Here is a 230,686-nt window from a genome sequence, read left to right as displayed (position 1 = left end):
TTGGTGGACGGCAAAGTGCGTTTGAGTCGGCGGCCTTGTTGCGGGAAGCCGGTGCTGCACATATTCACCTCAGTTACCGCCACGACACGCCCCGTTTTGAAGAGGCCGACTGGTCCTGGGTTGAGAAAATTGTTGAACACATGGCTGAGCAGCCGACCTGGTTTAGAGACTTATCCGATGCCGGGCAGGAACACTATCGGTATAAGCTTTGGGCCGAAGGCAGGCTCAAAGTTGAACCGTGGCTTAGAGAGCGGGTTGACCACCCTGAAGTAAGCCTACACCCGCACACGGAGGTGGTGTCGGCCAGCCTACAGGCAGACGATTCACTCAGCATAAAGCTCAGCTCAGGAAAGACACTTGCCATTGACGAGGTTCTGTTGGCTACTGGCTATCAGGTCAATGTGGCTCGGTTACCGTTCCTATCCGAGCCGATTCAGGAAGCGTTGGCCACCAAGAACGGGTTTCCCTTGCTCGACCATCAGTTTCAGAGCAGCGTTCCCGGATTGTACTTTAGCAGCTTTGCCGCCGGGCAATCCTTTGGCCCCTTTTTTGGCTTTACCGTCGGCGTTCGTACAGCCGCGCGATTGATTGGCCGTGCCCTCTCAGCGGCTACTAACGGCTCACTATAGTATGCCTACGCTGCAATTTGCGGGTGGCTGGCGTTAACGTGTCAGTTTCTCAGCTCCTGCCCGAATCAGGATGGTGCCTGACCGCCCAACTTGCCGACACGACCAGCCGTGCTGGCTGCTGGTGAACCTGTTTACACTTCGGTTAGACGCTGCTGCGCTTGAGTCCTCGTTTAGAATTTTAGCTAATCTCTTTGAATGCAGGATTTCAGAAGGGCTTATACACCAGGCTACCCTTCGCAACGGCTTTGTTAAGCGATAGGGGTGTTCGGGCGTTTTTCAGGTAATTCGTATGCAGAACCAGATTGTGGGTAGCGGCTCCGTCAATGGCGACAAACGTGCCGGTGCCGGGCTGGGCTATGCACTCACTGATCATTCCGTTCGTGCAGTCGGTCATGGATACGGCAGGCAGGGGCGACGATGGGTGGGCCTGCCGCGCCGAAATACCTCGTAGCTGAAAGTTACTTACCTTATTGAGTACAACGCTACTTTGCCAGCCCGGTTCGGGCGAGGTATCCTGCCAATAAACGGCTGCGTTGGTCAGTTGTAATCCATCGACACCCGAAAAGAACAGGGCATTCGAGGTCCGTTTGTCGGGCGTGGCTTCCGGTTCCATATAGACCCGGAGGTTGTTGATGCGAATGTTTTCCAGCGGTTTGTCAACGGTAGAGATCAGGCGGCTTGTCCCCTGTGCATACGCGATGACGTTATCAACCGTGATGTTCCGGATGGTACCAATGGCCGACGCTGGCGTTCGTTTTTTCAGCACGAAGTAAAACACCTCGGCGCTGCCCCACCAGTTCCAGTGCCGGCGAAGCAGGTCGATGGTCAGATTCGAGTAGGTGATGTCGCTAATGGTGGCTCCGTCCTGCACATTGATACCAATGCCTTTGTTTGATTGTCGAATCACGCAGTTACTGAAAATGACGTGGCGGATGGGCGAAAACGTCTCCGTTCCGATCATCAGGGCCGTTGATGAGCTTGTCAGGATGCAGTTATCGACAACAATATTTTCGGTGGGATACGACTGGCCCTGGCCCGAAAAGTCCCAGGTGCCGGATTTGAGGCAGATGGCATCGTCGCCCGTTGAGATGGTGCAGTGAGAGATATGTGCATTGCTGGTGCCGTCGAGGTCGATGCCGTCGGAGTTTACGCCCATTTTCAGGTCCGACCGGATAGTAACCCCCCGAATGGTTACGTGATTGGATCCCCAGATACGCATACACCAGAGCGAGCTATTTTCGATGGTTACGTCGTCAATCGTGATGCCCTCGCATTCCTTAAACAGCAGCGTAAACGTACTCTTACCGACCCGGTAGCTACGCTTCATCTCCACGCCCGCCTGTTTGGCAATGGCCACCTCTTTCTCAATTTCTACGTCGGCATAATTGTAGTCAGACCACTTGTATTTGGCCTGCCCGTCGATTTTCCCCTGGCCCCGAATGGCTATGTTTCTGGCTTTCTCGGCATAGATAAAGCCCCTTGCTCTGAAATCAGGATTGGGCAAATCAATGTAGAGGATGGCCCCCGCGTCAATCTGCAGGGTGATGTTATCGTAAAGGACAATCGACAGGCAGGGATAATCCCCCGGTGGCACCTGCACCACACCCCCACCGGCATGTTTGGCCGCTGTAATGGCTTTCATGATGGCTTCGGTAGCATTGTCCTGTTTGAGGCCCGTAGCCCCATAATCGCGGATGTTGTACACCAGCGGAGCCGCCCATGCGGAGACAGTCAGCAGCGCCAGTACGAGGAGAAAGAGAGTCGATTTCATAGCTATCGGTAAAAGCCTGTTCCAACGGTACGGCTACCGATGCCAACGGGAATTTTTACTACCAAAACCACGCCCAATACTTATAACGCACTAATGAGTGTGGTTTTTAGCTCCTCAGTATTTATTCTTACAACAGCTTATCCGGCGTAATGGGCAAGTCTCGAACTCGTTTACCGGTGGCGTTGAAAACGGCGTTGGCAACAGCGGCTGCAACACCCACAATGCCTACTTCGCCGATGCCTTTGACGCCTAACGTGTTGACGTGCTCGTCTTTCTCGCGGATGAAAATAGCCTCCATTGCGCCGATGTCTAAGTTGGCCGGTACGTGGTAATCGGCCAGGGAGCGGGTGACGAAATTTCCCCAGCGTGGATCAACCACCGACTCTTCAGTCAGCGCCATGCCGATGCCCCAGACGTTGCCGCCGATGATCTGCGAACGGGCGGTTTTGGGATTTAAAATAGTTCCCGCGCCAGTCACCGCCAGAAACCGGTTTACGCGCACCACACCCGTCGACTTGTTCACGGCTACTTCCGCAAAATTGGCGTTAAAGCTATGCGCCGAATAAGCCTCGGCGCTTTCCGGTGGTTTACTGTCGACCCGCGTCTGGTAGTCGGTTAGTTTCTCAGAGCGCATCAACTGCGCGGCTGTCGGGGATGCAAAAAACTGCTTGCCGGACCTGGTCACCAACTCTTCCGTTAGTTGACGGCAGGCATCGTTCACGGCATTGGCGTAACTGGCAGCACCCACCGAACCCACTGCGCCAGCCGCCGGGGGCAGGTCCGAATCACCAATTTTCACCTTGACGTGCTGAATAGGCAGCCCCAGCGCGTCGGCGGCCGTTTGCGTCAGGATGGTGTACGTCCCCGTACCCAGGTCTGCCGCGGCCAGTTCAACGGTGGCCGTTACAACATCACTGGTGCGTTTCAATTTCACCGAGGCTGAGGTAGGGCGCTGGTGGGCTGGGTACGTTCCGGCCGAGACACCGTAGCCAATCCAGTAATTGCCCTGCTGGTTCTGGCGGGGTTCGGGCTTGCGTTTGTCCCACCCAAACGCGTTGGCCCCTTCCCGCAGGCATTGCACCGTCGTGCGCGACGACCAGGGTTTGCCGTTGGACGGATCGCGTTCGGGTTCGTTTTTGATCCGAAACGCAATCGGGTCCATTTTCAGTTTGTACGCCAGTTCATCCATGGCCGATTCGAGGGCAAAGCTACCCGTCGATTTGCCGGGGCCGCGCGTGTAGGTCGGCAGAATCAGGTTCATAGGCACCACCCGGTACGTAATGAGCGAGTTGGGCGTGTCGTACATGATTTTTGAGCAATCGCCACAGGGTTCCACAAACTCGTCGTTGATGGCGCAGTGGGTCGTAATCTCGTGTGCCAGCGCCAGCAGCTTGCCGTCGGCCGTTGCCGCCAGACTCACTTTCTGGAGATTCCGCTGCCGCAATCCGACAGAGTTCACCATTTGCTGACGAGTCAGGGCCATCTTAACCGGGCGGTTCACGTGTTTGGCCGCAACGGCTGCCAGCGCCAGGTTGGCCCACTGCCCGCCTTTTGAGCCAAAACCACCGCCGACGTAGGGCGAAACGATTCGTACCTGCTCCGGCTTCAGATTCAGCGTAGCGGCCGCGGCACTTTGAGCGCCATTCACAATCTGTGCACTGCTGTAGAGCGTCACTTTGTTATCCTCCCATTCGGCAATAGCAGCGTGGGGTTCCAGCGGGTGGTGGTGTTCAATGGGCGTTTCAAACACCTCTTCCACTTTGTAGATGGCCTGGCTGAGCGCGGCTTTTGCATCGCCCCGTTTGGCGTCGGCTTTCTCTTTATCCCTGGGTGGACGAGCCTGGTCAGCCAGCTTGTCGAAATCGACTTTAGGTTGTTTTTTAGTGTACGTAACGTTGATCAACCGCGACGCATAACGGGCCTGTTCGAAGGTTTCGGCCACCACAATGCCGATGTGCTGCCCGAAGAACTCAATCTCAGGGCTTTGCAGCAAAGCACCCCCACGCAGTCCCCCCTTAACAGTTAGTTTCGGCGCATTCAGATGGGTAATAACGGCCAGCACACCGGGCGCTTTCTCGGCTGCCGCCGAGTCGATGTTCTGGATGGTTCCGGCGGCAATGGTGCTTTTAACCAACACGGCATAGGCCGGATTTTTCACCGGATGATCCATCGAATAAGCCGCTTTGCCGGTCACCTTGGCGATGCCGTCGATGCGGCTGATGGGTGCGCCAACAGTTTTGTTGTTATCCTTCATGAGATTATGATACGTTAGGCTTTACCGCCGTTCAGGGCCATCTGCAGGGCCAGAACGATGCTCCGACTACCCAGCTCTACTTTAAACTTATTGTGTACCAATGGGTTAGCCCCAGCCATTTCGGCGTTGGCGGCCAGTTTAAAATTGGCTTCGGTGGCTTCTTTACCCACCAGCATCTGTTCGGCTTTCAACGCCCGCCAGGGTTTGTGCGCCACTCCGCCCATGGCAATACGCACTTGTTTGATCTTGTTTCCTTCGGTTTCTAACGCGGCTGCGACCGATACCAGCGCAAACGCATACGAAGCCCGGTCGCGTACTTTGAGGTAATAGGATGTATTGGCAAAGTTGTCCTTTGGCAGTTCAATGGCCGTGATCAGTTCGCCATGCATCAGGTTCGTGTCTTTTTCGGGTTGATCGCCCGGTAGCCGGTGAAAATCAGCCATGGGAATGCTACGTTCCTGCCCCCCTGCATTCCGAACCTTAATGACGGCGTCTAATGCCGCCAGTGCAACGGCCATGTCGGATGGATATACCGCCACGCATTGTTCCGACCAGCCGAAGATAGCATGCATCCGGTTGATACCTTCCTTCGCCCCACAGCCTGTTCCCGGTTCACGCTTGTTGCAGGGCATAGCCACTTCATAAAAATAGGGGCAGCGAGTGCGTTGCAACAGATTACCGCCATTGGTCGCCATGTTCCGAATCTGCCCGGATGCGCCCGCCAGGATAGCTTGTGTCAATAAGGGGTAATTTTGGCGAACCAGCGGATGGTTGGCCGCGTCCGTGTTTTTCCCAAGCCCGCCCATCGAAATGCCGCCTTTATTGGTCCCCGTGGCGATGGACCTGATGTCGCTCAGGCCCAGTTCAGAAATATCGATCAGCGCGTTGGGTCGTTCCACGTCTTCCTTCATCAGGTCCAGCAGGTTGGTACCACCGGCGAGGAATTTAGCGTTGGGGTTCCCGGCCAGGAGTTTACTCGCAGACAACGGGTCTTTGGCTCGGGTATACGTAAAAGGTCTCATGGGATTGGAAACGGATTAGACAGACCGAAAAACCTGCTCAACGGATTTTCCGCTGTGAACCTCCTGAATGGCAGCGACAATGTTGGGATACGCCCCGCAGCGGCAAATATTCCCCGACATCCGTTCCCGAACCTCTTCGTTGGAGAGCTTCGCCGGTCCCGCTGGCTGCCGAACATTTTCAGTAACGTAGCTCGCGTGGCCTTTCCGGGCTTCATCGAGCATCGCCACCGCTGAGCAAATCTGGCCCGGCGTACAGAAGCCGCACTGGAAGCCGTCGTGTTTCAGAAAAGCCTCCTGCATTGGATGAAGCCGACCCGTCGGTGGTGCGGCATCCCGACCGTTGTTTCCCTGCGCGAGTCCTTCAATCGTCTGCACAGTTTTGCCTTCGCAACTCGCGGCCAGCGTCAGGCATGACAACACCCGATGACCGTTTACAATCACCGTACAGGCCCCACATTGGCCGTGGTCGCAGCCTTTTTTGGAGCCGGTCAGGTCAAGCCGTTCACGTAACGTGTCCAGCAACGTCATGCGCGAATCGACGGTGAGCTTACGGGCCGTACCGTTAACCCTACAGGCTACGGTAACGGCATTATCAAGGCTGGACGGAGCGATTTCGGCTGGGACTGCTTCCGTGAATGGGCGGGTTAGTAGTTGCGCTGCCACCGCCGATTGGGTCGCCAGGATGCCCCCGCCTGCCAGCGTCACCAGTTTGAGGAAGTGACGCCGATTGACACCCGTAGCCATAATCTCAGTCAGGTCTTCGGGCATTAGGTCGGCAAACAACCGCTTTTCATCCTCCGTCAGTTCAGGTGATTCGTTTTCGTCCATCGGATAACAGGAATTTTATTCGTCATTAAGGAGTCATTTACTTGTCAGGCTATTGTCGTTATATTGTTTTAGAATCACTGACTACATTTGACTACTTAACAACTACGGATGACTAACCAGGTGATGAGGCTTATTGTTGGGCGAGAAGTCATTTCCTAAGTTAGCAAGTAAAATCCTGAAAAATCTAACCTAAGCCCTGCACCAGTAGTTATCTGCTTTACCCTACAGATAAGCGGTAAACTACATCAACAGACATACGCAACGGTAGACTACAACAGGATGAACGAGAAGCCCTTAAGCAGACGCCAGGCCATTGGCGGAACCGGCGAACCGGCAGCGGCTTAGCCGCTTCTATGCGGTTGAAAGGCCGTAGGGCCTTGATTACACGAAACCACTAAAATAAACTATGGACAACCTGCAACCGGCTGCTGTGACCGGACCCGTTACCGACACAGAACGTGCGTATGCTATCGACTATCTGAAAACTTCACAAGCCAATCTGCATCAATCGCTTAGCGGACTGTCGATTGAGCAGGTAGCTTACAAACCTGATGGCAATCGGTGGTCTGTTAGCGAGTGTGTCGAGCACATCGCCTTAGTTGAGAGAGGCATTTTCAGCCGGATATTGACGGGTATGAACATCCCGGCCAAGCCGGAGAATCGAGCCAGCATCCGGGTATCGGACATCGATGTTATCAAAGCTGTCCGCAGCCGGACAACGGCGCTGCCAGCTCCAGCTCCTTTTGTGCCAACGGGCCGATTTGAAACGGTTGATGTGGCACTAAAGGTTTTTGATGAGCAGCGTAAAACGGCTATTGAGTTTGTAGAAACGACAACTGATGACCTGCGGACGCATTATTTCGAACATTTTGTGCTGGGTACGCTGGATGCCTACCAGGCGGTGTTGTTGCTGGCTTCTCATATGGAACGGCATCGAAAGCAAATCGACGAAGTAAAGGCCAGCCCCGGCTTCCCGAAATAAAGAAGTTTTAACACAGAGCACACAGCGGGTGAAAGAGATTCGCAGAGAAGAATAAAAACTCTGTGAATCTCTTTCACCCGCTGTGTGCTCTGTGTTAAAACTTTTGTGGTTAATAAACCAATACCTTCAACGATTTTGCTTTTTTACCATTGCCAGCGTTTACCTTCAGAAAATACAGGCCGGGGGCTAAACTGGTCTTTGCAGAAATATTGAGCGTCTTCGCTGTCTCGGACAGGTTCGTGCTGATAGGAATTTCAACGCCAGTAGTCGTGTAGAGGTTGATGCTGGCTGGTGCGGAATCCTGTCCGGAAAGGGTAAAACTACCCCGGTTTGGGTTCGGGAATACAGTTGCCTCCTGCGGCTGTTCGCCCGCCTTTGCCCGCACAGAAAGAATCGTTGACAGCGTGGCGCCACCGCCAACGTCGTTCTGTTTGAGTTGATAGTAGTAAATCGTTTCGGGCTGCACGTCTGCGTCGATAAACTCATAAACCGACTGCGATTGGGTAGTGGTATTACCCGCTATGAAGCCAATAGGCTCAAAACTCCGGGCATTTGTACTCTTTTGAATCTCGAAGCCCTGATTTTTCTCTTCCCAGGCCGTAACCCAGTTCAGGACAACGACATTGTTGCCAGCTTTGCCGGTGAACGAAACAAGACCAACAGGTAGAGGTGATGTGCCATTCAGCGTAACATTATCGAGCCGAAATGTTCCAGTGGCAGAAGCAGCGCCTGCCGCTAAATCGGCGCGTGTTGTGCCATACGGGTAAAACCTAAACGTTAACGTAGTGCCGGGTGGCACCGAAAAATCGGTAAAATCCCAGATGGTGACTGCGCCCATTGCGGGAGGACCACCGGGAGGAGATACAGGTGCCGCGCCCCAACTGGTCGACGTCGTAAATCCATCGGTACTGTATCGAACTTCCAACTGGTTAGGAGCTGTATTACTGGCTTGCCGAAAAAAGCTAAGTGAGCTTACGTTTAACTGAGCGCCTGCAGCAGCCGTCACTGAAAATTCAATGTACGAACTGTTATTGATGCTTGCCGTATTGTTTAACGTTGTCGAGTTAAACACGTCGGCAGCCGTAGTACACGTCACCGTACTTCTGGTGAGTGGCGTAGCGGTCGCGTTAGCTGATGTTGCCGGGGTGTTCCCTTGTGTTGGACAGGTTCCGGCACCTGTGAAGGTGTTGGTATAAATCTGCCCAAAGCTTACGGCTGATAAAGTTACTACAAAGGCCGCAATTAAGCTGCATCTTGAAAAAAAGTTACTATAAGTAAATATACCCATTATACGATTTGGTTTAAACCGTAATAATAAGCAGGTACAACAGAGTTTCCAAAAACAGGCGGCATTACCTGATGCAAGTCTGCCCGTTAGTAGCCCATCAAATCCAGATCGTCGGTATCAAGCATCTCGACCCGTTTGCCCATTTTTTTCTGAATAATTTTGAAGTGATGCTCGTCGTCGGGGCAAATCAGGGAGATGGCTTCACCCGTCGCTTCGGCGCGTCCAGTCCGGCCAATGCGGTGAATATAATCTTTGGGCGAACGGGGCAGCTCAAAATTGATGACGTAAGGCAGCAGTTGAATATCGATACCCCTCGACATTAAATCCGTAGCGACCAGCACCGTGAGTTTACCCGCCTTAAATTTCGCCAGGGCCTCCGTGCGGGCGCCCTGCGTTTTGCCGCTGTGAATAGCTGCTGCCTGAATACCATTTTTGGTCAGTTTAACCACGACGTTATCCGCCGTTCGGGTGGAAGAAACAAACAACAATACCTGTTTCATTTTTCCCTGCTTTATCATGTAGCGAAGCAGCGGCCCCTTGCGGTCCGGGCTAACCCGGTAGGCTACCTGTTTAATTAAATCCAGATTTTCGGCTTCCTCAGCGACCGAAAGCTGCACCGGATTTCGCAGCAGGTTTTCCCGGATGTCCTGAATGGCATCACCCAGCGTGGCTGAGAACAGAATGGTCTGCCGTTTGGCAGGCAACAGATCGAAAATCTGATCCATCTCATCGGCGAAACCCAGGTCGAGCATTTTGTCGGCCTCATCGAGCACTAAGATTTCGACTTTCGACAGATGCAGCGCTCGTTGCGCCACCAAATCCAACAATCGACCCGGCGTGGCCACCACAATTTCGGCTCCGTGTACGGCGATCATTTGCGGATTAATCGCCACTCCGCCATAGACCGCTACTGTTTTTACGGTTTGGGGAAGCGGCTCACTAAAGGCTTGAAAAACCTCGGCAACCTGCACGGCCAACTCGCGCGTGGGCACCAGGACCAGCACACTGATGGGTTTATTTTTGACGGCTTTTGTCCGGTGAAATAACTCCAGAATCGGCAACACAAAACCGGCAGTTTTGCCAGAGCCGGTCTTGGCAATACCCAGAATATCCCGCCCCGCCAGAATGGCCGGAATAGCCTCCTGCTGAATAGGATACGGACGCGTATACTTTTGTGCTGCGACTGCTTTTAGTAGCGGTTCAGCCAATCCGAGTGATGAAAACTGCATAGGAGAAATGAGTTATTTTTTACCGCTTCGTTTGATGGGCCTGCCGTATTTCAGCATCTTCTCGGCGGCATGGTCGCGCCGGACGTTTACCTTTTGGTTTTTAGCTGATTTCTCATGAAAAGCCGGGCCAACATCCTCCCGTTTAGGCCCCTTTACCTCCACCGTTTTCATGTAAATTTTCGGCTTTTCGTCGTCGGTCAACTCGGCCGAAATCACAAGACTATCGGGTAGGGGGAGCAACGGAATGGTGTACTTCATGAGTTGTTCGATAGCGGCCTGCTCCTCTTTTTCACCTTCAGTAATGAACGAAACAGCGTTTCCTTTTTTATCGGCCCGGCCGGTTCGCCCGATGCGGTGAATATAGACCTCCGGCACGTCGGGCAGATCGAAATTGATGACGTGCGACACATCGGCCACGTCGATGCCCCGCGCAATAACATCGGTAGCAATTAACACCCGATACGTACCTTGCTTGAACTGATTGACCGCGTCGAACCGCTGACTCTGCGCTTTGTTGGAGTGAATGATGCCCGCGCTGCCAGACAATTCCCCGTCGATCTGGTCAAATACCTGGTCGGCCAATGCCTTCGTGGCTGTAAACACCAGCACTTTAGTCATCGCGGGGTTCTGTTTCAGCAGAAGCGTCAGCAGGTTCACTTTCGTGTAGAAATTCGGAACCGGATAAGCGGTTTGTTCAATATTCTCCAACGGAGTGCCAACGGGGGCCGCTTCCACCCGAATCGGATTATTGAAATAGGTCGCCATCAATTGCTCGACATCGTCGGTCATGGTTGCCGAAAACAGCAGGTTTTGGCGTTTAGGCGGCAACAAATCCAGAATCGTTTTCAACTGCGTGCGAAAGCCAAGATTGAGCATTTCATCGACTTCATCAACCACGAGTTTCCTGATGGCCTTTGTTTTTACCGCCCCGTTCAGCAGAAAATCGACCAATCGGCCGGGTGTGGCCACCAGCACATCAACGCCCTGCTGCACCTCAGCTAACTGCGGCTTTAAGTTAACGCCCCCATAGACGCCAACCACAACGACATCCATATGGGTCGTCAATTGCTGAACCGATTTGACCACCTGCACAACCAGTTCGCGTGTGGGAACGATGATGACCACCTGCGCGAGCCGGTCTTTTGAAAATTGAAACTGCCGCAAACACGGCAACAGATAGGCAAACGTTTTGCCCGTACCCGTCTGCGCGATGCCACACACATCCTGCCCCGACATCACAACCGGGAATACCCGTTGCTGTATCGTTGTTGGCGTCGTGTAGTTCAGGTCCTGTAGGGCATTCAGCAGGGATTTATTCAGATTCAGTTCGTCGAACGTCATAGCGGCAAGTCAAATAAACCACAAAGGTAGCCTACTCTGTCAACTTGCTGCGTCTCTTTTCGGTTCGGGATTGTTCACTGAACGGCGTGGCATATGCCATATCTCCAAGATATGGCATATGCCACGCCGTTCAGTGAACAATCTATGAAAGCCGAATCGTATGGGCAAAAGGGGTGAAACCCGTGACGTAAACCGTAGGAGCGTCCATAGCTGGCAGGGCGCCCCGCAACTGAACCGTTTTGTGCAGGGCTAGCCCCGGACTAAACGTAATGGTGTCGGTCTGGACGGTATACGAACCCGACTCCGCCAGCAGGTAAGCGTTTGGCCGGCCGGGATGCTTCGTCACACCCGCGAACGTGCCCCCCGGCCTGAATATCAGTTCCAGGGAAACAGGAACACCATCGGTTCCGGCAATCTGAATGTGAACCTCCAGACCATTGCTGGCTTCGCCGATGGTTACGGTTGTCTGGAGATGCTGGACTTCACTTTGCGCCCGATTGGCGCGTGGCATTTTCTCCCAGTCGCCATCGCCGGGAATGGCGTTGCGGGGATATGGCTGATAATACGGCCCATCCAGCGACTGCGTCAGTACCCACTTTTCGCCCTGTTTCTGGAGTTTATCGGCCTGAAACTGGCCCTTGCCAAAAAACGAACTGGCCACCCGCACGCCCTGCAACACGGCCTGACCTTTATGAAACGTAAGCCAGACCGGGCTGGCCGACAGAATCGTACTGTCCCACTGGTTGCGACGAATCCTGACTAAGCCCGAATGCGGAAACGCCTTTACATAGTTGACCGGCAGGGGTTTACTAACGGGCAGTTCGTTCCATAGCGACAGGTCTTCCAGCAGATAGTCGAGTAGATAGGCAGCTTTGGGCAGGGCTGTTTTTTCGATTAGCCGACACATGGCGGCCATCTCGCCGTTTTTGTCGTGCAGGGCCATGTACCGATACGCATAATAATAGCCTTCCATCGTGCCAACTAAGGCTCTATCCTGACGACCTGAGGCTTCTGAGACGACCTCCCCGTTTGGGTGAACGTAATAGATCGTCATGGCCAGATTCTTCCGAACATACTCCAGCAGGGCCGGTTTGTTTAGCCCTTTCGCCATCGTAATCAGCAGGCGATTGGTCAGGGGTGAGTAAATCAGGGTACTGCGCTCGTTGTATTGCCCATCGTCGTCCATGTCGATCTGTTCGGCTAACCACTGCTCAATCCGGTTCAGGTAGCGGGCGTCGGGCCAGCGTTCGTGCAGTTTGGTCAGTGCAGCCGAGACAACCCATCGGTGATTTGGCGTATGAATGCCGCCCACAACCAAACTCTCGCCCGCCCGCAGCAGGAACGATTTGAACGTGGCCAGAACAGGCTCCATGCCGGGCGTCTGCGAACGTTCCAGCAGCGTGTAGGCTGGCACTAACCGCTTGACGATGAAACCCGTATCGGGCGTTGAATGAAAGTTCGTAGCCAGCAAATCGAGGGTGCCGTCCGTATGCTGCACCTTCAGCAGATAGCTCAAGGCTAAGGCCATTTCGTGCAGTAATTCGGTGGAGCGATAAAAACCGGATTCGGGGCAGGATAGCGCACAGGCCACCCGGCGAATGTAATCACTGGTTGACTGCGGGTTTGGTATGTCGTCGCCATCTTTCACCCCGCCGAACGCAACATCGGCGAAATCAGTAATCCGATACGTTTTTATAGTCGATAGCTGTTGGTCGTTAAGTTGGATTAGTTCGAGCAGCCAGGCCGGTTTCACCACTGCTGCAGGGGTCTCGAAATAAGCCATCGTCGGCAGGACCGGTAACAGGCTGAGCGAAGTTGTGCCAACCCGTACAAACGCTCGTCTATTCATTTTTCGGGGCAATTTTATAGTCTATGGATTCTTTAGATTCTGTGGTTTCTCCTGATAAACAGCCTGTTGCTGGCAATAGAAACCACAGAATCTGAAGGATTTAATTCTGCTCACGTATCAGGTAAGCGTAGGGGCTGCAACATTCTACCGCAAGTCTATTAGAAACCGGCTAAAAATTGGTCCTCTCCCGCCTAAACTCCCTAAATCCTCTGAAAGCGGCTTTGTCTCAACACGAGCGAAGTACCCTTCAGGGGGTTCAGGGAGTTTAGATGGCTTATTAGTCTTACTTTTAGGGCATGATAACTCCTGAGCAACACACGCAAATTCTGGCAGGCATGGGCATTGTAGCCCTAAACCCCATGCAGGAAGCCGCTCAACAAGCGATTCTACAGGATAATGATACGTTTTTGATAGCGCCCACCGGCTCCGGCAAGACGCTGGGGTTTCTGTTGCCCATTCTCGCCTTACTCGCCCCTGAGCAAACAACCGTGCAGTGCCTTATTCTGACGCCGTCGCGGGAGTTGGCCGGGCAAATTGAGCAGGTCTGGAAAAAGATGGCAACGGGCTACAAAGTGAACGTGTGCTATGGCGGGCATTCGGTGGAGACCGAAATCAAAAACCTGAGCCATCCACCCGCCGTCCTGATTGGCACGCCGGGCCGTATTGCTGACCATATTACCCGCCGTTCGTTTTCCTTGGAGGGCATTCATACGCTGGTATTGGACGAGTTTGACAAGTCGCTGGCGCTGGGGTTTCACGACGAAATGGCCTTTATCGTTGCCGCCTTACGCAACCTCAAAAAACGCGTGCTGGTCTCGGCCACGTCGGGCGTCCGCATTCCTGATTTCATTCAGCTCAATGCGCCCATAACCCTGACGTTCGAGGCTGAAAACGACGAGCAAACGGGTCTGGACATTAAGCTGGTTTATTCGGGGTCGAAAGACAAAATCGACACGCTGGTGGAACTGCTGTGTTCGCTGAATTCAGAAGCGGCTTTGATTTTCTGCAACCATCGGGAAACGGCTGAGCGCATCAGCCAACTGCTGGCCGAAGTGGGTATTCACTCCTTAGCGTATCATGGGGGCATGGAGCAGCCCGACCGCGAACGGGCGTTGGTTCAGTTTAGAAATGGCAGCGTCAGGTATCTGGTAACGACCGACTTAGCGGCTCGTGGGCTGGACATTCCCGACATGAAGCACGTTATCCATTATCATTTGCCGCAAAAGGCCGACGAGTTTGTGCATCGCAATGGCCGAACGGCGCGGATGCACGCATCGGGAACGGCCTACGTGATTTTGCATGAGGATGAAGCTCGCCCGGCCTACTTAGATGAATCGCTGAACGAGTTGGCGTTAGTGACCGGACATGCCTTACCTAAACCACCCGATTTTGTGACGCTGTACATCAGTGGCGGCCGAAAAAACAAGCTGAATAAAGTTGACATCGTTGGTTTTTTCTCGCAGAAAGGCGACCTGGAGAAAGGCGATTTAGGCCTTATCGAGGTTAACGATTTCAGTTCGTTTGCTGCCGTGAAACAGGCGAAAGTTCAGGCCTTTCTGGCGAAGATTAGTCAGGAGAAGATGAAAGGGAAGAAGTATAAAATCGAAGTAGCGCGATAAGACTAACTATCCCCTTTTTTGCGCTGCTTATCTACTCAAATCAACCGATTGCCAGTTCTGGCTGGCGACTCTCCCACCCGTCTGCTTAGATTTGAGAAGGTTTACATCGTTCCCTTCCCTTTTTCAACCTTATACCAATCATCACATCATGCACACTGTCTTTGCTGGCCTGTTGATGGCCTGTCTGTTAAGCACAAGCTACGCAATGACCATTTGTCCGCCGGTTATCACGAACGGAAAGCTACACGGTGTGCTGCCCGTCGTTAACCAAAAAGTAACGTACTCGGAAGTTGTCGATTGCGGTAGTGTGTCGCAGGCTGATTTGTTCCGAAGAACCCGGCTATGGGTCACTCAGTCGTGTACGTCGGCCAACGATACGTTTACCCTGAGCGACAAAGAGACCGGCGATTTGGTCGGGCGGGTGTCGCAGGTGGTGACCCTTCCCCGGTCGGAGAGTTCGGCGGGGGGTGTCTACATGGTTCGCTATAGTTTTGTGATTGAGTGCACGAACCGCAAATACCGGGCAACCATCACCCAAATCGACCTGGAGGATGGCAGCGCCCGGCCCACGCCCATCGAAGCCTATTGCCAGAAAAACGATAAAGACCTTCAGGCCATCTACGCCGAACTCGACCAGCAACTGAAGGGTAAGCTGGCGTCGCTTCAGGACAGTGTAAAAAATTACAAACCCTTCTGACCGGGCCAATTATGTTTTCTCTGCATTCGATTTGGTCGACCAGCCTGTTCGCCTTGCTGGGGCTGGGTGGTTTTGGCTTCCTCCTAAAAAGCGTTGCCAGCTTAGTCGCCATCTACACGGCTGGCCCCCGCATTGAACAGGCCGCTCAATCGACTGCCTTCTCCTTCGATTTACCGGAAAGCGGGGTGTACGAAATTGCGGTAAAACGGTCGTCCATGCTGGGCGTGATTCCCAGAACTAATTCATTTCAGGTGAGCGAACTTAAGCCCAAAAAAAGCATTCCCGTCGACCATTACACCTTCCTGACGAGCAAGCGCAGCGACATGTCGGGCAACCGGATTGTGCCGGTGGCGGCCTTCACCACCGACCGGCCGGGTTCATTTCAATTGGTCAACCCATCGACCAATACCTTCAGCCCAACCGACCGCCTGGTCATTGCAGCCAAACCGGGCTTTAAGGGTGTACTCCTGATACTGGCCACCGTGTTTTCGGGTATTTTCTTCATTGTCGGCCTGGTGTTCTTCATTCTGTCGCTGCTACAACCTGCTTCACTAACAACCTGATGAGTGGTTGCTGGCTCAACTTTTTTGGCACCCTAAATCTATTCCTGATGAATCGCACGGCGGCCTACCTGATAGGGCCTGAACTGGTCTGGATATTAATGCTCGCGCTGGTGGGTATCATTATTGCGCTCAACCAACCCCTTACGCGGTTAGACCATTGGGGACTTACCTTTTTTTTGTATACCTGTCTGCCTGCCATTGGCGTCATGCTCGCGTTTGTACCCTTGTTCTGGGCACCCGGAAGCCAATGGGGATGGCTGGCCCGGATTGGCTTCTCCAGCCTGATTGGCGTTGTGCTGTTGGTTGGTTATTTGAGTAAATCGGTCAGCTTTCAGGACATCCGCGACATCGGCGTAGGCATGGGATTTTTGCTGTTCGTCGGGTTAGGGTTAGCGATATTGGCCATTATGGTCTTCCTCGCCAGTCTGTTTCTGTTGTCTCACTGGCCCTTTCTGCCGGTCCTGAAATGGATTCTGATTGGGTTTACTGTATTGTTAATCGGGTTGCAAATTCAGTGGCGGCTGATGTAAAACAAACCTAAAAAGCAGGCTATTGCGGCTCTACTGCTTCAGGCTTTTCAGATAGGCGATGCTTTTGGGCATTTGCTCGTACTCTTTATTGCTCTCGTCTTCAATGAAATAATGTTTGACACCCGCTTTTTTCGCAAGGCGTATAATTTCAGGAATATTGACCTGCCCATCGCCGAGGGTCACGTCGTTTTCGGGAGGTGTTCCACCGGTCAGGTCGCCTTTGATGCCTTTTTTGAGGTCTTTCAGGTGCATCAGTTTAAAGCGACTGCCATAGTTTTTCAATAAGGCCACCGGGTCGGCTCCGCCATGCTGCGCCCACAAAATGTCCATCTCGAAGGAAACGTAGTCGGGGTTGGTATTTTTGACGATATAGTCGAAGAGCGTACCATTTTCGTAGGGCTGAAACTCGTAGCCGTGATTGTGGTAGCAGAATGTCAGGCCGTTTTCTTTCAGCACTTTGCCCACCCGGTTGAAATCCTCAACGGCTTTTTTCGCATTGTCGATATTGAAACTGCCTTTTTGATGCGGAATCCAGGAAACCATCACAAAGGAAGCACCCAAAGCCTTTGCTTTCTGAACAGTCTCGTCGGGCGCTTTTGAAATCTGGTCATAATTTGCCCCGGTCGAAGGAATGCTGATGCCCCGGTCGTTGCATAGTTTTTTGAACTCTTCGGGCGTCATGCCCTTTGGTGCGCCCGCTTCAATCTCGGTAATGCCTAAGGCTTTGATCGTATCTAACGTAGCCACAACACTCTTCGGAAAACTGTTTCGATAGGTGTAGGCCTGCACACCAATTGGGAAGGTGTATAGCGACTTCCCTTTCTGGGCAAAGCTGTCGGCTACGTTGAGTACGAGGGTTGTTACGAGGAACAACGGGAAAAGGATTTTTCTCATGGTTATAAGGCTCATTTATTCGTTCATAGCAGAAGGCACAACTCGTATTTATTTTACTTATTCTGAACTCCAGTCTGCAAGTAGATTTATCGTTTTTAAAACTCTGTCTGTCATGCAACGAAGAACGTTTATTCAGAACACCGGCCTGCTCACGGCGGCTCTGAGCGCAACCGGGTCAGACCTCTTAGCCACGTCGCAGGCGGCAACTTCAGCGAAGAACAAGTTGCCCAAATGGAAAGGCTTTAACCTACTGGATTTCTTCTCACCCGACCCTACCCGGAGCCGTCGGTCTACCCAGGAAGACCACCTGAAATGGATGCAGGATTGGGGCTTCGACTTTGTGCGGCTGCCGATGGCCTATCCGGCGTATCTCAAATTCGACCGGAGCCGCAACATCACGCCCGATGAGGTATATCAGATTGACCAGCAGGCCGTTGACCGGATTGACCAGTTGGTGATGCTGGCCCACAAGCACAACCTGCACGTGAGCCTGAACCTCCACCGCGCGCCCGGCTACTGCGTCAACGCGGGCTTCAATGAACCGTATAACCTCTGGACCGACCAGGCGGCCCTCGATGCGTTCTGCTTCCACTGGAACATGTGGGCGAAACGCTACAAAAATATCTCCTCTGAAAAAATCAGCTTCGACCTGCTCAACGAGCCGAGTATGCGGGCTGACATGAACGACCAGCATTCCAAACGGGGCAGTGTGCCGGGTGCAACCTACCGCAAAGTAGCTTTAGCCGCATCGACCGCCATTCGGAAAGAGAATCCGACACAGTTGATTATTGCCGATGGGAACGACACGGGCAGCTCGGTCATTCCCGAAATCACCGACCTCAACATCGCCCAGAGTTGCCGGGGCTACAATCCGGGCATCATCTCGCACTACAAAGCGCCCTGGGCTAACAAAGACCCTGAGCAGTTGCCCGAACCTAAATGGCCGGGGCAGGTCGGCGACAGGTACCTCAGCCGGGCCATGCTCGAAACGTTCTACAAACCCTGGATTGAGTTGGTCAACAAAGGCGTGGGCGTGCATTGTGGCGAGTGCGGCTGCTGGAACAAAACGCCCCACGACGTATTTCTTGCCTGGTTTGGCGATGTGCTCAGCATTCTATCCAGCAACGGAATCGGCTTTGCCCTCTGGGAATTCATCGGCGATTTTGGCATCCTGAACTCGGGCCGCACCGACGTTGCCTACGAAGACTGGCACGGCTACAAATTAGACCGGAAGCTACTGGAGTTGATTAGGAAGGCGTGAGAGGTTACTCTACAATTGACTTTCAGTCCATACAAGTACGACCCCTCCGGGGTCACATGTTTATAGGAAAATCTTGGCTATAAACATGTGACCCCGGAGGGGTCGTATTCATTCCCTTCCTTATCTCCGTTCGCAATGGGTTTAATCAGGCAAAGGCTTCTTCAAGATGGTTCGTGCGATTCGCCTGCCGATTCATCCGCCGATCAGACAAAGCGGCACTGTGGTTTGCCCTGTCTGATTCGAGGGCGGTTGTCCGGTCGCCCAGGGCTGATGCCCGTGCTTCAAAGGCTAATTCTTGCCGCAGGTAGTCGGTGGTTTGTTTATGCCGGGCTGTTTCTTCAACTAATTCTATCGTGAGTTGGCGGGCGTAAGTCTCATCGCCCGAAGCCTCCAGCAGATTTGTAAACTGAGTGGCGAAATCACTGTAGGCATAAGGCGTTGCACCCTTATCGACCGAAAGCTGAACCTGCCGGTACGACTGCGAGGCAAAATACAGGAGTTGATTTAAATTGCTCATAACTATAACTATCTGTGGCTTTGTTAACGCTATTTTAGGCTTATCTGTTACAAAAAGCAACAGTATCGGCTTTAACTAAATAAATAGTCGATAAATTGCACCATTCTCTCCTAAGTTAGATTTAGTTTACTTCCCGATAGGGTTACAGGCTATTACCCAAAGAACGTTTGGCGAAACAACCCCGGAACGCCAGTTCATTCGGCCTGAAGTGAACGTAGAAATTCCTTTATGTCCCTAAATTTTTAAAAAAAATTCACCTCCGTCTGTAATGTTTCACTGACTTAGTCGTCTTTGTCATTGAAATGGATTTACAAACCTTCAAACAACGCATACTACCCGCTCAGGGGCGCCTTTTCCGGCTGGCGCAGTTGTTTTTACGCAACCGCGAAGAGGCCGAGGATGCGTTGCAGGAGGTACTGCTGCGACTCTGGGCAAACCGGCAGCAATTAGATACCTACCACAGCGTAGAAGCGCTGGCCGTGCAGATGACCAAGAATCTGTGCTTAGACAAAATGAAAGCGCACAATCGGCAGAAAATGACCGATGACGCCGACATGCTGAGTCTACAGGCCGACGGCGTTTCGCCCTATCAGCAGATGGAATTTGCCGACAGTGCCGGGATCATCCGCAGGCTGATGGAGGCCCTGCCGGACCAGCAGAAACTTGTGCTCCATTTACGCGACGTTGAGGAATATTCATTCGAGGAAATCGAACAGCTAACGGGCCTCAGTGTCAACAACATACGAGTGATTTTGTCGCGGGCACGGCAACGGCTCCGGGACAACTACGTAAAAACCAACGACTATGAAGCAGGACATTGAAACGCTGCTGGAGAAATATTACGAGGGCGAAACCTCGCTGGCTGAAGAAAAGCAGTTGCGGCAGTTTTTCCAGCAGGAGACCATTCCGGCCCATTTGCAGCACCATGCCGGACAGTTTCGCTACTTCACCGACGCCCGAAAGCAGCACCCGTCCGCCGAATTCAACAGTCGGTTAGCGGCTAAATTGAGCGCACCCGAACCGAGCCGGGTCATTAGTTTCACCGGCTGGAGTCTGCGTATAGCCGCCAGCGTGCTGCTGCTGCTGGTTGGCTTCGCGGGTGGAACCGTCTACAACCAGTGGCGTTCAACCCGACCGATTGCCCAACCGACCGCATCCGCCACAGACGTAGCCTCCGGGCAGGCAATAAAAAAAGTGCTGGCCTTCGAGCAAACCCCCAAAACGTCGGCCAGCGAGCGTATTCAGGCCGTTAATCAGAGTTACGAACTGACTCAGCCCGATGGGGACATTACCCAATTGCTGCTCAACACGCTGAATTTCGATGCTAATGTGAACGTGCGCTTAGCGGCCTGTCAGGCACTGGCTCGCTTCGAGAACGAGCCGGACGTGCGCGATGGATTAATTCAATCGCTGAAAATCCAAACCGACCCAAACGTTCAGATCACGCTTATCGAGGTGCTGGTGGCCATTAAGGAAAAGCGGGCTGTTGCCGAAATGCAGCGATTAGCCCAGAATCAACAAGCCCTCGATGCGGTGCGACTCAAAGCCGAAGAGGGCGCCAATCGCCTGCGGGGGAAGAAAAACGCTGCGTCGTAATTTCACGCAAAAACGTTGACAAATCGGACCGCACGGGCGGCCCCGCGCCGAAGCGGCTGATAACTCTGATAATCAATGAACTATAGTATCCGATTTGTCAAAGTTGATACTATGATTCTTCCGGCACCAGCTAACTACGAACTACAAACCATTTAAATCAAACCAATTCATGAAAAAGCTGCTCCTGCTGAGCGCTGGCTTCGTGTGGTGTATCGCCACGGTCCAGGCTCAGGAATACAAAACCAAACTGGCAAATGCCAAAGACCGCAAAGTGACCATTGAGATGGACGCCGGTTCGCTCAAAATTGAAGGGCATAACAGCGATGAGGTTATCATTCAGGCATCGTCGGGCTACGAGGCTCCGCCCGAACGGGCTAAAGGATTGAAACCAATCTACAACACAGCCGTCGATAATTCCGGTATTGGCCTGGCCGTAACGCCGGAAAGCGGTGGCCTGAAAATTGAAAAAGCGACCCGCAGGCAGATCAAGTACACCATTAAACTTCCCCGAAAAGTGGCGCTCCTCTACCAGGAAACCAACTGGCAGGGGTCGAACGTCACCGTCAGCAACATGGATGGCGATCTGGAAATCCGCACCAACAATGCTTCCATCGACCTCAACAACGTGACCGGCCCGGTGGTGGCCAACACGATTAATGGGGAAGTAAGTGTGGTCTACTCGACGTTGAGTCAGGAGAAACCAACGGCCATTTCTACCATCAACGGCCCCATCGACATTACCCTGCCCGCCACTGCCAAAGCAAACCTGAAGCTCCGCTCGATACAAGGCGAAATGTACACGGACTTTGACCTGGGCGTAAAAAACACAAAAGATGGGATGACCAAAGTGGGCGGTGGGCATAACATCGATGGGTCCACAAACGGTGGTGGCGTTGAGATGCAGCTCAAGACCATCAACAGCAATATCTACATCCGTAAGCAAAAATGAGCCTTTTTCCTCGCTACTCTCATGAAAAAACTACTCTTCCTTCTGCTGCTCAGTCTGCTCATTCGCCCGGCATTCGCCCAGCGAATCATCCAGAAAACAATGCCGGTTGCCTCAGGTCAGACGGTAAATCTGAATCTGAGATTTGCCGACAGTATCCGGGTTCGTTACTGGGATAAACCCGAACTGTCGGTCCGTATATCGATTACCATTAACGGGGGCAAATTAAACGAGGCCCTGGTGGTGACAAGCGGCTCGACAGCGCAGGAGGTCAGCCTTAAAACCGATTTCGATAAGGACCTCATCAAACGGGGTAAACCCGAAGACTGCCCCGGCCAGCATAGTTCCTGGGGCAATGACCGCGACGGCGAACGGTATACGGTATGCAGCGACATCAATTATCAGGTGTTTCTGCCCCGACAGGCGCAACTCAACATCGAAACCATCAATGGCAATATCGATATTCAGGGCGCTACGGGCGCGGTGTTTGCCAAAACCATCAGCGGGTTCGTCGATATGAGCTGGCCTAAATCGAAAGGCGCTAACTTAGCCATGAAAACCATAACCGGCGAAGTTTATTCAGACTTAGAGATTGATTTTAAGAACAAGAAGCAGAAACATCCGATTGTGGGCTACCTGCTCGAAGGAACCGTTAACGGCGGAGGGCCTGCCGTTCGGCTGGAGTCGATCAGCAACGATGTGTATCTGCGGAGAAGAGATTGAGTACTAAGTCCCTCACTCCCTCGCCCCAACCCCTCGCCCAGGGGGAGAGGAGCTAAAAAACCGGGTGGCAAAGCCCCTCTCCAGGGGGTGAGGGTAATTGGACAGTAGATAACCCCCTCTTTACCGTTTGCCAAATAGATTCTGTCTATTTAGGAATGTCCTTAACCATTACCCTCCTCGGTATTCTGGCCCTTATTGCCCTGATTTCCTGGGTACGATTGCACGCCTTTCTGGCGTTTCTGGCGGTATCGATGAGCGTTGGACTGGCGCTGGGTCTGAAACCGTTGGCCCTTGTCGAGGCCATTCAGAAAGGCATCGGCAGTACGCTCGGCTCCATCACGGCCATTATCGCCCTGGGCGCGATGCTCGGAAAATTAGTGGCCCAGAGCGGAGCGGCTCAACGGATTGCCGTCAACATGATGGCCCTGGTTGGTACGCGACGGGCACGCTGGGCGTTCATGGTGACGGGTTTTATTGTTGGCCTGCCGCTTTTTTATTCGGTGGGGTTCATGCTGCTGGCCCCGTTGGTCATTACAGTAGCGTATCGGTATAAGTTGCCCGCGCTGTATATTGGCCTGCCCATGCTGGCTTCGCTGTCGGTTACGCAGGGCTATCTGCCGCCCCACCCAGCCCCGTTAGCCATTCTGAAGCAGTTCAACGCCGACATGGGCCTGACGCTTTTCTACGGCATCCTTGTTTCCATTCCGGCTATTCTCGTGTCGGGCGCGTTGTTCGGCTCCACGCTGAAACGCTACACTACGCTGCCCAATCCGGCGTTTATTGCGGCCGATTTGCCCGACGACCAGATGCCCTCGGCCCGCGTGAGTTTCCTGACGGTTTTGCTCCCCATTCTGCTCATTGGCATCAGCACCGTAGCCAGTCCATTTCTGCCCGCCGGGTCGGTTGGGCAACAGATTCTCCTGTTCGTGGGCGAACCCGTCGTCAGCATGTTTTGTGCGGTTGTGGTCGCTGCCCTGACGCTGGGCATCTGGCGCGGAAAATCAATGCCGGAGGTTACTACACTTCTGGCCGACGCCGTTAAAGACGTAGCCCTGCTGTTTTTAATTTTTGGCGGGGCGGGGGCCTTGAAACAAGTGCTGACCGACGGGGGCGTCAATCAGTCGATTGCCGACCTGATGCGCGACTCGTCGGTGCATCCGTATGTGCTGGCCTGGGGCATGGCCGCGCTCATCCGCGTGGCTGTAGGGTCCTCAACGGTGTCGGGCATCACGACTGCCGGATTTGTGACGCCGTTGCTGAGCGCGTCGGGGGTGGAGCCGAACCTGATGGTGCTGAGCATTGGGGCTGGGAGCATGATGTTCTCGCACGTCAACGACACAGGTTTCTGGTTATTCCGCGAATACTTTCAACTCTCGATGGCCGACACGCTCAAAACCTGGTCGGTGATGGAAACACTGGTGTCGGTGTCGGGTCTGGCGGGCGTGATGGCGTTGAGCTGGATTTTGGGATAATGCGATTTGGTGTATCCGCCGTAAGCTCGTAAATTCCACGCTGATACATTTTCTTTGCACGATTCTATGGATGTAGAGCCTGATTCGCCCCCCCCTTCGCCAAAACCCGTCAGCAGTTTTGGTAGAGTATATGGTCTTCTCCGAGAACGCTGGCCCGATTATGTGCTGGAGGTTATCGTGATCATTTTTAGTATTACCATTTCTTTTGCGCTCGACGAATGGAAAGATAGTCGGCAAAAAAAGGAACTGGAGCAGATTTACCTGAAAGGACTGTACAGCGACATAACAACGGATGTGCAGGAACTAAACGAGATTATTGCCGAGACCCAGCAGGTTATTCAGAAAGCCAAAACTCTTTCCGAAGCTGATGGACAAACGCCGGGTTTGGCTAACAATCAATTTTTAAACAACGTCCGGTTCGTGTTCAAACGCCCCCGCTTCATTGCCGAAGATGCTACATTTTCCGACCTGAAAAGCACGGGCAATATGCAGGTGATCAGCAGCTTTCCCCTGAAAAATGCCCTTTTTGAATACTACAGGCAATACGAAGCGATTGTACAGGTCGAAGCCGCCGAATTAGACGCAACCAATTCAATTATTGGTCCCTATCTGCTCACCCGATTACCCTTGGCAGGCAAAGAAACAACAGCCAGTTCGACCACCCTTGCCAACGATATGGCGTTTCAGAACATGATGCTGGTCCGGCGTTCCACACGGGAAGAACTTCTAAGCGATTATGAGCAATCACTTAAGTTAGGCAACGAGATTTTGGCCTTTATCAAGCCGAAACTGAATAAGTAGGTCCGGCCTATTTCCCGTCAATGAAGCAAGCAACATTTCGCTCAATAAACTGTCTGATGAATACGACTTCAGGAACTTACACCATGAAACTACTTTTGCTTTGCTGGACGGCCTTTATTACCGGAACCGCCTGCGCCCAGCCTTTATACACGCCCCGGAATATCAAAAAAGCGTATCAGAAGGGAACGCGGTCGATAAACGGAAAGCCCGGCCCGAACTATTGGCAAAATTCGGCCCGGTACGACATCACCGTTACGGCCACGCCACCCAGCCGCACCATTCAGGGCAAAGAGGAAATTACCTATAGCAACAATAGCCCGGACACCCTGCGGTTTCTGGTGGTCAAACTACTTCTGAATGGCCACATACCCGGCGCCATTCGGCAGGCACGGGTCTCCACCGACTACATGACGGCAGGTATTCAGATTGATAAATTTGCCGAAAACAAGGTGGCCCGCAACTGGTCTGCCGGCACGAGTACGTGGCAGCAAATTTCCTTAACGAAACCGCTGCTGCCGAAGGATTCGGTTAAGCTGTCGTTCGACTGGCATTATGACCTTTCGGCGGAAAGCGGCCGCGAAGGTGTGCTTGATTCAACGACCTTTTTTCTGGCCTATTTCTACCCCCGCGTGGCGGTTTATGATGACTACTACGGCTGGGACCGAACCACGTTTACCGACGCTCAGGAGTTTTACAACGACTTCAACGACTACACCTTTACGGTGAACGTACCGGCAAATTATGTGGTCTGGGCAACGGGCAATCTGCTCAATGCCGATGCCGTTTTGCAACCGACGTTCGCCAAACGCCTGACCGAATCCATGACGACCGATTCGCTTGTGCATGTGGCAACTCTGACCGACATAAAGGCCAAAAACGTAACGAAGCAACAGGCTGTAAATAGCTGGACATGGAAGGCCGACTACGTGCCCGATGTTACGCTGTGCCTGAGCAATCAGTACGTCTGGGATGCGTCGAGTGTGGTTGTCGATAAAAAAACAGGTCGGCGGGCCAGTGTACAGGCCGCTTTTTTAGACGATGCCAGCGATTTTCACCAGATGGTGGGCTTCGGGCGTCACGCACTCGACTGGTTATCGACCAACTGGCCCGGCATCCCGTACCCGTATCCGAAAACAACCATCGTTCAGGGATTTGCCGACATGGAATACCCCATGATGGTGAACGATGCAACCACGAGCGATCTGAATTTTTCGCGCTTTGTGGCCGAGCATGAATTGGCCCATACGTGGTTCCCATTCTACATGGGTATCAACGAAACCCGCTACGGCTTCATGGACGAGGGCTGGGTAACGGCCTTTGAACACCTGATTAGCCAGGCCGATTTGGGCAGCCAGACGGCTATGAAAAATTTCCAGGGTTTCCGGGTGCAAAACTGGATTAGAGACGCATCGGCCGAGCAGGATTTACCAATTATTACCCCAGCCAATGTGCTGAGCGGGGTGTCGCTGGGCAATAACGAATACGGTAAAGCCGCGCTGGGGTATCTGGCCCTGAAAGAGTTGCTGGGCGATGCGCTGTTCAAAAAATCGCTGCACGAATTTATAACCCGCTGGCAGGGAAAACACCCAACTCCCTGGGACATGTTTTACAGTTTCAACAGCGCGTCGGGCAAAGACCTGAACTGGTTCTGGAACAACTGGTTTTTCAGCAATAATTACATCGACTTCGCCATTCAAAACGTGGTGACCTTGCCAACCAAATGCGCGATTACGCTTCAGAATATCGGCGGCTATGTGGCCCCGGTCGATGTTGTCATAACCTTTGCAGATGGAACCAAAGAGACGTTTCACCAAACGCCTGGGCTTTGGCAGGCCAATCAAAAGCAGGCAACGGTCAATTTGCCGGTCAAAAAGAACGTGCAGTCGGTACAATTAGATGGAGGCATTTTCATGGACGCCGACGAGAGCAATAATACCTGGAAAGCGAAGTGAGTTGGCGTTTACTCTTTATCAGCCTTCTGATAGTTCGCCGATAGCGTTTTATAGGCTGCTGACTTCATGGCAATCAGGGTTACGATAAGCCCGATCAGGCCCGTAACGGTAAACAAAAGTGCCAGCCCCCTATCCTTTCCGGTTCCAAACCAGTCGCCAATTAGCGTCACACCGGCCCCGGTCGTCATAAACGGGATAAAAACGAATTGAGCGATGGGGCCAATCATAAACGCCGTCAGCGGTGAAGCGGCCTGTTCGATGCTTTGAGCAAAGCCAAACACCCGCCCCTGGCGTTCGGGTGGAATCAGTTTTTGGAGGATGGTTTGCTCAGCAGCCTCCACAACCGGAATCAGGCATAAGTAAACGAACATCCCAACGGCAAGCAGGACGATGGATTCCTGAATCGTAAAGAAAACGCAGACCGCCCACATGGCGATGTTTGCCAGGAAAAGCGTTCGGAGCGGCTGTTTGCCAAGGCCTTTTTTCGACACCACCAGCCCGCCAATGATGAACCCTAAACTCAGGACGCCCCATAAAATACCCCATGTCTGCACCGATACAAGCGACAACCCATATGCATCCATCAGCGACATGAAAACCCCGCCCAAGAAGTTATTAAAAGTGTTGAAAAAGATAAGGGCAAACAGGCCAGGCATGGCCTTCAGCGCGTTTATCGTTCCGCGAATGTCAACGCGTTTGGTTTGCCCGTCGGCATGGGTAATTCCCTTTTCAGGGATGGATACAGCCCACAAATGCAGCAACACCAGAACGGTCAGGCCAAGCGCGATGATCAGCATCCAGAACATGCCCAAAAACCCAATGACCAGCCCACTGAACGTCGATGCCACCAGGAACGACACCCCATTGGCCGTACCAACCAGCCCGTTGGCCTTATCTCTGTCTGGTTCGGGTATCAGAATCGTTACGAGCGTCGACAAAGTGATTGTCCGTATGTTTCCGGCAATGGCGCCAAACAGCGACAGGACGATGAATACCCAGAGAACCGGGCTTGACGGATCGGTAAAGACGTTCCTGGGTGTGACGCTGTAAATAATGAACGAAGCTGCGTATAAACACAGGGAAACCAGACCCGACAGGACCATCGATTGTTTTTTCTTATACCGATCAACCAGCGAACCCAGAAAAAAGCCGGAGAGGGCGACCGTGCCCGTATATACGCCCGCCATGACCGAGGTAGCCACTACTGACTTTGTTTCTAAATAGACCCAGAAGGTAACCGCAAACCAAACGAAATTATTGGTTAGGGAAGCCACTAAGGAGTTGGCTAAAATAACATAAAATGGTTTCATAGGGGTTAGTTTTGTCAACCGTTGAGCACAGAAGTTGTTTAAAGAATCCTGAGTACCAGGTGGGCAGCCAAAAAATTCGCCCCGTAGTCTGCGTACCATCAGACCACGGGGCGACACGTCACTTGTTTACGCTTACTGAATGGCGCTCGGCTCCATGTATATTACTTCCCACAGGTGGCCATCCAAATCCTGATAGCCATGGCTGTACATAAAGCCCTGATCCTGTGTCTCATTGGGTGTGGTACCACCAGCGTCTACTGCTTTCTTCACCAATTCATCGACAGCTTCCCGGCTCTCAGCCGAGAGACAGATGATTGACTCGGTGCTTTTTGTAGCATCGGCAATTTCTTTTTTGGTGAAATTTTTGAAGAACGGCTCAGTCACCAGCATGACGAAGATGTCGTCGCTGATGATCATGCAGGTAGCGTTCTCATCCGTGAATTGCGGATTGAAGCTGTAGCCGAGTTTGGTGAAGAATCCGATAGACTTATTAAGGTCTTTAACAGGCAGATTAACAAAAATTTGCGTTGCCATAAGCGAGTCGTTAGTTGTTGTTTACACTATAAAAATACGGCTGATACGGGAGAGAAAAGCTGTGTGAATGTGCCAATATAAGGGGGTCATTGCGACAACTCGGCAACCACTTTTGTACCTTCGCCGTAAGCTTGCTCTTAAACGTATCCTCTGTATGTTTCGACCCATTTACTTTCTCCTTATCCTGTCCATTGCAACGTTGCTAAGCCCTGGGTTCAAGCCCGTTTCTAAGGCCAAACCCATCGTACTGGCCTATGTCGGCGGGTTTCGCGGCTTAGTGAATACGGATAACATTGCCGCCGAAAAACTGACGCATATCAATTACGCCTTCGTCGATATTAAACAGAATCGGGCGTGGCTACACAACCTCGCCACCGACTCCACCAATTTCCGCAAATTGAACAACCTCAAGCTGCGTAACCCCGACCTGAAAATTCTGATTTCCATCGGCGGCTGGTCCTGGAGCGAGAACTTCTCCGACGCCGTTCTGAGCGATACATCGCGCGTGGCGTTTGCGGCTTCGGCGGTCGATATTGTCCGGAAGTACGAGCTGGATGGCATCGACATCGACTGGGAATATCCCGGCATGAAAGGCGAAGACAATGTTTTCCGGCCCGAAGACAAGGAGAACTTTACGATGATGTTCAAAGCATTGCGTGCCCAGCTAAACGCCCTCAAACAGCAGACTGGCAAAGACTACTTCGTGACGACGGCCCTGCCCGGCTTCGAGAGAATTTTTACGCATACCGACATGGCGCAGGTACACCCGTATCTGGATTACATCAACGTGATGACCTACGACCATTTCACCGGCGGACCACTGGCGGGTCACCACACAAACCTGTATGCCTCGGGCAAGGTTGACAACGAACAATCCGGCGACAGGGCCATTAAGCTCTACCGGCAGGCGGGTGTTCCCGCCGAAAAGCTCGTGCTGGGGATTGCCTTCTATGGCCGCGCCTGGCAGTTGCAAACCGGCGACCCCAACGTTTATCCGCGCACCATCGCGAAAGTGGAACGGGGCGGTGGCTACACCTTCATCAAAGACAGCCTGCTCACCAACCCCGCCTACAAACGCCACTGGGACCGGCGTGCCAAAGCCCCGTATCTGTACAATGCCGACCTGAAGCGATTCGTCTCCCACGACGACGAGCTATCCGTAAAAGAAAAGTGCCACTACGTGAAAAAGAAAGGCCTGGCGGGCGTGATGTTCTGGGAATATTTCAGCGACCCGAAGGGATATTTATTGGGTGAGATTAACCGGGAGTTACAATAAAAGAGTTGGCAAAGAATTACGGCAATAACTTTAGATGAAAATGTAAGTAATCACGCAAAATTAAGTTCAACGTTGACAAATCGGACCGCCGAAGCGGCTGACAACTCTGTTAGTCAAGCAGTTAGAGTTATCCGTTTTGTCAAAGTTTTTACATGATTACTTATTTGTAATGCGCTGATAATGAATAGACTTAGCATTATCAAAATGTTGTTCCAGACTCAACGTCAAGATAGCAGTACACTGGCTGGTATACCCAACTCTTTGTGGAAGAACTTCGCCATTTCCAGCGTAAGCGGTTTACGGCGGTTCAGCACGGCTGACACGTAACTTTTGCTGCCCAGTTTACCCACAAAATCTTTATTTCTTACTCCTTTCTCGCCCATTTTGAGCCGGATAGCCTCAATTGGGTCAGGAGCCGGTACGGCATAATGTACATCTTCATAGAATTTTACCAACAACAAAGCGATCTGCAAAACCTCTCCTTCTGGGCTATCTGGCGGTAGCTTCCGGTCGAATTGCTCGTCTACCCAAGCCATCATCTCGTTGTATTCCTGCTCGGTTTTGATGGGCTTTAGTTTCATGGCTTCTGATATTGTACTGTTGCTACGTCGATTTTATCATATTCTGCATGTGTACCAAACCACTTGATCTGGATGGTCTTGTAATCGAACACCAGTCATACTACCAGTCGGTATTTATTGCCCATAATGTTAAATACAACCCGGTCGTCGGCGATGATGCTAACATTACCATACATGGCTTTCAACTCATTGAAATTGGTTAACTCTCGTTCCAGCAGTTCGGCATACCACCCTTTCAATGCATTAGCGGCCTGCGGGTATAATTTGCAATAAGCTAAAAGTGTATGACGCGCTATTATGTTGAACATGCACCTATCAACAAAAGTTTACCCATAGTGAACAAAGATAGAAATAACCGTCATCTACTTTGTTCAAAAATCCGTCTTCCCGTCCTTCAACTCCAGTTCTTTAATCCAGATGTTGCGGTAGAGCACATCATGGCCTTCGGCTTGTAGTTTGATGCCGCCGGGGGTGTCGGTAACGCCCTTGCCACCATCGTTGCCCCCATCGATGCCGGAGTTGGGGCCGCCCCACACCTGATTGATCGACTGGTTCGTGTGCGCTTTTTTCCCGTTCAAATACATCGTCACCATGGCCGGTTCGGTACGCTTGCCGTTGGCGAAACGGGCCGCCCGGAACTCGATGTCATAGGCGTTCCATTTGCCAATACCCGTATAGAGTTTGTAGGGCGAGGGCGACTCATTGATAACAGCCCCCAACCCGTGCGAGGTGGTATCTCCGTCGAATATCTGAATCTCGTAGCGGTTTTGCAGATACACGCCACTGTTGCCGCCCGGCTTGCTCACAAAGAACTCCACATGCAGCCGGAAATCGCGGTAGGCTTTCTTGGTCACAATGTCGGCGGCCCCGTAGAGGCCACCCGCTGCCGTCGGATCATTGCTGTTTAGGGCCATGCCACTACCCGCCGGGTCTTTTTCAACGGTCCATTTTATCGGTAAGGTGGCGGCTAAGCGCGGGCCATTCCAGTAGGTCCATTTGTCGTCGAGCATCTTGCGCGACCCATCAAACAGCATTTCGGCTCCTTTAACAGGTTTGGTGCCCACGCCAACCTGCGCGTTAACCGCAGTGATTACGGATAGACTGATGGCAATAAAGAACAGCGTGCGACGTGCGCGAATGGACTGGCGGGCAATTAGTTTCATCAGGGTATATGTGTTTTAGAAAGTCGGGAACACTAAACGAAGAGAATACTCCGCTACATCTACCCATAACGGGGTTAAACCAGCTACAATTTACGCTAAACTCATAACTGCTTAACCTGCACCGCTACGTTCGATTTGACGTTAATCAGGGCTTGAATACCATCGGGTCGAATAGCGACTTTCCGGGGCGTAAACCGAAACGATTTAATGCCCAGATCGGTCTTTTTGCCGGGCCCGCCCTCTTCAAATGCCTTGTCGATGGCCTGGGGTAATTTGGCAATATCGTCGCCCAGCGAAATCGTCAGCAACGGTTCGAGCACCTTGATTAAGCCATCGTGCCATACTGGCTTTGCGGCCGTAGACAGGGCATCGGTCCTTGTCGCGTCGATGTCTAAATTAGCAATTCTCAACGCATTGGTCAGCGTGTCGAACACGGGGCGACCGCGCAGGTAAATGACGTCATTCACCAGCCCCGCCAGATCGGCTTTCACAATCAGCGACCGTTGCGCGCCATATACCGACAGGCTCTTGATGGTTAGGCTACCAAGCGCGAGTTTTTTGTTTTTCAGGGTAAGGGCCATCATCCGGTTAATATCTGCGTAGGGAATAAAACTCAGCAGGTTCAGGTCGGATAGTTGCGACACCTGCTCCCGTTTCTGCAAAAGAGGCAGGGTCGTTTTGGCATGGACCGGCGGTTTGGGTTTGAGTTCGGTTGTTGTTTCGAAAGCAATACGCAGGTGTGTGGTGAGCGACGTTTTGGTGCCGGTGATGTCGCCTGCGGCCACGCTGATGGGTTTTGGCACCAACCAAAGGCCATAGTCGCGGTTAATCAGCAGTGGGCTTTGCATATCCCGCCAAATAGGCTTCACCAATTCGTCGAGCCGCAAATCAGTGTACACGGCCGAATCAATGGCGTTTTCGATGGCCGCCTGATTCTTTTCCAGAATCCGCTGGACCAGTTTGGTCAGGGTGATGTCGTTGCCCAGCAAGCGAATTTTAGGCTGGATAATCCACCGATACCCGGTAAACGTGGTTTTACTGGCCAATCGCCAGTTTGGTGTTACCCGAAGTGGGCTTTTAAAATCAACCTGCAAGGCACAAAAGGGCCTCTTCGGCGGTGTGGTATCCCGACTGAAGGGTTTGGTTAGCCACAATTGAAGCGGAGCCGACAGTTTTATCTGCTCATCGGCATATTGAACCTGAACCGGCCCTAAGCGTTTTACGCGAAAGGAGATGATGCCCTTCGCCTTACCCTCTTCGGTTTCGTTGCCAATCAGCACGGGGTCAAGTTCACTATTGATTTTTTCGGCCAGTTCCCGCAGTTGAAACGTGATTGGCGCGGCTACGTAGGAAATTGTGGGCGGAATAGGCGGGTCGAACCCCTCGGCCCTGGGCGGATTGGGTTTTGCTTTCCGGCATTGCACCAGCATCAGAAGCGCGGCTACGCTAACCAATAAAACAGGCCGGAGGTAGCCGATGAACGTATACCAGCCTCGCTTCAGGAAAAGAAAGCAGGCGGCTCGCCATAAGCGAGCCGCCTGCCGGTTAAAATAACTTTTCATTCGGCGGCTTGATGCCCTTCATGCGAATGTAGATGGTTGCCTGTCCACGGTGATGCGTTTGGTGCTCAAACCCCTTCGCCAGGATTAATTCCCGACTCATTTCTCCACGCTGGCCCATTTTCACCAGTTCGGCCAGTTGGGCGTCGTTCATTCCTTTCACCGCATCAATCACAAAGTCGTAACTATCCAGAACGGCTTTGGTGAGGGCCGCCTTTGTTTTCAGTTCGGGCATTTCCTCCAGTTTTTTACCCTGAAATGGGTTCGTTTTGCCACTGGCCATCGCCCCAAAGTTGTAGTTGGCAGCCGTCAGGTGCAGCATTTGCTCGGCAAAACTGCGAATCTCCGGCGTGGGTTTGAAGCCCACACCATCTTCGGGCATAGCGTCTAAATACTCTTTCGTGAATTCTCTGGCGCGTTGCCAGTCGGCAGTCACCTGGGCTATCGTCGTTAGCGGAGCAGCCGCCTGAACACCAGAAAATGCCAGTAATAAGCCGAACAAGGCTAAAGTGAATCGGAATTGTGTTTTCATGAACGGATTGGTTTGGTAGTGATTCAGGTACGAAGTAGTCGGAAACAACGGTCGCTGATGCTTACTAAAGTTTCGCAGAGCAGGAAGCTACTGCTATTACACAGGAGCCCACCCCCTTCCCTTGCCCAATCCCTTATTTTCGGCTATCTTTCTGAACTGACGAATCGCTCCCGTTCACATGCCTTCACGCCGTTCATTTCTCCAGGCTGCCAGCGTAGCTCCGCTGCTTTCGCTGACAACAACTCAGCCACCGCCCACGCTCATCAAACCAAACCGCTTACGACCGGGCGACACAATTGGGTTATTTTGCCCGGCTGCTCCCGCCTACACCCGCGAACCCGTCCAAATTGCTCAGGAATCCCTCCAGGCATTGGGCTTCCCGACCAAACTGGGGCCACACATCTATGACCGATACGGCTATCTGGCCGGACGCGACGCCGACCGGGTTTCTGATTTACACGCCCTCTTCGACGACCGCAGCGTGAAGGCCGTGATGGCGCTTCATGGCGGCTGGGGTTGCGCCCGCCTGTTGCCCCTGCTCGATTATGACCTGATTCAACGCAACCCCAAAATCCTGATCGGCTACAGCGACATTACGGCGTTATTACTGGGCATCTACGCCAAAACCGGTTTGGTAACCATGCACGGCCCCGTTGGCACGGCCACGTTCAATAGCTTTACAGTCGATTGGTTTCGGCGGGTGCTGCTCGAAGGGGAGACCCCAACTCTGCGGAATCCAACCGACAAAGGCGATAACCTCACCCAAACCGAGGATCGCATCACCACCCTCCGACCGGGGCTGGCACGCGGGCGGTTGGTGGGCGGCAACCTCACGGTATTGAGTCACTTAGTCGGGTCGACGTATCTGCCCGACTGGCGCAACACGATTTTGTTCATCGAAGACACCCATGAGGAAGTGTACCGGATGGACCGCATGTTGACGCACCTCAAACTGGCGGGCATTCTGAATCAGATAGCGGGGTTCGTATTCGGCAAGTGCAGCGACTGCGAACCCAAAGGCGGAGGCTACGGTTCCCTAACGCTGGACGATGTCCTGACCGAACACATCGTTCCCTTAAACAAGCCTGCCTATTCGGGTGCTATGATTGGGCATATTCGCGATAAATTTACGGTTCCGTTAGGCATCGAAGCCGAAATAGACGCAGCCGCCGGTACAATTCGCCTGCTGGAGCCCGCCGTTGAGTAAGTTCGACAAGGGCTTTACGCAACCTATGACCTACCCACAAACTTTATGACTAACGAACAAGCGCACGGCAACCCCGAACTTTTACGGGAATTAGTGCACTACCCGATGCCATTTGGCAAATACAAAGGTCAGTTGATCAGAGCCTTGCCCGTTTATTACTTAGAGTGGTTTGCCAAAAAAGGGTTTCCAGCGGGTAAACTCGGTATGTTACTACAAACCATGTACGAAATTCGGCTGAATGGCCTGGAGTATCTGCTCGATGGATTGAAAAAGAACGTGTAGCCCAATAGATCGCCAAAACATCGGTCGCGCCTGTCGAGTCGGCAACCGGTGAGTCGTTACCTTTGCAAATGGATTATTTTAAAAATCTGCTCCATTTACTCAGGGTTGAACGAGAAGAAGATCGCAGTCAATACCGCCGGCTCACCGAAACGACATCGGTTGCCGAACGCCGGGCCAATGGCCTGACCTGGTATCCAATCGCCATCCGGGGTTCCGAAATGAGCCGGGGCGATTACCTGACGGTGGAAGTCGAACGCACGACGCACCAGGACATAGCGCATCAACTGCGGTTTGGTATGCCCGCCGTATTTTTCAGCAACCATGACCCTAAAACCGACCGGGTAGAAGGTGTCATTTCGCACCAGAGCGGCAACCGGCTCAAACTAACCCTGCGCGTGGATGAACTGCCCGATTGGGCGCGTGACGGAAAATTAGGCGTCGAAGTGCTGTTTGATGACAATAGTTACGACGAAATGGAGGAGGCCCTTAAACTGGCCAATACGTTACGTGAGAAGCCTGATCAGCGCGTAATCCCCATCCTGACCGGCTCAGCCTCACCAACGTTTCATCCCGAAATTCCCCGGTTATCGCTGCCTAATCTGAATCCCAGTCAGGTATCGGCGGTCGAAAAAATCCTCACCGCCAACGAACTGGCAATTGTGCATGGCCCGCCCGGCACGGGAAAAACCACGACGCTGGTGCAGGCCATTAAAGCCCTCATTAGCCAGGACCATGCGAAGATTTTAGTTGTAGCGCCCAGCAATACGGCCGTTGATCTGCTCAGCGAGAAACTGCATGATGAAGGGCTGAATGTGCTTCGGGTGGGCAACCCGGCCCGTGTGTCGGAGCGATTGATGGCGCTGACGCTCGACCATAAAATGGCCGAACACAGCTACATGAAAGAAGCCCGAAAGCTGAAAAAGCAGGCCAATGAGTTCAAGAACATGGCGCATAAATACAAGCGGAATTTTGGCAAAGCCGAGCGGGATCAGCGCAAAGCCCTGTTCGATGAAGCGCACCGGATTATGAACGAAGTAGGCCGTTCAGAACAGTATATCATCGACGATCTGGTGGCAAAAGCGCAGGTGATTACGGCAACGCTCGTGGGGGCCAACCAGTACACCATTCGCCAGCTCACCTACCACACAGTTGTCATTGACGAAGCCGGACAAGCCTTAGAACCCGCCTGCTGGATTCCCATTCTGAAAGCCCGGAAAGTGGTGCTGGCCGGTGATCACTGCCAGTTGCCGCCGACCATCAAATCGGGCGAAGCCGCCCGGCATGGATTAAGCACCACGTTGCTGGAAAAATGCGTTGCCCTGCACCCCGAAGCAGTCACGCTGCTGAACGTGCAGTACCGCATGCACGAGCACATTATGGGGTATTCGTCGCAGGTATTTTACCAGAACAACCTGAACGCGCACGCATCTGTGGCCGCTCATTCGTTGTTTGACGGGGATACCCCGCTGGTGTTTGTCGATACGGCCGGTTGTAGTTTTGACGAAAAACCGGATGGTACCAGTTCAACAAATCCTGAAGAAGCGGCCCTGCTGATGAAGCATTTAAGCCAGTTAACGGCCGACTTGAGTACCCGTTATACGAAACAGGATTTTCCGACGGTTGCTATTATTTCGCCCTACAAGCAACAAATAAACGTTCTGAAGGACCAGTTGCTCAACACCCCTGATTTACTGGCCTACGGCGATAAAATTTCGGTCAATACAATTGATAGCTTTCAGGGACAGGAACGTGATATTGTGTACATATCCATGACCCGAAGTAATGCCGAAGGCGACATTGGCTTTCTGTCGGACATCCGGCGAATGAACGTAGCAATGACCCGTGCCCGAAAGAAATTAGTCATCATTGGCGACAGCGCTACACTGGCAGGGCTTCCGTTTTATGCTGATTTCATTGCGTATGCTGAACGGCTCAATACCTATCAGAGCGCCTGGGCGTGGATGTAAGGGAAACGGCTTTGATCGGGTGCCGGATTAACCGGGCACGTAGGTCATTTAACCAAGTTTTATCAGATTAACCGTTGGAAAAATTCCGCCGGGAAAGGTGTGCATCTTTCCGCCGTTGACCAGGTCGCCCAGATCGATACCGGCAAATCCCGCTTTCGTAATTAGTTCACCCACAACTTTTTTGGCGTCGGCATCGTCGCCCGAATAAAAGACAACCCGGTTCCCACCGGCTTCGTGGGGGTCGGCGCTCAAAAGGGCAGTAGGCAGTGTATTGAACGCTTTCACCAACCTGGCGCCGGGCAACAGGCCAGCCACCACTTCGCTGGAGGTTTTCCCATGAAGTTCCGCAATGTCAAAACCCGGCAGAAAGGGGTTGATCGGGTCGATAACAATGCGCCCCGCAAAGGAAGGCAGTGCGTTTATGACCTCTTCGAGTTTATTCCACGTAACCGACAGGAAAACAACATCGGCCTGAGCGGCTTCCTCAATCGTAACGGCCTTGGTCTGACCGCCCAATTGTTCGGCCACGGCAGTCAGCGACGCTGGCCCGCGACTGTTGCTGATGAGCACGTCGTAGCCTGCTTTCGCCACATGTTTTGCAAAGGCCTGACCAATGCCGCCAGCCCCAATAATTCCTATTTTCATGGTGGTTCGTTTAACCTGATTTTGAACCTGTATAGACTTTGTAAAATCCGGGTCGTATCTCAGTTTGAACAAGTTATTTTCGGCTACTGCCAATGACCGTCGTTAATTAAACGACTGGCGAAATTCGAGCGGAGAACAATTCGTTTTACTTTTAAACAATTTACTGAACGACTGCGCGTGTTCAAAGCCTAATGCATAAGCAATTTCGCTGATTGACAGTTCGGTAGTAGACAATTTTTCTTTTGCTTTTTCGATGAGTTTATCGTGGATGTGCTGCTGCGTACTCTGGCCGGTCTGGGTTTTCAGCAGACCGCTCAGGTAGTTAGGCGATATGTTCAGTTGGCCAGCCACGTATTGAACCGTCGGCAAGCCTTTCTGCGTCCGATCATCGACATTAAAATACGCCCAAAGAACGGCTTCTACCCGCTCCAGAATTTTGTGGCTGGTTATTTTGCGCGTGATAAACTGACGCTGATAAAACCGCTCGGCGTAGTTGAGCAGTACTTCCAGTTGGGCGATAATAATGTTCTGACTAAACGAGTCAATGTTTGACTGGTACTCATGCTGAATTTGCCCAATAATATTTGTTATAACGCCTTCTTCTTTTTCGGATAAGAACAAGGCTTCGTGCACCGAATAGCCGAAATAGTCGTACTGCCGGATCTGCTTAGCCAGATTCGTATTCCACAGAAAATCAGGATGAACCAGCACGATCCACCCTGATACCTGTGTAGACGTATCGCCCGACGGCTCAACGCTAAAAACCTGACCCGGCGCCATGAAAAACAGAATACCTTCGTCGAAATCGTATCGCTGCTGACCGTATTTGAATTTGGCGCCAAAATTCCGTTTCAGGGCAATGGAATAAAAGTCGAGCACCCAGCTTATGGGTTTGTCTAATGGTTTAACGTCGTTCACAGTAATGATACTAATCAGCGGGTGTTCCGGCTTCGGCAGGTTCCTCAGCCGATGGTATTCGGTGATTGTTTTGATCCGACACGGTTGCAGGCTATCCATACGTTAATGCGCTTGTTTCAGGGTGAAAGCATCGGCAAATTCGGGTGCGAAATCTTCCAGTTTTACCTGGCCCATCACGGGTTTGTGGCGTTCGTAGTCTGCCCGTAATGCACCGCTGTGGGTAGCTGATCCTAATTCTGCTAAGGCAGCCGCCACATGAGCCGGTACGCCATTCGCTTCCAGCCCTTTTTTCATCTGTTCGCTGCTAATTATTACCCAGGTTAAATCTGGTTTGCCAATTGCCTGGCCCAGCACCTGCGCCACCTCAGTGCAGCTACGCTCGTCGCTGGCAACGTAACGCACATGCCGGTCGGTTTCCAGCGTGGTCAGTTCGTCGGCCACCGCAGCGGCAATATCGACCGGCGACACCAGCGCCAGTTTGTCGTCACCGCCGTAGTTGGCCCCCATGAAACCCGCTGCGCTGATCATGCCGATGAAGCCGTAGAGGTTGTAATAAAAATAACCGGGCCGAATGTGCGTAACGGCTACATTAATCAGGGCGTCCAACCGGTTTTCGACGCGGTGGGAACCAACGATAAAGCCGGTCCCTCTCTCCAAATGCGCGCCGTAACTGCTTAAATCCACGACCCTCTTTACCCGTGCCTGTTCAATGGCCTGCGCGTAGTTGTTGCCAACCCGGCTATAGTAGGCAACTTGATCGGGGGCCGAAAAGTTGGGCGGAATCATGCAGAACACGGCATCGGCCCCGGTGAAGGCGCTGGCCAGAAAGGCGACATCCTCGACCGACCCAATGGCTGGGGTGGCTCCGAGCACTTCGATTTCGGCCTGTTTCTCCGGCTTACTACTGATAACAGTTACGTGGTGTTTTTTCTGCACTAACTCGTCGGTAAGTGGCTTGCCGATGTGGCCCAGCGACCCTGTGATCACAATGTTCATGATTCTGTTTTTTTTATCACGGCAAAGGTCCACAGTTCTCAAAAAATGGAGGTAGGTGAATCTACGGTAGTTGTAGCCGAATCACATGTACATCAACTATGGCGGCCACTATGCGGAGCCAGTTTTCAACCGGCGTCACTGCTTCTCTAACTTTTTCAATTCCTGCTGAATGTACCGTTTCGACAGCCAGTTGGTACCCATCATCACCCCGTCAATGTTTTTAGTCTGGCCGATGTCTTTCAGGGGATTACCGCTTAGCAGCACCAGGTCGGAAACATTGCCGGTTTTGATGATGCCCGAATCGGGCTTATTCAGATACGAAGCCACATTGACGGTTCCCGTGCGGAGGGTTTCGTAGGGCGTCAGTCCGGCATCGACCATGTATTTCATTTCGTGATGGATGGAAAAACCGGGTACGTTGAACACCTGCGGGGCATCGGAACCTAACAGCAGTTCGACGCCGTTTTTCTGACATTCGTAGATGAGTTTCCGGCGAATCTGAATTAGTTTTTCGGCTCGTTCTTTCGAGAACTTCGGATTGCCGGTATAGCCTTTCTTCGCGTTCACCCAGTTCTGAATGTCCTGCGGTTTCATGTATTTCATTTCGGGGTCGTCGGTAAATTCTTCGGCCGGATAGGGCGAAAGCCACCGCTCAGCCAGGGCCTGCGTGGGCACCACCCGAACCTTGTTCTGACGCAGGCCATTCACTAATTTCGGAATCCGCGACGCATCGGCCCGGTCGGCAATCCAGGACCCAAACAGGCCTGCTTCCTGCTCCACGAGCGTATCCATACCGGGCGTTATGGCTTCGATAAAGCCGTCTAAGTGGTCGATAGACGAGTAATGAGCATCAATGGCCATCCAGACACCCACGTTGAACGAAACGTGCCCCACAAACGGAATGCCCACTTCCTGGGCGGTTTTGGCAATGGCCGGAAACGTTTCTTTCGTCAGGCCGGGGTGTAGCTTGAGAAAATCGTAGCCGGCAGCTTTCTGTTCGCGTACCATCTCGATGCCCCGCTGGGCTGTCTTTACGCTTTGCCCATTGAACGATGGCCCGGTTGCGTAGAAATGCGGTCCCAGAATTTCACCGCTGTTGATTTTTTGGCGTAGTTCGAGATGTTTGGGGTGGCCCAGCATGCCCCGAATGGTGGTGATGCCGTTTGCCAGATATAATAGGAGGACCTCTTTCATCGGCTCAATGTCGTCGATGGGCGGCACGTGCGCGTGAATTTCGGCCCAGCCGGGCGTCAGGTATTTACCTTTGGCCTCAACCACCAGCGCGTCTTTGCCAAACTTGACTTTTCCATCGGCACCTAAAGCTGTTATCCGGCCATTTCTGACGACCACCGTTTGATTGTCAAGTACTTGTTCTTTATCCATCGGAATTACACTAACGGATTTGAACACAATGTCGCGCTGGCGATTGCTCACTAATTCCTGGGCAGAAAGCGGGGTGCAGGGAGCGAGGAGCAGGGCGATGAGGAAAATGAAGAGGAAGTTTCGCATGAGGCAAACGGGTTTAGTTCTCGGAGATAGTCTCAATGGAATAAGCTATCTTGCTGCCATTGGGTCATGAGGTAAAGTTATTCAATTCAACATTAATCTTCGACAGGCCGGTAGCGCTCTGTTAATGTACAGCTTATGAAAATCAGAGCCATTATTACCGGCGTCACCGGCATGGTGGGCGAGGGCGTAGTGCACGAATGCCTGCATCACCCTGATGTTGAGCAGATTCTGGTTATCAGCCGAAAGCCCAGTGGTGTGTCTCATCCTAAAATCCGCGAAGTTATCCACGCTGATTTCTTCGATTTAACCCCGATTGCGTCCGAATTAACCGGCTACAATGCCTGCTTTTTTTGCCTCGGCGTATCGTCGGTTGGCATAAGCGATGCCGAATACCGCCGACTGACCTACGACCTCACCCTTCATGCCGCCGGGCTGCTGGCCAAACTCAATCCCGACATGACCTTCGGGTACGTGTCCGGCGCAGGCACGGATAGCTCGGAGCAGGGACGCGTTGCCTGGGCCAGAACAAAAGGGGCTACCGAAAATGCGTTGCTGCGATTGCCCTTCAAACAGGCGTATATGTTCCGGCCGGGGTTTATGCTGCCCACCAAAGGATTGAAAAACGCAAAGAGTTATTACGCGTTTATGACCTGGCTCTATCCCATGGGCCGACGGCTCTACCCGGCTGGTTTCTCGACCTTGCGGGAATTGGCCTTGTCCATGATAAAATCGGTGAGCGTGGGTTACGACAAACCAATTCTGGAAGTGAAAGATATTGTTCGGTTAGCCAACGCCTGATTATCAGTAAATCTACAGGCAGTTCGGTTTTTAAGGATGTAGTGTCAGCCATTGCCTCATGAAAAACCCGCGCCGGACGTTCATCAAACAAAGTGCCGCTGCTGCCACCTTATCCATCGGTAGCCTCAGTTCATTGACGGCCAATTCGATTCAGGAAAATTGGCAGGCGGTTCAGTTGGCCAAAGAAGCCAGCTTAGCGATGTGTCTGGCTTATTTTTTCGGGTTTGAAGCTCAGAAAATGAAGCTGTCTACCCAGATGGGCGTACTGGGTGCGGTGGCTCCGGCCAGCCCCGGCATGGTGGACATGAAAGGCGCTAATTCGTGGGACTACGACGTGCTGAAGGCCATCAAAGACCGCTTCGCCAGCGAAGGGTTAACCCTGCGGGTCATTGAAAGCCCAACGCCCCTCGACAAGGTCAAATTGGGACTGTCGGGCAAAGATGAAGAAATCGAGCACTTCATACTCTTCATGAAAAACATTGCCAGATTGGGCGTCGACACGGTCTGCTACAACTGGATGCCTGTTATCAACTGGTCGCGGACAACAATGGGCAAGCCCACACGCGGGGGCGCATTAGTGAGCGGATTTAACTACGAAGAAGCTAAAAACCAGCCCATAACGCCCTATGGTGAATTTTCGGCGGAAACGATGTGGAAAAACTTAGCTTACTTTTTAAAAGCAGTGGTGCCCGAAGCCGAGAAGGCAGGTATCAAACTCGCCCTTCACCCTGACGACCCGCCGGTCGACAAACTCCGGGGCATTTCGCGCATTATGACCTCCGCCGATGCCTTCAAACGAATGCTGGACCTATACCCAAGTCCGAACAATGGCATCACGATGTGCCAGGGTACGTTTGCCACCATGGGCGAAGACATCCCGACGGTGATCAGGTATTTTGGGGAGCGCAACAAGCTATTTTTTGTGCATTACCGCGACGTTCGGGGCAACCGCCTGAATTTTGAAGAAACTTTCCACGACGACGGCCAAACCGACATGTATAAAGCCATGAAGGCCTATTACGACATTGGATTTAAAGGCCCCATCCGCCCCGATCACGTTCCCACAATGGCGGGCGATACCAACGACCATCAGGGCTATAGTTTGCTGGGCAGCCTGTATGCGGTTGGCTACATGCAGGGGTTGATGGAAGCAATCCGGAAAACCCGAACGTAGGTGAAGGGTTTAAACACAGCGAACACGGAGAAAACAGGATATACAGCGCTATTTTTTAAATTCCTCTGTATACCTCTGTTTTCTCCGTGTTCGCTGTGTTTAAACCTGACCGTTATTGCTTCGCCTGCACGGGCAGGTCTTCGAGTTGAGCGTAGCTGAGTTTCCAGGTATTGTCGGTGCCTTTCTTCCAGAGCAGGATAAAATTACCCTCGCCATAGCCTTTCGGCTGATCGGGCGATTCGGGCAACACATCCACCGAGAATGTACCCGCTTCGTAGGCCGTCTGGCTGTCGGCCGACGAGCTAATCACGTTTGTTTTCAGGTCGGCCAGCGTAGGGAGGGTCGAGCGCACCCACTTTTCGGCTACTTCCGACTTACCCTTAAAGTGCGTTTCGCCCTGAAGAAAATGAACATCGTCGGCCAGAAACTGGACAATCTTATTGGCATCCTTATTATTCCAGGCGCCAATAAATTCCTGGTTCAGCGACTGAATATTAACCGGTTCTTCCTTGACACAACCCGTAAGCAGGGTCGTCATTACGACTATATGCATGAACAGTTTCATGAGTTCCTGTGGATAAAGAGTGAAAAACATGTGTTTGATTAGGATGGGCAGGCAGATCTGGATTCTGATGATTCTTTGGATGCTATTGATTCTCAAAATTATCAACTTAGCAGCAATAGCATCCAAAGAATCCCAATCTGCCTACCAGCTTTTCCGACGATACTCCGACGACGCGTAGGGCGAATTCGGATCGCCAAACGATGAGTTCGGCAGGAAAGCCGCGGTCAGGGCATACGTGCTCGACATAACGTTCAAAGGCGCAGGTTCGGGTACAGCAGCGCGGGCGGTTGTGGCTACCTGCGCCGGGCGCGCTGCTACGCCAAAGCCATGTTTCGGGGCGGCAGTTGCTTTAACCACAGCCTCTTTCGCTACAGCCTCATCCCGTTCTTGTTCGGCTCGTTGGGCGGCTTCACGGGCGCGGGCGGTTTCGGCCTCGGCGGCCGCGACACGGGCGGCCGCTTTGTTGCGGTTGTCCTTACCTTTCCCAATAGCGTATCCGGCACCAGCTCCGGCAGCCGCGCCAATCAGGCCACCCACGACCCGATTACGTTTGTTTATGATGGCTCCGGCGGCTCCACCGGCCGCCCCGCCAATAACGGCGCCTTTGGTCTGTGGTTTCCAGCGTTTTTGCGCCTGAGCGTCTACTGACAAGGCAACTATTAAGGCCGACAGGGTCAGCAGCATGACAAAAGAATGAATCGTTTTCATCGTTGATTAGCGTTAGGTTAACTACTCATTTTCCGTACTAAGACAACGCAGTAGCCCGATGGTTTAGTTAGAATTACCGGTTCTAACTAAACGTAACCCAGCCAGGCTGTTGATTGTTTGCTGTCTCTATAGGCTACCAGTCCCTTTGCAACCCATGAATCAACTCACCCATCTGCCCGCTTCGACCGGCTTGTCTATCCTGTACCAATCGCCTGATTTAGTGGCCATTAATAAGCCGCATGGGCTGCTTGTCCACCGGTCGCCGATAGCGAGCGATGCCAGCGAATTTGCCGTTCAACTGTTGCGCGACCAGTTGGGCCAACGGGTATATCCGGTGCATCGGTTAGACCGCAAAACGGGTGGGGTACTGTTGTTCGCCTTATCGGAATCCATGAACTCTGCCATGCAGATTCGCTTTATGGAGGGCGGTGTTCACAAAACTTACGTAGCTATTGTACGCGGCTACACACCCGACGAGCAAATCATCGACTACCCCCTCCGACGCGATGACGGCGACGGTAAGCCGGGTGTTTTACAAGATGCCGTTACTCATTTGAAAACGCTTCAGCGCACCGAAATTCCGCTACCATTTGGCAAACACACCACATCCCGCTATTCACTGGTTGAGCTAACGCCAACCACCGGACGGATGCACCAGTTACGCAAACACACGGCCCACATCCTGCACCCCATCATTGGCGACCGGCCCCACGGCTGCAACAAACAGAACAAGTTATTTACCGAGTTCTTTGGGATGAACACCATGCTGTTGCACGCCCGTCAGATTTCGTTTGAGCATCCGGTTTCAGCGGAAGAAATTATCATTACGGCACCGATGCAGGCTGAATTTAGGCGGATGATGGGGGAGTTGTTTGGGGTAGGGAGTTGAACAAAACAACTTAGATTAATCAGGCAAATTTAAACGCTATTATCCTCAAATAGTCAGTTTGCTATTCTTCTTAACCCGCTACCCAGTATATACAGAGACTTGTATAAGGGTTATTGAGTAGACTCATTTCGTAAAATAATGGTCTTAAAATTAATAACGTTTAATTTTGCTCACCGACTTAAACAGCGAAGCCTGTGACCTCCTTAGTGTAGGCCATCAAATGGCCGGGCCGCCCTTGTGGTGCGGCCTTCATTTTCCCTTTTCCCTTACGGACTGCTGTGCAGACGTCAAGGGTTATTATGTACCTTCTATACCGTATCCATCCGATACGGACAGCATCTCTATAGGTTATTCATTAATGCACCATTGGAATCGAAACAAATCGGTTCCTGATAAACGCAACGACGTTTATCAATCATTCCAAAAAAACATTCCAGACAATGAACACGACAATTGATGATAATTGGTATGAAAGTTTTTTCTCGGGACTAAACGTCGAAATGTGGGAAAAAGCCGATTTGGCCGACTGGACCCGGCAAGAGATTGATTTCCTGATGACAACACTGGCCATCAAACCCGGAAGCAGCATTTTAGATATTCCCTGCGGTTATGGCCGACATGCTATCGAACTGGCTAAACGAGATGTTCAGGTGACGGGCATCGACATCTCCGACGAGTTTCTCCAGACGCTACGGAAACGAATAGCCGACGAACAGGTGTCCATTCAGGTTATTCACGGGAATATTTTAACCATGGCGATAGAGCATTCTTACGACGGGGCTTATTGCTTAGGCAACAGTTTTGGCTACGTTGATTACGATGGCATGAATACATTCGTCGAGAAAGTAGCGAACGCCTTGAAACCCGGTGCCCGCTTTGTAATTAATTCTGGTTTAGTGGCCGAGAGTATTCTGCCTAATTTTCCGAAAACACACCGGGTTTTACTCGGCGATTTGACGATGGACATCCGCAATGTGTATGTAGTCGATGAGAGTTATATGGCAACGGAGATTACCTATACCAAAGCAGATCGGTCGGAGCTCCATCACTTCAAACATTACGTCTACACGCTTTCCGAAATAAAGCGGTTGCTGGCAAGGCATAGCTTGCAAACGGTTGCCGTTTATAACTCGACGGAAAAGGGGGCTTATCAATTGGGTGATCAACAGGTGTATCTGGTGGCTGAAAAACGTTAAGAAATGGTAAAACCCCTAAATTCTCCGAAGGGAGCTTTACTCACTCTTATTACAAAGTCCCCTTCAGGGAGTTTAGGGAGTTTTAGGCTAAGAAAGAAATAATTTTCAGGGCGTATCTTAGGTCCGGTTAGGTAAATTTCGCCGGATAAACCCTTATCAACTAAAACCTTATTTGTTTCTCATGAATCAGTCAGATAACTCAACGCCCGAACAAATTAATTCGGGCACAACCCGCCGTCAGTTTATTCAGGCAGGCGCTTTGGCCGCGACCAGTTTCCTGATCGTCCCACGTCACGTATTGGGTGGCAAAGGATTTATTGCCCCAAGCGACAAGCTCAACATTGCCGGTGTTGGCGTGGCGGGTAAAGGTTTTTCAGATACCAACAATGCGTTTAACAACGGCGCCAACAACATGGTCGCACTCTGCGACGTGGACTGGGGCCGCGATCAGGTAAAGAAAAACTTCGAGCAGCACCCCAACGCGAAACGCTACAAGGATTTTCGCGAAATGCTCGATAAGGAAGGCAAGAATATCGACGCCGTGACGGTATCAACCGCCGACCATACCCATGCCGTTGTGGCCATGGCGGCCATGCAGCGCGGTAAGCACGTGTATGTACAGAAGCCCCTGACGCACAACATCTACGAAGCCCGGATGCTGACCGAAGCCGCCCGCAAATACAAAGTGGTTACGCAAATGGGCAACCAGGGTTCCTCTAACCCGCAGCAGAAGCAAATGGTCGAATGGTTCGATAAAGGCCTGGTTGGCAACGTGCATACCATCCAGCTTTGGACCAACCGGCCCGTTTGGCCACAGGGTATTCCGGTACCACAGGCGGCAGCCGAGGTGCCCGCCGACCTGGCCTGGGACGTCTGGATTGGCCCGGCCCAGAAGGTTGGCTACAGCCCCGCTTATCACCCCTTCAAATGGCGCGGATGGTGGAACTTTGGCGCAGGTGCCCTGGGCGACATTGGGTGCCACATCATGGATGTACCCTTCCGGGTGCTGGGGCTGGGTTACCCTACCGAAGTGGAAACCAGCGTCGGTCAGGTGTTTTTGAAAGACTGGACCGCCGAATATATTCCCGAAGGTTGCCCGCCGTCCTCGCGTGTCGAACTGAAATTCCCGGCAACGACGAAAAACAAATCAGGCGTTAAACTGGTCTGGTCCGACGGTGGCCTTCGCCCATTCCGGCCCGAGTTCCTGCCCGAAGGCGAACCCATGCCCGAAAACGGTGAAAACGGCGTGCTGATGATTGGCGAGAAAGGATTAATCGCCTGTGGTATGTATGGAAACGACCCGAAACTCTACACTAAAGATGGTCAGAAACTCGAAGCCGCGCCCCGACCGAACGATCCCTCGATAAAGGAAAATGGCCATCAGGTATTTTGGGCCGATGCCTGCAAAGCCGGTTTCAACAGCAAAGAACACAAAGCCCTTACCTCATCCTTCGACTTTGCCGGCCCCCTGACCGAATCGGTTCTGATGGGAAATGTAGCCATTCGCAGCTACATGGTTAGAAATGCCAGGGCCGACGGAAAAGGTTTTACCTACCCCGGACGTAAGAAACTGATGTGGGACGGTAAAAACATGAAGATCACTAACTTCGACGAGGCCAGCCAGTTCGTGAAGCGCGACTACCGCGAAGGGTGGTCATTGACGGCTTAGAAAAAAGGAAGGAAAAAAGGAGAAGGGAGGAAAGAAGAAAGGATTTGCTGAGTTTCCTTTCTTCTTTCCTCCCTTCTCCTTTTTTCCGTTTTCACACCTTCCCTACAAACAACGTCTGCACCATCGTCCGCAGGCGAGTGTGGGCAACGTAGGCCCAGATAAGCAGCATGTACATGGAGAAATCCTGATACGATATCGGAAACACCATGTTGTTAATGTAATAACGTGTTGCCGTAAAATCGAGCGTTGGTGTGAAACCAAGCAGATTTTCATAGCCCAGTACGAACGTCAGGCCGAGGGCATAGAACAGGTATTCTGGCTTTCGGAAGGCCCACAGAATGCCCGCCAGTGTGGTAGCGCCAAACCCAAGATAATGCTGCCAGGTCAGAAACAAATCGGTGGTAGCCGCTACATAAATGGAGTACGCCTGAACAGCCGTCAGAACGAGTAAAATCAGGCCATAGCCATAAAACTCTTTTAGTTGAGGACGTTGCATAAAACAGATCGTTACGGGAAGAAGTAAAAATGAACGATAAAAATAAATCAAAATCCGTTACGTCTGTAGACTAAATCCATTATTTTTTAGCGAACCCTTCATTAAAAAATACAACCAATCCATCCTTCCCCGCCACAACGATGTCTTTTCGTCCGGTTTTGTGCAAATCAGCAATGGCAAAATAAATGCCGGTTCCCTTACCCACACCCGCCGGACCATAGGCAATGTCGTGCCGGGAAAACTCTTTTCGCGATGCATCCCAGGTGAAATAAAACAAGCCAACCGGGTCGTTGGAGCCGGGGTCCTTGTCGTTATGCGCCCGGAATCGTTTACCCGTTATCAGTTCCGGGCGGCCATCGCCGGTGATGTCGGCCCATTCGAGGCAGTGGTACTGCGAGTTTTTGTCGTCGATGAGGTGCTTCGTCCAGCCCCGCTTTCCGGCTGCATCGCGGGTTTGCTCGTACCAGTGCAGGCCGTAGCCATGCCCCTGCCCCACAATGAGATCGTTGCGTTTGTCGCCGGTGAGGTCAGTCACGATAATCGGAACGCTGGTTGTGCCGAGGTCAAACTCCTTATGCAGCGTCCAGGCATGATTCGCCGTATCGTTCGGATTTTCCAGCCAGCCATTGCTCACGATAAAATCGCCCCGCCCATCGCCATTCACGTCGCCAAAGCCCAAACCGTGTCCCTGGGTGGGTGCCACCGGGACGGTTTTAAACTGGCCAGGACCAACTAATTTAAGGTATTTGAACGGATGACCCGGGTTGTTGGGCACCAGTTCAGGAGCGCCGTCGCCATTGACATCCCAGGCGCGGGTGGTTTCAACATTGCCCACTTTTACAATGTCGTGTACCGACCAGGGGCTGTCTTCTTTGGCCGGGCGGGGATTCTCGACCCAGCGCAGGCTGCCACTCCACCAGCCGCCCGTTACGAAATCGGTGCGCCCATCGGCATTGACATCCATCGGAATGGTGGAAAAATCGTCGTAGTACTCGTCTTTTCGGACTTGTGCGCCAATCACGTGCCGATGCCGGAAAAGCGGCCCTTCGTACCAGAAATCGCCCGAAACGATATCGAGCGTATCGTTTTTATCCACGTCATATACCGTTGCCGATTCAAAGCTTTCGGCAGCCACGAAATAGCGACGGAAGCGCAGGGTTGGTTCGGGAGCCGTTGCGCCAATCAGCAGGAAAAGCAACACGACACCAGCGGTGAGTCGAAGCATACAGAGAGGGCGTTTTTGTCTGAACGTTAAATTCTTTCTACTGCTTTGTAAAGCATAGATGGACAGACAGCTACCCCCTTTCCATTCGCAATTAGTTACGCGACCGTCGAAACATAGCTTGTCAATCGCAGTACACCATTCTCCATGACATACACCCTGTCGGCGAGTTGCACCGATTGGCTGCGGCACACAGGCCACCCGACTACGCCAGTCTGTTGCCGATATGTTAGTAAGGTTCAGGCTACTCTGATCCGCAAGTGCTGTGCCAGAAGTGGTTACTTCTACTTTGATTTGGCCTTTTTCTTCCGGCTCATAAAACTTTTGCAGAATCTGCAACAGCCTGCTTTTACCGGAACCCGTTTCGCCCACAATGCCAATAACCTCACCCCGCCGGACGGCAAAAGATACATCGCTCAATAGCGGAGGTCGGCCCGGAAAGCGATAGGTCAGGTGATTGACAGTCAATGACTCGACCATTGTGTCGTTAGTAAACTTGTCTATACGTTCAGCCTTCGCAGATTCCTTCGGGTTCGGTAAACTCGCGCATCCGGTCGAAGGCAACGCGGGCTTCCTGCAACTGAATGTTGGTGACAGAAAGCTTTGAAACGGAGCCAATTAACGTGCCCGCTAAGCTGACAACGGCCATCATCTCACCAATTTTCAATTGCTTTTGCAACACCATAAACGCCGTCAGGCCAATGATGCTCACCAATAAACTCACGCCGATGAGTTCGCTCAGCAAGCCATACCGATTGCCCAGCTGACCCAGATCGTAGAGTTTTTGCTGAAAGAATTGATAAACTGCCTGGGTAATGCGGGCAAACAGGCTCTCCTGCCGGGCTGCTTTGATGGCCCCGATGCCGCTGATGCTGTCGATAAAATGGCTTTCGGTACGGGCATAGGCCGCCATCACCTCCCGCTGACCGGCAATAATGCGGTTGTTGAACCGCCAGATTAACCAGCCGAACAGCGGAAAACTAACCAAGGCCAGCAAACCAATTTGCCAGGCGTAGTTGAACAGCACACCGGCAGTAATGAGCACAACCAGCGTGTCGATAATGACACTGCCCGTCAGGAAACTAATAGTAGACTGAATGGGCCGGGTATCGTTGAGCCGGGCAACCAAATCGCCGGTTTTGCGGGTATCGAAAAAGGCTTTGGGTAGTTGGAGCAAATCCTGAAAGAAGCTATCGGCAATCCTAACGTTGAACTCCCGGCTTTGGCGCAGCAACAGAAACCCGCGCAGGTAGCCAACGCCCGCCCGCGCCAGCAACAGCACCGACAGGAGTAAGAGACCCAGCGTAAGTTTTTCGGTATTCTGTTTGGGCAGAATTTCGTCTAATAGTTTCTGCGAAAACAAGGCCATCGACAGGCCCAGCAAGGCCATAATTACGCCTAACCCGGCGGCAATCGCTAACAGCGGCACATCGTCGCGGATGAGTTCCCGAAACCACTGCCATTGCGTTTGACGACTCTGGGCTGTGTTAACAAACTGTGCCGTTGGTTTCAGGGTTAGCAAGGCTTTCGATTTCCAGATGGCAGCCAGTTCGTCGGCGGTCATCGTCACAACACCTCTACCCGGATCACCAATGCAATACCGTTTCTGCTCCCCTCCCTTGTTTTCAGGGGTGGGGTAATACACCACATAATGCTGTAGCGTTTCGTCCATGACAACGTGCAGAATAGCCGGAGCCTCAACCTCCTGTAGGTTATGAACCCCCTCGGCTTCTAACCCTTCGGCCTGAAATCCAAGCGATTGCGCCGTTTGAAACAGCCCCAGCAACGAGGTTCCCTGAATGCTGGTGCCGCTCAGTTCACGCAATCGCTCACGTGTAGCATCTCCGCCATAATAGCGCAGGACCGACAACAAACAGGCGACTCCGCAATCGGTTTGGTCGAGTTGGCGGGTGAAGGTTTTGGTAATGGGTTTCAGCATAATCTACAGGTATTGGAGAAGAGCATCAATTTTGGTTTCGCCTTTATATTCTTTGCGGAGCTGTCGATCCGGGCCATAAATAAAAATATGCGGCACTGATGTAGGGCCGAAGGCCCGGTACGACTCTTCCCGTGTAAGCGTACCCACGTGCATCATGGCCAGCGTGTCTAATCCATAGGTACGGCAATAAGCTGTTGTTCAACGAGCGGCCAGAAGAATAAAATGTAGAATTCTTATCATTTATGCTGATATAATAGAACGCTGATTTTTATGATTGATAAGATTTGTCATGGTTTAATACAGTAAAAAGGAATAATTCGTTAGAATAATACAAAAATCACTGAAAATCATAACTGTCATAAAAATCAGCGTTCTGTTGGTGATAAATAGTCAGGCGAATTTATTCATCAAAAAGGCTTGAATCTCCCCGTGTCTATGAGGACACAGACACGGGGAGTTAGTACCCCCTCCTGTTTTAGGCAGGGCCAGGCCGACGCTTGGGGTTGTAAAACAGACTAATTATCCATCGGGCAACTTCACTATATTTGTACAATAGTTTCTACTGTAAATACAACTTAACGAATCATGCCGCTGGGTAACGTTAACGTCTTCCGAACCGGGTGGCTCACAGGTTGGGCTATAGGCATCAGTATCCTTCTTCAACGCTGCGGTGGCGTCGAAAAGCCCCAGGAAATTGCCCGATTCGAGAAGCAGTTACCCAAAACAGTTGATTACAACCTGCACGTCCGGCCCATTCTGTCCGACAAGTGTTTCCTGTGTCACGGCCCCGATAAAAACAGCCAGAAAGCCGGGCTTGACCTGGCTACACCGGAAGGCGCGTATGCTGCGCTGAAAAAAGCGAAAGGCAAACACGCCATTGTGCCCGGCGATTTGGCCGAAAGCGAAGTGTATTACCGGCTTATCACGACCGACGAACACGACCGGATGCCGCCCAAAGCGTCGAATCGGGTGCTGACAAATTACGAAAAAGCCATCCTGATGCGCTGGATCGAACAGGGAGCCGAATACAAAAAGCACTGGGCACTCATCAAACCCAAAAAACACGCCCTGCCGCCAGTTAGCAACACGAACTGGCCGCGCAACGAAATCGACTATTTTATTCTCAATAAACTGGACTCAATAGGGCTGAAACCGTCGCCCGAAGCCGACAAAGAAACGCTGCTCCGGCGTGTTACCCTCGATCTGACCGGCCTGCCGCCCACCATCCCCGAAATCAACGCGTTTCTGGCCGACACCTCGCCGAACGCCTACGAAAAGGTGGTTGACCGACTCCTGAAATCGCCCCATTATGGCGAGAAAATGGCCGTCGACTGGTTAGACGTATCCCGCTTTGCCGATACGCATGGCTATACCGTTGACCGCTACCGCCCCATGTGGCCCTGGCGCGACTGGATTATCAAGACATTCAATCAGAACATGCCCTTCGACCGGTTCACAACCTGGCAACTCGCCGGTGATTTGCTGCCTGAATCTACCCGCGAACAACGGCTGGCAACGGCCTTCAACCGCAACCATTCGCAGAATATGGAAGGCGGCATTGTGAACGAAGAATTTCGGGTCGAGTACGTCGCCGACCGCGCCAACACGCTCGGAACGGCATTTCTGGGTCTGACCGTCGAGTGTGCCCGCTGCCACGACCATAAATTCGACCCCATCAGCCAGAAAGATTATTATAGCCTATTCGGCTTTTTCAACAATGTGGACGAGGTCGGGCAAATCTCGTGGGATGATGCTATGCCCGTGCCGACCCTGCTCCTCACCGAAACCAAACACGATAGTCTGCTGGCTTTTTTAGATAAAAAACTCAACGCCACCGACGAAGTTTTGAACCATATCATCGCTCAGGAAAAACCTGTTTTCGAAAAATGGCGCAAAGCGACCGGAACCGCCCCGGCCATTGAGTTGAAAAAGGGACTTCAGGCTCATTTCACCTTCGATAAATTAGTTGATAAAAAGTTCGTCAGCGAGGTTTCTGTGAAAGACAAAGGAACCGTAGCCGACCCGGTGCTGGTGGGTGGAAAATTCGGTAAAGCGTTCCGCTCCAATGGCGACGATATTTTGAACGCAGGCAACGTGGGCATCTTCAACCGGTCGCAGCCGTTTTCGATTGGCGTTTGGGTGAACATCCCCAAAGACCTGAGCAAGGGCGTTATCCTGCATAAAGGTCAGGGCGACATTCTCTATAATTTCCGGGGGTATTTCCTGAACCTGCGCGACCACAAAGCCGAGTTGCTCATGGCGCATACGTGGCCCTACAACAGCCTTATCCGGCTTACCGCTCAGCCTTTGCCAAAAGACAAATGGATTCACCTGACCATGACCTACGATGGCTCCAGCAAAGCGGGTGGGCTTAAACTGTATGTCGATGGCAAAGAAGCGGGGTTAGTAACTGAAAAAGACAATCTCTATAAAGACATCATCTGGCCCAAAGGCAAATCCCTCTCAAAGCAGCAGCCCGGTTTGCAGGTCGGGGCCGATATGCGGGGTGCCGGTTTCAAAAACGGCCTGGTCGATGAGTTGACCGTGTATAATCGCGAACTTAGCGCACTGGAGATTGCCCGATTAGCACAATCCGTTTCCAGCCAGTCATCGGCATTAGTCGATAACGACCTGTTTCACTTCTACTTAGCGAACGTATCGACGGCGTATCAGCAGCAGCTTGCCGAGCGCCAAAAACTCCGCGCCGAGCGTAATACCGTGGCCGAAACCATCCCCGAAATTATGGTAATGGAGGAGATGAAAACCCCGCGCCCGACCCACATACTTAAACGCGGAGTCTATGACGCGCCCGGCCCCCGCGTGCAGCCCAACGTGCCAGCCAGCGTGTTGCCCTTCGATAAAAGCTGGCCCCGAAACCGCTTAGGACTGGCCAAATGGCTCCTGCACCCCAACAATCCGCTCACGGCGCGGGTGGTCGTTAACCGCTACTGGCAAACGTATTTCGGCACGGGCATCCAGAAAAACGCGAATAATTTCGGCAACCAGGGCGGTCTGCCCACGCACCCCGAATTGCTCGATTATCTGGCAGTACGGTTTAAGTCGCAGAGGTGGAATGTGAAGGCGATGCAGAAGTTTATCGTGCTGTCGGCAACGTACCGGCAATCGTCCCAGATGAGGCACGAACATCGGCAACAGGATCCCGAAAACATCTGGCTGGCGCGCGGCCCATCGTTCCGGTTAACTGCCGAGATGGTGCGCGACAATGCCTTAGCCAGCAGTGGCTTACTAACCACAAAAATCGGCGGGCCGAGCGTGAAACCCTACCAGCCCGATGGCCTGTGGGCGGTGAACAACGCAGTCTACAAACCCGATTCGGGTGCGAGTCTCTACCGCCGGAGTTTGTACACCTTCTGGCGACGCACCAATCCGCCCCCGTCCATGAACACCTTCGACGCGCCATCGCGGAGTTACTGCATCGTGCAGCGGCAGAAAACCAGTACACCCCTCCAAGCCTTAGTGCTGCTCAACGACCCGCAGTTTGTGGAAGCGGCCCGCGTCATAGCCGAGCGGGCCGTAACGCAATTCCCAAACCTACCCGACCAACTGACCTACGCCTATCGGCTGCTGACCGCCCGCAAACCCACGACTCGCGAACTGGCCATTGTCACGAAACTGTATCAGCACGAACGGACGAAATTCAGGCAATCGCCAGGCAAAATGAAGGGCTGGCTTAGTACCGGTGCCCATAAAAAGTCTTCCAACCGTGGCGACGGAGGTACGGCTATCCGGCCGGTGGATGCGCCCGCGCTGGCGGCTGCTACGGTCGTGGCCAGCACGATTATGAACTCAGACGCTTTTATCATGAAACGATGAACCAGAAACGCGAACAACAACTGGCCGACGCGCTCAACCGCCGGTCGTTTCTGGCCAAAGCCTCGCTGGGGTTGGGGTCGCTGGCGTTGGGCACGCTGTTGACACCGGGGACGCTTTTTTCAGGGCCGAATCCGGCAACAGTACCCAACGCCGACGGGTTGCTGCCGGGGCCGCACCGGATACCGAAAGCCAAGCGTGTCGTCTATCTGTTTCAAAGTGGTGGACCGTCGCAGTTGGAGATGTTCGATTACAAGCCGATGCTGGCGAAAATGCACGGCCAGGATTTACCCGCATCCGTGCGGAAAGGGCAGCGACTGACGAGCATGAGCGCCCAGCAATCGTCGCTGCCGTTGGTGTGTTCGCCCTATTCGTTCGCGCAACGGGGCCGCAGTGGGGCCTGGGTGAGCGAGTTGATGCCCTTCACGGGCAAAGTCGTGGATGACCTTTGTTTTGTGAAGTCGATGTACACCGAGCAGATCAACCACGACCCCGCGCTCACGTTTTTTCAAACGGGCAATCAGTTGGCGGGTCGGCCCAGTATTGGCTCGTGGGTGAGTTATGGGCTGGGGTCCGACAATGAAAACTTACCGGCGTTCATCGTGCTGGTGTCGAAAGATGCCCCGCAGGATCAGCCACTCTATGCCCGGCTGTGGGGCAACGGGTTTCTGCCGTCCAAACACCAGGGCGTTCAGTTTCGCTCCGGTGCCGACCCGGTGCTGTACCTCAACAACCCCAAAGGCTACAGTGGCACCGACCGCCGGGCTATGCTCAACGCGCTGAACGAGTTGAACCAGGCTCAGGCCGAACTCGCTGGCGATCCCGACATCAGCAACCGCATTGCCCAATATGAAATGGCCTTTCGGATGCAAACCTCGGTGCCGGAAGTCAACGACCTCGCCGACGAACCCGACTGGGTGTTCGATCTATACGGTCCCGGTGCCCGTAATCCCGGCACATTCGCGGCCAACTGCCTGATGGCCCGGCGATTGCTGGAGCGCGACGTGAAATTTGTGCAATTGTATCACCAGGGCTGGGATCAGCACGGCAACCTGCCCAAAGGCCTAACCAAGCAATGCAAGGCCACCGATCAGGCATCGGCTGCGTTAGTCATGGACCTCAAACAACGCGGTCTGCTGGATGACACCATCGTGATTTGGGGGGGCGAATTTGGCCGGACGAATTACTCGCAGGGTAAGCTTACCAAAGACAATTACGGCCGCGACCATCATCCCCGCTGCTTCACGATGTGGATGGCGGGTGGCGGCATCAAACCCGGCATTACCTACGGCGAAACTGACGAGTTTGGCTACAACATAGCGCACAATCCGGTGCATGTGCATGATTTCCAGGCCACGCTGCTGCACCTGCTCGGCATCGACCACGAAAAACTGGTCTATGAATTTCAGGGCCGCCGGTTCCGGCTGACCGATGTGGAGGGGAAATTAGTGAAGGGAATTCTGGCGTAGTAATTTTTCGCTCAACTATGGACCATTCGTTTTATCTATTTCTCAACGCAATTTCGCCCGTTTCTTTGGCCACCTGGGAGGCCATTGCTCCGTTATTTGTGAAACGAACGCTCACCAAACACGCCTATTTTGCGGAAGCAGGGACGGTGGCCGAGACGTTTGCGTTTATGCCTGAAGGATTAGTGCGGGTTTTCTATCGCACTGCCGATGGGCAGGAATACAACAAACACTTTTTCACAGCTCCCGTAACGATTGGCGCCTACTCGTCCTTAGTCACGGGGCAGCCCAATCAGATTTATCAGCAGGCCCTCACCGACTGCACCATCTGGGTAGCGAACTACGCCCAGTTCTGCGCCTGTTACGACCGTTTTCCCGACCTTGAGCGCGTAGCCCGCGTGTTGGCCGAACAGTATTTTGCGATGAAAGAACAGCGTGAAGTGGAGATGGTGCTGCTGAATGCCAGTCAGCGGTACGAACTTTTTCAGCAGCGTCACCGGCCCATCGAGCAACTCATTCCGCAGTACCATATCGCTTCGTATCTGGGCGTGACGCCCACTCAACTGAGCCGCATCCGGCGTGTTATGGCAACGCCGTAAATTCGTTTTACTTTCTTTACCTATGTAAATGACCGGGGCCGACAGGCCCTTTTTCTTTGCATCAGATTTCACCAAAATCAATCGGTACAATGAAAAAAGTCATGTTTTCCTTACTCATTACTTCTATGTCTCTTTCAGCCGCCAACGCGCAAAATGCCGTCGTGTTGCAACAGGAACGCAACACCTTCATCAATCCAGCCGGGTTGTTCAACCCAATGTACAATGGGTTTTCGCACGTGGGCAAAGTGCCCGCCGGAACCGACTTGTATTTTCTTTCGGGCCAGTGGGCTTCTGACACCCAGGGCAAGTTAGTCTCCACCGATTTTGCCGGGCAGGTTCGGCAAACAATCCGCAACGTCAGAATCGCCCTGGAAAGCGCAGGACTGACAACGAAGCATGTGGTTAAGCAAACCATTTACATCGCCGATTTCACACCGGAGAAGAAAAAGGTGCTTATCGAAGTAGCCGGTAAGGAATGGGGCAGTACTATTTTTCCGGCCAGCAGCATTGTGCCGCTGCCGATGCTGGCCACTGCGCCCGGTTGTCTGATTGAAGTCGAAACCATTGCTACGAAATAAACCTATTCCGTTCCCTGCTTCGCGCAGGGGATGGAACCAACTCAACTTACAGCTATGAAAACCGTTGGAAACACTGTTCTCATCACCGGCGGCTCGTCGGGCATTGGCTTCGCGCTGGCCCGGCGGCTGGCCGAACTTGGCAACGAAGTCATTATTACGGGCCGCGATCAGGCCAAACTTCAACAGGCCAAAGAAGCGTGTCCCGCGCTGCATACGTTTGCTGGCGACCTCATCCGGCAGGAAGCACTGGACGACCTGGTTCATTACATGGAGCAAACGCATCCCCGGCTTAATGTACTCATCAACAACGCATCGGTGCAGTATAACTATCAGTTCGACACCGAATTGAACGCGCTGCCCAAAGTCGATTACGAAATCAGGGCCAATCTCATGGGCCCCATCAAACTGCTGGCCCTGCTGTTGCCCCTGCTGAAAACCAATCCTGACCCGGCCCTCGTTAATATCTCATCGACGCTGGGTTTCGTACCCAAAGCGTCGGCTCCGGTATATGCCGCTACCAAAGCAGGTATTCATGTGTTCACCAAAGCGGTACGCTATCAACTGACAGATATAAGTGTGTTTGAGGTGATACCGCCCTTAGTCGATACGCCCATGACGGCAGGTCGGGGAACAGGCAAGATTAGCCCCAATCAATTGGTCGATGAATTTATGCGCGGCTGGGAGGCAAACCGTTATGAGATGACTATTGGCCGTGCCCGTCTCTTACGCCTGCTTCACCGGTGGTTACCCCAGGTAGCCGAACGAATGATGCAGCGATACTAAAGTCAGGCTCTGCTTAGTGTTCTGTTCGTATCAGGCTGTCTTTACCTGCTGTAGATTCGCTTCGAGTTTTTCGATCAATGCCATACATTTCCGGTTAACTAAATACCGACGGAAACGCAGGCTAATGGCTAAAACCCCGAGTGTACTCAATCCAATAATCGCTAAAATCACCCAATTGGCCAGTAGTTCATGAATGCGTGTTCCACCATACGTAAGCGAGGCCAGCATACTCCCCAGGAAAACAAACGGCATAAAAAAAACGAGAAAATTAACCTGGAATGCGTTAATCGAACGCACCAGGGTGAGCGTTTCTCTGATGGCATCAGCGGGACGGGCCGATAAGTCAGGCAACTTAAAACGAGCGAATTTGACGGTCAGAAACCCACTTAGCACAACCCAGTATACTGCGATCAGCCCAACAGAAAACACAAATTCTGGCTCCTGTGGTTTTAACAGAATAGCCAGTGGGGTTATAACCGTAAACGCTAAGCTGAAAAAATACAGTCGCCAGTAGGCCTTCAGCAGTCTGGAAATAGCATTTTTCGACTGGCTCTTTAGTTGGGTCAACAGATCGTCTTTTGCAAACGAAAACTCCGATGTCTGCCAGTCAATCGAGTTCCAGCTATCGTTTATATCCATAATTTCTCGATTTTCTGACGCAGTCGATGCAGTTTCGTTCGCACATTGGCGTGACTCAGACCCAGCGTTTCGCTGATTTCTTCGTTGGTGTACCCGTCCATACTCATGACCAGCAACGTCCGGTCGACCGGGCCGAACTGCCCAAGCACATACCGCAGCTGATCGACCGATTCAAAGTCATTCCCACCCATGGCTGAAGTCTCTGCCGGTTCGGCCTGCACCATCTGCTTTCGACTGTTGAGCATCGTGAGCGAGACGTTTAAGCCAATGCGGTACAGCCAGGTAGAAAAGCGGGCATCGCCCCGAAAGGTGGGATATGAGCGCCAGGCCTGAAGTAAAATTTCCTGTCGTAGATCGTTCCGGTCTTCTACCTGATCCGCATACAGATACACCAGTTTGTTCACCAAAGCCTGGTGTGTCTGTATGCGTTCGACAAATTCATCCTGGAGGGTCAAGACCTGGATCTTTTTGTGAGTTGCTCCGTAATGGCTTTTCGCTTCTTAAGGTACTCATCAGCCGCCGGATACATCCCAATGCTGGTTAAAGCCAGTGCGTACAATTCGGAGACTATGGCCATACCGATAACGGACGCCATCAATAAACCAACTACAACGAGCATCTCTTCGGCTTTTATCTTCCGTTCCCGAAGCTGTTCGTCAGTAAGGCGGTCGAGTTGCTGAGGCTGCATTCTTGCACACGAAAGCGATTTTTTGGCACCCGGTAGTAATTGCATGGCTGGTTGCGTTTTTGCAGGGTTAGTACAAAAAGCCGCCGGTTTGTTACACCAATAGCCCGTTAATTCTTCTGAACTTTCGGATTGACGGGTCAGGGGCTTGACAAAACCGCACAACGGCTAAACTTCCGACGTGATTTGGGTTGTAAATCGGTACGCATCCCCGGCATTTTCCTGGATAACCGGATAAAACAGATACCACAAAAGAAAATCAAACAGGACAGGCGGGTGGGTTGACGACGTGATCCGGGTAATTGGTAATCCCTGCTCAACACTCAACCCATAAGCCAGCACGAGTTTCCTGTTCTGATCAATAATCTTCCACTCGGCCATTGGATTGTTCCAGATGATAAGCGAATACCGCTCCTGCCCAACGTCCACGATTAATGAATTGGCATACCATTTTTCTGGATACGCCCTGAGCTGCTCTTCACCCGATTCATCGGTGATAACAAGGCGGCTTTTCCAGAATCCAACGTGCTTAATGGCGTACATTTTCCCGCTAACCAAAGCGGTAGCTGAACCATCTGATACATGAAGGGTCAGTTGCCCCATCGGCTGCCCATTAACCGATAGTAAAAAAGTGCTGCCGTCGGTTTTCGTCCATTCTCTCTGACCATTCATCCTGACATTGTCGTTTGTTAAAATTGATGTTTCAGAATTCACTTCCCCTCCCAAAAACAAAAATGCCAGTGGGAACGCTACCCCATCTGTGTAGTTCCCACTGGCGCAACCTGTTGCTTAACAATGAAGTTTTAGAAAATTTTGATACAGCAACGACAAACTGTCAATCCTGACTTCTTACTTCATCTGAACAGCCTAAAACCGGCCATACTCCTCATACACATCGAACGGGTCGCGACCGTCGGCCATCGCCTGCCGGCTGCGGGCTTCGCTGGCAAACCACTCTTCGGCCAGTTCGAGTGCCTGAATCGTGAGTTCCTGAGGCACCACGACCACGCCGTCGTTATCCCCGAAAATATAATCGCCGGGATTGATTTTGAGCAGTCCATCCATGCCCTTCACATAAATCGGAATCTGGTAATCGACCACCATAAACCGCCCAAAAGCCTCAACCGGATTCCGAAACCGACAGAACGTGGGAAAGTCCATGTCGATGAGGTAGTTGGAATCGCGGGTGGAGCCGTCGATGACCGCTCCCACGCAGCCGTGAGCGTGGGCCGCCGTCGCCGAAATCTCGCCAAACTGCCCGCAGGAGGTGTCGCCCTGAGTGTCGCGGACCTGCACCACGCCGGGGGTCATGCTCTTGAACATACCCAGCCGGATGTCGTGGATTTTTTCGTCGCGACTGGGCGTAGCAATGCCGTGCGCCGTGAACGCCGGACCTGCCACTTTCATGGTGTGGGTAAGCGGATAAATGCCGCTGGCCATGCACTGGCTGTGGTAGCCCATGTGTTCGAGCGCGTCGGAAACTAAGGCCGCATACAGTTTTTTGTAGCGGGCGGCAATTTCGGCCGGGTCATAGTGTACGGCAACCTTGCGAACGGGATACGATTGGGTGATAACTTCCATGTGTGATACGTGCGTTATGATTAATTGATTAGTTGATACAAAATTTTCGCTTGCTTTACCCTGACCACCCCACCCCAACCCCTCCCCGGTAGGGAGGGGCTTTGGACCCGGAGGTTTTAGCCCCTCCCTACCGGGGAGGGGTTGGGGTGGGGTGACTCATCTTGAGCGGTTGCTGAACGGCTGGTGCATTCCAGGCCGATACCTGCACGGTTACCGGGCCGCTCGGTTTTTCAGGACCAGTATTAGCCCGCCACAGCATGTCGGCGGTCAGGTTGCGGGTTTCGCCGGGTTCGAGCCAGAAAAAATTGTCGGAGGCAACGATGGCCCGTTTAGCCCCGGCAATATCAAGCTGGGTCATAAACGCCGGGATGCGACCGGTGTTCTGAACCCGCACTTGCAGGCTGCTCCGGTTGCCATCCAATGCTCTTTCACTCAGCACCGTCAGCAGTAGTTTCGTATCGGATGCGGCAACGGTTGGCTTCAGAAATGGGCCCTTCTCAAACGTCGGCCAGGGAGTGAGCGGCTCGGTCAGGTACTTCTGGCGGAAGGCAGCATCGTCGAGTTTGCTGGTCGTGCGGGGCCAGTAGGTGGAGCGCGAAATCAGTTTGCCGCTGGCATCAGTCAGTTCAGTGATGACGAAAAAGAACTGGTCGCGGTAATCAGCCGGAATCGTCATCTCGCCAACAACGGTTTTTAGTACCGATGGCCCGGCGGTTAGCGAAACGGCCTGCGTTTTGTTCCAGAGTGGTTTAAAGGCTTTATCCAGAACCCGAACCGTGGCTTTCCCGTTGGTCAGCGGCTGATCGGACGCGTGGGTGATGGACAACTTCACCGGAAATTTATCGCCCGCATTCCACAGTAGCCGGTCGATGTCGAGCGAAATATGCGTTGGTTCGTAGGTTCGTTTCAGGAAATAATACGGTGCTCCGGCATGACCAAACCAGTCCATCAACTGAATGGCGATAACGGGCCAATGACGCTTGAACACCCAGGGCATCAGCCCCGCCGTGACCGGATAATTGCCCTGCACTTTCTCCGAAAAAACCTGATAAAACTCCCCCGCCCCCACCTGCGACGCTTCCGAAATGCTTTCAATCGTTGGGTCCGTCACGTCGGTAATGTGCGAAGCCCGGCTCAACATGCGCGGTACCCGACCGGGACCGTATTCGGTGAAGTGATGAATGAACTCCGGGTGGTCTTTGTAAAATTCCTTATCCCACATCTTACCCAGACCGCTAAATTCCTTATTATCAACGAGTTCGCGAAACAATCCGGCCTCGGGCAAACTATGCATACCCGTTTCCGAAATCCAGGGTTCGTAGCGATACCCGACGCCATACCAGACGGGGTCCATGTCGGGGTAAGTATGGATACTGCCGTCGTCGGGCGTGGTGCGGACGTACAGCCGCGATTTGTCGAAAATATCCAGATTTCGTTCCAGAATGCCGAGCGTGGCTGCGTTACCGTAGGAATAGGGGTTAAACTCGTTACCCCCGCACCAGACCGCCAGCGACGGGTGGTTTCGCAGCCGGACGATGTTCTGCACCACCTGCGCTTCCCAGATGTCCTGCGGGTAGCCGGGCGTATCCTGATTCCCAATCGGGAAATCCTGCCAGACCATGATGCCCAGTTCGTTGCAGAGGTCATACAAATGGTTGGATTCGAGCAGGCCACCGCCCCAGATGCGGATGAGTTGAACGCCCATTTTCTTGGCCGCTTCGAGCGTCCATCGGTAGCGTTCGCGGTTCAAATCGAGCAAGACATCCTGCGGGGTGAAGTTCATGCCCTTCACGAATAGCTTCCTGCCGTTGACCACAAACTGCCAGTTTTCCCAGCGGTCGCTGTAGCGCGGACCCGCCGTTCGGACGCGCTCGATGGTGCGGATGCCGGTTGTGAAATCGAGCCGGTCGAGTACCTTGTTATCCTGTTTGAGCGACAGCCGCACCTGATACAAATTAGCATCACCGAGGCCATTCGGATTCCATAGTTTGGGCGGTCGGAATGCCGCATCACCGCCGTTGCGGTTGGCAATCGTCAGGTCTTCTTCCAGGAATACGCGGCCCTTGAACAAGGTCATCGGCCTCTCCGTCGAAAAGGCGATTTTACCCGTATCGTCCACTAATTCAATCAGAACCGATGCATTTTTGGGAGCTGCAGCCGTGCCGGGAACGCGCCCATCGTGGTGATGAATTTGGGTATTGTTCCAGGGATGAAGCTGGTAGGTGAGCGAATGCGACTCAGCGAACACTTCGCAGGAGAGGTGCAGACGGGCCTGTTTGGCATCGGCAGAAAGCGTGGTCAGGTAGGGGCGTTCGAGGTGGTAGGGCGGCACAATTTCCAGCCGAACATCCTGCCACATGCCCACGCTGAAAAACGCTTCGCCCCCCGAACCGCCCGAAATCACCCAGGGTTTGACAATCCGGCCACTGGCACGGGGGTTGTAGCCCGTGCGTTTGCTGTAGTCGCGTTCGCCCGAACCGTTGCGTGGAAGGCTCTCATAATCAGTGGATTTATTACCCCAGTTGCCCGCCCGCACTTCCACCACGAGTTCGTTAGTGCCTCCCGATTTCAGCAGTCGCCCAATTTCGACGGTCGGCCCGCCGAACATGCCTTCATGCTGACCAACGAGCGAATCGTTGAGCCAGACTTTTGCGAAATAATCGACGCCATCGAAGCACAGGAACGCATTGTTTCCGGCGGCATTAGCGGGTGTTGGGAAGGATTTGCGGTAATACCACACCTTCTCATCGGTCCATTTATACAGCTCCGAATTTTTGTGGGCATACGGATGCGGCAACTTTCCGGCCTTGAACAGCGACCAGTGAATTGAGTTCGGAACGCTGGTTTGAAATGGCTCTTTAGCCGCCGTCTTCAACTCACTCAGAACCGAAACAGGCTTGTCGGTATGTGACAGTTGCCAGCCGCTGCCTGACAGGTTAACGTGCTGACTACCAGACCGGGGCGTAATGCGATACGGTTGCCAGAGTTTCTTGCCAGTGGTGTCGGATTGCTGAGCCGTAGCAATTTGGGTGATGGCAGAAAGCAGAAAAAAGAGGGCGTATTTCATGAATCTAAAAATACCCCTAACCCCTGAAGGACGGTCGGCCGCTGCCGGGCTTTTGAATCCGGAGGTTTTAGCGCCCTTCAGGGCAGGGCTGTTACGTGCTAATCCCGAAGGGATGGTATGATTATAGAAAACAGATACAGTCGCCCGTTTTGAACCCCGAAGGGGTGAAATAATGTCACCCCTTCGGGGTTCAAAACGGACTTTCGGCGCGTTTTGGCTATAATCCTGCCACGCCTTCAGCGTTAAAAAACAGCACTTAAGAGCCCTGTCTTTCAGGAGATTGGGGGTATCTTTAGTTGAGCCACAACTAATTTTCAGGTAGTTTCTCATAGTTGCAGAGTTGGCCGGTCCGCCGGTGCGGTAAGGGTTGGTTGCGCGGCTTGATGGTCGCGCTTGAAAAAGAAATAGGCGGCTGTGGCGATGGCTGAACTTCCAAGCAAATAGCTGACCGACAGGCCCGATAAGCCCGCCGACAGCCCCAGCGTCGGTTTCAGCACACCGAGCAAATAAGGCGCAAAGGCACCCGTCAGAAACGCCCCCATCAGCATCAGGCCATAACTCGACGACCGCCACCGAACGGGCACCACTTCGTAGAGCGAGGCTACGATGTTGGAATCATAAACACCCCGGAACAGCCCGAAAACGAACAGGGCGATGTAGGTCTCCAGTTCGGTGGTGCTGCTGCCCATCCAGTAAATAAACGGGGCACCTCCGGCCAGCGCACCAGCCTGTAGCCACAACCGGCTTTGGGGCCGCGTTTTCGCCAGCCGGTCGGCCAGCCGCCCGCCCGTTAATACGCCCAGAAACGCCCCGACATGATGATAAAACAGCGAGTTGAAACCAGCCGCCGTGAGCGACAAACCGAATTTTTCGCCCAGAAACGAGGGCATCCAGGTCACATAGCCCACATTGACGAACACCATGCAGGCAAAGCCGAGCGTGAGCAGGATTGCCGTTGGATTCCGAATCAAATAACTCGCCGTTTTCCCGACCGAATCGGGGGCAGTAGCCATAGTGGGCCGGTCTTTGGGTAACGACAGCAGCACAATGCCACCCAGCACAATACCGAAGCCACCGAACAGAAAAAACGCATATTGCCAGCCATAATGCTGACCGATGTAGCCCGCAATCAGGCCGCTCAGCACAATCCCGGCATACACAGCGGTCTGATGAAGCGAGAGCACAAACGACCGACTTTCGGGGTATTGCTCGCCCAGAAGCGCGTTGGCTGATGGCGCGTAGAACGCTTCTCCCCCACCGGTGGCCATTCCCCGCAAGCCGATAAACTGCCAGAGGGTTGTGCAAAAACCCGTTGATAGTGTCGACAGGCTCCAGAACAGCAGGCTAATCCCGACGATGTTCCGGCGCGAAAACCGGTCGCCCACGAAACCCGCTATCGGCACCAGCAGCCCATACGTCCACACTAAGGCTGCCGCAATCAGGCCCAGGTCGGCATCGCTCAGACCCAGGTCGGTGCGAATGAGGGGCAGCACCACGCTGAAAATCTGGCGGTCGGCCTGGTTCAGGAAGAAGGCTAACCATAGCAGGATGAGCAGTTTCCACCTGGAAAAGCCGGTTGGCTGGAGTTGAGTCATTTTAGGTTTTAATTACAGCGGGGTACGCTACCTGTCAATTTGTTAATTTCGATGTAGTTAAGTATCGCTCCAGCCATTTATAGGCATAATCCCGCACGTTTTCGATGGTGTCGTGGCCGTCTCCGTGGATGAGCATCGAAGCCCGACCCGGCGTTCCCAACAGTTTATAGACCGCACTGGCATCGTAAAATACCTTGAAATTAGCCATCACGTCGGGGTTGTAGGGATCGTTGAACGGTTCAAGAAACAGCACAGCGCGGGGGGCGCAGAGGGCGATCACTTCGTGTATGTCGTAGTTCGGTATGCCGGTTTGGGCGAGTTGAGCCGCCCGGAGTGGTTCGTCTAATTTACCACGCGCCATAATCCGAAAAACATTGGTGTAGTAGGGACTGGTGCCGGTTGATACGACTGCCGATTTGACCCGGTTATCAATGGCGGTATGGAACAAAACCGAGCTGCCACCTAATGAATTACCCATTGATCCGTACTCACCTTTTTTCACAAATTTGAGTTGCTCCAGCACATCAACGGCCCGAATCAGGGTGAGCATTCGAATGCCCCGCAGCGACCAGTTGGGATATTTTTCGTAAAATGATTTGTAGAGTTGGGCTTCCGTCGTGTTTTTAATCGTAGCTCCGTACCCAAACTGGTCGGCAGAAAAGGTTACGAATCCTTTTTGAGCCATATCAATAGCATACGCCCTGTTTTTTGGGGTACCCAGATTGGTATCTTTCCCCAAAGCACCGTTCGTCCCGTGTACGCATAGGATTGTATGGTATTGATTGGCTTCTTTATAGTCTTTAGGCAGCACACAAACAGCTTCAATCCAGATGTCGTCTACTACCTGAAACCGGTATTTGATGTGGGTTAATCCCAGATTGACATACCGACCCGTCTCCTCGAACTTGTTGACAGTCGGTTGATAAGGCACGGGCGATGTTCCCCAGTTACGGATAACCCGGTCATAGATTTTGGCCCGTATAACCGGCCATTCCTCTACTTTCGTATCCGGCAGAATAAGGCTTGCTGTCAGGATACTATTGAATCGCTGGGACGTACCCGGTACCAGGTCGCCGTACAGATTTTTTAGGGACGGGGAACTGATCGTCACACTATCCTGAGCCTTAACAGGTGATTGAAGTGCCAGAAAAAGGAGTAAAGCGGTTAATGGGCGCATGAGTTATGTTAGTGAGCGTATGAATGCGTTTTGTCGTCCAACTGTCGGGATGGTCAGTGCGTCCATGATGCCTTTCATGTAGCCGATGCCAAACAGATTGCCTTTCATTTCGTAGCCGAGCGCCTGATTGGTTTCGCCCGCCATCGTCGGGACGTGGTCGGAGCGAATTGGTCCGGCAAAGCCCGCATCGTGATACGCCCGAAAAGCCGCTACCATGTCGGAGGGGCCGTTGTCGTGGAAGGTTTCGCGGAAGTGGTTGGGCGTACCGACTACGTCACGGATATGAACGAACCGAATCCGGTCTTTCCACTCGTCAATCAGGGCCGGAATGTCCTCGCCCATCGTCGTGTAGGTTCCCTGGCAGAACGTCAGCCCATGCGCTGGACTATCGGAAAGCGATAAAGCCTTTCGGGTGGCATCGGCATTGATAAAAATCCGGCCAATCCCGTGCAGCAACGGCACCGGTGGGTCGTCGGGGTGCAGGGCCATCTGAACGCCCGCCCGTTCGGCAGTGGGCAGCACGTTTTCGAGAAACTCCGCGTAGTTTTCCCAGATTTTTTCGGCGGGCACTTCGCCGTATTGCGTCATGGGCTGTTGTCGGGCCGTTTCGTAATCGAAGCCGGTCACGAGTGCTCCGGCGCGTTCGGGCAGGTCTTTGTGGGTGCGATACCAGCCCGTTGCCATAAAGTTGTAGCAGAGTAGTTTCACGCCCAGCCGACCCATGTTTTCGAGCATCTGCCGGTAGCGGTCAAGGTCTTCGTCGCGGCCCGGCAAGCCGAGTTTAATCCGTGTCATATCGAACTGATCGCCCTCTAAACCCATCAGTTGAAAGCCATTTTCGGCGAAAACATCGTGCGTTTTTTGGAACGAGTCGAAGTTCCAGATGGCCAGTTGGCCCGGTCCGTCGTCACGGGTCAACTCTGGGGCGAGTTTGGCGATGGCGTATTGAATGCCCATCTGCCGCGCCAGCACCCATTTTTCGTCGGGGGTATTGCCAAAAAAGAGGAAGGAAAGTTTCATTCTTATCGGTTCAGGTTTGATTCTGTGGTTTCTATGGTTTCTGTTGAGCTTGTGGTTTCTCATCCCGTTGCTGTGTCCTCACAGCAACCTATGCGTCAGCCTGCGCTTACCTACCGAGGAGGTTGCTGTGAGGACACAGCAACGGGGAATGGAAAATTATTGAATCCACAGCAACTATTTACCTTTCAACGAGTTAGTCACACTCCGACCCGCCTGCTCGCCCGACGGCAACTCAACCGAAACAGTAGTCGTCCCGCTTTTCTCGGACCAGACACAGGCGTCGCACATCAAGTGCTTATTGATTGTCACCTGCACCTGCAAGGCTTCGTTTTTTGGGTTTGACAGCGTCAGGGCGAGGTCACCGTTTGCCTGACGCTGAGCCATTAACAGCACGGACTTATCAGTCTGGAGCCGAAGCCCATTGCCATCATCGAGCGTACCGGGCTGATAGAAAACGGCCTGCGTTGCATTCAGTCCCACATGCCGCACGGCCTGTAGTGTGCTATCATTCCGCAACACGACCACCGGATTTTTATACTGGCTCATGTCCTTTGCCGAAACACCGGGTCGGATGAGATACTGATACGTCTGATTCCGGGCCTGTTTTCCCAAATCCAGCCACAGGTTGAAGACATCAATCGATAGCGGTTTGGCTGAATAAAACGGGCTGTTGTTGATGTCCCGCCAGGCACCGGTCTGTGCATCGGTACGCAGGTGAACGGTTGGGTTGCCGGGAAAAACATAGGCCACCGAGTCGTGCCAGATCCAGTGTGTTTGCGGTAGAACCTGCGCTCCTTTAATCAGTTCACGAGTTTGTTCAGATCCGGTGGAGGCCCAGACATCGCCTGTTAACAGACATTGGTTCAGCGTCTGATAAAGCGGATAATCACTCGTGCAGGAAATGCCGGTGCCCAGGCAAACGATTTCGTTGTCGAAATGAAACCAGGCTTTACGAGCCGAAACCTGGCCGTGTTTGTAGTCTGAAGCCGCCAGCCCGTAGGTGCCGTCTGATACTCCCCCGACAAAACCAGTGGTTCCGGTTGACCCTTCACCCCAGTTGAACAAGGGCAGTGGTTGCGGGGATTGTTCAAGGAGCGTACCCGGCAGTCGTCGCCAGTTCCAGACCGGAAAAATGTCGGTGTACTCCTCACCAGTACGGTAAATAAACTGAACGCCGTGCCCTAAGTAGTAGCCTTTCCCGTTTTCGCCATTCCCCGACTCGCCTGACAAAATCCGGTTAGAGGTCATCTTGACGGACGTATAATAACCCGCCCGGTGGTGAGTCATGAAATCAGACCGCCAGAAGTGCCGGTTGCCCAACAGGGGAGGTCCCGGTTGGCCCGCCAGCCGATTCGCCAGCATCTGATATTCTGGTTGGCGCGGACCGGACAACTCAGCCAGTAGTTTCCCTAAGCCGCTGAGTCGGCCCGCTCCGGTAGCCATCGTATTGACCGAAGCTGGTCGGACGATTTCGCGGCCAACCGCACTATAATCGAAGCCGAACGCGGCCCGGCCGAACGCGGCCCCAGGTCGTCCCCGAATCATCCACTGTTGCCCCTCCAGAACGTAGGCATCAAAAACAGCCTGCTTCTCCGCCGGAATCTGGTAAGGGGTAGCCTGCGTTAGCTTAATGACCTGGGCAATATTCCGGGTGAAACCTAATCCGTAACCACCCGAATACAGTTGGGCGCGGTGCTGGTGGAAACTATTATCGGGTTGAATCCCCTCCGCAGTGGTTACTTTAATTTCGGCCCAAATGGCCGAAAATGCGCGTTTCAGGCCCGCTTCATCTTTCTCAAGTATAGCTGCCATCGCGTGAATTGTTGCGAGCCAAACCTGATTCTGGCCTGTTGCAGGCCCGTGGTAATCATAAAAATCCGGTTTCACGCCTACTTTCATCAGCGCAATACCAGCAGTTCGTTGGTTATCAGGTAACTCCTTTCCCAGCAACAATAATGCTTCGCCCATTTTCAGCGGAATACCGATGGCGTTCCACCAGTAATTGCGACAGACGGGCTTCTGCTGATTCCACCAGCCGATTGCTGCCAGCGCTTTGGTGCTCACATCGGGCCGGTTATAAAACGGATGACCAACCGTGCGGTATGCCTGGGTCAACTGCTCAATCCGGTCCCAATGGGTAGCGGCTGCCCACCGGCTGGGCGACTGTTCGGCATAGGCAATATCGGGCCAGCTTCCATCCGGCCGGAGCGTCAGCAGCGTCGAATCCAGCGGGATGGACTGATTGAAGGCAGTTAACGTGAGCGCATTAAATCGCTCCCGCAATGTCTGGTAAACGTCCGGCTCCACTGGCTTCCCGGCCAGCACGGGCAATCCCGGCCAGAGTATAAGCAGGCTATAGAGGTAGTATTTCAGCATGGCTATTTTTCGTATTTGGTTGGTTTTCCATAACCCCGCATGAGCAGCAATCCCCCATCAATTGTAATTGAAGCCCCGGTCAGGTAACTGCCCGACACCACCAAATCCACAACGACGGCCGCTATTTCGTCGGGTTGGCCAAAACGACCCATCGGTATTCCCTCATTGACAGTCTTCAGCAACTCAGGATTTCCCCGGACAGGGGCGGTCATATCGGTGTCGATAGCACCCAGAGCGAGCGTATTGACCTTGATGTTATGCGGAGCCAGTTCCATCGCCACCCCGCGCATCAGCGTTTCCAGTGCGCCTTTGGTGGCTCCGTACATCGTCAGACCTAGACCGGGCCGGATGCCGTTCACCGAGGTAATGGTGTAGATACTGCCTTCGGTGCCGGTCTCCGCCATCTTCCGGGCAACGGTCTGCGTCAGGAACGTGGTGCTTCTGAAATTCACGGACGTAAAGGCTTCAAAATCAGCTTCGGTTATGTCCAGAAAGTGCTGTTTGTAGGAAATGCCGGCGTTGTTAATCAGACTGTCCAGCCCACCGGCTATTTCCCACGCCTGCTCACCCAGCCGAATTGCCTGTTGCACATCGGTGAGGTCGGCTTGCAGGAGGTGCGCGGTTCCACCATTTTGGCGAATGGTTTGGGCAACGACTTCAGCCTCTTCGCGGTTTTCGTGGTAATGAATCACTACCGCACAGCCCTCCTGCGCCAGCCGCAGGGCAATGGCTTTACCGATACCCCGCGAGGCTCCGGTGACGAGGGCTTTCTTAGTCGCTAATCGCATGGTATCGGTCGGGCTGGCCGCTCCGGCGTACCGGCACCAGCGTTTTTATAGGTTGTTTTCCATTGCCTAAACACTGTTTCAGGCTGGCCATCGTCCATCAAATACTGTTGTAACAACCGGGCGGCTTCGCTCTGAAATTCGTGGTAGCCATCGAAGCGGGGCCGCATGAAACCCTTATCAAGTGAAGTGCGGGTATTGTCATAAAAATTGTTCGTGAGTTGGCTCAGCAACGGACTTTCCCAGGCGATGCGGTTGGCGGGCTGACCACCACTCAGTGCGTAAAGTGTTGACTGACAATCGGCTCCGGCAATCCAGTGCGCGTAGTTCAGGGCTGTTTCGCGGTGTTCGGTCTGCGACGAGATGGCGATGCCGACACCCCCCAGCGTGGCTCCATCCGGCCGGGAACCGGGCAACGGGCCGAAGGTGAGTTTATATTGAGCGTAACCTGCCATGCCATAATTGGCGTAGCCGAATGTGATAGGCATATAAATTAGCTCATTGGTTTGGGCCATGCGGTTCAGCAGCGGAACAGGATAGTATTGTAGGGCGTCGGGGCCGATTTCGCGGTACAAATCCCGGAGTTGATTCAGGACAAAAACGGCTTTTTCTTCGTCTATCGCCCATTTCTCCTCGTATGTAAATGGCTGCTCGAACTGATTGGCGTACAGCGAATAAAATCCGCATAACAAACCCATTGGCGCCATTGGCATCGCCACTTTGCCGGTCTCTTTGGCCAGTTCAACCACCTCATCCCAACTTTGCGGCACCGCTTGATTTTCCTGTTCAAACCAGTCCGCACGAGCCACCGATACCTGCGTGGCCGCATCGACCGCCAGTGCCCAGACGTGCCCATTGTACTCGTAACTTGCGAACGACGCGCCCGCGCTTTGGCCCCGCAAAACCGCTAACTCATTCGCTGACAGATAATCATCGAACGGCAGGAACAGCCCCGACCGGGCCACCGCGCCCATAAACGGATGGTCGATGAGCAGCAAATCGTACTGCCGGGCCAAACTGTCCAATCCGTCTTCACCGAAGGACTTCAGCGAACGAATGTGCCAGTCAATCGTCACGTCGGGGTGGAAATCGTTCCAGACCTTCGACGTAACGGCCAATGGCGCATAGCCGCGCGTGTGGTTCCAGGTGATGCCGCGTAGGGTTTTCATGTGTTTAGTGCCGATATTAATCCTTTCATAAACCCAATCGTGTAGGCCCGCGAGCGGTGACCGCCCATCGGGTGGGTGTAACGGGCCGGGCTGCGTTCAGTATCGGTCACGGTGTAGGTATTGCGCCATTCCGAATCGCCAATCAGTTGCGGTACGTGGCCCGGAATCATCACCCCGTCGAAACCAACGTCGTGCAACGCCTTCACCACCGCAAATGGGCTATAATCAGCCAGTTCGACGAAGTTTTCGGAGAAGAACGGCGGCACGCCGTTGTGCGACTGAAAATGTACGTAATGCAGTTTTCCCTGCGGCCCGTACTCTCGAATGACATCGGCCATCGTTTCCCCAAAACCCATCGCCGACCAGCCACCGAGACAGAACGTTAGCCCGTGATTGTCAGACGGTTTGATTGCCATCGCCCGGTCGAAGGCGGCTTTGCTGCGAAACAACTGCGGCACCCCACCGATGCTATCAATGGGCGGGTCGTTTGGGTGGACCGATAGCTTGATATTAGCCGCTTCGGCTACGGGCAATAGTTCGGTAATGAAGTCTTCATAATACTCCCAAAACTCGGCCTCTTCGTAGGCCCGGTCGAAACTGAAGGGGGCGTTGTCGATGTCTTTCTGGTCGAAAGCAATGCCTTTGGCTCCACCCCGCAGCCGGTAGCTGTAGGTCGTGCGCCAAACGCCGGTCGGCATCCAGTTATAGCTATGGTGCTGAACACCAGCCCGTCCCATATTATCGACGGCTTCCTGATAGGCGCGTAGCTGCTCGGTTTTGCCGGACTTGCCGAGGATAATCTGGTCGTAGAAGTGAGCGGGGACGGTCTCGATGGAAAACAGCCGAAGCCCGGCATCTTCGACCCGGTTGCGGATAGAAGTCAGGTTTTTGAACGACAATTCGGACCAGCTTTCGAGGCTCGTGGCAAACAGGACAATGTCGTCCACGCCAATCTGTTTGGCGAAAGTCAGTTGCTCGTCGGTGGGCGGAAAGAATAGGTCTAAAGCGGGTCGTAGCATTTTACTGAGCCTGATAAATGAGTTTCAACGCTAAATCTTTATCTATATCCGGCAGAGCCACGTTCACTACCGAACCGTTGGATTTCACGGGTGTTTTCTTCGTAATTTCACCCTTGCGCGTATCCCAGATTTCTACCTGATATACACCCGCCCGCTTCACCGGCACCTGTAACGTAGCTTTTTTGACGGCAATCGGTGCTTTCCGTTCCACGCCGATGTTGTACCAGGTATAAAACTGATTATCAACCCAGACCAGCGTTTTGGCGTTGGTTTGCAGGCCAAAGCTCCGCAGGCCTTTATCCGACACAGTCGGCGTAATTACCTCATGAAACGTTCGGGTCAGGGGTTCGCCCTGAATGTAATTTTCCACGGCTTTCGCATGATAGAGTTCTTTCATGTCATCCACGACCTGATTGAGCCATTCGGTGCCACCAGCGGCCATTTTTGTGAACAGGCTTACCCATAAATGCTGATGAAAATCAATGGCTTCGGGAAACTGCTTTTTGTATTTTTCGCCACTCAGCCAGCCCGCCAGATAATCGTACTGGCAAATGCCGCCCTCGATGTTGACGACCGGCACTTTCCAGTCCCTGAATTTTTCCTGCAAACAGAGGTTATAGCCAACGTTGTCCTTGCTTTTCTCACCGTTGCAAAGCTGGTCGTACTCGTCGCCCCGGTTGTCGTTGTGATAGTACCAGTCGCCGAGCAACACCACGTCGCCCCCGTTCAGCACCGCGTTTTCGTACTCGCCGATGGAATGCGAATGACCATAGATGTCGGTCTGGCGGATGTATCCGTGCAGTTCTTTGAGCCAGTCGCGCACCATCACCTTCGAGAGTTTGGTGCCGGGCTGACTTTCGTCGCCACAGTTCCACATCCAGAGCGACGGGCTGTCGGCCATCCGGCTCACCATGTAGCGGAGTTCATTTTTCTGCATCTCCAGGGCCACCGGATGAGTGTAAACTTCATTGATGTCGTGGCAGGGGCCGCCCTGCGCGGTTGAATAGGGCAGCGTCTCGAAACCGTTCTGGAACGACCGCAAAACCCCATCGTGGAACACAATCCAGTATAATCCGTGCCGTTCCATACTCCGCAGCGACTGCTCCATTTTCCAGGCAACTTGCTGATCGACAAAGCCATCCTTGATATAAAGGGTTCCGAAGTGGAAGGTCGCTAAATACTCGAAATTGCTACCGTTTGCCTGTTTACGGGCGTAATATTCGTCCAGCATTTTATACGGTACCCAGCGGATATTGCCCCCGAACAGGAACCGGCTGCCCCGAAACCAGCCGCTCGGCCCGCGTCCGTAGTAGGGTTCGCCGTTGTCAAATTCAAAGAGCCGGGGTTCAACCGTACTTTTGCGGAGGTAGCCGCGTGCGGTCGACGCGACAGACTCAAAACTCCCCGCCACTGCCCGTTGCAAACCGCTACGGTCCTGAGCGAACAGTTCTACTTTATGCACGCCGGTTTCGCGGGGCCGGTAGTAGAGTTTCCAGGGATTGCCTTTGATGGGCAATAGAATTTCCTGCTCCGGCCCCGGACTCACCGGTTCAAAATCCTGCCCAAAGAAGGCGGCTACCTTCTCGATTTTGCCCGATGGCGTTTCGATAATGGCCTGAACGGTAATTTGTTTGGGGTCGAAGGGGTTGGTGAAGGTGCCGTTTACGTCAATCGGTATGGTAAGTTGGGCATACTGGTTGACAGTCGTCGGTAAGGCCCCGACCGTGATGCTCAACGGCTCCGTAACGGTTGTTGGATTGATATTGTCGAGGTTGACCGTCAGGTATTTCTTGGCGGGAATGTTTTTGGCGGGTGCCACGATGATTAGCTCATCAGCACGCAGAATAGACGGTGGCGTGTGCAGAATCGCCAGCGTTTGCCGGTCGAAGGTTTGCTGACCGCCTTTTACTAACCGCACATCGCCCTGATGCAACAGCACAGCCAATGGCTCATCGGTCGGATTCGTTAGCTGAATGCCCCCGTTTTCGGTGAGGGTATTGGCCAGCGTTTTGTACAAACAGGCGCTGCCAATAATGCCGCCCATGCGCTGCCTGACCACATCCCGAATTTCGACCATCAACTCGTTTTCGCCATCCCATCGCAGAGCCGGGGTTAAATCGACATCGACCGGATGCGGAACCTTGCCACCCGTGAGGTATTTGAATTTTCCCACCGGGTTGCCGTTGAGATAAACCGTCCCTTCGTCGTCAATCATGCTGGCGAAGAAACCAATTTTGTAGCCTTTCAACGGAGCCGACACCCGAAATTTTAGTTTCATCCAGACCGTTTTATCAATCAGTTCGGGATGCCCAAGAAACTCCCAGCGTTGCCCGACCATAATGAATTGCCAGTCGTTCCGGCTGTTTACATCAGTGTAGGCAGGTGTTTGTTTCGGCTCGTAAGCGACAAAACTCCAGTTCAATTTGGTCAAATCAACCACATGGTCAGTCATCGACAACGACAGAGCCGGTTGCTGACTATAGCTGTGTAGACTGACCAAAAGCAAAAAAGATAAGGCAAGAATTCGTTTCATGATTTTGTCGGAGTAGTGATCAAATGCCGCCCACCGTCGGGTACCAGTCGGGCCGGTAGGGGTCCTGGTGGAAACGGGCGTAGTAATCGCCTTTTTCTTCGTAGTATTTCTCGTAATGCTTCATCTTGTCTTCGTCCAGCGATACGCCCAAACCTGGTCCGGTCGGGACGTTGATGCACCCATTTTCGTAGGTCATCAGTCCGCCCTCGATAATGTCGTCGGTGAGGTAATGGTAGTGAGCATCCCCAGCGAAGGTCATCGTCGGAATGGTCGACGCGGTATGAATCATGGCGGCTAATTCAATACCAAACTCGGCCCCGGAGTGCATGGCCACGCCCAGGTTGAAGGTGTTGCAAACGGCCACGAGGTCTTTAACACCACGCGGTCCTTCCCAGTAGTGAATATCGGTCAGCACGATGTCTACCGCACCGAGTCGGATGGCCGGGCCGAGGTCATCGAATTTGGCCGGATACATGTTCGTCGCAATCGGAATGCGGACCTGTTTCCGAACGGACGCGTTGCCTTCCAGCCCCCAGGCCGGGTCTTCAAAATACTCCGGGTGCAGGTCTTCCATCCGGTGGCCCATCTGCACCGCCGTCGCCACCGACCACAGGCCGTTCGGGTCGATTCGCAGCCCGAAATCATCGCCGAGTCGGTCGCGGCAGAGTTCCAGTACGCGCACTTCTTCTTTAGGAGCCATTACGCCCGCTTTCAGTTTCATAGCGTTCACGCCGAGCGTTTCGTGCAGTTCTTCGCAGTAATCGGCGAGGTCTTCGGCGGTTTCGTCGTTACCACCGCCGGGCCGGTCGTACCGCCAGAAGAGGTAGGCAATAAACGGCACTTCGTCGCGGACGCGCCCACCCAGCAAATCGCTGAGCGGGCGGTTCAGGATTTTGCCCTGAATGTCGAGGCAGGCCATTTCGATGGCGGCATACAACCGGGCGTTGGACAGGTAATAAATACTCCGCAACACCTTCATTTTGATCACTTCGAGGTGAAACGGGTCTTCGCCCACGATGCGCGATTTAAGTTTCTGCAAGGCCCCGCGCTGATCGCCCCCGCCCACTTCGCCCAGCCCGATAATGCCCTCGTCGGTAATGAGTTCGAGAATGGTACGCAGGAAATAGCCCGGATGCACCCCGGTGTTGTGGCGTAGTTGGGCGTTGAGCGGAATGGCGACGCAGCGGGTGCGGAGGTCAATAATTTTCATAGTTGGTTTACCCCCAACCCCCTGAAGGGGGCTTTTGATCCGGAGGGTTTAGCCCCCTTCAGGGGGTTGGGGGTTATTTTAAAGTATAATTCGCGTTTCATTTTTTCCATTCTTCAAAAACTGCACCCGTTGCTCCAGTACCTTCTTTCCCTGCTTCACCCGCACGATGTAGTCCCCATAAAACCCCCGGAATTGAACGGGTGCTGTGTCCTTCGGCTGAAGGGTAAGCTTGGTTTTCCATTCGTTGTTAATTAGCTCATTCAGAACGGTGTACGACGGTTTCGGCGAGAAGTCGCCATTAACCAGGCCGCCGTTCCATTTGTCTTCACCCGCCACCGCCGTACCGTCGGCCACGTTCCACCAGATGATGGCTCCAACTGCCGGATGGCTGAACCAGAGCCGGTAGAAATTCCGGGTCATGGTCGCCTGCCGTTCGAGGCCCGTCTGGTTGTAGGGCAAGGTCGGTAGGGTGATTTCGGAAACGTGCAGCGGAACGCCGAACTGCCCGTATAAATCCAGCGCACGGTATAAATCGGTTGGGGTCATCGCTTTACCATTGGCGACGTCTTCATGCAGTTGTTCGTTGAAGAAATGGAACTGTAGGCCAATGCCGCCGATGCGTGCGCCTTTTGCTTTCAGGTTCTCGATGAGCAGGTAGTATGGACTGTATTCTTTCCGGTAGTTCTGCCACGAGGAGGTCGTTACTTCGTTGATAAACAGCTTTGTGTTAGCCGGGAACTGTTTTTGGGCTTCCTGAAACGCAAATAGGGCATAATTGCGCGGCAACGGAATTTGGAGGTGGCTCTGTAGTACTTCATTCACCACGTCCCAGGTTTGCACATCGTTCCCATAGCGTTCGGCAATTTGCTTCGTGCGCTGCGAAATGAGTCGCTTTATTTCCGTCGTATCGGTCGGTAGCCAGTCGGGAACGGCGTGAATCGGGTGGTCCCAGACGAGCGTGTGGCCTTTCGGCGTCAGGCCGTTTTTCTTACAAAACTCAATGACTGCATCCGGCGGGGGACGGCGGTAAATGGGTGTGCTGTTGGCCGCGAATCGCACTTTGCCCGGTTCCGGCTCCAGCGTTTTCCAGTAAAACGGAACACAGGCCGTATTGAACAGCAACTTGAAAACGTCCTCGTATTTGCGGTTTTCGGCTTCGGTTTTGAAACCGTTCAGCATGAAGATATTGGCTCCAAACTGGAACTCGTGCCGCACCTGCTGAATTTCTACCGTCGCGTTCCGAATCGGCTTGCCCTGCTTATCGGCGAGGGTGAGCGTAAAATCGCCTTTGCGGTGGGTTTCGATGCCCTGCTGAATACGTGTCTCTACAGCCGAATCCTGCCAGAGCGAGTCGTATCGGGGTGGTTGGGCCAGGGCGGTGGTGAGTTGAAGGACGAGAAGGCCGACCACTCCTAACCGAGCGTCGGCCCGTTGCTGTGTCCTCACAGCAACCTGCGCGTCAGCCGAGGTTGGGCTGCCGGACAGGTTGCTGTGAGGACACAGCAACGGGGACGGAGTAACGAGGAGTTTACGCATAAATCAGTTTTTTCGTAACGCCAACACCGGTTTAGCTAAAGCGAGCATTTCGTTGTTCGTCAGGGCGCGGTCGAAAACGGCTAACCCACCAATCTGCCCCCTGAACCGATTGCCCATGCCAGCCTTGAGAAGTACGGCTCCAACCGTAAAATCGGAGCCGTTATTGCCGATGCCGTTTGGGAAATAATACGGGTTTTTGGATTGAGTCAGCCCATTGGGATACCCCTCGAATCCAACGGTGTGATCGATCAATTCAGGTTCACGAGCCGCAAATACCCCATTGACGTAGGATTTTATATACGTGCCATCGTATGAAAAAGCGACGCAAACCCATTCATTGGGCGGAACGGTTTGTTTACTCGCCGAATAATCGATAGAATACGGAAACGGCGGTGTCGGTTTTCCGGTTTGGGAGATATGGCCGCAAACCTGATTGCGGCCATTGTAATGGGGTAGCGACACAAACAAACCGTACTGACGTTTACCCCCGTCCCGATACTCGTTCCACATCCCGCCCACAAATCCCGGTTGCGTACCTTTCCATTTGACATAGGCGACCACCGTTACTGCTTGATTCTTGCCAAAAATGTTCAGTTTCCCCGTTTCGGAATGGGGCATCGACAGATAGGCATCCGTTGTGAACAACGCTGAATAACCAGACAAAGGGCCTTCGTTGATTCGAGGCAATGTGCCACTCTCTTCCTGAAGGGTAAATTCGGCTTTGCCACGCGCCTTTCGAGCCTGACTTTCCGGTTCCCTGAAATCCCAGAACGCCACAAGGTTGGGCGTTTTCAGAACAATTGACTCGTTGGATGTCCTGCTCGTATCCGGTTCCGGGAAGGTGTAAGCAGCCCCCAAAAGACTGCCTGAACAAAAGATAATCAGCAACGTATCAACGTATCTCATACTGCTTTTCGGCCTAAATCCAGTGTATCACGATTCAAAAAATCAGGTAGCCAACCAGGTCGGCTATCTGACCCCGAACCAACGGCACAGGCCGCCCCGCTATAATAATTTCGGATTGAGGTCTACGATGCCGGTCAAAAAATCCGAAATCCGCAATCCAGAAATCCGCAATTCCTTAATACCCTGGATTCTGGTCCTTGGTCGCGTCCAGGGCCGTGTTGTAGTTGAGTTCGGAAACAGGAATGGGCCACAGCAGGAACTTGTCGGCTACGTCCTTGCCTTCAGCCGCTTTGATGTACTGCTTCGCGATGCCGAGCCGTTTGAGTTCGAGCCAGCGTTTGGCTTCGTACATGGTTTCCCAGCCACGCTCCCGAATCAGCACATCCATAAATGCCTGCTGATTTGTGAAATCTGCCGCTTTGAAATCGACACTCGATGCCGTGCCGGATGGGAGTCCGTAGGCCCGCCGATGCACCTGATTCAGCGCGTCGATGGCTGCCGCTGTTGGGCCGTTGGCTACGCGGCTGGCGGCTTCGGCATACATCATTAACACGTCGGCATAGCGATAAACCGGGTAGTCGTTGGCGGCCTGATTCTGGTTGGTGGCCAGCGGGTCGCGGTACTTGCGGTTTAGGTACGTGGTCTTTCCCAAGCCGATGTCCCAATTATAGAGGTTATACGGTTTTCGCAAATCCTTGTCGTCCCAGGCCGCAATGCTCTTGTTGGTCGTTGGGTCGTAGTAATGCCCAAAAAACCCGCCTGCCCCATGATACTTCGCGCCGGGGTGATGAGCGAACATCACCATCACCCACCCCTGATTGCTGGGCCGCGAAAACTTCAGATACCAGACTTCTTCGGGTGTCGTGACCACGTCGGCCCCGTATAGCCCCAGAAAATCCTCGGAACTTTTCACCTGAAGCAGCGAATACTTACCCGACTTAATCACCTCATCGGTTTTGGTGGCGGCTTCGGCGTATTTCGCCAGTTGCAGGTATACATCGGCCAGCAGCGTTTTAGCCGACCATTTGGTGGGTCGCCCTGACTGAGCGGCTTTGTCGGGCAGGTTGGCCTCGGCGAAGGTCAAATCGTCCTGAATCTGTTGGTACACCTGATCGACGGGCGCGCGGGTAATATTCGGCTCGGTCATGTTCTTCTCTGTCCGAAGCGGCACGGCTCCCCAGTTTCTGACTAAGTGAAAGTAGGTGAAGGCCCGCAGAAATCTGGCTTCGCCCACAAACCGGGCCACGTCGGCGGGGCTGATGGCTTTCCCGGTCGGCGCGTTCTGAATCACCAGGTTAGCGTTGCGAATCGTCAGGTAAAACTGGTCCCACATCTGCCCCACGCGGGTGACGTTTGTGTTGTCGAGGCCGGTATGGTCGTTGAGTGGCCCGTAGCTGCCCCGCCCGTAGATCAGTTCGGAGTAGGTTTCCTGCTGAATGGGGTATAGGCTACCCATTGCGTTATCAAAACGCAGGGCGCCGTAAATGGCGTTGGTAGCCGCTTCCACTTCAGAGGCTGTGTTATAAAACTGCTCGGCCGCCAGCGACTTGGGCGCTTCGATCAACTCTTTCTGACAGGACAACAGAGCCAGCAGCGGTACAAAAAGAAGTATCTTTTTCATGGATTGACTGCGTTAAGAACGAATGGATTAAAGCCCTACCCGTACCCCAACCGTTACGGTTTTGGCCGTTGGATAGCTGTAATGATCAATGCCCTGGTTAATCGAATTGCCGGAGCCGTAGGTATTTATTTCGGGGTCATACCACGAGTACTTCGTCAGTGTCAGCAGGTTCTGGCCGCTTACGTAAATCTGGGCGTTGCGTAGCCAGCCCAGGCCAAAACTGCTCACGGGCAGGTTATAGGCCAACTGAATATTTTTCAGCCGCACATACGAGCCGTCTTCAACGAAGCGATTGGAAATATTTCCTGATAAGGTTCGGGAAATGATGGGGTATTTCGCGTTTGGATTTGGGTTCGCTTTGGTCCAGTGGTCGAGGTACTGCTCGCGAAGCTGGTTCATACCAAAGTTCAGGTCGATACTCTGGTTTTTGCTCAGGTTGAAGATGTCGTTACCCTGCGAACCCTGGATAAAAGCGGTTAGCTCAAAGCCCCTGAACGACATGTTTGAATTGACCCCAAAAATATACTTCGGATTCGGGTTGCCGAGGTACGTTTTATCTTTGGTATTGATGACCCCGTCGCCGTTCAGGTCTTTGTAGGTGATGTTGCCCTTTTCGTTGTAGCCATTTTCCTGATAGCCATAGAAGATACCGAGCGGCTGGCCTTCCCGCAGCAGGTTGACGAAATCGTTGAGGGGTCCCACGAAGAAAGCCGTGCCGTAAATATCCTGTCCACCGTATAGTTTAAGGACTTTGTTGCGGTTAAAGGCTATATTGGCCGACACGTCCCAGCGAAAACCACCGGGCTTCAATTCGGGCAGGATGGTTGCGTCCAGGCCGAGTTCGACGCCTTTATTCTCAATTTCGCCCACGTTCCGAATGGTGCTGGTGTAGCCCAGCGAGGAAGGCAACTGCACATTATTGAGCAAATCGTTGGTATGCTTAATGTAGTAATCGGCGGTCAGGCGCAGGCGATTATTGAGGAACGACGCGTCCAGCCCGAAATCGGTTTGAATGGTTGTTTCCCATTTCAGGTTGTTGGGCAACCGCGTACCGGGCGCATAGGTCGTAAAAAGAGCGTCGTCGAATACGGTCTTACCAGAACCGAGTTGATTGAGGGTAGCATAGGGACTAATGGCCTGGCTGCCTGTAGCGCCGTACCCAACCCGCAGTTTCAGGTCGGACAGAAACGACACATTCTTCAGGAAATTTTCTTCCTTGACCTTCCAGGCGAAGGCCGCCGATGGAAAGTACCCCCATTTGTCGCCCTCGCTGTAGCGCGATGACCCATCGGCCCGGAAACTGGCCGTGAGCAGGTATCGGTCGTTGAAATTATAGTTGACCCGCCCCAGATAGGAGAGCAGCGTTGCTTTTGAATAGCTCGACCCAGGCGTATTGGCCAGCGAAGCAGCACCCAGGTCATACGTCTCGCTGAGGTCACTGACGAAGCCGCTGCCCGATGCGTTTAGGGACGTGGTTAAAAAATCCTGGTAGGTAAAGCCCCCCGTCACGGTCAGGGTGTGGTGGCCAAACGATTTAAGGTAGGTAGCCACGTTCTCGTTCAGCAGGCTAAGGTATTGGGTCGTGCTGACGCCCGCCGAACCTGCGGAGTTCACAAATTGCCGGGTCGTGTACGTATCGTTGCGATCATCTGAATTTTCGATACCCCCTGAGATACGGATCGATAGACCCGCAACGGGCTTGTAAGTGATTGCCGTATTGGCCAGCACTTTGTTCGAGCGAAGAATATCGGACTGCTGATACAGAAAATTAAGCGGATTAATCAGCACATTCGACAGGAACGGATAGGCAATGGACATATTCCGGTACGACCCGTCGTCAGCATACGGACTCAGCGTGGGGGGTGAAGCCAGAATGGCCGTCAGCAGACCACTACCCCGGTTGCCGATTGACCCATTTTTGCGGGACGTACTGATACGGCTCAGGTTTGCGCTGTAGCTGATGCTGAACTTCGGGCTGACGTCATGGTTGACATTGGCCCGAAGTGAATACCGGTCGTAATTGCTGCCGACCACAATACCTTCCTGCTTAAACAAACTCCCCCCCACCGAAAACTGGGTTTTCTCGTTACCGCCGTTTATGCTTAGGGTGTGATTGTGGAGGAGAGCCGTTCGGAAGGCCACATCCTGCCAGTCGGTGCCCTTACCCAGGGCCGAAAACTGATTTAACTGATCGGCGGTAAAATAAGGGGTCAACCCGTCGTTTGTTGCCTGCTCATTATAAAACTCGCTCCATTCGCGGGGGTTCATCAGGTCCAGTTTCTTACGAATCGACTGACTGCTGTAGCTGCCTTCGTAATCGACCGTGGTGCGGCCCGCTTTGCCTTTTTTTGTGGTGATCAGGACGACCCCATTCGCGCCACGAGAGCCGTAAATAGCGGTGGCGCTGGCATCTTTCAGCACCTCAATACTTTGCACGTCGGCATTGTTGAGCAATGTCGGATTGCCTGAAAAGGGAAAACCATCGATGACGTATAAAGGCTCATTGCTGCCCTGAATCGAGTTCGTTCCGCGAATTCGGACGCTGACGCCCGCGCCCGGTGAGCCGTTGTTCTGAATGACCTGTACGCCAGCCGCCCGACCCGCCAGCGCCTGTACAACGTTGGTGGTTGGATACGATGTGAGTTCTTTCGCTTTCACCTGCGATAAGGACCCGGTGAGGTCGCTTTTTCTGACTGAGCCGTAGCCCACCACGACCACCTCGTTGAGCGATTTGTTGTCCTCAGCCAGCGTAACGTCTATCTGACTTCGGTTGCCGACTGCGACACGCTGCGTAGCATAGCCGATGTAGGAGAAAACAACCGTGCTGTTTGCCGCAGGCAGGTTAAGCCGGTACGTGCCGTCGGCGTTGGTCGTCGTGCCAGTAGTCGTGCCCTCTACCGACACGTTCACGCCCGGCAAAATCGCGTTATTGTCGGCACTGATCACCTTCCCCGTTAAGGTTTGCGCCGAGCCTGACAGACTGCACAAACCGATGAACAGGACTGCCGTAAGCCATGTGTAAATCGTATGTTTCATAAGGGCAGAGGAACGGTTAATTTTATAATATAAAATTGATTTTTATTCTCTTACAATTGTAGGCAATAAAATGGGTTCACTCCAAATTATTTCGTAATTTTTTATAGATTTTTTACACAGACTATAGTTCTGATTTCAGAAAAAGGCATAAAAAAAAGGGCGGATGCCCTGTCGAATCACAGGATTCGTATTACTATCTAAAAATTAAGTACAGAAGCCTTTTTCATGCAGGATAGTACGGGCTCATTTCTACCCATCAACCGTAGGCAACCAGCAGATACACCAACAGAAAAGGTCTGTTCACCCGCCAGACGGTTTTCAGCTCGCCCTGCCGGTAATGAATAATCCCGGCGGGAATCCTGATAAACTCCAGACAAAGGGCCGCCAGCGGAGTGAATTAGGGCACCCGCTTCCGTAAACTGATTCAATTTATCACTAACTGGATTCATGCGGCCAATGAAACACCCACGCTTGCCAAAATACGTAAACGCAACACCCTAAGTCCCCTGTAGCAGCCGCTTATTAATCGTTGCCGCACATTGCCGGAGCGAATCGACAAGCTGCCGTTTGTCCAGAACCATATAGCGGTATTCGGGCAGATAAATACTCAAACTGGCCACCACGATGCCCAGTTTGTAAATCGGTACGGCCAGTCCGACTACGTGCCGGTTAGGAATGGTTTGCAGGGCCAACTCTTCCCGGCGCATGAGTGCAAGCGCGTCGTATAGCTGCATTGGCGATTGGACTTCCGGCCACGAATCGGCAAGCGGCAGCCCGTATTTACCAACAAAGCGTTCTATTTTTTCTTTCGGCAGCATCGCCAGCAGAAGCCGCCCGGAGGCTGAATCATACACCAGTTTTGTATCGGTGGTGCGAACCTGCAGGTCCTGCTCGGCAAAAGTCCGATAAATGGCAAGGCGCTGATTATCCTTCAGTACGGCTAATAAGCAATTCTCATTAATCAGATGAGTCAGGGCATCCATCTCCTCGCGGGCGGCTTCGAGCAAATCTTTCCGATAGGCATCGTTCGCCGTCAGGCCGTAAGACTGCGACCCCAGAATATACCCTTTTTTTGCCCCGATTTGCTCAACGTACCCGCGTGCAACCAATGTCTTTAGAATGTTGGCGCAGGTGCCATGATTTAAGCTCAGCCCATCGGCTAAATCGCCCAGGGCTTTTGGCTTTTCGGGTTCGTTGGCGATTTGTTCGAGCAGGTCGAGCGCCCGGTTGATAACCTGAATCATGATGGCTGAATTTTACAATGCAAAATAAGCACTCTTTAGCCTAAATAGAAAGGCCTGGTTAATATCGGGTAAACAGACCGGCTTTTTGCCTTCTCTATTTTTATCGGATTTCCCCAACGATTGTGAGCCGAATAAAGGCCCGCAGCCGTTCTGAACAGCCTACTATTCAATCACTCGCTTCTCATGAGCACTGCCCGTTCACTTGTCAACTTCCTGATTCTTTTTCTTCTCCTCTACTCATCGTCAGTGGAGGCACAGGTCGATCACCTGGCATCAGTGGGTAAGCTGCCCGACCACCCCCGCCTGCTACTCCTGAAAGGGGAGGAAGAAACCATTAAGCGCACCGTAGCCGCCGACCGAACCTGGGGCAATTTGCAACAGGCCATCCTAACCGAATGCGACGCGCTACTCAACGAGGCACCGCTGGAACGCATTAAGATCGGGCGACGGCTGTTGTCTACCTCGCGGGAAGGCTTGCGCCGGGTGTTTTTCCTGTCGTATGCCTGGCGCATGACGCAACAGGAAAAGTACCTCAAACGGAGCGAAAAAGAGCTACTGGCCCTATCGGCCTTTACCGACTGGAGCCCAACGCATTTCCTGGACGTGGCCGAAATGACGATGGCCGTGTCCATTGGCTACGACTGGCTTTATCAGGCCTTATCGGAGCCGTCGCGGGCAATTATCAAAGAAGCTATTCTGAAAAAAGGCATCGAGCCTTCGCTGCTGCCCGCTAACAATGGCTGGCTGAAAAGCACCAACAACTGGAATCAGGTTTGCAATGCCGGTATGGCCTACGGAGCCATTGCGCTCTACGATGATCAGCCCGACCTGGCGAAAACCATCATCAACCGGGCCATCAACTCGGTGGCGCTGCCTATGAGCGAATACAGCCCGAACGGGGCCTATCCCGAAGGCTACAGTTACTGGGGCTACGGCACGAGTTTCAACGTCATGCTGATTAGCGCGCTGGACAAACTGTTTGGTAAGGATTTTGGCTTATCAAATCAGCCCGGCTTTTTAAGCACAGCCGGGTTCCTGGAGAACATGACGGGGCCATCGGGGATGGCCTATAATTACTCCGATTCGGGACTTAGTGGCGAACTGCAACCGGCCATGTTCTGGTTTGCCGGCAAACGCAACGACCCATCGCTGCTGTGGGTCGAGCGGGATCGGCTGGCAACAAATGACGCAACGCAACACATCAAAAACCGTCTGCTTCCGGCCACGCTGCTCTGGAGCAACGGGGTCAAATTATCCAGCATGACGGAGCCGAAAGCGACCATGTGGGTGGGCGCGGGAAAAACGCCCGTGGCCCTGATGCGGTCGTCCTGGTCCGACCCGAACGCGGTTTATGTGGCCGTAAAAGGTGGTACGCCCTCATCGAGTCACGCGCACATGGATGTTGGGTCGTTTATTCTGGAAGCCGATGGCGTTCGGTGGGGCATGGACTTCGGGATGCAGAATTACGAGTCGCTGGAATCGAAAAAAGTGGACCTGTGGAACATGAAGCAGGAGTCGCAGCGCTGGCAGGTATTTCGGTATAATAACTTCGTACACAACACCTTAACATTTAACGATGAGCTGCAGCGGGTTGATGGAAAAGCGCCCATAACCCACTCATCGGCCTCGCCCTCCTTCATGAACGCCGTCATCGACCTGTCGGAGGTTTATACAGGAGCGGTGTCGAAGGTCAATCGGGGCGTTGGGCTGATAAACAGGCAATACGTGGTGGTTCGGGATGAAATCGAAACACTGCCCACAGAAACCGTCGTCCGCTGGACGATGCTGACACCGGCCTCGGTGAAACTGTTGGATAACCACCGGGCCGAACTGACAAAAGACGGAAAAAAATTACGTTTAGAGGTCAACGAACCCGCCAGTGTGACGCTGAGAATCTGGTCGACCGAGCCACCCAACGACTACGACGCGCCCAATCCGGGAACCATGCGGGTTGGTTTTGAGGTGAAACTTCCGGCCAATACCAAAACCGCTCTCACGGTTTTGCTAACTCCCGAATCGGGGGCCAACAGTACGAAACAAATCGTGCCACCGTTGGCAGACTGGCCGCGTTAAGCTGAGAGTTTGAGACGGAGTCATTAAGGGTCGTTTACATGATAATGCCTCTTTAGGCAATCTTTTGCCCATCTTGATATTACATAGACGACCGTATGTATTGTATCAAGAGGGGGCAAATTAAGCATTCCTCTGACTATACGGCTAAAAATATGGTATATTTGACAAAAGGGTAAACTGCATGGTTATCACACGACAAGACAAAAACATTCTTATACAGACAAACGGCTCTATTAATATGGAGGCCGTTCAAAGGCTTATCGACTACATAAACGTATTAGAAATCACGTCTCAAAATCAGGGAACAGCAGAACAGGCCGCTGAACTGGCCAGAGACGTTAATAAAAAATGGTGGTCAGAGAATAAATCCCGCTTCCTGCCATGATTGTTGTCGTTGATACAAATATTCTGTTCAGTGCCTGCATCACGCCAAATAGCAAAATCACAGAAATCTTACTTAGTTCATCATCTCGTGTCGAACGGATTAGTTGCCACTACCTTTTGGCAGAATTGTTCAGACATCAAGCCAAGCTTATTCAACTGTCTAAACAGCCTGCCGATAAGGTCGCAATTGTACTTTACAGTTTTTTCAGGCAGATGGAATTTTTCAACGAAAATATCATTGAAAAAGAACACTAGCAGGAAGCCGACCGTTTAACGGTTGCGTGGATTCAGACGACATAAACTTTGTCGCGTTGGCTTTACAAAAATCGGCTTTGTTGTGGACAGGCGATAAAATTTTGACTACGCATTTAATAGCAATGGGCTTTAATCGTGTTATTACGACAGGAGAATTATACGAAACGATTTTATAATCATTTTTTATTTCGCCTTAAAATCTAAAGCGACGTACACACTTGTCACAGTGTTAATCAGCTATTAGCTCTGCGGGCTCCGCCGTCTGAATGAATTTGCCAGTTTTTGTATCTATACCAAAGGCTGATGAGAGCTTAGTACTTTGACCATTGTCAACGGCCGTAGTTCTCAAGTATTTTCCTTTATCATCGAACTGTTCATAGAAAAAGTGTGGCTCTGATGTTTCATCAAACTGAACAGTGTATAATTCGCCCTTCTTTTTTCTAAAATGTCATTATGTGCCCTTACTTCAACTCCCACTGAATCCTTATTCCTAGACCGACATGTAACATTCGCCTTTATATCTATCTTACTTACTGATAACTCTCTACCAGGTGAGTGCAACATTATTGGGGTATTTGGGAGCGGTGTAATTCGAAAATTGCCCTCGACCGTAACATCCTCTTCAAATAAAAGAATATTACGCTTGTGGGCTTCTTTTTGAACACCTTCCAACATGGATTTTTGCGCCCCTAATTGGCCATGAGTAAATTGGGACAGCGTTTTCCTGGTGACGCCTAAATCTTTGGCAACATCGGTTATTGATCGTTCAAGCGGCTCCAAATACAAACCCTTAAACACCTGGCTTGGGTGGAGTGAACTCTTCATTGGGATCTTAACGGGGTTATATCCCATGCTGTTTCTTCTATTCCAATGATAGTCTAAATAATCATACTTTCCAACCTATCATTTTTCTCTTACAACGCAAGGGATCGTCAGGTTAGCCGTGAGGAGACTGTTGCCCGTCCGTTCAGGAACTGCGTGGTTTCAGAAGTACGCAAAAATTAGTATGAATTTTTTCACCTATAAATAACGGTAATTTTTGGGTGAGTTTTTCAACAGTAAAAACCAGCTTTTTGGGTAATACGGCTAACACTTTTTCTAACTTTATATGACCACTGGTTAGCGGGTTGTTATAATAACTCACTGCGACAACCTCTAAACCAGCCCGTTCGGCAAGCGTTCTAATTTCATCGAGGTGAAGCAAAAAAATATGCCCATCCGAATTGGGGCCGAATTGCTTTGATTCAAACACACTGGCGTCTTCGAACGTGGTAAATTTAGGAAGGCTATTTTTAAAATACGACCCTAAAGGCGTTGAAATAACAATGTATCCATCTGGCTTAATCAGCTTTGAAAGCTTATGCATGAACTCGTCTGGATGGGCTACGTGTTCAATAATTTCTGTGGCCAGAACTACATCAAAAAGATGGTCGAACTTAACATCAAATACGTTGCCTACTTTGTAATCTATCGCCCCGAATTCATGCTTCATCCGTACATAATCAGCTAATTCAGCCCGAATGTCATTCCAGGTTACCTCATAACCCATTTCGGCCAACTTCAGGGAGAAGTTACCCTGTGCGGCCGCAACGTCTAAAATTTTATCCCCCTTTTTGGCTACACGTTGAATGAGCGCAAGCGCATGATCTCTACGGTTCTCATAGGCGTATCTATAGCCAAAGTTTTTCTTCGATTCGCCATATACTTCTAATAAATCATACGGATAAGAATACTTCCAGCTTTCTTTCCAATCTTCCTGTAAAATGACTCTTTTCATCGGTCAGAGGAGGTTTAATGAGGATATAATTTATAAGGCTCTATACTTCTATTTGCCAAATTATTGAAGAAATCCTGACTGACAAGCAAACATCCAATTAATTCCTGCGTCAGGCTTAAAAGGCCCTGTTTATGTGACCAGATTAACAAACTTATTGCCTTACAGCTTAGTAGAGTCATCTGTATGGAACTTGACCCTCTTTTTATGAAACGGCTCACCAAATACAGTCCGCTTTTTACAAACTTATTGTTTGCTTCCCCGCTTTCAGGGCCAGGGTTTTTCCCTTCCAGCGCAGGGTGCCGGTCAAATCGGTGGGAAGCGTTACGCTGCCGATTAAGCCACCCGCCGGGGTCTTCTGAAACTGGACGGCAATCTCGCCCGATGGGTGGGGCATCTTTCCGTCTACGCTGGTTAAATCACCCAGAAAGGGCTCGATACGCACGGTGCGGAAACCCGGTTCGCCGGGGCGAATGCCACAGGTCGTCGACAGGAATTCGTACAACGGTGAGGCACTCCAGGCGTGGCAGTCGGAGCGGGTAGGTTCGGGCTGTTCGGCAAAGGTGGTCAGGCCAATGGCCAGCATGTCGCGCCAGGGTTTTAGCTGGGCAATGAACTGGTCGCCGAGGCCTGTTTTTTTAAGGGCCTCAAATAGGTAAAATTTGAAATAAAACGTGGTCTGTGTGAGCGAGGTATCTGTCATGGTTTTTTGCAGGAGAGCGGCCTGCTGCTCCACCGGAACGGCGTTGGTCAGTACGGCCAGAATGTTGGCGTGCTGACTAAAAGTGCTCCGGTCGGGTGTGTCGGCGAATAAGCCGCGAGCGGCATCCCAACATTGGGCATAGACCGCTTTGTTGAGTTTCCGGGCAAGTTCGCGGTAATATTCGGCGCGTTCGTTCTGACCATAGTGCGCCAGCAAATCGCCCGCCCGGAAGTAGGTGTAGGCCTGTTGCAGCGACAGAATGCTCGACCCGCCTTTTCGGGCACCCGCCGGAACACCCCCGGCAACCTCGTCTTTAGCGTTTTTCCAGGCCGACCAGTCCACAAAATTCCACCATTCGAGCGGCCCGTTCAGGCCGGTTTTGGCAATACGCTGTTCGTGCCAGTTCAGAACGCTCAGAATACCGGGCAGCATCGACTTCACAAACGCATCATCCTGCCGGTGCATCCAGTAGTCATGAACCATGCAAACCCAGAAGAGCGAGAACGTCGGAATCACCTGAAAATCAGCCGATGGGTAGCGGCTTTGGGTTAGTCCGTCGTTGAATCGGCTGTGATCGTAGTCCAGAATGGCTTTCCGCATCAGTCGGTCGTCGCCGGTAACGTAGAGCGAAATCAGCGACTGAATGCGCGTGTCGCCGGTGTATTGCAGTTGTTCGTAGTAGGGGCAATCGAAGTACGTTTCGCCCGCGCAGAGCCGGGCCGTTCGCCAGCCCACATTCCAGATACTCGTCAGGGTCGTATCGTTGGCCATGAACCGGGCTTTTTCCTCAAACGGATAGCCCGTAAATTTTCCCACTAAATCCTCCAGTATCAACGGTTCATCTTTCGTTTCAATCGTGAGTTGCAGATACCGATACGTCCGAAACCAGAGCGGTCGAAACGTTCGTTTACTGGTTCCATCCGCCACAAGCTGGTCGTCGAACCCGCGCATGGTTCGGCCCTCTACGTCGTTGCGGTTGCCTTTTTTACCCTGAGCATCAATCAACGCTTCGGCGTAGGATAGTGTTACTACGGCACCCTTACCCCGGCTCACAGTCAGTTCGGGATAGGCATTGGTGAGGTAACTCTGGTCGAGCAGAAAGATGGCTTTCGTATTGGCCGGAACCGTTACGGGTGACTTTCCCTGCAAAAACGTATTATCTATTTTGCCGTTTTCACTCCGCCGAACCGTTACCAGCCGAACGGTACCCTCTTCCATCATGGGAATCGTGCGCGGCACTAAGCCCCAGTTGCCGTCGGTGCCGAGTCCGCGTGGTTTCGTCGGAAAACCGAGCGGTTTGGCCGCTACCCAGGCTTTGTCGTCAAAATTCGGCTGCTCCCAGCCCCAGGGGTATTTAGCCGCGTCGACCCGGTCGCCATCACCGGCAACGATATAGGTTCTGAGTTTGGGAATGTCGTTTTTGATGGGCGAGTAGGCCGGATTCTGGAAAATCTTCCAGGTGGCATCGGTATTGGCCATTTTTTCGGCATCTCCATTGCCCTGCATCAGAAACCCCAACTGGTAGCTCATCTGGGCGAAGGGTGCGCCCTCGCCCATGTACCACACCTGAGCGGCCAGCACGTTACGCCCCGCCTGCAAATAAGGCGCGAGATCGAGGGTTTCGTAATTCCAGTTTTGCGTATCGCTGCGAGCCGGCCCCATTGCTACCGACCGCCCATTGACGAACAACCGATACCGGTTATCGGCCGACACATGCACGACAAAGCGGGCCGGTTTCTGCGGTAACTCAATGGTTTTTCGGACGTGATAAATACCATACTGCCGGGCGGGAGCCGTTGGGTGCAGAATCCAGCGGGCGGGCCAGTATTGGGTTGTCCAGTCCGTTGGCTGTTGCGTTTGTCCAAAACTAATTGACAAAGTCGTTAAAAAAAGAACAAGCAGGGTCAGAGGGCGTTTCATACGAGCGCAAGATAAGCGACATTTCCACAAGTTGTTTTTGGACAGGCTTACAGGATTCATGGGATTTCGCTCAAGTGAAAATCCTGTCCAAAAAATAAACTTGTCCTACACCCTATTTCTACTCTATCTACTGATTTTCCCCTTCCCGTTGTACTTTCGCAACAGATTTCTTAACTCCTCAACCAAATGTACTTTCTTGGATTCGACCTCGGCAGTTCGTCCGTCAAAGCGTGTCTACTCGATGCCGACAGTGGCAACGTCGTTGCCTCCGCGTTCTATCCCCAACCCGAAATGGTCATCGACGCCCCGCAACCGGGTTTCGCCGAACAACAGCCTGAACTGTGGTGGCAGAATGCCTGTTTAGCCAGTAAAGCGGTGATGCAGGAGGCCAACATCCGGCCCGGCGAGGTGAAAGCCATTGGCATTTCGTATCAGATGCACGGTTTGGTAGTGGTCGATACGAATTTCAATGTGTTACGCCCCTCCATTATCTGGTGCGACAGCCGGGCCGTTTCGTATGGCAACGAAGCGTTTGATGCCCTCGGACACGACCGCACGCTGCACCATCTGCTCAATTCGCCGGGCAATTTCACAGCCGCTAAACTTGCCTGGGTAAAGGCCAACGAACCGGACGTGTACGCACGGGTGGCTCATTTCATGCTTCCCGGCGATTACCTTGCCGCCCGCATGACGGGCGATATCGTAACAACGGCATCGGGTCTGTCGGAGGGAGCATTCTGGGATTTTCAGGCGCACCAGCCCGCTCAATTTCTGCTGGATTACTTCGGGTTCGACCCGGCGCTTATTCCGACCATCAAACCAACGTTTGCCCCCCAGGGCGAACTCACCACATCGGCAGCCACCGAGTTGGGCCTTGCTGCCGGAACACCCGTTACCTATCGCGCGGGCGACCAACCAAATAACGCCTGGTCGCTGAATGTGCTGGAGCCGGGGCAGATTGCGGCTACCGCCGGAACGTCGGGTGTGGTGTATGGCGTAAGCGACAAGGCGCAGTATGACCCCAAATCACGAGTCAATACATTTCTGCACGTTAGTAACACCATTCAGGCACCCCGATACGGGGTTTTGTTGTGCGTGAACGGCACGGGCATTCTCAATAGCTGGCTCAGAAATCAGGCCCTGCAACGGTCGGTTAGTTATGCCGACATGAACATCCTGGCCCAGCAGGCTCCCGTCGGCGCCGATGGGTTAGTATGTCTGCCATTCGGCAACGGCGCCGAGCGAATGCTTGAAAATGCCGATTTGGGCGCGTCGTTTCACGGACTGCAACTGAACCGGCATGGACTGCCGCACCTGATTCGGGCCGCGCAGGAAGGCATCGTGTTCGCGTTCTACTACGGCATTCAGATTATGGAAAGCGTGGGCGTTGGGCTGCAAACCATCCGGGCGGGCGAGGCCAACATGTTCCTGAGTCCACTCTTCCGCGACACGCTGGCTAACCTGACCGGCGCTACCATCGAACTCTACAACACCGATGGCGCACAGGGAGCGGCTCGCGGGGCCGGACTGGGGCTGGGCCACTACAAAAACGCGCAGGAAGCCTTCACCGGCCTGCACGTCACCAAAACCATCGACCCCGACATGCGGGCGCAGGACGCTTATCGGGAAGCTTATGAGGGGTGGCTGAATAAGTTGGAAGCAAAATGATCGTTTGTAATTAGATTTGTCGAAACAAATAAAATCATGGTTGACTATCGTCAGATTATCACAATTGAACCTGGCAAGCGAGGTGGGAAACCCTGCATTCGGGGTATGCGAATCACTGTTGGCGATGTTCTCGGCTGGTTAGCGGCTGGTATGACGATGGATGAGATTATAAGTGACTTCCCCGAATTGACAAAAGATGACATTTATGCCAGCCTGGCGTTCGCAGCCCATAAAGAGAACTACCTTCGAGTTGCGGCATGAAACTTCTCCTTGACCAAAATATTTCGTTCCGTGTTGTCAAAAAATTAAAGGAGCATTTCCCCATTGTTGAAGGCGTTAGAGAAAACGGGCTGTATGACAAAGACGACCGGGCGATCTGGGAGTTTTGCGTAAACATGATTATACAATTATTACGTTTGACGAAGATTTGTATAATTTAACAACACTTTATGGCCCTCCTCCGAAAATCATCTGGCTACGAACCGGTAATTTAGCCAACGGGCAGGCCGTAGAATTACTCGTTTACTACAAGCCTGCAATTGAGTTTTTTGTTGAGGATGATTTGATGGAAAAAGATGGCTGTTTAGCCATTATGGCGTTGCCCGGAGAGTAAGGAGAAACTACCTTTGGCTTTCTTTTTCAATCAAGTATTCCCTCAATTCCTGTTTTCATGTCTGACGTTAAGCTAACCCTCGGCGAAAAAACGTATTTCCCGTTTGTCGAGAAACCCATCCAGTACGAAGGGCGCGAGTCTGATAACCCGCTGGCCTTCAAGTTCTACGATGCCAACCGGCTCATTCTGGGCAAACCCATGAAGGACCTGTTCCGGTTTGCAACGGCTTACTGGCACACGTTCTGCGGCACCGGGGGCGACCCCTTCGGTCCCGGCGTTAAGCATTTCCCCTGGGATGCCAAGGCCGACCGGCTGGCAGCCGCCCACGATAAAATGGACGCAGCTTTCGAGTTTATTACGAAAATAGGCATGGAGTTCTACTGCTTCCACGATACCGACGTAGCGCCGGAAGGCAGTTCAAACGCGGAGTTTGAGAAAAATTTCCGCGCCATTGTTGATTATGCGAAACAGAAGCAGGCCGCCAGTGGGGTGAAACTACTGTGGGGAACGGCTAATCTGTTCTCGCACGAACGCTACATGAACGGCGCATCGACTAACCCCGATTTCCACGTATTGGCGCATGGCGGCTGGCAGGTGAAAAACGCCATCGACGCGACGATTGAACTGGGTGGGTCGGGCTACACCTTCTGGGGTGGTCGCGAAGGGTATATGTCGCTGCTGAACACCAACATGAAGCGCGAGACGGAACATCTGGGTAAGTTCCTGCAAATCAGCCGGGATTATGCCCGCAGGCAGGGCTTCAAAGGCGCGTTCTACATCGAGCCAAAGCCCATGGAGCCGACTAAACATCAGTACGATTTCGACGCGGCTACGGTGGTAGGATTCCTGAATCGGTACGGTTTGCAGGATGATTTCGAACTAAACCTTGAAACCAACCACGCTACGCTGGCCAATCATACCTTCGCGCATGAATTGCAGGTAGCCGCCGACAACAACATGCTCGGCAGCATCGACGCCAACCGGGGCGACTACCAGAACGGCTGGGATACCGACCAGTTTCCGGTAGATGTGTATGAACTGACCGAAGCCATGCTGGTGATTCTGGAAGCGGGTGGCCTGAAATCGGGTGGCGTCAACTTCGACGCCAAAACGCGCCGGAACTCCACCGACCTCGACGACATTTTCATTGCCCACATTGGCGGCATGGATACGTTCGCCCGCGCAGCCATTGCCGCCGAAGCCATCCTGAACAAATCGCAGTATAAAAAACTACGTGCCGACCGCTACGCCAGCTACGACTCCGGCGAGGGCGCCCGCTTTGAGAAAGGTGAGCTGACGCTCGAAAACCTGCGGGAATACGCCATGCAAAACGGCGAGCCGAACCAATTGAGCGGTAAGCAGGAATTGTATGAAATGATTGTGAATCAGTATATTTAACCAGCGAGACCTAAAAGGTTTTTGAAACCTTTTAGGTCTTTTCCACCTAATCAGCCCAACGTTGAAAACGCTACTCCTCCTCCTCGCTTGTCTTCCCGCCCTGGCGCAAACCAGCGCTGACGAAGCCGCCGTTAAAACCACCATCAAACTTATGTTCGACGGGATGCGAAAAGGCGACTCGACGCAGGTGAAAAATGCTTTCATGTCCGGCGCTTCGCTGCAAACAATCGCCAAGAGCAAGGAAGGTGAGGTTTCGGTGCGGAACGACGACGTTAGTAAGTTTGCGGCCTCTGTGGCTAAGGCTCCTGTCTTTGCACTCGATGAGCGGCTGTCGGGGATGGAGATTAAAATTGATGCCGAACTGGCAACGGCCTGGACACCCTATGTGTTTTATTACCAGGAGAAAAAAAGCCACTGCGGTGTCAACGCCTTCACGCTCGTTAAAGTGAGCGGCAACTGGAAAATTCAGAGCATTATCGACACACGCCGGAAAGATAATTGCCCGGATTTACCGAAGCCGTAATTAGCTCCTCCCCCACCTGGGCGGTCGCTTCTCCAGAAAAGCCGCCATGCCTTCTTTAGCGTCGGGGGTTTGCTGGAGTTCCCGAAATTGGTCGTATAAATAAGCCTGCTGTTCAGTCGACGGCAGGTTTTTTAGTTGCTGGTGCGCCCTCAACCCAAACTGCATGGCAGTAGGCGAAAACTGCTTTAGTTCATTCGCCAGGTCCGAAATGGCATCATCTAATTCGTCGGTGGGCACTACGGCTGTTACTAACCCAATTGTCAGTGCATCGGTAGCGGTCAGGATTCGGGCGCGAAGGCACAGGTCGAGGGCGGTGCGGGCGGGCATAATGTCGAGCAAAACGGCCAGCACCTGAAACGGAAACAAACCCCGCTTCACCTCCGGCAAACTAAATGTTGCCGACTCGGCCGCCACTACGTAGGTGCTGCCGCCAACCAGCAAAAAACCACCTGCATAGACCGGTCCCTGCACCCGCGCAATACAGGGTTTGTGCAAACCTGCCATTAATTCTCCCAGCCGAACGGGCCCTTCGGGTTCAGGAATTGAAGCCGGTTGGGTATTTCCTGACGATAAACTTTTGAGGTCCATACCGGCACAAAACGTATCGCCCGCAGCCGCCAGCACAACTATCCATACATCGGCCGTATGATGAGCATACGCCAGCGCAAAGGCAATTTCGGCCAGCATCGGCGGGTTGAGCGCGTTCTTTTTTTCGGGGCGGTTCAACGTAATCGTCAGCACATGATGGGTGAGCGAGGTGAGCAGGTAGCGGAAGCCCGAAGCGGGCAATTGAGCGGCTTGATTGGCGGTGTAAAGCATGAGGAAAGGTAAGTAATACCTTTTAAAAAATCTTTTACACCAGGCATATGGCTATGTGTCCATTTGGAGTTATTCAGATAACTCCAACTCTTCTTTCCTGCTTAACTCCATATGAGAACGTTTCTGTTTTTAGGCCTGCTGGTAAGCACTCAGACTGCACAGGCTACCCATTTGCGCGGGGGCTACATTCAGGCAAAGCCCGTTTTGGGTTCATCGCTCACGTATCAGGTGACCGTATTACTCTACCTGGACGAAGCTCAGGGGAAAGCAGCCGCCGATCAGGCCAATGAGTATGTGGTCTGTTTTGGCGACGGCACAACTGCGACGACCTATCGCGCAAGCCGGGTCTACATAACAGACAGAACCGTAAGCGTTAATAGCTATACGCTTATCCATACCTATGCCGGACCAGGTACGTATGCCTTAACGGCCAATTTGCCCAATCGAAGCGTCACCAAAAACATCACCGATGCCAGCAATCAGTTATTCACCTTAGCCACAACGATTTCGACAAACCCAGTAAACCAGACCCCCACGCCGGGCTTTCCTGAAAGTGGGTTTCGTATTGGCGTCAATCAACAGGCAACTATTTCACTAAAAGCGACGGATGCCGAAGGTGATAGTTTGGTATATGGTTTAGCGAAGGCGCTTACCAGCGCAGGTAGCGAATCATGCAGTCGGCGCGTGGTATCTTCGTACCAGTTTCCGAATGACGTAACCCGTCGGGGCACATTTAAACTCAATAACCGCACGGGCACTCTGGTTTGGGATTCCCCTACTCAGGCGGGTTACTATAGCATTGCCCTCAACATAGACGAATACCGAAATGGCAGTCTCATCAGCCAGACTGCCCAGGAAATTCTGTTTATTGCCGACGACACACCTGGCCCGTCCAGCCCGATTCCACCCTACGAACCGGCCTTTGAAGGTGCTATTCTTACGGCGGTAACCCAGTATGCCGACTCCGATGTGCAGATCATCGCTTTCCCAGGCCCGGTGGACGACCGCCTGCAGGTGGTTATCTAAACCAGTAATCCAGCAACGGCTACCCTACAACTCACCGACATAAACGGTCGGAAACTGCACGAACTGAGGTTCAGCCGGGCGGCACGACAACACGAACAGGTTATTGATATGGGCAGCCTCACACCAGGGGTTTATCTGCTCCGCGCTCTTGTTGGCGGGCGAGTTATAATCCGAAAGATTGTGAAGAGATGATTTATAGCAGTTGCTTCCAGGTGCCTTTCACCCAGTTGTATTTGAGGGTGCTGGGCAGGGCATGCCAGAAGTATTTAGTCACCTCTACCGCAAAGGACGGCTGCATGTAACAGTTGATGGCACAGCCCTCGCAGGCGGGCAAACGACCCTCTAAAGCCACTACTTTCTGAACCTCGTCGGAACGATACAGGTCAAATAAATTGTCGTTTATGGCGAAATCTTTTAGCCCCAGGTGGTAGCAGGGCAGCACGAGTTTATTTTCGGGCGAGATGACAATCGTTGTGCTTGCTGCCCGGCAAACGGGGTCTTCAATATGGTTACCGCCGTCGCGCCGAAGCTCAATAAACCCCTCATTCAAATAAACGTTTTTCTGCTTGCCCCACCGCGACATCTGCCGCAGTGCATCTTCCGAAAAACGATCGCCGGTATCAACGGCATTGTACTCGAATACAGGGTTTAGAATGAGTACCAGATCGTTTGGCAGGCAAATTTCCTCGTGCATCTGCCTGATTTGATGAACGTTATGATCAAAAACAGTGAACAGAATGTCGGGGCGTTCGCCCAGTTGCCGGGCAATGGCAATGGACTCCATTACCTTGTCGAAGCACTTCACCCCACGGGAGCGGTCATGTTCGTCGGCTACCGGCGAATCGAGCGAAAAATGCAGCATATCGACTAATCCCCGCAGCCGGTCGGCTTGTTTGGGGTAGAGCAGGGCGTTGGTCGTGACGGTGGTGATCAGGCCAAGTTGTTTAGCCTCATGCAGCAGTTCGGGCAGTTGGCGGTGCAGCAGCGGCTCGCCCCCGGTGAAATCAATTACGCGAACGCCTAATTTTTTGAGGTCACGAAAATTCTGCCGGGCGTTCTCCAGCGTGACATAAGGCGAAGGCCGCTCCCAGATGTCGCAAAAACTACAGGTCGCATTGCAGCGATAGGTCAGGTAGTAGTTGCACAGAACAGGACGGCGAATAAGGCGCATGGGGCGGGGGGCGCGGAGCACGGGGCGCAGAGCATTCCCGGCTCCATTCCCCGCCCACCAGGCTACAGTAACATTCTGAACAAACTCACCACTTTATCTTTCAAGTCTTTCCGGTCAACGATAAAGTCCAGAAAACCGTGATCGAGCACGAATTCGGCGCTCTGAAACCCTTTGGGCAGATCTTTGCCGATGGTTTCGCGGATAACGCGCGGCCCGGCAAAGCCAATCAGGGCTTCGGGTTCGGCAATGTTGAAATCGCCCAGCATAGCATAAGACGCCGTGACGCCCCCCGTTGTCGGGTCGGTCAGAAGCGAGATGTAAGGCAGTTTAGCTTTGTCTAACAGGGCCAGTTTGGCAGACGTTTTGGCCATTTGCATCAGCGAAAAACCGGCCTCCATCATCCGCGCCCCACCCGACCGGGAAATCATGAAAAAAGGCGTTTTGTTCTCAATGGCGTAGTCAATGGCGCGGGCTATCTTCTCCCCCACTACCGACCCCATTGAGCCGCCAACGAAGTTAAAATCCATCACGGCCATTGTCACCGTCAGGCCGTGCATGGGGCCGTGGGCCGTTCGAACGGCATCGTTCAGGCCGGTTTTGGCAATGGTTGCCTTCACCCGCGCCGGATAGGGCTTGGTGTCGACAAAATTCAGCGGGTCAGCCGAGTGCATACTGGCGTCGAGTTCGATAAACTCATTTTCATCAAACAGGATGGAGAAATAAGCTTCAGACCCAATTTTTTCGTGGTAATTGCAATGAACGCAGGTGTAAGCATTGAGTTTATGCTCCCGCGTCTGCATGGCTTTTTTGCAGTTCGGGCATTGATACCACAACCCATCGGGAGCTTCCCGCTTCATTTCGGTTGGGGTCTGAATACCCTTATCTTTTCGGACGAACCAGGACATGTTTAAAGAAATAAGTAGCAGCAAAGGGCCGTAAAGGTACGAAGAAATCAAGACCAAGAGGTACACCTTACACGTGGGGTACAGGACAAGTTCTTTGAGGATAGACAGGATTACAGGGTTTACGGCTCATTCGGTTTTTTTATGGTGTAGAAAGTTGTTGATTTGCGGCTATGAAACACGTGTTAACCGCTTTTCTTCTGGGTATGACCCTATCGGTCTTTGGTCAGGCTTCGGTAGCGTATTATCCCTTTCGTGACCTTGTTACGGTCAGTACCAATGCCGACCGCGCCTTCTGGCTCGATGCCCGTGTACAAACCAATACCTTATTTGGGTCGCTGAGCACCACCATCTGCCCGATGATCAACGTGGCCAGAAAGGCACAGGTGAATTACTACACAGGGCTGGGTATTCGCTTTAATGCGCTGAACGGCATCGACAACCGCGATATTCTGGAAGGGTATTCGTTACACATCGGGGTCAGGATAAAACCGCTTACGTTCATGCCTAACCTGCGCGTCGCCTTCGAGATTGCCCCCTACTCCCGCAAGGATTTCAAAACGGGTAACCTGCAATCGTTTTTAGGGCTGGCCTATCAGTTTAGTAAGAACGTTAAGTAGCGAGGTGCCGGGTGCGCGGAGCAGGGCGTACAAACCTCACACCCCTGCTCCGCGCACCCGGCACCTCGCTACCTGTCTACTTCTGATTATACGTGAACATGCCGTGTTCAAGTTTATCGGCCCGATCGAAGAGCGTCAATGCTTTCTGATAAGTCTCGTCGTTCTGACCAATGATCCGGAAGAACTCGTTGTTCTGCCCGGCTTTGTTGGCTTTTTGATACACCGTCCGCGCCACGAGGGCTTTTATCTGGTTGCGGATATAATTTTTCGAGCGGTTGTATTCTTTCTCGTTAAACTTAATGCCCTCCTCGGTTGCATCTTTCACCAACCGGCTCATTTGCTCATCGTTAATTGTAACCGTGCGATTGAATTCCTCGAACGACAGTTTCTCTAATTTCTTCCGGTTGTCGTTCGTGTATTCCATCGCAAACTCGCGGATGATGCTCTTGCCGTATAGCTGCACCAGATAGGCAGTCTGCCAGGTCGAGTCTCTCGGAATGAAATAATCCGGTGTGATGCCCCCCCCGCCATACACGACCCGGCCACCATCGGTTTTGAACTTCAGTTTGGGATCGTTTTTAATCGAGTCGGCAATGTAGTATTCGCCCCGTTTCGAGCGGAGTTCGAGGTCTTTTTCATAATCACCTTCCTGGCCCGGCACATAAGGTTTCTGAATACTTCGACCACTGGGCGTGTAGTACCGCGAGATGGTCAGCCGCAGTTCAGACCCGTCGGAAAGCGTCACCGGCATCTGTACGAGACCCTTCCCAAACGACCGCCGACCGGCAATCAGGGCGCGATCATGGTCCTGTAGGGCACCCGCCACAATTTCTGACGCCGATGCACTTCCTTCATCGACCAGAACAACCAGGGGTCCTTCTTCAAATTGTCCGGCAAGGCGGGCATGAGTCTGGCGGTCGTACCGATTGTCTTTACCATCGGTATATACCAGCAGTTTATTACCTGAAATGAACTCGTCGGCAATGTTAGTGGCCCGGTCCATATAGCCGCCGGGATTATTCCGCAGGTCCATCATCAACTGCGTCATACCCTGCGCCTTAAGCGAAGACAGGGCCGTTTTAAACTCGTCGTAGGTTGTTTCGGAGAAGCGATTGATTTTAATATAACCCGTTTTGGCGTTAATCATGTAAGCGGCATCGACCGAGTAGGTCGGAATCCGGTCGCGGGTAACGGTATAGTCTTTGGGTAGCTTATCCGTTTTCCGCAGGATCGTCAATTTAACGGTTGTACCTCGTTTGCCACGAAGGGCTTTAAACACGGCACCGTTTTCCAGTTTACTGCCAGCTAACGGCTTATCGTCTACTTTAATAATTTTGTCGCCACTTTGAATGCCAACAGCTTCCGACGGGCCACCGGCTAAGGGTGTAACCACATATACGGTGTCTTTGTAAATATTGAACTCCACTCCAATACCGTCGAACCCCCCTTCGAGCTGCGACCGTGCGGCAACAGCATCCTGCGGATTCATGTAGGCCGTGTGCGGGTCGAGTTTCTGGAGCATTTTCTCAATCGAATAATCAACCAGCTCGTCCGTATTGACCGAATCGACGTAGTTATTTTCGATTAATTGTAGAATCTCGCGGTATTTGGTGTAGCCCCGCCCGATGGTATTCAGGCTTTTGGTACCGCCAAAAAACGTGGCGCCAATGAGCATTCCTCCGGCGAGTGTAATACCCAGGAGCATGGGCAGCCGAACCGTTGCCCTGTCGTTCTGAATGCCATTTTTTGGTGTGGTTGCTTTACGACCGTCCGGTTCGTTCGCAGCATTATTTATCTCATCCATTCGTCCGTATCTTAACAGGTGTCGTTTACACTCCCATAACGTTTTGAAGGTAACGAAATGTTTGCCAGAATGGATTATATATTGTTAAAAAAGTCGATAGTCAGTAAATGCCAATGTCAATCTTTGGCATTTGCTGACTATCGACTATTGACTTACCTACACCATTACGTCAATTTTCATCTCCATGTTTCCCTTCACGGCTTTGGAATAGGGGCAGACCGCATGGGCGGTTTCGGCCAACTGCTGAAGCTGGTCATGGTCCATGTGCGGGGCTTTCACGGTAATCTTACCCGAGAGAAACATGGTATTACCGTCTTTATTGAGTGAAATGCTAACCTCAACGGCATGGTCGGGCAGGATAACTTTCCGGCGTTCGGCAACGGTTATCAGTGCACTGTTGTAGCAGGCGCTATAGGCAGCCGCGAATAGCATTTCGGGGTTAGCCGCCCCACCTTCGCCGTGCATTTCGACGGGTCGCTTCACATTTAATTCTAAACTACCATCGAGCGATTTCACATCGCCTTCACGGCCGCCAACATTGCTTACGGTGGCTGTATACAGGGTTTCCATGTGCTGGGATTTATACTTGATAAATTGATTCTACTACCATTTATAAACACGTAAACCGCCACTTGTTCACAATCTTATCGTTTACTTTCCTTTATCAGCGTTCTAAAAATCAATAGAACGTCGATTTTTATGATTATTAAGATTAACGCTGACTTTCCAGTGGTATCGGCAAAAGTTGTCATTGATTAGTTATTTTTCTATATTCTTAAAATCATAGTAACCATAACAATCAGCGTTCTATTGAAAAAACAGAAAGGCAAACTAATTAGCAGGGCCTTTTATGAACACGAATCGCGTTTCACGAATCGTCTTTCGGACGTGTGTGGCGTGTTTACCGACATTCCATCAATTTAAACTACCTTTGTCTAAGGAGCTTAGTCAAACTAAAGCCGCAATAGAAGGAGGCAGACCGCGTTTTGGTAAGTAAGTTCGTCTATACGCTGACCAGCATGAATATGTTATCTTTATTTTCCTGCAATCGCCCCCTGATTGGGTCGCTTGGTGCCCTCGGACTGCTAATTCTGTGGTTCGGTCTACTTCCGGCATCAGCCCAGCGCCGACGTGAGAAAGCGGACACGACGCTGGCGAAAGCCGCTTCGACCACCACAATGCGGATTGAAGCCGAAACGCAATTCACCGAAGGCGTGCGCTATCTGATGACCGACGAACCCACCAAGGCCATCACCCAGTTCGGAAAAGTGTTGCAGAAAGACCCTAATAACTCAGCCGCTCAGTATTCGACGGCCAGCGCCCTGCTCAAAACCGGCAAAATTGCTGAGGCCATTCCGTATGCCACAAAAGCCTATTCTCTCGACAGCCAGAACAAGTTTTACACCCTACTCTTAGCCGAACTCTATATCAAGCAAAAACGCTATACCGAGGCCGAAGAGCTGTATGAAAAATTAGTGAAAAAAGGGCCTGAAAATGCAGAATATGGCGTCGAATTGGCGGCAATTTATTTATTCAACGAAAAGCCCGACAAAGCCCTCGACGCCTATACTAAAGTAGAGCGTGAACTGGGGCCGAACGAAGAGATTATTCGCCAGAAACAGCGCATTTACCTCAAACAAAACAAACTTGAGAAGGCTATCGAAGAAGCCGAGAAATTAGTGGCCTCCGAGCCGGGCGACCCCGATTACCTGCTCGAAGGAGCCGAACTGCTCATCGCCAACGACCGTAGCGAACAGGCACTTACCTGGATTGACCGGGCACTCAAACTCAACACCGACCTGCCACAAGCCCATGTTCTGCTGGCCGACATTTACCGCAAAAAGGGCGACATGGACCGCGTTAGTAAAGAATTAAACCAGGTGCTGGCCAACCCCAATCTTGAGGCTGGCCTGAAGGCGCGGATTCTGTCGAGTTACGTTGGCATGACGGGCGAAAATCCAACTGCCCGGCAAGATGCGCTGGGGATGGCGCAGACATTAGCGAAAACCTCGCCAAACGACCCGAAAACGCAGGTGATGCTGGCCGATTTACTCGTGCAGCAAGGCAAAAAAACCGAAGCCCGCGATGCCTACGCCAAAGCCGCCCGGTTAGATGGCTCCGTCTACGAAGTTTGGGGTGCCCTGCTTCAGTTAGATGGTGAATTGAATCAGGTCGATAGTGTGCTGACCCATTCGGAGCAAGCGCTTGAAGTATTTCCAACGCAGGGATTACTGTGGTACTCGAACGGATCCGCCAATCTGGTTAAGCGCAAGTATCAGCAGGCCGTCGACGCCCTCGAAGAAAGCCGGAAGTTGCTGGCTACCAGTTCAAACAATGAACTAAAAAGAGGCATAGATGCCCAACTGGGCGACGCCTACAACGGCCTGGGCGAACATGCCAAATCCAACGAGTATTACGAGGCTGTCCTGAAAATAGACCCGCTGAACGACCATGTTCTCAATAATTACAGCTACTTTCTGTCGCTGCGGAAAGAAAACCTGCCGCGTGCCCTGCAACTGGCGCAAAAACTCGTTGAACGAAACCCGACCAATGCCACCTATCTGGACACCTACGCCTGGGTGCTGTATGTCTCGAAAGACTATGCCAAAGCCAGGCAATATTTAGAGAAGGCCCTGGCCGACACGGCGAACATTAGCGGTACGATTATTGAACATTACGGCGACGTTCTCTACCAGCTTGGCCAGCCCGACAAGGCGCTCGATCAGTGGAAACAGGCCAAAACAAAAGGCGGTGCCAGCCCAGATATTGATAAGAAAATAGCGGCTGGCAAATTGTAAAAGGGTTTATAGTTTATGGTGTTGGGTTTATGGTTGGCTGACGCATGAGTTGTTTTCGCGTCAGCCAACCACAAACCCAACACCATAAACTATAAACCGAACTTACCCAAATGAATAAATACCTGTTGATTGCCCTTTTAATAGGCGTTTTTTTGAATTCGGAAGGCTGTCGTCGTCGGCACCTGTCTCAGTCAGGTAGCACCACGCCAGCCGGGCAACGCCCGACTTCGGCTACCGCTATTACGCCTGACTCTGCCCTTGCCGTTCGCCCGACTCCCAATCGCCCATCCGATTCTACGTCGATATTCACACCCGCCCGCCCAACCCGGCCCGGTATTGACGAAGCCCGCGCTAACGTTGCCGAAATCGACTTTCGCTACCTGACCGCCAAGTCCAAAATATCCTTTAAAAGTCAGCAGCAGGATATCGACAACGCAAATGTCAACATCCGCGTCCGGAAGGACAGTCTGATTTGGCTGGCGGTTTCCAAATTAGGCATCGAAGCCGTTCGCGGATTGATTACCCGTGATTCCATCTTTATTATTGATAAAATACACCGGGAATATTCAGTCTATGATTTTCCGACGCTAAGTAAACAGTTCAATTTTCAGATGAATTTTGAGTTGCTTCAGGCGCTCATTGTCGGCAACCTGCCCTTACCGAAACGCCCGGCGCAGAAAATCAAAAACGAGCGGGATTACCTGCTGCTTCGGCAGAGTGAGGGTAAAGTACTGGTTGAGAACTACATCGGCGAAAATGACCGAAAGCTGAAAAAGCTGATGGTGACTGAGCAACCGACCAAAAACACGCTGCAGTTGGCCTACGAAGATTTTACGTCGCTCAACAACTTTCTGTTCCCGTATACAAGCCTGGTAACCCTTGATTATAAGTCGCAGACGGATGGGCAATTTTACCAGACCCTGCTGCGTATCAAGCATACGAAAGTTGAACTGGTTGACAAAAATCCGGGATACCCATTCACCATTCCGGCCAATTATACCCGTCGCCCCTAAGTTTATTGTTGGTTTCAGCACCTATGCGCCCCCCATTTCCCTTTTCTCTATTTGTTGTTCGATGGGTTACCATCCGCTTGGTAGCGCTCGTTTTTTTGGGGTTATCCGCCCCAACGCTGGCCCAGCAAACTCAGCGTAGCCGGCAGGTGCTGGAACGGGAAAAAAAGCAGAATCTGGAGAAGATGAACCAGATACGCACCATCTTAAAGCAAACAGCATCTGAAAAGCAGGCGGGTTTAGGCCAGTTGAAAGCCCTGAATCAGCAGATTCAAACCCAGTCGCAGCAAATTGGCCTGCTTAATAAAGACCTGCGGCTCACCGAAGCCGAAATTACTGAACTCCGGCAGGCCAGCACGACCCTTACCAAAGACCTCAATAAACTCAGAACCGAATATGGCTCCATGATTTATGCTGCCGACAAACGACGGCAGCAAGTCAATCCGCTCGGTTTTTTGTTTGCGGCCGATAACTTCAATCAACTCGTTGCCCGCTATCGGTATTTGCGCCAATACTCCGACGCCCGCCAAAGTCAGGTTCGGCAAATGAACAATGTGCAGACCATGCTGCAGGGAAAACAGCAGGCTACCCAGCGCAAACGCCAGCAACAAAAAAGCACGATAGGGACGAAAGTTAACGAGACTAAAAATCTGGAAAACCTGAAAGATGCCAAAAACCAGGTTGTGAAAGAGTTAAGTAAGAAAGAAGCTGAACTGGCGGCTGAACTCGCCGAAAGCCGCCGGGCCATCAACCGGCTCGAAGCCATGATTACGCGCATTGTCCTGCGCGAAGCAAAAGAGCGGGCCGACCGCGAAGCCCGCGAGCGGGTTGAGCGGGAACGCCTTGCCCGACTCGAAGCGGCCCGCAAAGCCGCCGAACGCAAACGAGCCGAAGAAGCCATTGCCGCTGCCGAAAAAGCTGGCGAAAAACCCGCCCCCGCCGACGTAGCCAAAGTGGAGCGACCCGATGAACCAGAATCGACAGCCAAAAAGCCGAACGCGGCCCGACCCGACGAACGCCGGAACAATAACCTCAACGACGAAGAAACCGCGCTGGCCTCGTCATTTACAGCCTCGCGGGCGCGTTTGCCCTGGCCCGTTACGAAAGGCTTTATTTCTGACCACTTTGGCCGCAAAGCCCATCCCGTTCTGAAAGGAATATTCGTTGAAAATCAGGGTGTTGACATTCAAACAAATGCGGGCGAGGGTGTCCGGTCAGTATACGATGGCGTTGTGCAGGACGTGGCTAATATGCCAGGTATGAACAATGTGGTGGCCATTCAGCATGGCGATTACTTTACGGTTTATGCCAAGTTACGCAGCGTATCCGTTCGGGCGGGACAGCGCGTGAAGGCCCGCGAAGCCATCGGCACCGTAGCCACCGATAAAAACGGCGTATCGGAAATTCAATTCCAAATCTGGAAAGAGTTTACTAAACTCAACCCCGAATCGTGGCTCATTCCAAGATGAAGTACATTTACGAAATACGATGTACGATTTTTGTTCGCACATGAGTAACAATTCGTAAATCGTACTTCGTAAATCGTAAATTCTCATGTCTGTTCATAACTCCGACATCAAGCGCGTTACGACGCACACCATTCAGGAATTAAAAAATAAAGGCGAGAAAATTTCTGCCCTAACTGCCTACGATTATTCGATGGCGCGCGTGGTCGATGCCGCCGGGGTTGAACTGATTCTGGTGGGCGATTCGGCCTCAAATGTTATGGCGGGCCACGAAACAACGCTGCCCATTACCCTCGACCAGATGATTTACCATGCCAGCGCGGTAGTGCGGGGAGTAAAGCGGGCATTGGTGGTGGTCGATTTGCCGTTTGGTTCGTATCAGGGTAATTCGACAGAGGCTCTTCGGTCGGCCATTCGCATTATGAAAGAATCAGGTGCTCATGCCGTTAAAATGGAGGGAGGGCTGGAAGTTAAAGAATCAATCGTTCGAATCCTGAGCGCGGGCGTACCCGTCATGGGCCACCTCGGCCTGACACCGCAATCCATCTATAAATTCGGGACCTACGCAGTACGGGCTAAAGAAGATGCCGAAGCGCAGAAGTTGATTGACGACGCGCACATGCTCGAAGCGATTGGGTGCTTCGGTATGGTACTCGAAAAAATTCCGGCGGCCCTTACTAAAACCGTGTCGAAAAGCCTGACTATCCCCACCATTGGTATCGGGGCCGGGCCAGATGCCGACGGGCAAATTCTGGTAATCCACGATATACTGGGGATAAACAATGAGTTCAAACCACGCTTTCTGCGCCGGTATGCCGACCTGCACACAATCATGACTGAGGCCATCGCGCATTATGTCGATGACGTGAAAACCAACGACTTCCCGAACGAGAAAGAAGCGTATTGAGTTAAACAAGAAATGAATAATGGATAATGTAGAATGGACAGTGCGCCAGCATTATTCATTTTATATTATCCATTATTCCTTACTTTATATGAAAAAGAAACCGTATCAGGTTGTTTACGAAGATAACCACCTGTTGATTGTCAATAAAGAGCCGGGCATTCTGGTTCAGGGTGATCGAACCGGCGATATCACCCTGCTGGATGTGTTGAAAGACTATATCAAGGAGAAGTACAATAAACCCGGTGATGTTTTTCTGGGCTTAGTTCATCGGCTCGACCGCCCCGTGAGTGGCTTAGTCGTGTTTGCGCGCACCTCAAAAGCGCTGGAGCGAATGAACGAGATTTTTCGGAAGCGGCAGGTGCAAAAAACGTACTGGGCCGTTATCCGACAGAAACCGCCCAAAGACACCGACAAGTTGGTGAACTGGCTCGTGAAAGACGAACAGAAAAATCAGGTAACGGTTTATGATTATGAAGTGCCCGGTTCCCAAAAAGCCGAACTCTCGTACCGGTTACTGGGCCGGATCAATGAACACTTTTTGCTGGAGGTGAACCCCATTACGGGCCGACCGCACCAAATTCGGTCACAATTGGCACACATGGGCTGCCCTATTCGGGGGGATGTCAAATACGGCTACGACCGGGCCGTGGCCGACAAAAAGATTTACCTCCACGCCCGGCGGCTTTATTTCATTCATCCCGTTAAACAGGCCGGAGCGCCAGACCGACCATTGATTTGTAAGGCAGGTTTACCCAGCGACCCGTTCTGGGAGGAGTTTCTGGAATTGGATGACGAAGATTATAAGGACAAAAACCTGGATATCATTTTTGAATAACCGACTGCCAGAAAACGAAAAGGCCACATTTCCTGATGTTCAGGAAATGTGGCCTTTTCGTTTTCTGGCAGTAAAGGTATACTTAGCGTTCAGTCAATGAGGGCGATGAGGCTTGTTCGGAAGGGACAACATCCGCAATAATTTGCTCCATAACGCGCTCCACCATTTGAATAATCCCGCGTAAGGCTCCGAAGATAATACATAACGGTAAAATAATGGGGAGAAAAAACACCCATTGAAAAATCATGTACAAGCGAAAGTTTCTCATCGGCTAAGGGAATTATTTTAAAGATTAAGTGTACGGTTGAGATTAAGTAGACAACTTAGAAGTACACAGGAAAATCCCTATTCTCTTCATACTCAAAATTAACCCTGTCTTAATACAAAAACAAGTGCCTTTTGAAAAAGTTTGCTCAGGAATTTTGGCTATTATACCCTCAGTATGTAAAGTTATTGTCACTTACACAACCCACTTAGCTGAATTCTCAAATATAATGCCAAAAATTACTTTTTCAATTGAGTTGGTGGGCGACGTTGTCAAATTATTTTCCTGTCTTTTTTAGTTTCTTGGTTCCTCAACCCTTCGTTGCCGCCCAGCTATAAGTTGTGTAGAGGCCTTCAGAGATAGCCCCTTTCCATTCGTTCTACGCGTTTCCAGTCAATGGTTTCCTATTCCAGATATATATCTGGAATAGGAAACATGAGATTAGTTCAACGTTGCTACGGCCTCTTTAATGCGCTTTACGGCTTCGGCAAGGGCTTCGTCGGATGCGGCAGTCGAAATCCGCAGGCAGTCAGGAGCGCCGAAGCCCGAACCGGCAACAGTGGCGACGTGAGCTGTATTGAGCAGCCACTCGGCGAAGTCGTCGGAATTCTCAATATGGGTCGTCCCATCCGACTTACCATAGTAATAGCTGATGTCGGGGAAAGCGTAGAAGGCTCCCTCGGGAACATTAGTGCGGAAATGCGGAACTTCTTTCAACAATTTCACCACCAAATCGCGCCGGCGGTGGTAGGCCTTTGCCATTTCCCTGGATGGCTCCATCGGTCCATTCAGCGCGGCAACGGTTGCTTTCTGAGCAATCGAATTAGTGCCCGACGTAACTTGTCCCTGCAACTTCTCAACGCCCTCGGCAATCCATTTGGCCGCGCCAATATAGCCGATGCGCCAGCCGGTCATGGCAAAACCTTTAGCTACCCCGTTCACGGTAATCACGCGGTCGGCAATTTCCGGAATCGAACCGATGCTGAAATGGCCTTCGGCCGTGAAATTGATGTATTCGTAGATTTCGTCGGCCAGCACATGAATATTTTCGTGGCGGGCTACCACCCCGGCAAGGGCACGAAGTTCGGCCTCCGAATAAATTGAACCGGTTGGGTTATTGGGTGATGCGTACATGACAATCTTGGTCCGGTCGGTAATGGCGGCTTCGAACTGCTCCGGGGTAACCTTGAAATTGTTCTCAAACGCACCGTCGACAACAACAGCTTTGCCTTCGGCCAGTTTCACCATCTCGGAGTAGCTAACCCAGTAGGGCGAGAAAATAATCACCTCGTCGCCGGGATTGATCAGTACCTGAATCACATTGGCTAAAGAATGCTTGGCACCGGTTGACACAACGATGTTTTCGGGCTTCCAGTCAATATTATTGTCGCGCTTGAATTTATCGGCAATGGCTTTGCGAAGGTCGGGATAACCGGCAACGGGCGAATAGCCGTGAAAACCATCGTCGATGGCTTTTTTAGCGGCTTCGCAGATGTGCTGAGGGGTTTTAAAATCCGGTTCCCCAACACTCAGGCTAATTACTTTGTGGCCCTGGGCGGCCAACTCGCGGGCTTTTTTGGTCATCGCCAGCGTGGACGATTCCTCCAACGCGTTGATGCGGTCGGCTAACAAACTTACGGTGTCAAGCGTGGCAGACATAATCAAAGATGATTTTTATTAAATTGATACAAACTGACCGCTCCGCTTCGGCGCAGGGCGGCCTGTGCCGTCCGACGGCGGCCTAACACAAAGGTATTACGTTTTCAGCGTAGGGGTAACGTTTTTAGAGAATTAAAAAACCGTCACCTTGCTCTTATCCTCACAATCCGCCAGCAACTCAAGTGTCGTTTTCTGCAAAACCGGATGCACAAAATCTGGGGCAACCTCGGCCAGTGGCACGAGCGTAAACCGTCGCTGATGCAGATATGGGTGTGGAATGGTCAGCCGGTCGGTTTGCTGAATAAGCTGGCCGTAATACAGGATATCAATATCAATCAATCTTGCGCCCCATTTCTCCATCCGAACGCGGCCTAATGCTTGCTCAATGGCCTGGGTCTGCGTTAGCACGGCTTCTGGATCCAGCAATGTCTCCACCACCAACACCTGATTCAGAAAGGCCGGTTGGTCGGTGATGCCCCAGGGCGCCGTTTCATACAAACCCGATGACTGAATCACGGGGCCGACGCGTTCTGCAATCAGGTCAATGGCACGTCGTAGAGTTTGAACGCGGTCGCCGAGATTCGCGCCGAGGAGAAGTGTTAAAGAGCGAAAGAGCGAAAGAGTGACAGCGTGAAAGCCGTCCGGCTCACCTTTCCGCTCGTCCGCTCTTTCGCTCTTTCGCTCTTTCATTTTTAATAGTCCTTAATCGGTTTAATATCGTAATATGCTTTAATTTCGGCTTCGCCCGGCGTTTTGGCGGGGCGAACAAACCGGAAACCCACGAACGAAGCCGAGGTCAGCCACCAGTCCGATTTGGGGCTTTGCGGGTCGAGCACTTTCCAGGCCGGGGCCGAGGGCATCCGGGCGGCTGAGCGCAGCACCTCCGGGCCGTCGTCCCAAGAGCCACCCCGCACGGCGTTGGGGTAAAGTGTGGTTGTTGGCGCATAGGATTCCTTTACGTTTCCAGCGGCTTTCTGCTTGTAATAGTCCTCAATGTACTGGTCCTGCGTCCATTCCATCACATTCCCGTGCATGTCATACAACCCGAATGAGTTCGGTTTTCTGGTACCCACTTTCTTGTAGCCGCCGTCGCTGTTTCCCGTAAATACGGCATAGTCGCCTAATTTTTTCACGTCGTTGCCGAACGAGTAAGCCAGGGTTGCATTCGGCCCGGTGCCCCGGCAGGCATATTCCCATTCGGCTTCGGTTGGCAGGCGGTAGAACACGCCCGTTTTTGCATAAAGCCAGGCGCAGAACTTGATGGCCGCATACTGAGTCATATTGATGGCCGGATAGCCTTCCCGCCCCATCCCGAACGACATATCCACATAGGGCGGGCTGGGCCGCGTGGTTGCATCCGTTTTGGGCAGGTTGGCCTCTTTGCCGGTGTATTTCGCGGCCATTTCCTTCTCCATGTTTGTGAAAGCGAACAGGTCGTAGAGGTCCCACGTCACTTCGTATTTGCCCATGTAAAACGGCTCGATGGCGACACTATGCTTCGGTGATTCGTCGGGCTGATGGCCTTTTTCATCGGGCAAACTGCCCATCAGAAACTTACCGCCCGGAATAGCCACCAGTGCATACGTCTGGTTGCTGCCCGGAATGACCTGCGTGTAGGATTTAAACTCGGTAGCGGTTTGGGCATTAGCATAAATGGCTAACCCAATTGTGACGGTAAGCGTTAAGCAGAGACGTTTCAAAAACATTGCTGGTTATCAGGAAAGGATTCTATTACCGATTGACTCGTAAAAGTACGAACGATTTTCTTTGTTGTACCTTTGTCAAGTTAATCAGCATTAACGCTCGTTACAGATATGGACAAAAACCAACCAACTCGGCTTAATGCTATGCAACAATACATGTTGCATTTGTTTGAGCGCCAATTGTCGCCACAGCAAGAAATGGAAATTCGGCAATTGTTGTCTAATTACTTTGCTAAATTAGTTGATAATGAATTAGACGAAATTATTGCAGAGCGTGGTATTACAGCCGAACAGTTGGAGAAGGAAGCTACAATCCATCGTCGAACTCCATACCATCCTAAACAATGAGGGTAGTAGTTGATACTAACTGTTTGATGGTAAGCATTGCCAAAATATCAACGAGTCGATGGCTATTTGACGCTATTCTGAACGGGAGTATTGAATTAGCTGTCACGACAGACATTTTAGAGGAATATGAAGAGGTTATAGGCGCATTCTATGACTCAGCAACTCTGGCACAAAACGTTATAGAAACGTTGCTTAATCGGCCTAACATAGTAAAAGTATCTCCTTACTACTTCTGGTTTCTTATTAAAGGCGACCCCGACGACAATAAGTTCGTCGATTGTGCAGTGGCTTGTGGTGCCGATTATAGTATCACCGAGGATGGCCACTTCAAGATTCTGAAGTCGATTAGCTTTCCTCACGTCCGTGTACGGACACGTCGTCAATTTCAAAAAATAATGTTTCCAGATTTTAAGACGTAGAAAAGTCTCGACTTTGGATTGAAGCATCTACTTACCAGTTATGAATTACCTTTCAGCCGAAAAGTTAACCAAGTCCTACGGCGACCGCGTGCTGTTTCAGAACCTTACCTTTGGCCTGAACCGGGGCGATAAAGTCGCCATCGTTGGAGCAAATGGCTCCGGCAAAACCACACTGTTGTCTATTCTGGCCGGGGCCATGCCGCCCGATTCGGGGATTGTCAGTCAGCGCAAAAACATCACCATCGGCTACCTCGATCAGCAACCCGATTTGAATGATGCCCTAACCGTGATGGAGGTTGTGCTGGCGGGCGAAAGCGCCCAACTCGATGCCGTGCGGGCCTACGAACTTGCCCTTGCCCACGACGACCATGCCGCCCTCGAACGCGCGATGGTCGATATGGAAAAACTCGAAGCCTGGGACTACGAAGCCCAAATCCGGCAGATTCTGGGCGAGTTGGGCATTCAGGATGTAGAGCAGTTGGTGGGGTCGCTGTCGGGTGGGCAGCGTAAACGGGTGGCCCTGGCGCGGGTGCTGATTCAGAACCCTGACCTGCTTATTCTGGATGAGCCAACCAACCACCTCGACCTCGAAGCCATCGAGTACCTCGAGAGTTTTCTGAATACCAACAACGGTACGCTACTAATGGTCTCCCACGACCGCTATTTTCTGGACCGGGTCTGCAACCAGATTGCCGAGATGGACAGCGGCCAACTTTATACTTACAAGGGCAACTATGCGTATTTTTTAGAGAAAAAAGACGAGCGCGAAACGGCGGCAGCATCGGAACTATCCAAAGACCGCAACACGTTCCAGCGCGAACTGGAGTGGATGCGCCGGCAACCCAAAGCGCGGGGAACAAAAGCCCAGTACCGCATCGACGCCTTTGACGACCTGAAAGAGAAAACAAGCGGCAAGCGCAACGATGGCGAACTCGACCTGAACCTGCGGATGGCCCGGCTCGGCAGCAAGATTCTGGAAGTCGAAAACCTGAGCAAACGCTTCGGCGATAAAGTCTTGCTCGATCATTTCAACTACACCTTCAAGCGGCCCGACCGGGTGGGATTGATTGGCAAAAATGGCATGGGCAAAACCACGCTCATGAATATGCTCATTGGTCAACTGCGCCCCGATTCGGGCAAAATTACGACCGGCGGCACCGTGAAATTTGGCTATTACACCCAAACCGAACTCGATCTACCCGAAAATCAGCGGGTTATCGACGTGGTGCAGGATGTAGCCGAAGTAATGAAATTAGCTAACGGCGACACCATTACGGCCACGCAGTTGCTGAGCCGGTTTTTGTTCGACCGGCCCAAGCAGTATGATTATGTGGCGAAACTGAGCGGGGGCGAAAAACGGCGGCTGCAACTATTGCTGGTGTTGGTTCAAAATCCAAACTTCCTGATTTTAGATGAGCCAACCAACGACCTCGACATCACGACGCTGAACGTGCTGGAGGAGTTTCTGCTCAACTTTTCGGGTTGCGTGCTCATCGTTACCCACGACCGCTACTTTATGGACCGGCTCGTAGAACACGTTTTTGTGATGGAAGGGGCCGGGAAAGTCCGCGATTTTCCGGGTAACTACACCGACTACCGCGAGTGGCGGGACTCGCAGCCCAAAAGCGTGACTTCACAAAATGGTAAACCCGCCCTGGCTGCCCCGAAGAACCAAACGTCTCCGTCGGTAGTTTCTTCGGGACTGGTTGATACCAATGGGGCGAAGAAAAAACTATCGTTCAAAGAAATTCGGGAATACGAAATGCTCGAAAAAGAAATTGAATTGTTGGAGCAACGCAAATCAGATGTGGTGAATCTGCTCAACACGGGCGACCATCACGAGCAGCTAATTGCCTGGGCGCAGGAAATTAAACAGATTGACCAGCGCATCGCCGAAAAAACAGACCGCTGGCTTGAGCTGGCGGAAAATATTTAATTGTGAATGATAGAGTGATTGAATGATTGAATAGATTCCGGGGTACCTATTCAATCATTCAATCACTCTATCATTCGCTCATTAATAAATGGATCAAATCATTGAATTTTTCAGGTACATTCTCAATTCCGAAGAAATTATCCGAACGGGTGGGCTGGTACTGATAACGCTGATCGTCTTTGTTGAGAATGGCTTCTTTTTTGGCTTTTTTCTGCCGGGTGATTACCTGTTGTTTTTATCGGGCGTTTTTGCCGGAACAAAACTGTTGAGTGTTCCCCTTTGGCTGCTGCTCACCTGCCTGTTTGGGGCGGCTGTTCTGGGATCGCTCATCAGTTACCTGACGGGCTACTATTTTGGCGGGAAAATAAAAAATCGGCCAGATTCGCTGTTTTTCAAGCAAAAGTACATCGACAACACACGCGACGCTTTCCTTAAATATGGCAACAGGGCGTTGATTATTGCCCGTTTCCTGCCCATTGTCCGGACGTTCGCCCCCTTGCTGGCAGGTCTGATTCATATGCCCTTCCAGTTCTTTATGAGTTACAACCTCATCGGCGGGGCCATTTGGGTTCTGATACTGGCCGGTGGTGGATTTTATTTCGGCGAACGGTTTCCGTGGATTGTCGACTACGTTCAATACATCATTTTGTTCTTCTTAGCCATTACTACCTTCACCGTCGTAAAAGGCTATCTGAATTCCCGAAAGGAGAACGGTCAGTCCGAAAATAACCCGAACTGAAGTCACGACTTCTCCACCCACACGGTTTTCACGTTCACAAATTCTTTCATCCCAATTTCCGACAATTCGCGCCCAAAACCAGACGTCTTGATGCCCCCGAAGGGCACCCGTGCATCGGAGCGCATCAGCCCATTGACGAACACCGACCCCGCCTGAATCTGCCGCGCTAATCGGTCAGCTTTTTCTAAATCCTTTGTCCATAGGGCTGACCCAAGCCCAAAATCAGATTGATTGGCGAGCCGGATGGCGTCGGTCTCATCCCTGGCCTCAATCAGGGCGGCCAAAGGGCCAAACGTTTCTTCATCAAATGCGGCCATGCCGGGTTTTACCTCATCCAGTAATATCGGCTGAACGTTACAACCGGAACGGTGACCACCCGTGAGCAGTTTTGCTCCTTTGGCGATGGATTCGCGGGCTTGCCGGTCAATGTCGTCGGCCAGATTGAGCCGGGCCATGGGTCCCATCGTTGTGGCGTCGTCGGTGGGGTCGCCCTGCTTGATTTGCCCAATGTGATGCAGCACGAGTTCAGTGAATTGCTTTTTTACTGACTTCTCAATGATGAATCGTTTGGCAGCAATGCAACTCTGACCAGCGTTTTGCATTCTGGATTTTACGGCCACTTCAGCCGCTTTTTCCAGATTGGCGTCGGCCAGCACAATCAGTGCATCGGAACCCCCTAACTCCAGTACCGATTTTTTAATCTGGCTCCCTGCAATGGAGGCTACCGATGCGCCCGCCCGCCCGCTACCTGTGAGCGTGACGGCCTTCACCCGCTTATCTTTCAGAATCCCCTCAACCGCCGATGAATCGATTACTACTGATTGAAATACACCCTCCGGCAAGCCACACGCCCGAAACGTTTCTTCGATAGCCAGGGCACAGCCAAACACATTCGAGGCATGTTTTAGCAGGCCCACATTACCCGCAATTAGACCGGGAATGGCAAAGCGCATCACCTGCCAGAACGGAAAATTCCAGGGCATAATCGCCAGCACGGGACCCAGCGGCTGGTATGTAACGAAACTTTTCCGGGCTTCAGTTTCAATGAGCTGGTCAGCCAGAAAATCCCCGGCATGGTCGGCGTAGAAGGTGCAGGCTGCCGCGCATTTTTCCACTTCGGCAATAGCTTCCTTTAACGTTTTACCCATTTCGGTGGTCATCAGTTCGGCATAGCGTTGTTTAGTAGCGTTTAAGTAAGCGCCAACCTTACGCAGATAATCCGTGCGCTCTGGCAATGACAAAGCCGACCAGTCGGCAAAGGCCCGGTCGGCTTGTTTAAGTTTGCGTTCAATGGCAGTCGGGCCATCAGCGCGGTATGTTTTCAGCTTTTGCTGGTTGTAGGGATTGATGGACGTAAACATAGGAGGCTATATGATGTAGCGTGTCAGCGTTATACATCATACATTATCCATCCCTCTATTGTTCTTCGGCTTCCAGGGTATTCGCCAACAACACCATGGTATCGATCACCTGCTCCATCTGATCGTGTCCAACAATGCCATCAAATTTAGTCCGGGCTTCCTGCATACACCCCCCAAGCGCAACGAAAAGTTCTTTACCCCGATCATTAAGGAATATAATACTCGACCTCGAGTCGTTCGGGTTTTTCTGCGTATAGATATAGCCCTCACTTTCGAGCAGGCCAACAATTTTGCTCATCATCTGCTTCGTTACACAGGCGCGTTTCGCTAACTCATTATTGGTAGTTCCCGTTTCGTCAATGCTCGCCAGGAACATCAGATAACTCATTTTGAAATCGGTATATCCCAACGCGTGTAAGCGCGGCTCCATAAAACCTTGCATAAACCGCTTGAGCCGCCATATTAAACGGCCCATAGACCGTTCACGAACAAGCCGAAATTGGTCAAAATCAAAGACTTTATTGTCTATTTCCACGATCATGAAGGAAAATTAACGAATCCTAAAACAATTCGCCAAAGATTATCGTACAAATATAGTCAACTCACTTGACTTTATAGTCAACCTGGTTTACTTTTGCTTCGCGATAGTCAAACAAGTTGACTACTTGGTTGGTTCTACCCACAAACACGAACAGAATTGAAATTGAATTACTACGATGGCAACGACAACGGTAAGTAAAGAGGTCATGAATCAGGAGGAAACAAGTACGGTGCGTTCCTATTTGCCCCGCATCATCATTGGTCTTGTCCTACTAATCGGGGGTTATTTTGGCTACCAGGCGTATGTACACAGCCAGCACTATGAAACGACTGATAATGCCCAGATTGAAGGGAACTCCGCCCCCGTACTGGCCCGCGTGGCGGGTTATGTGACGGCAGTTAATGTGGATGATTATGCAACGGTAAAACAAGGTCAGCCACTTGTAACGATTGATCCACAGGAGTACGATGTAGCGCTGGCCCAGGTCGAAGCCGACTATCAGCAATCGGTGGCTGATCTGGCAAATGCCCGTGCTGACCTCCAGAATGCTCAGGCAAACGCCCGCAACGTTGTGCAGAATGCCCGGGTGGCTCAGTCGAACGCCAGGGTGCAGGCTGCCCGGCGGGATAAATCGCGGCAGGATTTGCAACGTGACCAGAATCTGTATAAAGAGCAGTCGCTGACCCGAAAGCAACTGGAAGAAGCCGAGAATAATGCCGAGGTACAGGGCCGCCAATACGAAGCCAACGTCGAGCAGATTAGTTTAGCTCAATCATCGCAGGGCGTGGCGCAGGCCGGTATTGCCAAGGCGCAGGCCAATATTCAGAAAATTCAGGCGGTGCTGAAGGTAAAACAGGCCGCCATCGACAACGCCAAACTGCGCGTGGGCTACGCCCGGCTTACGGCCCCGATTGCCGGGAAAATTGGCCGTAAAAACGTGGTGGTTGGCCAATATGTGCAGCCGGGTCAGAACCTATTCACCATTATTGCCGATTCGACGTTCTGGGTCGTTGCCAACTTTAAAGAAACGCAGTTGGAGAAAATGGCCGTTGGTCAGCCTGTTGATGTCAGCTTAGATGCGTACCCCGATCTGGACGTAAAAGGCCGGGTAGCCTCGCTTTCGGAAGCCACTGGCTCACGTTTCGCGCTGCTACCTGCCGACAATGCCTCGGGCAACTTCGTGAAAGTTACCCAGCGCGTACCGGTGAAAATCGAAATTCTGAACCCTGAGAAATACAAAAATCAATTACGGGCCGGTCTGAGCGTCGAGGCTGAGGTGCGGGTGGAAAACTAATGAATAATGCCTAATGCACACTGGCTTATCCATGAGCATTTTGTGCGTTAGTCATTATCCAGTGTGCATTATTCATTTAAATCATGTCTCAACCAACAGGATTTCGCCGGTGGATTGTGGTCATTACGGCTATCTCGGCGGCCATCATCGAACTAATTGATATATCTATCGTGAACGTCGGCCTGACCGACATTGCCGGGAACCTCGGTGTCACGATTGAAGATGTAGCGTGGGTGGTAACGGCCTATGCCATTGCCAATGTCATCGTTATTCCGATGACGAGTTTTCTGCAACGCTATTTTGGCCGGAAGAATTACTACATCGGCTCCATTGTTTTATTTACCCTGGCCTCCTATGGCTGTGGCTTTGCCGACAATTTGTGGGTATTGGTGGCCTTCCGGTTTCTGCAGGGTATTGGCGGGGGGGCGCTGCTCTCAACCTCACAGGGGCTGATGTATGATGCCTTTCCGCCCTCGCAACGGGCCGTTGCCTCCGCCTTGTTTGGTATGGGCATTGTGCTTGGGCCAACCCTCGGCCCTACCCTGGGCGGCTATATCATCGATAATTACCACTGGAGCTGGATGTTCTATATCAACGTTCCCATTGGTATTATCGCTGTGATGCTGAGTTTGGCCTTCATCGACAAGAAAGAGGATGAGATCAACATCGACCGGAAATCGATTGCTATCGACCAGTTTGGTATTCTGCTGCTGGCAGTAGGCATCGGTAGCTTGCAGTACGTGCTGGAGCGGGGCGAAGCCGACGATTGGTTCGACAGTAAACTGATTATGTGGTTAGCCCTTGTGGCAGCCATTACGCTGCCTCTGTTTATCTGGTGGGAACTTCGCGGCACAAAAGCGCCAGTAGTGGACCTTCGGGTGATGAAAAACCGAAACTTAGCCATTGGCTCAATTCTGGTGGTTGTGGTGGGGTATGGCCTGTTTACGTCCGTTCTGCTTTATCCGCTTTTTGCCCAGCGCATTGTTGGCTTAACGGCCACCCAGACGGGTAAACTCCTGATTCCCGGCGGGTTGGTTACCCTGCCGATGTTTGCACTGGTTGGGAGGTTGCTGGCAAAAGGCGTCTCGCCGAGGTTGATTGTCATTCTGGGCTACGTTGCCTTTTCAACGTTCTGCTTCATGATGTCGACCTACAACATGAATGCGTCGGATGGCGATTTCATTACGGCCCTTATTGTCCGGGGAATTGGATTAGCTTTAGTTAACGTACCGCTTATTAACCAGTCGGTTTCGACACTCGAACCCCGGCAGCTACCCACCGGCATTGCCATCGTGAACATGATGCGGCAAATTGGGGGGGCCTTCGGGGTAGCCATCACCAACACCTATGTGACGCAGCGCACGGCCGTTCACCGGGGCGACTTACTATCGAACCTGCAACCGGGCGAGATGCTCACCACCGAGCGGCTCAACGCGATGACGCAAGCCCTGATAGCAAGGGGAGTTAACGCCTTTGATGCCGTGACCGGTGCCTATAAAAATCTCGACCTGATCATTTCCCGGCAGGCATTGATGGTTTCGTACTTAGATACCTTCCGGCTGGCGGGACTGTTTTTTGTCGTGTCGTTCCCGTTGCTGTTCCTGCTCAAAAATAAAAAAATGGATGCTACTGCCGCAAAAGCCGTTGCCGATGCAGCCCACTGATTAGTAATTAATTCAACTCCATTTCAGGCTCCACGTTTCAGGTTCCTTCGGTGAACCGGCTGGAACCTGAAACGTGGAACTTCTCTTAAACATGAAAACAACATTTCTCACAATAAGTGCTTTGCTCCTGGTAGGAACCGCGCAGGCGCAGGACCAGCCCGCCCAACTGCCCGACGATTTGCGGGCGCTGGTTGAGCAGGCCAACACCAATTTCCCCATGCTGAAACAACAGCAGCAGCAAATCCAGGCGGGGGACCTGCGGGTCGATGTTGCCCGCACAACCATGCGGCCAGCCGTAAACGGAAATGCCTCCTATCAGTATCTGACGCCCGTTGCTCAGGCTACACTACCGGTCGATGGCATAAACCGAACCATTCAGTTTCAGCCAAACCATAACGTGAATGCGGCTGTAACGGTGGGGCAGACAATTTACGACTGGGGCCGGACTACTGCCGCCGTTCAGCAGGCTGCCGATAACGTGCAGGTGCTGCGCCGGAGCCAGGAAATTACCCGGCAAACCCTGGCCTATCAGGTGGCGGCTGCCTACTACGGCATCGGATTTTTGCAACGGAGTTTAGCCGTGCAGGATTCGGTCATCCAGACGGCGGGAGCCAATGTGCGCCTGCTGGCGACACGCCTGCAAAACGGCGATGCGCTGGAGTATGATGTGCTCACCCAACAGGTTCGGCTGAAAACATCGCAGAACCGTAAAATTGAGATTCAGAATCAGTTGGAGCGGCAATTGGCCGTGCTGACCTATTTGACCGGCAATCCAAATCCAGACGTGAGCCGGGCCACTGACCAGTTCACGCTGGAAGCTACGGCAGGCCGTGCCGTTACTCAACCGTTTACGCTGGCAAATGATGGTCAAACTGGGTTGGCAGGAAACAAAGACGTGCAATTAGCCCAGGACCGTGTTCGGCAGGCCGAAACGGATATTTTAGTGACTACTTTATCGGGTCGGCCAAGCCTGGGTTTTTCGGGTTCGGCTGGTTTCCGCAATGGGTATTTGCCGGAAATAAATAATCCGAGATTCAACATAGCGGCTGGCGTCTCGCTCACCGTGCCTATTTATGCCAGCAAACGCTATCAGCTACAGAATCAGGCGGCTCAGTTGAACCTGAACGCCAGCCGCTATGCCGTTGAAAACGCCAATGCCCAGGTGCGGCAGAGTATCGCCCAACTCAATGCCGACATTCGGAGCAACCAGACCCGGCTGGCTAATCTCGAAACCCAGGTTCAGCAAGCCACTAAAGCCCTGCAGATTGCCAACGCCCGCTTGCGAAATGGGGTCATTACCAACGTTGAGTTGCAAAGTGCCGAAACAGGTGTGGAAGAGGCCGAACTGGGTCGGCTAAATTTCCAATATCAACTGATGCTCAATCAACTGGAGCTGAAACGGCTGTTGGGCGAGACGTTACGCTAACGTTAAGCTATGTTAATAACTTCGTAACGGACATACTAAATCGCGCTGAAATGAATTATATAAACAGAGACCCAGGTTATAAACCAGACGAGCGCGACATGAAAAAGCGAGTAATTGAGATTCTGAACGGATTTGGTGTACCCGCGTCGGCCATCACCGACCAAACTCATTTCTCGCGCGACCTGGGCTTAGACAGTCTCGATATAGTCGATTTGATTATGCAGTTAGAGAAGGCGTTTGGCATCCGCATTCCCGACGAAGATTACGATAAGCTGACCACCATGCAGGACGTACTCGACTATCTGCAAGCCGAGCAGGCCGTAGCCTGATTTTCCCTGAAGCCTTATCGAACATCGGTTGGCGGGAAACCGTTGCTAAGGTATGGCTTCGTCTAAAATACCACTTTATACCGCGCTGGCGGCTAACCTGGGCATTGCCACAACCAAATTTGTGGCGGCCAGTATTACGGGTAGTTCAGCCATGTTGTCGGAGGGAATCCACTCGCTGGTCGATACGCTCAACGAGTTGCTCTTGCTGCTGGGCATCAGCCGGAGTCAACGCCCTCCCGACGAAAAACGGCCCTTTGGCTATGGCCGCGAGCAATATTTCTGGTCATACGTCGTAGCCTTATTAATTTTTGCGGTGGGTGGTGGCGTCTCTTTTTACGAAGGAGTAACCCACATTCAGCATCCAGAGCCGATTAAAGACCCGTTTTGGAATTACATTGTGCTGAGTATCGCGCTTGCACTGGATGGGTATTCGTTGATGACGGCCTGGCGGGCCTTCAACGCACAGCGCGGGGCGCAGTCGCTTTGGGCAGCCATAAAAGACAGTAAAGACGCGGCTACGTTCACGGTTCTGTTTGAAGACGCTTCCGACGTGCTGGGGCTGATGATTGCCTTTCTGGGGGTATTTCTGGGCCATGCGCTCAATAACCCCTATCTCGATGGCATGGCGTCGATCATGATTGGGCTGCTCTTAGTGTCGGTGGCCGTTGTGCTGGCCCGTGAGAGTAAAAGTCTGCTCATGGGCGAGGGCGTCGACCCGGATACTGCCCGGCAGTTGGTGGCGCTCACCGAAGCCGACCCGGCCGTGCTGAAAGCGGTACAAATTGCCACGATTTATCTGGGACCGGAAGAAATTACACTGGTGCAGAGCGTTGCGTTCCAGGCTAACCTGACAACTGACGTTATAAATAAAGCCATCGTGCGGATTCACGAGTCAATTTATGAGGCATTTCCAGCCATCAAGCACGCGTTTATGCAGCCCGTGGCTCTAACCAAAACCAGCGAAGCGGGTTAATGCCTTCCGGGTTTGATCCGGGTTTCACACGCTCATACTCACCAGTGCATTTCCCCGCAAGACTGGAATTACGTCGTAGAGGTCATGCTGCAGGCAATAAGCGATGTCTTTCTGAATGCCCAGTCGTTGCAGCCGCCGAATGTGCGAGGCATTGGCCATGTAGCCCACTAAGTTGTCTTTCCCCTGCACATAGAGCCGCCAGGCCATCATGGCACTGTCTTCAGCCATGGCGTAGCTGTCTTTGAGCCGGTCGACCAAAGCGCCCGCGAAGAGCGTATCCTCCAGATTAACGCGCCCTTTCCAGCCCGCACACAACACCATGACATCGTACCCATCGGTTTTTAGAAACCGCACAATGGCGTCTAAATTCAGAAACGAACCGACCAGCACTTTCACCGCCGACCGCGATTTGGTAATGGCCAGTGTGCCGTTGGTCGTCGTCATGGCTACATCTGCCCCCCGGATTCGCTCGTCCATATACGTGAATGGCGAGTTGTCTAACTCAAAGCCTTCAACCCGGTGAGCGTTCCGTTCGGCAGCGGCCAGATAACCGCGCTCCTGCAACTGTCGGCACTCCTCAATGGTAGCTACGGGGATAATACTGTTTACACCATAGGCAAAGGCCGTTACCATGCAGGAGGTGGCTCGAAACACATCGGCAACAATCACGATGGTATTCTCAACGGTGTGCAGATGCAGTAAATCGGGCGTTAAGCAAACGTCAATTTGTTTCATAGGCTTTTTTTGTCATGCTGACGCAGGAAGCATCCGCTCCGGCGGCCCGGTTAAATTTTACTCACATACTCATTAGGATACATTAAGATACTTCCTGCGTCAGCATGACAAAAGAATAATCATTTTTTCACGAAAGGAAGTTTAACGACCTGAGCCTTCAGGAGCCGGTCCCGGACATTGACGTAGATTTCGGAGCCGGGTTTACTAAACGCCGTTTGCACATAGCCCAGGCCTACTCCCTTGCCCAGCGTGGGCGACTGCGTGCCGGACGTTACCTCGCCAATTGGATTGCCCCCGGCGTCGGTCAGTTCATAATGGCCACGCGGAACACCTCGATCAACTAATTCAAAACCAACCAATTTTCGGGAAACACCCTGTTCTTTTTGGGCTTTCAGCACGTTAGCGTCGATGAAGTCGTGGGTAAATTTGGTGACCCAGCCTAAGCCCGCTTCAATGGGCGATGTCTCGTCGGTGATGTCGTTGCCGTAGAGATTGTAGCCCATTTCGAGCCGGAGCGTATCGCGGGCGCCTAAGCCAATGGGTTTAATGCCATACGGCGCTCCGGCCTGCATGATGGCGTTCCAAACGGGTTCGGCCTGGTGATTGGAAACGTAAATCTCGAAGCCGCCTGCGCCCGTGTAGCCCGTTGCCGACACAATCACGTTGGCGCAACCGGCAAAGTCGGTTTTCTCGAACGTGTAATAATCCATCGAGTCTAAGTCGGTATTGGTGAGCGGCTGTAGTGCTTTGGCGGCTAAGGGTCCCTGCACGGCAAACAGGCACATACCATCCGAAATATTCACCAAATCGACCTCATAATCAGCCGCATACTGACTAATCCAGTTCCAGTCTTTTTCAATATTCGACGCATTTACGACGAGCATGTATTCCAGCGAACTGATTCGATACACGAGCAGGTCATCAACAATGCCACTCCGCCCGTTGGGCAGGTAGCTATACTGCACTTTGCCATCGAACAAAACGCTGGCGTCATTAGCCGATACGCGCTGAATAAGAGCCAGTGCGCCTTCTCCTTTCAGGACAAACTCGCCCATGTGCGAAACATCGAAAACGCCAACACCAGTACGGACGGTATTGTGTTCGTCGAGGTCGGAGGAGTAGCGAACGGGCATCTCGAAACCCGCAAACGGCACAATTTTCGCGCCGGACTGCTGATGAATGTGGTGAAGGGGAACTTGCTTGAGCGACATGTAGGCGGGAGTTACGGGGCAAATTTACGAACGTATCCACGGGTTTCAACCCGTGATGGGCTTCACCGGCATTAATTCAAGCTAAAATTAATTGGCAGATTGTACTTCACCCGGACTTTTTCCCCGCGCTGAACTCCCGGCTTCCAGCGTCCGCTCATCTGTTTCACAACCCGCACGGCTTCCTGATCCAAATCGGGATGAGCACCTTTCACTACTTGATAATCACAGAGTGTGCCGTCTGTACAAACGGTAAAACTGACAAATACTTTGCCTTGTGTTCTGGCCCGCTGGGCATTTGCCGGGTAACGAAGATTTTGCGATAAAAACTGTCCAAGCCCCTGCATACCGCCTGTAAACTCCGGCATTTGCCCAAGATCAGTGTAACGCACGGTATCCCCTCCTGCTGAACAAGACTTTCCGCCCAGGCAGATACCTTTATCGTACTGTTCTTCGTAAAAATAAGATTTATCCGCACAGTAACCCGTCCAGATACCTTGCTGGAACCCGTCCTTATAAAGTCCCTCCTCTGTAAACGAAGTTTGCTTGGTGGTATCGCTACGCGATGTTCTTTCAGTATGATAAATAGCTCGCCCGTTGCCTTCTTTAACATACTGATTGCCAATAGTATCCCAAACTGCCACGACCTGTTCTGACTGAATAGCCGGAGCCAGCGGCTTATTTTTGGTAACTATCCGAATGCGTTTAATTTGCCCGGTCGAATACCACGATGTAATGACCTGTTTCTCGTCAAAATCATCGATTTTTTCGGCAATTATACCGTTCCCGTGATACGAAAGTTCGGGGCCGGATTTTTTGCCATGTTGGTAATACTCCTGTCGAATGCGTCCATCCGCATTGTCCACAGTGAACAGTTCCCCATCCCATTGTTGATAGCCATTTTGATAGCCGATCAAATAAATGGCTTTATCCGAATCCTTCCGAGACACATTTTTTTCACGAATAAGCGGCAAACGGTATTCTTCCTTCCAGGTCTTTCCTTTGGTTCTATAAACGACAATGTCGCCCGCAGGTAATCCATTTATTGAGTCCAACGGGGCAAGTTGTTTGTAACGTGCCTGGTTAGTATCTGCGATAGGTTTATTGTCGGCATCGAAGTAACTAATGCGTGCGCCATTTGCGTAGATAAATGGTGTATTGGGCTTAAATTGAATTAGGGCGTTTACCTGTTGTCGAACAGTTTTTCCATTTTTTTGCGCTGGTTGCCAGGCGTTAAATAACCTGAACACGCGCACGGCTTCGCGGTCACAGTCAGGGCGAAGACTCTTTATTACACTCACATTGGACACACGGCCATCTGGTTCCACAACTCCGCCCACAACGACCTGACCACTCATGCCTTTTGCTTCGGCCAGTACGGGTTTACGAAGATTAGCCTGAATAAATGTATTGAAGGCGGCCATACCCCCGCGTGGTACGGCTGCACTATCTGCTTCAAAAGGCTGATAAGCAGGAGGCTGGGCCAGTACAGGCAGGCGAAAAAGTACAAATAAAAAAGGCAGACAGGCCCGCATAGCTGAAGAAGTTGATGGAGCACAAAGCTACAAAATGATTGTCTGCCACTAAAAATCTCACGGGCGATTTACCGGATCGGATGCCCCAATGCCAGCCGCTCGACCCCAGCCGCTACCAACTCGTCCAGTTGCGGCTCCGTTGCGCCATCGGCTGCAATCTTCACCCCTACCGCCTTCGGAACCGCCCGCCGGAAGGCCAGCGCCGACTGATGATTGTAAGGATATTCCGTCAGGCCGTTGGCGCAGCCCGTCGAATTTTTAATAAAATCGGCTCCCGCATCCGCAGACAGCTTAATCGTCTTCCGGAGTTGTTCCTGGTCGAGCAGCGATGATTCGATAATGACGGTAAAGGATTTTTCCTGTGCGTGAACCAGGGCAACTAACTTAGCAAACTCGATTTTCAGCCAGACCGACGCGGGCGAAAACAGCGCCGACGTGTTCAGCACGACTTCAATTTCACTGGCTCCGTCGGTCAAAGCCCATTCGATTTCGGTTTGTTTGGCTTCCGTGCGCTGATAACCAAAGGGATAGCCTACCACCGTTGAGAGAATTACCGGGTGCGTTTCACCCAGTTCCCGCCGGAATTTCTTCACCCAGAATGGCGCAACGGTAAGCCCCGCCATCCCTAATTGCGTGACTTCATCCAGCGCATCATACTGCTCGTTGAGAGTCACGCCGGGGTGTAGCAAGGTCCGTTCGATGTAGGGAAACAGGTGATTCATACAGTTAATGAGTGAATGATAGAATGAGTGATTGAGTGAATAACTGACGCAAACATTATTCACTCAATCATTCATTCTATCACTCACTCATTAGGAATTAAGGTACTTTAGTTTCACAACCTCTTTTGGGTCGAGAAAACGCCACTTGCCCCGTGGCAGTTCTTTCTTGGTGAGGCCGGCGTAAGTGGTGCGGTCGAGTTTGCTCACGTCGTAGCCGAAACTCTCGAACATCCGGCGCACGATGCGGTTACGGCCTGAGTGAATTTCGATACCAACCACGTAGGCATCGGGTGTTACAATACTAATCGCATCCGGTTTGATGGGGCCATCTTCCAGTTCAATGCCTTTTTTGAGGGCTTCAAAATGCTCGTTAGTGATGGGCTTATCCAGTTCGACCTGGTAAATCTTACGGATGTTGTTCGACGGATGGGTCAGCTTATCGGCCAGTTCGCCATCGTTCGTCAGCAGCAGCAAACCCGTTGTGTTGCGATCCAGACGCCCTACCGGATACATCCGAAAACTACCCGCATCGGCCACTAATTCCATCACCGTTTTGCGCTCCTCCGGGTCTTCGGTGGTGGTAATATAATCTTTAGGCTTGTTCAGCAGAACGTATACAAAGCGCTCAGGATTAAGCACTTTTGTTCCGTATTTTACCGTATCGCCCTCTTTGACTTTGTAGCCCATTTCGGTAACAACCTTACCGTTTACCGAAATGTCGCCCTGTGCAATCAGTTCGTCGGCTTCCCGACGGGAACATACGCCTGAGTTGGCAATGTAACGATTTAACCGGGTCAGCCCGGCTCCATCCGGTCCGCCGTCATGATTACGGTCATTGGATGGCGTGCGGGCAGGCTTTTCGCCCCCGCCTTTACGGTCTCCGCGCGGCTCATCAGCCCGATCCCGACGAAACGGAGTCCGCTCACGGGCCTGCTCCAGGTTGTAGTCTGGGGCTTTTGTATAATCGCCGGTCCGCCGATCACCGGATTCTTTTCGCTGCTGGCTCGAAAAGCGAGATGGCTCAGCCGGTTGGTCTTCACCCCGACTCCCGCGTTCGCGACGGCTGTTACCCGGTTGGTCCTCCCTGCCAAATCGACTGTTGTTGCGTTCGTCGGCCTCCCGATTGAACCCACCAACACGCTTGAACCCGGGTTTTTCGGGTCTGCCTGGTCCACTGTCCCGCGAGAAACGCGATGGTCGTTGCGGGCGATCATCCCGGCTCCGGCGCGAATCGCCACCAGCATATCGGCCCTTCCGCTCCGTATCGCGTGGCGTCCGCTCCCGGTTAAACCGTGGCGGTCCCTCCGAACGCTTATCGTCGCGGTTGGGACGGTCGCGGTCGAAACGGGGCCGCTCTTCGCTACGGCTCGTGTTGCGTGAGTCGCCATCACGGTTCGTGCGGGGGCGCGGGGTACGACGGTCATCATCCCGGGTAGTGAATCGCCCGGCAGGTCGGGGCGAATCTTTGCCAAACCGATCAGTGGGTCGGTTCCGGTCATTCTCAAAACGAGGACGCCCGGTTGCTTCACCATCGCGCTCCCCGCGAGGGCGCGGGTTTGCATTGCCGAATCGGCTGTCGCGTTGTTCCTGGTTAAACCGGGGTTTAGTATCCCGATTGGCGTTATCGCGGTTAAATTTTGGGCGGTCGTTCTGGTCCCGGTCGAAACGAGGGGGTCTGGAATCCCCGCGACGGTCGTCATTGGGGCGGTTCGTAGGGCGTGAATCGTCGTTGCGACTAAAGCGGGGGCGGTCGTTGTTGGATTCCCGGTTGAAACGCGGAGGTCCATCGGGGCGGCTGTCGGGCCGATTCGGGCGATCCCGGTCGACGCGGGGCCGCTCGTCATTGCGGGTAGGGCGTGAGTCGCCATCGCGGTTGGCGCGTGGGGTACGGCCATCCTCCCGACGGCCAAAAGAACGGGGCTTACCATCACGGCGCGATTCGTTCTGATCTGAATCCTGATTCATGGAAAAATACAGTAAATCGTCTGTTTGCACAGACTAATGAAGCTGATTATCAGCGGGTGTAATTAAGCAAGTGCAAAATATACGACAAAGGTAAAGCTTTTCGAGACAACCTTTCCCCAATTTATTGAAACGCATTTTATCCAAAAAACAATCCATTGAAGTCAATAGTCGTTAGTCAATAGTTGATGGCTACTACCGACTGGCGACTGTTGACTAACGATTATTCCCGCTTATGGCCCGTCCGACCCTTACTCCTCTTTACGCACCTACCCGGCAATCTATCGAGCAGTCGATGATGAAGCGTTACATGGATTGGCTCTTCATCAAAAAAGGGTTGTATTTTCGGGATTATGACGACCTCTGGGATTGGTCGGTAACGGACCTCGAAGATTTTTGGGAAAGCATCTGGCAATTTTTCGATGTGCAGAGCCACACGCCTTACCATCAGGTAATTTTCAGACCGAATCAGGCGGATATGATCGGGACCGAGTGGTTTTCGGAATCAACTATCAACTATGCGGAGCATATTTTCCGCCATAAAACCACACAGCGTCCGGCCTTATTGTGGGCCTCAGAACGACAGCCGCTTACCGCTCTTTCCTGGGAGGAACTGGAGCGGCAGGTGGCAGCGGTAGCCATGTATCTACGTCAGCAGGGCGTAACTGTTGGCGACCGGGTAGTGGCGTTTCTGCCTAACATCACCGAAGCGGTCGTCGCTTTTCTGGCTACCAATGCCATTGGGGCGGTCTGGTCGAGTTGTTCGCCCGATTTTGGTACGGCCAGCGTAGTAGATCGGTTTCGTCAAATTGAGCCAAAAATCCTGATTGCCGCAGATGGGTACAGCTACAATGGTAAGTCCATCGATAAAACCGAAGCCGTTGCTGACTTATACGCACGTCTGCCAACCCTTCAGCACCTGATTTGGGTTCCCTATTTAAACCCGGACAGTGCGCCAGCCCAAATCAGGCGCAGCATCATCTGGAGTGAGGTGCTGAAAACGCCTGCACCGGATGGAGTAAGCTTCGAGCCGGTCCCCTTCAATCATCCTATCTGGGTGTTGTATTCGTCGGGCACAACGGGAAAACCAAAGGCCATAACGCATAGTGTGGGCGGTTGCCTGCTCGAACACCTGAAAGTACTGGCCCTGCATCAGGACGTGCGGGTTGGCGACCGCTACTTCTGGTATTCGACTACCGGCTGGATGATGTGGAACTTCGCACTCGGCTCCATGCTCGCCGGGGCCACGCTCGTGCTGTACGACGGCGCGGCTGGCTACCCTGACCTGAATACGCTTTGGTTACTGGCCGAAGCCGCTCGAATCAATCATTTTGGGGGCGGAGCCGCTTACTATCTGGCTTGTTTGCGCGCCGGTTTAAAACCTGCTGATACGACAAAGCTACCCCACTTGCGAACGATAGGCTCGACTGGTTCGCCCCTGCCGCCGGAAGGCTTTCGGTGGATTTATGAGTCGGTGAAGCCGACGGTCTGGCTGATTTCATTCAGTGGCGGTACAGACGTATGCAGCGGGTTTGTGGGCGGCAATCCGCTTTTGCCCGTCTACGAAGGCGAAATTCAGTGTCGGCTGCTGGGCTGTCATGTCGAAGCGTTCGACGAGGTTGCCAAACCCGTGCGGGGTGAATTAGGCGAAATGGTCATTCTGGAACCCATGCCCTCGATGCCCATTTATTTTTGGAACGACCCTGGCAACGTCCGGTATCAGAAGAGTTACTTTGAAGAATACCCCGGTATTTGGCGACATGGCGATTACATTCGCATTACGGAGCGGAATGGCGTCATTATTTATGGCCGTTCCGACGCGACGCTCAATCGCGACGGCGTTCGGATTGGCACCAGTGAGATTTACAGCGCGGTTGAAAGCCTGCCCGAAATTGCCGATAGCTTAATCGTTGGTCTGGAACAACCCGGTGGGGGATATTTTATGCCGTTGTTTGTTGTACTGCAGCCCGGTTGTTCGCTCACCGACGAGTTGATTACCCGCATCAGGCAAACGTTACGGAATCAGTTTAGCCCCCGTCATGTGCCTGATGCAGTGTATGCTATCTCAGAAGTGCCCTACACAATCAGTGGCAAGAAGCTCGAAACACCGGTGAAGAAAATTTTATCGGGCGTCGATGCGTCATTGGCGACCAGCAAAGACACGCTCCGCAACCCCGCTGCCCTCGACCAGTTTAGTAGCTTCAGCAAATGACCTGCCGGAAAGCAGAACTGGCAAAAAAAAGCCTGGCTATGGGTATAGCCAGGCGTCAAAAACAGGTCAGTAACATTTTAGACTATAAGCATTGGTGTTGGTCACAAAAAATTTACTTTTTTTTGAAATTTTTTATTTTTTCTCAAAATCAGCCCTCATCAGGTTAACTCACATGCAGTTGAGCATACAACCGGTGTATTTTATCCCGGCTTCGTTTAAGCCGCATTTTAACCGTACTCTCTTTCAGGTTACAAGCCTGAGCAATAGCGGCAATGCTCATACTTTTTTCATATTTAAACTGTAGTAACTTTTTCTCATCGACAGATAGCGCTTCCATAGCCTTATTGACCAACTGAAGCGTTTCTTCGTGAAGTTGCCCCTCCTTCGATTCGGGAATTTCCAGTTTAAACTCTTCGTCAATGGTTGTCAGACTGATTCGTTTATCGATTCGTATCTGGTCTGCACAGTAATTGTAAGCGATTGAATAGAGCCAGGTTGAGAAGGTGGACCGTTCCTGAAAAGCGTCTAACTTGTTGAAAACTTTCAGAAAAATATCGTGCGTGAAATCTTCCGCTTTGAGGGGGTCTTTGGTCATCGACAGACAGCGTCGGTAAACCCGGTTAACATAGCGGTTGTAGAGTGTCTCAAAGCAGTGCGTAGGCTGATCGGGGAGGTACTGACGAATCATCTCCTCATCGCTAAGGGGTAGAATTTTTAAAGGGATCATTTATGGGGTAGTTTATTTGGTTAGGCACAGTACTGATATACCATGTTACCGGTACAAAAGGTACGTTAAATCTCCATTGTTTGGTTTTTAAAAAATTATAAATATATTAAGCGGTATATAGGTTTCTGAATCAAAACGTAAAACGGTAATCTAAAATTTAACGCGACCAAAAGCATTCTCTACCTAATTGTTTACTTACAGGCACATCATTGTCGTGGTATGTACCTAATTCGCAGTCGCTATGCGCCAGCCTGCCGCCCGTTCGTCAAAGTTAACGAACGGTTCGGTTGCCCGGCTTCTGACTCGGCCATCCGGTTTTCCTGACCTATGGCAGTAGCGCTTCTGCAACAGCTTATTACATCCTGGAGAGTTTTTGGTAGAGTTTATAGATCCTGTCCCGGCTTCGTTTAAGTCGCATTTTTACGGTACTTTCCGTTAGGTTACAGCGTTGTGCAATCGCCTGAATGCTCAGGTCTTCCTCGTATTTAAGCCGCAGTATGGCCTGTTCACTCGCTGACCGAGTTGCCAGAATTCGGTTAAGTAGTTGCCACGTTTCTTCGGGTGCCTGTTCTTCGTTCGAATCGGCGATGGAATGGCCATGCACATCGTTAATTGGAATGACGTTCAGCCGCTTGGCCAACCGAAGCTGATCGGAGCAATAGTTATAAACGATGCTGTACAGCCAGGTAGCAAACCTTGACCGTTCCTGAAAAGCGTCTAACTTGTTGAAAACTTTCAGAAAAATATCGTGCGTGAAATCTTCCGCCTTGAGGGGGTCTTTGGTCATCGACAAACAATGGCGATAAACCTTGTTGGCATACCGATTATAAAGCGTCTCAAAACATCGGATGGGTTGTTTGGTCAAATACTGGTGAATTATCTCTTCGTCACTAAGGGAGGTATTCATAACAAGCATTAGTTGGGTTAGGTAGTGTTGCCCATGTTAATTGCCAGATGTTTCCCTTAATAACTTTTTTCTGAAGATTTAGGCACAAAAATATATTAAATGGTAGGTAAATTAGTGACACCTAATAACACATTTTTTAGGGTTATGAACGTAAATAATATACCATAAATACCATTTTCTACATTAAAGACCTCTCTTTTTAACCAAAATACCACAATCAACTACAGGGTATCTATCTTAATAATACTGCGATAAACGTTCTCAATTAGGGCCGTTGCTAACCGAAACTAAACCTGACCTATATAAAAAAGGGCCTTCCACAGTTCATGCAGAAAGCCCCTGATCATACATAAATAGCTATTAATTCCGTAGTGGCTTGCCGCCCGTCAGCAGGCTCTGAATTCGTTCCAGGGTCTTCTTTTCGCCTGTTAACGATAGAAACGCTTCCCGCTCCAAATCGAGCAGATATTGCTCTGAAACCAGTTGCGGTGCGCTCAAATCACCCCCGCAAATGACATACGCCAACTTATCGGCAATTTTCCGGTCGTGGTCCGAAATGTAACGCCCCATGTGCATGGCCGTAACCCCCGCCCGGAACAGAGCGATGCCCGTTTTACCCTGCACTTTAATGTCGCTGCGGGGCTGGGGCTGGGTGTAGCCATTGTCGGCCAGTTCGATAGCCGCTTGTTTAGCTTCGGCCAGCAACCGGCTGCGGTTCAGCACAATCTGGTCGGTTGAGCGGAGGTAGTTCATCTCGCGGGCTTCCTGCGCCGAGGTCGAGACCTTCGCCGTGGCGATGTTCATGAACACGTTTTGCAGAATGTTCAATTCCGGGTCGCCGGTTTGGTAGAGGTCTGAGGCACGGGCCGCCATCTCCTTTGTGCCACCACCGGCTGGAATCAGGCCAACGCCCACTTCAACCAGCCCAATGTAGCTTTCGGCATGAGCCACGGCGCGGTCGGCATGCAGTACGGCTTCGCAGCCGCCCCCCAGTGTAAGCGTGTGCGGAGCCACAATAACCGGAATAGACGAATAGCGCAGCCGCGTAATGAGTTTCTGGAACTGGGCAATCATCAGGTTCACCTCATCGAACTCCTGTTCAACGGCATACATGAAGAGCATTCCTAAGTTAGCCCCCGCCGAAAACGCTTCGGTCGAGTCGTTACCGACTACCAAACCCCGGAAATCCTTCTCGGCCAGCGAGATGCCTTTATTCAGGGCTTCGGAAACTTCGGCCCCAAAGGTGTTCATCTTGCTACGGAATTCAACGTTCAGGACGCCATCGCCAATGTCGATGATGTTAGCTCCGGCGTTTTTCCAGACAATATTGTTGGAGAGGTTCTCAAGGATGGTGAAGGCTTCCGTGCCCGGAATTGCCTTGTAACTCTTAGTCGGAATGTCGTAGTAGTTCCGCCTGCCGTTCTCAACTTTATAAAACCTATCGAAACCGGCCTCGAGCATATCGTAGACCCATGCCGCAGGCTTCTGCCCCTGTGCTTCAATCATGTCGAGTCCGTTTCGAACGCCAATTGCGTCCCAGGTCTCGAATAGGCCCAATTGCCAGCCGAAGCCGGTCGTAATGGCCGCGTCGATGCGGTAGAGTTCGTCGGAGATTTCGGGGATGCGGTGGGTAGCATACTGAAACCCGTCGGCAAAAGTTCGGCGGTAGAATTCACCCGCTTTGTCCTGACCGGCCATTAAAACGGGGAAGCGTTTTTTAAGATTATCTATCGCTTTTGTGCTTTCCAGCGTTGTGAATTTTACCTTTTCAGAAGGCTTGTAATCAAACGTTTTCAGGTCGAGGGCCAGAATCTGCGTCTGCCCTTTCTCATCTTTCGTTTTCTTATAATATCCCTGACCGGTTTTGTCGCCGAGCCACTTATTCTCCATCAGTTTCTGCACCGATGCGGGCAACTCGAACGACGCCCGCGACTCGTCGTGCTCCATCTTGACGAGGTTGCTGGCCACATTAACGGTTGTATCCAACCCCACCACATCCGACAGCCGGAACGTTCCCGACTTGGGCCGCCCCACCACCGGACCGGTGAGTTTATCCACCTCTTCAACCGTCAGGCCCAGGTCTTCGGCTACGCGGATAGTCTGAATGAGCGACTGAATACCCAGCCGATTGGCGATGAAGCCGGGTGTATCTTTCCCCAATACGGTGGTTTTGCCGAGGTACAAATCGCCGTAACTCATCAGGAAATCAACAACGGCTGGGTCGGTGTCGGGGCCGGGAATAACTTCGAGCAGGCGCAGATACCGGGGCGGATTGAAGAAGTGGGTTCCGCAGAAATTTCGCCGAAAATCTTCACTCCGGCCTTCAGCCAGCAGATGCATTGGAATACCCGACGTGTTGGATGTAATGAGCGTGCCGGGTTTACGAAACTGCTCAACGCGCTCATACACCGACCGTTTGATATCTAACCGCTCCACCACAACCTCAATGACCCAATCGTAGGTGGCAATTTCTTTGAGGTTATCGTCGAAGTTGCCCAATTTAATCCGGTCGGCAAATTTCGGGCTGTAGAGGGACGCTGGGCTGGCTTTCAGCATGGTCTGAAAGGCGTCGTTAACGATGCGGTTTCGTACAGCCGGGCTGTCAGTCGTTAAGCCTTTCGCCAGTTCTGCCGGATTTGGTTCTTTCGGTACGATGTCTAACAGCAGCACATCGGTGCCAATATTGGCGAAGTGAGCCGCAATGCGCGACCCCATAATGCCTGACCCCAGCACGGCTACGCGCCGAATGGTACGATTTTTGGTTTGAGGGGGGCGCCCCTCCGATTTTGGTTTGTCTAAGGTTACCTCCATGAGTTTAGTGTCAATCCGCGTTTCTGTTATTTTTAATTTTAATTAATTCTTCAACATCACTTAAATCTTTCAATCGGCCAGTGGCCTGCTTTTCGGTAATCAGGTCGTTCAGGTGAATCACTTTAAAGGGAACTCCATCGAACGACGCATCGAGGGCACGGGCGTAACAGGCATCAAAATCTTCATCCGAAAACGCTTTCAGCGAGTGGCCCATATCAAGTGTGAAACCACGCTTACCAGCCACTACGCTGGTCCATCCGAAAAGTAAGGGCACATTCGTCAAATAAGCAGCCCCTGTTACATTATTTTCCTGCAAAGCCGCAATCAGATTTTGTGTGTTAGGCTCGCCGACCCGAATCCATAAATCCAGGTCTTCGGTTGCCCGGATGTGCCCGTGTAGTGCCGTTGCCATACCACCAACTAATAAAGACTGCACTTGGTGGCGATTCAGACTTCGGAATAAATCACTTACGTCCTCTCGGCTGATATCCATGCGTTTTGGCAAATTGGCGGAATTGGCCCGATAGAATGTCCCGACGACTTCCATTAGGCTGACAAAACTCGTCAAGCGGGCATCGGCTGGTATCGTCATAGTTCCAGGCCTGAGCAGTTAGTCTAACGATAATTCCTCCGCTTCCGGGGTTTTAAGTTTCGTATTTTCCTCTTCAACCAGGCGATTAATGTCTTTCATTACTTCGAAAAACACCACCAATTTGTCGAGTGGAATTCGCTCACGAACCATGTTATTAAACTGAATTACACCTTCACGGGCCATTTCCCGTTTGGCTTTACCTTCGTCGGTCAGGTAGATCCGCACAAATCGCTTATCGTGGCCGTCTACCTCCCGCCGAATCAGGCCGCGCTCTTCCAGACTTTTCAGCATCCTGACCAGCGAACGCGGCTCCATGCCCAGCAGGGGGCCAATTTTGGTAGCTGGCGTGCCTACTTCGAGGTCGATGTTGAGCAACACATAGCCAATCGCCATCGTAATGCCGAAGCGAGCTGCGTAGGCGTTATACATGCGCGAAATGGCATGCCAACCCCATTTTATATGAAAATCAATCGTTTTTTCCTTCTTCATGGTAGGTGTCGTCCTGTTCACTTATGGACGTAAATCTCGACATTATTTTTGGAAATAGTATGCACGCATACTACTCCATTAGTAACTTATCCACCAGCCGATTAAATTCTGCTATATATTCATCGTAATACATACCCGTGCCAGGGCCGGAAAAGCCCGTGTGGATATGCCGTACCTGCCCTTTTTTATCGATGAAAATTGTTGTTGGAAAGGCGACAACGGCATTCAAATCAGGTAAGGCTTTGGACGCCTGCACTTTATCGTTCGTTCCGGCCAGCACAACGGGGTAGTCGATCTGAAAACGCTGCTTCATTCGTTCGATCTTCGGTCCCGACACAGCCATGTCCGGCGACCGCTCGAAGGCTAACCCGACGACTTCAACCCCCCGCTGTTTGTTGCGCGTGTACCAGGGGCTCAGAAAGTTGGTTTCGTCCATGCAGTTAGGGCACCACGAACCCAGAATCTGCACAACGGTCACCTTATTTTTGAAGCGCGGGTCAGTTAACGAAACAACTTTACCGGTAGGTTCGGGAAAGGAGAAACTGAGCGTTTTTGCCCCTAACTTCAGGAAGGTTAGTTTGGCCGGATCGGGCAGTTCAGCTTGTGGCGAATCCACGCCGGAGTCGAAACGGGCTGTCCAGGCTTCATAGCCCGAAATGCCCGCCCACAGACCACCCGTTAGCGTTTTGGTGACCGGCTCGTATTTAGCTTTAAACAAATAGACATGCGACCCATCGAAACAGGATAGAAACAGGCTATCGCCCACAACATTTCCATCAAGGTAGCGATAATCGCCGGTGGGCGTTAGAAACGTACCCGTCAGGCGATTGCCTTTTTGCTCAAATACACCCACTGCGTTAACCGTATCGACTTTGCCGGTTTTGCTGCCGAAGTCAGTCGCCCATTTGCCGGTCAGGTTAATTTGTGGCGTTTTTTCATCGTTTGTAAACCGATAGGTTAATCCATATTGAGCGGCAAAAGGCAGCGTTTGAACCTGTTGCCCCACTCGTCTTCGGCGATAGGTGCCCCGGAGCGTATTACCGTCTATCTTTGCAACCAACTCTGACTCGAACAGGGCCATCGGTATCCGCAGGGAGTCACCCTGCACGGTGGCGGGGTCCATTGGCAATCGTTCTGTACCATTTAGGGCAAAGACCCTGTACGTTTTAGGCTGATTTGGTGTCGGCTGAATATCTAAACCAAACGGCAAGTCGCCCCCGCGGGTTTTCAGAACCGCCCGGTACTGACCGGGTTTAACTGAAACCGCACCCTCGGCTGGATCGGACCGGGATACAGATGTGGACTGACCGGAGCAGGCCGGTGGCAATACCAGCAACGCAATGGCGGCAAAGTGAAGAAAGTTAGTCATATAGTTCTCGAATCAGGTTGTAGTTAATGACTGAGCGTCAATGTCAAGATTAACGACCACAAAAGAAGGTTAGTTTCTGAATGAGCAATTACCACGAACCTGTTTTACTGCAAGCCTGCATCGACGGGCTGAATCTGCAACCCGGTGGCACTTATGTCGACATCACCTTTGGCGGAGGTGGTCACAGCCGCGAAATCCTCAATCAGTTAGCGGGAGGAAAGTTGTTCGGTTTTGACCAGGATGCCGATGCCCGCGTGAACGCTCAGTCCCTCGCCGATTCGCGCTTAACATTTGTTGCGTCCAATTTTCGGAATATCAAACGCTACCTGCGGCTCTACAAAGCCGAGCAGGTGGATGGCATTCTGGCCGATCTGGGCATCTCGTCGCATCAGATCGACACGCCCGAACGCGGCTTTTCGACCCGCTTCGATGCCGACCTCGATATGCGGATGAACCAGCAGGCCGACCGCACCGCGCGGCAGGTTTTAAATCACTATTCTGAACCGGAACTGCACCGGATTCTGGGCATGTATGGCGAGATTACCAACGCCCGAACAGCGGCAGGGGCCATCGTGTCGGCCCGCTCGAACCGTCCGCTCAAAACCGTCAACGACCTCAAAGCAGCCCTGCAGCGGTATGCGCCACGCGGGAAGGAAAATAAATATTTCGCTCAGGTATTTCAGGCACTGCGTATCGAGGTAAACGAAGAATTACAGGCGCTGGAGGAGTTTCTGGAACAGGTGCCCGACATTCTGAAACCGGGCGGACGCCTGGTTGTCATGTCCTACCACTCACTCGAAGATCGCTTAGTGAAGAACTTCATCAATAAGGGGAAATTTCAGGGCGAAGTCGAAAAAGATTTGTTTGGTAACGACTTGAAGCCCCTGCGGGCCGTGACGCGCAAGCCCATCGAAGCCACACCCGACGAGATTGCCCGTAACCCCCGCGCCCGAAGCGCGAAACTACGGATTGCGGAGAAGATTTAGGCAACGATTTTAGACAGGTTGTGTACATTGCATGGTTGGGTGAACCAAACATCATGTGTGCAGGGCGGGTCACGGGCGACAACTTGCCCGGCTCGTTGGGCAAGGTTTAGGCTTCCATTTTCGGGTCTTCTGCAACACAGAAAACGCTTATGGCGGGCAGGTCTTAGGTTTCCAATTTCGAGTTCCGGCTGACAGGCCAAACGCCTTAACAAGGGCAGTATCGAAGTGGGCTCGCCACCTTTCCGCCGACAGGTAAGACTCGGAATGCTATTGTAATACAAAATGTGGAATGCGTATTTTGTATTGAAAGTGCGTCAACCGGCCAGTTGTGGACAAATGGGGACAAATCTGTTCATTGCTTCGCTGGATTAAACTATATCTGTATGAGTATCCAACCAGAAATAAAAACACGCAGGGAGTTTATTAAGCAGGCTGCAATGACTACCGCAATGGTACCATTTCTGATTGGATGCGGACAAAGTGAAAGGTCATCTAATTCTGTTTTAGATAAGGAGGCAATTAATAAGTTTCGAAAAAGTTTCAATGGACAAATATTTCTGCCGGACAATGCCCAATACCAATTGAAACGTCAGGGGGGCTTCATGAACCCGGGTATGGACAAGCATCCCACGATTATCGCGGCTTGCAAGCATGAACAGGATGTTTTGAAATCCTTGGAATTTGCCCAACAGTATCAACTGGAAATAGCAGTGCGATCAGGCAATCACAGCAACATGGGATGGGGAACAGTAGAAAATGGAATTGTGATTGATCTTTCACAAATGAAGACAATAGCTATCGATGCAGCTAAGAAAACAGCTATTGTATCTGCTGGTTCAACTGCAGCTGAAATTCTTGCTACTACGGCTCCTTATGGTCTGGCACCTGTCTTAGGTGAATGTGGCAGCGTGGGGGCCGGACTTGTATTAGGTGGTGGTTTAGGGTGGCTTTCAGCTAAATACGGAGCGACTTGCGATAACCTATTGAAAGCTCGTCTTGTAACAGCAAATCTCCAAACTCTCAATGCAGATTCAGTTATTAATCAAGAGCTATTTTGGGCTATTCGGGGTGGGGGTGGCAATTTTGGCATTGCTACATCTTTCGAGTATCAGTTACATTCGATTAACGAAATTCTTGGAGGCAGTTTTTCTTATCCGATCAAGAAAGCTCGTTCCGTATTACATTTTTTTAACGAATTCATGGCAACCGCTCCGGATGAGCTTCAGGCGGACTGCTATCTAACCAATAAAGAATGTTGGGTAGAATTCGTCTATAGTGGCGATCTGGATCGAGGTGAGCTTCTGCTCAACCAGTTTCGCAAGTTTGTTACACCTGAAAAAGATTCCGTAAAAAGAAGACCATTTTCTGAAGTTTATACTATGGAGCCAGGTGGCGATTTGACTACAGACCCGTATGTTTCAAACAAAGGTTCTTACCTTGAACGAATGTCAGATGAAGTTATAGATTTTGTTCTGGAATGTGTTAGCCAACCTCCGCGTTCGTGTAAAGTATGTTTTGATTTTAGCCACTATATGCATGGCGAGGTATGCCGTATTTCACATGATGCTACGGCCTTCGAACTTCGTCAGCCCGGTGCCGTACATCTGACCTTTTGGTTGACATGGCAAATTCCTGCTGATGCCTATAGGTATATGGCCTGGCACACCGAAACATTCGATCATTTGCAAGCTTATTCTGGCGGGCGTATCTATGCTAATTATATGAGTACCCCAGGAGGAGCAACAGCAAAAGCCGTATTTGGCTCCAACTTCCTGCGTCTTAAGCAAGCAAAGAAAAAGTACGACCCCAACAATATTTTCCATCTCAATCAAAACATTCTTCCGGGCTAAGGTCTAAATTGGGCCAGTTGTCTATAATTATGCCCGTAACCTGATGAGAAGTCCTCGATAAAAGAAATTATACAGCACAGGTCTGGGTGTTTGACGATGCGGAACAGGCCCGTCGCCGTATTGACATGGAATACGTTGATGAATTTATCACGCCCATCATCGAACCGGACCATGCCTGAATAAAATCTGTTACTTTAACCAGCCGACCCTATTTTTGGTGGTCGGTTTTTTTATTGCCCATTGGCTCCGTAGTTTTGAAACTCATCGACCTAATCAGTTGACTTATTTGTATGCTGTCAAAAACATTCGGTGGCGCCGTCTATGGCGTGAATGCCAGCCTGATTACCATTGAGGTTGTTGTGGCGCAGGGATTGCACTTTCATATGGTTGGCCTGGCCGATAGCGCCGTGAAAGAAAGTCAGCAGCGCGTTGAAGCTTCCCTGAAGTTCTTCGGCTACCGGATGCCCCGCCAGAAAGTCGTCGTGAACCTTGCTCCTGCCGACATACGCAAAGAAGGATCGGCTTACGATTTGCCCATTGCCCTCTGCGTACTACAAGCTTCCGAACAAATCACAACAACGCGCAACCTCGATGAGTATGTGATTATGGGTGAACTGGCCCTCGATGGTACCCTGCGACCCATCAAAGGCGTACTGCCCATTGCTATCGAAGCCCGTAAGCAGGGCTATAAAGGCTTTGTATTACCCGTCGAAAACGCGCAGGAAGCCGCCATTGTCAATCAGTTGGATGTGATTGGGGTAACGACCATGCAGGAAGCAGTCGAATTTTTTGAAGGCAAAAAAGACATTGAACCCCTGTCGAGCGATACCCGCGACCTGTTCATGAGCCAGATCAATGCCTATGATGCTGATTTTTCGCACGTACAGGGTCAGGAAAACATCAAACGGGCAATGGAGATTGCCGCTGCGGGTGGTCATAACGTGATCATGATTGGCCCGCCCGGTGCGGGCAAAACCATGCTGGCCAAACGCTTGCCGAGTATTCTGCCGCCCCTGACGTTGCAGGAAGCGCTGGAAACAACCAAAATCCATTCGGTAGCGGGTAAACTCGGCAAACAGGCGAATCTGATTGCCACCCGGCCCTATCGGTCGCCCCACCACACCATTTCCGACGCGGCTCTCGTGGGTGGGGGCAGTTTCCCGCAGCCGGGTGAAATCTCCTTAGCCCACAACGGCGTGTTGTTTCTGGACGAATTACCGGAGTTTAAACGGTCGGCGCTGGAGGTGATGCGGCAACCGCTCGAAGATCGCAAAGTGAGTATCTCGCGGGCAAAATGGGCGGTAGAGTTTCCGGCCAGTTTTATGCTCATTGCCAGCATGAACCCCTGCCCCTGCGGCTACTACAACCATCCTGAAAAAGAGTGCGTTTGCGGACCGGGCGTCGTCCAGAAATACTTAGCCAAAATCAGCGGGCCGCTCCTCGACCGCATTGATTTGCACGTAGAAGTTACGCCCGTTTCCTTCGATCAGATGACCGCCAACCGTCCCAATGAACCCAGCGAAGTGATTCGGGCACGGGTGATGAAAGCCCGTGACATCCAGACAACCCGGTTTGCCGACCATCCGGGCGTGTATTCCAATGCGATGATGGCGTCGCAGATGGTGAAAGAAGTTTGCGCCATCAACGACGCAGGCCGTGCCCTGCTCAAAACGGCCATGGAACGGCTGGGCCTCTCGGCCCGTGCTTACGACCGGATTCTGAAAGTATCGCGCACCATTGCCGACTTAGCCAACAGCGACGACATAAAAATTGAACACCTCGCCGAAGCGATTCAATACCGAAGTTTAGACCGTGAGAACTGGGCGGGCTAATAACCGTGGACCTCATACGTAGGTAAATGGATTCCCGGATGGAATGTAGGTGATGGTAACACCCGGTAATTGAGGCTTCAGCCAGGGAACCAGCCATTCCATACCCGCTGCTTCACTCATGATATGGCCCAATACGACTAAGGACAGCTTCTGTCCCTGCCGACGGGCATCCCGCACGTATTCCGGGGTTTCCCATTCGCTGGATTCTCCGCAGAGGACAACATCGGGTTTTATCTGCTCGATACTCGTTATCTGGTTCCGCCCGCCACTGGCTCCCGGCATGAGCAAAACACGCTGACAAATCTGGGCCGTATCGCCCACCACCCGAACCAGTTTGATACCTAATTTTGCTTTGACATGGGTAATGAGTTGGTGCAGCGGTGTGGCGGGTACCGTAAGTAAACTTGGTTTCTGGGCATCCATGTAGTTCTCCCAGCCTAACGCTGCCAGCATACCCGTCCGAATGCCATCGGGACGGTGAGCATGCCAGTAATCGTGGAACCGCCAGACGGCGATGCCATTTTTGGTGAGCAACTCGTGCTTGTGGCGAAAGACGTCATCGGTTTGCAGCCAGTCGGTCTCGTCGGCATGGTTATAAAAAGTCGGTTCGTGGGCGATGATGAAGTTAGCGCCCGCAGCAATGGTTTTCTCGATGACCTCAGTGGTGGCAAACATCGTTGACACAATGCCGGTCACAGTCTGGGACGAACTGCCTGATTTTAGGGTATCGACCGTCTTGGCGAAGGGTGCATTCGGAATCGTTTTCATCATTAAGTCCATCACCTGACCAACGGTAAAGGCTTGTTGGCGGGTTTGTAGCTGTCCCACCCCACTCAGGCCGGGCGTATTGATTAACATCGATGTGCCCACCGCTTTGGTCAGAGTCAACACAAATTTTCGTCTTCCGGGGTTTTCCTGCATATTGATAGGGTGGTTTTAGGATCTATTTGTCTGTAATTTAGACAACCATCCGTTTCTATCAACTCATTTCAGTTATACAGAATTAATCTTCGTATTTTCGGGCTTCGGCCATGCACACGCACTGGAAGCAATAGGATTGACGGATGATGAAGCGTTAGAAGCGATCCGGTTTTCGTTGGGACGGTATATGATGGAGAAGGATATTCTTCAGGCGGCTGAAGCCATCAAACAACAAGTTCATGCTGTCCGATATTGAATTCCCAAAGAGCGAGGAGTACCGGACCGGCACCGAACATGAACCGCTGACTTTCTACATGGAGTCGTTGGTGGAAAGCAACCAGCTCGACCTGCTGTTGGGCTATTTCAGTTCGTCGGCGATTAGTGTATTAGCGGTTGGGTTTGCCAAATTTATTAGCAACGGGGGTCGGGTACGCCTGATAATCAATCATATTCTATCGGTGCAAGACAAAGCGGTTGTGTTGACCGGATCAACGGCGAATCCTGACAACTATGCGTTTTCAGCCAACGATTTTCAAACGTTGAGACGCGCGTTAGACGACTACGGCCATCACTTTTTCAACTGCATTTCGTGGCTGATTGCTTCTAAACGGGTACAGATTCGGGCTATCAAACCGAAGTCCGGGCGTGGTATCGCGCATTACAAATCGGGCATTTTCTATGATGGTGTAAACAAAGTTAAATTCAGAGGGTCGTGTAACTTTACGGGGTCCGGCTTACTCGAAAACTTAGAAGAATTGGACGTTAAAGTGTCCTGGAAAACCGATAGCACTGTCTTTACTGAGTATGAACACGACTACAATCAATTGTTTGAGGGACGGACCGACTACGCCGAACTCATTCCGTTTGAACAGATTGAGGAAGCCCTTATGCGAGATTACGGTGGGAAAGACTTAGACGAATTGTTAGTCGATGAACAGAAATTAGCTTCCCAAAAAGCCAAACAAATACGAAGTCAGGTACACCAAAATGCGATTGCGAAAATTTTGCAGAAAATAGAAACCTACCTTGCTGCGCCCCGCTTCCCCTACGAAAGTGGCCCGCGTGATTACCAGAAAGAAGCCGCTCAGAACTGGGTTGATAACAAGTATCAGGGCATCTTCGCAATGGCGACCGGCACGGGCAAAACCATTACATCACTCAACTGCGTCCTGAATGAATACCAGAAAACAGGTCAATATCAGGCGGTTATTTTAGTACCGACAACCGTATTAATGGAACAGTGGACCCACGAAGCCCAAAAATTTAACTTTCGCGAAATCATCACTGTTTCGTCTAAGTCCAAAGGCTGGCAAGCCGAGTTAGGACGCATCACCACCCAACTCAGCTTTGGTGTAGCCACGTCGTTTGTGGTGATTGTGACCTACAAATCATTCACCAAACCCCAATTTCAAACGTATTTCAAACGTCTGCCGCCAACGACCGTACTCTTGGCCGACGAAGCGCACAACATCGCATCGCCCGCCGTGGCGAAATTGCTCGACGGTATCCACCTGACCAAACGCATCGGCTTGTCGGCCACACCCAAGCGCGTGTATGACCCCGAAGGTTCCGCTCATATGGAAGCGTTTTTTCATGACGGGAATGGACCGGCAGACCGGCCTTATGTCTACAACTTTCCGATGGAGCGGGCTATCGAAGAAGGCATCCTTTGCCCGTATTATTACTACCCCAGGATTGTCAGCCTGACGCCCGACGAGATGGTAGCCTACTCCGAGATTTCGGCTAAACTCGCCAAAATCTATGCCCGCACGAAAGGTAATGACGGCGCATCGAAACAGGTGGAAATGCTGCTGATGCAGCGCAAACGCATTATCCATAAAGCACACGGCAAGATGGCCGCGTTTGAAACCATCCTGACCGACATCATAGACCGGCGCGGAGGCATCGACTATACATTGGTCTACGCGCCCGAAGGCTTCTACGCTGACGACGAGATTGACGACGAAACCTTTCCCGATTTTACCGACGAGAACCGCATCATCGACTTCTACGCGTCCATCGTCCGGCGCGTATCGCCCACTACGACCATCACCCAATACACGAGCGACTCCGCCGATAAAGACCTTGTATTGAAACAGTTTGAGGAGGGGCAAATTAACGCCTTGCTGTCGATGAAGTGTTTGGACGAAGGTGTCGACATTCCGCGAACCGAGCAGGCTATTTTCTGTTCAAGTACGGGAAACCCCCGTCAGTTTATCCAACGACGGGGACGTATCCTGCGGCAACACCCGGATAAGGGTTTTGCTTACATCTACGATATGGTTGTTATTCCGCGCACTGACCCAAACAGTCCGAATTTTAAATTAGAACAGAGTTTGGTACAGAAGGAGTTAGAGCGGGTTGTACACTTTGCGTTTATGGCAACCAACAAGTACGAAGCCACGAACGTATTCCGCGAGGTGTGCGACGTGTACCAACTCAATTTAGATACCATTCATCAAGACCTTGTTGCCTGAAACCTATGACACAAATTGATATTGTAAAAGCGTTTCTGGAAGACGCCGACATTCAGCAGAAGTACAGCCTGACCCCTGACGAAGTCACGCAAATGACCATGAGCAGTCAGCACAATGCAGAAGCGCAGGTGTTGGTGAGTTTGATTCGTCAAATGGTAAACGTGGTGGAAGATTCCGGCACAACAGTCAATTTAGCGGCTTCCCGCCTGAACGCTCACCTCGAAAACGCCCTTCGCTAACCATGCTCATCAATAAAATCAGCATCAGCAATTTTCTGTGTTATTACGGCTCCAACAATCACTTTGATTTCGTAGAAGGGTTAAACATTGTACTGGGAGCCAACGGCTATGGAAAGTCGAAACTATATGATGCCTTTCAATGGGTGTTCAGCGACGGCATCACCGATAACGCTCCCCGTGCCACGCCGGGTGGATTGAAACTTACCAGCATAGTCAAAGGGGATTTGGTTTCGGAAAAAGCTAAAGCAGAATGTGCCATCGGGGAGAGCGTCGAAACGAAGGTGATTGTTGAGGTAGAATATTCGCGTAACAGCCATCAATATGTTTCTCAGCAGAAATACCAATTAATCAGGACGTACCGCGTTCGGCGAACGGATGACAAGGTGTGGGTAGAACCGGGAAAGAGCGAGTTTCAGATTTTCGAGTTTGGTATACTTTCGTACAGACCTGTACCCGAAGATAAATATAATGAAGTTCTTGAACGGCTAATTCCGGTAGACGTGCGACCCTATGTGTGGTTTCAGGGCGAACGCGGCATCAGCAATTTAATTGACACATCAAGCAACGGCTCCTTACGCAATGTTACCAAACGCCTGTCCGACATCGACCGGTGGGATAAGTATATTCAGGTGGCCGAAAAAGCCTACGACACCGCCCGAAACGCTTTTGACCAGGAACTGAAGAAATCACAGAAGAATCAGGTCAGAATTAGCGAGTTGCAAACCGAACAGCGATTGTTGGAGCAGCAAGTGCGCCAATTGGAGCAACAGATAACGAATGCGTCACAGAATCAGCAGGAAGCACAGGAGAAAAAAGATGCGCTGTTAGCAAGCATTGAGTTTGCCGAGACGATAAACAAGTTAACCCAAGCCCGCAACAAGGCCGAAGCTGCTTATACGACCGCTGTAAAACAATCGGATGCGTTTGACGAGGGCCTGAGCCGGAAATTGTTTGCCGACAATTGGGTGCTGTTGGGCACATCGTCGCTGCTGGAAAAATTCGAGGAAAAACTAACCGCCTACGATGATGCTATTGCCATCCGAAAGGCAACCGCCAACCTGACAAAACAGGCGAGTGAAAAGCTGCAAATTCGCCTGCCCGACAATGTACCCGAACCCATGTATGTCCGCATGATGCTCAATGAGGAGCATTGCCGGGTTTGTGACCGCCCGGCCCCAAATGGCAGTGATGCGTATACCGCTATTGCCAGTTTGCTCTTGTCGGAACCGGAAATCATTCAGCCTGAACGCCCCCGAAAGAGCCTGAAATCGTTTTTTCGGCAGTTTTATACGAATGGGTTGGGTATGAAAAGCAGTATTGACAGTATCAATCAGCGCGTTCAGCAGTCGATGCAGGAACAGAGCAACACACGGGATCAGGTTCGATTATTAAAAGACGAATTAGAAGCCAAAGCCCGCGAATTGCAGCAACAGGAACAGTTGAGTGGCCTGACCAACGCCCGCGACATAGTTAATTCGATGAATGGGGCAGTGGCTGATATTCAAAAGTTTGAGGGCGACTTAGTCAGCGATAAAAGCAAAAAGAAACAGAAAGAAGAACGTCTGCGGGAGATAAATGATGAATTGAGCAAATTGTCGGAGGGGCAGATACCCGCGCACCTGACCCAAAAGAAAACCATTCTGTTCGACCTTGCTGAGTTAGCCAAGCGCGTAAAGAAAACCAAATACCAGGAGTTGGTTCAGCAACTCGAAAATACCGCCAACGAACATTACCGCAATATCAATGCGCCCACGGGAGCGTTCTACGGCACTATTCGATTCATGGAAACATCTGACGGTGGCTACCGACCGGCCATTGTCGACAACGACGGGCGCGAAGTGGGCAACCTCAACACATCGCTCGTGAGTTCGCTGAAATTGTCGATCATTATGGCGATTGTATCGGCTAACAAAACCCGTAACTACGCCCAATTCTACCCGCTGATTTCCGACGCGCCCGTGTCTGACTTCGACGTGGTAAAGGCCATGACGTTCTTCAAAGAAACGGCCAACACGTTTCGGCAGAGCATTGTGATTGTGAAAGAATTGTTGGTTGAGGACACCGCCCGGATAGGTCGCTACAAACCCGACCTTGCCCGGCTCCACGAACTCCAAATTGACCTGAAAGCAGCCGGTAAAGCACTGAACGTCTATCAATTGGACATGCCCGACGGGGTGTCTAACTCATTCCGCACCGAAATCGAAGTCACCATTCAAAAAGTAGACTGTTGACAAGTTGGCCTATGGAGCTTTATAGTGAAAATGCCCGATTCATCCCTATTCTATCCGACTATGGTTTTAAAGTTACCTTCGGCAACGAATCCGATACGCGCTTCTTGAGAAGGGCTTTACAAACGCTTATCAACTCACCGGTCCCCATTCATGAGGTGCAGTTTTTGCAAAATGAAATTCAGGGCCTGACCAAAAACAGTCGCGGGGGAATATATGATATGATGTGCGTTGACGAAACGGGCAATCACTTTATTGTGGAAATGCAGTTGAGCGAGTACCCGGAGTTTATCCACCGCATGAAATTTTATGCGTTCCAACGCTTAAATACCTTGATTCGTAAAGGGAAATACCAATTTGAAGGGTTGCCAAAGATTTATTGCATCGGCATTCTGGCGGAGACTCTTTTTCCAGACATCGCTGATTATCACAACACTGCAACGATGAGGAATGAAAAAGGTGAACTCATCGACGATCAGACCACGTTTATTACCGTAGAATTGGCTAAATTCGGAAAGAGTTTAGCTGACGTTAAGACAGATTTAGATAAACTGATTTATACAATGAAAACGGCTCACACATTGACCGAACCAACTCAGTTCCCCCCGTTTTGGGATGAGGAGTTGTTAGAAGTAGCAATTAAGGAGTTGGATACGCGGGCTATGACTCCCGAACAACGATTGGCTTACGAAATGACTATTTCAGCTAATGCGTTGGCAATTAAAAACGAGAACCGGAAAATACAGGCAGCGAAAGAAGCCGAGAATTTGGCGGTAAAGACCGAAATGGTAAAAACCGCGCTGCAAATGGGACTAACGGTCGAGCAGGCGACCAAATTGGCAAGTGTTTCTGCCGAGTTTGTGGAGCAGGTCCGAGAGAAAATGGCTGCTGATTAGACAATTATAGAGCAATGACTGGAAAATTGACGAACCTGCAACAGGAACTGCTGAAACTGTATGCACAGCAGGTGAGTGAGATTGACCTTCAAAATATCCGGGAGTTAATCGGTCAGTATCTCGCTAATCGGCTAACTACGTTGGCTGATAAAGCCTGGGAACAGCAAGGGTGGTCTGAGCAAACCATGCACAACTGGTTGAACCACGAAGATAAGTCCCTGATAGAATCGTAGTCTGCGACAATTAACTTGCCTTCCATGCCCAACCTATTAGAACGTTTCGACAAGAAGACCCCGCATTACCCCAACCGCTTTCGGGACCTGATTGACCGGCTCTCGCGCAAACGGGCCTTCGACACCTCGTCGGGTACCGAGGAAGAGAAGTTTTCGCAGGGCAAAATCTTCGCCAACTACTACGAATGCTTCCCGTTGACCGTACATGCAAATTGATAAATATGCGCTGAGAGCAGAGAGTAGCCTGACCGTGTTCGAGTTTGTCAGCGAAGGCCCCAAAGGTCTAATCCGTAAACTTATTCAGTTTCAGGACACAAATCAGCAAAACGTTTATAATCTTGCCTTTGGCGACAAAAATTCTGAAACCGGAGAAATTGATGATTTAGCTATTTCAAATAATGGCGACACGGATAAAGTACTCGCTACGGTTGTTGCCGCTTTATATGCTTTCTTCGATAAATATCCTGACGCATTTGTTTATGCTACCGGTAGCACAAGCGCACGGACAAGGCTCTACAGGATGGGCATCAGCCGATTTTACGATGAAATGATTAAGGACTTCGATCTCTATGGTCAAGTGGGAGATGAATTCTATACGTTTGAGGTTGGTAAGGCATACGCTGGTTTTTTAGCGCAACGAAAATTTGATTAACTTTTACTATCATGAGAACAGTCGAAGAGCTTAATAAAAGCAAAGTGCCCATTGTGCGTATTGATCCATCGCTTGAGCAGTACCGCGACTCTGTGCTTTTCCCGGAGAAGCTGGCAAAAGCAAACGAAATGCTCAGGACAGCTAAGCTACCAAATAGAAAGAAACGTAATTGATGAATGGGTTAGCTGTTCAACGCTTAACTACTTTCCGTACTCCACCACTCGGATTTGTTACATTGCCACCATATCGGCCGGGTTCGTGGAGCGTATCCGACAGAAGCTTGGTGCAGGACAGTAGCGATTAGGTATTCCTCAAATTCTCTTATAACAGGTTGCCACACCGTATATGCCGAACCTATTAGAACGCTTCGACAAGAAGACCCCGCATTACCCCAACCGCTTTCGGGACCTGATTGACCGGCTGTCGCGTAAACGGGCGTTCGATACCTCGTCGGGTACGGACGAAGAAAAATTTTCGCAGGGCAAAATCTTCGCCAACTACTACGAGTGTTTTCTATACGCTACCATTTTGGGCATCCGACAGAATTACCTCCTCACCACATTCCGCACCCCACCGCTCGGATTTGCCACATCGCCCACGTAACGCGGAATGAGGTGGATACTGGCATGGGCGAACTTCTGACCCGCTGCCGCGCCAATGTTCAGGCCGACCGTGAAACCATCCGGCGAAAACCGTTCCTGTAGTAAATTCTGTACTTTATTGACGACTTGCCAGCACTCATTTTGTTCCGATAATGGCAAATCGAAGAAATTAGCGACATGCTTTTTCGGCGTAACCAGCGCGTGACCTCTGCTGACTGGATACCCATCTAAAACGGCGTAGGTGAGTGTTGTTTCGGTCAGAATTTCAAGTTTTGGTTTGGGTGAACAAAACGGGCATTTCGTCGGCTCAACGGCGAGTTGGTTGATGTGCTGATACTCGTAAAATTCCGTGTTCTCGTTCCGATAAATTGATTTGAAGGGCAGTTTTACATCGCACTGATAAACGGGTTTTCCGTGTAGCTGATGCGTTCGGAAACCATCGCGGGTGATGTCCCGGAGCACCGAAAAATACGCCTTTCCAGTCGGCTTCAGCAAGCGCGAAACGTTCATCATTACGTCGGTTTGCTCGTCGGGAAATAGCACGTTGAGCACGTAAAAACAGACGATGGTATCGAACGAGCCGGTTGGAAAATCGGGCGAATGGTACGGGTCGTAACCATGCGCGTCGAAGCCTTTTGCCCGTAAAAATCGCACGTCCTGACCGAAGCCGCATCCGTAATCCAACAATCGACCTTGCAGCAATTTTCGCTCGTTTAGCATCCGAATCGGAAGTGATGGCGTATCTCGCTCTTTGGCCGTTAAGTGACTGTACGGGTTTTGTGGATTACTCATGCACGATGTAGGCAACCGGTACAAAATTAGTAAGCCAAACACCGTTTTCCGATTGGTAGAAAACGAAACTGCCTGCCGCCATTTCTTCCGCTTTGACAGTCAGTACTACCGGTTTCCCATGACGACTACCCACATTACGGGCTGTTTGCTCATCAGCACTAAGGTGAACGTGATGACGGTCCATATTCTTCAAACCATCAGTCAGAATCACGTCTAAAAATCGGGTTGCGGTGCCGTGATAGAGAAATTGGGGCGGTTGCTTTTCGGTATAGCCCAAATCGACCTCAACCGAATGGCCCTGGCTGGCTCTTATTTGTGTTTCATCACTACTGAAGGCAAACCGCTTCTTGTTATTCGTCTCAACCAGATGACGAAGCTGGTCGCGGTTAATTCGGTGGCCTTTGGTTTGCAGTTTGGTCAGTAGTACATCAACATCGGTCCACCCGTTTTCATCGAGCGTAATGCCAATAGTTTCAGGCTTATGGCGCAGTACTAAACTCATGAATTTGCTGACGCGTTGCGCGTCGCTATCGCTTAACATTGAATCAGGAGATTTTGAACTCAAACGGATATGAAAAACCTAAGTTCTGTGCTGTTTGCAATTGCGGTAAAACAGTGCGCTCCAGACGTTCACGAAACCAGGTAAACGGCTGTTGCTGAATAGCATTTAGGCTCTGGCCGAAAAGTACGGAATAATCTTCTAACAGCTTGTCGTGACCATTGGCAGCGTGAAACTGGAAGCCGCTAAACTGTAATTGTGCGTAACCATCAAAGTACAAATCAATCGAAGGCAACCAGTCGCTTTTGGCCGAATTAACAGGTTTTGGCGTTGGAATAATGTTCCAAAGCTGGTCATGCGCTACGAAAGACCACGGCAGAAAATGGTCCAAACTCAGGTTAGCATTTGTAATGGTTTGACCCGAATAAACGCACGTCAGAGTCGGGTTTTCTTTCAAATATGCCTTCCAAAATTTGTTAGCTGTGTTCAGCATCCGAACACCCGGCTTTTCCAGCTTTTCAGATAAACCAATGACATTTGGATTGTTCTTTTGCAAAAATCGAACCAGATACCAGAATGTGAAACCGCGTAAAATGGCCTGATGCTGTCGCAAGTAAGCGGCCCATTTCTCGTTGATTTCAATCTCATTACCGTCAATGAAGCGATACGGAGCTTTTTCGGTTTGGCTCGACAGTTCAACAATTCGGGCGTTTACATTCTGGTCGAGTAACCCGCGTGTTTCCTGAGCGAAGAACGGACGGATAAACCGATACGGAACCCAGTTGAGCAAAACGTTAACCTTGCGGTGAAGTTGCGTTAAGTCTGTAGTTGATAAATGAGTGCTTAGCTGAACAAACAGGCTTGATGCAGTTGGTCGATTGTCTACCGTAATACGTTCTGATACGAAATCCGCAATTGGCTTGAATCCGTCCTGTTTGCCGAAGGATAGTTTAAAATAGTCGAGTGGATACCAGACATTAGCAACCATTCGCAGCGACAAATCGCGCATGGAAAACCGAGTTTGGCCAGTCTCACGCAAACCGTCCAGAATAGCCAGCAACCAGTAAAATTTGTAGGAATTTGTCGTATCAGAGAAAATGGCCGATAGCCTTGCAATATCTAATTCGTCGCTTTCAGGTAGTTCCATGATGGAAATTTAGCTGAATGCTGGTTATTTTTTATCTTTGCCCCGCGCAAACTCATCAAACGCGCTAACGGATTTCTTGAAAAGCCATGTAATGCCAATTGACTCTGCTCAGTGCTAAAGAGCCTTCTCCCCGAGGGCCTTGTTGTCTATTGTATTACCCAAATATGAATCTAAATGGCTTTTTCTGGAAAGTACGGGCGAACGTACCATTATCCATTTTCGCCCGGCACCAGCAGCGACGACCGCATTAATCACCAGTACGCATCGGACCTGCTGCAAATTACTGAACTCATTCATACCGAGAAGTTAGACGGCGAAAACAACTGCCTAAACCGCTACGGTGTCTTTGCCCGGTCACACGCGGCTCCAAGCGTGTCGCCCTGGACCAATTCAATTCGACAGCGTTGGGAGCAAATTCGTCACGAGTTGGGCGATCTGGAAGTGTTTGGCGAAAACCTGTTTGCTGTTCACTCCATCGCTTATAAACGGCTCGATGAACACTTTTTTGTCTTCGCCGTTCGGGAACATGATGTTTGGTTGTCGTGGGAAGAAACGCAGTTCTACGCCCGCTTGCTCGACTTTCCGACCGTGCCAGAACTGGCTCGGACAATGGCACCTATTCAGTCAGGCATTGTTGAGCGTGAGGTACTGAATCTGATTAGCCAGTCCAGCCGGTTTGATTCAGTCGAGGCCCGTACAGGAACACCCTGTACAATGGAGGGCGTAGTTTCGCGCGATGTTAAGGCCTATACCACGGCTGATTTTCCGCACCGCGTTTTCAAATGGGTTAGGAAAGGTCATGTAAAAACCGACGAACACTGGACACGCACATGGCAACGTGCTCCGCTGGTTTGGGAAAGGAGGGAAACACTATGAACTGGCAACTAACTAACCAAACCGAATGGCCCCACCTGCTGACTCAGTTCAGGTGGGTGCGTCACATGGTGGGTGTTCCCCAGGACCCTGCCTATCATGCTGAGGGCGATGTTGCTACGCACACGAGGTTGGTGTTGGACGCCTTGCTAACGCTACCGGGTTTCAACGTGCTAAGTTCTGATGTTCAGGCAATCCTGTGGGCGGCTGCCCTGCTACACGATGTAGAAAAGAGGTCTACAACCGTTCGGGAAGACGATGGTCGGATTACCTCCAAAGGCCATGCCCGTAAAGGAGAACGCACGTCGCGGCTGTTACTCTACGACGTTGTGCCTACTCCCTTTCTTACCCGTGAGGCTGTCGCTAAACTTGTGCGTTATCATGGCCTGCCGCTTTGGGCGCTGGAAAAAGAAAATCCGCGCAAAACGCTATTACAGGCCAGTTTGGAGGTAAATACGGCTTGGCTGGCTATACTGGCCCGTGCCGACGTACTGGGGCGTATTTGCACCGATCAGGCTGATTTGCTATACCGGATTGACCTTTTTGAGGAATTTTGTCGCGAACAGGATTGCTTTGGGAAACCCTATCCGTTTGCATCGAATCTAACTCGTTTCCAGTATTTTCGGCGCGACGATCTGGCACCCGATTATGCCTTATTCGATGAAACCGAAACCGAAGTGGTGCTGATGAGCGGTCTGCCAGGGGTAGGCAAGGACCATTATATTCTAAGGCATTACCAGGATTGGCCTGTGGTCAGCCTGGATGGCATTCGACGTCATCTGGGCATTGACCCAACCGACCGAAGTGGCACTGGCCGCGTTGTTCAGGCAGCCAAAGAACAGGCACGGATTTATATGCGAAAACGGCAACCGTTTGTCTGGAACGCAACTAACATTACCCAAAACATGCGAGCGCAACTAATTGACCTCTTCGTAACATATCGGGCGCGTGTCACGCTAGTTTATGTGGAAGTACCAAATGAACGCCGGGCCGACCAAAACGCTAATCGAAAGCACCCTGTACCAGAACCCGTCATTAGTCGGATGCTTGAAAAATGGGAAATTCCTGCTTTGTGGGAAGCTCACGAGGTTATTTTTGACGTTGATTAAAGAAAAACAGAAATCCCCACTGCATATTGAGTGAGGATTTCTGTTTTCCTGTCCGTCTTAGTCAGGCTAAAACCCGCATCTTGTAAAGGGTGGCCTGCCTGCACGAAATCGTACCTTTTGTCAGCCATAAACTGCGGTAATAGCACCAAATCTACGGCTTTTTGCCGCTAACCCCATCACTGATTAAACTGAATACTGTTCAATTGTATGATGTTGTCGTTGGGTTTGTCGCGCTTTGTCACAATCACATACACATCATGCTTGCCGATAAACGGCTTATCGAACATACCCGTCACCTGATGCATTGTTTTCCAGTCGCCGGTGGCTTTGTAGGGCGTTCGGCTGACGACCGGCCCCGCGTAGGAATCGAGCCGTACTTCAATTTCGCCGTCTTTGTTGAGCGACGAATACTCATACGTCAGCGATTGAATGGTGGTTAAATCAATGTCTTTCAGCAAGACATGAGATTTGTGATTCCCGGAACCCAGCCGATTGCCAAACCGTGGAAAACCCACATACGCATCGGCATTCAGGGTTTTAACCGTGGCGTTGCGGAGCGATACCATGTCGGTGCCGGTGAGTGGCCCTACTACCTTTCCTCCATTATCCGTGTACGAAGCCATCAGTGTGTATTGCCCGCGTGCTTCTTCGGGTTTGTGTTCGTTTAGCGCAAGACTTCCCTGTAACGGCATCGCTTTCTGATTTCGGGCGTCGGTCAGCGAGAAAATGTACTTCACCATTTCCTGGGCATCCTGCGCCGGAATCTGCGGGTGAGCGCTCATGAGGTGGTCTTTGCTCCAGTTGCCGCCCCCGCCTTCAATGATTTTCTTCGCCAGCCGCTCTACACTGCCAGCCTGCCCTTTATAGCGGTCGGCAACGGCCAGAAACGTTGGCCCAACTGATGGTTTATCAATGGTATGACAGGCTTTGCAATCGCTGCCAGCCATCAGGGTTTTACCGAGCGACCCGTTGCCAACCTGAGCCAGGTCCTGGTGACCCTGCTGAAGCCCGGCAGGCTGCGGGCTACGAGGCTGTGCGCTGTATTCATAAACAACCCTGATGCGCTTCGGGTCAATCTTCGTATCTTCTTTATCCGTCACTTTCACGGCATAGGTGAACGGCTTGTTTTCCCAGAAAAACGATTTATTGTCGGGTGTCGTAATGGCGACCTCCGGTTTGGCATTGCCAACTTTCACCACAATAGTATCCATGCCTACCAACCCTGTTTGATCGGTCACTTTCAGGATGGCGTTGTACATACCCGGTTGCGTGTAGGTGTGAGTTGCACTGGCAAGGGGCATGTTAGCTTGCGTAGCGCCAACGGTTTTTCCATCGAACAGCCATTCATACGTCAGTTTATCATCTTCGTCGAGATCCATGCCGCGTCCGCTGAACTTTACCCGCAACGGGGCCTGTCCAACGGCTTCGTGCAGCATGGGGGCATTGCGCCCGTCGGAGGTAAGGTACGAACGGGCATTATGCACGGCCAACGCCACCGAATCCACCACATTGGCCCGAACGGTGGGCGCACGATTGCCGGTGTTGTATTCGATTTTAACCAGCCGGGCATCGTCGTTATCGGCCCCATACACCGAGCCGTATTCAAGCATATACATCACGCCCTCTTTGCTGAACGCCAGGTCGATAGGCCGCCTGAAATCGCCACTCCCGCCCATAAAGGGTTCTGTGCGAATATAATTATCGTCCTTATCGACCCGAACAGCCATCACCCAGTTCCGCATCCAGTCGAAGATGAACAGTGCACCATCGTAATAGTCAGGGAATTTATTTTTTGATGACGAGTTTTTGTCATACGTATAAAACTCACCCGCCATGGCGCTACGACCGCCCAGCCCTAATTCGGGGAACTCTTTGGAGGCCGCATACGGATACCAGATCATGGCCGAATTGGCGGGTGGAAGGTTTTTCAGGCCGGTATTTTTAGGAGAAGTATTGACGGGCGCTTTGGGGTCAAAGCGCGGACCAACTGCGTTGGTTGCGAAGTCCAGATCGGCATAGGGCTGGCTATTGCCAACGAAGAGCGGCCAGCCAAAGTTACCCGCCTTCCGGGCCTGATTGAACTCATCGTACCCTCTTGGCCCCAGGGTGCTGCTATCTTTGCCAGCATCGGGTCCAATTTCACCCCAGTACAACACCGACGATTTGGGATTGAGCGCAATGCGATACGGATTCCGCAAACCCATTGTGTAAATCTCAGGGCGGGTCTGGGCCGTACCTTTCGGAAAAAGATTACCGTCGGGAATGGTGTATGTTCCGTCGGCCTGCGGCTGGATACGGAGGATTTTACCCCGTAAATCGTTGGTATTGGCGGCTGTTTCCTGGGCATCGGCGGCCAAATGGTCGGGGCGTTCGTCGATGGGGGCGTAGCCATTCGAGGGGAATGGATTGGTGTGGTCGCCCGTTGACAGATACAGACGGCCTTCTTTGTCGAACGCCAGCGAGCCGCCATGGTGCGCGCCCGGCTGGTCAATGCTCGGTACGTTGAGGATTACTTTCTCCGAAGCCAGGTCGAGTGTGTTATCGTCGTTGACCACAAAGCGCGAGAGATTATAGAACGGGTCTTTGGTAAACTGAGGGGAATAATAGATGTACAGCCAGTGATTGATGGCGAAGTTTGGGTCGAGCGTAATGCCCTGTACGCCATGCCCCTGTTTGGTGGGCACGTCAAACTTATGAACGAGTTTGTGTTCCCCGCTTCGGACGTTATATACCGACAGATTGCCACTGCGCTCCGTAAAGAAAATCCGGGATGAATTGCCCTGAGCGTCGCTGGCAACGGCGACTTCCATTGGTTCGTTCAGGTCATTGACCAGCACAGTTTTCACAAACCGATTTTCTTCGGGCATCACTACGGCATAGGCCTTGCTGTAGTCGAGCGGTTTTCCACTGCCCATTACCCAGTTCAGGCCACCCAGCAGATGTTGCACAAACAGCGGCTCACTGAAACTGGAATCTTCGTGGCCTCCACCCGTGTAAAACGACCGTCCGCCATCGAACTCATGGTACCAGGCAATGGGGTGATTGCTGCCGTTGGTGCCGCCGGTGTAGGTGTTTTCGTCTAAATTAGCGAGTATGTTCAGACCGGAGTAGAGTGAGCGGTAATTATACCACTCGTCGGTGCGTTCCCAATGGTCGGGCAGGTGAGTAGTGGAGGGATGGGTTTTGTCGGTTACGTCGACGGTTGCTTTACGAACGTTGGACTGGCTGGGGTGGCTGGCGAAATATCCACCAACGAGCTTGTTATACCAGGGCCAGTCGTATTCCGTATCGGCGGCCGCATGAATGCCCATATAGCCGCCCCCTGCCTGAATATACCGCTCAAAAGCTGCCTGTTGGGTTTGGTTCAGCACGTTGCCCGTTGTGCTCAGAAAGATAACCGCCGTGTAATTCCGCAGGCTGTCGTCGTTGAAATAAGCTGCATTTTTGGTGGTATCGACCCGAAATTTGTTTTCCCGTCCGAGTTTCTGAAGGGCTGCGACCCCAAACGGAATGGAGGTATGTTTCCAACCCTTTGTTTTTGAGAATACGAGTATCCTGCCGGGGTTGGCACGCGCGGGGGCGGCAACCGTCGAAACAGACGCGGGCGCAGAAGCAACCGTTGTTGGGGGCGTTGCTGCACCGGATTGCGTAACGGTTTTTTGAGGAGTCAGGCAGGCATACAGGCTTATACCAACGCCTGTTACACTAAGAAAACGCAGAACGTGTTTGGCTGAAACTGGCAGGCAAATCATAAGAAAACAGCGGTTGGGTAGTCGTTTGTTGCAAACAGAATTAGCCGTTTGCCTTCCACTTATTGAGTTACGTAATAAGTGCTGATACAGAATAAACTACCCATCCTATGAGCCGACCAAAATGCCTGTAAAAACTGAGCAAACGGCGGATAACCACCAGAAAAGAAATAAAGCTACCGTTCACTAAATAGGTTATAGTCAGCCCTATAAGTTTTGTTTTACTTAGCCTTACAGTACAAATTTACCCTCGCCAATCAGCCGGGCTTTCCGCTAACTCTCTATGTCAAACCTTCCTAACCAGTTCTGATTATGACCATTAACCGCTCGTCAATTCATTCCCTGCTGACCTTAGTGGTCGTTAGCAGTTTCCTCTTCGGCCTCACCGGTTGTACGGTGCTGGACCACCGCTTTCCCAATCCGATGACGTTAACAGCCGCTCAGGGGCCACCGGTTGCCGCCGGGCTTCGCTCTCCGATTGGCTTAGCCGACGACCCAAAAGGAAATCTGTGGGTCACCGAAGCCGGTAGTGGAACGGCTAACGACGGTCAGGTTTCGGTGATTACGCCATCGGGGGCACGATTTCCCGTAATCACCGGCTTCATTTCTGCGCTAAGTCCGGAGAATTCACCCGAAGGGCTTAACCATTTAGCCTATAAGGATGGCAAACTGTATATTTTACACGCCATCACCGATTTTCTCTACGTTGCCGATGTCTCCAGCTTTGTTCCGGGAGTAAGTGCACCCATTGCGGCCGGTTCGCTAACCAGTTTCGACATTGGTACGTTTGTTAAAAACGCCTACCCTAATGCACCTGATCCGAAAGATTCGAATCCCTACAATCTTACCTTTGGGCCGAATGGCGATCTGTTTATTACGGATGCGGGCGGCAATGCCATTGTCCGTCGGGACAAAAACAACGGCAATCTGAGCATCTATGCCATCTTCCCGGATGCGCCAAATCCGACCATGCCGCGCGTAGGACCGCCCACCATCGACCCCGTACCGACTGGCATTGTTTTCGACGGCACAAACTTTCTGGTGAGCACCTTACATGGCTTTCCGTTCCCCCCGGGCATTGCGAAGATTTATCAGGTGAGCGGCACAGGCACGGCCCCAATCACGCCTACTGTCTATAAAGACGGGTTTTCAGGCCTGACCGACATTGTCCTGACGCCCGGCGGCAAACCTTTTGTTACCGAATTCGGATTCACTCCACCCGGCCGGATAGCGACTGGCGACAACCCAGCGACAACGCTGTTTGCTCCGGCCATTACGCCGGTCGATATTCTGTTGAGCACGGTTAATCCTGATACCTATTATGTACTGTATTACGGGCCGGGTATCATCGTAAAATTTACCGCAACGAATTAATAACACAGCAGGATTAGATGCTGTGGATTCTAATTGATTCCTTTGTTTCTATAGTCTCTCATGGATGCTATAGATTCACGGAGAATCAGTTAGAATCCACAGAATTGCTTTTCTCTTGCGAAACCCCGGCTTTTTTGCGTACTTCCGGCCAGTCTCACCTAAACAGTAGGAGTCGGTATGGCCATCTCCCGTCGTTCATTTCTAACCAATAGCGTCGTTGCAGCCGCTGCGCCTGCTTTTGATCATCGTGGCCCCAACGCCGTATCTGCGGCAGCAGCCCCTTCCGGCGGGCGAATTAAATTAGGGCTTTCGTCCTACTCGTACTGGCATTTCAAGACCGCCAAAGTGCCCATCGAAACGGTCATCGACGAAGCCGCCCGGCTGGGTTTCGAGGGAGTCGATATTCTGCACCGGCAAATGGAAGGCGAAGACAACGCCTACCTGCAAAAGCTGAAACGCCACGCTTTTCTGAGCGGTATCGACCTGATTTGTTTGTCCATTCACCAGGGATTCGTGTTTCCTGATGCCGCCGAACGGCAGAAAAATATTGAACACACCCTCAACGGCATCGAACTGGCCTACAAACTCGGCATCCCGTGTATGCGCCTGAACACCGGCCGCTGGAACACCATCAAGTCGTTCGATGAGTTAATGGCGAAGCGGGGTGTTGAGCCGATTCTGCCCGGCCATACCGAAGATGAGGGCTTTAAATGGGTCATCGACAGCATCGAAAAATGCCTGCCCAAAGCGGCTGAGTGCGGGGTTATGCTGGCTCTGGAAAACCACTGGGGCCTGTCGTCAACGCCGGAAGGGCTGCTGCATATTCGCAAAGCCATTGATTCGCCCTGGCTGGGCGTGCTGATGGACACAGGCAATTTTCTGGAAAATCCATATACCAAACTGGAGCAGGTGGCCCCCTACGCGTCGTTTGTGCAGGCGAAGACCTACTATGGCGGGGGCGAATGGTACTCGCTCGACCTCGACTACAAACGCATTTTCGATATCCTGAAGAAAGTAAATTACAAAGGCTACGTTTCCATCGAGTTTGAGGGCAAAGAAGCGGCTGAGTCAGGCGTTCGCCAGAGCCTCGACCTGATGCGAAAGGCAATGGTGTAGCCCGCCCAAGTTGGATTCTGTGAATTCTGCAGTATCAATTAGCATCTACTGAGTCCTCAGAATCAATAAAATAGTTATATTTAGTGAGTTAACGCATCGAACATCGGAATAGCCTCGTACCATACCTCTCTCTATGAACCGTTTGCCTATACTACTGATCGGAATGCTGCCAGCGGCAACCCTCTTCGCGCAAACCACATCGTCGTCTCTGCCCGTTATCAGCGTATTTCAATTCAATGGTGCGGCCACCTATGCCCCCCGCATTACGAGCGCGGTCAATGCGGGCTTATCGTCGTCCAAGCGCGTTCGCCTTGTTGATCGCACCACGTTCGATAGAACGATGAAGGAGTTGCAGTTGTCGGCAACAGCTTCGTTTAGAGACAATACCGTGATTGTTCGGGCAGGACAGCAAACGGGCGCTCAATACGTTCTGGAAGGCAATTTGACATCGGTAAATTTCGACAACCAGCGAATCGGACAAGTCAACCAGCACACCTGCAACATTGAAGCTCAATTGAAGCTAACGGATATTGAAACCGGCGTCAGCGATTTTGCCACCCTGAAGGGTAATTCAATGATAGCGGATAATTCCCGGTCGGCCAACGAAACGCTCCTGCGCTCGTCCCTGAACGATCTTGAAGCAGAGGTGAGGACTTTTGCCCGAAAGAGGTTTCCGGCCATCATGGATTTTCTGGAAGTAACCGAACAGAATGACAAGAAAGGCATTGTTAGTTTCCGGGTTGAGGGCGAAGGACTTACGGCCAAACAGACCGGCAGCGGGGGTGGCATTGCTGATTTTTTTGGCACCAATACCAAAATCAGTATTATCTGTCCCCGCGAAGTGACCCGGACAGACGGCACAAAGCGGTGGGTGCGGGAAGAGGTGGCCCGCGCTAAAATAACGACAGTCGAAGACGGGGGTACGGCTATTTGCAGTGTGACTGACAACGGCAAAAAGCTTCAGGAGTTGATTGCTCAAAAGGCCCGGTTAGTCATAAAAACCATAAACTGACCATGCGCTTCGTTTCTCTGAAACTGCTTGCTGAACGGTGTTTTATACGCTATGTCTCCCAGATATGGCGTATAAAACACCGTTCAGCAAGCAGTTTCGTTTATCAGCTGATTCTGCTGCCGGTTTTGTTCTATAATCCGTTAATGGCTGGCACCGATACGCCCGTAACGGTGGTGTTAAGACCAAAAGCAAGTCCGTTGACCGGCGAAGTCGACCTGACAGCCGCAATGACCGAATCGGTCAACTATTTAGGGAAGCGTAATTTTATCATGGGACGTGATGATGCTTCCTTACGAATCGAGTTTAGCAGTTCGGTAATGGCGTGCCCGGGCCTGTCTTCTTCCGTGCGGCAATACAAACTTAAACTATCGGCCTTCGACAATCAGACGCAGGCATCGATTGCCGAAACAACCATTATCCCAAATTGCAGCGACAGACCAGCCGAGGAGTTGGGACCACTGGCTGTCACTATCTTTTTTACGAACCGGGCTTATGAACGGGCACGCGACGATTTTTTCGATCAAATCCGGCGGCACTCTTTCCCCAAACAGCCAGTAGCATCCCGAACGCAGCCAGCCCCGTTACCTCAGGGAACAACGTCATTGCTGCCGACAACGGACGAGAAGCGGGGCGTTCGGCTCACCGCGCCCGCATCGGGTTCGGCTGCCGCAGCAACCATCCGTATCGGCAAATACCACGCACTCATTGTGGCTGCCCAGCACTATACCGATCAGAAAATCAGCAGCTTACGCCAACCCCTGAGCGATGCTCAAAAACTCAGTGACCTGTTGACGCGCCGGTATAATTTCTCCCCGGCCAATGTCATTTTGCTCAAAGACCCCAGCCGGGAAACCCTGACCGCTACCTTTGAAAAGTTCCTGACAACATTGGGTGAAACCGATAACCTGCTCATCTTTTATGCCGGACACGGTCTGTATGATGAGAAGTTAAAGCAGGGGTACTGGCTGTTGAGCGACGCGCAGCGGAACAACCGGGGCACCTGGGTTTCCAATGCCGACATTCGGGACTTTATCAGCGGTATTCCCACTAAACACACGCTGCTGATTACAGATGCCTGCTTTAGCGGGGGTATCTTCCGTACCCGCGATGCCGGTACGGGTACCGTTACTACTGGTTTTGAGGAACAACTCTACAAATACAACAGCCGTAAGGCGCTCACCAGTGGTAACCTGAAAGAAGTGCCCGATCAGAGCGTGTTTATGGAGTATCTGCTTAAGCGGTTAGAGCAAAACAATAGCCCTTATCTGCCGGTGGGTCAGCTATTTTACTCCTTTAAAGATGCGGTTATCAACAACAGCGTTGTGGGTCAGCTACCTCAGTTCGGCACAATTCAAAACACCGGCGACGAAGGGGGCGAATTCATTTTTGTGCTGAAAAAATGAGTACTGACGGTTACTTCGACGGGGTAACTTGCCAGGTTCCGGTCGATTGACCGCCATCGGCTTTCCAGGTGCCTTTCAGCATGGGGCTGGTGTAGTTACCCGTGAAACTTACTTCATCGCCATCTGATGGGTCGGTATAAGTCGCGCTCAGTTGACCTTTCTGCCAAACAACCGTTTTTAAGCTGATAGGATACCGGTTGCCATCGTCGGGGAGCATAATGACCTGACCCGTTAGTTTTTGGTGGCTGTCCTGGTTGAGCACCAGTTCAAATTTCCCTGAAGACGCGCCTTCGAATGTGCCCGCCCACTTCCCGGCTACTGTTTTTAAGGAATCGTTTGCTGTAGTTGTCGTTTGCGCGCTGGCCGAAAGGAATGGAAGAACGCTCAATGCGACTGACAGAAATACCGTTTTGATCGACATACGTGGTTTTGTTTAATGAATAGTTTTTAGGGTTAAAAGATCCCATTTTGAGCGAAAGGCTGCATGAAATCAATAAAAAAGTGATAACGTTCGCACGCTGACAGAATCTGCTGTTTTTCGGCCTGACGAATAACGGCGATACTAAACTACCGGCTGCCAGGTCGGACACATGCAGAAAATGGCGACAGGAAAGGGCGGTCAATTGGAAAGTAGCCCACTTCAGGGCGAAAGGTCAATCTAATAAGTGTTGATTACTTTTCAACTACTCTACGCCCATTTTCAGGACCCCGCCCACGTCTTTGTGGTATAACCGACCAATGGGCAGCTCCTGTCCGGCAATTTCGACCTGATTGGGTGTATAGGCCGTTATTTTATCAACGGCTACGATAAACGAACGGTGGATGCGTAAAAAACCAGCTTGGGGCAGCATTTCTTCCAGTGAACTGATGCTTTGCTTAACAACCAATGGACGCGCAGATGTGGTGATGATTTTGATATAATCCTTCAGGCTTTCCACGTACAGAATATCGCGGATAAACACTTTGACCATCTTGCGGTCGGCCCGAAAATACAAAAACGCATTTTCGGCTGACGTAGTCGATTGCCGGTCGGTGGGAAGGACAGACAGCGTCTCTGCCTGACCAGATTTAACCTGAATTGGCTCCACCCGCATCACTTTGGAAACAGCCCGCAGAAACCGCTCGAACGGAATTGGTTTAAGCAGATAATCGACCACGTCGAGTTCGTAGCCGTCCAGCGCATAATCGCGGTAAGCAGTTGTGAAAATAACTTTGGGCGGCTGGCGCAGGCTACGCACAAAGTCGGTGCCGAGTAGTTTCGGCATTTTGATATCTAAAAACAGCAGATCGACCGGGGTGGATTGTAAGACACTGAACGCCTGAATGGCATTATGGCATTTACCAACCACTTCCAGATCATCGACCATCTCAACATACGAGTCGATAATCTCCAGCGCGGGCGGCTCATCGTCAACAAGCAGACAACGTATCGGCATATATGTACAAAACCAGTTACTGGTTAGTTGTTATTGGTTGTTAGGCTGTAGTCAGGTAGCTACTCAACTTGACATAATATACTCATAGTCAATAGTATACGTTAACTAATTTCCACTATCTGGCTCATTGGCTGCGGGGCCGTGACGGGCATTGGCGCTACTTCCAGCACGAGCGAAATCATAAACGTCTCGTCTTCGGCTACGATCCGTAACTCATGGCTGTCGGCATAAAGCAACTGCAGTCGCTTTTGCACATTCTGCAACCCGATACCGCCCACATAAGCATCGTCATGGCTGGCGGTTTCGCGGCTATTGATTACTTTGAATTTCAAAACGTTATCCTGAACGGACAGGTCAATGTGCATCCAGGCCTGTTCTAATTGCTCGCTGGTGCCGTGCTTAAAAGCGTTCTCCAGAAACGGCACCAGCAGCAACGGGGCAATTAACTTATTTTCATAGTCGCCGGAGATGGTAATGGACATATCGAGTCGGTCGCCGTAGCGAAGTTGTTCCAGCCCGATGTAATTCCGCATAAAGGCAATTTCTTTCTGTAGCAGCACCGTCGATGCGTTGCAGTCATACAGCATATAACTCAGCAACTCCGACAGCTTCAAGACCACGGCTGGCGAACGGTCGGATTTTTGAAGCGTGAGGCCATAGAGGTTATTGAGCGTATTGAACAGAAAGTGCGGATGTATCTGCGACTTAAGCAGTTGCAGTTCAGCCTGCAATTTCTCCCGCTCAACCTGCTGATAAGCTTCCTGTTTCAGATACCAGACTTTTACCAATCGAATGGCAGCCGCAAAACCGCCAATGGTGGTACCCCCGCGCATACCCGCCATCATGGCAGCCACAAACGAGTTTCTTACCATTGGCGCACCAATACGAAACCGTATCGGGTCGACGAGGGCTATAGAGAGCGTTGCCGATAAGGCCGCTGTAGCAACAATGATAAGGACAAGAGCCATCAGTGCCCAGCCATAGCGGCCCCTGAACACGAAACGAGGCATCAGCCAGTAGATAATGCTATAGGTGAACACCATGTGGGCCGGCATGAACAGAAACGCATCAACAGTAGCTATTCCAATGCCCTTCAGAAAGGCGATGGGCCAGCTTACGCCCTGCCGCAGCAGATAGCCCGCCGGTAGAAAACTGTAGGTGACGGCGAAAAATACAGTCCAGGTCAGCCAGAATAAGCCATGCCGGGCCAGTCGATGACGGGGTTGATTGGAGAAGACAAACTCTTTGGTCAACAGTTGCATACATCAGCCGATTTTTAGTCGAAGATAGACAAACGCAACGGCTTCACACACGAGTCACCAGAATTGTCGACAAACGGCATAGTTGCGTCGCTGAACAGCGGTATTCATGCACATACCACACTGATAGCCAGTAGGCTGTCGTATGATGGCATACCCTTGCTGCCGGGCGATTTTGCCAGCGGCCTGTTGGTAGGGCGACTACTTTTGACACCGTAATCAACCAAAAACACGCACAGACAATGAGCACAATTTCACAACTCCGCTTCGCGCTTATCTGCATTCTATTGGCGGCTTCTTCATTGACGGCATACGCCCAAACGGAACGGGACAGGCTGACCCCGAGCGAGGGATTCTGGGTCGTTGAATCATCCCCCAAAAGCCGTCAGTGTACCGTCCGGTTTTATACGAATGAGAAAAAATTAATTTATGAAGAAACCGTGAACCGCGCCTTAAAACTAACGCGCCGACAAACCAAACAGCAATTGAACATAGCCCTGGAACGCGCTATGTTTGTCTGGAATGCCACCCATCAAATCCCAACCGATCGCCAATGGGTAGCAGCCCAGTTCGACAGGAAATAAGCGTGGTGTAGTGAGCAACTAACAGTCCCATTTTTTAGCGGGCCTTTGATCTCAATAGTCGCTGCCGGGCTACAACGTACCCACTTTAGTTGCCCGGCAGTTTTAAATACGCTGGTATGAGGAGCAGTAAGTTCACCTGCTGAAAATTGACGTATTGGGTTACTTCGTTTTGATCGGTGGGAGAACTACCCGAATACGTTTCGTAACTCAAATCTGCGTTAGTCAATTAGCCGAACGACTCCGAAGCGAGGTGTTAACGCGAACCGGGTAAAATCCTCTGCAAGCTTACTTTTGTTTCCAAACTATTTTGGAACTCTATGCAAGCTAACAGACGCACGTTCATAAAAAGCCTGTCGGTGGCTTCGGCCCTGGCGGCTACCGAAGGCATGGCTAAACCCTTCGGATTTCCGGCCTACATTCCAAATTTTAAAAAGGTTGCTCCGAACGATAAGATTCGCTTTGCTACCATTGGCATGGGCATTCAGGGCAACTTCGACACAAAAGCAGCCCTGCGTAATCCCGATGTCGAATTGGTGGCAGTAGCAGACCTGTATACCGGACGACTGGAGACGGCCAAAACGGTTTTTGGTAAAGACAAGGACCTCTTTGCCACCCGCGACTTCCGTGAGATCCTGACCCGGCCCGATGTTGATGCCGTTCTGGTCGTTACCCCCGACCACTGGCACGACCACGTTACCATTGCGGCCCTCAAAGCGGGCAAGCATGTATATTGCGAGAAACCGATGGTGCAGCATCTCAACGAGGGCAAAGCGGTGATTGATGCGTGGAAAAAATCGGGCAAAACCATGCAGGTGGGCAGTCAGCGTATCAGCAGCGCGTCGTTTCAGGAAGCCAAACGGCTCGTACAGGCAGGCGAAATTGGAGCCATTAACTACATCGAGTCGAACAACGACCGCTTTAACGCCATTGGGGCCTGGAATTATTCGATTCCGCCCGATGCTTCGCCCCAAACCCTGGACTGGGATCGGTTTCTGGGCGATGCCCCCAAGCGCCCATTCGATGCCAACCGGTTTTTTCGCTGGCGCAACTACCGCGACTACGGCACGGGCGTAGCGGGCGACTTGTTTATTCACCTCATTACGGGCGTCCATTTCGTGACGAATTCGCTGGGGCCAACCCGGATTTTCTCGTCGGGCAACCTCGCCTACTGGAAAGAAGGCCGCGACGTGCCCGACGTGATGACGAGCCTGATGGATTACCCCAAAACCGACCAGCACGAAGCCTTTCAGATGGTGTTGCGGGTGAATTTTGCCAACGCCGGCAAAATCAGCAACGTTACGCGCATTATTGGTAATGAAGGGCAGATCGAGTTTTCGGAAGAAAATCTTATTATGACCAAAAAGAAACTACCCTTGGCGCCGGGCTACGGCAACTACGACAGTTTCTTTACGTTTACGGAGCCGGTGCAACAGGAATTCGTGAAGCAGTATGATGCCAAATACCCGCCCGATACCCGCAAGGCTGAGCCGGTGAAAGAAGTGAAGTTTGAGGGACCTAAAGACGACGATGCTCACGCCAAACACTTCGGCAATTTTTTCGAGAACATCCGCGCGGGGAGTCAGGGAACTGTTGAGGACCCCGTGTTCGGCTTCCGGGCGGCCGCTCCGGTACTGGCCTCTAACCAAAGTTATTTCGAGCAGCGGGTAATTCATTGGGATCCCGTCACGATGACGCAGAAGGATCCGGCAGCAAAAACAACTGCTACTCCGAAAAAGAAAACGCTGGCATCGGCAAAAACAACCAGTAAAAAGTCATAATTCGCCTGAGCAAATCCCTAAGCTCCTACCGACGGCCCCAGTTGGGCGTAGCCTGCAGGGGCTTAGGGGGTTTGCTTATGTAGCCTGCTGCCGTAACTGCTGCATTGCCGTCCGCAACTGTTGCCGGGCTGTTTCGACTGGCAGGCCGATTGAAGTCGCTGCCTCTTCGGGAGTGCAGTTGTTAAAAAGTACAGCATCGAGCAGTTCCTTCAGCCGGGCCTTATCCGTTACGTCTGTACTCGTAGTTGGTGGTGGAGTCGCCCTATACGTTTGCAAAGTCGAACTGACAACTTTTCCAGTTGTGGTAAACTGAAACACGGGAGCCGAAAGTGGCCCGCCCTTCTCCAGCGAGTCAATTGCTATGCAGCGGGCAATAGTCAGCAGCCACGTAAACAGGGGTTGTTTATCGGGCTGGTATTGGTCTATCTGTGAACGTACTTTCCGGAACGTCGTTTCCAACAAAACGACGGCCTGTGTTTTATCCGAAACAATTTTGGTGATATATCCCAGTAAAACAGCCGCATACTGATCGTAAAGGGCGGCAAAGGCGACGTGGTTATCTGCTTTAAGCCCGCTCAGTAGTTCTGAGTCATAACGTGTAGGAGTATAAGGACTCATGATAAGGGAGGAAGCAATTAAATAAGTTCAGGCGGCAAAGCCAGAGCTATTTACGAAGCAGACAGCTACGCACTAAGAACTTAATGTTACTTATTTAGTTTAGTTAATTTTTTATTCGGTAGGTAATTATGTGACTTTAGCAAGGAGTTGGCCGAGTCGTGCTACTCTCAGCGGGTTCGTGCTTATCTTTGAGAGCGAATTAATTTGACCTCATGAAATACAAAAAGCACGTTTTTATTTGTACCAATCAGAAAGCAGCCCCCAAAAAATCGTGTGGCGAAGCACACGGTACCGAGTTGGTCGATGCCTTCAAAGCGGCCCTTGCCGAACGCGGTTTGCTAAAAGAAATGCGGGCGCAGCGCACGGGTTGCCTGGATGCCTGCGCCTTTGGCCCTACGCTGGTCGTTTATCCCGAAGGCACCTACTACGGCAATGTGCAGTTAGCCGACGTTAATGAAATTGTGGACAGCCACCTGGTGAACAATCAGCCCGTTGAACGACTTAAGCTGGAGTTTTAAGTCAATAGTGGTTAGTCAACAGTATTGATGGCTGTTGACTAACCACTATTGACTGACGACTGACCACTACGCTATATGTACAGGCATCTTTTCTTCGATCTCGACCACACACTCTGGGATTTTGACCGAAACTCGGCGGAGTGCATTGCTGAGTTGTTCGATACGTTTCGGCTGGCCGACGTGGGCATTGCATCAGCGGCCGAATTTAGTGATCACTTCATCGCCATAAACCGAAAATTGTGGTCCGACTACGATAAGAATCTCATCGAACACAGCTATATCCGGCAACACCGGTTTCCGATGGTGTTTCGGGCACTGGGTGTCGATGAATCGGTAGTTCAGGCTGATCTCAACGTTGAGTACCTGAATTTACTACCCCGCAAAGCCCATCTCCTGGAGTCGGCACGGGAGATTCTGGATTACCTGCAGGGCCGCTATACCATGCACATCATCACAAATGGTTTTGCCGACATTCAGGGCCTGAAGATGGAGAGTGCCGGTATTGGGCATTATTTCACGAATATTATTACCAGCGAGAATGCCAATGCCAAAAAGCCGGACCCGCGGGTATTCCAATATGCGCTCGAAATCAGTGGGGCTGCCCTGGCAGAAAGCCTGATGATTGGGGATAATTATGAAGCCGATATTCTGGGCGCGAAAGGAGCGGGCCTAACGGCTGTTTTTTATAATCCACAGGGCCTTGTTGTCGATGATAAACCTGCGTATGACATCCGCCACTGGAAGGAGTTGATGGCCATTTTGTAAGAAACAGTTTCAGATTTTAGTACTCTGGAACGTGAATCCTGACACATGAACCTAACAAACGCAACGGCAATCGTTACCGGAGGAGCATCCGGCTTAGGTGAGGCTACAACGCGCCTGCTGGCCGCAAACGGAGTTAATGTTGTTATTCTGGACCTGAACGACGATCGCGGCAACGCCCTGGCCAACGAGTTAGGCGGTACTGTACGCTTTCACAGAACCAACGTTACCGACGAAGGCGACGTGCAGGCGGCCATTAATCTGGCCATTGAAACCTTTGGTGGGTTGCACATCAACGTCAACTGTGCGGGCATGGCCGAAGCCCGCAAAACACTTGGCAAAGTCGACGGCATGTATGGCGCCCATTCGCTGTCAGCCTTTCAGAAAGTCATTTCAGTTAACCTTATCGGTACGTTCAACGTCATTCGACTGGCGGCTTTGGCCATGGAACAGAACGAGCCGAACCGTAGCGACGGTGAACGGGGAGTAATCATTAATACAGCGTCTGTTGCGGCTTATGACGGGCAGATGGGACAAGCGGCTTATTCGGCCTCGAAAGGCGGCATTGTGGGCATGACGCTACCCATCGCCCGCGACCTCGCCCGCTCAGGCATCCGCGTTATGACCATTGCGCCGGGTCTGTTCGAGACGCCCCTGCTCGCTGGTTTACCCGAAGAGGCCCGGCTGTCGCTGGGTCAGCAGGTGCCGTTTCCGTCGCGGCTGGGTCGGCCAGCCGAGTATGCGATGCTGGTCAAAAGCATTATCGAGAACCCCATGCTGAATGGTGAAGTGATTCGGCTGGATGGCGCGATCCGGATGGCGCCGAAGTAATTACCTGGGTCCGCTAAATCGGTTACACAAAACGAGTCGCCCCATGGGGCGACTCGTTTTGTGTAACCGATTTAGCGGTCTTTTGCAGACCGTTTAGGGTTGGGTTGCATAATTAAAACGTGAAATTCAAGCGGGCGAACAGGAACCGGCCATTCTGCCCGAATTGCGATGTATTCCTTGAATAAACGAATTGGTTGGCATTTGAGAGGTCAACAGATTCTGGTGTTGCTTTATAAGCTACTTTACCATTTGAATCTAAACCACTTGCAGTAGTAAGGGATCCACTCACGATATTGGTTGGTCTTTTTGCCGATACAGGGCCGTAGTTTTTGTCAGGGTAAATATCGAAGAGATTGTTTGCCCCAACAACAAGTTTCAGGATGGGACTGATTTGGTAGCCAACCGAGAAATCAGTAATTACTTTAGCCCCCCAGACTGGATGCTCGTTTTCAAGTGCCTGTCCGTTCACAACAATGGCACCAATCAGGCCATCGCCATTGACATCAACCGTGTTGGGGTCAGTGACCTTACCGAAATAGATGTTTCTCAGGAAGAAATCAAACTTACCGGCGGTTAGCGTATTGCTCAGGTTGAATTTAACTCTGGGCACCGCTTCCTGCAAATACACCCGCGACATTTCGGAATAGTACCGGTTAATCTGGCCATTCTCCGCCAAAATCTGGGAAGCTTTGATGGCGCCAACCTGTTTCGTTTGCGAAACCGTACCGGCTAAATCACTCTTCAACGAAACGCCCTGTCCAAACGTCGCTTTGTGCGAAATCACTAAGTCGATCCCTTTTGATTCTGTGTCAATAGCATTGGCAAAGAACGTAGCTGCCGTAGCGTTGGCCTGGTCGAACAATTGTTGCAGCGTAAGGGCCGAGCCGGTTACGGTACCAGCCGGCCTTGAAAACTGGTCGGTCAACACAACCCGGTCGTTAATGGCAACGAAATAACCATCCACCGTAATGGTTAAATTGGCAGCCGGGAGTTTGGCCGTGAAGCCGGCGCTAAAGCTCTTCGATTCTTCCTGCTTCAGTTGCGGAATGCCCAGTAACTTAGCGGCCTGAGACGCATTGCTGAACGTTCCTACTTCAAATGGCACACCGCCAACGAATTGTGTAGCGGTAGAATTGAAATAGATTTGGTGCAACGACGGTGCCCGGAAACCGGTTGAGGCAGCCCCGCGAATGTTGATGTTATTGGTCAATTTATAGCGGGTAGCTATTTTGACGTTGGTGGTGCTGCCGAAATCCGAATAATTCTCGAAACGAACCGCCCCATTCAACAGCCATTTGTCAGTTACATCTAATTCAGTATCAACATATAAGGCCACACTTTGGCGGTTAGCATCGTTCGTGGCCCGATCATTTTCCGGTCTGAAGCCAGGAAACACCTGCGAACCACCCGGACGGCCCGCACCAAAGAAATCAGCCGGTGGCGTTTGGGTCGATGTCGTAATCACACTTCCATTTACATCATAGCGTGCCCAGGAATTCTCGTCTCCCGCGTTGATTTTGAATGATTCAAAACGGGTTTCAGCGCCAAACGCCAGGTTCAGGCCCGACAGCACGTCAAATTTGCGGCTCAGGTCGAGGTTGATGGTGTTTTGTTTGAAGTTTAGCCCACCCGCATCGAACACCGTTGGCGACTTGCCTAGCAGGGTGGCATTTACGGTATTTTCTACACCATAATTAAAGGTGTTCGAGCCAAAGGTATTGCTCAGGTCATACGTAAAGGCCCCTAATTTCCCACGAAAACCAGCGGCTATCGACGCGTCCAGAATTTCAGAATGAATTTCGGGCAGGAAACCATTAACAAATATAGGCGTATAGGCACGTGCCTGATTGGGTCGCCGATAGAAGCCAGCCGCATCACCGGTCCGTCGGCCATACCCCCCAAACGCATAGAACTCGTGGTTCTGGTTAATGGGAATAGCCGAATTGGCGAAGAACTGAATGCTTTGTAGATTCGATTGCCCCACGCGCATGTTGAAATCGCTCCGGGTTAAGCCACGGGTCGTTAATTCGTTTTCGGTGGCATCAGCCCCCAGAATTGTCCGTAATTCTGTAAGGGTGCTTGCTCCTGCAATACTTGCCTGGGTAGGCGCATCGAAATAACTAACACCCAATGCGCCTTTCTTGATGGCGGCTATGTCGGCAGGAAGCGTATTTAGATTACCTCCCACCTTTTGGGTGCTGTATTCAATGGCATTGTAGCGGTTGAAAATATCGCCTGTTGTTGGCAGCGCACGGCTTGTTGCATTTCGCATCTGCGCTGAAGCGGTAAGGTTGATGAACCCCGCTTTAGCAATACGAACGCCATAGTTAGCATCAATCTGAAAATTACCGCCATCGACGCCCCCTTTAAAGTTATTGGCCCCTTGCGAAAAATTACCACCGCCATAGAGCGATAGGGCTAACTTACTGGTAGCCTCTTTCATTTTTACGTTGATGATCCCGGCAATGGCATCAGATCCATACTGAGCAGCCGCCCCATCGCGCAACACTTCTATTTTATCAATGGCATATGCCGGAATCGCATTTAAGTCGGTGCCGACCGAGCCACGGCCCGGTGTACCGTTCACGTTTACTAAGGAGGACGTATGGCGTCGTTTGCCATTCAGCAATACCAGCACCTGGTCTGGGCCTAATCCTCTTAGCTGGGCCGGGTCGATGTGGTCCGTACCATCGGCTACGGTTGAGGTGTTTGACGTAAACGAGGGCGCTACTACGTTCAGAATCTGGTTCAGGTTGTTTTGCGGAGCCTGGGTTGTTAATTGCTGAATGCCAATAACATCGACTGGAACGGGACTTTCGGTTTTAACCCGGCCACCCCCTCTCGAACCCGTCACAACCACTTCGTCTAAGGCAGCCGTCGATTCTGAAAGTGCAATATTCAGGGTTTCAGTGGCCTTAACGGTGACATCGACCGTTTGCGTTTGGTAGCCCACGAAGCTGACCGCCACTTTATACGTACCAGCATCCAGGTAAAGGCTGTAATCGCCATTGGCATCCGTGCTACTGCCTTTATTGGTGGCAGCAACTCGAATGGATACACCAGGCAGGATTGTGCCTGTTGCGGCATCTGTTACGCGGCCCCGGATGCCCTGAGCCAGTACTGTAGTAATTGTGAGCAGCCAGAAGCCGGTGCTCAGCATAAAACGGGTAGATTTACAATTGTTCATAGGTGTAATTTTAACAGGATTCAACTTAGACGAATAGTTGACCTGCATGTAACTACACCATATAATATTCTATCAAAATTGGCCTTTTCCGAATAATAAATAATAAATCTCCTTAATTTAATGCTATTTTATTCTGAGACGATCGTTCTCAATTGCCCATAGTATCCTTCGCAACGAACGAGCAAAAAAAAGACCTGCGGTTGCAACCGCAGGTCTTTTTTTGCTCGTTCGTTATCTGGTTGGTTCTATTGTACAGAAACCAATTCTATATCGAATCGCATGGGTGAGTAGGGTGGAATAACATATACACCGTTTCGGGCGCTACCCGCAACACCATACCCAATTTTAGAGGGAATAATAAGCGTTGCCTTCTCGCCAACTTTTAGTTTAGCCAGGCCCTCATCAAAGCCGGGAATAGACTTTCCTATCGTAGTAGGATAAGTGCCCGTGCCCGTGCTGTCGAAAGCAGATGCCGACCGTAGTAACCGCCCATTATATTTTACAATCAGTGTTTGGGTAGCCGTTGGTGATGCCCCCAGGGTATTGTTAACTGTTTTGATGAACCGTAGTCCACTGGTTGTTAGCTCGGTGGGTGTTAGCTTATTGGCCGTCAGATACTCATTAATTTGCTGGTCTTCGGTGCGCGCCCGTTTCAGGGCTACATCGAATCGAACGGGTGAATTGGCCGGGATCACATTATCCGTCGTTGCCTGGTCGCCAAAAGCCAGGTTAGACGGCATCAGCAACGTAGCCTGTTCGCCCTCGCGCATCCGTAATATACCCTCCTCCAAACCCGGTTTCAGCGAACCCGGGAAAAATGGATAAAACGTTGACTTCGTGGCATAGGTTGTATCGACCAGTTTGTCGGTAACTGTCGTATTGCTACTATTGCTGGGTCCGAGGAGCACGTATAGTTTGTAGCTGAATTCGAGTTCCTGACCATAGGCCGGTGTTGCTGCGGTTGCCAACCCTGGTTTAGTCGGCACGTAATAAAGACCCGTCGATGTTGCCGTACCCGATAGCCCCTTGCTGGCAGCATAGCTTCTGATATCGTCCTGATTGGCCTGCGTGGCATTGTTGCCGGGATCAACGATATCGGTCTTGCATGACGTCAGGCCGCTGATAATCAGTGCCCCTAAAATGAAATAGTGAAATTTACCCATGAAAATTAAAGTAATGAAATCCTAAATACTACTACGCTTGCTGACCCACATTTGTGGCAAATGGTTGGTTATCCGCTGAAATTTTTTACCCGGTTAGGGTTGCAGCACCTGATCGATCACGTGAATGACGCCACTATTCGCCGGCAAATCAGTTGGTTTGATTGCCGTTCCCGCTGCGTTTTTAGCGCCTTTCACCATTGCCTGATTTGCCGTAACCGTAACGACTAATCGACTCCCACTCAACTGCGTATTGAGGCTACCAGCCTGAAATTGATTCGAGAATGTTATCCCCGGCACAATGTGATAGGCCAGCAGGTTGGCCAGCGTTTGTGAATTGGCCGCATTGATCGCTGCCAGGTCTTTATAGCCCGCCGACTGAAACGCAGCATTGGTCGGGGCAAACAAGGTTATCAGATTCGTTGACGCTGTGTTCTGCAGGGTTGGCAGCAGCAGTTTATCAACAGTGCCGGCCCGATTAATGGCCGCCAGCAGAAACGTCAGATTTGGATTAGTCTGTATGGTCGTCAGAAAACTGCCGGTTGCGGGCGTCAGCAGCCGGTCGATGCTATGCACATACCCGTTGGCAACGCCAATATCCACCTGGGTCAACTGGGCATTGTTAATGAACATAGCGCCCGTATTTGCTTTCGTTAAAAAGGCCACCCCCCGGCTGGCCGTCTCGACCGAATTTAGCCCGGCCGGAATGGTTGTTGATTGAACAGATCCATACAAGACATGGTACATCAACATAGCCCGGAGTTGCTCTTTTGGTAAAGCTTTTATGGCTGCATCAGTCGTTAGGCCCGCTGCCTGAAAGGCTTCGTTGGTTGGCGCAAATAAGGTCAGGTGGGCACTCTTCAGTGCGTCACCAATTTCTGCATAGGCAACGGCGGCTGCCAGCAAACTGAACCGACTGTCCTCCAGAATCCGGTCAGAAATGGTTTGGGGAGTTGCTATGGCATCATCGCTTTTCTGACAGCTAAGTGACCCCAGCAGCAGAACAACCACAAAAATCCGGCTCAGAACCGACGCAAAAGATGTACGCATAGTACGTAACCAATAAGATGACAGGTTTACACCAGAAAACGTACTCAGCCAGTTTATGTTTTCTTGGCGTAAAGATACGGAGCGCAAACCAGTTAGGCAGTATACGGGTTTACAGGTGTAGGCTGAGTTACGCTTCTTCGACCGGATTATAGCCTGGTAGTCCGGTAATCTTGTCCGGGTAAAAGAATTTGTCTCATCCTTCGTATTCGCATATCGGTCAGTTACTGAGTAAATTTTCGTATCTTCGCGGTCTTGTTAAATCTTGTTAAAACACCCCGATTGGGATGAAGGAACACATAGACCCGAGCAATCTGCCTCAGCACATAGCCGTTATCATGGACGGAAACGGCCGCTGGGCTAAAAAGCAGGGAGCCGCCCGGGTGTTTGGTCACCGAAATGCCATTAAGGCAGTGCGCGAGGTGACGGAAGGATGCGCTGAATTAGGGGTGAAGTACCTGACACTCTACGCCTTTTCGACGGAGAACTGGAATCGCCCCAAATATGAAGTAGATGCCCTGATGACGTTGCTGGTGCATACGATTCGGGGTGAAATTAAAACGCTGATGGACAACAACGTGCGGCTGACAACGATTGGCCACACCGAAAGTTTGCCCGCCGACTGCCGGAACGAACTGGCTGAGGCTATGCGCGAAACCAGCGGCAACACAGGTCTGACCTTAGTGCTGGCCCTGAGCTACAGTGGACGATGGGAAATTCTGGAGGCCGTTCGGCAATTGGCCACAGACGTGCGCGATGGGAAGCTAACCCCGGATCAAATTAGTGAAACCGTATTTGGGCAGTACCTCACCACCGGCGGCATACCCGATCCCGAACTGATGATTAGAACCAGTGGTGAGATGCGTATCAGTAATTTCATGCTTTGGCAACTGGCTTATTCTGAGCTCTATATGCCCGATACACTCTGGCCTGATTTCCGCAGGGAACATTTATACGAAGCTATTTTGAGTTACCAGCAACGCGAACGCCGATTCGGCAAAACCAGCGAACAATTAGTTAAATAACCAGGAGCGACTGGAAAAGTAAGGGACGTGCCGCCTAAATTTAACGGATCTGACTTACAACCTTATCGATCTGAATCGAATCCTGACGATCAACAACATAAGATCTACCAACATTTTGGAACACCGTATAAAAGTCATCGTGGGAGCCGTTTATCTGCTCGTCAGTCTGTTGCCTGCTTCCGTTCTGGCGCAGGTACGTGTAGGCGTTGGCGTACCCAGCACTACCCCCACCGAAACGAATGACCTGCTCAACTACGCCAGCCCCAAAGAATATGAAATTTCCGGGCTAACCGTGACGGGCACCCGTTACTTAGACCCTAATTCATTAGTTTCCCTGGCAGGCCTGAAAGTGGGTGATAAAATTCGCATTCCGGGCGAGGCCATCGGGTCGTCGGTGCGGAAGTTAATGGAATCCGGTCTGTTGGATAATGTCGAGTTGTTTTCCACCAGCGCCACCGATAATAAAGTAGCCCTGATGTTTCGGGTACAGGAGCGGCCCCGGCTGTATCGGGTTAATTTTCTGGGCGTCAAAAAAGGCGAACAGGATCAACTGAAAGATAAGATAAAGCTCAATCTGGGTAAAATCGTGACGAATACGATCACCAAGAATACCCAGATGGCCGTGCGGAAGTTTTTCGTGGACAAAGGCTACCTGAACACGAAAGTCAAAATCACAACCATCCCCGATAGCGCCCGCAACAACGCCACCATGCGTGTGCTGGTCGACAAAGGCCAGAAAGTTAAAATTGCTAAAATTAACTTTGAAGGCCTTACCGAAGTCGATGAATCGGCCGTGCGGATGAAGATGAAAGGCACTAAAGAGAAACGCTTTGGCCGGTTGTTCACACCCTCGAAATTCGTTCCTAAAAAATACGAGGAAGACAAGCAGAAACTGCTCGACTATTACAACAAACTCGGCTACCGCGACGCCACCATCGAACACGACACGATCATTAATAACGGCGGCAACATCATTAGCATCAACATGAAGCTGAACGAAGGTCGTCAGTATTACTACCGCAAGATCGACTTTTCGGGCAATTATCTGTACACTGCCGACCAACTCCGTTCGGTGCTGGGCGTAACCAAAGGCGATGTGTATAATCCCGACGATTTGGAGAAGCGAATGAACGGCAATCCAGGCCAGGATTTAAGTTCGCAGTACATGGACCTCGGCTACCTGTATTATAACGCACAACCCATCGAAAAAGCCATCGATGGCGATTCCATCGACCTCGAAATCCGTATTTTTGAAGGCAAGCAAGCCACCATCAACCGGGTTATTCTGAACGGCAACACCAAAACCAGCGACCACGTGGTGATGCGTACCATTCGGACGTTGCCCGGCCAGAAGTTCTCAAAAACGAACCTGATTCGTACCCAGCGCGAACTGTCTACGCTCGGTTATTTCGACCCCGAAAAAATTGGGATTAACCCCGTGCCACAGAACGATGGAACCGTTGATATTGAATACACGGTTGAAGAAAAACCCTCTGACCAGATCGAGTTATCAGGCGGCTGGGGCGGCTACGTGGGCTTCGTGGGAACGCTCGGCCTAACGTTCAATAACTTCTCGGCCCGCAACATCCCGAACTTCAACGCCTGGCGGCCCCTACCGGCTGGCGACGGCCAACGGGTGCAGTTGCGTTTTCAGGCAAACGGCAGTCAGTATCAGGTATATTCGCTGTCGTTCACCGAACCCTGGCTGGGAGGCCGCAAACCCAATGCACTGTCGGTAAGTGCCAGCCATACGGTCTATAAATCGTTCTACGACCCGTTAGACCCCTATAGTCTTTACCGCTCGCTGAAAGGACGAAAACCAAGTGGCTCGTACACCAACACTGCCATTACGATTGGTCTGGGGCGGCAGTTGAAAGTACCCGACGATTATTTCTCGCTGACTAATTCGTTATCGTACCAGCGTTATGATTTGAACAACCTCGATTTGTTCTATATCGGTTATAAAGATGGCATATCGAACAACATCACCTTCAACACCACGCTGGCCCGTAATAGCATTGATAACCCTCAGTTTCCACGTAATGGTTCGTCGTTCTCGCTGAGTGGTTCGTTTACCCCACCCTATTCGGCCTTCCGCAAAACAACCGTATCCGAGAAGCCGGAGGATAAATTCAAGTTTGTGGAGTACCACAAATGGATGTTCGATGCCAGTTGGTTCCAGACGGTTTTTGGTAAGTTGGTGTTGAACACCCGCGCCCACATGGGTTTTCTGGGTAACTACAACAAGCGTACAACCATCGGGCCATTCGAGCGGTTTGTGCTGGGCGGCTCAGGGTTGGCTGGTCAGGGGCAATTTGCGCTGGCACAGGACATTATCGGTTTACGGGGTTATGATGATCGCAGCGTGTATACGGCCGATTATGACCGCGCTACCGATGCCAATTCCCGTAGTCAGGGAGGGGTGGTCTACAATAAGTTTGTGGCTGAACTGCGCTATCCGGTTTCATTGAATCCATCGGCTACCATCTTTGTGCTGGGCTTCGTTGAAGCGGGGAACAACTGGGGCAGCTACAAGCAATATAATCCGTTCGACCTGAAGCGGTCAGTTGGTTTCGGAGCGCGTATTTTCATGCCAGCCTTTGGGTTGATTGGAATTGACTACGGCTACGGTTTCGACAAAATTCCGGGTATTAAAGACAAGGCATCGGGGCAGTTCCACTTCACCATTGGCCAACAGCTGAGATAAGATTTAGGCAGGAAAAGCGTTTTAAGGTTTAAACCTAAAAGGTCTCTAAAACGGTTTAGGTTTCCTGACAATCAATCACTTCCTATAAAAATTGACTGGCCACCAATGAAAAAAGCCCTATTTTTTGTACTTTTGTGCTCGGTTTGGCTAACTCCTCCTGTCTCGGCCCAGAAGTTTGGTTATGTAGACACAGAGTTTATTCTGGGGAAGATGCCCGAATACCAAAAAGCGTTGACCGAAATCGACAAATTTGCCGACAAATGGTCGAAGGAGATTCAGGATAAGTACGTAGAGATTGAAAAATTGCAGAAAGCCTACCAGGCCGAAGAAATTCTGCTGACGGAGGACATGAAGCGTGACCGGCAACGGGTAATCGGCGATAAGGAGCGCGAAGCCAGAGAATATAACAACAAAGTGTTCGGGTATCAGGGACTGCTTTTCGAGAAGAAAAAAGAACTCATAAAAAGTCCCCTGGAGTTAGTGAATCGGGCCGTCGAAAAAGTATGTTTGCAGAAAAAACTGGATTTTATTTTCGACAAAGCCTCTGATTTTGTGATCCTCTACACCAATCCCCGGCACGACTATTCGGACTATGTGATGGAAGAGCTGGGCTTAGACATTAAACCAACGGCTACCAATACAACTCCAACAAACAAAACAACCACAAATCCTAAGTAATACAAACAATCAATTCGAAATGAAGAAAAACCTCGTCATGGCGTTTGCAGCAACCCTGCTATTGGGTGGTTTAAGCGCTCAGGCACAAGCCCCAACAACAACGCCGACTACGACAGCCGCAGCCGGGCCGTTAAAGTTAGGCTATACGAATATCGATTATGTACTGGCCCAAACGCCCGAAGCAAAAGATATTCAAAACCAGTTGACTATTCAGCGGACGCAGTCGGAAAACGAACTGAAACGGATGCAGAAAGAGCTTCAGGACAAATACGAAGCCTACGAAAAAGGTGCGGCTCAAATGTCCGACGTAATTCGTAAAGATCGCGAAACGGAGTTACAGGGTCTTCAGGGCCGCATTCAGGAGTTTGGCCGTACCGCCGAACAGTCGCTGCAAACCAAATACCAGCAGTTAGTGAACCCCGTTGTGCAGAAGATTCAGAAAGCGATTGATGTTGTTGCCAAAGAGAGCGGCTTCCAGTACGTGTTTAATTTAGACGCCGGTGCCAACACAATTCCTATTCTTCTGGTTGCTCCCGAAGAAAATAACATCACCGAGTTAGTGCTGAAGAAATTAGGCATCGATCCAGCCAAAGCGGCCGCGGCTACTAAAGCCGCAGCAGCAGGTGGCAGTACTCCAACGGCTACCAGGCCAACGTCTACGACCGGCGCAGGGGTAGCTCCTAAGAAAAACTAAGCATTAGTCAATTTTTGCCTAAACAAAAGCCGCATCCTGCTCAGTAGGGGGCGGCTTTTTTCGTACTCCCTCAAAATTTATTCATTACTATTTCTTGGAAAAATATAATTTTTATGGGTGATAGTGGACAGATAGCTAAGAAAAATAATATAACTGGCGCATAAATAGACGCAGACAAAATCTTCGGCTTATTTTTACGTTTTTTACAACAGACCACCTTCCAATGCCGCTATGAACCGAACTGCCGGTATAATAGTGTGGGGACTTTTACTACTGTCGGTTATAAGTACCCACGCGCAGGATTCCAAAGTGCCCCAACTCGTATTTCCCAACCAGCCTAACTGGAATGTTGTTTCAGAAGGTAACACCATTCGATTTGACATAAAGGCTCTCAGTTCGCCAGCCGATTCAGTGGTATTTGCGTTTGGAAGTGACAAACAGGAAGGAATGCAACTCGATTCGCTGGGCCACTTTAGCTGGACGCCAGGCTTCGATCTGGCCGACCGGATTCAAACCATCAAAACCTATCCGGTAAGTTTTGAGGGCAGAAATCAACACGGTCAAGCCACCATCCACACCATTGATGTGAAGGTGCTCCACGTTAACCGGCCACCAATCATCGGTGAACTACGACCCTTTTACGTTAGTTACCGCACGCAGAATACTTACAAAATGGATTCTCAGATGGTGCGTGATACCGATGGCGATCCCATTGTGTTCATTCCCATTGCCGATCAGATGCCCGAAGGCAGTAAACTCTCATCGCAGGGTGAACTTACCTGGACGCTCTCTCAGAATCAGTTCAATAAGTTAAAGCAGGCCCCTCAGTACATTGAGTTCTGGGTGGAAGATCAGCCCACAAAAACACGCACCAAAGGCCGTCTGAAAGTGGAGGTTACCCAAATGGACCTGCCACCCGACATTGCTATCATCCCTAAAGAAACGCATTACAAACTGCGCGAAAACGCCACGGTCAATCTCAAATTTTACCTGACCGATTTGAATGGGGAAGACGACGTCGAAGCGTTTGGGTTTTTGTCTGATAATCAGCAAATTCCGAAAACAACGCTCATTAAAAATACAAATAATCAGTATGAATTTATCTGGCAGCCGGGCTATGATTTCGTTAAAGACCCGTATGATTCACTGAATGTTCAGATTACCTTTTATGTGCTGGATAAATCTCAGAATCGGGAAGAACGACGAATTACGTTCACCATTTTAAATACCATTAATGAGTCCGAGAAAGACCGTTACTATTATACGCAGTATCGACAGGTGCTGGTGCAGGCCTGGGGCTTAGTGGAACAACTGGCTGAAAAAGAAGAACAGCTTAAACGGGATTACAAAAGAGCCAAAGGAGGTAAACGTAATCGTTCCGTTGCAAATGCGTCGTTGGGTGCTATTACAGGTGTAACGCCAGCCATCATAAATGCCAGTTCAAGTCCAGCCGCCCAAAGTAACCAACGGCTGATTTCGGCGATTGGCGGCACGGCCGTTCTGACGATGGGAACCCTCGAAGCAACAGAGGTTATCGGAAAATCAATGAAGGATTTGCTCGACCGTTACAACTATGTGATGGGCAAGAAAACTGAACTACAGAACAAAGGCGATGTGTTTGCCCGTGAGTTTGCGCTCAAATCGACCCGCCGAAATAACGAATTTGTTAAGAAACTGGATGATTTCCGTAACTCAATGAGCCTGAGTGGTTTGGTCGCGCTGGAGTTAGACGCGAACTGGCAAAGCAAAAAGGAAGCCACCGATAAAGCCATTAAACGAACGTTTAAGGACTTCACTCCGCTGGAAGAAACGCAATAATGGTTTACTGTTTGTGGTTTGTCGTTGGCTGGCGCGTCAGTTACTCCCGCGCCAGCCAACGACAAACCACAAACCAATAGTGTTGCTTAAAGGGTAGTAGGCCGGCGTTTCAGTCTTTGGCACGACAAAGTTGTTTGCCAGGACAAACTACCAGATTCACTTACAACCTGCTGAACGCCGGGAGCGGCTCAGCAGTGCTTTTTACGATGTGGTTGGGGCCGAGAAAACCAAAGCCTTTCTGGATCGGCGGGCGTTTGTACACACCCCCTAAGCACGGCCGTTGCGGGACCGCCCGTGTGGTTGGCCACAGCCTAAGCGGGTGGCCGGAGCAGGCCATATCCTGGAAATATGGTCTATGAACCAGACAAAATACATTATACATTTTTTTGCCGGGTAGACCGCTGTTACCCTATCTGCTCATGCTTTCGGCCAGTGGGTTTCAATTCCCTGCGAACGAATCCGTTGCTGAAAGTCGGCTAATAGACCTTGTTTTTCGCGAATCGCCCGTGGAATCACTTTTTTATCAAGCGCAAACGCCACCAGCATTCCAACGGCTTCGCCAATGCTCCACTCCACCGGATGCAGTCGGTAGCAACCGTTGGTGATGTGAGTCGTGCCGATGTTCTTATTGGCGGGCAATACATTTTCCATTCGCTGCGGTAGCAGAGCGCCCAAGGGAATCTGGAACGGCAGCGAGCTAAAGTCGATGTAGTTGTTGCCCGCCGTGCTGGGATGCAAATCAATGTGGTAATAGCCAATGCCCACACTGTCGGGGAAATCAGCGGCTGTGTTATCGGATTTTTTGCCCGTAATCAGGGCGCGGTTATCAGCCCCGACATGCTCTTCAAGAACAGTAAACAGGGCTTTTATGCGTCGCGACTCACGGATATACGGGTACTTGGCCAGGCCATCCTCCGTACCCATGATGTCACCGCGCAGGCGCAGGCCCGACCAGCCGACGCCCCCATCCGGGCGGGGGGCTTCGGTTTGCAGCCAGTAGAAAAACGACAAACTCAATTGCTTCGACTGGTCAACGTGTTTTTTGAATTCGTTGTCCGACACATCGATCAGACTGCCCAGCAGGTAATCGTTTTGTGGCCAGTTCACCATCGAAACATCGCCCGCATACGTGCCCGGCCTGAAATTAGCCTTGTTGATGATCCGGCGGTAGTTCCACAGGTTCAGTTTATCGCCGGTGCTGATGCCCTCCGGATGGAAGCCCAACTGTTTCATTTCCAGCGTTTTCGGGTTTGAATACGCCAGACTCAAGAGTTTTCCCGACCAGGCTGGTGTGAGTTTGGGCGTATACGTTTGCCAGAAAGCATAGTCTTTCGGCTTGTCGATGACCTGATTGGTCCCAGGTACGTAATCCATCGCGAAGCACATCGTAAACGACTGACAATTAGCTGGATCAGCTTTATCAGGTGCGTGCAGTTCGCGGGTTTCCCGGCGCGATTCGGCACCCGATACATAGTCGGTTTTGGTCAGGGGCAGCAGGTCGCCGAGTTCCGTTGCATCAACGAAATACGGTGCCGACAGCACCACCTCATGCCCGCTTCGCTGACTGACCGCTTTCAGCGCGCGAACGGTATCGCCAGTCACATCTGCCCCGGTAATTTTGTGGTCGAGCAGCAGGGTCAATTGTCCCGAACTGATATAGGGAGCCAGCATCTGCTGCAAAACAGCTACGGCCACGCGCGGCTCGTGGCATAGTTTGGATACCGTTCCATCGCCCGGATTCAGATTTGGACGGGCTTTGGCGGCATCCGTCAGGGGATAATGCTGAATGTAATACTGCCTGATGTTGTTCCTAAGCTCGCGGTACAATCGGGTGGCCCCGTGCGTTTCAATCCAGGGGTGCTCATCGGGCGGAACACCCTGCTGGCTCAATTGCCCGCCAATCCAGTCGGTTTCCTCAGTCAGAATAACCTGCAAGTTGTTCCGCAGCGCAGCGAAGGCAGCTGCACAACCGCCCAGTCCACCACCGGCAATCACGACATTGGCAGCCCGTTCGGAAGAGCTAGTTCCGACAAACAGATGCTCAGGTTGTGCGTTGGCAGATGTAGAAAAAGCCAGTAGTGGAGCCGTTAAAGCAGCACCGCTACCGACGGATAGGTGTTCGATAAAATTTCGCCGGTTCATGGTTCAGGATTATTGGCTATCAGGTTGTTGATTATTAAGTCATTACCAGGCCGTTTCATCAATAACTCAATACCTAATAACTCACTTTCGCTTATTGACCCCCACTTTCCGATACGCTACCAATTGATCAGCGCGGGATGCGGGCGGGCGATGGTATACCAACACTTCATAATCATTTTCGGTGGAGGAGGAACTGCCTTCAATGTAGTTTTCATCTGCGCGGGGTTGTGAGCCGGTTGTCAGCACCGTGTAATCGTAATTATAAATACCCTGTTTCAGCAGGATGGAGGCCCGGAACGCGCCCAGAATCGGGTCGAACGTCATGCGGTTGCGGTCGTTCAACTGCCAGAAGTTGAAGGCCCCATTTACATACACCTCTACTCCCGCCACTTCGGGTGTTTTGAGCGTAAAAACGGTTTCGACGTAATCGGCATTGGTAGCGCCGTTGCCGGTTTCGCGCTGGTCGATCACAAACTGCCCGTTGAAATCGTCGCTCTGAATGTAGGCCCCCCGGCTGCGGGGTTGGTCCACCTGCACGTAGGCCACGTTGCGGTCGGCGGGGCGGTCGATGCGGTCGATGTAGTTTCCGCGCGACAGTACCGTTCGCGTATCGAAAAACCGGAATTCATTGCCGCCCGGCAGGGTATTGCTCAGGTCGATGAGCCGGTAGTCGAGCACCTGGTCGAAGGCCTGTACATTCGTGGGCCGTAAGCCCCGAAGCACGCGGTCGTCGCGGTAGTTCTGCCTGATAACCACCTTAAAATCGTCCTGGGGCGAAATCACCTGGTAGCCTTTGTAGCTGATACTCAGGTCGATTTGCTGGTCGGTAAACTGGCGGGAGGGGTCCGACGAAAAGCGGACAGCCGCTGCCACGTTAAGCCGGTTCTGGTAGGTCATAAATCGGCGCGTAAACAGGATGTTATTCCGGTTTCGTTCGTCATAGACGACCAGCAGATAATTACCCGGCAGTTTCACGCGCGGGAGCGTGAATCGGTAATGATAATAGGGTATTTTGGTGTTTATCGAAATCTGGTAGTCCGTAATGGGGTTGTCGTTGTATTCGTAGGTGAACTCAATGTCGTTCAGAATGGAGCGTTGCCAGTCGGCATTGCAGTGAACGAGCCGGGCGCGGAAGGAGCGGTAGTTGGCCGTCAGGTCATCGAATTCGAGTTGGAGCGACACCTGCTCATCAAGCGAAACGACGGGCGGGTTTAGGGTCAGCGCGGGATCGGATGCATTGGCACTGACTAAAGGGTATAACAGCACAATTTCAATTTTCGGGTCGTATATTCGGTCAATATTCTGGAGTGGCTGCGCCCATAACGACGCAGGAAACAGCCCGAAAAAAATAATAATCAATAACCTGGGAGTAGCCGTCATTCCGTTTAGTTTTCGTGAAGTGAACGTTGCCGCATCCTTATTAATTATGCAAGTTCGGCGAATCTATGGTCAATTATAATCCGAAAGAATGGTTCCGGTTCATTATCACCTTTAACCGGGCCGACACGGTACGCAAGTTACTGCCTGCCATAGTAGGGATTGGTATTTACTCGTTCATTGTGGTTTACGTTATCGAACGGCTGGGCCTGAGCGACAACCCGCATCTGAAGAATTTCTCACTGATGCACACATTGCTGAGTTTTGTGATTTCGATGCTGCTGGTTTTTCGCACCAACACGGCCTACGACCGTTGGTGGGAGGGCCGGAAATTGTGGGGCGGTTTGGTGAATAACAGCCGAAATATGGCCCTCAAATTAGACCAGTTGCTGGAACCCACCCAAACCGAAGCGCGGCAGTTTTTCCAGTCGATGATCCCTAATTTTGCCTACGTGCTGAAAAATCACCTGCGGCTACGTTCACCCGAACAGGAATTTGTGGACAGTGAATCGTTTAGTCTGGCAAACCTCCGGCTGAACGAACACCTACCGCAGCAGATTGCGGTGGCTATTTTTGGCAAAATGCACGAGTTGCAGCGCCAGGGTATTCTGCTGCCCGAACATTTACTGCTGCTCAACACCGAAATTCAGTCGCTCATGGAAACCTGTGGCGCCTGCGAGCGGATCAAAAACACCCCAATTCCGTTTTCGTACAGTTCATTTATCAAAAAATTTATTTTTATCTATTGCCTTACCCTGCCGCTGGGCTACGTTTCCAACCTACATTTCCTGATTATTCCGCTGGTGATGTTTGTTTTTTACGTGCTGGCGAGCCTTGAAATCATTGCCGAAGAGATTGAAAATCCGTTTGGTACCGACGAAAACGACTTACCCCTCGACACCATCTGCAAAAGCATTCGCAAAACCGTTACGCAGTCATTTGAACATACCGAATCCCTGTTGGAACCAACCGTGGAGCGGCCGGAAACCCAACAGGGATTCTCGTATGATGGCTAACTCGTGTGCGAACTGGTTACCAGACTCAATAGCCCGGATTCTGTTTAATCTTATCCGAATTGATGTCAATCTGGCTCTGCGGAACCGGAAAAAGCAGGTTATTCTCCGTCAATGCGGTTTTAATGCCAATGGCTGCGGCTTTGGCCTGCAACACCGGCAACGCCCGCCCCGTGCGAACCAGGTCGAACCAGCGGTGGCCCTCAAAAGCCAGTTCAACCCGTCGTTCCTGCTCAATGGCTAACCGCATGTCGGGCTGCGCCGTAATGGCCTTATCGGCCAGCCCGGCCCGCTTCCGAACCCGGTTGAGGTACGGCAGTGCCTCGGCGGTTTTACTTGTTTCGTTCAGGGCCTCGGCATACAACAACAGCACATCGGCATAGCGAAGTACATACCAGTTATCCTCAGAGTCACCGTTAACCGTTGGCGGATCGAGGTATTTGCGAATGTAGTAATAATCGATTTTGGCGCCCTGGGCATTGGTATAGCTGCTGGCAAAGGAAACTCCTTTCCGAACATCGCCCGCGTCAAAGGCACTCTCCAGGTCGGACGTTGGCTGATTGTTGCCGCCCCCGCCAAACTGAATGACGGCATTGCCTGAATTTTCGGGCGCGTAGGTGTTCGCAAAGTTACTCCCTTCCTGAATGGACCCCTTCTTGTACTGCACCTCAAAAACCGACTCTTTGCTGTTTTTATTGGCGGGTTTAAACAGATCAGCATAAGCAGGCAGCAGGTCGTAGGTATTGGCATCAACGACTTCTTTCAGCTTAGCTACAGCCTCCGCATATTTTTTCTGAGTCAGTAACACTTTACCCAGCAAGGCCTTAGCAGCTCCCCGCGTAGCGCGGCCTACATCGGCACCCGTGTACCGTTCGGGCAGGGCAGCATCGGCCTCGATCAGGTCTTTGGTAATCTGGGCATACACATCGGCAACCGGCGCACGACCGTATTCATACCCCTGCAGGGGGTCGGTGATTTCGGTCAACACCAGCGGCACAGCCCCAAACGACCGCACTAAGTTGAAATACATCAGCGCCCGTAAAAATTTGGCTTCACCGGCAATTCGTTTTTTCAGGGTTTCATCCATCGGAACACCCGGCAGCCGATCCAGCACACTGTTGGTGCGGTAGATACCCCGATACCCATCGCTCCAGCGAGTCAGCAGGTAGGGGTTAGTCGTGCGTAAATAGAATTTATCGAACTCGTCCTGATCGGTCACCGATCCCGACAGCACCGGCCGGGTATCGTCGGAGGGGAGTTCGGCAAAAACATAGTTCTGGCCATACTGTCCATTGAACTGCAGGGCACCGTAGGCTGCATTGACCGCCGTCAGCATGTCGGACTGGTTTTTATAGAACGAAGCCGTATTGGCCTGCGAAACAGGGGCTAATTCCAGAAATTTTTCCTGGCAGGCGGTCAGGCTGAGCATCAGCACACCGGCGAAGAGATAGATAGCTTTCATAAGATGTGCGTGGGTTAAAAGCCAAAATTTAAGCCAACGGTGGTGGTTCGGGCGAGCGGGTAGGAACCGTAATCGACACCGCCCGTGAGCGGTCCTTCATAGCCACTTACCTCTGGATTATAGCCTAAATAATTTGAGACAGTAAGCGCGTTCTGCATCCCGGCATACACGCGGAGTGACTGTATTTTCAGCTTTTGCAAAATCGTTCGGGGGACGTTGTAGCCGATGGTGATGTTCCGAATGCGGAAATAACTGGCGCTTTCGACCCAGCGCGTCGATACCTGATTGTTGTTGCCCGTACTGCGGCTGTTGGCGCGGGGGGTGATGCCATCGCCGGGGTCCTGTGGCGAATGCCAGCGGCCAAGTACCGTACTGATCTGGTTGGCATTGCCTTCCAGATTCTCAAAAAATCGGCGCGACAGATTCAGAATCTGCCCGCCCTGTACGCCCTGCACTACCACGCTCAGGTCAAATCCTTTGAACGAGAATGAGTTGGTCATGCCATACATAAAATCGGGCTGGTTATTGCCAATGAGGGTGCGGTCGTTGGCGTCGATTTTTTTATCACCGTTCACGTCGTCAAATTTCACATCACCAGGCCGGCTGTCGGCAAAGTGCGGGTAGCTGTCCAGGTCGGTCTGATCGCGAAAAACACCCAACTGTTTATAGCCGAAGAAACTACCCAGCGGCTGCCCAATGACGGTGATGTTGGTTTCGCCCACGCCCGACCCGCTCCGAATGGCATCGCCGGTGGGACCCAGGGCCAGCACGTTGTTGCGGTTGAAGGACAGATTGAGATCGGTTGTCCAGGTAAACGCCCCCGTGACATTTCGGGTAGTCAGCCCGAACTCCATGCCTTTATTCTCCACCTGCCCAATATTGCGGACGGCGGAGGAAAAGCCCGTCAGTGTGGGCACCTGCACCGATAGCAGCAAATCGGTCGTAATGCGGTTGTAGTAATCAATCGTCAGGAAAAACCGGTTTTGCAGCAGTCCCACGTCAAGCCCAAGATCCGTCTGGCGGCTTCGTTCCCAGGTCAGGTCGTCGTTGCCAATCGTGTTGGTCGCCAGCCCATTCACTAAGCCATTACTGAACACATAATTGTCCTTGTTGAGTAAGCCAATGCTGGGGTAGTTGTTTTGCGTACCGTCGCTGTTCTGAAAGGCGTTGTTGCCTGATAAGCCGTAACTGGCCCGTAGTTTCAGTTCGGAAATGGCCGGAACCGACTTCATAAATGGCTCCTCCGTGACGCGCCAGCCTACCGATGCCGACGGGAACGTGCCGTACCGCTTGTTCAGCCCAAACCGCGACGAGCCATCGCGCCGGATCGACGCATTGAACAGGTACCGGTCCATCAATGAATAGGTAACCCGCCCGAAATAAGAAGCTAAGGCCCATTGGGTACGAAACGACCCGCTGGTTAAGCCACTTCCGCCGATGCTTACACTGGTAACGACCGTTCCGGCGCTGATGGTGCGAATCTGGTCGTTGGGAAACAGGTTGGCGCTCACCCGGTTTTCATCATAATCATTCCGCTGGGATTCCAGCCCGACCAACGCTTCGAGGTGATGCGTGGTGCCAATGTCGAGGCTGTAGTTGAGGGTATGGTTCGTTACCCAGTTGATGTTCTGCGAGGCAAACGCCGACCCCGCATTGGCGTTGGGAGGCAGCAACTGATTGAGCGGAATAGCCGAGGTCTGAAACTGATTCTGCCGGACATACGCCAGGTCGCCACCAATGGTTCCCCGGTAGCGAATCGACTTGTAGAGGGCCAGTTCGGCGTAGGCATTCCCCAGCAGCCGGAGCGTGTTGACACGGTTGTCGATTTCCGTAATATTGGCAACGGGGTTGGTAATGCCGGGAAAATCGTAAGGTGCCGCAATGGCCGCCTGTGAGTTATACGTCACCCCATCGGCCTGATAAATGGGGAGAAAAGGCATCGCCGATATAGCTGCGTTAATGATCCCATTGTTCGCCCAGTGCCCGTCGGAGTTAACCCGGTTTTCGAGCGAATAGGACGGGCTGAAGCTCATGCCGACTTTCAGCTTAGACGACAGTTGAGCATCGACGTTCGACCGGACCGTATATCGATCAAGCCCCGACTGTTTAATAATGCCGTTCTGTTTCAGGTAATTACCCGATACAAAAAACTGAATTTTCTCACTGCCACCCGCTGCCGACACCTGGTAGCTGCTGATGGGCGCGTTCTGAAAAATCAGGTCCTGATAGTCATAGTAAGCCAAACTGGCCGGGTTGTCAAAATCAATACCCGGAAACTCGCCCCGAGGGTACCGATACCGCTGCCCGGCGGCCCGTTTGCTGTTTGGGTCGGTAATGAGGGCACCCGGCACTCGTTCGAGGTAAGCCGTATTGCCTGCTTCTTTGGAATATTCGGCAAACTGCTGCGAATTGAGCAGGTCCATTTTCTTGCTTACCTGCTGAACACCAGTGTAATAATCGAAATTGATACGACTCTGCCCCGATTTGCCGCGCTTCGTGGTCACCATCACAACGCCATTGGCCCCGCGGGAGCCGAAAATAGCCGTCGCGGAGGCATCTTTCAACACGTCAATTTTCTCGATGTCGTTGGGGTTCAACTGGTTCAGCCCCCCCGCGTTGGTCAGTCCACCCGAGTTAATCGGCTGCCCGTCAATGACTACCAGCGGCCCATTGCCCGCGCTGATGGAGCCTAAGCCGCGCACTTTAATGGAGGGCGCGTTGCCCGGCGCACCCGTGTTTTGCTGAATCAGCACGCCCGGCAACCGTCCTGTCAATCCTTCAACAACGTTCGCAACGGGTTGATCTTTGATACTCTGCGTTTGCAGCGAAGCAATCGAGCCGGTTAATTCACGCCGGTTTTGTGTACCATACCCAACCACAACAACCTCACTCAGCGTTTTATCGTCGCCCGTGAGCGTTACGTTCACCGTACTTCGATTCCCGGCAATGACCTCCTGCGTGCTGTATCCAATGAAAGAGAACACGAGCGTAATGGCAGCCCCGGCAGGTTGGTCGGGCGCCGTAACGCGGTAATTGCCGTCGCTATCGGTGGTAGTGCCCCGGCTCGTGCCTTTCACCACCACACTCACGCCCGGCAAGCCGTTTCCGTTGGCCCCGTCGGTCACGCGTCCGCTAATGGTCTGATCGACTATGGTTTGTAGTTCTTTGGGCGGCAACTGAGTTAGTGGATTCATTTCCAGCGGTTCTGTAACGGCTACTGCCGATACGGGCAGCGCATCTACGCCCTCCGCCGACGTCAGTTTTCGGAACTTATTGGCGGCCAGGACAACATACACACCGGTTTTAACTTTCGTGTAGCGAAGCCCCTGTGGTTTCAGTACGTTCGTCAGGTTTTTCTCCAGCGTAGCGCCTGGGTCAACAGCGTTAGGGTTCACCAGATGATCGGTCACCAACCGATCCTCAAACAAAATATCGACCTGGTAGCGCTCTTTCAACCGACCCAGTACGTCGCGTAGCTGAACCATTGGCGCCGATGCGGCCTGATAGGTTGTGTGGGGTAATGCTTTGGCCGTTGCCAGGAACTGAGCCAGTCCGGGCCGCATCCCCACTAAGAGCAGACCAGCCAGTAAGACACGTATACGTATTGGGTTCATCATGTGAGAGGTTATTGGTTATGAGTAAGAGTCAATCGGTAAACGTGACGCGGTCGTTCTCGCGGGTATAGTTGATTTGCAGCAATTGAGCCACTACCTGCAACACCTCGTTGGCGTTTCGGGCTGGAAATGAACCTGAAATTGTGCGATCGGCTAAGGAAGCCTGTTCAATGATGACAGTCAGGCCGTAGTTATCATGCAGCAGGTCGGCAATCTCGCGCAGCGAGGTTTGCTCGAAGGTGAAACGCTGGTGTTTCCAGGAAGCCAGGGCTTCGGGGTGGGCTGTTCGGGTCAGGTTCAGTTGCCCGCGTGGGTTTAATGTTGCCAGATCGCCGGGGCGCATCAGCAGCGGTGGCTGGCCGGGCCGTTGCGTCGTTAGCTGCACCCGACCCGAACGCAGCACCACGCGGGTGGCCCGTTCGCGACTCAGCACGGTGAACTGCGTACCCAGCACGGTTACATGCAGCCCTTTAGCCGTGAGCACCACAAAACGCTGATGATTGGGCAGATGGCGTACTGAGAAATCAGCTTCACCGCTCAACTCCACGGTGCGGGCGTTCGACCCACCATCGGCTATTTCCCAACGGCCAAATCCAATCGGACCGCCGAACCAGCGCGGAAAGCGCAGCGACGAATTGGCGTTGAGCATTACGGCAGACCCATCGGGCAGGGTTAGGGTACGGGTCTGGCCAAAACCGGTTTGAACGGTTTGGTAGAGCAGCACATCACGAAATAACCAGCCGCCCAAGCCCAGCAGCAACAGCACCGAAGCCGCGGCCAGCCACACGCGCCCCAATTGCCAGCCATGCTTAACCAACCCTTCTGCGGGCTGTTCCACAGCGGGTGCCGTATCATTCATGCGCCAGGCCGTCTTCTGGAACGCATCCTGCCAGTTGGCATTCGTTTGCAGGCGGCTCAGTTCCCATTCGTGCAGCCACGCATAATACCGTTCGCGGCTGCCCGGTTCAGTCAGCCATCGCTCCACCGATTTCTTCTGTAACGGAGTCACCCGACCCGAAAAATAGTCGAGCAGAACCGATTTATTGATGATCTCTTCCATAACAGGGGTTTGCCTGGTTGGACACAAGCTAATGCGTTTACCCTTAGTGAACTGGTAGAAAAAGAAGGAGTGCCGCTCCTAAAAACACCCGGCGCAGTTGGTGTAAGGCGCGGGCCATATGGGCCTCAACGGTTTTAAGAGCCAGCCCCAATTCGTCGGCGATCTCCTGATTTTTTCGATTCTCGAACCGACTCATCAGAAAAACACGCTGACATTGCGGGGGCAATTCGTGAATTATTTTTTCCAGCCGCTGGAACGTTTCATCGTATTCGATTAGCGTCTGTGGCGTTTCGGCCAGAACGGTTTCATCCACACTATCCAGCGAAACAGATGTGCGGCTGTCGGTGAATTCATCGCGCAGGTAATTATACGCCCGGTGTCGAACAGCCGCGTAGAGATAAGTGCGGTACGTATGCTTCACAGTGGCATAACTGGCTGTTTTCCACAACTGATAGAAAACCTCGCCGACAATATCTTCGGCGACTTCACGCGTGTACACAAAGCGCACGGCATGGCTGCACAATGGCCGATAATAGAGTCTGAAGAGGGCTTCAAATCCCTGCTGGGGTGAGTTGGCAAAGGCGGCCCGAACAATGTGCTCGTTATCGACAACCGACACAGCAGGGTCGGCCGCATGAAGCGGGCGCAGCAGATTTCCTGGATTAGGTAGTGGTTGACCTTCAGCTTCAGCCATTGGTTAGGTAGTCAGATACCAGCATGACACGAACAAACCAGTTTACCCTTAGCGTCTATTGAGGAATTATCAATTTATTTCTTGCTAAAGTTAAATCACTGGAAGCCAATCCGTAAAAATTAGTAACAAAATGTAGTCCTTCGCCAGGCTTACCGATGAAGACAACCCCTACTAAATTCTCTCACTCAAACAACCCGATTTGCCCGGCGGGCCGGAATAAAGCCGTTGTCAGTTGAGCCGGTTCGCGCCCGTTGAGGTATTTCTGGCTCGCTATCCGGTGAAGTTGAGCGATGTGCTGTGCATACGCGCCCTCACCCGACATCCGCGTCGCGAACCGCGAATCGTTCAGTTGCCCACCATGACAGTCGGCAATCTGATTCAGAATCCGGTCGGCGCGGTCGGGAAATGTTTGCTGAAGCCAGTCCGTGAAAAGCGGACCAAGAGCACCATTCAGCCGAACGACGGTATGCGCCGACCAACAGGCCCCGTGTTTAGCGGCCTGTTCAATCAGTTTCGGAATTTCGTGGTCGTTCAGGCTCGGTATAATCGGCGCGGTCATAATGCCAACAGGAACACCCGCCCGGTGCAGCGTGCCCATCGTTCTGAATCGCTGGGGTGCCGTAACAGTGCGCGGCTCCATCAGCAGGCGCAGCGATTCATCGAGGGTTGTGATGGTGATGGCCACACTCACTAAATTGAGCTTCGCCAACGGCTCAAGAATGTCTAAGTCGCGCAGAACCAGGGCGTTCTTGGTGATAATGGAAACAGGATTCCGGTAGCGCAGGCAAAGGGCCAGCATTTGACGGGTTAGCTGATAGGTTCGTTCAGCGGGTTGGTAGCAGTCGGTATTTCCCGAAAAATGAATGACGACCGGCTTGTAGGACCGCGACTGAAATTGTTTTTCGAGCAGCACAGGCGCGTTTTTTTTCACCATGATTTTGCTTTCAAAATCAAGCCCTGCCGAAAATCCCCAGTACTCGTGCGATGGGCGGGCGTAGCAGTAAATACAGCCATGCTCGCAGCCCTGGTAGGGATTGATGGAGGCCGCAAAACCAATGTCGGGACTGTTGGGGCGACTGATGATTTGCTTCGCTGTTTCTTCAAAAAACTGCGTTTTCAGCGTTGCTTTCGGAAAATCATCGTCATACGATGCCTCTGCACCATCGGGTTCATACTGATACGCCGAAAACGAATTGGCTGTATTATACTGTGCCCCTCTGCCTTTTTTATAAGTGCCCATAAGAATACAAGTAAAAGTCAACTATATTTTACTTGTATTATATCAACAAATTTTATGGTCTTAACTGTATCCTGAACGGCCACGTCCGGGCGTGCGTCTTAGTTTTATCACGCCCGGACGTGGCCGTTCAGGATACAGTTGACTAACTCGTTAATTTCCGCCAGATTGCAGGCGCCTTTGCCTTTACAGACAAACCTGCCGTTTATGGAGAAGTGCCCGAACTGTTTGACAACCTTAGACAAACGTTTTACCTACTGCCCAACCTGTGGCCAGAGCGCACATATTCATCGGTTTAACCTGCCCCACGTCTTTCACGAAGTCTTTCACGCCTTTACTCATGCCGATAAGGGCGTACTGCATTTGCTGAAGGAACTGGCGATCCGGCCCGGCCTTGTGGCCCGCGAGTATGTCCTGGAGAGGAAGCGGAAAAAGTATTTCAATCCGTTCACATTCTTACTCCTGATGATCGGAATTACGCTGTTCGTCAATTCTGTTTTTCACCCCTACACACGTGATCTCTCCAGCCCACCGGCAGCCACCACGCAAACGGTTGAATCGGCAGAAGCGCAGCGTGCCCGGTCGGGGTTTATAGAACGGCGAAAGAATGTACAGGCCTTCGTCGAAAAACGGAATAACCTGCTTCTATTTTTTGCCATTCCGCTCTTTGCGCTGATTTATTGGCTATTTTTCCTGCGCTCCGGCATCAATTACGCGGAGCATTTCGTAACGCAGGTATTTTTTTTCGGCTTCAATGCGCTCATCTCACTGGCGCTACTGGCCCCACTAAGGTCGTTTTTTTCCAATAACAACAGCTTTTCCGGCCTGCAATTACTCGTCCAGTTTTTGTATCTAACGTTCGCCTACTACCAGTTTCTGGGCCCTACCCGGCGGTGGCGGCTGGTCAAAGCGAGCGCAGCCACGCTGCTATCGCTGCTGGTATGGGTCTTTTTTTCGTTTGGCGTTATCTTTCTGTACATCCGCTACGGCGGCTAATCAGGCCAGTTTTTTCTCCCACTCCTCGGCTTCGAGCATGGCCGTTTCCCACTCATCCTGCAGCTCATCAATCTGAGCCGTTATGCGACGGTATTCATCGTTCTTCGCCTGCATCAGTTTGTCGTCGCCATAAGTAGCCGGGTCGGCGAGTTCGGTTTCGAGTCGTTTTTTGCGTTCTTCCAACTGACCAATTTTAGTTTCCGACTCTTCGGCCTGGCGCGTCAGATTTCTGAGGGTCTTCTGCCACTCTTTTCGCTCCTCGTCCGATACCCGGCCATTCGCCGATTTTTGGCCGTTTCCGTTAAGCGCAGCCCCGTTCGTAGCGGGTACCGGACTGGCTACGGGTTGCGTTTTTGGACTTTCAGGGGGCTTAACACCCAATTTACCTTGCTCTTTGCGCTCTTCCATCCACCACTCATATTCGTCGTAGGTGCCGGGGTATTCTTTAATCTGTTCGTCTTCGATGTACCAGATTTTGTTGGCAATCTGCGACACGAAATACCGGTCGTGGGAAACAACCACGTAGGTGCCTTCGTACTGTTGCAGCGCCTGAATCAGGATATTTACCGACTGCATGTCTAAGTGGTTGGTCGGCTCGTCGAGCAGCAGGAAATTCGCCTGGGAGAGCAGCACTTTTGCCAGCGCCACCCGCGACTTTTCGCCCCCCGACAACACTTTGATTTTCTTGAACACGTCGTCGCCTGAGAACAAAAAGCAGCCCAGTACCCCACGCAGTTCACCATCCGATTTGGTGGGGTTTGCCTGTTTCAGTTCGTCCAGCATCGAATCGTCTACCCGAAGTGACTCAAGCTGGTGCTGGGCGTAGAAACTAAAGGAGACATTATAGCCCAGCAGCCGCTCACCGTCGATGGGTTCCGACCCTGATATGATCCGCAGCAGCGTAGATTTCCCGCGTCCGTTGGCCCCAATCAGGGCTACTTTATCGCCCCGCTCGAGCCGGGCCGTAGAGTGGGTCAGGATGCGTTTTTCCCCGTAAGCTTTTGAGATGTTATCTAAGTGCAGAATGTGCCGACCGGGTTGCTGGGAGAAGTTAAACTTAAAATTGACCCGCGCATTATCGTCGATTACGTCGTCGACAAGTTCCATTCGCTCGAGTTGCTTCACCCGGCTCTGGGCCTGTTTGGCCTTTGACGCTTTCGCCTTGAATCGTTCGATAAACCGCTCCGTTTGCCGGATTTTAGCCTGCTGGTTTTCAAAAGCGCCCTTCTGAATTTCATTACGCAGCGTTTTCTCCTCCATGTAGTAGGAGTAGTCGCCAGCGTAATAATTCAGCTTCGCACCCGACACCTCCACGATGGTGTCGACCACGTTATCAATGAATTCGCGGTCGTGGGAAACCACAATAACGGCCCCTTCATAATTCTGAACGTATTTTTCTACCCACTGAATGGAAGGCAGATCTAAGTGGTTGGTCGGCTCATCGAGCATCAGCAGCGAGGGCTTTTGCAAGAGCAGCTTAGCAAGCATAACCCGCATTCGCCAGCCGCCCGAAAACAGCTTTAACGGCTTGTGCAGGTCGTCGGTCGAGAAGCCCAGTCCCTCCAGTATTTCTTCTGCTTTCGACTGAATGGTATAGCCATCGAGCGCATCGAACTCTTCCTGCACTTTACCGAGTTTATCGACCAGTTCATCGCGGTAGCTGGTTTCCATTTCGTGCAGCAACTCGTCAATCATGATTTGGAGTTGGTTCTGCCGGGCAAACGCCTGCATGGCCACCGAGAGAATGGAGTCATCGGTTTGGTAGCTCAGCAAATCCTGATTCAGGAAGCCGATTGTTACATCACCCGCCTTGGAAATAATGCCGCTGTCGGCCTGATAGTCACCGTTAATAATGCGAAGGAGTGTGGATTTGCCCGTTCCATTCAGGCCGATGAGGCCGATTTTCTGATTAGGCTTGATATGCAGCGAGGCATTTTCGTATAAAGCCCGGCTACCGAGGTAGTACGAGAGGTTTGTAATGGAAATCATGACCGCAAATTTACCAAAAAGCGACTGGATACTTGCGTTCTAAAATCCAAAACGATTATATTTGCCCTCGCATTCAGTAAAAAGCCTCCTTAGCTCAGTTGGTAGAGCACTTCATTCGTAATGAAGGGGTCGTAGGTTCAAGTCCTATAGGAGGCTCTTTTTTTGAATAAGGGTTAATCAGGAAAAGAGCAGAATAGCTCTATATCAACTGATTAACCCTTATTCTTTTTCTAACCTTACTACTAATAATACGGCTTAATAAAGTAAATCCGTCAACCAATCCGTCAACCGTATTTTATTTATTCGTAATTTGGTAGTGACCAAACCAAGTTAGAGTGAAAACCATAGCTGATAAGGACGTCAAGTTCCTGCTCAAAGACCCCCGCGCCGACCGGCAAACACTCATATCCTTATTTTATCGGTACGCCAATCAACGATTCGTTTATTCAACCGGGCTAACCATTGAGCCGTACCAGTGGGATGCAACAGCCCAGCGCGCCCGCACTAACCAAAAGAGCCGGGCCGCTCGCGAACCCTTTGAAACGATTAATGCCCACCTCGACCGCTGGCGATCAGCTACCAAAAAGGTATTGACTTCGTTGCAACTCGCCCAAATTCCTCTCAATAACGAAACGATTAAACGGCATCTTGATTCGGAGTTAGGCCGCTCAAAAACGAGCAAACCCATTGAGGTATTCGCCGTAGTGCCTGAAACCTTTACAGCCTACATCGACAGGTTTGTTCTCGAATCGCAGGCAAAGAAACGACTGAATGCCCGCAGCGTTCACTATGCCGCCTACACGCTGGCGGGATATATGAAACTCAAACGTGTTCTGGAACGCTACCGGGCCGAAACGGGCAACCCGGTCGATTATGATGCCTATTCCCTGGATTATTATCACGCCTTTAAACTCTGGCTAACGGGCCGGGGGCTAACGCTCAATTACGTAGGTACACTGCTGAAAGATTTGAAAGTAATGCTAAAACAAGCCTACTACGATGGTATGCACACCAACCTGATTTTTCAACATAAGGATTTTAAGAAGTTAGTAGAGGAGGTGGATAATATCTATCTGAGCGAAGAGGATCTGACCGGCCTCTACAATCTGGATTTATCCGCTAACGCTCGACTCGACCGGGTACGCGACTTATTTCTGATCGGTTGTTATACGGGCCTGCGCTTTTCGGACTTCTCGGAGCTACGACCCGAAAACATTACCCATAATGGCCGCATTTTGACGCGTAAGACGCTGAAAACGTCTGAACGGGTTTCTATACCCCTCAACCCAAGAGTCCTCTTTATCCTCAACAAATACGAAGGCATTCCCCCGCGCACGATTACGATTCAGAAAATGAACGATTATCTAAAAGAGTTATGCCGTCTGGCTGGGTTGACCGACTCAGTAGAGGTGAGCCGAACCAAAGGCGGCAGGAAGGAGACGCGCTACCTCGATAAGTGCGAAATGGTCACGACCCACACGGCCAGGCGGTCATTCGCTACAAATGCTTTTCTGGCTAAGGTGCCAACGATCTCTATCATGAAGATTACGGGTCACCGTTCGGAAGCTGTTTTTTTGCGCTACATCAAAATTTCGTCGGAACAAAACGCGCTATTGATGTTGGAACATCCACACTTTTCGGGGATAGCCTCAACCGTTCCGGTTTTACCCTTGCAAAAAGTAGCCTAACCTATTCAATGGAGAACCTACTGCCAAACTGTGAAAAGGTACGAATTGAAGACCCTAAATTGTATAAGTACCTGCTCAACCCGAACCACCCGGACGGAAAGAGCAAGACCCGATTTTACGAACTTATTGGTTATACCCCCGACAAAGGCGAACTACTACGGGACGACCTGCTATGGCTGGCCTTTTTCGGTTTGGTCGTTAACGATTTACCAAACCGAGTAGGCCGTAAATATGTCGTTGTTGGCTCAATTGATGCACCTAACAGCAAAACATACCCACTACTAACTGTTTGGGCAATTGAACCGCCCGACAACGAACCGCACCGGCGGCCCGGCCCGATTGATAACCGCATATCCAAATAACTAAAACGATGATTCAGGAACTTGATTTAGTAGCCTTACTGACTGACCGCCCGGCCCTCGGATTGCGCCGTGGCGACGTAGGGCCGGGCGGTCACATCTACGGAAGTGGCGATCTGTATGAAGTGGAGTTTATTAACGCCAAAGGTGACACGGTAGGCGTTGAAAGCCTGAACGCCGATGAGGTACGGGCGGTCGATTTGGGCCGTGTGATGCTGCATTACAATGACGTAGGGGAATATAACTTTGCCATGTCTGCCTAACGAGCTAACTATATCTGAGTGGCTGCAGGGAGTCGGCTGTATAATATTCACTGAAGTGCCGGGCGTAACAGTCCCTTGCTCTCTGTATCAATCGACGGCCTGACATAACCTAAATTTTAACCAAACAACAACCGACTAACCACCGATATAAATTGAGAATTATTAACTGACCAAACCAAGCTAATAATATGCAACTTCAACGAACGATTATTGATGAATTAAGAACTTTATCGACTGATGCTCTTGCTGATAAACTCACCATTAAAATGAGTACGATTGAGCAACGTATTTCCAAAGAAGAAAGGATTGCTAATGGTTACGCAACGAGTCCACACCTGAAAGAGTACGATGAAATCATGGAATTTTTTAACTCTAAGCATTCAATCCCCACACCAAATGAAATCGTGGATGATGTGAATGAGCTGACCAGAAGAATAGAAGGTATTAATTCATTAGCTGACAAGTTTGTTGAAGAAATGCGGCAGAACGTGCTCAACGTTCCAAAAGGTACTCGACTAAATGCATATGCCGTCGATTGTTGCAATTTCATCGATTCATGTACTTATACACCAAAGATTCTTTCTCCTTTTAGAGAGTCATTTAAAAATGAATCACATAAATTATTAAAACTATGGAGTGATGTACTCTACAACCTTTCCTTTAGTTTCAGAATTGGACGTGCTATTCACGCTGTCGAGGAATACTTCCCTAATACGTATACTGTAGAGCGCGAAGCATGGAGACGGGACTATGAATATAAACAAGCGAAGGGTAGCATGTCAGACGATGAGTATTTGGAGCCTATTAAACAAAAGGAGCAGGTAGAAAATGAGCAGGAGATCCCCCCAGAAAAAGGGCTATCAGCCGTTCAAAAACTCCTGCTTATTCGATTATTGCAAAAAGTAAACTTATTTCCCAGTAAACCCATAAATACAGATAAAGCCCCAGAACTTAAAGCTATAGCCCTGATTACAGGATTAGATTATGTAAACGAGATTAAGGGCGGAAAAGGCGCCAAATTTAAAGTAGACCAGTTACTTGATGTTGAAAAGAGAAAAAGCATAACAAAAGGTCAGCTAAAGCAGAAGTTTATTGATCTCGATGAAATTGAAAAAGTTGCCCAATATCTTAATGTGAATCAAATCGCTCCACTTATACAGGAAATTCGAGCGGAAATTGAACAAAAATATCAATCTTGATTAATTGGGGGATCCCCCTTGGGTCCCCCCTCGATCAAGTTTAGTCAACTTTGGCTGTATAATCACATACGGCTATGTTTCAACACACAATTCAGATTTCCCAACTCACGCCCGATCAATTCGGAGAGTTGGTCGAGACCCGCTCGTATCAGGGAATGAAACGAGCATTGGCAGAGTACACCCCCCCCGCACCTGACGGGAGTAATCTTCCCGAACTCCTTACCCGTAAACAGACTTCTGAGCATATAGGAGTCAGCTTTACCACTCTGAATGAGTGGAGTAAGGACACTGACGAACGCCCAGCCGTTTTGGTTCCGCTAAAAATTAATGGTCGGGTTCGCTACCGACGTGCTGATGTAATGGCTGCGTTCAGAGAATCCAGAAGGTTCAAAAAGCAAAAAGCTGGGGAGGGACACGCGCGATGACAGTCACTCCAGCCTACAAAAAACACATAGACTGGGATGCCAGCGAATCCACAAGCCCCCCTCTTCTCACTAAAATAGCACGAGAAATCAAAGCTGTCGGGGGATCGATTTGGCTATTATTAAGACTTGATTACGGTTCGGTGATTCGCGCTGAAATTGGCGGAAAACAACTCAGGGTTGTACTGAGACCCCTCTCCGGGGAAGGCTCCGCCGTGCCATTGGAACCCCACTCTGCCTTGTTTGTGATCACCACCATCGACGATTTACGCACCTTTTTGAAAACCCTCTGAACCATGAACGAGTAGCCCGCCCACCACAGCACGACTACTCGTTCTAAAAACTCTTAAATCCGATGCAAGATATTGAAAACCAGCCTCTCACGCAAGGGGCGCTACCTGATTTTTTTGCTGGAACAAACGGCAAATTTTACCGACGCATTGTGAAATTTCCTAACAAATTTTTTGAGTTTAGCTCCCAGGAAGACGCGTTTCACTCTAAAGCGATGATCGCCGACGCATCCCAGCCTGATGCTTTTCCTCGCGATAGGCATCGTAAGCTTACTCCTGAAGTTGAGGTCCAACGGTTTCATTCGCCCAATGAAAACATAGAACCCGGCGAGGACAAATCAGAACAAAAATCACCCAACGAAGAGCACGCCGTTCACGTTGAGCCAGGCGAAGACCTCAATGACGTCTGGAAACGAATGTCAAGGCAGCAAGCTGCCGACGATGAAACGAAAAGCGAATCTACCGGGGATTGGGACAGCGGGACAATGGGACAATGGGACAAGTCGAGTTTTGATAAAAATGTCTATGAGGCTTTACCAAACCGTCTACGTGACGCTTGCGAACTATTAACAACTGACACAGAACGCGAAGTGTTCCTGGTGGGAGCGCTCGGTGTAGTTAGCGGGTTGATGCCCAATGTGCTTGGCCACTACGATGGCAAATATGTTGGACCTAATTTATTTACCTATATCCACGCGCCATATGGATGTGGCAAGGGGGGACTGGAATATGCTCGTCTGCTTGGAGATGCTATTCATAGAGGGAAGCGAAAGGAATACGACCAAAATTTAGCTGAATACCAGCAAGATCAAGAACGGTACGATTTAGCCAAGAAAGCCAGCCAAAAAGATAAGTCGGCCCAACCACCGCCACCGCCAAAGCCTGCGCCACCTCAGATTATGCTGTTTATACCCGCCAATAACTCCAAATCAGGGCTATATAAAAATCTGGCTGAAAACAACGAACGGGGCGTAATTATTGAAACAGAGGGTGACACACTGGCAGATGCCCTTAAGCAAGATTACGCCGGTTTCACCGATCTGCTGCGAAACGCTTTTCACCATGAACGTTGCACTTTCTTTCGGCGTGGCAACGGGGGGGAATACGTTGAGATTACCCGCCCGTTTTTATCATTGGTCTTGTCATCGACGTTCGATCAGCTAAAAACATTAATGCCGACACCGGAAAATGGCCTCTTTAGCCGGTTTCTTTTTTACGAAATGAAGGGCAGCGCAGAATTTCGTAATGTTTTCGACAAGCGAAAACGCAACTACGCAGACTATTTTGGCAAGATGGGAGACTGGTTCGAGAAAATGTATAATCACTTAGAGCCATTGCCAGAACCGATATACTTCGACCTAACTGACCAGCAGCAGGCGGCATTTGTAGACCAGTTTCAAGCATGGAAGGACGAATTACGCGAGTACGTTGCCAAAGATCTCGATGGCACCGTAAACCGCCTTGGGCTTATTTGCTTTCGGGTCGCCATGGTTTTAACGGTCATTCGGGCCTTCGATACGGGTGAGAAAATCGGGGCTTTTGTGTGTAGCGACAACGACTACGCCAATGCCCTTAGTATCGTTGAGACGCTAAAAATTCATGCGGTGCGGGTCTACAATAAACTACCTAAAGCAGCGTCTACTGCCGATGCGGAACCAGCCGACGAAAAAAAGCAAAAGCAACAGTGCCAAGAGTTATTTTCTCAAGGCATGAGTTGTCGAGATATATCGACAAAAGTGTTTGGCGATGAGAGCAAAAAATCAACCGTGTACCGATGGACGCATTGACCAAAAACTCTAAGTGGGACAGTGGGACAGTGGGACATGGGACACTCCACAACAATCAATCGCAGTTATTGTCCCATTGTCTCACCGTTGGGACAGCAACTTTAGCAGAATCTATTTTGTCGGTTGAGGTCAGTTGCTTTGCCAACTACAAAACGCCAGATAACCCCAAAACCGTCAACCTACTCACCTGGCTTACCTCATCCCAATACCAGAAGCAGGTAGAGATCATCCAAGAGAGCGCCAACAAGAAAGAACGTGATAGAATGAAATCCAACCTGCCAGCCATCACACCCAGCGGCTTATTTACCCGTCGGGAAGAGGCTGCGCTGATTCAGCATAGTGGTTTGGTCTGTCTGGATATTGACCCTAAGGGCAATGAAGGTATAACAAACTATGCTGACCTTAAGCGGCAGTTATGCCGATTGCCTAACGTAGCCTACTGTGGTCGGTCAGTATCCGGCACCGGGTATTTTGTTCTCATTCCGATTGCGTATCCAGCCCAACACGGCCTTCAGTTCCGGGCCTTGCGGGAGATTTTTCAGAAAAAGTATGGCGTTCGTATTGACGACACCCCCGACGTATCGAGGCTGCGCGGCTATTCATTTGACGCTGACAGCTATTTCAATCACTGCGCTACGCCTTTTCGGGGTGTCTACTCACCGCCATCAATTCCTGTCAGAAATACAAACCCGGCCTACCGCTTCCCATCGGATGACTTTGCCCGCATCGCACTTCAACGATGTGTGCGGCTCATCGAGGAAGCCCAGGACGGCCAGAAACACGCGCAGCTAAACCGGGCAGCCTTTACCGTCGGTGGCTACATTTCGGGGGGCGTAGTGGGTGAAGTTGATGCCATTGCGGCACTGGAAGATGCCATTCGGCGAAAGCCCAACGTTGCCGATATGCGGGCCGCAGAACGAACGATTCGCGATGGGATTCGCGATGGCAAACAACAGCCTATTTATGCTGAGCCACTGGCGTCCGCTGTCCCAATGTCCCATGTCCCAAAAACAGGACGGTGTACTTTTAAACGTGAAAGCAGCATAGCCGAGTCTGATTGTGGTCCTGTCATTGTCAGCACCATTGCCGACCACAGCGCCAATCCCGGCTCTATCCTTCGCCCGACTGAAGCCCAATTGGATCGCGAAGTTGAAAACGGCCAAGTTGACGAACTACCTCTTCAGGCGGATTGGAATGAGGCTAATGCGCCGGATGCTGTCCCACTCATCAAAGAAATAGGGGTTTATAGTCGTGATTTTTTTAAGTGGCAACGAAACCAGCCACCTTTTAACCAACTGGGTTTGGCCTCTTTACAACCCAAAACACAACCATGATAACCCTCACCAACCCTGACCAGATTGCAGGCATAGCATCAGTCCAAAAGCGACGATTGGCCGATTTGCAACAACTGCCCCGGTGGAGCAACAGCCAGTTCTATGAGGTACTCATTTACACGCAATCGTGGGATGACCAAAACCAACAGTGGGCGCACGAGGTGGAGGCCATTCATACCCTGGCTTTCGACCTGCGGGTGCCCGATGGCTACGCCCACAAATTGCAAAACCTGCTCGAACACTGGACAACGACCAATCAACTCACCTAAACCAACACCCTCGTATAAACATCATCAAGTCACCCCTACCTATCAGCCCTATCTGGAAAATTTCGAGGGCGTACTGATGCTCGTCCTGCACGACCAGCAGAGCGGTGATGTCTACTACAAGCTACCCAGCATAGCCCGCCTGCTGGATTCATTAGCATTGATGATACTCAATCAACCAATTACTCAAGCGTGATGTGGATGGGCCTGAAAGCCGCCGGATTAACGTAGAAGGTGTGATTGGCCTTGCCATAGGCGACCAGCCTGGCCCGCAGCAGTTCGGTCTTGGCCCGGGAGATATTGGCCGAATGATGGCTAAACAGGGTTCGCAACTCACGCGTCGGGCAATAACTAATACCCGTGCTGGCATCCACACGGGCGGCAATAACCAGCAGTACCCGCAGGGCTGGGGGCGAGAGCGAAATCAGCAGGGTGAGCGTGTAGTCGTCGGGCTGGAACACTGAGCGGGCATAGGCTTTTTTCTCACCTATAAAGGGATTGGTGCTGTAGGTGGCATGGTCTCTCAGATTTCGCATGGTGTTCGAGGGCCAGAGGATGTCGCTGACGGTCAGGTGAATATAATTAAAAATCATAATATCCTCACTAAGTCATCGACGAGAGGCAGAAGGATAGCCATACCTACTAGATTATACCCCATCGCCCTGATTATCAGCCTTGGTTCTAACTCAATCGGAGATGGCGTAAAAACTGTTGCTTCTGTTCTGATGACTGTGGGAATTAGCGTTGGTCTAAATGGGATTTAGCTCCTGCCAAAAGCCAGTTGTCTGCAGTGGTCTGGCCGGGAAGGTTTGGCGAGAGCATGGCCCCTAGACCCCTACCCGTAGTGGCTTCCTAAGACGGGTACCTGTAGAGGTGACCTCCCCCCGCTAAACTGGACCAGTCTAAAGTAGAGAATCTGGGCGATTTTTCGGTAATTCAACAACCAATAATCGCTTATGAAAAAGACCGCAACGGCGGACCGTAAAATTCACCGAAGCGCAGATCGTTTTTGCCCTTCGTCAAGCCGACACCGGAACGGTCGTTGCTGAGGTTTGCCGCAAGATGGGCATCAGCGAAGCTACTTTCTACAACTGGAACCGCGACGGCGGACCGTAAGAAGTATGGTGGTCTGGGGGTTCCCGAGCTTCGGCGGCTCCGCCAGTTGGAAGAAGAGAACCAGCAATTAAAGCAATTGGTCGCCGATCTAAGCCTGGATAAACAGATGCTTCAGGATGTGATTAAAAAAAAGCTCTAACGGGGCCGCCCGAGCGGGCCAGCTCAACGCCGAGGGCTGGCCCAGAGCCTGATGAGTGATTATCAAGTGGCAAATCGCAGGGCTTGTGCGGTAGTATTGTCAGGTCGCTCCACCTGGCATTACAAAGCTCGACGCCGGGATGATTCAGTGCTACGAAGACGGATTCGGGAGATTGCCAAAACCAGAGTCCGTTACGGCTGTCAACGCATTTTTACCTTACTTCGACGGGAGGGCTGGCGGGATAACCACAAGCGAGTACACCGTCTGTATCGCCTGGAAGGACTGAATTTGCGCAGTAAGCGGCCACGACGCAACCGAACGGCGGCTCATCGACTGGATCGGCCTGAACTCTCTACTATCTACCAGTGCTGGAACGGTCCGCCGTAGCGGCATGGACTTCGTGGCCGATCAGTTGTTTGACGGACGTAAAATCCGGGCCTTAACTGTACGGGGCCGCCCGAGCGGTCGATAATTTTAGCCGTCAGTGCGTTGCCATCCACGTTGGCCAATCGTTAAAAGGGGAAGATGTGGTAGCAGTAATGAATCATCTAAAAGTGGTAGATTTGGCGGTGCCGGAACGCATTCAAGTAGATAACGGCAGTGAATTTATTTCGAAGGCACTCGATCTTTGGGCTTACGATAACGGGGTGACACTGGACTTCTCCCGGCCAGGTAAACCGACTGACAACCCGTTTATTGACCGGGTCGCCGGTGCGATCATTTAACGGGAGTTTCCGGCCGGGCCGCCGGAGCGGATGAGTGTTTGAACGCCCATTGGTTCCTATCACTGGACGATGCCCGTGAAAAGATTGAACATTGGCGCCAAGAATATAACAGTTTTCGGCCTCACAGTTCGCTGGATGGGCTAACGCTAGATGAGGTTGGAAAGGGAAAAGAAAGGAAGACAAATGAACGTCCGATCCTCAATCTTTGAGCGGTCCAGTATTGGGGGGGAGGTCATTTGACGGCTTACCCAGATCGTCGTCCAGTAACGCCCCATGCAGACAGTCAACCAGTTGGCGCGATAAGGTGCCGTCCAGGTCTAATTTCGGGTTGAAGATGTGATCGACAAGCCAACGGCTTTCGTGGTTTGCAACAGGCCGCGCAGCAGTGCGGTAGCCTCCGCGAAGGTAAGCCCGCCCGGAATCCGGTAATCGACGGCAGGCATGATCTCGTTGGCCAGCACATCTGCGTCGAAGTGAATCCAGAACCCGGCTAATTCATCGGCGGTAAGGTGCCGGGTGGCTTTGTCGATAACTCCGTCAACGCCCTGTGTTCGGATGTATTGTAAATCGAAACAATGAATGGCCGAATCGTTAATATCTCGGCTACCGGCTTCTTAAGCCTCCTCCGCGTCTCGCTGACCCAGTTGGACAACGTGCTTTTCCTGCACATGGGGCCGTTGATGGCCAATGTCGGTCAGCAGGTCGGGGCCTCGGCCAACGACTAAAGCGAGGTCCATCGAAGCCGCTTCGCCGGTGGGTTCGGCTTCGGGCTGGTAAAAGTCGGCATGGGCATCAATGTGCGCCAGCCCGAAGTGGTCGATTTCTTTCAGGGCCAGCATACACCCCAGCAGGATACTGCAGTCGCCCCCCAGCACCACCCCAAATCGGCTAGTTTGAGCAGGGACACGATTAGCATAGCCAGAAAGCTGACGCGCCGTTTATCGGCTTGACAATGGGCTTTAATGACTTCATAAACAGCTTGTTCGTTACTTTGTATAGGAGTAGGGCCAACCAGTTTGAGTTTGGTGACCCAAAATTGCCAGGCTATCAATTACTCTCACCTTTTTGTCCTGTACTTAGGTCTTCAGAAACACTTTAAGAGAAAGTTATAAGCTAATTTTGCAATAGTAATGTGACATACGTTTGCTTTTGATTATCTATGTATCTCCGTTAAGTTATTAATAGAGCTGGTGAGAATGGAGGTGTTCTGAATTCCTTAAGCATCATAATGCGACATTGAAACCCTGAATCGATACCAATTCCATGGATGAAAAGGCTTACATACATAAATGCCTGATAGATGTAGAGCAAAAGTTACAATGGGCAAACAGGGAAAAATGGGTTTATGAGGATTTTAAGCAGTTACAGGGCCTGATTTTCGATGCGTCTGGTATTAGCCTTAGCGTTCATACCCTTGAGCGGCTATTTGGAAAACTGAAAACACAGCAGAATTATAATCCGCAGACAGAGACGAAAAATGCGCTGGTGCTATTCCTTGGCTATAAAAGCTGGAATCAATTCAAAACCGAGAATAAGCTAATTAATCAGGAAAAAGAACTGAAGGATTCGTTAATCGAGCCGACTATTGAGCTAAGCAATGACGTACAGACAGTAACGACGAACGATATAGATATATCCCGTACCATCCCATCCGTAAAAGCGGCTATCCCACGTGAACAGCCAAAAGCAATGCGATTCCGTATTGCTCTGGCTGTAGTGATCTGCTTCTCCTTAGTTCTGGCCTTTGTTTACTTTTCAGTAAATCCGTTTCCAGCAGCTCAGCTTGCTGCTTCTTTCGAGACACCTACTCCCTATGGGCGTGTTCCGCACACGGTTAAGTTCATCTTTAACAGCCATAGCCCTAAACTGACTAACCTGCTTGTCGATTTTGGGGAGAGCGAGAACTGGATAATTAAAGAAAGTCGGTCAGCTTTTTTTAAAACGTATATGAATCCTGGCATTTTTAAGGTATCCGTAAAGCAGGATAGCCAAGTCGTAGCGACAACAACCGTGTTCATAGATACGGACGGCTGGCAGGGCTATATCTATAGAACGTATGAAGATAATAACACCAGAAACCTATTACCAGGATCTTCCCTGCGCGTGAAAAATAAGCTATATACCAACCCCGTATTGCTTGATGACACCTTAAAGAAAGATATCTATTTCATTGAGTCTACTATAGTCAATGACTTTCATGCAGATGGTGATAACCTGACGTTTGATACCCGCTTTAAAAGCAATGTCAGAAATGGTGGCAAGTTGTGCAACGACATGTGGTTTAAGCTGACGGGAACAAAGGGAATACTTAAAATGCATTTTCTGGCTGTAGGCTGTTCAGGGTATACGCAAATGATTTTTGGCGATCAGCGTCTGGATGGGCATATTCAGGATCTTACGGCGTTCACCCAGGATTTTTCCGATTGGAAAACCGCCCGAATGAAAGTCGTCAATAAGCATGTTTCGATTTATTTTGATGACAAGTTGATCTATCAAACAACCTATAAGAAACCTATTGGCGACATAATGGCCTTATCCATTACCTCGAAAGGATCAGGCGAGACGGACTATGTGCGGCTTTATGACCGAACGATGAACGCGATGTTCACAGATGATTTTAATTAATAAAAGACATAGTTTCATTGTAGCCAAAGAAGTCAATTGCTAATTGCAAACTAACCGCTGACCAATGCTACCTGTACTGGCTATGCCTATTGACGAATAGGCCACAATGTACGATCTCAGGTACTTCAACGCTTTACTTAAGTGATATTCGACGGCTTTTTCGGACAAAAAAAGACACCTGGCAATTTGAGAGATGGTCAGATTTTCAAAACGGCTCATCCGAAACACCGCTTGTGTCTTTTTGGACAATCTATTTATCGCAGTCTCAATTAGTTTAACTAATTCATTGAACGCAATTGTTTCCTCAGTGGTAAAACCACAGACGTTCGAATAAGAATAGAAATAAATCGCGTACTCATCCCGTCTGCGTCGGGAGCGGATGCAGTTGATCACTTCATACCGAACGGACGAAAATAAATAATACTCAAGATTATTAATTTCAGTCGTTACCCGGTTTTTCCAGAGCCGGGTAAAAATATCCTGAACCAACTCCTCGGCTGATTCTTTATCATTCAATTTCTGATAAGCAACCAGAAACATCTCATGCCAATACGTCTTATAGATAAACGTAAACGCTGTTGCGTCGCTATCCCGCAGGCGGGCTATCAATGCATACCCACCATCAATTATAGTCCTGTTTGCCATACGGTTTGCGGTATTCCGGGTGAGAAATAAAAAGTTGTCAACTTGTTAAAGGCGTATCAGTCAGGCACGGTAGCGTTGCTGGATCAGGTCTTTCATGTACAGATTCAGCGTCCACTGATCGGCAAGGGGCTGCTGGCTGTAAGGCTGCGTTGGCAGGTAAGGCGGAGGGCCAAACTCAGGGGTGATCGTCAGGACAGCCGTTCCCTGCTGTCGGTGCCAGGCAACAATAGCATCCCACCAATGCAGATGCGCCTGAACAGCTTTATTCCACTCCGGTGCTCGTGGGTCGTTCACCTGTGGCCCTTCGGCATGGCCAATGCGGGCATGAATATGGTCGGTCCGGCTGAGGGCCAGTTCAATAGCGGCTGCCTGGTCGTCGAGCAGCGACTCGGACACGTTACACCAGTGCGACACATCGAACGTTAGGCGCAGGTTCGGCATTTTTTCCAGAAATGCCTGCGTAACCGAAGCTGCGTAACTGAATTTACCCCGGTGCGTCTCATGCAGGATTTTGACACCGGTCTCCCGGGCGACCGTATCGGCCAGGGCAAGTAACCGTTTATTCTGCCCGAACGAAAAGAAGTCTTTGCCCGTCTGCGAATTAATAAACAGCGGGCGGGTAGCGGCCAGGTCACGCAGGGTCCGTTCAAAGTGGGCTGTATGCTGACCAATGTCGGCAAACGAGGACAGGGACTGCGCAATGACATCCAACTTATGCGCTTGCAGTGCCGCCAGCATGGTTCGACGTTCAAGTTCGTCGGCAGACTGAAAAGCGACCTCTACGCCATCGTAGCCCGCTTCTTTAACCCGTTTGCAGAAGGCATCCCAGGAATCTGTAGCCCCCCAGCGTGGACAAAAGAACCGAATTTTTAGCGGATCTGCTCCTACCGGTAAGGGGGGCGACTGGGTAGTTACCACGACCGGTAAGGCAGCTGTTAGCAGACAGGTCTGGACAAACGTTCGACGGGAGACGTTCTTCATTGGGTAAGGAAATGGTAAGGTTTAGGAAGAGCCGCAGATGCCGGTAGTTGTCTCGTTAACCGCCGGCGACTACGGGATTTTGTCAGGCCATAATGCCTTTTATCGCCTTTCCGGCCACATCCGTCAGCCGGTACCGGCGTCCCTGATGCTTGAAAATCAGCTTCTCATGGTCGATGCCCAGCAGATGCAGAACCGTTGCCTGGAAGTCGTGAACATGGACGGGATCGTTGACGATGTTGTAGCCAAACTCATCCGTTTCACCGTAGGTAGTTCCCGGCTTAATGCCCGCTCCGGCCATGAAGGTGGTGAAGCAGCGTGGATGGTGGTCCCGCCCGAAGTTGTCTAAGGAAAGGTGACCCTGGGAGTAGTTCGTCCGGCCAAACTCGCCCCCCCAAATCACCAGGGTTTCGTCCAGCAAACCCCTTGCTTTCAAATCCTTGATTAACGCAGCCGTAGCCTGATCTACCGACTTCGCCATCGTGCGGATATCTTTTGGCAGGTTGCCGTGCTGATCCCATCCCTGGTGGTAAAGCTGGATGAAGCGAACATCTTTTTCGGCCAGCCGACGGGCCAGCAGGCAATTGGCTGCAAACGTACCTGGTTTTCTGGACTCCTCGCCGTACATCTCGTAGATGTAATCAGGCTCTTTGCTCACGTCGAGCGTATCGGGAACGGACGTCTGCATCCGGTAGGCCATTTCGTACTGCGAAACGCGCGAGATCACCTCATCGTCCATCGTGTGTTTGTACTGAGCCTGGTGCAGTTGAGCCAAATGGTCGAGTACCCGTCGGCGGCTTACTTTGTCAATGCCTTTGGGGTTGTTGAGGTAATAAACCGGATCGGCCCCCGACCGAAAGATGACACCCTGATGCTCCGACGGCAGGAAACCGTTGCCCCATAATTTGGCGTACAGCGGCTGATCGCCGGAGCGGCCACGCGATAACAGCACGACAAAGGAAGGCAGGTTTTTATTTTCACTGCCCAGCCCGTAGCTCATCCAGGAGCCAAAACTGGGTCGCCCCGCCTGCTGGCTTCCGGTCTGAAAAAACGTAATCGCCGGATCGTGGTTGATGGCTTCGGTATGCATCGTTTTGATAAAGCAAAGGTCATCGGCAATACCCGCCGTGTGCGGCATAAGGTCCGACACCCAGGCGCGGCTTTTCCCATGCTGAGCGAAGTTTGTACGGCCAAAGGCCAGTGGAAATGACTTCTGGTTCGATGTCATACCGGTTAGCCGCTGTTCTCCGCGAACCGATGCCGGTAGTTCTTTGCCAAACATGTCCTTCAACTTCGGTTTGTAATCAAAAAGCTCAAGTTGAGACGGACCGCCACTTTGAAACAGGTAAATAATCCGTTTCACTTTGGGCGTAAAGTGGGGTAAAACGGGTTTGGGGTTACCCTCTGCCCGCAGCGACTGCGGCAGTAGAGACGATAGAGCCGCCATACCAATGCCCGATAAGCTGGTTCGTGTCAGAAATTCACGCCGACTTTCCTGGAAAGCCATGTCTTCATTAAGTCTGTTCATCGTAGGTCGGGTTATCGTTTTATGGTAAATTCATCGAAGTTCATCAGGGCATTGGCCAGTACCGCACAGGTCGCCAGTTCGGTGACGGGCAACGTTTCAGGAGCAATGTGTGCACCTTCGGTCAGCAGGTCTTTCGCCCTGGCCGGGTTCTGCCGGAAGTCCGCGTATTGCTGCTGGTAGAGGTGCAATAGAATACGTAGTTCGTCGGGGCGAGGCCTGCGGCTGGTCAGCGACCGGAAGGCATAGGTTATCCAGTCTTCAGGCCGATGCCCACCCTCCAGCATCATCCGCTCAGCCAGCACCCGGCCCGCTTCAACGTATTGCACATCATTCTGCAGCACCAGCGATTGCAGGGGAGTACTGGTTTTCTGCCGTTTCACGGTGCAGGCGTACCGGTCGGGCACATCGAAGGTAATCATGGCGGGGTTGGGCGAGCTTCGTTTCCAGACCGTGTAGAGACTACGGCGGTACAGATCATCGCCTGTGCCGAGTTCGTACTTCGTAATGTTCCGAACGGCAAGGGCCTCCCACACACCGGGTGGTTGATACGGGTGTACGCTTTTGCCACCTACCTTCCGCGCCAGCAGGCCACTGGCGGCCAGCGCATTATCGCGGATCACCTCGGCCGACATCCGATAAGCGGGTGCCCTGGTGAGCAGGCCGTTATTCGGGTCCTGCTCTTTAGCCTGACGACCCGGCCGGGACGATTGCCGATACGTAGCCGACATGACGATTGTTTTGAGCAACCCCTTGACGTTCCAGCGGGAACCTGGCTGGCCCGTACCGTCGCGAAAGCGGATTGCCAGCCAGTCTAAGAGTGCCAGATGGCTCGGCAGTTCGCCCTGATTGCCGAAGTCGTCGGCAGTTTTGACAAGGCCCTGACCAAAACATTGCTGCCAGAACCGGTTCACGACTACTCTGGCAAATAACGGCTGTTGGTTGCTCAACAGCCATTGACTCAGGCCCAGCCGGTTTTTAGGATAGCTCGGGTCAAAGGGCAGAATGCTTTCAGGGGTGTTGGGATACACCCTGGCTTTGGGGGCATCATAAGCACCCCGATCCAGCAGGAACGTAGCCCTGGGTGTTTTCAATTCCTTATACACCATTAGCTCGTCCTGATCGGTTAGCAGGTCGTTTTCACGCCCCCGAGTGGCTTTCAGTTCGGCCTGGTCACGGGCATAGGGCTTATCGGTCGTTAGCAGGTAGTAGGCAAACAGTTGCTCTTTTTGCGCCGGTGTCAATTGGTCGGCGGGTATGGCGAGCAATCGGCCAATCGCATCGGTATGGGTGAAGATCTGCGTAATCTCCAACGGGGCCAGCGGCCGGTTATAGACCAGCAGTTCGTCGAACGCGACGTTGGCAATAGAAGCCCTGAACTCAGATCCTATTTTAAAGTTGGCGAAGTTATAAGGCTTCGCCCGATCTTTTGAGAACAAAATACTCTGCTTCAAATTGTCGGTGATCACCGTTAGCGGCTCCTTTTTCCCATCCGTATATAGGCTAACGCCCGCTGCTTTGCTGCTGCCATCGTAGGTCAGCGCCAGGTGATGCCACTGATTGGGGCGTAGCGGATGAGGGGTACGGAGATGCAGGCAATTATCCGGAAAAACGTGGTTCAACTTGATGGATACGGTCTGGTCAGCGTTCAGCTCGCAGTAATACCCCCGCCAACCGTCTAAATCTCCGCTCGTTCGGCTAAACAGCGGGCCTTTTTCGCCGGACTTCAGCACATTGACCCAGAGCGAAATACTGAAGGGTTCATTCCGGTCGAAATTCATGTGCTCATTAAACCCAACGGACATATCGCCTTTCAGCAGCAGGGCTTTGCCAAATTTGCCGGGAATAACCACGGGCACTGACGCATCCGCCGGAGCTGTTTTCGGGGTCGGTGCTTTGTTGGTTTCGGCCTGAAGCGGTGACTTGACCTCGTTTCTGACCACCGGATTATCTAAGGTAAAATGACCCAGCAAGCCGGTTGTTGTAGTGGCGAAGGCCGCCGGCTGCCGGGAAGCCTGTGCTAACCAGGTGTCAAAGGCAGGTTTGTATTGCTGGTAATTGCGGACTTTTCCTTCCAGCGACTGAATGTTGGTTTGTATGAATTTCACTAATTTATCGGCCTCCAGAGTTGTCAGAATGACCGATGGACTCGCTTCGCCATGGTAGGGAATCTGGCCGGTCTCGTTGTTATTGTTGAAGAAGGCCGACAATTCGTAAAAATTCTTTTGCGTAATGGGGTCGTACTTGTGGTCGTGGCAGCGGGCACATTCGACACTGAAGGCCAGAAACGCTTTTCCGAAGAGATTGGCGCGGTCCAGAACGTACTCCGTCCGGTATTCTTCGTCGACAATGCCGCCCTCCTGACTCTGCGGGTGATTCCGCAAAAAAGCGGTGGCTTTAATCTGGTCGTTCGTGGCGTTGGGCAGCAAATCGCCAGCCAGTTGCAGGGTAACAAATTTGTCGTAGGGCAGATTCTGGTTAAAGGCCTTAATTACCCAGTCGCGCCAGGGATAAACATTCCGAAAGCCGTCGTCCTGATACCCGTGCGTATCGGCATACCGGGCCACATCCAGCCAGTCAACCGCCATCCGTTCCCCAAAGTGGGGCGACAGCAACAACCGGTCGACTACTTTTTCATACGCCTTCGGTGACTTGTCGGCCAGGAAAGCATCAATTTCCCGGATGGAGGGCGGCAGCCCGGTCAGATCAACCGAAAGCCGTCGAATCAGCGTTTCCCGCTGGGCTTCGGGAGCGGGTGTCAGGCCTTTTTCTTCCTGTTTAGCCAGTACAAATAAATCGATGGGGTTTTTGACCCAATTTTTGTTCCTGACAACGGGAAGGTCCGGTACCTGCGGAGCCACCAGTGACCAGTGTTTTTTGTATTCGGCTCCTTCGTTGATCCATTGGATCAGGGTCGCTTTCTCCTCCGCCGTTAAACTCAGGTGCGACTCTGGGGTGGGCATCACCATATCGGGGTCGTTGCTCAGGATTCGGTGAAATAGTTCGCTTTTGGCTAAACTGCCGGGCACGATAGCTTTCCGGCCGCTCTCGGCAACTTTCTCATAGGCCACCGTCAAATCCAGCCGCAGGTTTCCTTTTTGCTTCGCCTTGTCGGGTCCGTGACAGGCAAAGCAGCGGTCGGAGAGAATGGGCTTGACATGCAGGTTATAGTCCAGTTTGGTGGGCAGTTTAGTCATGGCCTGGGCTACATCGGGTGGCAGGTCCGGCGTAGAGCTACAATTCCAGGCACTCAGTGCCAGTCCAACGAGGGCGAATCGGGTGAGAAGGATTCTCATAAGCTGGTTTGGTTCGTTTCGTTCATACCAAGATTGATATCGGCCTCTTTGCCCACCGCTTTTCTCAGGCTGGCTACGCCGTTGGGTGTCACCTTGGTTTGCCAGAGGTAGACCGTCTTTAGTTGTTTGCAGGCTTCCAGCGACTTCAGGCCCCGGTCCGTCACCTGCGTAGCGTATAGATTCAGATGGCGCAGGGTGGGCACCTTCGTTAGCTGGGCAAGACCAGCATCGGTGATTCGGGTGTTGTCGATACTCAGGCGGGTTAAATTTTTGAACTGCCCAAGCTGCGCCAGCGCGTTGTCGGTAATTCGGGTGGCCGACAGGTCGAGCCAGACAATCTGCTCCCGCATGGGTAAGAGCAGGTTCATCTGGGCATCGCCAAATGCCGGCGTGTTGACCATATCGATGGATAAGAAAGCCTGATCGGCCGTGACCGGCGTGATGACAATCCCCTGACTTTCTGCTTTCTGCTGATCTACCTGACTGGCTCTTACGACCTTTGTGGCCGGAAACTCCGAAGTGGTACTCTGGGATTCTCCATCTGATACGCCCGCTAACCCGTAGGCAGCGAATAAGCTCTTTGCGTGCTCGTCTTTCGGCATATCGGCCACCCGTTTTTTGAAATCAGCCTTTCCGGTCGAAATCCAGTATTGGATCAACTCAATTTCCTGTTCACTCAGTTGAGTCTTTCCCTTGGGGGGCATCCGTTTATCGTCGTCTTCGGGCAGGAGCAACCGCTGGTATAAATCACTTTTCAGGGCATCACCCGCTACTAAAATCGGTCCATGTTTACCCCCTTTTCTGACCAGATCCTCTGTATCTAACCGTAAGCCGCCTTTCTGCTTTTGGCCGCTATGGCACTGCCAGCATTTCTTTTCCAATACGGGTTCAATCAGATCGACATAGACAACCGCCTGCGCTACGTCTGTAATTGGTCGTCTGACTGGCGGGGTAGGTGCCTTACCCAGTAAAGCGACAAGCGGCTCTGTCAGGTACTCCTCGCCGTGCGTCAAATTCCCGCCTAAATGACCGGTTACGATCAATAAGAACAGCACCAGGCCAGCAATCGGAATCTGTAGCCGCTGTAACGCTTTCCACTGAAGCATACCAAAAATCACAGCAGAAAATAAGGCTAACCCAATGCCCGAATACATATGCAGGTTGAGTGCCTGATCGGGATAGCCACCGGAGAGGGAGAGGAGATACCCCGCTACACAGGCGATAACGGCACTAACACAACTGGCCAGCCAGAGCCAGGGCAGCAGCCCGCGAAAGCTGACGTCTGGTTTTTTCCAGACCAACCCGTGAATGGCAAGCGTCATGAGTAAAAACCCAATCGGTAGATGCACAATCAGCGGATGCAGCCTACCCAAAAACTGGATCACATGCTCCATTATCGGTAAAGTAGCGGTTAAACTGTTGATCGGTCTATCGAAATGGCCGTTTCAGAATTGACCACTGTGTAGGATAAACCTTGAAAATAATATTCTTTTTAGAGGAGCAAGTTGGCTGGTTTAACTGGCACAAATGAGCCATTTTGTTTGCAAAGAATTTGCAAAGCGTTTGCAAACCACGTTTACTGTGCAGAAAGCGCATTAAAGGTTTAGAAGAGAAGATTTATACGTATAGGCAACACCTATTGCTGATAAGGCCCAACTTGTCTGCTTAAAGTTGTTGGTAGGCAGATATTAATAGACCACTTTCTGTAATTCCCTGGAATAAGAATAGTTGTTATTTCTATAGTGCAGCAGTTGCTAAAACTGCCCAGCAACTCCATATTGTGAGAGTGGTACGTTATTATTAAATGCGTTATCGGTAACCTCTTCAACGTACAAGTAAAAATAATTATATAAAAGCTGTAATTTTATATAATTATTCAAATAAATAAAGATGAATTTATTCTATTTTATATAATTTTTTAAATAATATATGTTGTTAATTTAGGGTATTTGCTCCTTTAAACGGCTTGTAATGTAAGTGCCCGATATTACCGCTCTTTCAAATTTATAAATCTGATCTACATGGGTAGTATTCAGACCAACTTCGGCTCTACTCACATAATTACAGGTAGTGGTAGATGATACCTCGCTCATTAAACTGCTTGAAATGGAAGGAGATTCAAGTCGTTTCACAGCCTTTACTCTAAACCAATCGAATTTTTATGAAAGCAACTTTTTACAAATTGAGGCCGTCTGCTTTATTAATAATCTGCCTGTTCGTATGGAGCCTGAACGCAACGGCCCAGGATATCCGGATAACGGGTAAGGTCTCCGGTTCAGATGGCCCCATACCTGGTGCTAACGTTTTGCTGAAGGGAACCGCAACGGGTACATCCACCGATGCAACCGGCAACTTTTCGCTGACTGTCAGAGGCAGTAATCCCGTGCTCATCATCTCGGCCATTGGTTTTAAAGGACAGGAACTTATTGTTGGTGCTAAGTCATCCATTACGGCCCGGCTGGAAGAAGATGCTACGGCGCTGAATGAAGTTATTGTGACGGGATATACGACTGATAGCCGTAAAGACAACACAGGGGCTGTTTCGACGGTGAAAGCCCGCGATATAACCGCAACGCCTACGGGCAACGTGGAACAGGTATTTCAGGGGCGCGTTTCGGGTGTCACGGTTATTTCCAGCGGGCAGCCCGGCACCAACAGCATTGTCAGGATTCGGGGATTTGGTTCATTCGGCAACAACCAGCCGCTCTACGTTGTGGATGGGGTGCCGATTAGTGACCAGTTTAACGGAATCAATTTTCTTAGCCCGGATGACATCGAATCAACGACGGTACTGAAAGATGCGGCCACGGCCTCAATTTACGGTGCCCGTGCCGCAGGCGGGGTCGTTGTCATTACTACCAAACGGGGTGCTAAAAAAGCGGGTAAGCTGACTGTCACCTACGACGGCCTGTTTGGTATAACGACGCCAGGACAGGGACAGACGATGCTCAATCCCCAGCAACAGGCCGACTGGACATGGCAGTCCCGGCGGAATGACATTTTTCAGGCTGGGGGCTCCGTTGGACCAAACAGCTTTACGGGGCTGGGGGGCGGTCAGTATGGGGCGGGCCAAACGCCGGTGCTGCCCGATTACCTCAACGTGGGCGGTACGCCGGGGGTAGTGGGTACAATTGATTTGAATGCCGCTAAGGCATTGTATAACATTAACCCGGCGGCTGGCTCTATCTACCAGGTGGTACGGGCCAACAAAGCTGGTGATGGGACCGACTGGTACGGGGCGGTCACCCGTAATGCGCCCCTGGCCCGAAATACACTGGGCATATCGGGCGGGTCTGAACACAGTCGGTTCTACATTGGGTTTGGTAGTCAGAATCAGGCTGGTGTGCTCCGGTACAATCAGTTCAACCGCTATACGTTTCGCGTAAATTCGGAATTTGACCTGCTGAAAAATCTGCGGCTTGGTGAAAACCTGCAGCTTACCTACCGGCAACAGCTTGGGCAGGTTGGTAATACAAACGGGCAGAGCACACCCCAGGATGAGAACGTTATCTTACAGGCCTTTCAAATCAACCCCATTATTCCCATTTACGACGAATTTGGCGGGTATGCCGGCACGGCCGCCAAAGGTTTCAATGGTTCTCAGAATCCGGTGGCTACACTCGATGGCATTCGCAACAACAAAAGTTTTCTGGCCAGTGCCTTTGGGAATATTTATCTGGAATACGAGCCAATTGCGGGGTTAACGGTACGAAGCAGTATCGGTGGTCAGTACGGTAATTTTTTCTCTAATTCATACGTCCGGGCAACCTATGAGACTGCCCAGAACAACAGCACGTTTAGCTACACGGAAAATTATGGCTATAACCTGAACTGGACATTGACGAACACGGCGAATTACAAACGTCGAATTGGGTTACACAGTATTGATTTACTGGCCGGACAGGAAGCGCTGAATTCGGGGTCAGGCCGGAACGCTACCGGATCGGGAATTGACCCTTTCTCGACCAACCCGAACTACGTCACACTCAGTTCTGTGTCCGGCACGGGTCGGCAGCTCAGCGGTGCCTATGGCCTGGGGGTGAATTTTTATTCGCTGTTTGGGCGGGTGCAGTACACTTTCAATGATAAATATACCCTCACAGGCGTGATTAGGCGGGACGGGTCGTCCCGCTTCGGGGCGAATAGCCGGTACGGGATATTTCCATCCATCTCGGCGGGCTGGACGATCTCAAATGAACCGTTTCTGAATAACGTACCGGGAATTTCATACCTGCGCCTGCACGCCGGTTATGGCACCATGGGGAACTCCAATAATGTAAACCCGAACAACCAGTTTAACCTGTACACCCAAAGTATCAACCGGAGTTATGACATTGCCACTACGAAGAATAATGTAGCCGCCGGTTTTGCCCGCAGTCAGATTGGCAACCCTGATGCCCGGTGGGAAACGGCTCTGACGACCGACGTAGGCCTGGATGCTTCCCTATTTAACGGCAAGCTCGATGTTCAGCTCGATATCTGGCGCAAAGACACGCGGGACCTGCTTTTTCAGGTGCCCCTGCCGGCAGTTGTTGGCGACAATGCCAACGCGCCCGCCGTTAATATTGCCAAAATGCGCAACCAGGGAATCGACATTCAACTGACGAACCGGGGCAGTGTGACCCGCGATCTTCGCTACGAACTGATTGTTAACGGCAGCTTCCTGTCCAACGTTGTGCAAACGCTGGCACCGGGCGTGTCGAACTTTCAACCCGCCAACTTTCGCAACATCAGTCCGGTTCAGATTCAGCCCGACCTGCCTATTGCCGCCTTCTATGGCTATAAAGTCCTGAGTCTCTTCAACAGCAAAGAAGAGGTAGCCGCTGCCGCAACCCAGGACGGGGCCGCACCGGGTCGCTTCCGGTATGCCGATATCAATGGGGATGGGAAGATAGATGCCGCCGACAGAACCTATCTGGGAAGCCCGGTGCCGAAATTTACGGGTGGATTAACGTTTGTTCTGCGCTACAAAGGCTTTGACATGAGTGCTTACCTATACTCCTCGCTGGGGGGTAAGATTTATAATTTCTCGAAGTGGTACATTGACTTCTATCCGTCCTTTACCGGACAGGCGGTTAGTGCACGGGTGCTGAATTCCTGGACGCCCCAGAACACCAGTACAGACCAGCCCATCTTTGAGAATACATCGAATTTCAGCACTAATACACAGTCAAACTCTTTCTACGTCGAAAATGGCTCCTACCTACGGATGCAAAATCTGACGCTTGGGTATACGCTCCCGGCTAATTTGCTGAACAGTGCCCATATCCAGCGGCTGCGTTTGTTCCTGCAAACAACAAATCTCTTCACGGTCTCTAACTACAAAGGGCTTGATCCGGGCGTTGGCGGCACGGCGGATACCAATTTCGGGATCGACATTGGTAATTACCCGGTAACGCGCGGTTTCAACCTGGGTATTGGCCTTACGTTCTGAGTAGTCATCTTTCATGCCAGATGGATTTAGTTTCGTCATCTGGCTTTTAACTCCTTAATCGCCATGAATAAAATACATATAAATAAAGCAAAAACGGCCCTCACCTCCCTGTTGCTCGTTGCCGTTGGCGTTTCCTGCAAGGATAGTTTTTTAAATCAACCACCAACGGGAACGCTCAGCAGCAATGAAATCACGAGCAGTGCCGGGCTACAGGCCACTCTGATTGGTGCCTATTCCGAGCTAAATGGCCGTGACTATGGCTGGTTCGGCTCCAGTTTCAACTGGCTATGGGGGTCTGTAACCGGGGGCGACGCCAACAAAGGGTCGAATGCGGGGGATCAGAGCACGGCTGTATTTATCCAGAACTTCACCGTTATTCCCACCGCTGGCCCCATCAACGATAAGTATCGGGCTATGTATGAAGGCATCAGCCGGGCCAACACGGTATTACGGGTGTTGAAAGCACCCGGACCCGATGTAACACCGGCCATTGCCACGAATATTGGTGCCCAGGCGCGTTTTCTGCGTGGTCATTATTACTTCGAACTGAAACGAACCTACAATAACACCCCGTATGTGGATGAAACGCTCGATTATGGTTCCGGGGTAACCAGCGTGACCAACGAAGCCGACCTGTGGCCTAAAATTGAAGCCGATTTTAAGTTTGCCTACGATAATCTGCCTGAAACCCAAGAAGCCAACGGGCGGGCCAATAAGTGGGCCGCTGCATCCTATTTGGCCAAAACCTATCTGTACCAAAAGAAATATGCCGAAGCCAAAACGCTTTTTGACCTGGTGATTGCCAGCGGCAAGACCGCTACTGGTCAAAAATACGCCCTGGTGCCTGATTTCACGACACTCTTCAATGCAGCGAACAGCATCAACCCGGAAGCGATTTTTGCTATTCAGAACGCAGCCAATACCGGGAGTGTGAACAATGCCAACCCTGATATGGTCCTGAACTTCCCGTTCTCCGGGGGGCCTGGTAGCTGCTGCGGATTTTTTCAGCCTTCGTTTGAAATGGCCAACTCTTTCCGTACCAATGCCAATGGCCTGCCGTTGCTCGATGGATCATATAACACGGGAGCCAATCAGATCAAAACCGATCAGGGCTTGGCTTCTGCCGACCCGTTTACGCCCGATGCCGGGCCGCTCGACCCCCGCCTTGACTATTCGGTTGGCCGACGGGGGATTCCTTACTTAGACTGGGGCCCACACCCGGGTGCCAACTGGATTAGGGATCAGGTATATGGTGGCCCATTTGCCCCTAAAAAATTTATTTACCCCAAAGCACAGGCCGGAACACTCACAGACGGTACAGGATGGACACCAGGCTACACCACAATTAACTATAACATAATCCGATATGCCGATGTGTTACTGATGGCGGCTGAAACCGAAGTTGAATTGAATAATCCTGAACTGGCCCGTAAATACGTGAACCAGATTCGGGAGCGGGCGGCAAACCCAACGGTATTTGTAAAAGGAGCAGACAATAAACCTGCGGCTAACTACGTCATTGGCCAGTATTCGACCGCCTGGACAAACCAGGCCACAGCGCGGGAGGCCGTCCGATTCGAGCGTAAACTCGAATTATCGGGCGAAGGTCATCGTTTTTTCGACCTGGTCCGCTGGGGTATTGCCGAGAAAGCTGTTAACGCCTTTTTGGCCTACGAGAGCGCAAAACTGCCCGGCACCTACGCTGGGGCAAAATTCACCGCCAATAAAAACGAGTATATGCCAATTCCTCAGCAACAGATTGATCTTCAGGGCACGGCGGTGCTGAAACAGAACACAGGCTATTGAACTATAATACTAACTTAATGGACTATCTAATCCTATTAACCTTTATTGAAAAATTGATAGGATCAGATAGCTAAATTTTCACTGTATAAAAAGATTAGTAATTAGATCATAGGTTGGTTATATATCCTCTCTTAGCGTTGCTGATAGAGGATATTTTTGTCTCGGCAAACCTTTTAACTGGTTTGCTATTAGTGTAGTACTCTAAAGTGGTGATTTACACCCCATAGGAATTGACCTGAAAAAGCCGCCCTCGTCGAATCTGGAAGCGGCTTTTTTTGAATGTGATTATTTCGGTACACTCGATTGGAAAGGGAATGAAAATAGTGTTTCACTTCCCCTTTCACATCTGTCTTGTCCTAAAATCATTCGGACGTTTAAATGAACGATTTCCAGCGGTAGCCGATAGTAACACAAGCCATTCATTGATAGCAACATAACGAGTTTATTAAATAGCGTATATTACTATTTTATTGACCGAAAACGGTCTTGACCCGTCCGGAAAAGTGTTGACCGTTGTCTGATCCTGAAAATAAACGGTCCGCCGTGGCGGTTGTCAGTTTTTGGGTCAAAAATTATTCGTTAATCTTAATCCTGATATAGTGTTGTCAAAGTAGGTAAAACAGATGAACTTACCCAAACTGGCCCTGATCCCGAGCTGGCTTTGACCGTTTATATACCTTCGGTTTCCAGTGCTTTTTCAGCGGTTGCTCGCTCTGATGAGCCACTACTGGAGTCAAGTAACCACAGCCGCTACGGCGGACCGTTCATGTGAGGCCGCAGATGCGGAGCCGCCCGTGCGGTTATAGTTGTAGACACTTTTGTGAACCGCTCGCTCGGCCTCCTCAAAAGTAACGAACACTCGGTTCAGGCGAAAATCCGTCTTTAGTATCCCATTTACCCGTTCAGCGATGGCGTTTTCGTATGGATCACCTTGCTGAGTCATACTAATCAAGATATTGGCCCCTTTTAGCTTGCGAACGTAGTCAAAACTACAGTATTGGCTGCCTCGATCAGAATGATGGATTAATTCCTCTTCCCTTTCCAAATGGGTTGCTAGGGCCATATCCAGGGCCTTCAGGCTTCCTTCTGCCGTCAAGAATGGGTGTAGGCAGTAACCTACAATCAGCTTTGAATAGGCGTCAGTTATCAACGACAAATAGCCAAATCCTAAGCCAATGTACAGGTAAGTAATATCACTCACCGCACCGGCGGCCCGGCCAAACCTGCCGGGGAGCTGTTATCACCCTATCAATAAGTAAGTTAGGCCGGGCCGCCGGTGCGGTATTTATGTAGGCGGTGGTTAGAATCCGTTGTTTGAGGTGTCTGTCGACCCTGACGGATGATAAGCGCGTAAGTCTGTAGGATCTTGTGCAACTTATCTCGGCCTAACCGCTTCGGCGGTCCGATTGATGCCACTTTTGGCTAATGGTTCTGCTAATAGAAGATGTAATTTCCGGGTTCCCAGGCCTGGTACGTCTCGCCTGAGGGCTGTCACCAGATCCAGTACCAACATCGAATGGCTCACCGATCGCTGGGAGCGACTTTTTTTAGCGTGAAAAGCTTGTCGGCTCACACCAAACAGTCGGCAAAGGCTTCCGAAACTCACCTTTGCTATCTCGTTCTCACGAAGGTTTAAGACCGTTTGGTGCCAGACTTTTTTCTTATCGGCACATTTAATTCTTTTTCAGCGGTCTCAATCATAGTATTGAGTGCCAGGATCAACAAGTTGGCTTGCTGTAGAGTCTGCTCCAACTCTTCATTTCGCTGTTTTAAGGCGGCCATGTCGCGCTTTTGTGCTTGCTTCATGGCGGGTAAAGTTAGCAGGCCGGTCTGCATCTTCTGGCGGTAGAGTTGCACCCAGCTGCGAATCGTGTATCCACTGTGAATACCCAAATCCGTCATCACTTGGTTTACATCTTCTCCGCCGAAGAGGATACGAAATACAGCAGTTTCGCGTAGTTGTTCGCTGTACTGGAAGCGGCTCAAAAGGTCTCGAATGTGGTCTTGCATGGTTGTCGTTTTTGGTGAAAATCTGACAACCTATTCTATACAACACATAGCTAACTTCCTGATATAGAATAGCTTGAAAACAGTCTACTCAATTCGTCCTGACTTAAATCCAGAGCCGCTAAACGCCGTTTTACTTGCCGTACGTTAGCTTCC

At 51.5% G+C, this 230,686-nt stretch carries 196 protein-coding genes, 1 tRNA gene and 3 pseudogenes (1 of these 200 cut by a window edge); 99 read left to right on the top strand and 101 right to left on the bottom strand.

The features are described 5' to 3' along the window. Positions 1-629, top strand: partial view of an NAD(P)-binding domain-containing protein gene (locus tag ACYVI1_RS07055; protein ID WP_460908221.1) — the 3' portion only. It extends 532 nt beyond the left edge of the window; the window shows 629 of its 1,161 coding nt (coding positions 533-1,161); its start codon lies beyond the left edge, outside the window; its stop codon occupies positions 627-629. A 205-nt stretch (positions 630-834) separates the two neighbouring features. Here the strand turns inward: ACYVI1_RS07055 and ACYVI1_RS07050 are convergent, their stop codons facing one another. The 4 genes from ACYVI1_RS07050 to ACYVI1_RS07035 form a co-directional block, all read right to left on the bottom strand. Then, complete coding sequence (locus tag ACYVI1_RS07050; protein WP_460908219.1) at positions 835-2,400, bottom strand: glycoside hydrolase family 28 protein; 1,566 nt, start codon at positions 2,398-2,400, stop codon at positions 835-837. Between the two features lie 127 nt (positions 2,401-2,527). Continuing rightward, a complete protein-coding gene (locus ACYVI1_RS07045) occupies positions 2,528-4,654 on the bottom strand; it encodes a xanthine dehydrogenase family protein molybdopterin-binding subunit (protein ID WP_460908217.1) in 2,127 nt (708 codons plus the stop codon). A gap of 14 nt (positions 4,655-4,668) precedes the next feature. Continuing rightward, positions 4,669-5,676, bottom strand: a complete 1,008-nt coding sequence (locus tag ACYVI1_RS07040) for an FAD binding domain-containing protein (protein WP_460908215.1) — start codon at positions 5,674-5,676, stop codon at positions 4,669-4,671. Between the two features lie 15 nt (positions 5,677-5,691). Continuing rightward, positions 5,692-6,504, bottom strand: a complete 813-nt coding sequence (locus ACYVI1_RS07035; RefSeq protein WP_460908213.1) for a 2Fe-2S iron-sulfur cluster-binding protein — start codon at positions 6,502-6,504, stop codon at positions 5,692-5,694. Between the two features lie 406 nt (positions 6,505-6,910). Here ACYVI1_RS07035 and ACYVI1_RS07030 point away from each other — a divergent pair, with 406 nt between their 5' ends. Beyond that, entirely contained in the window at positions 6,911-7,486 is a 576-nt protein-coding gene (locus ACYVI1_RS07030) for a DinB family protein (RefSeq protein WP_460908211.1), read from the top strand. Between the two features lie 109 nt (positions 7,487-7,595). Here the strand turns inward: ACYVI1_RS07030 and ACYVI1_RS07025 are convergent, their stop codons facing one another. The 4 genes from ACYVI1_RS07025 to ACYVI1_RS07010 all read right to left on the bottom strand — a co-directional run bounded on the left by ACYVI1_RS07025 (position 7,596) and on the right by ACYVI1_RS07010 (position 13,193). Further along, complete coding sequence (locus ACYVI1_RS07025; RefSeq protein ID WP_460908209.1) at positions 7,596-8,582, bottom strand: T9SS type A sorting domain-containing protein; 987 nt, start codon at positions 8,580-8,582, stop codon at positions 7,596-7,598. A 278-nt stretch (positions 8,583-8,860) separates the two neighbouring features. Continuing rightward, positions 8,861-10,003: a DEAD/DEAH box helicase gene (locus ACYVI1_RS07020; protein ID WP_460908207.1), complete on the bottom strand. Its 1,143-nt coding sequence runs from the start codon at positions 10,001-10,003 to the stop codon at positions 8,861-8,863. Between the two features lie 12 nt (positions 10,004-10,015). Next, entirely contained in the window at positions 10,016-11,344 is a 1,329-nt protein-coding gene (locus tag ACYVI1_RS07015) for a DEAD/DEAH box helicase (RefSeq protein WP_460908205.1), read from the bottom strand. 142 nt (positions 11,345-11,486) lie between these two features. Beyond that, positions 11,487-13,193, bottom strand: coding sequence for a hypothetical protein (locus tag ACYVI1_RS07010; protein WP_460908203.1), 1,707 nt, complete (start codon positions 13,191-13,193; stop codon positions 11,487-11,489). A 296-nt stretch (positions 13,194-13,489) separates the two neighbouring features. On the opposite strand from ACYVI1_RS07010, the gene ACYVI1_RS07005 reads away from it, so the two are divergent. From ACYVI1_RS07005 to ACYVI1_RS06990, 4 genes are all read left to right on the top strand, one after another. Then, positions 13,490-14,812 carry a DEAD/DEAH box helicase gene (locus tag ACYVI1_RS07005; RefSeq protein ID WP_460908200.1) on the top strand — a complete coding sequence of 441 codons (1,323 nt, stop codon included), beginning with the start codon at positions 13,490-13,492 and terminating at the stop codon, positions 14,810-14,812. Positions 14,813-14,960: 148 nt separating this feature from the next. Continuing rightward, complete coding sequence (locus tag ACYVI1_RS07000) at positions 14,961-15,509, top strand: DUF4468 domain-containing protein (protein ID WP_460908198.1); 549 nt, start codon at positions 14,961-14,963, stop codon at positions 15,507-15,509. A gap of 11 nt (positions 15,510-15,520) precedes the next feature. Continuing rightward, positions 15,521-16,072: a hypothetical protein gene (locus tag ACYVI1_RS06995; RefSeq protein ID WP_460908196.1), complete on the top strand. Its 552-nt coding sequence runs from the start codon at positions 15,521-15,523 to the stop codon at positions 16,070-16,072. After that, positions 16,072-16,602 carry a hypothetical protein gene (locus ACYVI1_RS06990; protein ID WP_460908194.1) on the top strand — a complete coding sequence of 177 codons (531 nt, stop codon included), beginning with the start codon at positions 16,072-16,074 and terminating at the stop codon, positions 16,600-16,602. The genes ACYVI1_RS06995 and ACYVI1_RS06990 overlap by 1 nt, the downstream gene beginning before the upstream one ends. A gap of 30 nt (positions 16,603-16,632) precedes the next feature. Here ACYVI1_RS06990 and ACYVI1_RS06985 read toward each other — a convergent pair whose 3' ends face one another. Then, the gene (locus tag ACYVI1_RS06985) at positions 16,633-17,496 is read right to left on the bottom strand and encodes a sugar phosphate isomerase/epimerase family protein (RefSeq protein WP_460908192.1); all 864 of its coding nucleotides are present in this window, start codon (positions 17,494-17,496) and stop codon (positions 16,633-16,635) included. Positions 17,497-17,608: 112 nt separating this feature from the next. On the opposite strand from ACYVI1_RS06985, the gene ACYVI1_RS06980 reads away from it, so the two are divergent. Further along, positions 17,609-18,757, top strand: coding sequence for a glycoside hydrolase family 5 protein (locus tag ACYVI1_RS06980; protein WP_460908190.1), 1,149 nt, complete (start codon positions 17,609-17,611; stop codon positions 18,755-18,757). Between the two features lie 145 nt (positions 18,758-18,902). Here ACYVI1_RS06980 and ACYVI1_RS06975 read toward each other — a convergent pair whose 3' ends face one another. After that, the gene (locus ACYVI1_RS06975; RefSeq protein ID WP_460908188.1) at positions 18,903-19,274 is read right to left on the bottom strand and encodes a hypothetical protein; all 372 of its coding nucleotides are present in this window, start codon (positions 19,272-19,274) and stop codon (positions 18,903-18,905) included. Between the two features lie 302 nt (positions 19,275-19,576). On the opposite strand from ACYVI1_RS06975, the gene ACYVI1_RS06970 reads away from it, so the two are divergent. From ACYVI1_RS06970 to ACYVI1_RS06940, 7 genes are all read left to right on the top strand, one after another. Continuing rightward, positions 19,577-20,095, top strand: a complete 519-nt coding sequence (locus ACYVI1_RS06970; RefSeq protein WP_460908186.1) for an RNA polymerase sigma factor — start codon at positions 19,577-19,579, stop codon at positions 20,093-20,095. After that, the gene (locus ACYVI1_RS06965; protein WP_460908184.1) at positions 20,079-20,870 is read left to right on the top strand and encodes a HEAT repeat domain-containing protein; all 792 of its coding nucleotides are present in this window, start codon (positions 20,079-20,081) and stop codon (positions 20,868-20,870) included. Before ACYVI1_RS06970 ends, ACYVI1_RS06965 begins: the two co-directional genes overlap by 17 nt. A 169-nt stretch (positions 20,871-21,039) precedes the next feature. After that, a complete protein-coding gene (locus ACYVI1_RS06960; RefSeq protein WP_460908182.1) occupies positions 21,040-21,819 on the top strand; it encodes a DUF4097 family beta strand repeat-containing protein in 780 nt (259 codons plus the stop codon). 21 nt (positions 21,820-21,840) lie between these two features. Next, complete coding sequence (locus tag ACYVI1_RS06955) at positions 21,841-22,539, top strand: DUF4097 family beta strand repeat-containing protein (RefSeq protein WP_460908179.1); 699 nt, start codon at positions 21,841-21,843, stop codon at positions 22,537-22,539. A 155-nt stretch (positions 22,540-22,694) separates the two neighbouring features. Further along, positions 22,695-24,011, top strand: coding sequence for a gluconate:H+ symporter (locus ACYVI1_RS06950; protein WP_460908176.1), 1,317 nt, complete (start codon positions 22,695-22,697; stop codon positions 24,009-24,011). Between the two features lie 66 nt (positions 24,012-24,077). Next, a complete protein-coding gene (locus ACYVI1_RS06945; protein WP_460908174.1) occupies positions 24,078-24,812 on the top strand; it encodes a hypothetical protein in 735 nt (244 codons plus the stop codon). A gap of 83 nt (positions 24,813-24,895) precedes the next feature. Continuing rightward, on the top strand, positions 24,896-26,764 hold the full coding sequence (locus ACYVI1_RS06940; RefSeq protein WP_460908172.1) for a M1 family metallopeptidase: 1,869 nt from the start codon (positions 24,896-24,898) through the stop codon (positions 26,762-26,764). Positions 26,765-26,772: 8 nt separating this feature from the next. On the opposite strand, the gene ACYVI1_RS06935 is transcribed toward ACYVI1_RS06940, so the two are convergent. Together ACYVI1_RS06935 and ACYVI1_RS06930 are read right to left on the bottom strand one after the other, a co-directional pair. After that, complete coding sequence (locus ACYVI1_RS06935; RefSeq protein ID WP_460908170.1) at positions 26,773-28,074, bottom strand: MFS transporter; 1,302 nt, start codon at positions 28,072-28,074, stop codon at positions 26,773-26,775. A 132-nt stretch (positions 28,075-28,206) separates the two neighbouring features. Further along, positions 28,207-28,608, bottom strand: coding sequence for a VOC family protein (locus ACYVI1_RS06930; RefSeq protein WP_460908168.1), 402 nt, complete (start codon positions 28,606-28,608; stop codon positions 28,207-28,209). A gap of 154 nt (positions 28,609-28,762) precedes the next feature. Here ACYVI1_RS06930 and ACYVI1_RS06925 point away from each other — a divergent pair, with 154 nt between their 5' ends. Further along, positions 28,763-29,884 (top strand): glycoside hydrolase family 18 protein, encoded by a 1,122-nt coding sequence (locus tag ACYVI1_RS06925; protein WP_460908166.1) that lies wholly within the window; start codon positions 28,763-28,765, stop codon positions 29,882-29,884. A 224-nt stretch (positions 29,885-30,108) separates the two neighbouring features. Here ACYVI1_RS06925 and ACYVI1_RS06920 read toward each other — a convergent pair whose 3' ends face one another. From ACYVI1_RS06920 to ACYVI1_RS06900, 5 genes are all read right to left on the bottom strand, one after another. After that, positions 30,109-30,465 (bottom strand): helix-turn-helix domain-containing protein, encoded by a 357-nt coding sequence (locus ACYVI1_RS06920; RefSeq protein ID WP_460908164.1) that lies wholly within the window; start codon positions 30,463-30,465, stop codon positions 30,109-30,111. A gap of 95 nt (positions 30,466-30,560) precedes the next feature. After that, the gene (locus ACYVI1_RS06915; RefSeq protein ID WP_460908162.1) at positions 30,561-30,773 is read right to left on the bottom strand and encodes a type II toxin-antitoxin system HigB family toxin; all 213 of its coding nucleotides are present in this window, start codon (positions 30,771-30,773) and stop codon (positions 30,561-30,563) included. 63 nt (positions 30,774-30,836) lie between these two features. After that, positions 30,837-31,628 (bottom strand): 3-keto-disaccharide hydrolase, encoded by a 792-nt coding sequence (locus tag ACYVI1_RS06910; protein WP_460908160.1) that lies wholly within the window; start codon positions 31,626-31,628, stop codon positions 30,837-30,839. 101 nt (positions 31,629-31,729) lie between these two features. Next, entirely contained in the window at positions 31,730-33,190 is a 1,461-nt protein-coding gene (locus tag ACYVI1_RS06905) for a DUF4403 family protein (protein ID WP_460908157.1), read from the bottom strand. Beyond that, the gene (locus ACYVI1_RS06900) at positions 33,174-33,719 is read right to left on the bottom strand and encodes a DinB family protein (RefSeq protein ID WP_460908155.1); all 546 of its coding nucleotides are present in this window, start codon (positions 33,717-33,719) and stop codon (positions 33,174-33,176) included. The genes ACYVI1_RS06905 and ACYVI1_RS06900 overlap by 17 nt, the downstream gene beginning before the upstream one ends. Positions 33,720-33,897: 178 nt before the next feature. Between ACYVI1_RS06900 and ACYVI1_RS06895 the strand changes: the two genes are divergently transcribed. From ACYVI1_RS06895 to ACYVI1_RS06885, 3 genes are all read left to right on the top strand, one after another. Beyond that, on the top strand, positions 33,898-34,926 hold the full coding sequence (locus tag ACYVI1_RS06895) for a S66 peptidase family protein (protein ID WP_460908153.1): 1,029 nt from the start codon (positions 33,898-33,900) through the stop codon (positions 34,924-34,926). Between the two features lie 45 nt (positions 34,927-34,971). After that, positions 34,972-35,208, top strand: coding sequence for a DUF3820 family protein (locus ACYVI1_RS06890; protein ID WP_460908150.1), 237 nt, complete (start codon positions 34,972-34,974; stop codon positions 35,206-35,208). A gap of 68 nt (positions 35,209-35,276) precedes the next feature. Continuing rightward, a complete protein-coding gene (locus ACYVI1_RS06885) occupies positions 35,277-37,175 on the top strand; it encodes an AAA domain-containing protein (protein ID WP_460908148.1) in 1,899 nt (632 codons plus the stop codon). Positions 37,176-37,223: 48 nt separating this feature from the next. On the opposite strand, the gene ACYVI1_RS06880 is transcribed toward ACYVI1_RS06885, so the two are convergent. From ACYVI1_RS06880 to ACYVI1_RS06865, 4 genes are all read right to left on the bottom strand, one after another. Then, positions 37,224-37,892 carry an NADPH-dependent F420 reductase gene (locus tag ACYVI1_RS06880; protein ID WP_460908145.1) on the bottom strand — a complete coding sequence of 223 codons (669 nt, stop codon included), beginning with the start codon at positions 37,890-37,892 and terminating at the stop codon, positions 37,224-37,226. Between the two features lie 30 nt (positions 37,893-37,922). Then, the gene (locus ACYVI1_RS06875) at positions 37,923-38,837 is read right to left on the bottom strand and encodes a helix-turn-helix domain-containing protein (protein WP_460908143.1); all 915 of its coding nucleotides are present in this window, start codon (positions 38,835-38,837) and stop codon (positions 37,923-37,925) included. Positions 38,838-38,840: 3 nt separating this feature from the next. After that, entirely contained in the window at positions 38,841-39,734 is an 894-nt protein-coding gene (locus tag ACYVI1_RS06870; protein WP_460908141.1) for an NmrA family NAD(P)-binding protein, read from the bottom strand. A gap of 135 nt (positions 39,735-39,869) precedes the next feature. Further along, positions 39,870-41,243 (bottom strand): amidohydrolase family protein, encoded by a 1,374-nt coding sequence (locus ACYVI1_RS06865; RefSeq protein ID WP_460908137.1) that lies wholly within the window; start codon positions 41,241-41,243, stop codon positions 39,870-39,872. A 135-nt stretch (positions 41,244-41,378) separates the two neighbouring features. On the opposite strand from ACYVI1_RS06865, the gene ACYVI1_RS06860 reads away from it, so the two are divergent. Then, complete coding sequence (locus ACYVI1_RS06860) at positions 41,379-42,041, top strand: NAD-dependent epimerase/dehydratase family protein (RefSeq protein WP_460908135.1); 663 nt, start codon at positions 41,379-41,381, stop codon at positions 42,039-42,041. Positions 42,042-42,099: 58 nt separating this feature from the next. Next, entirely contained in the window at positions 42,100-43,215 is a 1,116-nt protein-coding gene (locus ACYVI1_RS06855) for a mannonate dehydratase (protein ID WP_460908133.1), read from the top strand. Positions 43,216-43,327: 112 nt separating this feature from the next. On the opposite strand, the gene ACYVI1_RS06850 is transcribed toward ACYVI1_RS06855, so the two are convergent. Together ACYVI1_RS06850 and ACYVI1_RS06845 are read right to left on the bottom strand one after the other, a co-directional pair. Next, positions 43,328-43,780, bottom strand: a complete 453-nt coding sequence (locus tag ACYVI1_RS06850) for a YybH family protein (RefSeq protein WP_460908779.1) — start codon at positions 43,778-43,780, stop codon at positions 43,328-43,330. A 141-nt stretch (positions 43,781-43,921) separates the two neighbouring features. Then, positions 43,922-44,488: a YMGG-like glycine zipper-containing protein gene (locus tag ACYVI1_RS06845; RefSeq protein ID WP_460908131.1), complete on the bottom strand. Its 567-nt coding sequence runs from the start codon at positions 44,486-44,488 to the stop codon at positions 43,922-43,924. Between the two features lie 154 nt (positions 44,489-44,642). On the opposite strand from ACYVI1_RS06845, the gene ACYVI1_RS06840 reads away from it, so the two are divergent. The 3 genes from ACYVI1_RS06840 to ACYVI1_RS06830 all read left to right on the top strand — a co-directional run bounded on the left by ACYVI1_RS06840 (position 44,643) and on the right by ACYVI1_RS06830 (position 48,242). Then, positions 44,643-45,377: a pseudouridine synthase gene (locus tag ACYVI1_RS06840; RefSeq protein ID WP_460908129.1), complete on the top strand. Its 735-nt coding sequence runs from the start codon at positions 44,643-44,645 to the stop codon at positions 45,375-45,377. A gap of 440 nt (positions 45,378-45,817) precedes the next feature. After that, positions 45,818-46,573: an SAM-dependent methyltransferase gene (locus ACYVI1_RS06835; protein ID WP_460908127.1), complete on the top strand. Its 756-nt coding sequence runs from the start codon at positions 45,818-45,820 to the stop codon at positions 46,571-46,573. 181 nt (positions 46,574-46,754) lie between these two features. Then, positions 46,755-48,242 carry a Gfo/Idh/MocA family protein gene (locus ACYVI1_RS06830; RefSeq protein WP_460908125.1) on the top strand — a complete coding sequence of 496 codons (1,488 nt, stop codon included), beginning with the start codon at positions 46,755-46,757 and terminating at the stop codon, positions 48,240-48,242. A 91-nt stretch (positions 48,243-48,333) separates the two neighbouring features. On the opposite strand, the gene ACYVI1_RS06825 is transcribed toward ACYVI1_RS06830, so the two are convergent. The 4 genes from ACYVI1_RS06825 to ACYVI1_RS06810 form a co-directional block, all read right to left on the bottom strand. After that, positions 48,334-48,738 (bottom strand): hypothetical protein, encoded by a 405-nt coding sequence (locus ACYVI1_RS06825; RefSeq protein ID WP_460908123.1) that lies wholly within the window; start codon positions 48,736-48,738, stop codon positions 48,334-48,336. A 79-nt stretch (positions 48,739-48,817) separates the two neighbouring features. Next, complete coding sequence (locus ACYVI1_RS06820) at positions 48,818-50,440, bottom strand: FG-GAP-like repeat-containing protein (RefSeq protein WP_460908121.1); 1,623 nt, start codon at positions 50,438-50,440, stop codon at positions 48,818-48,820. A gap of 28 nt (positions 50,441-50,468) precedes the next feature. Next, positions 50,469-51,899 carry an ABC transporter transmembrane domain-containing protein gene (locus ACYVI1_RS06815; protein WP_460908119.1) on the bottom strand — a complete coding sequence of 477 codons (1,431 nt, stop codon included), beginning with the start codon at positions 51,897-51,899 and terminating at the stop codon, positions 50,469-50,471. Positions 51,900-51,902: 3 nt separating this feature from the next. After that, a complete protein-coding gene (locus tag ACYVI1_RS06810) occupies positions 51,903-52,046 on the bottom strand; it encodes a hypothetical protein (protein WP_460908117.1) in 144 nt (47 codons plus the stop codon). A gap of 438 nt (positions 52,047-52,484) precedes the next feature. Between ACYVI1_RS06810 and ACYVI1_RS06805 the strand changes: the two genes are divergently transcribed. The 5 genes from ACYVI1_RS06805 to ACYVI1_RS06785 all read left to right on the top strand — a co-directional run bounded on the left by ACYVI1_RS06805 (position 52,485) and on the right by ACYVI1_RS06785 (position 59,156). Continuing rightward, entirely contained in the window at positions 52,485-55,733 is a 3,249-nt protein-coding gene (locus tag ACYVI1_RS06805; protein WP_460908115.1) for a DUF1553 domain-containing protein, read from the top strand. Further along, the gene (locus ACYVI1_RS06800) at positions 55,730-57,199 is read left to right on the top strand and encodes a DUF1501 domain-containing protein (protein ID WP_460908113.1); all 1,470 of its coding nucleotides are present in this window, start codon (positions 55,730-55,732) and stop codon (positions 57,197-57,199) included. Before ACYVI1_RS06805 ends, ACYVI1_RS06800 begins: the two co-directional genes overlap by 4 nt. 17 nt (positions 57,200-57,216) lie before the next feature. Beyond that, positions 57,217-57,795, top strand: coding sequence for a Crp/Fnr family transcriptional regulator (locus ACYVI1_RS06795; RefSeq protein WP_460908111.1), 579 nt, complete (start codon positions 57,217-57,219; stop codon positions 57,793-57,795). A 125-nt stretch (positions 57,796-57,920) separates the two neighbouring features. Then, entirely contained in the window at positions 57,921-58,373 is a 453-nt protein-coding gene (locus ACYVI1_RS06790) for a RidA family protein (RefSeq protein WP_460908109.1), read from the top strand. A 54-nt stretch (positions 58,374-58,427) separates the two neighbouring features. After that, positions 58,428-59,156, top strand: coding sequence for an SDR family oxidoreductase (locus tag ACYVI1_RS06785; RefSeq protein WP_460908107.1), 729 nt, complete (start codon positions 58,428-58,430; stop codon positions 59,154-59,156). A gap of 30 nt (positions 59,157-59,186) precedes the next feature. On the opposite strand, the gene ACYVI1_RS06780 is transcribed toward ACYVI1_RS06785, so the two are convergent. The 20 genes from ACYVI1_RS06780 to ACYVI1_RS06685 form a co-directional block, all read right to left on the bottom strand. Beyond that, entirely contained in the window at positions 59,187-59,795 is a 609-nt protein-coding gene (locus tag ACYVI1_RS06780) for a hypothetical protein (RefSeq protein ID WP_460908105.1), read from the bottom strand. Further along, entirely contained in the window at positions 59,786-60,250 is a 465-nt protein-coding gene (locus ACYVI1_RS06775; RefSeq protein WP_460908103.1) for an RNA polymerase sigma factor, read from the bottom strand. Before ACYVI1_RS06775 ends, ACYVI1_RS06780 begins: the two co-directional genes overlap by 10 nt. Continuing rightward, on the bottom strand, positions 60,247-60,528 hold the full coding sequence (locus tag ACYVI1_RS06770; RefSeq protein WP_460908101.1) for a hypothetical protein: 282 nt from the start codon (positions 60,526-60,528) through the stop codon (positions 60,247-60,249). The genes ACYVI1_RS06775 and ACYVI1_RS06770 overlap by 4 nt, the downstream gene beginning before the upstream one ends. A gap of 120 nt (positions 60,529-60,648) precedes the next feature. Continuing rightward, a complete protein-coding gene (locus ACYVI1_RS06765) occupies positions 60,649-61,152 on the bottom strand; it encodes a hypothetical protein (RefSeq protein ID WP_460908099.1) in 504 nt (167 codons plus the stop codon). 195 nt (positions 61,153-61,347) lie between these two features. Then, on the bottom strand, positions 61,348-62,061 hold the full coding sequence (locus tag ACYVI1_RS06760; RefSeq protein ID WP_460908097.1) for an RraA family protein: 714 nt from the start codon (positions 62,059-62,061) through the stop codon (positions 61,348-61,350). 127 nt (positions 62,062-62,188) lie between these two features. After that, positions 62,189-65,128, bottom strand: coding sequence for a glycoside hydrolase family 2 protein (locus tag ACYVI1_RS06755; RefSeq protein WP_460908095.1), 2,940 nt, complete (start codon positions 65,126-65,128; stop codon positions 62,189-62,191). Positions 65,129-65,454: 326 nt separating this feature from the next. Next, positions 65,455-66,723, bottom strand: a complete 1,269-nt coding sequence (locus ACYVI1_RS06750; RefSeq protein WP_460908092.1) for an MFS transporter — start codon at positions 66,721-66,723, stop codon at positions 65,455-65,457. A gap of 34 nt (positions 66,724-66,757) precedes the next feature. Further along, complete coding sequence (locus ACYVI1_RS06745; RefSeq protein WP_460908090.1) at positions 66,758-67,900, bottom strand: alpha/beta hydrolase family protein; 1,143 nt, start codon at positions 67,898-67,900, stop codon at positions 66,758-66,760. Between the two features lie 3 nt (positions 67,901-67,903). Further along, positions 67,904-68,920, bottom strand: a complete 1,017-nt coding sequence (locus ACYVI1_RS06740; protein ID WP_460908088.1) for a mannonate dehydratase — start codon at positions 68,918-68,920, stop codon at positions 67,904-67,906. 174 nt (positions 68,921-69,094) lie between these two features. Continuing rightward, positions 69,095-71,296 (bottom strand): polysaccharide lyase 8 family protein, encoded by a 2,202-nt coding sequence (locus ACYVI1_RS06735; RefSeq protein ID WP_460908086.1) that lies wholly within the window; start codon positions 71,294-71,296, stop codon positions 69,095-69,097. Between the two features lie 2 nt (positions 71,297-71,298). Continuing rightward, a complete protein-coding gene (locus ACYVI1_RS06730) occupies positions 71,299-72,084 on the bottom strand; it encodes an SDR family NAD(P)-dependent oxidoreductase (protein ID WP_460908084.1) in 786 nt (261 codons plus the stop codon). Continuing rightward, positions 72,075-73,250, bottom strand: a complete 1,176-nt coding sequence (locus tag ACYVI1_RS06725) for an ABC transporter substrate-binding protein (protein ID WP_460908082.1) — start codon at positions 73,248-73,250, stop codon at positions 72,075-72,077. The genes ACYVI1_RS06730 and ACYVI1_RS06725 overlap by 10 nt, the downstream gene beginning before the upstream one ends. After that, positions 73,247-74,269, bottom strand: coding sequence for a mannonate dehydratase (locus ACYVI1_RS06720; protein WP_460908080.1), 1,023 nt, complete (start codon positions 74,267-74,269; stop codon positions 73,247-73,249). Before ACYVI1_RS06720 ends, ACYVI1_RS06725 begins: the two co-directional genes overlap by 4 nt. 1 nt (position 74,270) lies before the next feature. After that, positions 74,271-76,802, bottom strand: coding sequence for a hypothetical protein (locus ACYVI1_RS06715; protein ID WP_460908078.1), 2,532 nt, complete (start codon positions 76,800-76,802; stop codon positions 74,271-74,273). 19 nt (positions 76,803-76,821) lie between these two features. Continuing rightward, positions 76,822-78,012 (bottom strand): enolase C-terminal domain-like protein, encoded by a 1,191-nt coding sequence (locus ACYVI1_RS06710; protein WP_460908076.1) that lies wholly within the window; start codon positions 78,010-78,012, stop codon positions 76,822-76,824. 78 nt (positions 78,013-78,090) lie between these two features. Then, entirely contained in the window at positions 78,091-79,548 is a 1,458-nt protein-coding gene (locus tag ACYVI1_RS06705; protein WP_460908074.1) for an endo-1,4-beta-xylanase, read from the bottom strand. Positions 79,549-79,551: 3 nt separating this feature from the next. Next, positions 79,552-80,454: a LamG-like jellyroll fold domain-containing protein gene (locus tag ACYVI1_RS06700; protein ID WP_460908072.1), complete on the bottom strand. Its 903-nt coding sequence runs from the start codon at positions 80,452-80,454 to the stop codon at positions 79,552-79,554. A gap of 175 nt (positions 80,455-80,629) precedes the next feature. After that, positions 80,630-82,075 (bottom strand): RagB/SusD family nutrient uptake outer membrane protein, encoded by a 1,446-nt coding sequence (locus tag ACYVI1_RS06695; RefSeq protein ID WP_460908070.1) that lies wholly within the window; start codon positions 82,073-82,075, stop codon positions 80,630-80,632. A 27-nt stretch (positions 82,076-82,102) separates the two neighbouring features. Continuing rightward, positions 82,103-85,111, bottom strand: coding sequence for a SusC/RagA family TonB-linked outer membrane protein (locus ACYVI1_RS06690; RefSeq protein WP_460908068.1), 3,009 nt, complete (start codon positions 85,109-85,111; stop codon positions 82,103-82,105). A gap of 497 nt (positions 85,112-85,608) precedes the next feature. Further along, positions 85,609-86,355: an IclR family transcriptional regulator gene (locus ACYVI1_RS06685; protein WP_460908066.1), complete on the bottom strand. Its 747-nt coding sequence runs from the start codon at positions 86,353-86,355 to the stop codon at positions 85,609-85,611. 183 nt (positions 86,356-86,538) lie between these two features. Here ACYVI1_RS06685 and ACYVI1_RS06680 point away from each other — a divergent pair, with 183 nt between their 5' ends. The 4 genes from ACYVI1_RS06680 (at position 86,539) to ACYVI1_RS06665 (ending at position 89,243) form a co-directional block, all read left to right on the top strand. Continuing rightward, entirely contained in the window at positions 86,539-88,428 is a 1,890-nt protein-coding gene (locus ACYVI1_RS06680; RefSeq protein ID WP_460908064.1) for a heparinase II/III domain-containing protein, read from the top strand. 181 nt (positions 88,429-88,609) lie between these two features. Beyond that, positions 88,610-88,813: a hypothetical protein gene (locus ACYVI1_RS06675; protein WP_460908062.1), complete on the top strand. Its 204-nt coding sequence runs from the start codon at positions 88,610-88,612 to the stop codon at positions 88,811-88,813. Further along, the gene (locus ACYVI1_RS06670; protein WP_460908060.1) at positions 88,810-89,067 is read left to right on the top strand and encodes a PIN domain-containing protein; all 258 of its coding nucleotides are present in this window, start codon (positions 88,810-88,812) and stop codon (positions 89,065-89,067) included. The genes ACYVI1_RS06675 and ACYVI1_RS06670 overlap by 4 nt, the downstream gene beginning before the upstream one ends. A 26-nt stretch (positions 89,068-89,093) precedes the next feature. Continuing rightward, on the top strand, positions 89,094-89,243 hold the full coding sequence (locus ACYVI1_RS06665; RefSeq protein WP_460908058.1) for a PIN domain-containing protein: 150 nt from the start codon (positions 89,094-89,096) through the stop codon (positions 89,241-89,243). Between the two features lie 169 nt (positions 89,244-89,412). Here the strand turns inward: ACYVI1_RS06665 and ACYVI1_RS06660 are convergent, their stop codons facing one another. The 3 genes from ACYVI1_RS06660 to ACYVI1_RS06650 form a co-directional block, all read right to left on the bottom strand. Continuing rightward, positions 89,413-89,892, bottom strand: a complete 480-nt coding sequence (locus ACYVI1_RS06660; protein WP_460908056.1) for a helix-turn-helix transcriptional regulator — start codon at positions 89,890-89,892, stop codon at positions 89,413-89,415. A 142-nt stretch (positions 89,893-90,034) separates the two neighbouring features. Further along, the gene (locus ACYVI1_RS06655) at positions 90,035-90,844 is read right to left on the bottom strand and encodes a class I SAM-dependent methyltransferase (RefSeq protein WP_460908054.1); all 810 of its coding nucleotides are present in this window, start codon (positions 90,842-90,844) and stop codon (positions 90,035-90,037) included. 235 nt (positions 90,845-91,079) lie between these two features. Continuing rightward, positions 91,080-93,464 (bottom strand): alpha-L-rhamnosidase-related protein, encoded by a 2,385-nt coding sequence (locus tag ACYVI1_RS06650; RefSeq protein WP_460908052.1) that lies wholly within the window; start codon positions 93,462-93,464, stop codon positions 91,080-91,082. A gap of 186 nt (positions 93,465-93,650) precedes the next feature. Here ACYVI1_RS06650 and ACYVI1_RS06645 point away from each other — a divergent pair, with 186 nt between their 5' ends. The 5 genes and pseudogenes from ACYVI1_RS06645 (at position 93,651) to ACYVI1_RS06625 (ending at position 97,666) form a co-directional block, all read left to right on the top strand. Then, positions 93,651-95,132, top strand: coding sequence for a xylulokinase (locus ACYVI1_RS06645; RefSeq protein ID WP_460908050.1), 1,482 nt, complete (start codon positions 93,651-93,653; stop codon positions 95,130-95,132). A gap of 36 nt (positions 95,133-95,168) precedes the next feature. Continuing rightward, positions 95,169-95,393, top strand: a complete 225-nt coding sequence (locus ACYVI1_RS06640) for a DUF433 domain-containing protein (protein WP_460908048.1) — start codon at positions 95,169-95,171, stop codon at positions 95,391-95,393. Then, positions 95,390-95,745 (top strand): annotated as a pseudogene (locus ACYVI1_RS06635) (DUF5615 family PIN-like protein). The gene ACYVI1_RS06640 and the pseudogene ACYVI1_RS06635 overlap by 4 nt, the downstream one beginning before the upstream one ends. Positions 95,746-95,802: 57 nt before the next feature. Then, positions 95,803-97,143, top strand: a complete 1,341-nt coding sequence (gene xylA, locus ACYVI1_RS06630) for a xylose isomerase (RefSeq protein WP_460908046.1) — start codon at positions 95,803-95,805, stop codon at positions 97,141-97,143. A 61-nt stretch (positions 97,144-97,204) separates the two neighbouring features. Beyond that, positions 97,205-97,666 carry a nuclear transport factor 2 family protein gene (locus ACYVI1_RS06625; RefSeq protein ID WP_460908044.1) on the top strand — a complete coding sequence of 154 codons (462 nt, stop codon included), beginning with the start codon at positions 97,205-97,207 and terminating at the stop codon, positions 97,664-97,666. On the opposite strand, the gene ACYVI1_RS06620 is transcribed toward ACYVI1_RS06625, so the two are convergent. Then, entirely contained in the window at positions 97,667-98,485 is an 819-nt protein-coding gene (locus ACYVI1_RS06620; RefSeq protein WP_460908042.1) for an enoyl-CoA hydratase/isomerase family protein, read from the bottom strand. A 111-nt stretch (positions 98,486-98,596) separates the two neighbouring features. Between ACYVI1_RS06620 and ACYVI1_RS06615 the strand changes: the two genes are divergently transcribed. Together ACYVI1_RS06615 and ACYVI1_RS06610 are read left to right on the top strand one after the other, a co-directional pair. Beyond that, on the top strand, positions 98,597-99,511 hold the full coding sequence (locus ACYVI1_RS06615; RefSeq protein WP_460908040.1) for a T9SS type A sorting domain-containing protein: 915 nt from the start codon (positions 98,597-98,599) through the stop codon (positions 99,509-99,511). Positions 99,512-99,550: 39 nt separating this feature from the next. Continuing rightward, positions 99,551-99,703, top strand: a complete 153-nt coding sequence (locus ACYVI1_RS06610; RefSeq protein ID WP_460908777.1) for a T9SS type A sorting domain-containing protein — start codon at positions 99,551-99,553, stop codon at positions 99,701-99,703. A gap of 1 nt (position 99,704) precedes the next feature. Here the strand turns inward: ACYVI1_RS06610 and ACYVI1_RS06605 are convergent, their stop codons facing one another. Together ACYVI1_RS06605 and accD are read right to left on the bottom strand one after the other, a co-directional pair. Then, a complete protein-coding gene (locus ACYVI1_RS06605) occupies positions 99,705-100,682 on the bottom strand; it encodes a radical SAM protein (RefSeq protein ID WP_460908038.1) in 978 nt (325 codons plus the stop codon). Positions 100,683-100,744: 62 nt separating this feature from the next. Further along, on the bottom strand, positions 100,745-101,587 hold the full coding sequence (gene accD, locus ACYVI1_RS06600) for an acetyl-CoA carboxylase, carboxyltransferase subunit beta (protein WP_460908035.1): 843 nt from the start codon (positions 101,585-101,587) through the stop codon (positions 100,745-100,747). A gap of 170 nt (positions 101,588-101,757) precedes the next feature. On the opposite strand from accD, the gene ACYVI1_RS06595 reads away from it, so the two are divergent. Continuing rightward, complete coding sequence (locus ACYVI1_RS06595) at positions 101,758-102,204, top strand: hypothetical protein (protein WP_460908033.1); 447 nt, start codon at positions 101,758-101,760, stop codon at positions 102,202-102,204. Positions 102,205-102,280: 76 nt separating this feature from the next. On the opposite strand, the gene ACYVI1_RS06590 is transcribed toward ACYVI1_RS06595, so the two are convergent. Next, positions 102,281-104,008, bottom strand: a complete 1,728-nt coding sequence (locus ACYVI1_RS06590; RefSeq protein ID WP_460908031.1) for a S41 family peptidase — start codon at positions 104,006-104,008, stop codon at positions 102,281-102,283. A gap of 156 nt (positions 104,009-104,164) precedes the next feature. Continuing rightward, positions 104,165-104,578 (bottom strand): Ohr family peroxiredoxin, encoded by a 414-nt coding sequence (locus ACYVI1_RS06585; RefSeq protein ID WP_460908029.1) that lies wholly within the window; start codon positions 104,576-104,578, stop codon positions 104,165-104,167. Between the two features lie 449 nt (positions 104,579-105,027). Here ACYVI1_RS06585 and ACYVI1_RS06580 point away from each other — a divergent pair, with 449 nt between their 5' ends. The 5 genes from ACYVI1_RS06580 to ACYVI1_RS06560 all read left to right on the top strand — a co-directional run bounded on the left by ACYVI1_RS06580 (position 105,028) and on the right by ACYVI1_RS06560 (position 111,024). After that, complete coding sequence (locus tag ACYVI1_RS06580; protein WP_460908027.1) at positions 105,028-106,806, top strand: tetratricopeptide repeat protein; 1,779 nt, start codon at positions 105,028-105,030, stop codon at positions 106,804-106,806. Between the two features lie 110 nt (positions 106,807-106,916). Next, complete coding sequence (locus ACYVI1_RS06575; RefSeq protein WP_460908024.1) at positions 106,917-107,819, top strand: DUF4292 domain-containing protein; 903 nt, start codon at positions 106,917-106,919, stop codon at positions 107,817-107,819. Positions 107,820-107,842: 23 nt separating this feature from the next. After that, entirely contained in the window at positions 107,843-109,285 is a 1,443-nt protein-coding gene (locus tag ACYVI1_RS06570; protein ID WP_460908021.1) for a murein hydrolase activator EnvC family protein, read from the top strand. Between the two features lie 85 nt (positions 109,286-109,370). After that, positions 109,371-110,189, top strand: a complete 819-nt coding sequence (gene panB / locus ACYVI1_RS06565) for a 3-methyl-2-oxobutanoate hydroxymethyltransferase (protein WP_460908018.1) — start codon at positions 109,371-109,373, stop codon at positions 110,187-110,189. Between the two features lie 88 nt (positions 110,190-110,277). After that, complete coding sequence (locus tag ACYVI1_RS06560; protein ID WP_460908016.1) at positions 110,278-111,024, top strand: RluA family pseudouridine synthase; 747 nt, start codon at positions 110,278-110,280, stop codon at positions 111,022-111,024. A gap of 82 nt (positions 111,025-111,106) precedes the next feature. Here the strand turns inward: ACYVI1_RS06560 and ACYVI1_RS06555 are convergent, their stop codons facing one another. The 4 genes from ACYVI1_RS06555 to ACYVI1_RS06540 form a co-directional block, all read right to left on the bottom strand. Beyond that, on the bottom strand, positions 111,107-111,292 hold the full coding sequence (locus tag ACYVI1_RS06555; protein ID WP_460908014.1) for a hypothetical protein: 186 nt from the start codon (positions 111,290-111,292) through the stop codon (positions 111,107-111,109). Between the two features lie 438 nt (positions 111,293-111,730). Next, the gene (locus ACYVI1_RS06550) at positions 111,731-112,948 is read right to left on the bottom strand and encodes a pyridoxal phosphate-dependent aminotransferase (RefSeq protein WP_460908011.1); all 1,218 of its coding nucleotides are present in this window, start codon (positions 112,946-112,948) and stop codon (positions 111,731-111,733) included. A gap of 132 nt (positions 112,949-113,080) precedes the next feature. Continuing rightward, complete coding sequence (gene folK / locus ACYVI1_RS06545) at positions 113,081-113,638, bottom strand: 2-amino-4-hydroxy-6-hydroxymethyldihydropteridine diphosphokinase (RefSeq protein ID WP_460908009.1); 558 nt, start codon at positions 113,636-113,638, stop codon at positions 113,081-113,083. Between the two features lie 2 nt (positions 113,639-113,640). Beyond that, positions 113,641-114,654, bottom strand: coding sequence for a formylglycine-generating enzyme family protein (locus tag ACYVI1_RS06540; RefSeq protein WP_460908007.1), 1,014 nt, complete (start codon positions 114,652-114,654; stop codon positions 113,641-113,643). A 108-nt stretch (positions 114,655-114,762) separates the two neighbouring features. On the opposite strand from ACYVI1_RS06540, the gene ACYVI1_RS06535 reads away from it, so the two are divergent. From ACYVI1_RS06535 to ACYVI1_RS06520, 4 genes are all read left to right on the top strand, one after another. Then, positions 114,763-114,999: a hypothetical protein gene (locus tag ACYVI1_RS06535; protein ID WP_460908005.1), complete on the top strand. Its 237-nt coding sequence runs from the start codon at positions 114,763-114,765 to the stop codon at positions 114,997-114,999. After that, the gene (locus tag ACYVI1_RS06530; protein WP_460908003.1) at positions 114,996-115,418 is read left to right on the top strand and encodes a putative toxin-antitoxin system toxin component, PIN family; all 423 of its coding nucleotides are present in this window, start codon (positions 114,996-114,998) and stop codon (positions 115,416-115,418) included. Before ACYVI1_RS06535 ends, ACYVI1_RS06530 begins: the two co-directional genes overlap by 4 nt. A 40-nt stretch (positions 115,419-115,458) precedes the next feature. Then, positions 115,459-117,354, top strand: a complete 1,896-nt coding sequence (locus ACYVI1_RS06525) for an ABC-F family ATP-binding cassette domain-containing protein (protein ID WP_460908001.1) — start codon at positions 115,459-115,461, stop codon at positions 117,352-117,354. A gap of 88 nt (positions 117,355-117,442) precedes the next feature. Then, positions 117,443-118,093 (top strand): DedA family protein, encoded by a 651-nt coding sequence (locus ACYVI1_RS06520; RefSeq protein ID WP_460907998.1) that lies wholly within the window; start codon positions 117,443-117,445, stop codon positions 118,091-118,093. Positions 118,094-118,095: 2 nt separating this feature from the next. On the opposite strand, the gene ACYVI1_RS06515 is transcribed toward ACYVI1_RS06520, so the two are convergent. After that, positions 118,096-119,454, bottom strand: a complete 1,359-nt coding sequence (locus ACYVI1_RS06515) for an NAD-dependent succinate-semialdehyde dehydrogenase (protein WP_460907996.1) — start codon at positions 119,452-119,454, stop codon at positions 118,096-118,098. Between the two features lie 55 nt (positions 119,455-119,509). Then, complete coding sequence (locus tag ACYVI1_RS06510; protein WP_460907994.1) at positions 119,510-119,884, bottom strand: MarR family winged helix-turn-helix transcriptional regulator; 375 nt, start codon at positions 119,882-119,884, stop codon at positions 119,510-119,512. Positions 119,885-120,170: 286 nt separating this feature from the next. On the opposite strand from ACYVI1_RS06510, the gene ACYVI1_RS06505 reads away from it, so the two are divergent. From ACYVI1_RS06505 to ACYVI1_RS06485, 5 genes are all read left to right on the top strand, one after another. Next, positions 120,171-121,289, top strand: coding sequence for an HlyD family secretion protein (locus tag ACYVI1_RS06505; RefSeq protein ID WP_460907992.1), 1,119 nt, complete (start codon positions 120,171-120,173; stop codon positions 121,287-121,289). Positions 121,290-121,372: 83 nt separating this feature from the next. After that, on the top strand, positions 121,373-122,953 hold the full coding sequence (locus tag ACYVI1_RS06500) for a DHA2 family efflux MFS transporter permease subunit (protein WP_460907990.1): 1,581 nt from the start codon (positions 121,373-121,375) through the stop codon (positions 122,951-122,953). Between the two features lie 91 nt (positions 122,954-123,044). Further along, positions 123,045-124,379: a TolC family protein gene (locus tag ACYVI1_RS06495; protein ID WP_460907988.1), complete on the top strand. Its 1,335-nt coding sequence runs from the start codon at positions 123,045-123,047 to the stop codon at positions 124,377-124,379. Between the two features lie 98 nt (positions 124,380-124,477). Further along, the gene (gene acpP, locus ACYVI1_RS06490) at positions 124,478-124,708 is read left to right on the top strand and encodes an acyl carrier protein (protein WP_460907986.1); all 231 of its coding nucleotides are present in this window, start codon (positions 124,478-124,480) and stop codon (positions 124,706-124,708) included. Between the two features lie 52 nt (positions 124,709-124,760). Further along, a complete protein-coding gene (locus tag ACYVI1_RS06485) occupies positions 124,761-125,681 on the top strand; it encodes a cation diffusion facilitator family transporter (protein WP_460907984.1) in 921 nt (306 codons plus the stop codon). Positions 125,682-125,705: 24 nt separating this feature from the next. Here the strand turns inward: ACYVI1_RS06485 and ACYVI1_RS06480 are convergent, their stop codons facing one another. The 5 genes from ACYVI1_RS06480 to ACYVI1_RS06460 form a co-directional block, all read right to left on the bottom strand. After that, positions 125,706-126,416, bottom strand: a complete 711-nt coding sequence (locus tag ACYVI1_RS06480) for a 2-phosphosulfolactate phosphatase (RefSeq protein WP_460907982.1) — start codon at positions 126,414-126,416, stop codon at positions 125,706-125,708. Between the two features lie 119 nt (positions 126,417-126,535). Beyond that, positions 126,536-127,627: a glycine cleavage system aminomethyltransferase GcvT gene (gene gcvT / locus ACYVI1_RS06475; RefSeq protein ID WP_460907980.1), complete on the bottom strand. Its 1,092-nt coding sequence runs from the start codon at positions 127,625-127,627 to the stop codon at positions 126,536-126,538. Between the two features lie 71 nt (positions 127,628-127,698). After that, on the bottom strand, positions 127,699-129,048 hold the full coding sequence (locus ACYVI1_RS06470; RefSeq protein WP_460907978.1) for an energy transducer TonB: 1,350 nt from the start codon (positions 129,046-129,048) through the stop codon (positions 127,699-127,701). 179 nt (positions 129,049-129,227) lie between these two features. Continuing rightward, positions 129,228-129,881 carry a deoxyribose-phosphate aldolase gene (locus tag ACYVI1_RS06465; protein WP_460907976.1) on the bottom strand — a complete coding sequence of 218 codons (654 nt, stop codon included), beginning with the start codon at positions 129,879-129,881 and terminating at the stop codon, positions 129,228-129,230. Positions 129,882-129,971: 90 nt separating this feature from the next. Further along, a complete protein-coding gene (locus tag ACYVI1_RS06460; protein ID WP_460907974.1) occupies positions 129,972-131,846 on the bottom strand; it encodes a pseudouridine synthase in 1,875 nt (624 codons plus the stop codon). A gap of 232 nt (positions 131,847-132,078) precedes the next feature. On the opposite strand from ACYVI1_RS06460, the gene ACYVI1_RS06455 reads away from it, so the two are divergent. Next, positions 132,079-134,055, top strand: a complete 1,977-nt coding sequence (locus ACYVI1_RS06455; RefSeq protein WP_460907972.1) for an acetoacetate--CoA ligase — start codon at positions 132,079-132,081, stop codon at positions 134,053-134,055. 163 nt (positions 134,056-134,218) lie between these two features. Here ACYVI1_RS06455 and ACYVI1_RS06450 read toward each other — a convergent pair whose 3' ends face one another. The 6 genes from ACYVI1_RS06450 to ACYVI1_RS06425 all read right to left on the bottom strand — a co-directional run bounded on the left by ACYVI1_RS06450 (position 134,219) and on the right by ACYVI1_RS06425 (position 140,950). Beyond that, entirely contained in the window at positions 134,219-134,782 is a 564-nt protein-coding gene (locus ACYVI1_RS06450) for an RNA polymerase sigma factor (protein ID WP_460907970.1), read from the bottom strand. Positions 134,783-135,137: 355 nt separating this feature from the next. Then, positions 135,138-135,689, bottom strand: a complete 552-nt coding sequence (locus ACYVI1_RS06445) for an RNA polymerase sigma factor (protein ID WP_460907968.1) — start codon at positions 135,687-135,689, stop codon at positions 135,138-135,140. Positions 135,690-136,049: 360 nt separating this feature from the next. Further along, positions 136,050-138,500 carry a 3-hydroxyacyl-CoA dehydrogenase/enoyl-CoA hydratase family protein gene (locus ACYVI1_RS06440; protein ID WP_460907966.1) on the bottom strand — a complete coding sequence of 817 codons (2,451 nt, stop codon included), beginning with the start codon at positions 138,498-138,500 and terminating at the stop codon, positions 136,050-136,052. Between the two features lie 10 nt (positions 138,501-138,510). After that, positions 138,511-139,092, bottom strand: coding sequence for a hypothetical protein (locus tag ACYVI1_RS06435; protein ID WP_460907963.1), 582 nt, complete (start codon positions 139,090-139,092; stop codon positions 138,511-138,513). A gap of 18 nt (positions 139,093-139,110) precedes the next feature. Then, complete coding sequence (locus ACYVI1_RS06430) at positions 139,111-139,581, bottom strand: MarR family winged helix-turn-helix transcriptional regulator (RefSeq protein ID WP_460907960.1); 471 nt, start codon at positions 139,579-139,581, stop codon at positions 139,111-139,113. A gap of 70 nt (positions 139,582-139,651) precedes the next feature. Then, positions 139,652-140,950, bottom strand: coding sequence for a peroxiredoxin family protein (locus ACYVI1_RS06425; protein ID WP_460907958.1), 1,299 nt, complete (start codon positions 140,948-140,950; stop codon positions 139,652-139,654). A gap of 80 nt (positions 140,951-141,030) precedes the next feature. Here ACYVI1_RS06425 and rsmH point away from each other — a divergent pair, with 80 nt between their 5' ends. The 3 genes from rsmH (at position 141,031) to ACYVI1_RS06410 (ending at position 145,618) form a co-directional block, all read left to right on the top strand. Then, positions 141,031-141,936 (top strand): 16S rRNA (cytosine(1402)-N(4))-methyltransferase RsmH, encoded by a 906-nt coding sequence (gene rsmH, locus ACYVI1_RS06420; protein WP_460907956.1) that lies wholly within the window; start codon positions 141,031-141,033, stop codon positions 141,934-141,936. 383 nt (positions 141,937-142,319) lie between these two features. Continuing rightward, positions 142,320-143,786 (top strand): FAD-binding oxidoreductase, encoded by a 1,467-nt coding sequence (locus ACYVI1_RS06415; protein WP_460907953.1) that lies wholly within the window; start codon positions 142,320-142,322, stop codon positions 143,784-143,786. 290 nt (positions 143,787-144,076) lie between these two features. Continuing rightward, complete coding sequence (locus ACYVI1_RS06410) at positions 144,077-145,618, top strand: YifB family Mg chelatase-like AAA ATPase (protein WP_460907951.1); 1,542 nt, start codon at positions 144,077-144,079, stop codon at positions 145,616-145,618. 12 nt (positions 145,619-145,630) lie between these two features. On the opposite strand, the gene ACYVI1_RS06405 is transcribed toward ACYVI1_RS06410, so the two are convergent. After that, positions 145,631-146,539, bottom strand: a complete 909-nt coding sequence (locus ACYVI1_RS06405) for a Nif3-like dinuclear metal center hexameric protein (protein ID WP_460907950.1) — start codon at positions 146,537-146,539, stop codon at positions 145,631-145,633. A gap of 239 nt (positions 146,540-146,778) precedes the next feature. Here ACYVI1_RS06405 and ACYVI1_RS06400 point away from each other — a divergent pair, with 239 nt between their 5' ends. From ACYVI1_RS06400 to ACYVI1_RS06360, 9 genes are all read left to right on the top strand, one after another. Then, positions 146,779-149,016 (top strand): DEAD/DEAH box helicase family protein, encoded by a 2,238-nt coding sequence (locus tag ACYVI1_RS06400; protein WP_460907948.1) that lies wholly within the window; start codon positions 146,779-146,781, stop codon positions 149,014-149,016. Positions 149,017-149,021: 5 nt separating this feature from the next. Continuing rightward, the gene (locus ACYVI1_RS06395; RefSeq protein ID WP_460907946.1) at positions 149,022-149,255 is read left to right on the top strand and encodes a hypothetical protein; all 234 of its coding nucleotides are present in this window, start codon (positions 149,022-149,024) and stop codon (positions 149,253-149,255) included. A gap of 2 nt (positions 149,256-149,257) precedes the next feature. Next, on the top strand, positions 149,258-151,486 hold the full coding sequence (locus ACYVI1_RS06390; protein ID WP_460907944.1) for an AAA family ATPase: 2,229 nt from the start codon (positions 149,258-149,260) through the stop codon (positions 151,484-151,486). Between the two features lie 11 nt (positions 151,487-151,497). Next, on the top strand, positions 151,498-152,379 hold the full coding sequence (locus ACYVI1_RS06385) for an Rpn family recombination-promoting nuclease/putative transposase (RefSeq protein WP_460907941.1): 882 nt from the start codon (positions 151,498-151,500) through the stop codon (positions 152,377-152,379). A gap of 14 nt (positions 152,380-152,393) precedes the next feature. Further along, on the top strand, positions 152,394-152,612 hold the full coding sequence (locus ACYVI1_RS06380) for a hypothetical protein (RefSeq protein ID WP_460907939.1): 219 nt from the start codon (positions 152,394-152,396) through the stop codon (positions 152,610-152,612). 24 nt (positions 152,613-152,636) lie between these two features. Then, complete coding sequence (locus tag ACYVI1_RS06375; RefSeq protein ID WP_460907937.1) at positions 152,637-152,828, top strand: hypothetical protein; 192 nt, start codon at positions 152,637-152,639, stop codon at positions 152,826-152,828. Further along, positions 152,818-153,264: a DUF6934 family protein gene (locus tag ACYVI1_RS06370; protein WP_460907935.1), complete on the top strand. Its 447-nt coding sequence runs from the start codon at positions 152,818-152,820 to the stop codon at positions 153,262-153,264. Before ACYVI1_RS06375 ends, ACYVI1_RS06370 begins: the two co-directional genes overlap by 11 nt. 11 nt (positions 153,265-153,275) lie before the next feature. Then, entirely contained in the window at positions 153,276-153,437 is a 162-nt protein-coding gene (locus ACYVI1_RS06365) for a hypothetical protein (protein WP_460907933.1), read from the top strand. Positions 153,438-153,609: 172 nt separating this feature from the next. Continuing rightward, positions 153,610-153,867: a hypothetical protein gene (locus tag ACYVI1_RS06360; RefSeq protein WP_460907931.1), complete on the top strand. Its 258-nt coding sequence runs from the start codon at positions 153,610-153,612 to the stop codon at positions 153,865-153,867. Here the strand turns inward: ACYVI1_RS06360 and ACYVI1_RS06355 are convergent. From ACYVI1_RS06355 to ACYVI1_RS06345, 3 genes are read right to left on the bottom strand one after another with little or no spacing between them, the layout of a single operon-like run. Next, positions 153,810-154,658: an HIT domain-containing protein gene (locus ACYVI1_RS06355; protein ID WP_460907929.1), complete on the bottom strand. Its 849-nt coding sequence runs from the start codon at positions 154,656-154,658 to the stop codon at positions 153,810-153,812. The genes ACYVI1_RS06360 and ACYVI1_RS06355 overlap by 58 nt on opposite strands. Then, entirely contained in the window at positions 154,651-155,199 is a 549-nt protein-coding gene (locus tag ACYVI1_RS06350) for an RNA 2'-phosphotransferase (protein ID WP_460907927.1), read from the bottom strand. The genes ACYVI1_RS06355 and ACYVI1_RS06350 overlap by 8 nt, the downstream gene beginning before the upstream one ends. Before the next feature lie 4 nt (positions 155,200-155,203). Next, the gene (locus ACYVI1_RS06345; protein ID WP_460907925.1) at positions 155,204-156,304 is read right to left on the bottom strand and encodes an HNH endonuclease domain-containing protein; all 1,101 of its coding nucleotides are present in this window, start codon (positions 156,302-156,304) and stop codon (positions 155,204-155,206) included. A 174-nt stretch (positions 156,305-156,478) separates the two neighbouring features. Between ACYVI1_RS06345 and ACYVI1_RS06340 the strand changes: the two genes are divergently transcribed. Both ACYVI1_RS06340 and ACYVI1_RS06335 read left to right on the top strand, forming a co-directional pair. After that, complete coding sequence (locus tag ACYVI1_RS06340) at positions 156,479-157,180, top strand: RNA ligase family protein (RefSeq protein WP_460907923.1); 702 nt, start codon at positions 156,479-156,481, stop codon at positions 157,178-157,180. Then, on the top strand, positions 157,177-158,286 hold the full coding sequence (locus ACYVI1_RS06335) for an AAA family ATPase (RefSeq protein ID WP_460907921.1): 1,110 nt from the start codon (positions 157,177-157,179) through the stop codon (positions 158,284-158,286). The genes ACYVI1_RS06340 and ACYVI1_RS06335 overlap by 4 nt, the downstream gene beginning before the upstream one ends. A 176-nt stretch (positions 158,287-158,462) precedes the next feature. On the opposite strand, the gene ACYVI1_RS06330 is transcribed toward ACYVI1_RS06335, so the two are convergent. After that, positions 158,463-162,038, bottom strand: a complete 3,576-nt coding sequence (locus ACYVI1_RS06330; RefSeq protein WP_460907919.1) for a ThuA domain-containing protein — start codon at positions 162,036-162,038, stop codon at positions 158,463-158,465. A gap of 309 nt (positions 162,039-162,347) precedes the next feature. On the opposite strand from ACYVI1_RS06330, the gene ACYVI1_RS06325 reads away from it, so the two are divergent. The 4 genes from ACYVI1_RS06325 (at position 162,348) to ACYVI1_RS06310 (ending at position 166,940) form a co-directional block, all read left to right on the top strand. Further along, complete coding sequence (locus ACYVI1_RS06325) at positions 162,348-163,409, top strand: ScyD/ScyE family protein (protein WP_460907917.1); 1,062 nt, start codon at positions 162,348-162,350, stop codon at positions 163,407-163,409. A gap of 177 nt (positions 163,410-163,586) precedes the next feature. Next, positions 163,587-164,525 (top strand): sugar phosphate isomerase/epimerase family protein, encoded by a 939-nt coding sequence (locus tag ACYVI1_RS06320; protein ID WP_460907915.1) that lies wholly within the window; start codon positions 163,587-163,589, stop codon positions 164,523-164,525. A gap of 133 nt (positions 164,526-164,658) precedes the next feature. After that, positions 164,659-165,537: a hypothetical protein gene (locus tag ACYVI1_RS06315; protein WP_460907913.1), complete on the top strand. Its 879-nt coding sequence runs from the start codon at positions 164,659-164,661 to the stop codon at positions 165,535-165,537. A gap of 2 nt (positions 165,538-165,539) precedes the next feature. Continuing rightward, positions 165,540-166,940: a caspase family protein gene (locus ACYVI1_RS06310; RefSeq protein WP_460907911.1), complete on the top strand. Its 1,401-nt coding sequence runs from the start codon at positions 165,540-165,542 to the stop codon at positions 166,938-166,940. Between the two features lie 10 nt (positions 166,941-166,950). On the opposite strand, the gene ACYVI1_RS06305 is transcribed toward ACYVI1_RS06310, so the two are convergent. The 3 genes from ACYVI1_RS06305 to ACYVI1_RS06295 all read right to left on the bottom strand — a co-directional run bounded on the left by ACYVI1_RS06305 (position 166,951) and on the right by ACYVI1_RS06295 (position 169,638). Continuing rightward, positions 166,951-167,361, bottom strand: coding sequence for a hypothetical protein (locus ACYVI1_RS06305; RefSeq protein ID WP_460907909.1), 411 nt, complete (start codon positions 167,359-167,361; stop codon positions 166,951-166,953). A gap of 262 nt (positions 167,362-167,623) precedes the next feature. Next, positions 167,624-168,376, bottom strand: a complete 753-nt coding sequence (locus ACYVI1_RS06300) for a LytR/AlgR family response regulator transcription factor (protein WP_460907907.1) — start codon at positions 168,374-168,376, stop codon at positions 167,624-167,626. Between the two features lie 101 nt (positions 168,377-168,477). Beyond that, positions 168,478-169,638, bottom strand: a complete 1,161-nt coding sequence (locus ACYVI1_RS06295; RefSeq protein WP_460907905.1) for a sensor histidine kinase — start codon at positions 169,636-169,638, stop codon at positions 168,478-168,480. Between the two features lie 239 nt (positions 169,639-169,877). Here ACYVI1_RS06295 and ACYVI1_RS06290 point away from each other — a divergent pair, with 239 nt between their 5' ends. After that, a complete protein-coding gene (locus ACYVI1_RS06290; protein WP_460907903.1) occupies positions 169,878-170,219 on the top strand; it encodes a hypothetical protein in 342 nt (113 codons plus the stop codon). A 317-nt stretch (positions 170,220-170,536) separates the two neighbouring features. Next, a complete protein-coding gene (locus ACYVI1_RS06285; protein ID WP_460907901.1) occupies positions 170,537-171,997 on the top strand; it encodes a Gfo/Idh/MocA family protein in 1,461 nt (486 codons plus the stop codon). Between the two features lie 75 nt (positions 171,998-172,072). Here the strand turns inward: ACYVI1_RS06285 and ACYVI1_RS06280 are convergent, their stop codons facing one another. Next, on the bottom strand, positions 172,073-172,615 hold the full coding sequence (locus ACYVI1_RS06280; RefSeq protein WP_460907899.1) for an RNA polymerase sigma factor: 543 nt from the start codon (positions 172,613-172,615) through the stop codon (positions 172,073-172,075). A gap of 212 nt (positions 172,616-172,827) precedes the next feature. On the opposite strand from ACYVI1_RS06280, the gene ACYVI1_RS06275 reads away from it, so the two are divergent. From ACYVI1_RS06275 to ACYVI1_RS06265, 3 genes are all read left to right on the top strand, one after another. Continuing rightward, positions 172,828-173,133 carry a (2Fe-2S) ferredoxin domain-containing protein gene (locus tag ACYVI1_RS06275; protein WP_460907897.1) on the top strand — a complete coding sequence of 102 codons (306 nt, stop codon included), beginning with the start codon at positions 172,828-172,830 and terminating at the stop codon, positions 173,131-173,133. A 75-nt stretch (positions 173,134-173,208) separates the two neighbouring features. Next, positions 173,209-173,898 carry a YjjG family noncanonical pyrimidine nucleotidase gene (locus ACYVI1_RS06270; protein ID WP_460907895.1) on the top strand — a complete coding sequence of 230 codons (690 nt, stop codon included), beginning with the start codon at positions 173,209-173,211 and terminating at the stop codon, positions 173,896-173,898. Between the two features lie 45 nt (positions 173,899-173,943). Next, on the top strand, positions 173,944-174,726 hold the full coding sequence (locus tag ACYVI1_RS06265; protein ID WP_460907893.1) for a 3-hydroxyacyl-CoA dehydrogenase: 783 nt from the start codon (positions 173,944-173,946) through the stop codon (positions 174,724-174,726). 112 nt (positions 174,727-174,838) lie between these two features. Here ACYVI1_RS06265 and ACYVI1_RS06260 read toward each other — a convergent pair whose 3' ends face one another. From ACYVI1_RS06260 to ACYVI1_RS06250, 3 genes are all read right to left on the bottom strand, one after another. Beyond that, the gene (locus tag ACYVI1_RS06260; RefSeq protein WP_460907891.1) at positions 174,839-177,886 is read right to left on the bottom strand and encodes a TonB-dependent receptor; all 3,048 of its coding nucleotides are present in this window, start codon (positions 177,884-177,886) and stop codon (positions 174,839-174,841) included. A gap of 272 nt (positions 177,887-178,158) precedes the next feature. After that, positions 178,159-179,076, bottom strand: a complete 918-nt coding sequence (locus tag ACYVI1_RS06255; protein WP_460907889.1) for an FKBP-type peptidyl-prolyl cis-trans isomerase — start codon at positions 179,074-179,076, stop codon at positions 178,159-178,161. 93 nt (positions 179,077-179,169) lie between these two features. Further along, positions 179,170-180,123 (bottom strand): fasciclin domain-containing protein, encoded by a 954-nt coding sequence (locus tag ACYVI1_RS06250; protein ID WP_460907887.1) that lies wholly within the window; start codon positions 180,121-180,123, stop codon positions 179,170-179,172. 284 nt (positions 180,124-180,407) lie between these two features. Here ACYVI1_RS06250 and ACYVI1_RS06245 point away from each other — a divergent pair, with 284 nt between their 5' ends. From ACYVI1_RS06245 to ACYVI1_RS06220, 6 genes are all read left to right on the top strand, one after another. Then, positions 180,408-181,145, top strand: a complete 738-nt coding sequence (locus tag ACYVI1_RS06245; protein ID WP_460907885.1) for an isoprenyl transferase — start codon at positions 180,408-180,410, stop codon at positions 181,143-181,145. Between the two features lie 115 nt (positions 181,146-181,260). Next, positions 181,261-183,852 (top strand): outer membrane protein assembly factor BamA, encoded by a 2,592-nt coding sequence (gene bamA / locus ACYVI1_RS06240; RefSeq protein WP_460907883.1) that lies wholly within the window; start codon positions 181,261-181,263, stop codon positions 183,850-183,852. Between the two features lie 105 nt (positions 183,853-183,957). Then, positions 183,958-184,530, top strand: a complete 573-nt coding sequence (locus ACYVI1_RS06235; protein WP_460907881.1) for an OmpH/Skp family outer membrane protein — start codon at positions 183,958-183,960, stop codon at positions 184,528-184,530. A gap of 19 nt (positions 184,531-184,549) precedes the next feature. Next, the gene (locus ACYVI1_RS06230; RefSeq protein ID WP_460907879.1) at positions 184,550-185,224 is read left to right on the top strand and encodes an OmpH/Skp family outer membrane protein; all 675 of its coding nucleotides are present in this window, start codon (positions 184,550-184,552) and stop codon (positions 185,222-185,224) included. Positions 185,225-185,455: 231 nt separating this feature from the next. Then, positions 185,456-187,042 carry a hypothetical protein gene (locus tag ACYVI1_RS06225; RefSeq protein WP_460907877.1) on the top strand — a complete coding sequence of 529 codons (1,587 nt, stop codon included), beginning with the start codon at positions 185,456-185,458 and terminating at the stop codon, positions 187,040-187,042. A gap of 130 nt (positions 187,043-187,172) precedes the next feature. Next, complete coding sequence (locus ACYVI1_RS06220; protein ID WP_460907875.1) at positions 187,173-187,313, top strand: hypothetical protein; 141 nt, start codon at positions 187,173-187,175, stop codon at positions 187,311-187,313. A gap of 146 nt (positions 187,314-187,459) precedes the next feature. Here the strand turns inward: ACYVI1_RS06220 and ACYVI1_RS06215 are convergent, their stop codons facing one another. Continuing rightward, a complete protein-coding gene (locus ACYVI1_RS06215) occupies positions 187,460-189,184 on the bottom strand; it encodes an FAD-dependent oxidoreductase (RefSeq protein WP_460907873.1) in 1,725 nt (574 codons plus the stop codon). A gap of 81 nt (positions 189,185-189,265) precedes the next feature. After that, the gene (locus ACYVI1_RS06210) at positions 189,266-190,564 is read right to left on the bottom strand and encodes a type IX secretion system plug protein (RefSeq protein ID WP_460907871.1); all 1,299 of its coding nucleotides are present in this window, start codon (positions 190,562-190,564) and stop codon (positions 189,266-189,268) included. A 65-nt stretch (positions 190,565-190,629) separates the two neighbouring features. Between ACYVI1_RS06210 and ACYVI1_RS06205 the strand changes: the two genes are divergently transcribed. Next, positions 190,630-191,577: a bestrophin family protein gene (locus ACYVI1_RS06205; protein WP_460907869.1), complete on the top strand. Its 948-nt coding sequence runs from the start codon at positions 190,630-190,632 to the stop codon at positions 191,575-191,577. Between the two features lie 25 nt (positions 191,578-191,602). On the opposite strand, the gene ACYVI1_RS06200 is transcribed toward ACYVI1_RS06205, so the two are convergent. The 5 genes from ACYVI1_RS06200 to ACYVI1_RS06180 form a co-directional block, all read right to left on the bottom strand. After that, the gene (locus ACYVI1_RS06200) at positions 191,603-193,036 is read right to left on the bottom strand and encodes a RagB/SusD family nutrient uptake outer membrane protein (RefSeq protein ID WP_460907867.1); all 1,434 of its coding nucleotides are present in this window, start codon (positions 193,034-193,036) and stop codon (positions 191,603-191,605) included. Positions 193,037-193,050: 14 nt separating this feature from the next. Further along, the gene (locus ACYVI1_RS06195) at positions 193,051-196,653 is read right to left on the bottom strand and encodes a SusC/RagA family TonB-linked outer membrane protein (protein WP_460907865.1); all 3,603 of its coding nucleotides are present in this window, start codon (positions 196,651-196,653) and stop codon (positions 193,051-193,053) included. Between the two features lie 28 nt (positions 196,654-196,681). After that, positions 196,682-197,710, bottom strand: coding sequence for a FecR family protein (locus ACYVI1_RS06190; RefSeq protein WP_460907863.1), 1,029 nt, complete (start codon positions 197,708-197,710; stop codon positions 196,682-196,684). 43 nt (positions 197,711-197,753) lie between these two features. After that, complete coding sequence (locus ACYVI1_RS06185; RefSeq protein WP_460907861.1) at positions 197,754-198,404, bottom strand: RNA polymerase sigma-70 factor; 651 nt, start codon at positions 198,402-198,404, stop codon at positions 197,754-197,756. A 181-nt stretch (positions 198,405-198,585) separates the two neighbouring features. Continuing rightward, positions 198,586-199,644 carry a PA0069 family radical SAM protein gene (locus tag ACYVI1_RS06180; RefSeq protein WP_460907859.1) on the bottom strand — a complete coding sequence of 353 codons (1,059 nt, stop codon included), beginning with the start codon at positions 199,642-199,644 and terminating at the stop codon, positions 198,586-198,588. Positions 199,645-199,848: 204 nt separating this feature from the next. On the opposite strand from ACYVI1_RS06180, the gene ACYVI1_RS06175 reads away from it, so the two are divergent. Beyond that, entirely contained in the window at positions 199,849-200,637 is a 789-nt protein-coding gene (locus ACYVI1_RS06175; protein WP_460907857.1) for a DUF3667 domain-containing protein, read from the top strand. Here the strand turns inward: ACYVI1_RS06175 and ACYVI1_RS06170 are convergent, their stop codons facing one another. Beyond that, the gene (locus tag ACYVI1_RS06170) at positions 200,638-202,626 is read right to left on the bottom strand and encodes an ABC-F family ATP-binding cassette domain-containing protein (RefSeq protein WP_460907855.1); all 1,989 of its coding nucleotides are present in this window, start codon (positions 202,624-202,626) and stop codon (positions 200,638-200,640) included. A gap of 83 nt (positions 202,627-202,709) precedes the next feature. Between ACYVI1_RS06170 and ACYVI1_RS06165 the strand changes: the two genes are divergently transcribed. The 9 genes from ACYVI1_RS06165 to ACYVI1_RS06125 all read left to right on the top strand — a co-directional run bounded on the left by ACYVI1_RS06165 (position 202,710) and on the right by ACYVI1_RS06125 (position 210,237). After that, positions 202,710-202,782 (top strand) — tRNA-Thr (locus ACYVI1_RS06165). 179 nt (positions 202,783-202,961) lie between these two features. Next, entirely contained in the window at positions 202,962-204,314 is a 1,353-nt protein-coding gene (locus ACYVI1_RS06160) for a site-specific integrase (protein WP_460907853.1), read from the top strand. Between the two features lie 8 nt (positions 204,315-204,322). Further along, positions 204,323-204,676, top strand: a complete 354-nt coding sequence (locus ACYVI1_RS06155) for a DUF6883 domain-containing protein (RefSeq protein WP_460907851.1) — start codon at positions 204,323-204,325, stop codon at positions 204,674-204,676. An 8-nt stretch (positions 204,677-204,684) separates the two neighbouring features. Beyond that, on the top strand, positions 204,685-204,936 hold the full coding sequence (locus ACYVI1_RS06150; protein WP_460907849.1) for a DUF4926 domain-containing protein: 252 nt from the start codon (positions 204,685-204,687) through the stop codon (positions 204,934-204,936). A gap of 188 nt (positions 204,937-205,124) precedes the next feature. Further along, positions 205,125-206,135, top strand: a complete 1,011-nt coding sequence (locus tag ACYVI1_RS06145; RefSeq protein WP_460907847.1) for a hypothetical protein — start codon at positions 205,125-205,127, stop codon at positions 206,133-206,135. 74 nt (positions 206,136-206,209) lie between these two features. Then, on the top strand, positions 206,210-206,560 hold the full coding sequence (locus ACYVI1_RS06140; RefSeq protein ID WP_460907845.1) for a DNA-binding protein: 351 nt from the start codon (positions 206,210-206,212) through the stop codon (positions 206,558-206,560). Positions 206,561-206,912: 352 nt separating this feature from the next. After that, positions 206,913-208,634: a DUF3987 domain-containing protein gene (locus tag ACYVI1_RS06135; protein ID WP_460907843.1), complete on the top strand. Its 1,722-nt coding sequence runs from the start codon at positions 206,913-206,915 to the stop codon at positions 208,632-208,634. After that, complete coding sequence (locus ACYVI1_RS06130; protein WP_460907841.1) at positions 208,622-209,968, top strand: BT4734/BF3469 family protein; 1,347 nt, start codon at positions 208,622-208,624, stop codon at positions 209,966-209,968. Before ACYVI1_RS06135 ends, ACYVI1_RS06130 begins: the two co-directional genes overlap by 13 nt. Further along, positions 209,965-210,237, top strand: a complete 273-nt coding sequence (locus ACYVI1_RS06125) for a hypothetical protein (protein ID WP_460907839.1) — start codon at positions 209,965-209,967, stop codon at positions 210,235-210,237. Before ACYVI1_RS06130 ends, ACYVI1_RS06125 begins: the two co-directional genes overlap by 4 nt. A 179-nt stretch (positions 210,238-210,416) precedes the next feature. On the opposite strand, the gene ACYVI1_RS06120 is transcribed toward ACYVI1_RS06125, so the two are convergent. Then, positions 210,417-210,827 (bottom strand): hypothetical protein, encoded by a 411-nt coding sequence (locus tag ACYVI1_RS06120; protein WP_460907837.1) that lies wholly within the window; start codon positions 210,825-210,827, stop codon positions 210,417-210,419. A 409-nt stretch (positions 210,828-211,236) separates the two neighbouring features. Between ACYVI1_RS06120 and ACYVI1_RS06115 the strand changes: the two are divergent. After that, positions 211,237-212,423, top strand: a pseudogene (locus ACYVI1_RS06115) (IS3 family transposase). A gap of 108 nt (positions 212,424-212,531) precedes the next feature. On the opposite strand, the pseudogene ACYVI1_RS06110 reads toward ACYVI1_RS06115, so the two are convergent. Further along, positions 212,532-213,098: pseudogene (locus ACYVI1_RS06110) on the bottom strand (arginase family protein); the annotation flags it as partial. A gap of 379 nt (positions 213,099-213,477) precedes the next feature. On the opposite strand from ACYVI1_RS06110, the gene ACYVI1_RS06105 reads away from it, so the two are divergent. Beyond that, positions 213,478-214,839: a hypothetical protein gene (locus tag ACYVI1_RS06105; protein WP_460907835.1), complete on the top strand. Its 1,362-nt coding sequence runs from the start codon at positions 213,478-213,480 to the stop codon at positions 214,837-214,839. A 39-nt stretch (positions 214,840-214,878) separates the two neighbouring features. Here the strand turns inward: ACYVI1_RS06105 and ACYVI1_RS06100 are convergent, their stop codons facing one another. From ACYVI1_RS06100 to ACYVI1_RS06080, 5 genes are all read right to left on the bottom strand, one after another. Continuing rightward, the gene (locus tag ACYVI1_RS06100; protein WP_460907833.1) at positions 214,879-215,484 is read right to left on the bottom strand and encodes an RNA polymerase sigma factor; all 606 of its coding nucleotides are present in this window, start codon (positions 215,482-215,484) and stop codon (positions 214,879-214,881) included. 60 nt (positions 215,485-215,544) lie between these two features. After that, the gene (locus ACYVI1_RS06095) at positions 215,545-216,465 is read right to left on the bottom strand and encodes a sugar phosphate isomerase/epimerase family protein (protein WP_460907831.1); all 921 of its coding nucleotides are present in this window, start codon (positions 216,463-216,465) and stop codon (positions 215,545-215,547) included. A gap of 82 nt (positions 216,466-216,547) precedes the next feature. Further along, a complete protein-coding gene (locus ACYVI1_RS06090; protein ID WP_460907829.1) occupies positions 216,548-217,990 on the bottom strand; it encodes a DUF1501 domain-containing protein in 1,443 nt (480 codons plus the stop codon). An 11-nt stretch (positions 217,991-218,001) separates the two neighbouring features. Beyond that, positions 218,002-221,283, bottom strand: a complete 3,282-nt coding sequence (locus ACYVI1_RS06085; RefSeq protein ID WP_460907827.1) for a DUF1553 domain-containing protein — start codon at positions 221,281-221,283, stop codon at positions 218,002-218,004. Then, positions 221,280-222,677, bottom strand: coding sequence for a c-type cytochrome domain-containing protein (locus ACYVI1_RS06080; RefSeq protein WP_460907825.1), 1,398 nt, complete (start codon positions 222,675-222,677; stop codon positions 221,280-221,282). Before ACYVI1_RS06080 ends, ACYVI1_RS06085 begins: the two co-directional genes overlap by 4 nt. 767 nt (positions 222,678-223,444) lie before the next feature. Here ACYVI1_RS06080 and ACYVI1_RS06075 point away from each other — a divergent pair. Continuing rightward, positions 223,445-226,717 carry a SusC/RagA family TonB-linked outer membrane protein gene (locus tag ACYVI1_RS06075; RefSeq protein WP_460907823.1) on the top strand — a complete coding sequence of 1,091 codons (3,273 nt, stop codon included), beginning with the start codon at positions 223,445-223,447 and terminating at the stop codon, positions 226,715-226,717. 63 nt (positions 226,718-226,780) lie between these two features. After that, a complete protein-coding gene (locus ACYVI1_RS06070) occupies positions 226,781-228,523 on the top strand; it encodes a RagB/SusD family nutrient uptake outer membrane protein (RefSeq protein WP_460907821.1) in 1,743 nt (580 codons plus the stop codon). A 733-nt stretch (positions 228,524-229,256) separates the two neighbouring features. On the opposite strand, the gene ACYVI1_RS06065 is transcribed toward ACYVI1_RS06070, so the two are convergent. Both ACYVI1_RS06065 and ACYVI1_RS06060 read right to left on the bottom strand, forming a co-directional pair. After that, a complete protein-coding gene (locus ACYVI1_RS06065; RefSeq protein ID WP_460907819.1) occupies positions 229,257-229,724 on the bottom strand; it encodes a transposase in 468 nt (155 codons plus the stop codon). Between the two features lie 431 nt (positions 229,725-230,155). Next, positions 230,156-230,533, bottom strand: a complete 378-nt coding sequence (locus ACYVI1_RS06060; RefSeq protein WP_460907817.1) for a transposase — start codon at positions 230,531-230,533, stop codon at positions 230,156-230,158. Between the last annotated feature and the right edge of the window lie 153 nt (positions 230,534-230,686).

It is taken from the genome of Spirosoma areae (genome assembly GCF_054781775.1).
This window is presented reverse-complemented; position numbering and strand designations above follow the sequence as displayed.

Excerpts from the sequence above, each read along its gene's own strand:
- ACYVI1_RS06975 (WP_460908188.1), bottom strand. The coding sequence starts at position 19,274 with ATGAGCAATTTAAATCAACTCCTGTATTTTGCCTCGCAGTCGTACCGG.
- ACYVI1_RS06805 (WP_460908115.1), top strand. The coding sequence starts at position 52,485 with ATGCCGCTGGGTAACGTTAACGTCTTCCGAACCGGGTGGCTCACAGGT.
- ACYVI1_RS06915 (WP_460908162.1), bottom strand. The coding sequence starts at position 30,773 with ATGTTCAACATAATAGCGCGTCATACACTTTTAGCTTATTGCAAATTA.
- ACYVI1_RS06485 (WP_460907984.1), top strand. The coding sequence starts at position 124,761 with ATGGCTTCGTCTAAAATACCACTTTATACCGCGCTGGCGGCTAACCTG.
- ACYVI1_RS06995 (WP_460908196.1), top strand. The coding sequence starts at position 15,521 with ATGTTTTCTCTGCATTCGATTTGGTCGACCAGCCTGTTCGCCTTGCTG.
- ACYVI1_RS06570 (WP_460908021.1), top strand. The coding sequence starts at position 107,843 with ATGCGCCCCCCATTTCCCTTTTCTCTATTTGTTGTTCGATGGGTTACC.
- ACYVI1_RS06930 (WP_460908168.1), bottom strand. The coding sequence starts at position 28,608 with ATGGCAACGCAAATTTTTGTTAATCTGCCTGTTAAAGACCTTAATAAG.
- ACYVI1_RS06950 (WP_460908176.1), top strand. The coding sequence starts at position 22,695 with ATGTCCTTAACCATTACCCTCCTCGGTATTCTGGCCCTTATTGCCCTG.
- ACYVI1_RS07020 (WP_460908207.1), bottom strand. The coding sequence starts at position 10,003 with ATGCAGTTTTCATCACTCGGATTGGCTGAACCGCTACTAAAAGCAGTC.
- ACYVI1_RS06365 (WP_460907933.1), top strand. The coding sequence starts at position 153,276 with ATGAGAACAGTCGAAGAGCTTAATAAAAGCAAAGTGCCCATTGTGCGT.
- ACYVI1_RS06435 (WP_460907963.1), bottom strand. The coding sequence starts at position 139,092 with ATGACGATACCAGCCGATGCCCGCTTGACGAGTTTTGTCAGCCTAATG.
- ACYVI1_RS06750 (WP_460908092.1), bottom strand. The coding sequence starts at position 66,723 with ATGACTCAACTCCAGCCAACCGGCTTTTCCAGGTGGAAACTGCTCATC.
- ACYVI1_RS06560 (WP_460908016.1), top strand. The coding sequence starts at position 110,278 with ATGAAAAAGAAACCGTATCAGGTTGTTTACGAAGATAACCACCTGTTG.
- ACYVI1_RS06615 (WP_460908040.1), top strand. The coding sequence starts at position 98,597 with ATGAGAACGTTTCTGTTTTTAGGCCTGCTGGTAAGCACTCAGACTGCA.
- ACYVI1_RS06090 (WP_460907829.1), bottom strand. The coding sequence starts at position 217,990 with ATGAACAGACTTAATGAAGACATGGCTTTCCAGGAAAGTCGGCGTGAA.
- ACYVI1_RS06830 (WP_460908125.1), top strand. The coding sequence starts at position 46,755 with ATGAATCAGTCAGATAACTCAACGCCCGAACAAATTAATTCGGGCACA.
- ACYVI1_RS06385 (WP_460907941.1), top strand. The coding sequence starts at position 151,498 with ATGGAGCTTTATAGTGAAAATGCCCGATTCATCCCTATTCTATCCGAC.
- ACYVI1_RS06770 (WP_460908101.1), bottom strand. The coding sequence starts at position 60,528 with ATGCAATTACTACCGGGTGCCAAAAAATCGCTTTCGTGTGCAAGAATG.
- ACYVI1_RS06920 (WP_460908164.1), bottom strand. The coding sequence starts at position 30,465 with ATGAAACTAAAGCCCATCAAAACCGAGCAGGAATACAACGAGATGATG.
- panB (WP_460908018.1), top strand. The coding sequence starts at position 109,371 with ATGTCTGTTCATAACTCCGACATCAAGCGCGTTACGACGCACACCATT.
- ACYVI1_RS06515 (WP_460907996.1), bottom strand. The coding sequence starts at position 119,454 with ATGTTTACGTCCATCAATCCCTACAACCAGCAAAAGCTGAAAACATAC.
- ACYVI1_RS06330 (WP_460907919.1), bottom strand. The coding sequence starts at position 162,038 with ATGATTTGCCTGCCAGTTTCAGCCAAACACGTTCTGCGTTTTCTTAGT.
- ACYVI1_RS06395 (WP_460907946.1), top strand. The coding sequence starts at position 149,022 with ATGACACAAATTGATATTGTAAAAGCGTTTCTGGAAGACGCCGACATT.
- ACYVI1_RS06905 (WP_460908157.1), bottom strand. The coding sequence starts at position 33,190 with ATGAAAAGTTATTTTAACCGGCAGGCGGCTCGCTTATGGCGAGCCGCC.
- ACYVI1_RS06095 (WP_460907831.1), bottom strand. The coding sequence starts at position 216,465 with ATGAAGAACGTCTCCCGTCGAACGTTTGTCCAGACCTGTCTGCTAACA.
- ACYVI1_RS06245 (WP_460907885.1), top strand. The coding sequence starts at position 180,408 with ATGAAGGAACACATAGACCCGAGCAATCTGCCTCAGCACATAGCCGTT.
- ACYVI1_RS06500 (WP_460907990.1), top strand. The coding sequence starts at position 121,373 with ATGTCTCAACCAACAGGATTTCGCCGGTGGATTGTGGTCATTACGGCT.
- ACYVI1_RS06605 (WP_460908038.1), bottom strand. The coding sequence starts at position 100,682 with ATGCGCCTTATTCGCCGTCCTGTTCTGTGCAACTACTACCTGACCTAT.
- ACYVI1_RS06370 (WP_460907935.1), top strand. The coding sequence starts at position 152,818 with ATGCAAATTGATAAATATGCGCTGAGAGCAGAGAGTAGCCTGACCGTG.
- ACYVI1_RS06255 (WP_460907889.1), bottom strand. The coding sequence starts at position 179,076 with ATGGGTAAATTTCACTATTTCATTTTAGGGGCACTGATTATCAGCGGC.
- ACYVI1_RS06980 (WP_460908190.1), top strand. The coding sequence starts at position 17,609 with ATGCAACGAAGAACGTTTATTCAGAACACCGGCCTGCTCACGGCGGCT.
- ACYVI1_RS06935 (WP_460908170.1), bottom strand. The coding sequence starts at position 28,074 with ATGAAACCATTTTATGTTATTTTAGCCAACTCCTTAGTGGCTTCCCTA.
- ACYVI1_RS06890 (WP_460908150.1), top strand. The coding sequence starts at position 34,972 with ATGACTAACGAACAAGCGCACGGCAACCCCGAACTTTTACGGGAATTA.
- ACYVI1_RS06335 (WP_460907921.1), top strand. The coding sequence starts at position 157,177 with ATGAACTGGCAACTAACTAACCAAACCGAATGGCCCCACCTGCTGACT.
- ACYVI1_RS06300 (WP_460907907.1), bottom strand. The coding sequence starts at position 168,376 with ATGCCGATACGTTGTCTGCTTGTTGACGATGAGCCGCCCGCGCTGGAG.
- ACYVI1_RS06405 (WP_460907950.1), bottom strand. The coding sequence starts at position 146,539 with ATGCAGGAAAACCCCGGAAGACGAAAATTTGTGTTGACTCTGACCAAA.
- ACYVI1_RS06540 (WP_460908007.1), bottom strand. The coding sequence starts at position 114,654 with ATGTTTTTGAAACGTCTCTGCTTAACGCTTACCGTCACAATTGGGTTA.
- ACYVI1_RS07035 (WP_460908213.1), bottom strand. The coding sequence starts at position 6,504 with ATGGACGAAAACGAATCACCTGAACTGACGGAGGATGAAAAGCGGTTG.
- ACYVI1_RS07005 (WP_460908200.1), top strand. The coding sequence starts at position 13,490 with ATGATAACTCCTGAGCAACACACGCAAATTCTGGCAGGCATGGGCATT.
- ACYVI1_RS06305 (WP_460907909.1), bottom strand. The coding sequence starts at position 167,361 with ATGTCGATCAAAACGGTATTTCTGTCAGTCGCATTGAGCGTTCTTCCA.
- ACYVI1_RS06960 (WP_460908182.1), top strand. The coding sequence starts at position 21,040 with ATGAAAAAGCTGCTCCTGCTGAGCGCTGGCTTCGTGTGGTGTATCGCC.
- ACYVI1_RS06670 (WP_460908060.1), top strand. The coding sequence starts at position 88,810 with ATGATTGTTGTCGTTGATACAAATATTCTGTTCAGTGCCTGCATCACG.
- ACYVI1_RS06470 (WP_460907978.1), bottom strand. The coding sequence starts at position 129,048 with ATGGCCGCCTTCAATACATTTATTCAGGCTAATCTTCGTAAACCCGTA.
- ACYVI1_RS06080 (WP_460907825.1), bottom strand. The coding sequence starts at position 222,677 with ATGGAGCATGTGATCCAGTTTTTGGGTAGGCTGCATCCGCTGATTGTG.
- ACYVI1_RS06350 (WP_460907927.1), bottom strand. The coding sequence starts at position 155,199 with ATGTTAAGCGATAGCGACGCGCAACGCGTCAGCAAATTCATGAGTTTA.
- ACYVI1_RS06425 (WP_460907958.1), bottom strand. The coding sequence starts at position 140,950 with ATGACTAACTTTCTTCACTTTGCCGCCATTGCGTTGCTGGTATTGCCA.
- ACYVI1_RS06195 (WP_460907865.1), bottom strand. The coding sequence starts at position 196,653 with ATGATGAACCCAATACGTATACGTGTCTTACTGGCTGGTCTGCTCTTA.
- ACYVI1_RS06140 (WP_460907845.1), top strand. The coding sequence starts at position 206,210 with ATGTTTCAACACACAATTCAGATTTCCCAACTCACGCCCGATCAATTC.
- ACYVI1_RS06900 (WP_460908155.1), bottom strand. The coding sequence starts at position 33,719 with ATGAAAACACAATTCCGATTCACTTTAGCCTTGTTCGGCTTATTACTG.
- ACYVI1_RS06970 (WP_460908186.1), top strand. The coding sequence starts at position 19,577 with ATGGATTTACAAACCTTCAAACAACGCATACTACCCGCTCAGGGGCGC.
- ACYVI1_RS06290 (WP_460907903.1), top strand. The coding sequence starts at position 169,878 with ATGAGCACAATTTCACAACTCCGCTTCGCGCTTATCTGCATTCTATTG.
- ACYVI1_RS06845 (WP_460908131.1), bottom strand. The coding sequence starts at position 44,488 with ATGAAAACGATTCATTCTTTTGTCATGCTGCTGACCCTGTCGGCCTTA.
- ACYVI1_RS06865 (WP_460908137.1), bottom strand. The coding sequence starts at position 41,243 with ATGCGAAACTTCCTCTTCATTTTCCTCATCGCCCTGCTCCTCGCTCCC.
- ACYVI1_RS06945 (WP_460908174.1), top strand. The coding sequence starts at position 24,078 with ATGGATGTAGAGCCTGATTCGCCCCCCCCTTCGCCAAAACCCGTCAGC.
- ACYVI1_RS06550 (WP_460908011.1), bottom strand. The coding sequence starts at position 112,948 with ATGTCTGCCACGCTTGACACCGTAAGTTTGTTAGCCGACCGCATCAAC.
- ACYVI1_RS06155 (WP_460907851.1), top strand. The coding sequence starts at position 204,323 with ATGGAGAACCTACTGCCAAACTGTGAAAAGGTACGAATTGAAGACCCT.
- ACYVI1_RS06295 (WP_460907905.1), bottom strand. The coding sequence starts at position 169,638 with ATGCAACTGTTGACCAAAGAGTTTGTCTTCTCCAATCAACCCCGTCAT.
- ACYVI1_RS06675 (WP_460908062.1), top strand. The coding sequence starts at position 88,610 with ATGGTTATCACACGACAAGACAAAAACATTCTTATACAGACAAACGGC.
- acpP (WP_460907986.1), top strand. The coding sequence starts at position 124,478 with ATGAAAAAGCGAGTAATTGAGATTCTGAACGGATTTGGTGTACCCGCG.
- ACYVI1_RS06840 (WP_460908129.1), top strand. The coding sequence starts at position 44,643 with ATGAATCAACTCACCCATCTGCCCGCTTCGACCGGCTTGTCTATCCTG.
- ACYVI1_RS06555 (WP_460908014.1), bottom strand. The coding sequence starts at position 111,292 with ATGAGAAACTTTCGCTTGTACATGATTTTTCAATGGGTGTTTTTTCTC.
- ACYVI1_RS06640 (WP_460908048.1), top strand. The coding sequence starts at position 95,169 with ATGGTTGACTATCGTCAGATTATCACAATTGAACCTGGCAAGCGAGGT.
- ACYVI1_RS06860 (WP_460908135.1), top strand. The coding sequence starts at position 41,379 with ATGAAAATCAGAGCCATTATTACCGGCGTCACCGGCATGGTGGGCGAG.
- ACYVI1_RS06745 (WP_460908090.1), bottom strand. The coding sequence starts at position 67,900 with ATGCGCCCATTAACCGCTTTACTCCTTTTTCTGGCACTTCAATCACCT.
- ACYVI1_RS06525 (WP_460908001.1), top strand. The coding sequence starts at position 115,459 with ATGAATTACCTTTCAGCCGAAAAGTTAACCAAGTCCTACGGCGACCGC.
- ACYVI1_RS06765 (WP_460908099.1), bottom strand. The coding sequence starts at position 61,152 with ATGAATGGTCAGAGAGAATGGACGAAAACCGACGGCAGCACTTTTTTA.
- ACYVI1_RS06325 (WP_460907917.1), top strand. The coding sequence starts at position 162,348 with ATGACCATTAACCGCTCGTCAATTCATTCCCTGCTGACCTTAGTGGTC.
- ACYVI1_RS06530 (WP_460908003.1), top strand. The coding sequence starts at position 114,996 with ATGAGGGTAGTAGTTGATACTAACTGTTTGATGGTAAGCATTGCCAAA.
- gcvT (WP_460907980.1), bottom strand. The coding sequence starts at position 127,627 with ATGTCGCTCAAGCAAGTTCCCCTTCACCACATTCATCAGCAGTCCGGC.
- ACYVI1_RS06150 (WP_460907849.1), top strand. The coding sequence starts at position 204,685 with ATGATTCAGGAACTTGATTTAGTAGCCTTACTGACTGACCGCCCGGCC.
- ACYVI1_RS06085 (WP_460907827.1), bottom strand. The coding sequence starts at position 221,283 with ATGAGAATCCTTCTCACCCGATTCGCCCTCGTTGGACTGGCACTGAGT.
- ACYVI1_RS06130 (WP_460907841.1), top strand. The coding sequence starts at position 208,622 with ATGGACGCATTGACCAAAAACTCTAAGTGGGACAGTGGGACAGTGGGA.
- ACYVI1_RS06125 (WP_460907839.1), top strand. The coding sequence starts at position 209,965 with ATGATAACCCTCACCAACCCTGACCAGATTGCAGGCATAGCATCAGTC.
- ACYVI1_RS06250 (WP_460907887.1), bottom strand. The coding sequence starts at position 180,123 with ATGCGTACATCTTTTGCGTCGGTTCTGAGCCGGATTTTTGTGGTTGTT.
- ACYVI1_RS06575 (WP_460908024.1), top strand. The coding sequence starts at position 106,917 with ATGAATAAATACCTGTTGATTGCCCTTTTAATAGGCGTTTTTTTGAAT.
- ACYVI1_RS06785 (WP_460908107.1), top strand. The coding sequence starts at position 58,428 with ATGAAAACCGTTGGAAACACTGTTCTCATCACCGGCGGCTCGTCGGGC.
- ACYVI1_RS06355 (WP_460907929.1), bottom strand. The coding sequence starts at position 154,658 with ATGAGTAATCCACAAAACCCGTACAGTCACTTAACGGCCAAAGAGCGA.
- ACYVI1_RS06850 (WP_460908779.1), bottom strand. The coding sequence starts at position 43,780 with ATGAAACTGTTCATGCATATAGTCGTAATGACGACCCTGCTTACGGGT.
- ACYVI1_RS06650 (WP_460908052.1), bottom strand. The coding sequence starts at position 93,464 with ATGAAACGCCCTCTGACCCTGCTTGTTCTTTTTTTAACGACTTTGTCA.
- ACYVI1_RS06885 (WP_460908148.1), top strand. The coding sequence starts at position 35,277 with ATGGATTATTTTAAAAATCTGCTCCATTTACTCAGGGTTGAACGAGAA.
- ACYVI1_RS06585 (WP_460908029.1), bottom strand. The coding sequence starts at position 104,578 with ATGGAAACCCTGTATACAGCCACCGTAAGCAATGTTGGCGGCCGTGAA.
- ACYVI1_RS06985 (WP_460908192.1), bottom strand. The coding sequence starts at position 17,496 with ATGAGAAAAATCCTTTTCCCGTTGTTCCTCGTAACAACCCTCGTACTC.
- ACYVI1_RS06925 (WP_460908166.1), top strand. The coding sequence starts at position 28,763 with ATGTTTCGACCCATTTACTTTCTCCTTATCCTGTCCATTGCAACGTTG.
- ACYVI1_RS06450 (WP_460907970.1), bottom strand. The coding sequence starts at position 134,782 with ATGATCCCTTTAAAAATTCTACCCCTTAGCGATGAGGAGATGATTCGT.
- ACYVI1_RS06620 (WP_460908042.1), bottom strand. The coding sequence starts at position 98,485 with ATGCTTTACACCGCCAATCAAGCCGCTCAATTGCCCGCTTCGGGCTTC.
- ACYVI1_RS06360 (WP_460907931.1), top strand. The coding sequence starts at position 153,610 with ATGCCGAACCTATTAGAACGCTTCGACAAGAAGACCCCGCATTACCCC.
- ACYVI1_RS06060 (WP_460907817.1), bottom strand. The coding sequence starts at position 230,533 with ATGCAAGACCACATTCGAGACCTTTTGAGCCGCTTCCAGTACAGCGAA.
- ACYVI1_RS06380 (WP_460907939.1), top strand. The coding sequence starts at position 152,394 with ATGACTGGAAAATTGACGAACCTGCAACAGGAACTGCTGAAACTGTAT.
- ACYVI1_RS06455 (WP_460907972.1), top strand. The coding sequence starts at position 132,079 with ATGGCCCGTCCGACCCTTACTCCTCTTTACGCACCTACCCGGCAATCT.
- ACYVI1_RS06965 (WP_460908184.1), top strand. The coding sequence starts at position 20,079 with ATGAAGCAGGACATTGAAACGCTGCTGGAGAAATATTACGAGGGCGAA.
- ACYVI1_RS06170 (WP_460907855.1), bottom strand. The coding sequence starts at position 202,626 with ATGATTTCCATTACAAACCTCTCGTACTACCTCGGTAGCCGGGCTTTA.
- ACYVI1_RS06895 (WP_460908153.1), top strand. The coding sequence starts at position 33,898 with ATGCCTTCACGCCGTTCATTTCTCCAGGCTGCCAGCGTAGCTCCGCTG.
- ACYVI1_RS06580 (WP_460908027.1), top strand. The coding sequence starts at position 105,028 with ATGAATATGTTATCTTTATTTTCCTGCAATCGCCCCCTGATTGGGTCG.
- ACYVI1_RS06310 (WP_460907911.1), top strand. The coding sequence starts at position 165,540 with ATGCGCTTCGTTTCTCTGAAACTGCTTGCTGAACGGTGTTTTATACGC.
- ACYVI1_RS06495 (WP_460907988.1), top strand. The coding sequence starts at position 123,045 with ATGAAAACAACATTTCTCACAATAAGTGCTTTGCTCCTGGTAGGAACC.
- ACYVI1_RS06685 (WP_460908066.1), bottom strand. The coding sequence starts at position 86,355 with ATGATTCAGGTTATCAACCGGGCGCTCGACCTGCTCGAACAAATCGCC.
- ACYVI1_RS06690 (WP_460908068.1), bottom strand. The coding sequence starts at position 85,111 with ATGAAACATACGATTTACACATGGCTTACGGCAGTCCTGTTCATCGGT.
- ACYVI1_RS06955 (WP_460908179.1), top strand. The coding sequence starts at position 21,841 with ATGAAAAAACTACTCTTCCTTCTGCTGCTCAGTCTGCTCATTCGCCCG.
- ACYVI1_RS06855 (WP_460908133.1), top strand. The coding sequence starts at position 42,100 with ATGAAAAACCCGCGCCGGACGTTCATCAAACAAAGTGCCGCTGCTGCC.
- ACYVI1_RS06430 (WP_460907960.1), bottom strand. The coding sequence starts at position 139,581 with ATGAAGAAGGAAAAAACGATTGATTTTCATATAAAATGGGGTTGGCAT.
- ACYVI1_RS06280 (WP_460907899.1), bottom strand. The coding sequence starts at position 172,615 with ATGAGTCCTTATACTCCTACACGTTATGACTCAGAACTACTGAGCGGG.
- ACYVI1_RS06315 (WP_460907913.1), top strand. The coding sequence starts at position 164,659 with ATGAACCGTTTGCCTATACTACTGATCGGAATGCTGCCAGCGGCAACC.
- ACYVI1_RS06990 (WP_460908194.1), top strand. The coding sequence starts at position 16,072 with ATGAGTGGTTGCTGGCTCAACTTTTTTGGCACCCTAAATCTATTCCTG.
- ACYVI1_RS06200 (WP_460907867.1), bottom strand. The coding sequence starts at position 193,036 with ATGAAAGCTATCTATCTCTTCGCCGGTGTGCTGATGCTCAGCCTGACC.
- ACYVI1_RS06215 (WP_460907873.1), bottom strand. The coding sequence starts at position 189,184 with ATGAACCGGCGAAATTTTATCGAACACCTATCCGTCGGTAGCGGTGCT.
- ACYVI1_RS06660 (WP_460908056.1), bottom strand. The coding sequence starts at position 89,892 with ATGAAGAGTTCACTCCACCCAAGCCAGGTGTTTAAGGGTTTGTATTTG.
- ACYVI1_RS06590 (WP_460908031.1), bottom strand. The coding sequence starts at position 104,008 with ATGGATGAGATAAATAATGCTGCGAACGAACCGGACGGTCGTAAAGCA.
- ACYVI1_RS06740 (WP_460908088.1), bottom strand. The coding sequence starts at position 68,920 with ATGAAACTTTCCTTCCTCTTTTTTGGCAATACCCCCGACGAAAAATGG.
- ACYVI1_RS06795 (WP_460908111.1), top strand. The coding sequence starts at position 57,217 with ATGGACCATTCGTTTTATCTATTTCTCAACGCAATTTCGCCCGTTTCT.
- ACYVI1_RS06210 (WP_460907871.1), bottom strand. The coding sequence starts at position 190,564 with ATGACGGCTACTCCCAGGTTATTGATTATTATTTTTTTCGGGCTGTTT.
- ACYVI1_RS06910 (WP_460908160.1), bottom strand. The coding sequence starts at position 31,628 with ATGAAACTAATTGCCCGCCAGTCCATTCGCGCACGTCGCACGCTGTTC.
- ACYVI1_RS06820 (WP_460908121.1), bottom strand. The coding sequence starts at position 50,440 with ATGGTCGAGTCATTGACTGTCAATCACCTGACCTATCGCTTTCCGGGC.
- ACYVI1_RS06175 (WP_460907857.1), top strand. The coding sequence starts at position 199,849 with ATGGAGAAGTGCCCGAACTGTTTGACAACCTTAGACAAACGTTTTACC.
- ACYVI1_RS06460 (WP_460907974.1), bottom strand. The coding sequence starts at position 131,846 with ATGAATCAGGATTCAGATCAGAACGAATCGCGCCGTGATGGTAAGCCC.
- rsmH (WP_460907956.1), top strand. The coding sequence starts at position 141,031 with ATGAGCAATTACCACGAACCTGTTTTACTGCAAGCCTGCATCGACGGG.
- ACYVI1_RS06655 (WP_460908054.1), bottom strand. The coding sequence starts at position 90,844 with ATGAAAAGAGTCATTTTACAGGAAGATTGGAAAGAAAGCTGGAAGTAT.
- ACYVI1_RS06780 (WP_460908105.1), bottom strand. The coding sequence starts at position 59,795 with ATGGATATAAACGATAGCTGGAACTCGATTGACTGGCAGACATCGGAG.
- ACYVI1_RS06535 (WP_460908005.1), top strand. The coding sequence starts at position 114,763 with ATGGACAAAAACCAACCAACTCGGCTTAATGCTATGCAACAATACATG.
- ACYVI1_RS06825 (WP_460908123.1), bottom strand. The coding sequence starts at position 48,738 with ATGCAACGTCCTCAACTAAAAGAGTTTTATGGCTATGGCCTGATTTTA.
- ACYVI1_RS06205 (WP_460907869.1), top strand. The coding sequence starts at position 190,630 with ATGGTCAATTATAATCCGAAAGAATGGTTCCGGTTCATTATCACCTTT.
- ACYVI1_RS06725 (WP_460908082.1), bottom strand. The coding sequence starts at position 73,250 with ATGAAAACCCTACGCGGCATCACCTGGAACCACACGCGCGGCTATGCG.
- ACYVI1_RS06415 (WP_460907953.1), top strand. The coding sequence starts at position 142,320 with ATGAGTATCCAACCAGAAATAAAAACACGCAGGGAGTTTATTAAGCAG.
- ACYVI1_RS06260 (WP_460907891.1), bottom strand. The coding sequence starts at position 177,886 with ATGCTGAGCACCGGCTTCTGGCTGCTCACAATTACTACAGTACTGGCT.
- ACYVI1_RS06440 (WP_460907966.1), bottom strand. The coding sequence starts at position 138,500 with ATGGAGGTAACCTTAGACAAACCAAAATCGGAGGGGCGCCCCCCTCAA.
- ACYVI1_RS06875 (WP_460908143.1), bottom strand. The coding sequence starts at position 38,837 with ATGGATAGCCTGCAACCGTGTCGGATCAAAACAATCACCGAATACCAT.
- ACYVI1_RS06790 (WP_460908109.1), top strand. The coding sequence starts at position 57,921 with ATGTCTCTTTCAGCCGCCAACGCGCAAAATGCCGTCGTGTTGCAACAG.
- ACYVI1_RS06410 (WP_460907951.1), top strand. The coding sequence starts at position 144,077 with ATGCTGTCAAAAACATTCGGTGGCGCCGTCTATGGCGTGAATGCCAGC.
- ACYVI1_RS06275 (WP_460907897.1), top strand. The coding sequence starts at position 172,828 with ATGAAATACAAAAAGCACGTTTTTATTTGTACCAATCAGAAAGCAGCC.
- ACYVI1_RS06190 (WP_460907863.1), bottom strand. The coding sequence starts at position 197,710 with ATGGAAGAGATCATCAATAAATCGGTTCTGCTCGACTATTTTTCGGGT.
- ACYVI1_RS06145 (WP_460907847.1), top strand. The coding sequence starts at position 205,125 with ATGCAACTTCAACGAACGATTATTGATGAATTAAGAACTTTATCGACT.
- ACYVI1_RS06185 (WP_460907861.1), bottom strand. The coding sequence starts at position 198,404 with ATGGCTGAAGCTGAAGGTCAACCACTACCTAATCCAGGAAATCTGCTG.
- ACYVI1_RS06075 (WP_460907823.1), top strand. The coding sequence starts at position 223,445 with ATGAAAGCAACTTTTTACAAATTGAGGCCGTCTGCTTTATTAATAATC.
- ACYVI1_RS06760 (WP_460908097.1), bottom strand. The coding sequence starts at position 62,061 with ATGGAAGTTATCACCCAATCGTATCCCGTTCGCAAGGTTGCCGTACAC.
- ACYVI1_RS06320 (WP_460907915.1), top strand. The coding sequence starts at position 163,587 with ATGGCCATCTCCCGTCGTTCATTTCTAACCAATAGCGTCGTTGCAGCC.
- ACYVI1_RS06815 (WP_460908119.1), bottom strand. The coding sequence starts at position 51,899 with ATGCTGAAACCCATTACCAAAACCTTCACCCGCCAACTCGACCAAACC.
- ACYVI1_RS06835 (WP_460908127.1), top strand. The coding sequence starts at position 45,818 with ATGAACACGACAATTGATGATAATTGGTATGAAAGTTTTTTCTCGGGA.
- ACYVI1_RS06870 (WP_460908141.1), bottom strand. The coding sequence starts at position 39,734 with ATGAACATTGTGATCACAGGGTCGCTGGGCCACATCGGCAAGCCACTT.
- ACYVI1_RS06445 (WP_460907968.1), bottom strand. The coding sequence starts at position 135,689 with ATGAATACCTCCCTTAGTGACGAAGAGATAATTCACCAGTATTTGACC.
- ACYVI1_RS06465 (WP_460907976.1), bottom strand. The coding sequence starts at position 129,881 with ATGAATCACCTGTTTCCCTACATCGAACGGACCTTGCTACACCCCGGC.
- ACYVI1_RS06700 (WP_460908072.1), bottom strand. The coding sequence starts at position 80,454 with ATGAGATACGTTGATACGTTGCTGATTATCTTTTGTTCAGGCAGTCTT.
- ACYVI1_RS06680 (WP_460908064.1), top strand. The coding sequence starts at position 86,539 with ATGAGCACTGCCCGTTCACTTGTCAACTTCCTGATTCTTTTTCTTCTC.
- ACYVI1_RS06105 (WP_460907835.1), top strand. The coding sequence starts at position 213,478 with ATGGATGAAAAGGCTTACATACATAAATGCCTGATAGATGTAGAGCAA.
- ACYVI1_RS07010 (WP_460908203.1), bottom strand. The coding sequence starts at position 13,193 with ATGAATAGACGAGCGTTTGTACGGGTTGGCACAACTTCGCTCAGCCTG.
- ACYVI1_RS07050 (WP_460908219.1), bottom strand. The coding sequence starts at position 2,400 with ATGAAATCGACTCTCTTTCTCCTCGTACTGGCGCTGCTGACTGTCTCC.
- ACYVI1_RS06120 (WP_460907837.1), bottom strand. The coding sequence starts at position 210,827 with ATGATTTTTAATTATATTCACCTGACCGTCAGCGACATCCTCTGGCCC.
- ACYVI1_RS06270 (WP_460907895.1), top strand. The coding sequence starts at position 173,209 with ATGTACAGGCATCTTTTCTTCGATCTCGACCACACACTCTGGGATTTT.
- ACYVI1_RS06645 (WP_460908050.1), top strand. The coding sequence starts at position 93,651 with ATGTACTTTCTTGGATTCGACCTCGGCAGTTCGTCCGTCAAAGCGTGT.
- ACYVI1_RS06695 (WP_460908070.1), bottom strand. The coding sequence starts at position 82,075 with ATGAAAAAGATACTTCTTTTTGTACCGCTGCTGGCTCTGTTGTCCTGT.
- ACYVI1_RS06400 (WP_460907948.1), top strand. The coding sequence starts at position 146,779 with ATGCTGTCCGATATTGAATTCCCAAAGAGCGAGGAGTACCGGACCGGC.
- ACYVI1_RS06285 (WP_460907901.1), top strand. The coding sequence starts at position 170,537 with ATGCAAGCTAACAGACGCACGTTCATAAAAAGCCTGTCGGTGGCTTCG.
- ACYVI1_RS06230 (WP_460907879.1), top strand. The coding sequence starts at position 184,550 with ATGAAGAAAAACCTCGTCATGGCGTTTGCAGCAACCCTGCTATTGGGT.
- ACYVI1_RS06510 (WP_460907994.1), bottom strand. The coding sequence starts at position 119,884 with ATGGAGCCGCGCTTACACGCGTTGGGATATACCGATTTCAAAATGAGT.
- ACYVI1_RS06100 (WP_460907833.1), bottom strand. The coding sequence starts at position 215,484 with ATGGCAAACAGGACTATAATTGATGGTGGGTATGCATTGATAGCCCGC.
- ACYVI1_RS07015 (WP_460908205.1), bottom strand. The coding sequence starts at position 11,344 with ATGACGTTCGACGAACTGAATCTGAATAAATCCCTGCTGAATGCCCTA.
- ACYVI1_RS06520 (WP_460907998.1), top strand. The coding sequence starts at position 117,443 with ATGGATCAAATCATTGAATTTTTCAGGTACATTCTCAATTCCGAAGAA.
- ACYVI1_RS06070 (WP_460907821.1), top strand. The coding sequence starts at position 226,781 with ATGAATAAAATACATATAAATAAAGCAAAAACGGCCCTCACCTCCCTG.
- ACYVI1_RS06595 (WP_460908033.1), top strand. The coding sequence starts at position 101,758 with ATGAAACACGTGTTAACCGCTTTTCTTCTGGGTATGACCCTATCGGTC.
- xylA (WP_460908046.1), top strand. The coding sequence starts at position 95,803 with ATGTCTGACGTTAAGCTAACCCTCGGCGAAAAAACGTATTTCCCGTTT.
- ACYVI1_RS06705 (WP_460908074.1), bottom strand. The coding sequence starts at position 79,548 with ATGCGTAAACTCCTCGTTACTCCGTCCCCGTTGCTGTGTCCTCACAGC.
- ACYVI1_RS06345 (WP_460907925.1), bottom strand. The coding sequence starts at position 156,304 with ATGGAACTACCTGAAAGCGACGAATTAGATATTGCAAGGCTATCGGCC.
- ACYVI1_RS06505 (WP_460907992.1), top strand. The coding sequence starts at position 120,171 with ATGGCAACGACAACGGTAAGTAAAGAGGTCATGAATCAGGAGGAAACA.
- ACYVI1_RS06755 (WP_460908095.1), bottom strand. The coding sequence starts at position 65,128 with ATGAAATACGCCCTCTTTTTTCTGCTTTCTGCCATCACCCAAATTGCT.
- ACYVI1_RS06710 (WP_460908076.1), bottom strand. The coding sequence starts at position 78,012 with ATGAAAATTATTGACCTCCGCACCCGCTGCGTCGCCATTCCGCTCAAC.
- ACYVI1_RS06375 (WP_460907937.1), top strand. The coding sequence starts at position 152,637 with ATGCCCAACCTATTAGAACGTTTCGACAAGAAGACCCCGCATTACCCC.
- ACYVI1_RS07000 (WP_460908198.1), top strand. The coding sequence starts at position 14,961 with ATGCACACTGTCTTTGCTGGCCTGTTGATGGCCTGTCTGTTAAGCACA.
- ACYVI1_RS06235 (WP_460907881.1), top strand. The coding sequence starts at position 183,958 with ATGAAAAAAGCCCTATTTTTTGTACTTTTGTGCTCGGTTTGGCTAACT.
- accD (WP_460908035.1), bottom strand. The coding sequence starts at position 101,587 with ATGTCCTGGTTCGTCCGAAAAGATAAGGGTATTCAGACCCCAACCGAA.
- ACYVI1_RS07045 (WP_460908217.1), bottom strand. The coding sequence starts at position 4,654 with ATGAAGGATAACAACAAAACTGTTGGCGCACCCATCAGCCGCATCGAC.
- ACYVI1_RS06265 (WP_460907893.1), top strand. The coding sequence starts at position 173,944 with ATGAACCTAACAAACGCAACGGCAATCGTTACCGGAGGAGCATCCGGC.
- ACYVI1_RS06730 (WP_460908084.1), bottom strand. The coding sequence starts at position 72,084 with ATGCGATTAGCGACTAAGAAAGCCCTCGTCACCGGAGCCTCGCGGGGT.
- ACYVI1_RS06225 (WP_460907877.1), top strand. The coding sequence starts at position 185,456 with ATGAACCGAACTGCCGGTATAATAGTGTGGGGACTTTTACTACTGTCG.
- ACYVI1_RS06390 (WP_460907944.1), top strand. The coding sequence starts at position 149,258 with ATGCTCATCAATAAAATCAGCATCAGCAATTTTCTGTGTTATTACGGC.
- ACYVI1_RS06715 (WP_460908078.1), bottom strand. The coding sequence starts at position 76,802 with ATGAAACGAATTCTTGCCTTATCTTTTTTGCTTTTGGTCAGTCTACAC.
- ACYVI1_RS06735 (WP_460908086.1), bottom strand. The coding sequence starts at position 71,296 with ATGCTGAAATACTACCTCTATAGCCTGCTTATACTCTGGCCGGGATTG.
- ACYVI1_RS06340 (WP_460907923.1), top strand. The coding sequence starts at position 156,479 with ATGGCTTTTTCTGGAAAGTACGGGCGAACGTACCATTATCCATTTTCG.
- ACYVI1_RS06800 (WP_460908113.1), top strand. The coding sequence starts at position 55,730 with ATGAACCAGAAACGCGAACAACAACTGGCCGACGCGCTCAACCGCCGG.
- ACYVI1_RS06480 (WP_460907982.1), bottom strand. The coding sequence starts at position 126,416 with ATGAAACAAATTGACGTTTGCTTAACGCCCGATTTACTGCATCTGCAC.
- ACYVI1_RS06720 (WP_460908080.1), bottom strand. The coding sequence starts at position 74,269 with ATGCTACGACCCGCTTTAGACCTATTCTTTCCGCCCACCGACGAGCAA.
- folK (WP_460908009.1), bottom strand. The coding sequence starts at position 113,638 with ATGAAAGAGCGAAAGAGCGAAAGAGCGGACGAGCGGAAAGGTGAGCCG.
- ACYVI1_RS07040 (WP_460908215.1), bottom strand. The coding sequence starts at position 5,676 with ATGAGACCTTTTACGTATACCCGAGCCAAAGACCCGTTGTCTGCGAGT.
- ACYVI1_RS07030 (WP_460908211.1), top strand. The coding sequence starts at position 6,911 with ATGGACAACCTGCAACCGGCTGCTGTGACCGGACCCGTTACCGACACA.
- ACYVI1_RS06180 (WP_460907859.1), bottom strand. The coding sequence starts at position 199,644 with ATGGGCACTTATAAAAAAGGCAGAGGGGCACAGTATAATACAGCCAAT.
- ACYVI1_RS06135 (WP_460907843.1), top strand. The coding sequence starts at position 206,913 with ATGCAAGATATTGAAAACCAGCCTCTCACGCAAGGGGCGCTACCTGAT.
- ACYVI1_RS06940 (WP_460908172.1), top strand. The coding sequence starts at position 24,896 with ATGAAACTACTTTTGCTTTGCTGGACGGCCTTTATTACCGGAACCGCC.